The sequence below is a fragment of the Kineosporia babensis genome (assembly GCF_021129305.1).
GTDB classification, from domain to species: domain Bacteria; phylum Actinomycetota; class Actinomycetes; order Actinomycetales; family Kineosporiaceae; genus Kineosporia; species Kineosporia babensis.
The window spans coordinates 56,535-287,220 of record NZ_JAJOMB010000001.1 but is presented as its reverse complement, the minus strand read 5'-3'; the positions used below and the strand labels follow the sequence as shown (position 1 = coordinate 287,220).

Below are 230,686 nucleotides of genomic sequence, written 5' to 3'. Positions count from 1 at the left end.
ACGTTCAAGGATGGTGGCAGCACCAGCCGCCTGGACCTGCGGATGACCAAGGACGGCAAGGCCACCGGCAGCCTCACCGTTCCCGGGGAAGGCTCGATGAAGCTGATCCTGGTCAGCAAGAAGAAGGGCTACTTCAAGCCCGGCAAGGACATGCTCGAGGAGATCACCGGCGGCGACCCGGCGATGGAGGACGTGCTGGCCGGGCGCTGGATCACCTTCAAGAAGGGTGAGGGCCTGGACGACATCTTCGAGCTGGCCTCGATGAAGACCTACACCCAGGACGTCTTCAAGCTGTCCGGGCCGCAGAAGGGCCTGACCAAGGTCAAGGGCAAGAAGGTCAAGGGCTACAAGAAGACGGTCGGCCTGAAGGAGAAGGGCTACCAGGGCACGCTCCTGATCGCCGCCGACGGCACGAACCGCCTGGCCGGGTACCAGGAGAAGGGCATCAACTTCGTGTTCTCCGAGTGGAACAAGAAGGTCACGGTCAAGGCCCCGGCTCGTCCGCTGAGCGCCTCGAGCATCTCCTAAGCACTTCCGGCCGTTTCTTCCGGCTGCGCCCCTGGACCTGGTGGTCCGGGGGCGCTGTGGTTTTGCCGGATGACGTCATCGAGTTGTCACCGATGACGTCACCACTCTGGACTTTGACGTCATCGTGGCGTCATGATGGTGGGCATGGACATCAACGCTTACTCGGCCCGTCTGCACCGGGACCTGTACGCCGCCGGTCAGCTGGGTGGCGAAGATGCCCTGGTCCTGGCCGAGAAGATGGCGAACGCCCTGGACCCGTCGATCCGTCTGGTGCTGCTGGACGCGATGGTCGAGGCGGCGGGCGAGATCACCGAAGGCCTGGCGCCCGGCGCGGTCGAGGTTCGGCTGGCCGGGCGGGAGGTTCAGTTCGCGGTGACGCCCCCCGCTGTGGCCGAGCCGATCCAGCCCGGTACGGCGGCGCCTGCGGTTCAGCCGCCGGCGGCAACCGGTTCCGAAGAGTCCGAGGCCGACGGGGGCACGGCGCGCTTGAGCCTGCGGCTTCCGGAGCGGCTCAAGGGACGGGTCGAGGAGGCGGCCGGGGCGGCCGGGCTCTCGGTCAACGCCTGGCTGGTCCGATCGATTGCCCAGGTGCTCGAGGCGCCTACCGTGCAGCCGCCGCCCGCTGCGCCGTCGACGCCGTCTCCGACGGTCAAGATCGTTACGGGTCAGCACATCACCGGCTGGGTGCGCTGAGGGCGGGGCGAGTCTGATCAGGATCAGGTGAAGCGGCCGGTCATTGAGGTGGACCGGCTTGGCTGAATGAGTTTCGAAGGCTTGGCCGGGTGGGTGGGCCAGACCGGGTGATCTGAGCTGTACCAGGGGTGGGTGCTTCTGCGCGCCCCTGCGGTGGTTGCACCAGGGGTGGATGGTCTGTGCACCCGCGGCGCAAATTCTTGGTTCCTCATCATCATTCCTTCTGGGAGTCGTCATGCCCGAATTCGATACGCCCGAGCCGATTCACGTGCTCGTCGATGCCGGCGGGGTCCAGCTCACCGTGCATGCGGTGGAACGCGCCCGCACCACCACGGTCGAGGTCGCTCCGCACAGCGCCAACCGCTCGGCCGACGTTCAGCACGCCGAGCGGATCACCGCCGAGCTGGTCGGGGCACGGCTGTCCATCCGGGCCCCGCGCACCCCGAAGAGCCGCCTGCGCAGCCTTTTCGGCGGTAGTGAGCGAGCGGATCTGGTCATCACCGTGCCTGCCGGTTCCCGGCTGGAGATGCGCGGCTGGGGCGATGTACGCACCGACGGCCCGCTGGGCCCGGTGGACATCGACACCGGGATGGGCGACATCACGCTGGAGCAGACCGAGGACGTGCGGGCCAAGTCCGGGATGGGTGAGGTCCGGCTGGAGGCGGCCACCGGCCCGGTCGAGCTGTACAGCTCGATGGGGTCGATCACGGTCGGGCGCACCGGGTCCGACGTCACCGCCAAGTCCTCGCTGGGCGACATCCGGATCGAGGAAGGCGGGGGCGAGCTGCGGCTTTCCACCTCCACCGGCAGCGTGCGGGTGCAGCGGGCCCTGGCCGGGGTCACGGCCAGCACGCCGGCCGGCGACATCGTGCTCAGCTCGGTCTGCACCGGCCTGATCGATGCCCGGACGAGTTACGGGCAGCTGGAGATCGGGGTGGCCCACGGCAGCGCGGCCTGGTTGGACGTGAACACCCGGCACGGGGCGGTACGTAGCTCGCTCGAAAGCACCGACGGGCCGGGCGAAGCGGAACTCACGGTAAGGATCCACGCGGCGGTCACCTACGGCGACATCTTGTTGCGTCGCGCCTAGGTCGTGTTTTGAGCACTCGCCAGACACCTACAGAACCGGGAGCGCACTGATGCCACGGCAAGACGTTCCGAACGGTCACGCGAACCACCCCCGCGAACTCGCCATCGACGTTCGGGGACTGCACAAGAGTTTCGGCGAGCACAGCGTCCTCAACGGGATCGACCTCGCCGTCGAACGGGGTACGGTCTTCGCCCTGCTGGGCCCGAACGGCGCAGGCAAGACCACCACCGTGAACATTCTGGCCACCCTGCTGGCCCCCGACGCCGGCCAGGTGCACATCGCGGGCCACGATCTGGCCGCTCATCCGGACCGGGTGCGTACCGCGATCGGGCTGACCGGGCAGTTCGCCGCGATCGACGATCTGCTGACCGGTGCCGAGAACCTGACCCTGATGGGCCGGCTGCACCACCTCGGGCGTAGCGAGAACCGGCAGCGCACCGAGACTTTGCTGAACCAGTTCGGGCTGAGCGGGGCCGCGGACCAGCTGCCGAGCGCCTACTCCGGCGGCATGCGGAGAAAGCTCGATCTGGCCATGGGCCTGGTGGGCCGGCCGCACGTGCTCTTCCTGGACGAACCCACCACCGGCCTGGACCCGCGCAGTCGCCGGGAGATGTGGGAGGTGGTGCGCGAGCTGGTGAGCGACGGCGTCACCATTCTGCTCACCACGCAGTACCTGGAAGAGGCCGACCAGCTGGCCGACCGCATCGCGCTGCTCGACGGCGGGCGGATCGTGGCCGAGGGCACCGAGGCCGAGCTCAAGCGGCTCATCCCCGGAGGCCGGATCACCCTGCGTTTCGCCGACCAGGTCGCCCTGGCCAAGGCCGAGGACGTGCTCACCGGCGCCCAGGTTCGGCCGGCGGAACTGAGCCTGGAGGTCTCCGGGCGGGCCAGCGTCTCCGATCTGCGCGAGCTGCTCAACCGTCTGCACGGTCAGGACATCCCGGTCGACGACATCGCCCTGCACACGCCCGATCTGGACGACGTGTTCCTCGCGCTCACCGGTAAGGAGGCCGTTCGATGAGTACCGCATTCCCGATGACCAGGGCCGCCCGGCCCGAGCCCCTCCGGGACTCGCTGACCATGCTGGGCCGCCAGATCCGGCGGCTGCGGCGCTACCCCGAGCTCACCGTCATCGTCGTGGCGATCCCGCTGATCTTCCTGCTGCTGTTCGTCTTCGTCTTCGGCGACACCCTCGGTGCCGGTCTGGCCGCGGGGGCGGGACCGGTCGGTGGGGACCGCGCCGACTACGCCAACTACGTCATGCCCGCGATCCTGATCATGACCGTCGCCTCGGTGGCCACCGGTACCTCGAGCACGGTGTCGATGGACATGACCACCGGCATCACCGACCGCTTCCGGTCGATGTCGATCTCGCCCGGATCGGTGCTCACCGGGCATGCCCTCGGGGCGGTCGTGCAGAACGTGATCTCGCTGGTCATCGTGCTCGCGGTGGGGTTCGCGGTCGGGTTCCGGCCGGCCGCCGGGCCGCTGGAATGGCTGGGCGCGACGGCTCTGCTGCTCGGCCTCTCACTCGCCGTGGCCTGGCTGTCGGTGGTGGGCGGGCTGCTCGCCCGCTCGGTCGAGACGGCCAGCAACTACGGCCTGCCGCTGGTGATCCTGCCGTTCCTGGGCAGCGGCTTCGTCCCCACCGACTCGATGCCGGCTGGGCTGGCCTGGTTCGCCGAGTACCAGCCGTTCACCCCGATCATGGACACGCTGCGCTCGCTGATGCTCGACACGGACCTGAGCGCAGGTACCGCGTGGGCCGCCGGAGCCTGGTGCGTCGGGTTGACCTTGCTCGGCTACCTGTACTCCCGGCGTGTCTATGCCCGTCCCCGCAAGGCCTGAAGCGGCGGATTTTCGCCCGTCGACCACCTGATCCGAGAGCTGGATCGTTCGGACGAGCCTTGTCCCGCCGATGATTTCGGCAACGTTCCGTAAACAGCACGGCCCCGTGTCACGGGCTCCGGCGATCCTCGGCCCGAGCCTGAGATGCGGGGTTCGGTGCGTTTGCCAAGGCCTTTTCGCCAATGCTTGCCGGTTTTGTCGGCGAACGGAAACCGTTGTGCTCCAGCGTCTTCGCCGACGTCCCGAAGTTGGGGGACAAGTGACTGCAGGGTCGGTTGTGACGGCTACGTAGCGGTGATCGCGGGCGCAACCTGGGTGCGCCGACGAGGCGAAACCGACTACTCTCCACACTCGAAAGAACACGATCCGTATCGGGTGCGATCGGGAGACGGCGGGGGAGGAGGAGCATGACGCTCCTGCATGGCGGCGGTGCCAAGGGTGCTGGTCGGCGGCGCGGAGACAAACAGCGCACGCCTGACGCCGATCCCGGCTCCCTGCTGCGTTCTCTTCTACCCCGCACGGTGGAATCCGAAGACAACGGCGAGGCTGCCCGTGGGGGCGCGGGCGAGCTCGGTGATGACGGTGACGTCGCGGCGCGGAGCGGCTTGTTCGTTGAGGGGGAAGACGAAATTGAGGACGCCGATGGGTGCGTTGCGGACGCGGCCGACCGTTCTGGGGCGGCTGAGTCGGTCGAACCAGACGATCCTGATGCCCCTGCCGGAGTTGAAGGCTCCGGGGCAGGGCCCGCTGCTTCCCCTGGCGATCTCACCTGGGCGGAAATGGTGAGCGGGCGTTCCGAAGGACGTCCGCCGCGGCCAGCTCCTCGTTTGCAGATGGGGCGTAGGCAGGTCGACCTGTCGGCGTTTGCCCGGTCCGCGCAGCCTCGGCAGTCCGGGCGGCAGTCGGGCTGGCCGGGTCAGCCCGCGCCGGCCAGTCAGACCGGATGGCTGGGCAGGTCGCGTCCGCAGACCCCGGGGGTAGTGCGGCCGGAGGAGCTTCCGAACGGATCACCGCATAAGCCGTCACACCAGCGTCACGATGCACTGCCGGCGCAGGAGGAAGAACGGTCCCAGGGGGCAGGCCCGGATGAGGCTCTTTCGTCAACGGACTGGGCTGAGGGCTTCGCTGATGAGCAGTTGCCCGGGGGAGACGAGACCGGCTGGGGTCTGGACGATGAGACGAGCTGGGATCTGGGGCAGGACTTTGCCCAGGATTCCGGACAGGGCGGGGGCCCGATGACCCACGACGACTTTGCGCCGCAGGAGAGCTCTGAGGCTTCGCAGGCCCCGGGCGAGGTACGTGACGGCGCGGCTGGAGTGAACGCGACACCCGACCTGACGGTTGGGTACGCCGAGTCTTACGTGGACTCCTCCGCCGATGTCATGGAGGTGGCCGGAGAACTGCGCGCCGGCGACGAAGCTCCGCTGACCCGGCCGATGGCCGCTGTCGGCATCGCTCCGGACAGCGTTGCGGCGGCGGGTGAGCGTGCAAACGAGGGTTCGGCCGACGAAGATCTGATTGAGGACGGTTCACCGGCGCCGGTTGCGTCTGGGGCAGCGGCCGATGGTTCTCCCCGCGGTGAATCCGGTTTCGGGGGATCGGCCGGCGGCGCGCTGGTCGAGGCGGGCCTGCCGGTGGTGGAAAGCGCCTTGACCTTGGACGTTGCCCTGCATCGGATCGCCGACGCCGGGCCGGGCACCGCTGACGTGCTCGAGGAACTGGTGCGCGACGCCGGTCTTCTGATGGACGCACCGACCCGGATCGCCTCGGTGGTGGACGAGCAGCTGGTCTGGACCGCCTCGTACGGCGACGGCCAGGTCGAGCTCGGCGCACCCGTCCTGCTGGAGAACACTGCCTGTGGCGCAGCCTGGGGTACGGCGCTGATCCAGCACGTGGCCTCGCCCGACCTTGAGGTGGACAACGAGGGGATCCCGCTGGCCGGTAGTTCCGCCGAGCTGACCACCGAGTGCTGTGGCGGCGCGGCTGCGGTGCTGGCGGTTCCGTTGCTGCGAGCGGCTCCGGCGATGAGTGGACGGCACGCGAGCGTCACCCGTGAGGTGCTGGCGGTGCTGGCCTTCACCGCGCAACGGCCGGGCTGGTTCACCGACTCCGACATCGAGGCCACGGCCGACCTGGCCGAGGTGGCGGGTGAACGGATCGCGACGCTGGAAGAGGGCGACGACGAGTCGGTTTCGCGGATGCGGGGGCGAGCTCTGTCGGAGGAATGGGGCGTGCCGGGCCTGTCGGCCGGGAACGCTCAGAACGAGACCGGACTTGGCGAGACCGTCCAGAGCGAGGCTGGGCAAGGCGAGGTCGCGCGCGCTGGATCTGGTTATGGCGAGCCTGGTATCGACGGAAATGCGCACGGTGACACCGCTTATCGCGAGGTCGTCCACGGTGAGGGCGAGCGGGACGAGGCCACGCTCGGTCGGTTCAGGTCGGCTGCGGCGGCCAGGGGCCTGGGCGAGGTGAAGACCCCCGGGCAGGATGAATCGCTGCGGAACAGTTTGGTGTCGGGCGAATCGGCGCTGGACGAGTCGGTCTGGGGTGGAACGGTTCGCGGTGGATCGGCTCGGGGTCGAGCGGGTCGTGGTGAATCAGTGCTCGGGGAGTCAGGCCAGACCGAGTCAGTGCCTGGGGAGATGGCTCAGGGTGGATCGGTGCCGGGCGCTTCGGCTCAGGGTGAGTTGGCTCGGGGTGATTTGGCGCAGGGAGACGGGATTCAGGACGAGCTGGTTCAGTCGGTGCTTGCGGCGGATGATGACCGGGCTCGGGTGATCACGGTTTCCGGGAGCATTCCCGCTGTTGGGGTGGCTGAGGGAGGGCGGTCCCGGCCTTGGGCGAGTACGCCGGAGACGGTCGGGCGTCCATTGCCGAAGACCCGTACGCCACAACGGACTCAGCCTTCAAGCTTTGCTGATTGGTTCACTCCGCACACTCCGGCCGAACCGATCGAGATGGTGGAAGGTCCAGCCGCGAGCCTGGACGAGACCGATGTCGAGACGTTGTACGAGGCCGAAGCGGCGTACGTAGCCGATGCGACGTACGAAGGAGCGGGCCGGAGCACGGACGAGGTCGCGGGACAGAGCACAGACCAGGCCGCGCGTCGGGGCGCTGACGTGATTGCTGGTGAGGCCGCGGGCGGGATTGCCGGTGAGGTTGCGGGCGGGGTCACTGGCGAGCAGGACAGCGAGTTTGCGGACGGGGGTATTGGCGAGATCTCCGGCGGGACTGCGGGTGAGGTCGCGGGCGGGATCGCCGGCGCGACCGGGCGCAGCCTCGGCTCGATCACTGGCGAGATTGACGGCGGGGCAGGGCGCGAGACTCGCTTGGAGTCCGACAATCCTGCTGCTTCGGCCGTGTTCGGTGCGCTGGCTGCTGCGGCGCCGATGATTCCCGCTGGTCCGAGTCTGCCGTTGTACCGCGATCAGGCCGTCAACCCCAGTCATTCCGACCCGTTCGGCTTGTTCACCTCGCCGCGCGAGCAGCGGGCCGCGCCGCGCCAGACTGCTCAGAGCCCGGCCGAGAGGGCGTTCGACTGGGCGGCCGAAGAATCACTGGACGAGGCGCTGAGTCCAGGAGAACTCAGCTTGCCGGCGAACGGTCCGGAGAACACCGCAGTGCCCAGGGGCGAGCGCCGGGCCCGCCGCGAACGGGACCGGGCCGCCCGGCTGGCCGAGACCGAAGAGCGCGAGGCCGAAGAGTCCGGGGTCGAAGGGGCCGGGGTCGAAGGGGTCGACGAGAGCGAGGTCGAAGAGCAGGCCGTCATCACGCTCGACGTCGCCGAAGCCGAATCAGCCGGCGCCGAATTAGTCAGCTCTGAATCAATCAGCGCCGAATCAATGAGCCCGCAACCAGCCGGGGCCGAGCAGACCGGTGAGATCTGGGTGCGCGAGAAGATTCTCGACCTGGACATGGCCGACGCCCAGGTGTTCAACGAGCTGAACGACTCAGCCCCAGCCGTCTTCACCAGCGCTCCCACCACCATGCACGCCCGGCTGGCCGAGATGCGGGAGACGCCGCGCGCCCTGAGCCGGTCTCAGCAACCCCCGGCCGATGCCGGGATCGGTCTGCTCGCATCGCCCGGCAGCGGTTTTCCGGCAAACCCGACCGGTGGCCGGGGCGGGCCCGCCCCGCGCACTCGCCGCGAGCGTCCCCAATCGGGTTCTGCTCTGCCCAGCGCCATGCCGTCGGCCGACAGCATGGGCCTGTGGCAGTGGGATGCCGCGACCAACGCCGTCACCTGGTCCTCGCCGGTCGCCCGGCTGCTCGGCCTGCCCGCCGATACCCAACTCGACCTGTCCACCGTCCGTGAGGTTCTGGCCGGGGCCGACCGCGGGCGTTTCGACGTGGCCGTGCAAGCCGTTCGCAGCGGCCGCGGAGTGGCCGGAGCGCTGCGCCTGCGCACCCGCGACGGCCAGGCCAAGCACGCCTACGCCTGGAGCGAGGTGCGCCGCGACGAGAGCAACAACCTGACCGGGGCCTGGGGCGGAGTCGTCGACATCACCGCCTTCGAGCGGGACGCCGACGCCCTGCGCTCCGGCCTGGCCGGACTGCGCGCGGCCCAGGAGCTGGCCGGGCTGGCGACCTGGGAATGGCGTCCGCAGACCCAGGAGCTGATCTGGTCGGACGAGATGTACCGCCTGGTCGGGGTTTCCGGGGAGACCTTCGCGCCGGACCTGGCCCGCTGGCACGCCTTCGTACACCCGGACGATCTGGCCCGGGCCCGGCAGGTCGACGTCGATCTCGATCCCGGTCCGGGTGACGAGGGTTTCGTCGAGACGTTCCGGCTGATCGGCACCGGCGGCGAGATCCGGCACGTGCAGTCCTGGGCCACCCCGGGCCGGGCTCCGGACGGCAGCATCACCGCGGTCTACGGCGCCACCATCGACGTGACCCGGCAGGTGCGCGACCGGATGGAGCTGGAGCGGATCGCCGCCACCGACCCGGTCACCGGCCTGGGCAACCGCTCGGCCTACGAACGCCGGGTGCAGGCGGTGCTGCGGGCCACCGGGCCCACCCCGGGCACCGAGGAGAACGCGCTCAGCGTGCTGCTTCTCGACCTCGACCGGTTCAAGGTGGTCAACGACGGCCTGGGCCACGAGACCGGCGACCGGCTGCTGATCGAGGTGGCCCGCCGCCTGGTCACGGTGGTGCCGGACGGCGCGCTGATCGCCCGGATGAGCGGTGACGAGTTCACCGTGCTCACCCCGGCCGGCCTGGCCCAGGAAGCGGTGCTGAACCTGGCCCAGAGCATGCTGGAGGCCCTGCGCTCGCCGTACGTACTGCCGGAGTCCGGAGAGGTGCTGATCTGCCCGGGCAGCGTGGGCATCGCCTCCAACCGCAACCGGCCCGGCTCGAGCGGCGCGGACCTGCTGCGCGAGGCCGACGTGGCGCTGCACCAGGCCAAGGCGAGCGGCCGGGACGCCTACGTGCTGTTCGACGAGCAGCTGCGCGAGGCCACCCGGGAGCGTCGCCGGGCCGAGCAGCGGCTGCGGATCGCCCTGGCCGACGACGGGCTCAGCCTGGAGTACCAGCCGATCGTCGACCTGGCCTCGAACCGGATCGTCGGGGCCGAGGCCCTGGTCCGGCTGCAGGACCCGGAGGGCGGCGAGCACCTGCTGGCCCCCGGCCGGTTCCTCGACGTGGCCGAGAAGACCGGCCTGATCGTGGACGTGGACACCTGGGTGATCAACTCGGTGATCGGCCAGTTGCGCGACTGGTCGGCCAAGGCCGAGCGCCTGCAGGCCGCCGACGCCCGGGCCGGGGATCCCAGCGGCCGGGGCCAGGTGCAGCCGCCGTGGCTGTCGATCAACCTCTCGGCCCGCTCCACCGAGCACCCGGGCCTGGCCTTCCACCTGATCGACGCCGTGCGCCGGGGCGACTTCGGCCCGGAGAAGCTGAAGGTCGAACTGGCCGAGCAGACCTTCGCCGACGTCGACCCGGCGGTCGAGAACGCCCTGCGCCAGCTCATCTCGGCCGGCATCGGGGTGGGCATCGACGACTACGGCTCGGGCTCCTCGGCGCTGAGCACGCTGCAGAGCTACAGCTTCGACTTCATGAAGATCGACCGCTCGTTCGTGGCCCCGGTGGGTGAGGACTCGCGTGCCGACGCGGTGGTCACGGCGATCGTCGACCTGGCCCACGCGCACGGGATGCGGGTGGTGGCCGAGGGGGTGGAGTCCGGCCGGCAGGCCCGGCGGCTGCGGGAGATCGGCTGTGACTACGCCCAGGGTTTCCACTTCGGCAGACCCGGCGCGGCGGCCGCGATCATCCGCGGATAGTCTCATCACCCTGCGCCCCGCCGGACGCTCCCATACCCTGTTCACCTGGGCAATTAATGGGCATTACGACTCCGTAGGGGTCTGCCGGACGATGACGGGTGAAGCGGCCGCGGGGAGGTGTCGGGCACGATGTCTACCTCGGCCTGGCTGGTCTGCGCACTCGTCGCCGGTGGCGTGGGGTATCTGGCGCTGGCCGGGTTCGTCTGGGCCAACCGCCAGGGCGTGGGCAGCCGCCCGCTGGTGGTCATGCTGCTGGCGGTCAAGGTCTGGTCGGTCTGCTACGCCCTGGAGCTGAGCAGCACCGATCTCGAGGTGGCCCAGTTCTGGTCGGCGCTGAAGTATTTCGGTGTGGTGGCGCTGCCGCCGGCGCTGTGGAGCTTCGTGTTCGCCTACACCGGCCGCGGCCGGATGTCCCGAAGATCCGTGGCCCTGCTGGCGATTCATCCGGTGCTGGTGATGACCCTGCTGCTGATCCCCGGCACCCGGGGCCTGATCCAGGACTACACCGAGACCGACCAGATCCTCAACGCCCAGACCCCCACCGCAGGCCCGCTGTTCTGGCCGCACGCGGCCTACGTCTACGCCCTGATGCTCGGCGCGGACTTCGTCCTGATGGCCCGCCTGGCCCGGATCGCACCGCCCTACCGCCGCCAGGGCGCTCTCCTGATCGCCGCTTCGGTGCTGCCCTGTTTCGGCAACCTGCTGTGGAACTCGGCGCTGGCCGAGACCGGGATGGTCGACCCCACGCCGTTCCTGTTCGGGATCACCGCGGTGGTGCTGGTCTGGGGCTTCTTCCGGCTGCGGCTGCTCGACCTGACCCCGGTGGCCCGCGGCATCGTGATCGAGCAGATGGCCGACGGAGTGCTGGTGCTGGACGTCTACGGCCGGGTGGTCGACGTCAATGCGGCCGCGGCCTCGATCATCAGCTACCCGCGCCGGGCGATGATCGGCCGCTACGTGGTGGACGTGGTGCCCCCGCTGGCCTCGGTACTGGAGAAACAGGAGGTCGGCACGGCCGTGGACACGGTCGAGGACGAGGTGCTGATCTACCCGCTGCCCGAGGGCGAGCCGGTGGACGAGGTCCTCACCGGTTTCTGGGGCGGCCTGTTCACCCGCCCCGAGCTGGAGCTGCCGCAGAAGAAACCGCAGCCCGGGCGGATGCGGGTGGCCGAGCTCGAGCGTCCCTACGCCGACCTGCGCAGCCGCCGCATGGACCCTTCCGGGCTCTCGGGACCCACCGGTCAGGACCGGTTCCGGGAGCATTCCGGTGAGCAGCTCGTCCTCGGCCCACCACGCGACGTAGCCGTCTCGATGACCTGGGTGACCGACCCGGTCGGCCGGCGGATCGCCCGGCTGGTGGTGCTGCGCGATGTCACCGAGCGCAATCGCACCGAGAAGAAGCTGCGCGAACTGCTGAACGAGCAGACCCGGCTGTCCGAGACGCTGAGCCAGAGCCTGCGTCCGGCCCACCTGCCGCAGCTGCCCGGCCTGCGCTTCGCCGCCCGCTCGGTGCCCTCGGCCCGCGGTGGGGGAGTCGGCGGGGACTTCTACGACGTGCACACCGCCGGCAGCAGCGGTGAGTCCGCCTTCGTGCTCGGTGACGTGGCGGGCAAGGGGTGCACGCGGCCGTGGTCACCTCGATGGCGCGCTACACCGTGCGTACTCTCAGCGCCCAGGGCTGGACTCCGAGCGAGGTGCTGCGCCAGCTCAACCGCGCCCTGCAGACCCCGGACGACCTGGAACGCTTCTGCACCGTGGTCTACGGCCTGGTCAGCGACGCGGGCCCGGACAGTGCGGGGCCCAGGCGGATTCGGGTCACGCTCACCCTGGGCGGTCACCCGCCGCCGTTGTTGCGCCGCAGCGACGGTTCGGTGCACGCGGTCGGGCGCCCGGGCACCGCGCTGGGCATGTGGCCGCACATCGAGGTTCACGAAGTGGTGGTGGAACTCGAACCAGGGGACGTCCTGCTCGCCTACACGGACGGGGTCACCGAGGCGCGGGCCGGGGAAGAACAGTTCGGGGAGAAGCGGCTGGCCGAGGTGCTGGCGTCCGCGCCGCAGGGGGTCAGCGCAGGCCGGGAACAGGGCGCAGGCGAGCCCGGGGCGGATACCGACTGGCCGTCGGTGACCTGGCGCCGCGAGCACCCCGAGTACGAACGCGACCCGTGGATCGACCACGTGGAGCCCTCGGTGTTCCCGCACCCGGCCACGCAGCTGGCCGACGCCATCGCCGACTCGGTACTGGACGCGGTGAGCGGGTTCTCGGCCGAAGGGGACGACGTAGCGGTGCTGGTCCTCGTCGCTACTTAAAACCCTACAAAGGGGGAGCGGACTCGTAGACGTCTGCCGACGCGTCCTCTGGTTCGAAAAGCTCTTCCGGGGGTTCGGCCGGCAGACGCACCGAGAAACACGTGCGCCCGGGCTGGCTGGTCACATCCACCGTGCCGCCGTGCGCACTGACCACGGCTGACACGATCGACAGCCCCAGCCCGGTGCTCCCCGCCGTCCGGGAGCGCGAATTGTCGCCGCGGGCGAACCGCTCGAACACCTCGGGCAGCAGGTCGGGGGCGATGCCCGGACCGTTGTCGGTGACCGTGAACAGGGCTTCGGGGCGCCCGTGCTGATCGGTCAGCAGACGCAGCGCGGCCTTGACGGTGGTGCCCGGCGGGGTGTGCACCCGGGCGTTGCCGAGCAGGTTGACCACGACCTGGTGCAGCTGCGACTCGTCCCCGGTGGCCACCACCGGAACCTCGGGAAGATCCAGCTGCCAGCGGTGTTCCGGCCCGGCCGCGTGCGCGTCGCTGATCGTGTTCACCAGCAGGTCGGTCAGGTCGACGGGCTCGCGCTCGATCTCGCGGCCGCCGTCCAGCCGGGCCAGCAGCAGCAGTTCCTCGACCAGGCCGCTCATCCGGATCGCCTCGGACTCCACCCGGCTCAGCGCGTGCGCCACCTCCGGCGGGACCTCGGCCCGGGTGCGGCGGGTGAGTTCGGCGTAGCCCCGGATCGAGGCCAGCGGGGTGCGCAGTTCGTGGCTGGCGTCGGCGACGAAGCGGCGCATCCGGGCATCGGCGGCATTTCGCGCCTGCAGCGCCGAATCGACGTGCCCGAGCAGGGTGTTCAGCGCGGCGCCGACCTGCCCGACCTCGGTGGCCGGATCGGTGTCGGCCTCGGGCACCCGCACCGGCAGATCGGTCTGGCCCTGGTGCAGCGGGAGTTCGGTGACCCCGGAGGCCACCTGGGCGACCCGATTCAGCGGGCGCAATGTGCGGCGCACGATCAGGCCGCCCAGGACGGCGACGGTGAGCAGACCGAAGACGCTGACCCCGGTGACCACGGCGGTCAGCCGCCAGATCGCGGCCTGGACGGAGCTCAGCGGCAGGCCGGTGACCAGCACCATCTGCTCGCCGTCGGGGTCGGTGACGGGCTGCGCGAGCACCCGGTAGCGGCCCAGGTCACCACCGAGGTCGACGGTGTGCGGCAGGCGGTCGGCGGGCACCGCGCTGACGACTTCCTTCTGCTGCGCGGTGAGCGGGATGCCACTGCCGGTGGAACCCAGCACAGCCGCCCGGACCACACCGCCGCCAGCGCTGATCTCCACCCCGAGGGTGGCCTCGCCCTGGCCGGGGGCGTTCAGGAAGGCCGGGCCGGGGAAGTTCCGGCGGCGCGGATCGCTGGAGAGCATGGCCGGCACGCCGTCGGTGGAGGTGATCAGGCCGTTGCCGGGCGGCCGGTCGGCGGCGTCCCGGGAGCGCCGGACCGCCGAGGTCAGCTGCCCATCGAGCCGCTCCTCCAGGAAGATCCGCAGCGACAGCACGCTGACCAGCCCGATCACGATGCTGATGGAGACGGTCAGGGCGATCGACAGCAGCACCAGACGGCGGCGCAGTGTCGATCGCCCGCCTCGCGTGCGGAGCTTCACCTCAGGAGGATCGGATCAGGCGGCGGCCGGTTTGAGCACGTAGCCCGCCCCACGCACGGTGTGGATCATCGGGGTGTTGCCCCGGTCGATCTTCTTGCGCAGGTACGAGATGTACAGCTCGACCACGTTCGCCTGACCGCCGAAGTCGTAGTTCCAGACCCGGTCCAGGATCTGCGCCTTGCTCAGCACCCGCCGCGGGTTGCGCATCAGGTAACGCAGCAGCTCGAACTCGGTGGCGGTCAGCTTGACCACCTTGCCGTCGCGGGTCACCTCGTGGCTGTCCTCGTCCAGGATCAGGTCGCCGACGGTCAACTGGGCCTCCGGGGGCTGGATCGCCAGGCTGGTGCGGCGGATCAGCCCACGCAGCCGGGCGACCACCTCTTCCAGGCTGAACGGCTTGGTCACGTAGTCGTCGCCGCCGGCGGTGATACCGGCGATCCGGTCCTCCACCGAGTCGCGGGCGGTGAGGAACAGCACCGGGATGTCGCGGTCGTCCTCGCGCAGACGACGCAGCACGTTGAGGCCGTCGATGTCGGGAAGCATGACGTCCAGGATGACCGCGTCCGGCCGCCAGTCGCGGGCCTCGCGCACGGCGGTGTTGCCGTCCGGAGCGGAACGGACCTGCCAGCCCTCGTACCGCAGGGCCATGGTCAGCAGGTCGGTCAGGGTGCGTTCGTCGTCCACCACGAGCACGCGAACGGGCGCACCGTTGGGGTGGCGTAGGGGAGCGGTGGTCACGAGAGACAACTTGCTGGCCGAACCTGAACCCCAGCCCCGGCAACTCTGTGAAAACCCTGTGAGTGGGCCCGCCAGGGGCGCATATGTCCAGGTCAGGACGGTTGGCGCCGGTCCATAGCTGATTCAAAGCGGCGCCACAGCCGCTGCGCAGAGCTCTCCGGGACGGTGTGGCGTCCGCCAAGGAGCCAGCGAGGAGAACCGCGTTGAATCAGTATCTGGGACGGCCGTGCGGTGAGTGACGTTACCTCACGCACCAAGGCCGGATCCCTTGTGCGCAATCACTGGCTGAACCTCAGCCTGCTCGTCGTCCTGATCGTGATCGTGGTGATCGCCTACCTGACCGTCGGCTCGTCCGACGCCAGCACCGGGACCGCCACCCGCACCGCCACCGTCAGCACCGGCTCGGTGACCGCCACGGTCAGCGGCTCGGGCAATCTGGCCAGCTCCCGTAGCTCCTCCCTCTCCTTCGGCGCCTCCGGCACGGTGACCGCGGTCAAGGTCGAGGTCGGCGACAAGGTCAAGAAGAACCAGATCCTGGCCACCGTCGACACCGCCTCGGCCGAGCGCGAACTGGCCTCGGCCCGGGCCACGCTGGCCTCGGCGAAGGCCTCCTACGCGGAGCTCACCGAGGGGCAGAGCAGCGCCGAGAAGGAAGTTGACTCGCTGGCCCTGGAGTCCGCCCAGACCAGCCTGGACGATGCCCAGGACGCGGTGGACGACGCCAAGGAGCAGCTGGCCGACGACAAGGCCGACGGCGCCCCGAAGGCCACGATTCAGAAGGACAAGGAGACGCTGAAGCAGGCGCGCTCCCAGCTCACCTCGGCCAAGTCGCAGCTGGCCCAGCAGAAGGTGCAGATCGAGGGTAACCAGGAAGGGGCCAGCAGCGCCGAGATCGCCGAGGCGGACGTGAAGATCACCTCCGCCGAGGTCACCGTGCAGGAGGCGAAGGACGCCCTGGCCGACACCAAACTGCGGGCCCCCTTCGCCGGCACCGTGCTCACGGTCGGCGGTGAGGTCGGCGACAGCGTGAGTTCCGGCTCCTCCTCGGCCAACTCGGCAGGCAGCTCCGAGACGGAAAGCGCAGACAGCACCGAGACGTCCACCAGCAGTAGCTCTTCCAGCGCCTTCATCACCATGGCGAGCACTGCCCAGCTCTCGGTCACCGCGAACATCGCCGAGGCCGACATCGGCTCGGTGGAGACCGGTCAGGAGGCCGAGATCACCCTCTCGGCCACCGACGAGACCATGGCCGGCACGGTCAGCGAGATCTCGCCGGAGGGCACCACCAGCAGCAACGTGGTGCAGTACGAGGTGACGATCGCGGTCTCCGACCCGATCGACTCGGCCCGGCTGGGAGCCTCGGTGAGCGCGGTGATCACCACCGGCTCGGCACAGGACGTTCTGGTTCTGCAGTCCTCGGCGGTCACCACCAGCGGCAACACCAGCACGGTGAGCCTGCTCAAGAACGGCGTGGCCACCACCACCGAGGTCGAGGTCGGGCTGGTGGGTTCCAGCACCACCGAGATCAAGAGCGGCCTGTCCGCCGGCGACGAGGTGGAGATTCCCACCACTAGCGATTCCTCCTCCAGCAGCGGCGTTCCCGGCTTCGGCGGGGGCGGCGGTCTGAGCGGCGGGGGCGGAATGGGCGGCGGCGGGATGCCCGGTGGCGGCGGTGGCCCGCAGTGACCGTGGTGGCTACCCGGCCGGTCATCGAGGTGCGCTCGCTGCGCAAGACCTACGGCCTGGGCGACACCGAGGTGCACGCCCTGGCCGGGGTGGACCTGGTGGTCGAAAAGGGCGACTACATCGCGATCATGGGCGCCTCCGGCTCCGGTAAGTCCACGCTGATGAACATCATCGGCTGCCTGGACGTCCCCACCACCGGGCAGTACCTGCTCGACGGCGTGGACACCCGGCGCCTGGACGAGCGCCGCCAGGCCCTGGTGCGAAACCGCAAGATCGGATTCATCTTCCAGTCGTTCAACCTGATCGCCCGCACCACCGCGCTGGCCAACGTCGAACTGCCGATGGCCTACGCCGGGGTGAAGGCGGCCGACCGTCGTTCCCGGGCTCAGGCGGCCCTGGAACGCGTCGGGCTGGGCGAGCGGCTGGATCACATCCCCTCGCAGCTGTCCGGCGGTCAGCAGCAGCGGGTGGCGGTGGCCCGGGCGATCGTGACGAATCCGGTGCTGCTGCTGGCCGACGAGCCGACCGGGGCGCTGGACAGCAAGAGCACGGCCGACATCCTGGACCTGTTCGACGATCTCAGCCGGGCCGGGCGCACGCTGTGCGTGATCACCCACGAGGACGAGGTGGCGGCCCGGGCCAAGCGGGTGATCCGGCTGCGCGACGGGCAGATCGTGATGGACGAGCGGGTGGCCGGGATCCACCAGCCACCGCCGGGAGTGGCCCGATGAGCCGCTTCGCCGAGGCCGCGCGGTTCGCCGTGCGCGGGGTGCTGGGCAACAAGATGCGTTCGGCGCTGACCACTTTGGGCATCCTGATCGGGGTGGCCGCGGTGATCATCCTGGTCTCGGTCGGAACCGGTTCCTCGGCCGCGGTTTCCGAGCAGATCTCCTCGCTCGGCTCGAACACCCTCACCGTGTCCAGCAGTCAGGGCGGTGGCGGTGGGCGCGGCGGTGGTGGGGGCTTCCCCGGAATGGGCGGCGGTAGCGTCGATTCCGGCAGCCAGACCCGGCTCGCCGAACTGACCGTGGACGACGCCGGCGCGCTGCTCGACGACGAGCTCGCGCCGGACGTGAAGGCGGTCGCCCCGACCGTGAGTGCCAGCTCCGTAACTGCCACCTACACCGGTGCCAGCCACGACGTCTCCAGTTTCACCGGAACCACCCCGAGCTACCTGGCGATCAACGACTGGACGGTCTCGGCGGGCTCGGCGTTCGTGGACGCCGACTACACCGATCGCGAGCGGGTGGCCCTGGTCGGAGTGACCGTGGCCGAGGAACTGGCCGGTGGTGACGGCAGCGACCTGCTCGACGAGACCGTGCAGTTCAACGGCGTCGAGTACAGCGTGATCGGGATTCTGAGCTCGAAAGGCACCAGCGGTAACCAGGATCAGGACGACGTGGTGATCGCGCCGCTGACCGCGGTGCAGGACACGCTGACCGGTTACGGCTCGGTCGATGCGATCACCGTTCAGGCCACCTCGGCCGAGACGGTCGACGCGGCTCAGGCCGAGATCGAGGACATCCTCAACTCCCGGCACAAGACCACCTCGGACGATGCGGATTTCAGCGTCTCCAACGCCTCCTCGTTCCTGGAGGCGGCCACCAGCACCACCGACACGCTGACCGTACTGCTGGGCGCCGTGGCGGCGATCTCGTTGCTGGTCGGCGGGATCGGCGTGATGAACATCATGCTGGTGACGGTGACCGAGCGGACCCGGGAGATCGGTATCCGTAAGGCGATCGGCGCGCAGAAGTTCGACATCGTCAGCCAGTTCCTGGTCGAGGCGGTACTGCTGTCGGTGTTCGGCGGGCTGATGGGCGTGCTGATCGGGGTGGTCGGCAGCCAGTTCACCATCGTCGGGGTGGAACCGGTGATCGAGCCCTACTCGGTGGTCCTCGCCTTCGGGGTGTCCGTGCTGATCGGCCTGTTCTTCGGCCTCTACCCGGCGAACCGGGCCGCCTCGCTGCGCCCGATCGACGCCCTTCGATACGAGTGAGAGATCAAGTGGCGCAACAGGAGAACTCCGTGAATCACGTCAGCCGCCCCGCCGGCCAGATCGCGCCGGCCGACCAGACCGCGCCGGCCGGGCTGGACCTGAGTGCCGCAGCGCCGGCCGAGGACGATCTGGACCTGCTGGCCGAGGGCGGGCGCCGGGTGACCCGGGTGACGGTCTTCCTGATCGCGGCCGTGCTGGTCGGGCTGGCCTTCATCGGCGGGGTGGTGGTGCAGAAGCAGTTCGGCAGCACCTCGGCCGGTGGCTTCCCCGGCGGTGCCTCGGCGATGGGTGGCGGTGGCGGGATGCCTGGCTACGGCGGTGGTCAATCCGGTGGTATGCCGGGTGGTTATGGCGGTGGGCGTTCCGGCGGCGCTTCCGGACCGGGGACGTCGGCGGGCGGGGACTCAGCTGACTCAGCGGCTTCGGCTGCTCCGGCGGTGGTCGGCACGGTGACCAAGGTTTCCGGCCGCACGCTCACGGTGAAGAACTTCGCGGACGAGTCGGTGACCGTGAAGGTGCCCAAGGGCACGACGATCTCGGACTCCTCCGACTCGGCGCTCAAGGGCCTGGCCAAGGGGGTCTCGGTCTCGGTGGTCGGGGAGAAGGCCGACGACGGCACGATCACCGCCACCAGCATCACCGCCGGCTGAACGGCCGGTGCGCTTTTCGCCGCAAAGGGCTGGAAAGCGTCTGAAAGTTCGTTCTCGGATGACGATCTCGAAGGAGCACCACCGCAATGAACCGTAATCGCAGAACTCTGATCGCCGTGGCCCCGCTGCTCGCCCTCACGCTCGTTGCGTGCGGCGGCTCGTCCTCCTCGGACACCGAATCGGACGCCACCGCGACCAGCGCGGCCGCGGCCGAGGGGGCGGGCGGCCCGGGCGGTGGGAACAACGAGCAGTTCCAGCAGATCCAGGAATGCCTCACCGCCGCCGGCATCGAACTGCCGGACATGGGCGAGCGTCCCACCGACATGCCCAGCGGCACCCCCAGCGAGATGCCCACCGACAGGCCGTCGGACATGCCCAGCGGTGCGCCCTCGGCCGGTGCGGGTGGGGGTCCGGGTGGCGGTGGCATGAGCGAGATCCTGCAGGACGAGGACGCTCAGGCCGCCCTCACCGCCTGCGGCCTGGAGGTCCCCACCGCCCAGCCCACCGCCTCGGCCAGCTGAGCCGCTCCACCAGGTTTCGTCCCTGCCTCACCAGCGTTTGTTGCGGGCTCAGGCTCGGTGACCTGGTCCTTTGTGCGGACAAACGCTGGTGAAGCTGGGGGATCAGAGGGTGGCGTCGTAGAGCAGGCCGTCCTGGCTCATCAGGGCCAGGGCATTGGCGTCGACGCCGGACTGCTGGGCCAGATCGGTCAGGGTGGTGCCGCTCTGCAGATCGTTCAGCAGGGTGGCGGTGTCCTTGTCCAGGGCTGAGCTCAGCGAACTCAGGGTGTCCTGCTGGCCGCGCGTCAACGAGCCGCTGAGCACGCCGGTCGGAGCATCCGGGCGGGCCGGGGGCTGCTCCGGCGCTACCGGGGCCGGGCGTTCGGGCCGCTGCTCCACCGGGGCGGCATCGGGGCGCTGGAGCTGCAGCCGCCCCCGTTCCCGGAGATCGGTCCGGGCGGCGGAGGACTCCAGGTCGCTGGGGGTGCGGGCGTTCGTCTGGTTCGACGAGGCCTGATTGCTCGACTCGTTGGTGATGTCGTAGCTGGAGTCGAGGACCACGTTTCCGGGTCGCGGCACCCCGTACTGGCTCAGCACCGAGGCCGAGCCGAGGATGGAGGGTACGGGCATGTGGGCGGCTCTCCCTTCGACACGGCCGAGGGTCGGCGTGTGTTGAAGCTTGTCGGCCGCCACGGGCGCAACTTCAGGGATTACCGCAAGCTCACCCGGTCTTGTACACCTTGGGCGCAGCGGTAAACCACAAGACAGCCCGGTCCGCCACCGGGGTAGAGTTCTAGAGCGCACGAAACATGCTCGTAGCATCTACCGAGCTACGCCTCGTCCGTCCCGGTCCGACCTACAGCTTGAGAGCGTGACTGCAGTGAGCATCAAGACCCTCCCCGCCACCGGCCTGCGCGTCCTGCTGCTGGAGAACATCCACCCGGACGCCGTCGCCGCCTTCGAGGCCGTCGGAGCCGAGGTCGTCTCGGTGGCCGGAGCCCTGGACGAGGACGAGCTGATCGCCCAGGCCCAGGGCGTGCACGTGCTCGGCATCCGGTCCAAGACCAACGTCACCGAGCGGGTCCTGGCCGAGCTGCCCGACCTGCTGGCCATCGGCGCCTTCTGCATCGGCACCAACCAGATCGAGGTCGCCGCCGCCCAGAGCCGGGGCGTGGCCGTGTTCAACGCCCCCTTCTCCAACACCCGCAGCGTGGTCGAGCTGGCCCTGGCCGAGATCATCGCGATGACCCGGCGGCTGACCGAGAAGGACCGCGGGATGCACGAGGGCATCTGGGACAAGTCGGCCACCGGCCTGCACGAGGTGCGCGGGCGCAAGCTCGGCATCGTCGGCTACGGCAACATCGGCACCCAGCTGTCGGTGCTGGCCGAGAACCTGGGCATGCAGGTGGTCTTCTACGACACCGCCGATCGCCTGCCGCTGGGCACGGCCAAGCCGGTGACCAGCCTGGAGGCCCTGCTGGCGCAGTCCGACGTGGTCACCCTGCACGTCGACGGCCGGCGCGGCAACGCCGACTTCTTCGGTGACGAGCAGTTCGCCCTGATGAAGCCGGGCAGCCTGTTCCTGAACCTCTCCCGCGGCTTCGTGGTCGACCAGGAGGCGCTGCGCCGGCGCCTGGAGTCGGGCCACCTGGCCGGTGCCGCGATCGACGTGTTCCCCGAGGAGCCCAAGGCCCGCGGCGACAAGTTCGTCTCCCCGCTGCAGGGCATGCCCAACGTCATCCTGACCCCGCACATCGGTGGCTCCACCGAGGAGGCGCAGCAGGACATCGGCCGGTTCGTGGCGGGCAAGCTGCGCGACTACACGCTCTTCGGCACCACCTCGCTGAGCATCAACTTCCCGCAGTTGGCCACCCCCGAGGCGGAGGGCACCCGGCTGGTGCACATCCACCGCAACACCCCGGGTGTGCTGGCCGCGATCAACAGCGTGCTGGCCGAGGAGAAGGTCAACATCGACGGCCAGACCCTGGGCACCCGCGGCGAGGTCGGCTACGTGATCACCGACATCGGCGCCACGCCGAACGCCTCGGTGATCGAGGCGCTGCGCAGCCTGCCCGACACCATTCGGGTACGCGAACTCAAGCTCGGCTAGACGGCCGAGGGCAACGAGCGGAGTCTCTGCTGGCTGAACCGAGGGGGTAATTCGTTCGACGACCAAAGAGCAGTCGCCGAACGAATTACCGCTTGCCGCGAGCGGCGAGAAAGCGCTCGTTGCCCTCACGGACGTCCACAATTGGTTCGGGGTAGTCCAGCTTCTTACGGACGTCCGGGGGCAGCTTCCAGGGAGCGTGCACCTTCGGGCCGTCCACGTCGGCCAGTTCGGGCACGTAGCGCCGCACGTAGTCGCCGTTGGAGTCGTAGCGCTCGGCCTGCGAGCTGACGCTCAGGATCCGGTTGAACCGGGAGTCCGTCCCGGTCCCGGCCACCCACTGCCAGTTCATCGTGTTGTTCGCGGTGTCGCCGTCGATCAGGTGGTCGACGAAGAACTGGGCTCCCCAGCGCCAGTCCAGGTAGAGCGTCTTGCACAGGAAGTGCCCGACCACCAGGCGTCCCCGGTTGTGCATCCACCCCTCGTCCACCAGCTGCCGCATGCACGCGTCGACCAGAGGCCAGCCCGTACGTCCCTCTTGCCAGGCCTTGAACTCCCGCTCGGCGTCCTTACCGGTGCGCCAGCGATCGTGCCGGGGCCGCAGATCGTCCCGGGTGGACCTGGGGTTGGCGGCCAGCACCTGAGCATGGAAGTCGCGCCAGGCCATCTGCCGGGTGAACGCCGGGGCGATGTCCCAGGCCTTGGTGACCACCTCGAGCGGGGACAGACAGCCGAAGTGCAGGTAGGGCGAGATCCGGCTGGTGCGGTCGCCGGCCAGGTCGTCATGATCGTCGGCGTAGCCCTCGGCCCGCTGCTCCAGCCATTTGCTGAACAGCTTGCGGCCGGCCGTTTCCCCACCCTCGGACATGTGCGGCGCGGTCTTGCCCTTACTGATCTCACCGGCGGTCGGCAGCTTCCCGGTCTTGACGCCGGAGGGCAGTGACAACTTGCGGGGCGGGCTCAGCGGCGCCCGGCGGTGCTCCTTCTCCCACTTGCGGTGGTACGGCGAGAACACCGACATGTGGGTCTTGCCGGTGGCCGTGACCTGCCCGGGCGGCACCACGAACAACGAGTCGTCGTGCACGTGCAGCTCACAGTCCAGCGGGTCCAGAGCCTCCCGAAGGGCGTCCTCGCGGCGGTGCGAGAAGGCGCTCACGTCGCCGGCCATGTGCACCGAGCTCGCCTTCACCGCCTTGGCCAGCTTGGCCACCTCTTCGGCCACCGGGCCCCGGCGGATCACCAGCCCGGCGCCCCGCTTCTCCAGGGCCGCGGCCAGATCGGTCAGGCTCTCGAGGAGGAACCGGGCGCGGTTGGGCCGGTTGAACGAGCCGTTCAGGATCTTCGGGTCGAGCACGAACAGCGGCACCACCGCGCCCTCGCGGGCGGCCGCGTTCAGGGCCGGGTTGTCGTGCACCCGCAGGTCTCTGGTGAAAAGAACGATGGACGTGCGGGCAGAGTCGGTCACGACGCCCTTTCTATCGGTCGCCGACGTGACACGCCTCTCAGCCTGGCGTTTCGACCTGCGGTTTTCTTCCGCAGGGGGCCCGGCGAGTGAATGTCGAGCCGCATGGTGCCCGGGTGCTCGATAACGTCGTCAAAAGGTCTCGGACGGACCGTGACGACGGTGCCGGTCCCCCGAGGATGTCCGACGACCGCAGACCGAGAACCCGAAAACCACCTGACCTGATCCGTGCGTTCCCCTGCGCGCGGCCGCGGAAAGGAGCTCAGTGGACCTCGACCTCTGGACCAGCCTGCTGATCGCGCTGGCGATAGCGATTGCGGCGGGTCTGCTCGCCTGGAGCATCGCCTGGCTCGCCCTACGGCTCGCCCACCGGCACGATGCCGGGGCGGTGATAGCCCTGCACCGGCTCTGCCGCAGGCCGGCGATCGTCACCGTGGCGATGATCGCGCTGCAGGTGTCGTTGCAGGCCCTGCCCAGTGTCTCGGCCGGATTCACCCGGGCCGCCGGGATCGCCGTCATCCTCTCGGCCTGCTGGCTGATCGTCCGGCTGCTGCAGGCCGGTGAGGAGATCGTGTTCTGGCGGCTGCGGATGGACGTGGCCGACAACCGCCGGATCCGTCGCGCCCGCACCCAGATCACCCTGGTCCGGCGGGTGCTGGGCGTGGTGGTGATCGTGCTCGGGGTGGCGGCCGTGCTGATGTCGTTCCCGCAGATGCGCACCTTCGGCGCCTCGCTGCTGGCCTCGGCCGGGGTGGCGGGGATCATCGCCGGTCTGGCCGCGCAGACCACGCTGGGCAACATGTTCGCCGGGCTGCAGTTGGCCTTCACCGACGCGGTCCGGATCGACGACGTGGTGGTGGTCGAGGGCGAGTGGGGCTGGATCGAGGAGATCACCCTGACCTACGTGGTGGTGCACCTCTGGGACGAGCGCCGGCTGGTGCTGCCGACCAGCTACTTCGTCACCACGCCGTTCCAGAACTGGACCCGCAACCAGGCCCGGATCCTGGGCTCGGTGATGCTCTACCTGGACTACGCCACCCCGCTGACCGAGCTGCGGGAGTACGCCCAGAAGGTGATCGACGCCAACCCGCTGTGGGACCGCCAGGCCTGGGTGCTGCAGGTCGTGGACACCACCGAGACCACCATGCTGGTGCGGGTCCTGGCCTCGGCGCACGACGGCCCGAGCGCCTGGGACCTGCGCTGCGACATCCGCGAGGCCCTGCTGACCTGGCTGCAGACCCACCACCCGCAGGCCCTGCCGGTGCAGCGCAACATCGGCACCCCGGGCGAACTGGGCTTCCGCGACGGCGTGGTCACTTCTGAGGAGACCGGCCGCAACGGCGCCAAGCAGAAGATCCGGCCGCCGCGCTCGCGCCACGATGCCCCGGTGATGCCCGACCCCCAGACCGCACATCTCGACCTGCAGATGCCCAACCATGCAGCGGACGACGACGAGGACGCAGAGCCGCTGGATCCGCGCGGCCGGCCCAGCGGTGACGGTGGCGCCGGAGTGGGAGCGGGGATGAGCCAGAAGTGATGTCGATGGGCTGATCCGGCGGGAGGTGGCTTCGGCGGATCAGCGGTAGCAGTGCCGTCCGCGCAGCAGTTGGACGGTGCGCCGGGCTCGTCGGGCGGCTGCTCGTCCGACGGCCCTGCCCGGCATCCGGCGGCCTGCGGTGGGGCGTAGCCGGGGCAGGAGTAGTAGCACTCCGAGGGCACCGATCAGGCCGGAACCGGCGATCACGGTGGAGGGGGCCAGCCATTGGGCCGCGGCGCCGCCGAGCAGGATCGCCAGGCTTTGACCGGCGTACAGTCCGGCGATTGCGAGGCCGAAGGCCCGGGTGCGCATCTCGGCGGGTACGTGGGCGGCGAACTGGGTGTTGGCCACTACCTGGAACGCCTGGCCGAGGCCGCAGAGGACGAACAGGATCAGGCTCACCAGCAGGCCTGGGCGTAGCGCGATGATCAGCAGGGGAAGGGTGCCGATCAGGGCCAGCGGATACATCAGGCGAGCGGCGGTGTGGGGGGCAGCGAAGCGGCCGATGGCCAGTCCGCCGATCACGCTGCCGGCCGCGGCGGCGGCCATGATCAGGCCGACTGCGCTGGAGCCATGGCCGAGCTCGGCTGCGTAGGCGACGGCGATGGCTTCGGGGACGATGGCGTAGGCGGCACCCACGATGCCCAGCACCAGGGGGAACCAGATTTGCGAATCGCCGCGCACCACCTGGGCTCCGGCGAGCATGTCCTGCCAGACCGAGGAGTTCCCGCGCAGGCGCGTCGCCGCGGCGACCCGGCGCCCCTGAGTGCGGAGTCTGGTTCGGTTGCCGATCCGCCGCTGCGCAGGAACGCCTGGTGCGCCACCCGACTGCGCGCCCGACTTGGCCTTGCCGGAATCGGTGAGCACACCGTCCGTTGGCTTGTGCTTCTTGGGCTCCGACCGAACTTTCAGGCCCAGCCTCAGTAGTCCGGCCGAGGCCAGGAAGGTCAGGCAGTTCAGCGCGAGTACACCGGGCGCACTGATAGCCAGGACCAGCGCGCCGCCCAGAGCGAAGCCGCAGAGCTGGGCGATCTGGTGAACCGCCTGCCGTAACGACATTCCGACCGGATAGCGATTGCCGGTGAGGATCTGGGCGAGCAGGGCCGAGCGGGCGGCATCGAACGGTGGGGCGAGCATGGCCGAGAGGAAGACCAGCGCGGCCACCACCAGGGGCGAGGCCCCGGACAGGGCGGCGACCGCGATCAGCAGGGCGCGGGCCAGGTCGCAGGCCACCAGGACCGAGCGACCCGAAAAGCGTTCGGCCCAGGTCGCGAGCAGCGGTCCACCGAGAAGCCAAGGGACGTAGGCGGTTGCGTATCCGGCGGCGGCCAGCAGGGGAGAGCCGCTGTCCTGGTAGAGCATCACGGCCACGGCGACCGCAGCCACCTGGTCACCGATCAAAGAGAGCAGGTCTGCAGCGAAGACCGTGCGGAACTGCGGCACTGCGAACACGTCTCGGTATCCGGCCGGCCGGTCCGGTGGCCCAGAACCGGTTTCCGGATCCGGTTGCGAATCTGGTTCTGTTGATGGGATGCCGATCGGCCCGGGGCCCGGCTCGTTCAGTTCGGTCTGTTCGTTCAGCTCGGTCAGTGGGTCTGCCTGCTGTGTCGACACGCGTTGTCTGCTCCCCCGTCAACCTGTCGAATCCCGCCCGGACCAAAACCGCGACCGGCCCCCACGCCGTGAGGCTGGGGGCAGTACGCGTAAAACTGGTAAGGCCATGTCTATTGCACTGAGCCGCCGACTGGAAAATTTGCGGATCCGCCGGCGGGTGCACATCGGCCCATCTCGGGAATTCAGCCCCAGGTCTGACCGCGCATCGTGCACCTCCCGAGCTGTCGTCCGGCGCCCGGAGCGGATGCCCGGGCTTCGATGACGACAAATCTGCGCCGAAGGTCCGACAAGCCACTTAATGACTACTGAACGCCCTGGCAGAACGCATGAACGAGGCGAATGGCGAAGCATCGGGAGCCACTTGCGCATAGATTCGGCACGTGGCACACGCATCTCGGCCGGACGTAAGTGAACAGATTCGGGTGCTGGGGCCGGTGGAAATCGTGCGGGCGGGCCAGCCGGTTCCGGCCGGCAGCCCCCGTCAGCGCGCGCTGCTCGCCTTGCTCGCTCTCTCGGTCGGGGTTGCCGTCCCGCCGTCCCGCCTGGTCGATCTGCTGTGGGGCGAAAGCCCGCCGCCGGCCGCCGGAAATACTGTGCAGGTATACGTTTCACGGCTGCGGCGGCTCCTGGCCGGGCCCGGTGAGCTGCCTGCATTACGTACGGTATCCGGAATGTATCTCCTCGATCTGCCCCCGGAAGCGATTGACGCGCGCCGGTTCGAGGAGGCCAGCGAGTCGGGCCGAGCGCGGCTCGCAGCTGGGGATCCGGTCGGGGCTGCTCACGAATTGCGTTCTGCACTGCAGTTGTGGCGCGGTTCCGGCCTGCCGGACTTGAAAGGGGTGCCCGGGGCGGTGGCCTCGGTGGCCCGGCTGCAGTCGCTGCGGCTCTCCACGCTGGCCGACCGGATCGATGCGGAATCCCTGCTGGGACGCCATTCCCGGCTGATCCCGGAGCTGCAGGACCTGGTGCGCAAACATCCTCTGAACGAACGATTCGTGGGTCAGCTGATGACCTCGTTGTACTGGGAGGGGCGTCAGGCCGAGGCCTTGGCGGCCTATGCCGCGGCGGCCGGTCGGCTGGGCGACGAGCTCGGTATCGACCCCTGCCCGGCGCTGCGGGAACTGCACGGCCGGTTGCTGCGTCAAGAGGTCGGGCTGGTGGCCACCGCGTTCAGCGATGACGCTTCCGATGGCTTATTGAAAGCAGAATCTGAATCTAAGGTTTCCGCGGAACGCCTGGTGGCGCCCACGATCCGAGGGCGGCGGATCTATCCGTCGGTCGAGGCTGTGCGGGCCGGTGGGAACTTCGGGGTGGTTTGGGATTCGGATTCGCTTGGGGAATCTGTTGCGGCGCCGGACTCTGGGGCGCCTGGGGGTTTTGGTGATTCAGGTTCAGCGGGGCCTCTTGGGGCGATGGAGAGTTCGGGGAACTTGGGGAGGGCGGGCTTGTCTGGCCTGGGGCGGATTCCGGGGCAGCGGTCTGGCGAAGGGGATGGTGCAGGCCAGCGCGGGGGTGCCCGCCGGGTGGATGGAGGTCGCGAAGGGGATGGCGACTGCGAGGTAGATGGTGAGCATGGAGGTCGGGTTGTCGAAGGCCGGGCCGGCCAGGGGCGGGGTGCTCGAGGCCGGGACGTTGCTGGGCTGACCAGCACCTCCATCCATCGACAGGCGGCCCAGGGCAAGCGGGTGGCGCCGGCAGTGTTCAGTCCGGGCCCGTCGGGGGGCCTGTTTCAGCCGCATGCCGAACTGCCCACGCCGCCGGTCGTTCCCGGTGGTGTGACCGGGTTCTTGCCTCAGCAGGCGAGCCCGGTCGATCTTCCGGTGCCTCAGACGATGCCGGCCGGGCCTGGTCCGGCTCCTTCGGTGGGGGCCAAGCGCACGCCGTTTGGAGCGGCGTTCGGCGCGGGGACGGTGGGGCGCGCCGGAGAACTGAGTTCGGCTTTGGAGTTGCTGCGCCGTCCGGATGTTCGATTGGTGACGATCGTGGGTCCGGGTGGGGCCGGTAAGACCAGGCTCGCGGCGCAGGTGGTGGCGCGGCGGCTGGCCGAGATCGGCAGAAGCAGCCAGCCGGAGTTCGGGCAGGCTGGAATGGCTCAGGCTCGGGTGCTGGTGATTCCGTTGAGCGGTACGCCTGCGGGGCAGAACTCGGGTGCGGAGCCGGGGGCGGGGCTGGCAGCCAGGCTGCGGCGGATTCTGGGGGCGGTGCCGGACACGCCGGGGGAGGCACCGATCGACACGGTCTGCCGGGCGCTGGCGGCGGTGCCGTGTCTGTTGCTCCTTGACGATCTGGATCTGGCGGAAAGCAACGCTCGGGAGACCGAACCACTGTCTACCGTGCTGACTCTGATCACGCGGGTCGGCGGGCTTCGCGTGCTGGCCACCTCGCGGCAGGCGCTGGGAGTGGCGGGGGAGCAAGTGATCGGCTTGTCACCGTTGCCCATGCCCTGGGCCTGCTCGGGGGCGGGCGATGTGCAGACTGTGCGCTCGGCCGAGGCGGTGCGGTTGTTCCGGGACCGGGCGCGGGCAGTGTTGCCGGCCTTCGAGGTCACGCCGCAGAATGCTGGGGCGGTGAGCGAACTGTGTCGCGCTCTGGACGGGTTGCCGCTGGCCCTGGAACTGGCCGCTGCTCGGAGCCGGGGCACTGCCCCCGAGCAGATCGGCGAGGAGCTGGCGGCGCTTCGTGGTCAGGTGTCGCCGCGGCCCGGGTCTGTCCTGGAAAACGTGCTGGCCTGGACGATCAACCTGCTGGAGGACACCGAACGGCTTGTGCTGAGCCAGCTTTCGATTTTCGTCGGCGGAGCCACGCTCGAAGCGGCCGAGCGGGTCTGCGGGCCGGTTCCTGGTCCCGGGCAGGTGATCGACGTGATCGGTCGCCTGGCCGAGAAGAATCTGCTGCTCATCGACGAGACCGGCCGGCTGGGCATGTTGTCGCCGGTGCGGGAACACGCGCGCCGGATTCTCGCCGAAGATCCGGCGGAGGAGGCGGCCAGCGCCGACCGGCACGCGGCCTACTTCGCGGAGGTCGCCGATGCCCTGCCGCCGATGACCGATCGCTGGATCGAGGAATCCGAAAGTACGTCCAGCAACGGCATTGTGGCGCATCTGGGCGGTCGAGCCGCGGAGTACGACAACCTGGCTGCGGCCGCCGCCCACGCGGAAGGCCTTGACGGGGAAGCATTCGCGCGGGTGGTGGTGGCTCTGCTGGATCAGGGCATGGCCACCGGGCGCTGGGAACTCGGCGACGCACCGGCCTGGCTGAACCGGGCCCAGGAGCAGCGCCCGACGGCCCGGACCGGGGCGAGGCTGCTGCTGGCGGGCGGGAGTCTGGCCCTGTTCGGCGGGAATCCGCTGGCCGCGGCCGACATCCTGGCCCGGGTCCCGGCCGGCGAGCCCAACGCGATCCGGGCCGCGCTGATGAAGGCCGTGGCCGCGCGCACCCTTGGCCGTAGCGAAGAAGCACAGAAGGAACTGGAGGCGGCGCTGGAGCGAATGCGTCTGGTGCGCCACCTGCCGGACCCGCTCTGGCACGCGGTGTTCAACACCCTGGCCGACGTGCTCGATGACCAGGGTCGCACTGCTCAGGCGATCGGGTACTGGCAGCGCAGCCGGCATCGCGCAGCGGCTGGGGGCGACTCGGCGCGCCTGGCCTACCCTTTGGCGCGGCTGGCCTTGGCCGGGCAGGACCGGGGTGAGGACGCGCTGGCCGAAGTGCTGATCACCCAGGCCCGTTCGGCGGCCGGCAGTTCGGCGGCCAAAGCGGCGGTGGAAGTGGCCGGGGCGTTGCTGGAACTACGTGGTGGCGACGACCGGAAGGCGTTGGCCGCGCTGCACATTGCGCTCCAGGAAGCTCACCGCGCGGGCCGGTTCTTCACGTTGCCGAGGATCGTCGCCCTGCTGGGAGTGGCCTATCGCCACCAGCACCCGGAACGCGCTGCGGCGGCGCTGGCCACGGCCACGGCCTGGAGCGCCCAGCGTTCGATCGTGATCACCGGCCGTCGCGAACGAGCCCTGATCAGCGAGGCCGAGACCGCCCTGAACCGGGCCGCCCGAACCTCCGGCAGCATCCGCCGTTCAGCCGCCCGCGGCGCCGCCGTACCGTTCGGCTCGCTGATCGGCGTGCTGCGCCTGGCCCCGGCCGAAACGAGCGAAAAGCAGGTGAAAACCCGGCTGATCGATCTGACCGAAGCCGGCCACCACGTCCTTAACTGACGACCGGCGGGGGCGCGGTCAGCGGCAGCCGGATCTCGAAAGCCGCGCCCTCACCCGGCTTGCTGTGCACCCGGATGTCGCCACCGTGCCGGTTGACCACGATCCGCCAGACGATGTCCAGGCCCAGCCCGGTGCCCTCACCGATCGGCTTGGTGGTGAAGAACGGCTCGAAGATCCGCCGCTGCACGTCGGCCGGCATCCCGGGCCCGGTGTCCTTGATCGTGACCAGCGCGAACTCACCGTCGGCGCGGGTGCTGATCGAGAGCGTGCCGCCGCCGGGCTGCATCGCGTGCACGGCGTTGTCCAGCAGGTTGGTCCAGACCTGGTTCAGCTCGGCCGGGTAGGCCGGGATCTGCGGCAGCGACTTGTCGTAGTGCTTCTCCAGGGTCAGCCCGTTACGTACCTTCTCACCGAGCATCACCAGCGTGCTGTTGATCCCCTCGTGCACGTCGACCTGCTGGTACTCGGCCCGGTCCATCTGGGAGTACTGCTTGGCCGCGGTGATCAGGGTGGCGATCCGGTCGGTGGCGTCCTCGATCTCGGCCATCAGCTGTTCGCTCTCGAGGGCGTAGGTGATCCACTTCAGCCCGGCCTCGAGGTGCGTCTGGGGAATCGACTCGGCCAGGCCCTCCAGCCATTCCAGGTCCAGCCCGGCGGCCACCCAGATCGGCGCGAGGTGCCAGCCGGCCGAGACCCCGTGCTCGTCGCACCAGTCGCTGAACTCGTCCTCCAGGTCGTTGGCCTGCAGCGGGGTGAGGTGCTTGGTCTTGCCCGACTTGGCCTTGGCGGACTGCTCGATCGCCTCTTCCTGCAGCCCGGTCAGCTTGACCAGGGTGTCCGGGTCGACCTTGCCGGAGGCCAGGTGCTTGAGCTTGCCGCGCATCGCGGCGACCCGTTCGCGCAGCGTGGCCGTGGCCCGCACAGCTGCCGAGGCCGGGTTGTTCAGCTCGTGGGTGAGCCCGGCGGTGAGCCGGCCCAGGGCGCTGAGCCGCTCCCGCTGACCGACCACCGCCTCGGAGTTGCGCATCCCGGTGAACAGGCCGTCGAGCAGGTGAATGGCCATCGGGAACCACTCTTTGAGCACCTCAGAGAGCTCTTCCCCGGGGATCCGGAAGAACACCGACTCGTCCAGGGTCCGCATCGAGCCGCCGTAGAACGGGCTCTTGGTGGCCTCCCGCGCCGAGGTCAGCCAGGCCCAGGTGGCACCGCTGTACACCCCCGGACGGTCGGTGCGCGAGACCTCGACCTCGTGGTCGCCGACCTGCTTGAGCAGGGCCTGACGGCCCTCGACCAGCATGTAGAAGCAGGTCGCGGGCTCGTCGGCGCTGTAGACGACTGCGCCCGGCGGGTAGCGCACCACCTCGCCGTGCTCGGACATCCACTGCAGCTGGTCCTCGTTCAGCTTCTCGAACAGGAAGAAGCGGGACAGCTCAGCCGGAGTGAGCCGTTCCATCGGTTGCTCCGTGGTGGTCACCCGTACTCCAACGCTCTCGCCGTCTGGTTAATGCCTTCGAACTGGGGACGTTTGCCCTCAGGGAGGTGAGCGGCTCGCCTTGGGTGCCGCAAGCGTCCGTAAACCAAAGGACGTCCGTAAGCCGGACCGCTCAAGGCGCGCCGAAACGTCCTCAGGTAGCCAGGTACTGATGCACCAAGGTGACCGCCATCGCACCCTCGCCCACCGCGGAGGCGACCCGTTTGACCGAGGCGGCCCGCACGTCCCCGGCCACGAAAACCCCGGGGATGCTGGTCTCCAGGTGGAAGGGGTCGCGACTGGGCGCCCAGCCCGCCGGGCGCTGGCCGGAGTCGAGCAGATCGGTGCCGGTCACCAGGAACCCGGCGTCGTCCCGGATCAGCTCCTCGGGCAGCCAGTCCGTCATCGGGGCGGCCCCGATGAACACGAACAGGTGCCCGCAGTCCACGTCCTCGGTGGCGCCGCTGGTGCTGTCGCGCAGCACCAGTTTCTGCAGGTGCCCCTCGCCCTGGCAGGCGATCACCTCGGTGCAGGTGCGCACCTCGATCCGGTCGTTCCCGGCGATCTGCTGGATCAGGTAGTGCGACATCGAGCGTTCCAGGTCGGGCCCGCGCACCGCGAGGGTGACCTTGGCGGCCTGACGGGAGAAGAACATCGCGGCCTGCCCCGCCGAGTTCGCGCCCCCGACGATGACCACGTGCTGGTCCGCGCAGGCCTCGGCCTCGGTGGCGGCCGAGCCGTAGAACACGCCCTTGCCCACCATGTCGTCGGCGCCGTCGGCCCCCAGTCGGCGATAGGAGACCCCGGTGGCCAGGAGCACGGCGTGGGCGGCGATCCGGCTGCCGTCGTCCAGTTCCAGCACCCGCTTGGGCCCGTGCGTCTCCAGTCCGACCACCCGGCGGGCAGTGAGCAGTTCGGCCCCCAGGCGGGTGGCCTGGCGCCGCGCCCGGTCGGTCAGCTGACCCCCGCTGACTCCGTCGGGGAAACCTAGGTAGTTCTCGATGCGGGAGCTCTGCCCGGCCTGCCCTCCGGTGGCCCGGCTCTCGACCAGCACCGTGCGCAGGCCCTCGGACGCGCCGTACACCGCCGCGCCCAGCCCGGCCGGACCGCCGCCGACGATGACCAGGTCGTAGAACTGCTCGGCCGGGGTGGTGGACAGGCCGATCTTGTCGGCCAGCTCGCTGAGGGTGGGATTCAGCAGGACGTCGCCGCCGGCCGTGAGCACCACCGGCACGTCGGCGGCGGTTGCTCCGGCAGCCTGCAGCAGCTTGCCGCCCTCGGCCTCCTCCACCGTGTACCAGTGGTAGGACATGCCGTTGCGGGCCAGGAAGTCGCGCACCTCGTGGGCCTGGGCCGACCAGCGGTGACCGATGATCCGGGTGGACTCCACCTCCGGATCACCGGCGGCGACCCAGGTCTCGAGCATCTGGTCGAGCACCGGGTAGAGCTTCTCCTCCGGCGGCTCCCAGGGCTTGAGCAGGTAGTAGTCCACGTCGACGAGGTTGATCGCCTCGATCGCCGCATCCGTGTCGGCGTAGGCGGTCAGCAGTGCGCGGCGGGCCCGGGGGAACAGGTCCATCGCCTGCTCCAGGAACTCGATGCCGTTCATCCCGGGCATCCGGTAGTCGGCCAGCAGGACCGCCACCCGGTCGCCGCGCAGCCGGATCTCCTGCAGCGACTCCAGGGCCTGGGCGCCGGAGTCGGCGCGCACCACGCGGTAGTTCTCGGCGTAACGACGTCGCAGGTCACGGGCCACGGCCCGGGACACGGACGGGTCGTCGTCGACCGTGAGAAGGATCGGCTTGCTCACCGGCAGGGGCTCCTCAGGGCTGGGGTTCCCGAGAGTAGTTCGGCTCGGGCCGGGCGCACCAGGGATTACGCCGGTGGCGCAGGCCCGGGGAGTGCCGGACCGGTCACCCGTCGTGGTCGGTTGGCGAACCGTTACGTGATGTCCCCCGCTTTAGCCTCGAAGCTGCGTTCCGGCTCGACTACTGTCTAGGCCTTGTAAACCCCGAGTCGGATATCAAGGAGTGCGCACGTGACCGACTGGGACCCGTCCGCCGTAGCCGCTGCGCTGCGAACGGGGAACCGGTTCCCAGGGGGAGCCGTGGTCGGGGTACTTGCGGTGGGTCACTCCCAGACCCGCATGTGGGTGCTGGAGTCCGAGGCCATCGGTGACGCCCCCGCTCAGGTTTCCGGAGAACCGGCCCCGGTGTCGGGCCGCCCGGTCGTGCTGTCCGAGCGGGAGCTGGACGGGGTCGGCGGCGAGCTGTTCGACGGGCTGCTGCTGGAGCGCGCCCTGGTGCGGATCGGCGAGGTCCCCGGGGCGGACGAGGCGCTGGTCGAGAGATTGCGCGCGGCCAAGGGCAAGCCCTGGCGCGGGCTGCGCGAGCAGTTGGTGGGCCAGGTGCGCCGGGCCCGTGAGGAACTGACCGCCTGGCACAGCGCCACGGTCGAGGTGGCCGACATCCCGGGCCTGGCCCCGGACGGCCCGCTGCGGCTGGACCGGATCGAGCTGGACAACGCGCTGCGCTCGTACGCGCTGCAGATGGCCCGCGAGTTCGCCACCACGATCGAGGACTCGGGGCACCGGCCGGCCCTGCTGAACGGGATCTACCTGCTCGGCGACGCGCGGATGCCACTGATCGTGCGCTCGGTGTACGACGTGCTCGGGGTCAGTCCGCAGGTGGGCACCGAGCCCGCGGCGCAGCTGTCGCCGGCGAACGGGGTTCGGCAGATCACCGGGCCGATTCCGGTGCCGGGCCAGAGCACGCCGGTCTCGCCGGCGCAGGGGCTCAGCCTGCGTCCCACCCCGCCCAAGCCCAAGGGCGCGCGCGTGGTGGTGCCCGGGACGACCACGCCCAAGCCGGCCGCCTCGGCCAGCGTGGATCCGGACGATGCCGAGGTGTACCGGCCCGACGCCGAAGCAGACGGCGTGGTTGCCGCGGCCGCTTCGGCGCCGGAGCCTGCCTCAAAGGGCAAGAAGACCAAGCCAACCAGGGGCAAAGCCCGTGATGCCGGGCCGGCGGCCGCGCCCAAGGCCGGCCCGCCGAAGGCCGCTGCATCCGAGGCTGAGGCTGTTGCGCCGGGCCGGCCCAAGCCGGAGGAGTTGACCGACACCGGTTCGCTGCGCCTGCTGCGGGACGAGGGCGACGGCTTCGACGAGGGCCGGATCGACGGCACCACCGCCCCCGGCAAGAAACGCCGCAAGGTGCTGGTGCCGGTGTTCGGCGGCGTGGCCGTGATGGTCGCCGCCTCGCTGATCGTGGTCGGCCTGGTCCGCAACGACAGCCCGGCCGACCCGGGCGCTCAGGCTCCCGACGACGTGTCGCTGAGCGCGGCCAGCATCGCTACCCCGAGCGCCACCGCCACCCTGGAGCCCACTCCGGCGGTGGTCGCCCTGCCCGCGGTGGAGGGGCTGAAGGCCAAGAAGGTCGGCATCGCGATCGCGCTGACCTGGGACGAGGTCGCCGGCGCGGACCGGTACGCGGTCTACCGCGATGCCGGCACCGAGGACGAGAAGATCCGCACCACGATCGGCACCAAGCTCACCGACCGGCCGGGCGACGGGGTGCGTCACAGCTACACCGTGTTCGCGCTGGACGAGGACGAGAACGAGGGCGAGCCGGGCAGCGAGGTGAAGGCGAAAGCGGCCACCCCGTACGGCAAGCTGCAGTACATCGCCAGCGACTGGACCGGGATCGTGCCGCAGCAGCCAAAGCGCAAGGGCAGCGCCGGCCAGGTCTGCGAGCCCAAGACCAACAAACTGGCCGGCTCCAAGGCCCGGATCGTCTGCCGCTACCCCGACGGCCTGATGCTCACGGTCTACCACTACGGCTCGCAGACCGGCACCGACCACCGCTACAACGACCTGAGCGAGAGCAAGGGCGTCAAGACCGGCACCTGGACGGTGGACCTGCGCAAGGGCGTCGAGGCGTCCGGCCGGCTGCTCACCGGTGGCCCCAAGGACTCGCCCTGGCGCTGGATGGCCTACGACTCGGCCCCCTCCTACGCGGTGCAGGCCCAGTGGCCGGAGCACTCGGCCGACGAACTGGCCAAGTGGGTCAAGAAGCGGATGCCCTTCCACCAGTAGTCACCTGCGCCTGAGCAACTCCTCGGCCAGGAGCGGGGCCACCAGTCGGGCGTAGGCACCGGTGATGTGGTTGTCGTCGCGGTAGATCAGCGTGTTGCCCACCACCACCGGGCAGGTGGTGTCGCCGCAGAACCAGGGCAGCGGATCCACCACCCGGGCCCCGGCCCGGCCCACCGCCTCGGCGATCCGTTCGCGTTGCTGCGACCCGGCCGCCTGCTGCGGGCTCTGGGCGCAGGCGCTGACCTTCTTCGGGTGCTGGGAAAGGCATTCCGGCACGTTCTCCTGGGCGGCCGGGGTGTCGGCCAGGAACACCAGGTCGGTGCCCTTGAACCGCTGCGTGGTGGCGGCCCAGCCCTCGGCCCAGGTGCCGTCCACGTCGTCGTTGCCCTCGACCAGGTCCATGTGGTCGGCGATCGAGGTCATCACCACCAGAGCCGGTTTCAGGGCGTTGATCCGCCGGATCGAGTCCTGCCGCCAGGCGTTGCAGGTGCGGTAGCTGCCCCGGAACGCCTCGGCGTACAGATCCACCTCGGCCGGGGTGCACATCACCTTGGTGAACACGGCCAGCCGCCAGCGGTGTTTGCGGGCCAGCACCTCCATCGCCGGATACCACTGCGCGGCGTGCGAATCGCCGAACAGCACCACCGTCGAGCGCTTCTTGCCCTTGCCCTTCGGGGCGCCGAGCTTCTCGCAGTGCTGCGGGGAGCGGCTCTCCAGCACGGCCACGAAGCAGCCGTTGCTGCTGATCGCGGGCTCGTCGTCGGCGGCCTGGTCCAAGGCCGGCTCCAGGTTCTTGGGCAGCTTCGAGGCCTGGGCGGCCGTTCTCAGGCGGCTGCTGAGGAGTTCGTAGTTGGCCGAGGCCGGGCCGTCCAGAGTGAGACTGGTGGCCAGGCCCTCACCTTGGGACTGTCGGGCCGGTAGAGCGGGAACCAGCAGGGCCAGCCCCACGGTGAGTGCGGTCAGGGCGACGGCGAAAGTACCGGCCTGGAGCGGCTTTGCTCGCAGCTGATCGTGATTGCGCAGAGGTTGCTCGACCATGCTGTACCCGATGCAGGCCAGGCCGAGGGCGACCAGGGCGGCCAGAAGCTTTTCGGTGGTGTCGAACTCGTGGCCCAGGACGTAGGGCGCGATCACCAGGACCGGCCAGTGCCACAGGTACCAGGAGTACGAGCGGGCGCCGATGAACTGCAGAAAGGGCAGTTTCAGGGCGCTGGTCGGGCGAAGGCACCCGGCGCCGATCACCGCGACCGTACCCAGCACCGGAACCGCCGCGTACCAGCTCGGGAAGGGAGTGTGGGCATCGAAGAACAGTGCGGCGTAGGCGATCGCGCCCAGGCCCGCCCACCGCACCAGAGGCACCCAGCGACTGAGGGACCCCAGGGCCTGTCCTGGCCGGAAGTTCTCGCCCCAGAGCACGGCAACCCCGAGCAGCGCCCCGGCGCCGAGCTCCCACACTCGCGTGGGAGCCCCGAAGTATGCCGAGATGGAGGACGATTGGCTGCTCGCCACTGAGGTGGCGAAGGAGACCGCGACCAGCGCGATCAACAGTGCCGCGAAGGCCGCGCGGCGGCGCAGCAGGACCAGGCCGATCAGGACCAGCAACGGGATGAACAGGTAGAACTGCTCCTCCACGGCCAGTGACCAGAAGTGCTGCAGCGGAGAAGGGGAGGTGCCGGCCTCGCGGTAGTCGTTGCCCGACTGGATCAGCCGGATGTTGATCACGTACCCGGCCGCGGTCACCGCGTCGTAGGCGATCGCCCGCAGCCGTAGCGGCGGCAGCCAGACCCAGGCCGCGATCAGGGTGGAAACCAGGACCAAGGTGGCGGCCGGCAGCAGGCGTAGGGCCCGGCGGGCGTAGAACCGGCCGATCCGCAGGCGCCCGGTCTCGGCCACCTCGCGGGCCAGGTGCGAGGTGATCAGGAACCCGGAGATCACGAAGAAGACGTCGACCCCGATGTATCCACCGGTGAAAGTGCTTACCCCGCAGTGGTAGAGAACTACCAGCAGCACGGCCAGCGCGCGCAGGCCCTCGATGTCCGGCCGGAAGCCCGGGCGCGGCGAGGGCTGATCCGGCGCCGGCGTGGTGATGCGCAGGCCTTTGGCCGGGATCGACCTGATCTCGACATTGCTCACGGACTCTGGATCGGCATCCGGCGGGGTCGACTGACCTCGTCTGTTCAGCCCAAAGAGGCGTACAGCGGATCCTCAGACAGCGCGCCGAACCCTCCCAGCCAGGCGGCCCACAGTGGTGCCACGACCTTGGAGGAGAACGACGGATGAACGCTCGTGACGAAGCCCGGCGCACCACGATGGCGGTCACTTCGGGCCTGGCCGTGGCCGCGATCGCGACCACGGTGACGGTGGGCCTGGTGGTCGCCCGGAGCGAGAACGCCGACGCGGCCACCGGCTCGACCGTGGACTCCGGCAGTTCTTCCTCCAGCACCGATCAGTCCAATTCCGGCAGTTCCGGCAGCGCGGGCATGAGCCCCGGCAGCGGTTCCGCCGACGCCACTTCTGGAGGTTCGTGATGCCACTGCTGGAGACCCTGCCCGTGCTGCCCACCGTTCGCCAGTGGTCGGTCTGGAGCACCACCGCGCGGATCGTCGTGACCGATCCGGAGATTGCCGATGCCGCCGCCGAGCTGGTGGCCGAGCAGCTGAGCGAGGTGGACGAGGCATGCAGCCGGTTCCGCGACGACAGCGAGCTGATCCGGGTGCAGCAGCGGATGAGCGCGGCCGGGGTGACGGTTTCCCCGCTGCTGGCCGTGCTGCTCGGCGCCGCGCTGGAGGCCGCCGAGAAGACCGACGGCGACGTCGACCCCACTCTGGCCGATGATCTGGCCGCTCTGGGTTACACCGAGGACTACTCGGTGATCGAGGCCCAGGCCGGCGAGCTCACCGTCCCGATCACCCTGACCCGCCGCCGGCGGCACGACTGGCGCGACGTCACTCTGACCGAGCGCCGGTTGCAGATGCCCGCCGATGTCCGGCTCGACCTGGGCGCCACCGCCAAGGCCTGGGCCGCCGACCGCGCCGCCCGCACCATCGCGGCCCGCTTCGGCGTCGGCGTGCTGGTCTCGCTGGGCGGGGACATCGCCACCGCCGGGCCGGCTCCGGAGCCGGGCTGGCAGGTTCTGGTGCAGGACGGCGCGGCCGAGCCGGCCTCGCGGGTCGGCCTGGACGAGGGCCTTGCCGGTCTGGCCACCTCCAGCACGGTCAGCCGCAGCTGGCGTAACGGCACTCGCGCGGTGCACCACATCCTCAACCCGGCCAGCGGCCTGCCCGCCGAGCCGGTCTGGCGCACCGTCTCGGTCGCGGCCGGTTCCTGCCTGGACGCCAACATGCTCTCCACCGGGGCGATCGTGCGCGGAGAAGAAGCGCTGCCCTGGCTGCGCGAGCAGGGCCACCCGGCCCGGCTGGTGGCGGCGGACGGCCGGGTGCTGTGCATCAACGGCTGGCCCGCGGACCAGGCCGTCGCGGTGGATGCCGAGCAGGTGCACGAGATCAGGCTCGACAGGCAAGCCGCGTGAGTACCGATGCGCTGTGGTACCTGGCCCGGGGCAGCGGCGTGGTGAGCCTGATCCTGTTCACCGTCGTGGTCGCCCTGGGCATCGGTACCCGCTCCGGCCGCGGCTTCGCCGGGATGAACCGGCTGGCCGTGGCCTCGGTCCACCGGGCCGCTTCGTTACTGGCCCTGGTCTTCCTGGTGATCCACGTGAGCACCCTGCTGTTCGACCCGTACGCCCAGCTCGGTCTGGTCGACGTGGTTGTGCCGTTCGGCTCCGGCCACCGGCCGTTCTGGGTCGGCCTGGGCACTCTGGCACTCGACCTGGCCCTGGCGGTGGCGATCACCAGCCTGCTGCGGGAGCGGATCGGGCTGCGGGCCTGGCGGGCGGTGCACTGGCTGGCCTACGCGATGTGGCCGATCGCCCTGGCGCACGGCATCGGCTCGGGCAGCGACCGCAGCACCGGCTGGATGCTGGCGATCGACGCCCTGTGCGTCCTGACCGTACTGGCCGTGGCAGTGAGCACCCACCCGGCCTTCCGGGATACCGAAACCCCCAGCACTACACCACAGCTCGTGACTACCCGAGGGGAGCAACGATGACCATGACCGCCATGACACCGGCCCAGGGGCTACGGATGCCCCCGGACGGACCCCGGCTCTTCGCCGCGCCCAACCCTTCCCTGGCAGCTCATTTCGCCACCTACGGCGCGATCCCCGATGTCACGCCGGCTCAGCTGCTCGAGCAGGTCCACCGGTCCGGGCTGACCGGGCGCGGCGGGGCGGGCTTTCCCACCGCCACGAAACTGGCGGCGGTCTCCGGCAAGGCGATCGTGGTGGCCAACGGGGCAGAGGGTGAGCCGGCCAGCCGTAAGGACGTCGAGTTGCTGCGCCGGGCACCGCATCTGGTGCTCGACGGAGTCGAGGTGGCGGCCCGGATCATCGGCGCCGAGCAGGCCTACGTCTACCTGCGGCCAGAGGTGATCCCGGTGGTGCAGCAGGCCCTGGCCGAGCGGACCGGCGGCCTGCGGATCACCGTGGAGGCCGCCGCCGAGGGGTTCGTCAGCGGCCAGGAGACCGCGGTGGTCAGCCGCCTGAACTCCGGCCCGGCGCTGCCCCGCTTCAGCCGGTACCGGATCTTTCAGCGCGGCGTGGGTGGCAAGGCCACACTGGTGCAGAACGTGGAGACGCTCGCCCACCTGGCGCTGATCGCCCGGTACGGCGGCCTCTGGTTCACCACCGCCGGAACCGCCGACTCCACCGGCACTTTCCTCACCACCGTAGGCTCTTCGGTGTGGGAGGTCAACCACGGAATGACCCTGCGCCAGCTGCTCACCTCGGCCACCGGACAACCGGCCGAGGAGTGGCAGGCCGTGCTGGTCGGCGGTTACCACGGCACCTGGCTGCCGCTGCCCGCCGCGCTCGACGCCCCGCTCTCCAGGGAAGGGCTCGAGCTGTACGGCACCCGGCTGGGGGCAGGCGTTCTGATTCCCCTGCCGAGCACTGCCTGCGGTCTGGAATTCACCGCATCCATCGCCGGCTACCTGGCCGCCCAGTCCGCGAAGCAGTGCGGCCCTTGCCAATTCGGCCTGCCCGAGCTGGCCCGGAACCTGCATGCCCTGGCCGAGGGCCGGGGCGGGACCGAGGTGATCCGGCAGACCGCGGGGCTGGTGGAAGGCCGCGGCGCCTGCCACCACCCCGACGGCACCACCCGGATGATCCGTAGCGCCCTGAAGGTTTTCGCCGACGACGTGCGTCTGCACCAGCACGGCCGGTGCCTGGCCCGGATCGCCGAGCCCTACGGAGGTGCCCGGTGAGCCGTCCGCTGATCATCGACTGGACCGCCTGCGAAGGCCGGGGCCTGTGCGCCGACCTGTTGCCCGAACTGATCGGCCAGGACAAATGGGGCTATCCGCAGAGCCGTTCCGGCCGAACGGTTCTGGTTCCCCCGGAGCTCGAGCGCCCGGCCCGGAAGGCGGTGCACCTGTGCCCGCGCCTGGCCCTGCGACTGGAGGCCGACGCAAAGACGCGGGTGACCGGCTGAGCCGGCCACCCGCGTCCCTTGTTGGCAGTTCTCAGGTGGTGCGCTGGATCGTGGCGCTGCCGGTCGCACCCAGTTCCGGGTCCAGCACCAGCTTGTAGGCCCCGGTGGCGGAGGGGTAGAACGAACAGGTCTTGGCCGCGTTCTGCAGCCAGCACCAGCCCTCGAGCTTGTCGGTGGCGGAGAACATGAACAGGAAGGCCGAGCCGCCGGTGCCCCAGTTCGTGGCCGACACCTTGATCGGCAGCTCCTCGCCCTTCTCGCCGTAGACGCCGAAGTTGGCCCGGCTGCCCTTGTTCGCGATCTTGGCGGTGACTGCCTTGTTGGTGGCCAGCTGGCCCATTTTCAGGTCGGTGGCCAGCGTCAGCGAGATCTTTCCGACCGCCGAGCCGGTCGGGTCGACGACGAACTTCCAGTATCCGTCCAGGGTCGGGGTGAAGTCGTAGAAGGTGGGCGCGTTGTTGATCGCCACGGTGTCGGCCAGCGTGCCGTCGGGCGTGTAGAGGTAGCCGACCGCCTTGCCGTTGGTGCCCAGGTTTGCGTCCGTGATGTCCAGGCTGATGTGCGCCTTGTCCTTGGCCACGGCCTTGAAGTAATGGACGATGTTCTGGCCCGGGACCGTGGTCTCGCTCGCGGTCGCGGTGTTCTCCTTCAGCGTCCCCTTGTCGACGTCGCCGGCGTAGGTGAAGGTCGTGGTGCCGGTGGTCTTGGGGTCGATCGCCATCACGGTGAGCTTCAGGGTGCCGTTCATCGTCGGGGTGAAGTCGTACAGCGCGGTCTTGCCGTTCTTCACCGACCAGAAATCGGCCAGGACGTAAGTGGTCTTGCCGTTGGCCGTGTACGGGACGTAGAGAAACATCCCCACGTTGTCCTGGCCGCCCTTCCACTCCGAGGTCTTGGTGCTGAAGGTGACGTGATCACCCTTCTCGGCCACGAAGGTGTAGCTGACCGTGTCGCCGCCCTTCTCGATCTTCGCGGTCGTCTCCTTGCCCGATGTCAGTTTACCGCCGCTGATTTCGGCGGCCGAGGCACTCGCGGCGGCCCCCAGGCCGCTCAGCAGCAGGGCGCCGGTCGCCGTCGCTACGAAGGCGCGCCGAAGACGTCTGATGTTTCTCATGGAATTCCCCCAGATATTCCGCCCGCGCGCACGGTCCAGCGTGCGCGTGTGACGAGAACGTACGGCGCAGAAGCTTTTACGCCGGTCCGGACCCCCATCCGGCACACCAGTAACACTAGTGGTATCGAGAGGCAACTTTCCGTGACCGACGGGCCCGCCACGCCGAAACTGCCCGTTCGGGAATGTCCGCCCGGCCGGTCGGGATTGTGGATCGATGTGGCGGGGATAGGCTCGCCGAGAGTGATGATGTCTGGACGGAGAGCCAAGATGACGCTGCCCCACGACGCCGATGCCAAGCTGGCCGAGTACGCCCACCCCGAGCGCCTGGTCACCACCGGCTGGCTTGCCCAGCATCTCGGCGAACCCGGCCTGGTCGTGGTGGAGAGCGACGAGGACGTGCTGCTCTACGACACCGGCCACATTCCCGGCGCGGTGAAGGTGGACTGGCACACCGAACTGAACGACCAGGTCACCCGCGACTACGTGGACGGCGCGCGGTTCGCCGAACTGCTGTCCGAGAAGGGCATCGGCCGCGACACCACGATCGTGTTCTACGGGGACCGCAACAACTGGTGGGCGGCCTACGCGCTGTGGGTGTTCACCCTGTTCGGGCACGAGGACGTCCGACTGCTGGACGGCGGGCGCGCGGCCTGGATCGCCGAGGGCCGCGAGATGACCGACGAGAAGCCCTCGGTCACGCCGTCCGACTACCCGGTGATCGAGCGCGACGACACGAAGGTCCGGGCCTTCAAGGAGGACGTGCTGTCCCACCTGGGCAAGCCCCTGGTGGACGTGCGCTCGCCCGGTGAGTACTCCGGCGAGGTCACGCACATGCCGGACTACCCGCAGGAAGGAGTGCTGCGCGGCGGTCACATTCCGGGCGCGGCCTCGGTGCCGTGGGCGCGGGCGGCGGCGGACGACGGCCGGTTCCGGTCGCGCTCGGAGCTGGCCGCGATCTACGAGCAGGAACAGGGTCTTTCGCAGTCCGACGACGTGATCGCCTACTGCCGGATCGGCGAGCGCTCCAGCCACACCTGGTTCGTGCTGACGTACCTGCTGGGGTTCGGCCGGGTGCGCAACTACGACGGTTCGTGGACCGAGTGGGGCAACTCGGTGCGGGTGCCGGTGGTCCGGGGCAGCGAGCGGGGCTGAAGCTCTTCGGCGTCACTCGTCGTGGAATCGCTCAGGTGCGGCTCGCTGTCCGAGCGGTCCCAGGTCTTCGGCCTGAGGGTCGCGACCTGCGGGTTTGCCCACGCTTGCTGAACGCAAAGTCTCCTCAGGGGTACCCAGCGTGGACATCGGAGGCAATACTCGGTAGCGATGCCACGTCTGCCGGGGGAGGGTTCGGATGCCCGACGAGGCGGCCGCGCCGGGTGACGCGACCTTCGGGTCCGCGTTCGTCGATCGCTGGGTCCGTGGCAGCATCGATGTCACCCCCCTGACCGAGGCCGACCGGCGGGGCGTCGAGGCCGGTCTGGCCGCGCTGCACGAAGCGGCCGTCGGCCACCCCTGGCACGGCAACGTGGTCTGGGTCCGCTCCCCGCAGGAGCTCGCCCGGGCCCTGGCCAACGCCCCGGCCCTGATGCGCGGCCCCTACCTGGCGGTCGCGGGCCGGGCCCGGGCGTTCCGGGTGGCCAAGGCGCTCAGCCAGGGGACGATGGTGCTGGGCTACGCGTTCATCGCCGCCATGGTGGCCTTCCTGCCGTCGTACTACGCCGGCTCGATGGTCAGCCGGGCGGCCGGATATCAGCTCGAGGGCGGCGGCCTGCTCGCCGTCGTCGTCCTGGTCACCATCGTCACCGGCCTGGCCGCGGCCGCGGTGCTGTCCCGGGCCGCGATCAACTCCGCCCGCAACGTCTTCGCCCCGATCGGCGCCGAGATCGAGCAGACCGTGCAGCCGATCCTCGCGCCCGGCCGGCTCGGCGACCTGGACGTCGCCGCGGCGGTGCGGCGCCGGACCGGCGGCCTCTGGGACGAGCGGCTGCTGGACGGCGCCTGGACCGAAGGGGCCAAGGTGCGCGGCTTCCATCGCGACGGGATGCTGCACGATCCCTCGGTCCCCGGTGCGGCCGGGCCGGCAGCGCTACGCGAACTGGGCGGCAGCCTGCTGCTCGATGCGCCCGGGCAGGCCGTGCTGTCCGGGCTGATCGACGTGCGCAGGGCCCTGGTCTGGGTGCCCTACGCCTGGCTCACCGTGGTGCTGGAGCCACCGGTACAGATGCACACCGAGCAAGCCGGAGAAGGGGTGAGGCTGCATCGCGAAGACGGGCCGGCGCTGGTCTGGGCCGACGGGCAGGTGGAGTTCTACCTGCACGGCGTGCGCATCCCGGCCGAGCTGGCGGGCCGTGAACCGACCGTGCGCGAACTGCACGCCGAGCGCAACTCCGAGGTCCGGCGGGTCCTGATCGAGCGTGAGGGCTGGACCCACTACATCTCCCGGGCCGGGCTGCGGCTGGTGTCGCAGGCCCCCGACCCCGGCAATCCCGGCCGCGAGCTGCGGCTCTACCGCACCCCGGCGCGGGTGTTCGATTCCGATCGGCTGCTGCTGATGACCAACGGCAGCCCGGACCGCACCGGCGCTCTGCGGCACTACGCCGAGCTGGTCCCGGGCACGCTGAACGACCCGGTCGAGGCCGCGGCCTGGCAGTACGGCGTACCCGCCGACGTCTACCGCGAACTGGCGCGCCGCACCTGACGCGCCCTTTTCGAATCGAGAAGGAGCACGACATGCACACTTACGGCTCGGCGCTCGCTCTGATCGGCGTCACCGTTCCCGACCATTTCCAGGCCGAGGCGGATGTCCCGGTGCTGACCGCGCCGCAGGCCCAGGGAGACCTTCTGATCGTGCCCGTCGCCCCCGAGGGCGAGCGGCCGTGGACCGCGCTGCCCGACGAAGGGGAGCAGGTGGTGCACGGCGAGGCCACCGGCAACACCCATTGGCTGCACCGCGGTTTCGACTCACCGGGCGTACGCTGGGTCCGGGCCGACGGCGAAGACCCGCTCGTGGTGGGATTTGTCGAGGTGCCGCCGGGGCAGAGCGCGATGCTGGTGCACACCGACGAGCACGGCGCCAACGGCATCGGGCCCGGTACCTACGCCATTCGGCGCAAGCGCGAATTCGCCCGGCCGGAGCCGCAACTGGCCACCAACCCGCTGCTGCGGGGATTCGGCCGGCGCCCCGACGCCAACGCCTGGGATCTCGTCTGGGACTGACGCTGTCGGCGGGTTCGCGCGGTCTGCGGAGCGTCCCCCATTCAGGCAACCGATGGGGGACGCCTACGCGCCGGTCAGTCGCTCAGCGGGCCAACGTCGGCGACGGTCAGCACGGCCGTGCCGGCCTCGTCGCTGGCCGCCAGGTCGACGTCCGCGGTGATCGCCCAGTCCCGGTCCCCGGCCGGGTCGTCGAGGATCTGACGGACCTCCCACTTGCCCGAGAACTCCTTGATCTGCAGCATCTTCGGACCGCGGGCGTCCGGGCCGGTGCCGACCGAGTCGTACTCCTCGAAGTACTCCTCGATCGCCTCCTGCCATTCGTCGGCGGTGTAGCCGTCGGTCTCGGCCTCCAGCTCGCCCAGCGGGGTCCAGGCCCGCTTGGCGAACAGCTCCACCCGGCGGAACATCGCGTTGCGCACCAGCACGGTGAACGCCCGCTTGTTCGCGGTGACCGGTGGCGGGCCGGTCGGCGTGGCCGGTTTACCGGCGGCCGCCTCCTCCTCGGTGGGGTTGCGCAGTGACTCCCACTCGTCCAGCAGGCTGGAGTCGGTCTGGCGGACCAGTTCGCCCAGCCATTCGGTGAGGTCGGTGATCTCCTCGGTGCGCACCGCCTCCGGCACGGTCTGGCGCAGCGCCTTGAACACGTCGGACAGGTAGCGCAGCAGCGTGCCCTCGGACCGGGCCAGCTGGTAGAAGTTGATGTACTCGCCGAACGTCATCGCCCGCTCGAACAGGTCCCGGGCCACGGACTTCGGCGACAGCTCGTGGTCGGCCACCCAGGGATGCCCGGCCCGGTAGATCTCGAAGGCGCCCTCCAGCAGTTCCTCCAGGGGCTTGGGCCAGGTCACCTCCTCGAGCAGCTCCATCCGCTCCTCGTACTCCAGGCCCTCGGCCTTCATCTCGGCCACCGCCTCGCCCCGGGCCTTGTGCTGCTGGGCCGAGAGCACCTGGCGCGGGTCGTCGATGGTCGCCTCGAGGATGGACAGGACGTCGAGCGCGTACGTCTCGGACTCCTTGTCCAGCACCTCGAAGGCGGCCAGGGCGAACGGCGACAGCGGCTGGTTCAGGGCGAAGTTCGGGGCCAGGTCCACGGTCAGGCGCACGGTGCGACCGAACTCGTCCGGCTCGTCCAGCTTCTCCACCACGCCCGAGGTGAGCAGCGCGTCCCAGATCGCCTCGGCCTGGTCCAGGTGCCGCTGCCGGGCAGCGCCCTCCTCGTCGTTCTCCTCCAGCAGCTTCTGCACCGCCGCGTAGGCGTCGGCCGGGCGGGCCAGCACGTTCAGCACCATCGAGTGGGTGACGGCGAAGCTGGAGGTCAGCGGCTCGGGCGGGGAGGTGCTCAGGCGCTCGAAGGTGGACTGGCTCCAGGAGACCGAGCCCTCCGGCGGCTTCTTGCGGACGATCCGCTTTTTCTTCTTCTCGTCGTCGCCGGCCCGGGCCAGCAGACGCGCGTTCTCCACCTCGTGGTCGGGCGCCTGGATGATCACGGTGCCGGCGGTGTCGAACCCGGCCCGGCCGGCCCGCCCGGCGATCTGCATGAACTCGCGCACCTTCAGGTGCCGCTGGCGCACCCCGTCGTACTTGGACAGGCCGGTGAAGACCACGGTGCGGATCGGCACGTTGATCCCCACGCCCAGGGTGTCGGTGCCGCAGACCACCTTCAGCAGGCCGGCCTGGGTGAGCTGCTCGACCAGGCGCCGGTAGCGCGGCAGCATGCCCGCGTGGTGCACCCCTACGCCGTGCCTGACCAGGCGCGAGAGGGTCTTGCCGAAGCCGGCGTTGAACCGGAAGTCGCCGATCGCCTCGGCGATCTTCTCCTTCTCGGACTTGGTCGCCATGTTGACGCTCATCAGCGCCTGGGCCCGCTCCATGGCCGCGGCCTGGGTGAAGTGCACGACGTAGATCGGTGACTGCTTGGTGTCCAGCAGTTCGGTCAGCGTCTCGTGCAGCGGGGTGGTGGCGTAGGAGAAGAACAGCGGGACCGGGCGCTGCTCGGAGCTGACCGTGGTGGAGGGCCGGCCGGTGCGCTTGGTCAGCGCCTGCTCGAACCGGGACACATCACCCAGGGTGGCCGACATCAGCAGGAACTGGGCCTTGGGCAGCTCGAGCAGCGGCACCTGCCAGGCCCAGCCCCGGTCCGGGTCGGCGTAGAAGTGGAACTCGTCCATCACCACCTGATGGATCGGCGCCTCGGCGCCCTGCCGCAGCGCCAGGTTGGCCAGCACCTCGGCGGTGCAGCAGATGATCGGGGCGTCGGCGTTGACCGCCGCGTCCCCGGTCATCATGCCCACGTTGGCCGCCCCGAACGTCTCGATCAGGCTGAAGAACTTCTCCGAGACCAGGGCCTTGATCGGCGCGGTGTAGTAGCTGCGCTCACCCCGCGACAGGGCGTAGAAGTGCGCCCCGGCGGCGACCATGCTCTTGCCCGAGCCGGTCGGCGTGGCCAGGATGACGTTCGAGCCGGAGACGATCTCGATCAGCGCATCCTGCTGGGCCGGATAGAGCTCCAGCCCTTTCTCGGACGTCCACTCGGTGAAGGCCTCGAAGACCGCGTCCGGGTCGGCGTCGGGGCCAGGGGTCTGGGGCAGTCGGTCCAGCAGCGTCATGATCCGCCCATGCTCTCACTCCTCGGGGGACCAGCACCGGTTGCGGTTACTCCGTCCCGTCCTCGGCCGGCCAGCTACCGCTCCAGTTGTCGGTCTGCCGGGCCCCGTCGACCAGGTAGGCCTTCATCCGCAGCTCCCGGTCGTCGACCTCGGCCGCCCAGCCGGCGCTGCCGTCCGAGACCAGCTCGGTCTGGGTCTTGCTCGCCACGCTCACGCTCTGGACCGAAGGAGCGACGACCACCACGACCCCGCCCGGACTGCCGTTGTCGTAGCTGATGAAGGCGGCGTCGGGGCTGGTGTCCGGCATCCCACCGGCCTCCCTGGAGGTCCAGGCCTCCATGTCGGAGCCGGAGGCACCGTTCGGCCCCAGCAACCAGATCCGGCCCCAGGTGTTCGGGTTGCCGCGCTCCACGGGGTAGTAGACCTCGGCGTAGCGCAGCTCGCCGACGTCGCCGGCCGCCAGCACCACGATGTCCTCGACCGCCGGGGCCTTCAGCCGGGGCTCGTCCTCGGTGAGCTCCTCGATCGCCTTCTTGCTGAGCTCCTCGGTCCACTCGGCATCCGCGGCGAGGCTGCCCGCCGCCGGAAGCTTGAAGCCGGCCTGCTGGAGGGCCTCGGGCCAGGACGGATCGACGGTGGGGGTCGGCGAGGAAGCCGCTGTCGTCGAGCTCGCTTCCGCCGAATCAGCCGAATCGGCGCTGTCGGTGGAGCCGGAGCCGGTGCATCCGGCCAGCGCGGTAGTGGTGGCCAGCAGTACGGCCGCCCAGCGAGTCCGGTTCATGACACTCCCTTGATCATCCCCACCAGAGTTCGTCTCCCAGACGCCGCTCGCGAGCATGCCGTTGCAACGCGGCCGGTGCCGTGCACAGACGGCCTAACCGGCGCACTCTCAGCTACTGCCGAACGCCGTCCCGGCCAGGCCGACGAACCCGAAACCGCCAAGTGGGGACGTTCGCGCCCAGTCAGCGCGAACGTCCCCACTTGGTGGTGACCCCCGATGGATCAGGCCGAGGCGATGGCCGCCACCGGGGAGATCTTGGCCGCCCGCCGGGAGGGCAGCACCGAGGCCAGCGCCCCGGCGATGGTGGCGACCACCAGGATCAGCAGCACCTGGGCCAGCGGGATGCTGATCGCGACGGCGCCGGAGCTTTGCAGCGCGGCCTTGACCCCGAGCACACCGAAGACCGAGCCCAGCACCACCCCGATCGCGGCGGCCACGCCGGCGATCAGCATCGCCTCCCAGAGCAGCATCCAGCGCAGCTGACCCCGGGTCAGGCCGAGCGCCCGCAGCACCCCGGACTCCTTACGGCGTTCCAGCACCGACAGGGCCATGGTGTTGCCCACGCCGATGATCGCGATCACCACGGCCACCGCCAGCAGGCCGAGCACGATCAGCAGCAGAATGTCGAGCAACTGGTTGAAGCTGGCCCGCTCCTCGGCCGAACCGGCCAGCGTGCCGTTCGGGTCGACGTCGGCCGCCGCCGTGGCGATCGCCCTCAGGGTTTCGGCCAGTTGGCCGTCGTCCATGTCGTCGGCCAACTGGGCCCAGATCTCCGACATCTGGGTCTGGTCGGTCAGCTGAGCCAGGTCCGTGGACGTCACCCGAGGGGAGTTCACGTTGCTGCTGAACACCAGATGGGCCTTGAGTTCGATGCTGCGGCCGTCCTTGGTGATCTTGACCGGGTCACCCTCCTTGATCCCCAGTTCCGGCGCCAGGTATTCGGCCAGGACGATGGTGCCGGGTTCCGGGATCAGCCCGGCCTTGTCCGAGCGCACCACCGAGGCAGACTTGGTCGTGTCGATGCTCTGAACCGAGTACTCCGGCAGCGAGCCGATGTCGACGGTCGCGGCCTCGACCGGGATGGCTGCGCTGACGTTCTTGACCCCGGAGATCGTGCCCGCCAGAGTGGCTGGGGCGTCCTCGTCGCCGACGTAGTAGGCGACGTCGGTGGGGTAGCTGTCATCGATCAGCGCGGTTGCCGACGCCCGGGTGGTCGCTGCTCCCACCACCATCGTGGTGCACAGGGTGACACCGACGATCAGGGCGGTCGCGGTGGCCGCGGTGCGCTGCGGGTTGCGGGTGGAGTTCAACGCGGCCAGCTTTCCGGGCACCTGGCCCAGCGGGCCGAGTACCCGGCCCACGCCGGCGACCGCGATCGGGACCAGCCAGCGGCACAGCAGCAGGGCGCCGAGGAAGAACAGCATGCCGCCGACCGCGCCGAGCATCAGGTCGCCAGAAGTTCCACCGTAGTAGGCAATCCCAATGCCGGGCAGTCCCAGAAGCAATCCGAGGGCTCGGCGCACCAGCCCTCTGCCGGTGTTGATCGGTTCCTCGTCCATCGGGCGCATCGCGGCCAGTGGGGCAACCTTGGTCGCCTTCCGGGCCGGGTTGAACGCGGCGACCATGGTGACCACGGTGCCGAGCGCCAGACCGATCAGGACGGGCTGGGCGGTGACCGCGACCCCGTTCAGCGGGACCACCGACTCGAACTGTGAGGCTATCGCGGAAACCCCGGCCGCCAGGGCGATCCCGGTGGCGACGCCCAGCGCTGAGGCGGTCAGGCCGATCACGAACGACTCCAGCAACACGCCGCGCCGCAACTGTCCGCCAGCGGCGCCGATCGCTCGCAGAAGGGCCAGTTCGCGGACTCGCTGGGCCAGCAGAACGGTAAAGGTGTTGGCGATCACCAGGGTGCAGACGAACACCGAGATCGCGGCGAACACCAGTAGCACGGTGACCAGTTCGGCGTTGTTGCCGCTGACAGACCTGGCCACGGCCTCGGCCTGGCCCTCGCCGGTGCGCACGGTCAGGCTCTCGCCGCCGGGCATCGCCTGTACGGCGGAGGCGACCTCGGTGGTCAGATCGGCCGGGGTTGTGCCCGGGGTCGCGGCGATCCGGATCGACTCCACGTCCTGGGCGTTCCAGGCCTGGTTCTGGGCGGGAGTGGTCCAGTACTGGTCGCCCTCCATGATGATGCTGGACGAGCGATCGGTCAGGCCCACCACAGTGGCCTGCACATCGCGCTCCGGTTCGGTCTCCTTCCCGGACTCCGCGTCCCAGACCGCGGAGAGGGTCAGTGTGATCCGGTCGCCGACCTTGGCGCTGCCGTCGGCTGCGGCCACGACCTGGCCATCACCCTCCGGCCAGGTTCCGGAAGTCAGCTTCTGCCAGCGCAGGTCGCTGTCGGCCAGGGTCTGAACCTGGCCGTAGGTGGCGCCAGGGACGCCCTCGATCTGGACCCGCGAGTAGGAGTACTGGTCCAGCGCGACCGCGGCCACTCCGGGCAGGGCCCGCAGCTTCTCGCCGATCTGGGTCCACTGCTGGGGCGTGGGCGACTCGCTGTCGGTCTGTTCCCAGTCGTAGGTGGCCACCGCGTCGGTGGTCAGGTACTGGCTCGAAAGGGCGCCGTAGACGGTCTTCTTGGAGGTCTCGTTCAGGGTCAGGGTGGCCACCACGAAGCCCACCGCGATGATGATCGCCAGGGCGGTGGCGATCAGCCGGTGCGCCTGGGTGCGCAGTTGCGCGAGGCTGAGGGAGAACATTGCTCAGCCTCCCAGGTGGCGCAGCGCGTCGAGCACGCTGTCGGTGGTGGGGTCGAACAGCTCGCCGGCGATCGAGCCGTCGGCCAGCAGGACCACGCGGTCGGCGTAGGAGGCGGCGACGGGGTCGTGGGTGACCATGACCACGGTCTGGCCGGTTTCGCGGACGCTGGCCCGCAGCATGCTGAGGACTTCGGCGCCGGCGGTGGAGTCCAGGTTACCGGTGGGCTCGTCGGCGAAGACGACGTCGGGGCGGGGGAGCAGGGCGCGGGCGATTGCGACGCGTTGCTGCTGGCCGCCGGACAGCTCGGTGGGGCGGTGGTTCAGCCGCTCGGAAAGGCCCAGTCGCTGCACGATGTCGTCGTACCACTGCTGGTCCGGGCTGCGCTTGGCCAGGGTCATCGGAAGTTCGATGTTGGCCTTGGCGTTCAGTGCGGGAATCAGGTTGAAGGCCTGGAAGACGAAGCCGATCCGGTCGCGCCGCAGCCGGGTGAGCTTGGCGTCGTTCAGCCCGGTGACCTCGGTGTCGCCGAGGAAGACCTGGCCGGCCGAAACCGTGTCGAGCCCGGCCAGAACGTGCATCAGGGTGGACTTTCCGGAGCCCGAGGGGCCCATGATCGCGGTGAACGCACCCTTGTCGAAGGTGACGTCGACCCCGCGCAGCGCGGCGACCTGGTTCTCGCCCCGGCCGTAGACCTTGCGCACACTGTGGGCGCGCACAGCGGCCTCGGCGGAAGACCGGACCGGCTGGGTCTGACCATGGGGGGCGTGCTGGCCGTGCCACTGCGACTGCTGGGCCGAGGTCCAGGACATCGGTAACTCCTCCTCAGAAAAGGACGTTCGCTTCACTGAGGAAGAAGCTATTGACCGGGCGGTACCGGGCACATCGCGCCGCGGGATGATCCACTCGGGTCAGACCTGGGTCTGACGTGTCAGCCCCGGGGCCCACCGGCCTAGGCCTGTGGTCGTAGAGGCCGGAACGTGCTCAGGGACGCACGATGCCCAGCTGGTAGGCGAGCACCACGATCTGGACCCGGTCCCGGGCCGCGGTCTTGGTCAGCACCCGGCCCACGTGGGTCTTCACCGTGGCCTCGGAAACCACGAAGTGCGAGGCGATCTCGGCGTTGCTCAGGCCGTTGGCCATCAGCACGAACACCTCGTACTCGCGCGGCGTCAGCTCGGCCAGCGCCCGCGGCATCGGATTGTCCGGCCCGGGGGTGGGAGCCTGGTTCAGGGCGGCCGCCGGGTCGGGGACTCCGGTTGCGGCAGAAAAGCTTTTGGCGACGTCCGGGGCGGCCCGGGTGCCCGGGTCCAGGACCGGGGCACCGAGCACCTGCTCGGCATTGCCCTTGGCCAGGAGCGGGCCGATGTGGTGCAGCAGCCGGCGGGTGGAACTGGCGCCGATCACCGCGTCCCCGGCGAACACGGTGCGCACCGCGCCGAGCATCTCCTCCGGCGGCGCGTCCTTCAGCAGGAACCCGCTGGCGCCGGCCCCGATCGCCGACATCACGTACTCGTCCAGGTCGAAGGTGGTCAGCACGACCACCTTGGGCGGCTGCGGCAGCGCGACGATCCGGCGGGTGGCCTCGATGCCGTCCATCTTCGGCATCCGCACGTCCATCAGCACCACGTCCACCGCGGTGCCGCTGAGCCGGGTCACCGCCTCTTCCCCGTTGGCCGCCTCGACCAGCACGGTCAGGTCCGGCTGGGAGTCGATCACCATCCGGAAGCCGGCCCGCACCAGTTGCTGGTCGTCGACCAGCGCGACCCGGATCATCTCTGTGCTCACGACCCCTGACGGTAGGGCAGGTAGGCCCGAACTCCGAACCCGCCTCCTTGGCGGGGCCCGGCCTCCAGTTGCCCGCCGTACAGCGTGGCCCGTTCCCGCATCCCGATCAGGCCCTGGCTGCCGGGCGTGGCGGGGGTGGCGGCGGCGCCCCGGCCGTCGTCCTCGACCCGGATCTCCAGGGCCTCGCTCAGCCAGACCAGGCGGACCCAGGCGTTCGCGCCCGGGCCGGCGTGCTTGAGGACGTTGGTGAGCGACTCCTGCACGATCCGGTAGGCGGCCAGGCCGGGACCGGCGGGCAGGGTGATCGGCTCGCCCAGGACCTCCAGCTCCACCGTCAGCCCGCTGCCGCGCACCTGGTCGACCAGGTCGTTGATCGCCTCGGTGTCGGGCTGCGGGGTGAGCTGCTGGGTGCTGTCGTCGCGCAGCACGCCGAGCAGGGCCCGCATGTCGGCCAGAGCCTGGCGGCCGGTGGCGGAGATCGTCTCAAGTGCGGTGATCGCCGCCTGGGGGTTGTGTTGTGCGGCATACCGCCCGCCGTCGGCCTGGGAAATTGTCACCGACAGCGAGTGCGCCACCACGTCGTGCATCTCCCGGGCGATCCGGGCCCGCTCGGCGGTGGCGGCCAGCTGGGCCTGCTGCTCGGACTCGGACTCCAGCAGCCGGGCGCGCTCCTCCAGCCGGGCCTCGTCGCGCAGGCGCAGGCGGCGCATCCGGCCCATCGCCCAGATCCCGAACAGCACGGTGGTCATGAAGGTGAGGACGAACGGCACGTCGGACCCGTAGTCCATCAGACCCTGGTAGGCCATGGTCAGCGCACCGGCGAACCAGGCCACCACCGCCGCCACCCAGCCCGCCCAGCGCGGCCCGTAGGCGGTGACCGCGTAGAGCGAGCAGAACGCTGCCGCGACCGCGACCGGCAGGAAGGTGGACTCGCCGGTGATCATCACCAGCAGGCCGGCGGCACCCACCGCGATCGCCGAGCGCAGCGGCCGGCGCCGGCGCCAGGCCAGCGCGATCACCATGGCCAGGGACGGCAGCCAGCTGTAGCTGCTGGTGGCCGAGATCGCCGAGACGAACAGCAGCCCCAGCGCGAACACACCGGCCACCGCTGCGTCGACCTCGAACGGGTGGGCGCGCAGCCACTGGTACGTGGCCTCGAGCCGGGGGGTGTCCTCACTCACCTGGCCACCGTACGTTCGCCGGTCTCAGGGCACGTCAGACCGGCGGTGGATCTGCGGGCATCAGACCGGGGTCTGACACCCACAGGGTCCGGACGGGCAACCACCCGGACCCTGCGAGGGCAGATCAGTCCTCTTCGGGGTACGGGTTGTCCCGGACCGTCTTCAGTTCGGCCTCGCTCGGGTCCAGGGCCCCGGTGGCCCGGGCCTCGGCGTCGGCCTGCTGCCGGGCGGTCAGCGCGGCCACGCCCTTGGCCGCGTTCGGGTCCTCCTTGACCCCGGCGTAGAACACCCGCCAGTTCTCCCGGAAGCCACCGAAGGCGTCCGGCTCGACCCGGTGCTTGCCCTTGCCGGCCAGGTTGCGCCGGCGCTCCACCGTGTCGAACTGGGCCTGCATCATCCGCAGGTCCTTGAACAGGAAGGACAGCGCCTCGGGGGTGTAGCGCCAGTAGTCCACCGGGCACGGGTGGTAGCGCCAGCTGAACAGGGTGGAGTGATAGGTGAAGCCGCCCGGCTTCAGCAGCCGGATGATCTCCGGGGCGGCCAGCCAGGGCTCCCGGATGTGCTCGAAGACGTCGACGCTGATGATCGCGTCGAAACTCTCCGACTCGATCTCCGGGCAGTTGGTGATGTCGCCCTGGATCACCCCGGGCTCGGAGATCTCCAGGTCGAGGCAGTTGTACTCGAAACCGGGAAACCAGTCCTTGTAGGGATTGGCGCGTCCTCCGATTTCCAGAATTCGCCCACCCTTCACCCCAGATTTACCCAGCATCGTCTTGATGTGCTGGCCGAGGCGTTCGGTCCGGGGCGGGAAGGCCTCGAAGTTCTCTTCCAGCCGTTGCCGGGCCTTGGCCTGCTCGAGCAGCTTGGCGTCGGCCTCGGAAAGGCCACCGGTTTGCTGTTCCGGAGCCGGCCCACGTCGTCTGCCCAGCCGGCGCAACTGCTCTGTCACCACTTCAAGCCTCCGCTGGATTCGGGTCCGGGGAACGTGACCGTTCCTTTGTGCAGCAGCTGTGCGATGCACAAGGGGACGGCCAAAAACCTTACACTCCGCTGGTGCCCCATCATGTGATCGCTGTTGCGGAATCGGATTCCTTCCTGAAGTGGGCCGTCAGCCTTTTCGGGCAACTACCGGCCGGGACGAAGACCGAGGTGGTCGTCGCCTGCTCACCGGCCAGACCGTCGGCCTCGCAGCGGGTTGCAGCGCTCAGTGGCACCGCCTACGCGGGGCACGACCCGGAGGTGCTCTCGCCCGGCCAGCTGCAGAAGCGGGTCGAGCGGGACCGGCCGGACGCCGTGCTCCTGGCCCTCACCGGCCCCAGCGTGCACGCCTACTCCGAGGCGCTCAGCCGGGTCTCCCACCGGCCGGTGGTGATGACCGGCATCCCCGGCATCGCGATCCCGGCCCGGCGCCGGGCCTGGGGCTACCGCGGTGCGGTCGACCTGTGGATCGTGCACAGCCACCGCGAGGCGCAGGAGTACGACCAGGTGCGCCAGCAGATGGGGATGCGCGGCCGGCTCGGCCTGGCCACCATCCCGTTCCTGGCCGGGCCCACCGAGATCCTCCCCGACCGGGAGCTGGCCACCGGCGGAAATGCCGGTGAACAACAGGCTTTCGATCACGCCCCGAGCGGTGAGCTGGCCGCCGAGACCAGCGTCGAGCCGCTGAACGCGGTGGCTACGCCGAAACGTAATCGTGTGCTGTTCGCCACTCAGGGCAAGGTGCCCCGGGTGAAGAAGGACCGGATCCTGATCCTGCAGAGCCTGGCCCGGCTCGCCGCCAACCGGCCCGACCTGGAGGTCGTGGTGAAGACCCGGGGCGCGATCGGCGAGTTCCACACCCACCACGAGCCGCACCACTTCCAGGCGCTGTGGGACGAGCTGGTGGAGGCCGGCGAGGTGCACGCACCGGACGCGCTGACCTTCGCGGCCGGCTCGATGGCCGAGCAGCTGGCCAACGCGGTCGCCCTGGTCACGGTGAGTTCGACGGCCGTACTGGAAGCGATGGCGTTGGACATTCCGGTGCTTCTGATCGACGAGTTCGGGGTTTCCGAGAACCTGATCAACCAGGTGTTCGTTGGTAGTGGCGTGATGGGCGGACTGGACGAGCTGGAGCGAGGTGACTTCCGTCATCCCGAAACCTGGTGGCTGGCGGACAATTACTTCCACCCGCGCAGCGACAACGACTGGATCGGTATCCTCGACGAGCTGGTCGGGCAGGCCCGGTCCGGCCGGCTGGAGTCCATCGCCTCCGGTCTGAACAAGAGTCGCTCGGCCAAGCGCCGGCGGCTGGACCGGTTGCGTCTGACCCCCGCGGGCAGTGCAATCGTGCGGGCCCGGGTCCGGATGCGACAGAGGGTGAAGCAGTCCTCACTGCCCTCGGCAAGCACCGCGACCCGAAGTTCCTGAACTGTCGACAATTGGATGCCGGTTGTTCACTCGGGCCCTTGACCGCATCCGTAACCTAAACTCTCGCTCTCCGGGATCGTGGCCGACGAGGGGCTGTCCGAATCCTGCCGGTGTCCCACACACTTGGGATCACTCCGGGGCAATTCCGGCCCGGAGACTAGAGGGCCCTCAGGCTTGAAGGAGCAACAATGACTGCTGGACCCAACAAGACGATCACCCCGGTCGAGATCGGTGGCAAGCTGGTCGGACCCGACCAGCCGGTGTACGTCATCGCCGAGATCGGTCTCAACCACAACGGTGACGTGGCGATCGCCAAGCAGCTGATCGACATCGCCCACGAGGCCGGTTGCGACGCTGTGAAGTTCCAGAAGCGCACGCCGGAGATCTCCACTCCGAAGGACATGCGCGACGTCATGCGGGAGACCCCCTGGGGCACCATGACGTACCTCGACTACCGCTACCGCGTGGAGTTCGAGGAGGAGCAGTACACCGAGATCGACAACTACTGCTCCAAGCTGGGCATGCACTGGTTCGCCTCGCCGTGGGACGTGCCCTCGGTGGAGTTCCTGGCCAACAAGTTCGACGTGGTCACCTTCAAGGTCGCCTCGGCCTCGGTCACCGACCTCGAGCTGCTGACCGCCATGAAGAACACCGGTAAGCCGGTCATCCTCTCGACGGGTATGTCGACGATCGAGGAGATCGACAAGGCGGTCGAGACCCTCGGCACCGAGAAGCTCGTGATGATGCACGCCACCTCGACGTACCCGATGCCGGCCCACGAGGCCAACCTGCGCACCATCAACACCCTGCGCGAGCGCTACGGTGTTCCGGTGGGTTACTCCGGCCACGAGACGGGCCTGCAGATCAGCCTCGCCGCCGTCGCCCTGGGCGCGGTCACGGTCGAGCGTCACATCACCCTGGACCGGACCATGTGGGGCTCGGACCACTCCGCCTCGCTGGAGCCGGGCGGCCTGCGTCACCTGGTCCGCGACATCCGGATCATCGAAGAGGCCCTGGGCGACGGTGTGAAGCGCGTCTTCGAGGGCGAGATCAAGCCCAAGGCGCGACTGCGCCGCGTCGGCTAGTCGTCCCGTGACCGACGTCGCCGGAACCGTCACCGTGCAGGCCTGGGTTGAATCGCCCTTCCAGCTCCTGGGAGCTCTGGAGGCGCACGCCTCAGGCCGGCTCGGTGGCCGGCTCGTCGTCCTTCCCCGTAAGGGCGTCGAGCCTCTGGTGACGGCGGTCGCCGAGGTCACCCGACTGGGACTGCCCAGTGGGGTGACCATCCACCTGCCCTCCGGGGCCCCGCGTCGCGGCGGCGAGCATCTCGCCGTCGGCGACGCCTTCTCCGGGGCCGTGCACCGGATGCTGGTGCAGGCCCCGCCCCGCCGGCTGGTCCTGCTGGACGACGGGCGGGCCACCCGCCGGGTGATGAACGCCCTGCTCAACGACGACGTCCCGCTGGTCCGCCCGCACGTGAAGCAGACCGCGCACCGCAACGTGCTGGCCCGGATGGCCAAGCTGCGGCTGCGCCGGATGATCGCCCAGCAGCGGCTGCGGGTGATCACCGCGCTGGACCTGCCCGCCGAGGTGCTGCGCTCGGCCGCCGCTCTCGGCCTGCCGATCGAGCGCAACGACTTCTCCTGGCTGCGCTCGCTGCCGGAGACCGATCACGAGAAGACCGGCCCGGACAAGACCGTGGTGCTCGGTACCTCGATGGTGGCCAACCGGCTGATCAAGGCCCAGCCCTACCTGGCCTGGGTGCGCAGCCTGGCCGACAAGGGCCCCGTGGTGTACCGGGCGCACCGCCGCGAGAACGCCTCCACGCTCAGCCCGCTGACCAACTACCCCGGCATCGACGTGGTCCGAGGCCTGATCCCGGCCGAGGTCAGCCTGCGCGGGATGACCGAGGGCCACCGGGTCGTCTCGCTGCCCAGCACCGCCGTCTCCACTCTGCGACTCATCGCCCCGCAGGCCGACATCCGCGAGTTCGCGGTCCCGCCGCAGTGGTGGATGCCGGACGTGCCGGAGGCCGCGCGCCAGGTGCTGGTGCCCGACGGCGACGCGGATTTCCTTGAGATCGCGCAGCATTCATCCACCTGAGCCGACCTGAGCACTCCGTACGGGCGGTATCCTGACGGGTAAGCCCTGCCGGGGCCCGGCCATGGTGTGCCTGTTGCAGCTGGTCGCGCTGCTGGCCCTGTTTCGAGCTAGTCCCGAGGACCCTCGTGAGTGACGCACCACCCGCCCAGACCGCCCAGAACCGTCCCCGAGTCGTCGCTGTCATCCCCGCCCGCGGCGGTTCCCAGGGGGTCAAGCTCAAGAACCTCGAGCCGGTCGGCGGGCGCACCCTGCTGATGCGCGCGGTCACCGCCTGCCGCCAGTCCGAGCTGATCGACGAGGTCTACGTCAGCTCCGACCACGCCGGCATCCAGGAGGAGGCCCGCCGGGCCGGGGCCAAGGTGGTGGTCCGTCCCTCGGCCATCTCCGGCAACACCGCCTCCTCGGAATCGGCTGTGCTGCACGCGATCAACGAGATCCAGGGCGACGGCCCGGCCCCCGAGGTCACCGTCCTGGTGCAGTGCACCAGCCCGTTCATGAACCCGGCGGACCTGGACGCGGCGGTCGGCCGGGTGCTGGCCGGTGAGGCCGACTGCGCCTTCTCCGCGGTCGAAAACCACGGCTTCCTGTGGAAGTACGGTCCGGACGGGCTGATCGGGATCAACCACGACCCGGGCTTCCGGCCGCGCCGGCAGGACCGCGACACCGAATTCCGGGAGACCGGAGCGTTTTACGCGATGCGCACCGACGGCCTGCGCCGGCACGGCCGGCGGTTCTTCGGGACCCTGGTGGCGCAGCGGGTGAACGAGGCGCACGCGATGGAGATCGACACCCCCGACGACCTGCACATCGCCCGGCTGCGGGCGGCGGTGCTGGAGGAGCAGGAGCGGATCGACGGTCTGCCCCTGATCGACGTGGACGCCCTGGTGATGGACTTCGACGGGGTGCACACCGACGACTCGGCCGTCCTGACCCAGGAGGGTCTGGAGAGCGTGCGGGTCAGCCGGGAGGACGGCATGGGCATCAAGCTGGCCCGCCAGGCCGGGCTGAAGATGCTGATCCTGTCCACCGAGGTCAACCCGGTGGTCGCCGCCCGCGGCGCCAAGCTGCAGATCCCGGTGATCCACGGCCAGTCCGACAAGGCCCAGGCGCTGAAGGAGTGGCTGGCGGCCGAGGGGCTGGACCCGGCGCGGGTGGCCTACGTCGGTAACGACGTGAACGACCTGGGCTGCCTGCGGATGGTCGGCTGGCCGATCGCGGTGGCCAACGCACACGCCGACGTGATGGCCCTGGCCCGGCTCACCCTGACCAAGTCCGGCGGCCACGGCGCCGTCCGCGAGGTCTGCGAGCTGGTCATCTCGGCGATCAACGAGCGCGAGGCCGACCAGGCCTGACCTCGGCCCTGATGCAAGGCTGGATGCCGCTCGCAGGACAGATCTGCGAGCGGCCCTGGACAAGTAATTCCGGCACTGGAATGGTTGCCCGGGAGTACTGTGTCGACGTGCTCGTCCAACTGCTTCGCGCACGTCTGCGCCCCTATTCCCAGGCCATCGGCTGGGTGGTGCTGTTCCAGCTCATCCAGACGGTCGCCACCCTCTATCTGCCCACCCTGAACGCCGACATCATCGACCAGGGGGTGGTCACCGGGGACACCGGTTACATCCTGAGGGTCGGCGGCGCCATGCTCGGCGTCAGCCTGATCCAGATCTTCGCCCTGGCCGCGGCCGTCTATTTCGGTGCCCGCACCGCCGCCGCCCTGGGCCGCGACGTCCGGGGCGCGCTGTTCGCCCGGGTGCAGTCGTTCTCCGCCCGTGAGGTCGGCCAGTTCGGCACCCCCACCCTGATCACCCGCACCACCAACGACGTGCAGCAGGTCCAGATGCTGGTCCTGATGACGCTGACCTTCATGGTCTCCGCGCCGATCATGAGCATCGGCGGCATCTTCCTGGCCCTGCGCCTGGACGTGCCGCTGTCCGGCTCGGTGGCGATCGCGGTCCCGGCCCTCGGGGTCGCGGTCACCCTGATCATCGTCCGGATGCGCCCGCTGTTCCGGCTCACCCAGGAGCGTCTGGACCGGATCAACCAGGTGCTGCGCGAGCAGATCGCCGGGATCCGGGTGATCCGGGCGTTCGTGCGCGACGAGCGCGAGCGGGCCCGGTTCGAGCGGGCCAACACCGATCTGTTCGACGTCTCGCTGGCCATCGGCCGGCTGCTGGCCCTGATGTTCCCGGTGGTCATGCTGGTGCTCAACCTCTCCAGCGTGGCCGTGCTGTGGTGGGGCGGGCACCGGATCGACGCCGGCCAGCTCGAGGTCGGCGAGCTCACCGCCTTCCTGAGCTACCTGATGCAGATCCTGCTCTCGGTGATGATGGCGACCTTCATGTTCATGATGGTGCCGCGCGCCGAGGTCTCGGCCGAGCGGATCGAGGAGGTCCTGGGCACCGAGACCAGCGTGGTGCCGCCGGCCCAGCCGAAACCCACCGGCGCCCTGCACGGACGTCTCGACCTGCGCAACGTCTCGTTCCGCTATCCAGGAGCCGAGCGTCCGGTGGTGGAGGCTCTTGACCTGAGCGCTCTGCCCGGCCAGACCACCGCGATCATCGGCAGCACCGGTAGCGGGAAAACCACGCTGCTCAACCTGGTTCCGCGGCTGTTCGACGCCACCGAGGGCGAGGTGCTGGTGGACGGCGTGAGCGTACGCGACCTGGCCCCCGAGCGGCTGGCCGAGGCGGTTGCCCTGGTCCCGCAGAAGCCGTACCTGTTCACCGGCACGGTGGCCAGCAACCTGCGCTACGGCCGGCCCGAGGCCACCGACGAGGAGCTCTGGCACGCGCTCGAGGTCGCCCAGGCCAAGGACTTCGTGAGCAAGATGCCCGAAGGTCTGCAAACCCCGATCGCGCAGGGCGGCACCAACGTCTCCGGCGGTCAGCGGCAACGGCTTTCGATCGCCCGGGCCCTGGTCCGCCGACCGGAGATCTACCTGTTCGACGACTCGTTCTCGGCCCTCGACTACGCCACCGACGCGGCGCTGCGGGCGGCCCTGGCCACCGAGACCGGTGACTCCACCGTGCTGATCGTGGCCCAGCGGGTCAGCACGATCCGGGGCGCCGACCAGATCGTGGTGCTGGACGCCGGCCGGATCGTCGGGGTCGGCAAGCACCGCGAACTGATGGCCCGCAACGAGACGTACCGCGAGATCGTCCTGTCCCAGCTGACCGAGCAGGAGGCGGTGGCGTGACCAGCGAGACCGAAGAGAAGGTCCCGGCCCGCGGTCCCGGCCCCAGCGGTCCCCGTCCGGGCGGTGGGCCGGGTGCCCACATGGCCGGGCCGAGCACCGAAAAGGCGCTCGACTTCAAGGGTTCGGCCCGGCGCCTGCTGGGTCTGCTGCGCCCCCAGCGGCATCTGCTGATCGGCGCCCTGCTGCTCGGCCTGGGCTCGGTGATCTGCAGCGTGATCGGGCCCAAGCTGCTCGGCGAGGCCACCGACGTGATCTTCGACGGCGCGGTGCTGGACCGCGCGGCCGGGATCGACTTCGGCCGGGTGCGCGACCTGCTGTTCCAGGTCCTGGCGGTGTACCTGGCCGCCTTCGGCCTGGCCCTGATGCAGGGCCGGCTGGTGGCCGTGCTGGTGCAGCGGGCGGTCTACGGCCTGCGCGAGCAGACCCAGGCCAAGCTGGCCCGGCTGCCGCTGAGCTACTTCGACAAGCAGCCGCGCGGTGAGGTGCTCAGCCGGGTCACCAACGACGTGGACAACCTGCAGCAGTCGATGCAGCAGACCTTCAGCCAGCTGGTCACCTCGCTCCTGACGATCATCGGCGTGCTCGCCATGATGTTCTGGATCTCGCCCCTGCTGGCCCTGATCGCCCTGGTCACCGTGCCGTTGTCGATCGCGGTCACCGGCATCATCGGCAAGCGGGCGCAGCCGCAGTTCGTCAAGCAGTGGGGCAGCACCGGCCGGCTGAACGGGCACATCGAGGAGATGTACACCGGGCACCAGCTGGTCACCGTGTTCGGCCGGCAGGAGCAGGCCCAGCGCACCTTCGACGAGCACAACGACGAGCTGTTCCAGTCCGCGTTCCGGGCCCAGTTCATCTCCGGGCTGATCCAGCCCTCGATGATGTTCATCGGCAACCTGAACTACGTGCTGGTGGCCGTGGTCGGCGGGCTGCGGGTGGCGAACGGGCACCTCAGCATCGGCGAGGTCACCGCCTTCATCACCTACAGCCGGCAGTTCGGCCAGCCACTGGCCCAGGTGGCCAGCATGGCCAACCTGCTGCAGTCGGCGATCGCCTCGGCCGAGCGGATCTTCGCCCTGCTCGACGCCAAGGAGCAGGAGAGCGACCCGGGCAGCCCGCAGCACCCCGAAAAGGTGGACGGTCTGGTCGAGTTCGACGAGGTGAGCTTCCGGTACGTGCCGGACCAGCCGCTGATCGAGAACCTCTCGCTGCGGGTCGAGCCGGGGCAGACGGTGGCCATCGTCGGGCCCACCGGGGCGGGCAAGACCACGCTGGTCAACCTGCTGATGCGGTTCTACGAGCTGAACAGCGGGCAGATCCGGCTGGACGGCGTGGACACCGCGCAGATGACCAGGGACGATCTGCGCGAGCAGTTCGGGATGGTGCTGCAGGACGCCTGGCTGTTCGGCGGCACGATCGCCGAGAACATCGCCTACGGGGCCGACGACGCCACCCAGGAGGAGATCGTGGCGGCCGCCCAGGCCACCCACGTGGACACCTTCGTGCGGACGCTGCCGCACGGGTACGACACGGTGCTGGACGACGAGGCCAGCGACGTGAGTGCCGGTGAGCGGCAGCTGATCACGATCGCCCGGGCGTTCCTGGCCAGGCCGCAGATCCTGATCCTGGACGAGGCCACCAGCTCGGTCGACACCCGCACCGAGGTGCTGATCCAGCAGGCGATGGGGTCGCTGCGGAAGAACCGGACGAGTTTCGTGATCGCGCACCGGCTTTCCACCATCCGGGACGCGGACGTGATCCTGGTGATGGAGTCCGGCCGGATCGTCGAGCAGGGCAATCACGCCGGGCTGATCGAACAGCAGGGTGCCTACGCCCGGCTCTACGCCGCCCAGTTCGCCCAGCCGGTGGATGCGGTCGAGTAGCACTACCAACTTGAGACGTACGGGAGCCTCGCGCTGGCACAAAGGCTCGAGTTCCCCCAGCCCTAGAGGGCCGGGAGGGGCCCCCAGTCTCAAGTTAGAGTGTTGGGCTGTGACCTCAACTGACATCGCCACAGACAGCTCCGACACCCCCGGGACGATCGTTTACGAACGCTCCGCCTTCGGGGTCACCTCCGCCGGTGAGCCGGTGGAGCGGTGGATCATGGACGACGGCACGCTGCGGGTGAGCGTGCTGACCCTGGGTGGCAACATCCAGTCGCTCGAGGTGCCCGCCGGCGCCGGCGAGGGCCGGGTCGATGTCGTGCTCGGCTTCGACGACGTGGCCGGTTACGAGAACACCAAGGCCTACATCAGCGCGCTGATCGGCCGGGTGGCCAACCGCCTGACGGGCTCCCGGTTCACCCTGGACGGCACCGAGTACCAGGTCAGCGCGAACGAGGGGGCCAACTCGCTGCACGGCGGGGTGGACGGCTTCAACCGGCGGATCTGGACGGCCACGCCGATCGAGAGCGGCCTGCGCCTGAGCCTGACCAGCCCGGACGGCGACCAGGGCTACCCCGGTGAGCTGACCGTGCAGGTCGACTACCTGCTGCTGCCGGGCGGCAAGTTCCGGATCCGTTACGAGGCCACCACCAGCGCCCCGACCGTGGTCAACCTGACCCAGCACGCCTACTTCAACCTGGCCGGCGCCTCGAGTGGCTCGACCGACGGCCACACCCTCCGGGTCGCCTCCGGTCACTACACCCCGGTCAACCAGGAACTGCTGCCCTCCGGCGAGATCGCCCACGTGGTCGGCACCCCGATGGACCTGCGCACCGCTCAGGAACTCGACTTCCTCAACCTGGACCACAACCTGGTGCTGGACGAGGACGAGCCCGCCGCCGACGACGCGGGTCACGGTCACGGCCACGGTCATGCCCAGGACGACCTGCACTTCTGCGCCGAGCTGAAGCACACCGCCAGCGGCCGCACACTCGTCGTCACCACCACCGAGCCGGCCGTGCAGATCTACACCGGCAGCCAGCTCGACCGCTCGGACATCGGCAAGGGCGGCGTGGTCTACGGCCCGGCGGCCGGCCTGTGCATCGAGACCCAGAACTTCCCTGACGCGCCGAACCACGAGGACTTCCCCTCGATCGTCCTGCGCCCCGGTGAGAAGTACTCCACGGTCACCGACTGGGCCTTCTCGGTCTGAGAATCTTCTGTCCGGCCGCTGTCACAAAACGACGGCGGCCGGACATGTGCGTTCTGTGGTGACCTCTGCCGACGACCGATTCCGGCGTCTGTATGCCGACAACTTCCAGGCCATGCTGGCCTACGCACTGCGCCGGGTCGGCAGCCTGGACGACTCCGCCGATCTGGTCGCCGAGATCTTTCTGGTCGCCTGGCGCCGCCGGGCCGAGATGCCGCCCGGAGACGAGTCCCGGCTCTGGCTTTTCGGCGTGGCCCGGCTGACTCTGGCCAATCACGGCCGAGGAGAGCAACGCCGCCACCAGCTCGGTGAGAAGCTGCGCCTGGAGCTGCGCGAGCACCTGGTCACCCATGATCCGACCAGTGAGCTGCTTGAGGTACGAGCGGTGCGTGAGCTGATGGCCCAGCTCGAACCGCATGACCGTGAGGTGCTGGAACTGGCGGTCTGGGAGCAGCTGGCGCCCCGGGAAATCGCTGTTGCGCTCGGTCTTTCGTCCCAGGTGGTGCGGGCCCGGCTGTCCCGGGCCCGCAAACGCATGCGCATACTTCTCGAAAATCATTCTTCAGGGATGTTTTACGGTCACAAAAGCGCGAAGGCCGGACATGTGAGAGGTGTTCCGACGATGCTCGAGCCGAAGGAGGGAAAGTCATGAACGACCGAGAACTCGACGAGCTGTTGCGCGGTGCGCAGCCCCGGTCGGCGGCCGAGGTTCCGCTCGTGGCCCCTGCTCTTCACCAGGCCGGGCAGGACCTCCTGGAGACCATCATGTCTGTGCCCGAAAGTTCCTACCCAGAGCCCGAAGACCTCAAGGCTGAAGAAGTGGTGCTGATCGGGGTGCGGCGCCGGCCGCCCCGGCGCTCCTGGTGGCTGCTGGGGGCGGCGGCCGCGGTGGCGGTGGTCCTGGCGGTCGCGCTGCCGATGCAGTTCTTCGGCCGTGACACTGCCGCTGTCGAACCGGCTGGGGTAGTGAAGAAGTCCGGTACTCCCGGGCTTCCGCAGGAACCGCTGACCGGCGACGGGATGCCGTACTTCCTGATGGACAACCCGGACTGGAAGACTGCGGGCGCTGATTCCGACGATATCGGTTATTCCACGAAGGGGGCGAGGCTGAGTATCCAGTACAAGAAGGGCAGCTCAGTACTGGAAGAGGACGGTACGCCGACGATCAGTACCGAGATGGGGATGCAGCCGATCACGATTTTCGGCCGCCCAGGTGCGGTGTGGGACCGGTCCAAGTTCTCCGACCGGGACGGCTTCGAACTCTACTTCCGGCACGCCGGTCTCACAGCCATGGTCTACGGCGACGGTTTGGACACCCGCGAGCAGTTCTACGCGGCAATCGCCGATCTGAAGCAGGTCAGCGAGGAGGAGTTCATGGCCTCGCTCCCGGATTCCCACGTCTTGCCCGACGACAAGGCCGCGACGATTCAGGAACTCCTCGCCGACGTCAAGGTTCCCGACGGTTTCAAGGCGGTGAGCGTGCCGAAGGAGGGGCCGATCCGGTTGAGCGTGCTGGCTGACGACGTGGTTCTCGACGTGGGTTGTGCGTGGGCCGACGTGTACCTCAAGGCGCAGAAGAACCAGGACGCGGCCGGAGTCGCCCGCGCGGTCGAGGCCATGCAGGGCTCCCGGGACTGGACGGCGATGGACAAGATCTACGGCATCGTCGACAAGGAGAAGTTCTTCGAGACCGCGGACTGGATGGCCGAGGGGCGCAAGATGGAGCGGTCGGACATGTTCGGGGCGCTTTGCGAGTACCGCTGAGAAAATCTGTCCGGCCGCTGTCACGCTTCGGCGGTGGCCGGACACTGGACGGGCGTGGGGATCACTGCCGATGACGAGTTCCGTCGTCTGTACGCCGACAACTTCATAGCCATCCTGAACTACGCCCGCCGCCGGGTCCGGCAGTCCGACGATGCCCCGGACCTGGTGGCGGAGACGTTCCTGGTCGCCTGGCGGCGCCGCAGTGAGGTGCCGCCCGGCGATCACGGCCGTTTGTGGCTCTACGGCGTGGCCCGGCTGGTCCTGGCCAATCACGCGCGGGGTGAGCAGCGCCGCCGGAGGCTCGGCCAGCGGCTGCGCCTGGAGCACCGGGAGTACCCGGTCACCGTCGATGCCGGAAACGTGGATGTCCGGGACGCGCTGGCCCGCCTGGCCCCCAACGACCGCGAGGTGCTGGAGCTGACGGTCTGGGAACAGCTGACCCCCACGGAGATCGCGGTCGCCCTCGGCCTGAGCCCCGAGGTGGTCCGTACCCGGCTGCGTCGGGCCCGCACCCGGTTGCGCAGCCAACTGGAGTGTCACGCCCCCGGCCCGGCCGGACAGGAGCTTGCCGTCAGAGCCGAGTCCGAGCTGAAAGGGGGTAAACCGTGAAGGATTCCGAGATCGATCGGCTGCTGGGAGAAGTCCAGCCGACGCCGGTTCCGGCCGGTGCCCTGGCCGAGGCCGGGCGGGAACTCCTGGAGGAAATCATGTCCGTGCACTCACCGGCCGAGCCGGGGCGCTCCGATCAGGCCGTGCCCCTGCCCACCCGAACGTGGTCGCTGGCGAGGCGCCGGCTGGCCTGGGTCGGGGTGGCGGCCGCGGTCGTGGCTGCCGTGGTCGTGCCGACCGTGGTGTTCGGGGGTGGGGGAGCGGTGGTCCCGGTCACTCCGGCCACGCAGGCGCCTACCCCGACTCCCCAACTCCCTCACACCAAGAATCCTTACGTTCTGCTGGACGCTCCGGGCTGGGAGATCGACCATGTGAACGAGAGCGCCGAGGACAATGGCGAAATCTCCTTCCAGCAGCCGGAGACAGGGCAGAGTCTGCAGGTCAGTTGGACGACGATGGACGCCTACGAGAGCCGTTACGAGGATCGGCTGGACGTCTCCGACCCGGAACCGATCACGCTGTTCGGTGCCAATGCGGATCGGTTCGACTACGGCAAGGGCGAGTTCGAAGTGCTCGCCCCTCAGAGCGACATCTTCCTGGAAGTCCGGGGCAGCTCCACCGGCGGCCGTAAGAACTTCGCCGGGCTGCTCGAGCAGTTGCGCCAGGTGCCCGCCGAGGAGTGGTTCGCGGCGATGCCCGACTCGGTGATCACCCCGGACGAGAACCCCTCCTACACCGAGGAAATCCTGGCTGGGGTGCCGTTGCCGGAAGGGCTGCCGGCCTCGGCGTTCGTCTCCGGCTTCACCAACAGTCGCTACCACGTCGAGTTCGGGGTGATCCAGCGGGCCACCTGCGCCTGGCTGGAGAACTACGAGCAGGCCTGGGAGACGGACGACGAGCCTGCCATGGCGGCGGCCGACCAGGCCCTGGCCGGCAGCCCGAACTGGGAGGCGGTCCGGCGCGAGGACGGCCCCGACCCGATCGGCGCCGAGCAGTACGTGAAGGCGGTCTCGCAGCGCAAGAGCGTGGACGGGTACCGGTCGAACCTGGGCTGCGACGACCTCGGCTGAAATTCGGTCCGGCCGCTGTCACGATCAGGTGGTGGCCGTACACGAGTCAGGTGTGGGGAACACGACCGCAGAGGCCTACCGCCGTCTGTATGCCGACAACTTCGGGTTGCTGCTGAGGTACGCGTTGCGCCGGGTGAAGAGCCCGGAAGACGCGGCCGACGTGGTGGCCGAGACCTTCCTGATCGCCTGGCGGCGCTACGACGAGATGCCGTCAGGCGATCAGGCGCGTCTTTGGCTCTATGGAGTCGCCCGCAACGTGCTGGCCAATCACGGCCGGGTCGAGCAGCGCCGGGAGCGGCTGGGCGAGCGCCTGCAGTTGGAGTTGCGTGAGCACCTCACCCGCTACGACCCCACCGCAGACCTCCTCGAGGAGAGAGCGACGCGCGAGGCCCTGGCTGCCCTGGAGCACCACGATCGCGAGGTGCTGGAGCTGACGGTCTGGGAACAGCTGACCCCCACGGAGATCGCGGTCGCCCTCGGCCTGCGCTCCGAGGTGGTGCGGACCCGGCTGTCCCGGGCCCGCGCCAGAATGCGAAAACGGCTCAGCCGTAACGATCGTGGGGCCCGCAGACATGAACCAGGTGTCCGAACAGCGTCCGTGCCGAAGGAGGGGAAAGCATGAACGACCACGAGATCGACCGCCTGCTGAAGCAGATCGAGTTCGACGGCGGTGACCGGTTGGAGGGCATGCTTCGTGAGGCCGGGCAGGAACTCCTGGAGGAGATCATGTCGAAACCCGTTGTCCAGAAGCATGATGTGGATGCGGTCGAGATCCCGGTGGTTGCTCTGAAGCCCAGGCGCAAGCCGGCCCGGTGGCTGCTGGGGGCGGCCGCGGCGGTGGCTGCGGTGGTAGCGGTGGCACTACCGATGGCCGTGTTCGATCGAGAGGAGGAGAGCGCGGTGGTGCCGGCGGCCGGATCGGTGAACTCAGCGGGCAATCCGTTCCTGGTCCTGGACGATCCGGATTGGGAACCGAGTTCGCTGGGGCAGTCCGAGCTGGAGGGGTTCCAAGACTTCCTTGGGCCGAAGGGGAGTGCCCTGATCGTGCACTGGGGCAAGGCAGAGAGGTACCCCGAGCTGTACGAAGCCCAGAGAGACGGCTTCGATCCTTCTTCCGAGCTCAGTTCCATGGAGTTGCTCGGTGCTGAGGCCGCGGTGTTCAAGCGGCACGACGGCAACTTCATGGCGATGCTGCCCCCGGGGAGCTCCCCGGTCTACCTGGATTTTTTCGCTACCGACATGAAGAGCCTGGACGAGTTCACCCAGGTGCTGTCGCAGCTGCGGCCGGTCAGCGAGCAGGAGTGGACCGAGGCGCTGCCGTCGGACACGATCTTCCCGGACGAGGCCGTCGCCGCGGCCCGGCAGATGCTGAGCGAGGTCCCGGTTCCGGACGGGGTCGAGGCCGGCGATTTCCCCGCTGCTTTCACCACCGGCTACTACCAGTACGCCTCGCCGGTGGCCGACGCGTTGTTCTGCGGCTGGGTCCGCCAGTTCCAGGACGCCCGCAGCAGTGGCGACGAAGCCAGACTCGACGAGGCCGGCGAAGCGCTTGCCGGTAGCCGCACCTGGCCGGTGCTGATGAAGATGCGGGCGATCGAGAAGGCTGACCCGCAGGGGGCGGGCGAGGGCGAGCTGGTCGACAAGTACTGGCAGGTGGGCGACGCGGCCGCCGCTGGGGAGTCGCTGTCCGGCCCGCTCAACGAGTTCGGCGGATGCGGCTGATCCGCCCTTCACCACCGATCAGCCGGAAAGCGAAGTGCTCCGGCTGATCGGTACGCCCGCGACCTCCCCGGGCCGACATCGGCACGTGTAACCCCTAGGGTGTGCATCCATGACCGAAGTGCTGCGCTGGGGGATCATCGGTACCGGGGGCATCGCCGGGCGGTTCGCGGCGGACACGGCCTTGCTCGAGGGGTCCGAGGTCGTCGCGGTGGGGTCCCGGACGGCCGCCAAGGCCGCCGACTTCGCGCAGGCCAACGGCATATCCACACACCACGGCAGCTACCCGGAACTGGTCGCGGACCCGGCCGTGCAGGCGGTCTACGTGGCCACCCCGCACCCCTTCCACGCCGAGCACGCCCTGCTGGCGATCGCCGCGGGTAAGCACGTGCTGGTGGAGAAGCCGTTCACGATGAACGCGGTCGAGGCGCGCACCGTGGTCGAGGCTGCGCGCCAGGCCGGCGTCTTCTGCATGGAGGCGATGTGGACCCGCTTCCTGCCGCACATGGCCCGGCTGCGCGAACTGCTGGCCGCCGAGGCGATCGGCGAGGTGCTGGCGATGGGCGTGGACCAGGGCATGCGCTTCCAGCCGGACCCCCAGCACCGGTTGTTCGACTTCGGCCTGGGCGGCGGCGCCCTGCTCGACCTGGGCATCTACCCGTTCTCGTTCGCCTCGATGGTGTTCGGCGCGCCGCAGACCGTGCGGGCCTCGGCGATCCCGGCGTTCACCGGGGTGGACGGCACCACCTCGGCGGTGCTCACCTACGGCAACGGGGCGCACGCGCTGATCACCTGCAGCGCGGTCGTGGCCACGCCGATGAAGGCCTGGCTGGCCGGGACCGAGGGCCGGATCGAGCTGGACCGGCAGTGGTACACCTCGACCAGCACGCTCACCCTGACCCGGGCCGACGGCCGCACCGAGACCTTCGAGCCGGTCCCGGGCCTGGTCCAGGGCCGGGCCAAGGGGATGAAGTTCCAGATCGCCGCGGCGGCCGAGGCGATCCGCGCCGGGAAGCCGGAGAGCGAGATCATGCCGCTGGACGAGACCATCTCGATCATGGGCATCCTGGACGAGGTCCGCGATCAGATCGGCCTGGTCTACCCCCGGTCCTGAGGTCCGGATCTGCCGCACTGCCAAGAAAGCAATGCGCCGACGTTAGTAGAGTGGCCGCATCATGATTGCCGGAACCGCGACGGACATCCCCCTGCTGACGTGGTCGATCTTCGACGGTCACGGTGTGCGTGCGGCGGTGACCACCCGTGACGGTGGGGTGAGTTCGGGGTCCTACGCCTCGCTCAACCTCGGGATGCACACCGACGACGACCGGGCCTCGGTCCGGGTCAATCGCGAACGCGTGGCCCAGGCCTTCGGCGTGGCCCAGCCCGATCTGGTGTTCAGCCGCCAGGTCCACGGCAACGTGGTGAACGTGGTCACCGAGGCCGACACCGGCGCCCCGATCGACCAGCCCGCTCCGCTGGTGGGCGACGCCGTGATCACCACCGAGCCCGGCCCGGTCCTGGTCATCATGGTGGCCGACTGCGTGCCCCTGGTCCTGTTCGACCCGGTCCGCCGGGCGGTCGCCGCCGTGCACGCGGGCTGGCCCGGGACCGTCGCCGGAGTCACCACCGCAACCGTGCAGAGGCTGCAGGCCGAGGGCAGCGACCCGGCCGATCTCCTGGTCGGCATCGGCCCCTCGATCGCCCCCGACCGCTACCAGGTCGGCGCCGACGTGGAAGAGAAGGCCCGGCAGGCGTTCGGCGAGCGCACCGACGAGGTGATCCGCCCCGACGGCACCGGCCGCTGGCTGTTCAACCTGTGGCAGGCCAACATCATTCAGCTCACCGAGGCGGGCGTGCGGCCGGAGGCGATCGAGCTCGCCGGCCTGGACACCGGCCCGGGCACACCGTTCTTCAGCCATCGCTCCGAGGGCCCGACCGGCCGGTTCGCGGTCCTGGCCCAGCTCGCCCCGAACTCCACCACGAACGAGGACTCCCGATGACGGCAACCCCCGCTGCGAACGCCGACGAGCGCAAGGAGCCCAAGCGCGCCGAGCGATTCACCTACCTGGGCTTCGAGCTGGAGCCCGAGGCGAACCGCGTGGTCTGCCGCTACCGGCTCGACGAGCTGGAGTTCAGCGAGGTGGTGGGCTTCCCCGGCGGCGGTGACTGGAGCACTCCGGCGGTGCGCGAGGCCGCCCGCATCCTGTTCCTGCTGACCGGCGTCTCGTACTACAAGGCCGGGGCCGCCGCGGCCGTCGACTTCGGCGAGACCGCGCTGACCGCAACCGAGCTGGCCTTCCTGAAGGACTTCTACCTGGACGGCCTGGGCGAGTTCGCCTACCGCAACGGCATCGACCTGCGCGGCGTGCAGTTCCTGGCCCCCGAGCTCAAGCGCTCCACCACCGCGCAGTACCAGCCGCGCCGCAACAGCCCGCTGGTGCCGTTCGGCGGCGGCGTGGACTCGATCGTCAGCGTCGAGCAGATCCGCCCGCACACCGAGGACGCCGCGCTGTTCGTGGTGGCCCGGCCGGGCGACGAGTTCGACGCGATCGAGGGCCCGGCCCAGGTGGTCGGCTGGCCGGTGGTCCGGGCCGAGCGCTCGATCGACCCGACCATCCTGCGCTCGCGCGAGCTCGGCTTCCTGAACGGGCACGTGCCGGTCACCGGGATCATCTCGGCGATCACGGTGCTGGCCGCGGTGCTCGAGGGCCGCGACGCGGTGGTGCTGTCCAACGAGTGGTCGGCCTCCAGCGCCACGCTCTACGACAAGGGCCGCCCGGTGAACCACCAGTACTCCAAGAGCGAGGCCTTCGAGGCCGGCTTCCGCCAGGTGCTGGCCGAGGCGCTGGGCGAGGAACTGCAGTACTTCTCCCTGCTGCGCGCGCTCAGCGAGGTCTGGATCGCCGCCCGCTTCGCCGAGCAGATGCAGTACTTCGACACGTTCCGCAGCTGCAACAAGGCCTTCCTGATCGACACCACCAAGCGCTTCGACCACTGGTGCGGGGTCTGCGACAAGTGCGCCTTCATCGACCTGGTGCTGGCCCCCTTCGTGGCCAAGGCCGACCTGGAGCGGATCTTCGCCAAGTCCGGCCGGGAGCCGCTGCAGAACCCGCAGCTGCTCGAGACCTTCCGCCGGCTGCTCGGTTTCGTGCCCGACGCCAAGCCCTGGGAGTGCGTGGGCGACGTGAGCGAGAGCCGGGTGGCCGCCCGGCTGGCCGCCGCCCGCCCCGACCGGGCCGGTGACGAGATCCTGCAGACCCTGGTGAAGGCCGCGGCCGGCTACCCGGACCCGAGCCCCGAAGAGCTGCTGAAGCCGATGAGCCGGCACTTCGTCCCCGAGCGTTACCAGCCTGAAATCCTGCGTAAAGCCAATGACTGAGCCACTTTCCTGGGACGACCTCGATGGTCGTCGCGTCGGCATCTACGGCCTGGGCCGTGAGGGCGAGGCGTCGCTGCGGGCCTGCCAGGCCCGGGGCATCGAGCCGCTGCTGGTGGACGACAACCCACCGCCCGGCGGGGTGGAAGGCCGCAAGGTCCTGGCCACCGCCGAAGGGGGCGCCGAGGCGCTCGCGGTCTGCGAGATCGTGATCAAATCGCCCGGGATCAGCCGGTACTCGCCGCTGATCACCGACCTGGTCGAGCAGGGCGTGGCCGTGGTCGGCGGGCTCGGCCTGTGGGTGCAGGGCGCCGACCCGGACAAGGTCGTGCTGATCACCGGCACCAAGGGCAAGAGCACCACCGCCTCGATCGCCGGGCACCTGCTCAAGGGCCTGGGCTACCGCACCCTGGTCGGCGGCAACATCGGTGTGCCGCCGTTCGACCCGGCCCTCGATCCGGCGGTGGGCGGCGCCGAGCAGGACTTCTGGGTGATCGAGGTGTCCAGCTACCAGGCCACCGACATTCTCACCGCCCCGCACGTCGTCGGCGTCACCTCGCTCAACCCCGACCACCTGCCCTGGCACGCGGGCGATCTCGAGACGTATTACCGCGACAAGCTCAGCATCGCCGGGCGCCCGGGCGCCCGCTGGACGGTGGCCAACGGCGACAGCGCCGAGATCCGCGAGCGCCAGAACCTGCTCGGCCCGCAGATCGAGTGGATCACCGCGCAGGACGCCGGGCAGTCCTGGATCGACGAGCTGGGCCTGCTCGGGGTGCACAACCGCCGCAACGCCGCGATCTGCCGCCGGATGCTGCAGAAGCTCGGGGTGCCCGCCGCCGAGGACGAGGCCGCGCTGGCCCGGGCCGCCACCGGGTTCGCCGGGCTGGAGAGCCGGCTGCAGCAGGTCGGCATGATCGACCAGGTCAGCTTCGTCGACGACGGCCTGTCCACCAACGTGCTGCCCACCCTCGCCGCGATCGAGGCGTTCGAGGGCCGGCGGGTGGCGCTGATCGTCGGGGGGCAGGACCGCGGCATCGACTACGCGCCGCTGGCCCAGGGCCTGCGCGAGCACGCCACCGAGGTGCTGGTGCTGACCATCCCGGACAACGGCCCGCGGATCGCGGCCGAGCTGAACCGGGCCGGCTGCGGCCCCAACGCCACCGTCAAGGAGACCTCCGACCTGGACGAGGCGGTGGAGGAGGGGTACGCCTGGGCCCGGCCCAACGGCGTGGTCCTGCTCTCTCCGGCGGCGCCCAGTTTCGGTCGTTTCCGGGACTACCGGCAGCGGGGCGAGGCCTTCGTCGAGGCGATGAACCGGATCTCCCGGCGCGGTCAGTAGAACGAAACGCCGTAAAGAGGGCCCGGCTCACCCGTTCGGGCGGTTGGCTGGGCCCTCGCCGGGGTCGAAGCGTCTGGTGAGGACCGGCAGGTTCTTGGATGCATCCCGGGAGGACGACTTCATGTCGACGGCAGGTAAGTACCGACTGGTCACGCGCAGCGACTTCGACGGCCTGGTCTGTGCCGTGCTGCTGCGGGCGCTGGACATGATCGACGAGATCACCTTCGTGCACCCCAAGGATGTCCAGGACGGCCTGATCGAGGTCTCCGAATCCGACATCCTGACCAACCTGCCCTACGCCCCCGAGGCCCACCTGGTCTTCGACCACCACCACAGCGAGACGCTGCGGATCGGGGGTACCCCGGCCAACCACATCATCATCGAGGACGCGCCCTCGGCCGCCCGCGTGGTGTTCGACCACTACGGCGGAACGGCCGCGTTCCCGATGATCTCGGACGAGCTGATGCGCGCGGTCGACCAGGCCGACTCGGCCGACTACGCCCTGGACGACATCCTGCGGCCCGAGGGCTGGACGCTGCTCAACTTCCTGATGGACAGCCGGACCGGCCTGGGCCGCTTCCGCGACTTCCGGATCTCCAACTACCAGCTGATGATGCAGCTGATCGACAGTGTGCTGAACGAGGCCGCGGTCGCCGACATCCTGCGCGAGCCGGACGTGGCCGAGCGGGTCAAGCTGTTCCACGAGCAGTCCGAACTGTTCGTCGCCCAGTTGCAGCGGGTCTGCACGATCCGCGGTGACCTGGTGGTGGTGGACCTGCGGGACGAGGAGATCATCCATGCCGGCAACCGGTTCATGGTCTACGCGCTGTTCCCGCAGTGCCGGGTCTCGGTCCACGTGATCTGGGGCAAGCAGAAGCAGAACACTGTTCTGGCGGTGGGGAAGTCGATTCTGGACCGGACGTCACCGGTGGACATCGGCCAGCTGATGCTGAAGTACGGCGGCGGCGGTCACCACGCGGCCGGCACCTGCCAGGTCCCGCACGACGAGACCGACAAGGTGCTGAACGAGATCGCGGCCGCGGTCAACGAACCGGCCCGGGTCTAGCGAAGGACTCGAAATCCAATTGAGGACGTTGGTGAGCCGACAATGTCGGCTCACCAACGTCCTCAATTGGGTTCTAGAGCCGTTCCAGCAGGCGGTCGGCGGTCCACTGCGGGGCCTCGAGCATCGGCACGTGCCCAACCCCGGTGGCCGGGGCGAACGCCCAGTGCGGGTACGCGGCCGCGGCCACCCGGGCCACCCGGAACGGCACCAGCCGGTCACGGGTGCCGTGAATCAGCAGCACCGGCACCTGGATCGAGGCCAGCAGCCGGGCGTACGAACGCCAGTTGACCACCGTGAACACCATCGAGCGCCCGGCCATCGCGAAGTCCCGGGCGGTCTCCTCCACATACCCCCGCCGCTCGGCCAGCGCCAGGTGCACGTCGATCACGTCCTCGGCGACCCGCTCCGGATCGTCGCAGCACAGCGTGACCAGCTGCATGGCCTGCTTGTCCTTCGGGATGATCCCGCGCCGGCGGGCCAGCGCCATCCGGGCCCGCAGCGGCAGCGCGCCCTGCAGGATGTTGCGGGTGACCATGCCGTCGGGCAGGGCGGGCGTGAGCGGCAGCACCGGATCGACCAGGACCAGGTCGCGCACCGCCTCCGGATGCGCGGCGGTGACCATCGAGCTGATCATCCCGCCCATCGAGTTGCCCACCAGAATCACCGGTTCGCCGGACAACGCGGTGATGAACCGGTGCAGCAGGTCGGCGTTGCCGTGCACGCTGGAGGAACGCACCCCGGCGGTGGTCAGCCCGAAACCGGCCAGGTCGACCGCCACCACCCGCAGCCGGTGGGTCAGCAGCGGGGCGATCGCCGCCCAGTTGGCGTGCGAGCCGCCCAGGCCGTGCACCAGCACGGCGAGGGGTGCTTCGGCGGGGCCGCCATGATCGATGTAGTGAACCGGGCCGTCGGCGAGATTGACCCATTTCGACTCCCCGGCGTTCCGGGTTTTACGGTGCACGGAGGTCTGGGTCATCTGATGTTTGTACCTCCGGGCCCACCTGTAGGCAAGAATGCGTTCTTCTGGAGGCAACGCTCGTGACACCGCTGAGTTCCCTCGATCCCGCGAATCCTTTCGTTCAGGCCAGTGATCTTCCTTACGGTCTGCCACCGTTCTCCCGGATTCGAGAAGCCCACTTCCTGCCCGCGTTCCGGGCCGGCCAGGCTGCGCAGGCCGCCGAGATCGCCGCCCTGGTGGCCGACGAACGGCCGGTCTCGGTAGCTACCGTGCTGCACCCGCTGGAGGCCTCCGGAGCCCTGCTGACCAGGGTCTCCCAAGTGTTCTTCAACCTCGCGGCGGCCTCGATGACCGACGGGTTGCGGGAGATCGAGGACGAGGTGAATCCGTTGCTGAGCGCGCACCACGACGCGATCACGATGGACGCCGGGCTGTTCGCCAAGATCAGCGCGCTGTATGCGGACCGTGACGCGATCGCCGACGAGGAGACCCGCCGGCTGCTGACGCGTCACTACGACGAGATGGTCCGGGCCGGCGCCGGGCTGTCCTCCGACGACCAGGCCCGGCTGCGGGAGATCAACACCGAGCTGGCCAAGCTGTCGGCCACCTTCCGCGAGGACCTGCGCTCGGACGCCAACGACCTGGCCGTGCACGTGGAGGACGGGGCCCGGCTGGAGGGTCTGCCCGAGGACGCGATCGCCGCCGCGAAGTCCGCCGCCCAGGGCCGGGGCCTTCGTGGGTACCTGCTCACCCTGACCCTGCCGAGCCTGCAGCCGGCCCTGACCACGCTGAAGGACCGCAAGCTGCGCCAGAGCCTGCACCTGGCCTCGGTCCTGCGGGGGCGCCGCGACAACGTCTACGACACCCGGCCCACCCTGACGCGGCAGGTTGCGCTGCGGGCGGAGCGGGCAGCGCTGCTGGGGTACGACAGTCACGCCGCCTACGCGGTGGCCGACCGCACCGCCAAGGACGTGGATGCGGTGATGAAACTGCTCACCGGGCTGGCCGGTCCGGCGGTGGAGAACGCCCGGCGTGACCAGGCCGAGCTGACCGAACGGCTGCACGCCGACGGGTTCGAGGGGGAGCTGCAGCCCTGGGACTGGGCCTACTACGCTGAACTCGTCGCGCAGGAACGCTTCTCGCGCGACTCCTCGGGCCTGCGGCCGTACTTCGAGCTGCACTCGGTCCTGCGCAACGGCATCTTCGCCGCGGCCGAGGGCCTGTACGGCCTGCGCTTCGTCCGTCGCGAAGACCTGACCGGCTACGAGGAGGACGTCGAGATCTACGAGGTCTTCGACGCCGCCGGAGCCGGGCTGGGCCTGGTCCTGACCGACTGGTACACCCGCGACGCCAAGCGCGGAGGCGCCTGGATGAGCTCGTTCCGCGACCAGTCCCGGCTGCTCGGGCAGGCGCCCGTGATCGTCATCAACCTCAACATCAGCCGCCCGCCGGCCGGCTCCCCGACGCTGCTCACGCTGGACGAGGTGACCACCGCGTTCCACGAGTTCGGGCACGTGCTGCACGGTCTGCTCTCCGACGTCCGCTATCCGAAGCTCTCCGGCACCGAGGTCCCCGAGGACTTCGTCGAGTTCCCTTCCCAGGTCAACGAGATGTGGGCCTGGCAGCCGGAACTGCTGCGCCGCTACGCGGTGCATCACCGCACCGGCGAGCCGCTGCCCGCCACCGCCCTCGACGCGGTGATCTCCGCCCAGTCGTACGGCCAGGGCTACGCCACCGTGGAACTGCTGGCGGCCGCCCTGCTGGACCAGGCCTGGCACCAGCGCCGCGCCACCGACCCGGTGATCGCACCGGCCGAGGTGGACCAGTTCGAGCAGCAGGTGCTGGCCGCCCACGGCCTCGATCTCCAAGCCGTTCCGCCGCGCTACGGCAGCACCTATTTCGAGCACATCTTCGGCGGCGACTACAGCGCCGGGTACTACTCCTACCTGTGGAGCGAGGTGCTCGACGCGGACACGGTGGAATGGTTCCTGGCGCAGGGCGGCCTGGACCGCAAGGCCGGTGAGAAGTTCCGCAGCGAGGTACTTTCCCGCGGTGACTCGGTGGACCCGATGGCGGCGATCCAGAAGGTGCTGGGCCGTCCGCCGCGCCTGGAGCCCCTGCTGGAACGGCGTGGGCTGCTACCCACCGAGTAGCAGGTCGGCGAGGTACTCGGGGTAGACCGTCTCGCTGGTGGTGCGCAGCTCTTCGGCGGACCACCAGCGAGCATCGGTCAGCGTCTCCTCGGCCCACCCGGAGCGGTCGATCTCGCTGCCCTCGACGTTCACGCCCAGCACGGCCCGGAAGTACACCTCGTGCTGGAGGTAGGGCTGCCCCCGGAACGTGAAACTGCCCGTGCGCTCGTGCACCACCGGGCCAAGATCGCCGGTGACCAGGAAACCGGTCTCCTCCCTTAGCTCCCGGGTCGCCGCCGCCTGCTGACTCTCGCCGGCCTCCACCCCGCCGCCCGGGGCGACCCACCACAGCCCGGCCTCGGGTGCGTCCGGATCGCCGCCCTGGATCAGCAGCACCCGCCCGACCTGGTCGAGCAGGATCAAACGGGCGCCCTCACGATGCCTGATCTCGTTCACACCGATCGATCCTGTCAGTCCGGCTCCGGCCCGACCAGCACGACCTCCTGGCTGATGTTGCCCCGGGTGGCCCGGGAGTACGGGCACATCTCGTGCGCCAGCTCCAGCAGCCGCTGGGCGGTCGGCCCGTCCACCCCACCGACCTGCGCCTCGATCCGCGCAGCGAGGTCCAGCCCGGTCTCCCGCGAACCGACCAGGCTGATCGTCACCGACACCACGGAGTCGCTCAGGTCGACCTGCTGCTGCCGCGCGGCCCCCTTGAGGGCACTGTGGAAGCAGGCCGCGTACCCGGTGGCGAACAGCTGCTCCGGGTTGGTGCCCGGCCCGTCGTCGCCACCCAGCCCGGCGGGCATCGAGAGCGACACGTCGACCCGGCCGTCGGTGGTGGCCGCGCGCCCTTCCCGGCCGCCCCAGGCGGTTGACGTTGTGGTGTAAAGCGCTTCGGACATCAGTGTTTCCCCTGTACGTAGAACGGTGACCGGCCAACATCATTTCGGACGTTGCCCGGACCGGCACGTCGTAGCGCACCGGCAGATCGGTAGCGCATTGTTGATGCGCTGATACTTTGTGTCAGATGGCGAGGGTGTGGCGCTCCGATGACATCGACGGCCTGGACCTGGGGGCGGCCGCCGACTGGTATTTCCGCGAGGCTCTCCTGCGCCTGCCTCAATCCCGGCCGGACCGCCGGATCTTCGTCGTGGGCGCGCCGCCCGGCTCCGGGCGTTCGCTGCTGGTGCGCCGCTGGCTGCAACGGCAGCCCGACGTGGCCTGGACCTGGGTTGCTCTCGGGGGGCCGGTTTCGCCCGGGGTTGATTTGCTTGAGGACGTTGTCGGGCCCGCCATTCGTAGGCAGTCGGCCGAAGGGCTGGGCGGCTTCGTGGTTCTTGACGGCGTGGAAGCACTGAAGCCGGAAGAATTGGCGCAGGTAATTGGTCTTGGCGGCGTTCGGTTGGTGCTGGTCGGCCGAGGTGAAGTGCTGCCGGGGGCGGTGGCGGTGCGACTGGCGGGTGAACTGGTCGAGGTTCGGGGTGATGACCTTTGGTGGCCGGTCGACGTGGTGCAGGCGCAACTGGCGGCCCTGAACGGAGCCCGGATCAGTACCGCCTGGGCCGAGCGGATTCACCGGGTGAGCGGGGGCTGGCCGTCCGGAGTACTTGCGCTGGGGCGAACTCAAAGCTCGGCCACCGACCTGGATGAACTTGCCCGCCTGGCCGGTTCGCTCGTCCTCGATCGCATCCCCTCCGACCTGAAGACGTTCGTGCTCGAGACCAGTACCGTCCCCCACCTCACCCAAGACCTTGACCTCTGCGCCGATCTCGTGCCCGGCCTCAACCCAGCCACCATGCTGGAAGAAGCCCGCCGCTGGGGTCTCACCGCCGACCAGTGGCCGATCCGGACGCCCGGTGAAGCAGCCCACTATCACCCCTTCGTCGCCGCAGCAGCCCAGCGGATCTGCGCCGAGCAGGTCGGCCGACCGTCGGACAATCTGCGCCGCGTTGCCGAAAAAGCCTCCGGCCTAGGGCGTGACGTACTGGCAGTGGACTGTTTCATGGCGGCCAAGGCCTGGCTCCAGGCGCTGGAAGAGCTTGAAAGATCGGCGAAGAAAGGCTTTTCCGGCTGGGAGATGAGCCATCTGCAGGCCACGATCACAGTGTTGCCGGAATCGGCATGGGAGGATCGCAGCGATCATCGGGCCCTGATCGCACTGGCGGCCGCCGTCTGCGGGGACCACCTGTTCGCAGCCGAGTTGATGGCCCGCCCCTCTTCCGCGGCCTGGTGGGGTGCAGCACGCACGTTGATCCAGGCATGGAGCGCTCCCGTTGCCCCCGATGCCTGGGAGTCAGAACTTCCCGAGGTCTTCGCGATCCGTGACCAGGGCGCGCTGGAGGCCGTCTTTCATGTATTGAACGCCCGCGTAGGGGTATTCGAGGGTCGGTCGGGATCGGTGAGTCGCCACTTGTCGGCGGCCTGGCGAACCGGCGCAGACCGTATGCCCGGGTACATCGTCATGGCCGGGCTGGGGACTGAGTCGCTGAACGCCGCATGGGCCGGAGAACTGTTCGCCGCCCAGCGACTGGCCGAGCGGGCGAGAGCACTGGCCGAGCAGGCGGGGATGGCCGGGCACCCGATGCTGGCCGCGGCGGTGCTGGCCGAGGCCGAGGTTCTTCGTGCCCGCGATGAACCGGCAGCCGCTCTCCATCTGCTCGACCGAGATGCGGTAATAGTTGGTGCCGGAGAAGAATTCGTCACATCGGTACATGGGGGAGCAGCGTCCGGACAGGCTCGTCGGATACTGCGGGCCCGGCTTCTGCTCGACCTCAACGATGTACCCCAGGCCCGCGCCGAGCTTGCCCAGGTCAACGATCACCTGCCAACCGCGCTGGCGGTTCGGCGGGCTCTGGCCCGGGCCCGGCTGGCTGAGTTGGAAGGTGACCACGCAGGTGCGCAAGCCGGGCTGGCCGGCGCGCCGAACGTCCCCAATATCGCTGCTGCCCGGCTGTATCTGGCTCTGCAACGCCAGGACGAGGAACAGGCCGCGGCGATCCTGGCCCTCTGGCCGTCCGACACCGGGCTGGAGGACCGGCTGCGCAGGCTCCTCGCCGAGGCTGCCGTCGCGCTGGCCGCCGGACATCGCGGCCCGGCCTCCGATCTGTCGAATGATGCTCTCGTAGCGGCCGAACCGGACGGGCATCTGAGCATCTTCCTGGAAGTTCCGGCCCCGCTGCGGGTTCTGGTCTCGACCATGCTGCGCCGTTCGCCGGACGCCTCGCAATGGCGCCGGGCCCTGACCGCAGGCCTCGACCGGGCCGGGGCCTTCCCGGACGAAGGTGCCGGGGTCACCCGCCGGGAAGTGGTGGTGCTGGAGAAGCTCACCACCGACCTGACCCACGCCCAGATCGCCGCCGAACTGTTCGTCTCGGACAACACGCTCAAATCGCACTGCCGCAACCTTTATCGCAAGCTCGGCGTGCACAGCCGGGAAGAGGCGGTCCGGATCGCCCGGGTCCGGGGCTGGCTGAACGCCTCATCGGCCGAGCGCAAGGTGGTCGACGTCAATATCCCCCGGACACCTGACGTCGTGGACGTCGCCGAACTGTGATCATCTGGGAGCATTCTCGCCGGGTGGTGCCACCGCAGGTACTGCCCGGACAGTGCCGACGGGGAATCGGCCGGCCCCGGCCTCGTGCTGTGAGGGACTACTCGGAGCGGGGGGCGGGCAGGCACGATGAATGATGTGACGGGCCAGCAGGACTGGATCCTGCTGGTGGACGACTCGTCGGAGGACCGCGAACTGCTGCAGCACACGCTGCGGCGCAACCAGTTCCGGGGCCGGATCGAGGAGGCCCGCGACGGCCTGGAGGCCCTGGACCGGCTGAACTGTCACGGCCGCTGGTCCGGCGAGGACCCCAGCGACCTGCCCCGGGCGGTCTTTCTGGACGTCAAGATGCCCCGGATGACCGGGATCGAGGTGCTGCGCGAGATGCGCTCCACCGCGCACCTGGTGGTGGTCCCGGTGGTGATGCTGACCTCCTCGGCCGAGGACCGGGACATCGCGGACTGCTACGCCCTCGGCGCCAACAGCTATGTCGTCAAACCCGTCGACATGGACGACTACTTCCGGTCGATCGCGGACGTCGGACGCTACTGGGTCGCCCTGAACCGAACCCCCACGGAGTACCCACGTGCCAACACCACTGCGCCTGCTGGTCGCTGAGGACTTCCCGCCCGACGCCGAGCTGATCCTCTCCGAGGTCAGGCGGGCCGGGTACGACCCTGTGGCCACCGTCGTCGACACCGCGGGAAAGTTCCTGCGCGCCCTGGACGACGAGCCCGAGGTCGTGATCTGCGACTACACGCTGCCCACGATGACGGCGCCGGACGCCCTGGCGATCCTGCAGTCCAAGCAGCCCGACCTGCCGCTGATCGTGGTCTCCGGGACGATGGACGAGGCGACCTGCGTGAACTCGCTGCGCCTGGGCGCGGCCGACTACCTGCTCAAGGACCGGCTCAGCCGGCTCGGCCCGGCGATCGACCACGCGCTGGCCCGGCGGGAGCTGGACCGGGTGGCCCGGATGGCCGAGCAGCGCCGCGACGAGACGATGAACATTCTGCTGGGTCTGGTGGAGAACTCGGTCGCGGCGATCAGCGTGCAGAACATGAGCGGTCACACCATGGTCAGCAACGACCTGTACAACCAGCTCTCCACCGACCATCCGCCGCTGGCCAGCGCCGCGCCGATCCGGACCGCCGGGGCCGAGGTGGTGCAGCGCCAGGAACTGTTCTCGGTCGACGGTGAGCAGCGCACCTTCCACGCCGTGCGCTACCCGGTCCGCGACGGCACCGACACGGTGTTCGCGGTCGGCTCGATCCTGGTCGACATCACCGAGCAGAAACGCGTCGAGGCCGACCTGCGCAAGGCCCGGGCCGAGCTGGAGGCCCAGAACGAGCAGCTGGACCACGCCAACGCCGAGCTGCGCGAGGTGGACCGGCTGAAGACCGAGTTCGTCGCCTCGGTCAGCCACGAGCTGCGCACCCCGCTGACCAGCATCCGCGGGTACGCCGAGCTGCTGCTGGACGAGGCCGAGGAGGCCGACACCCAGACCGCCAAGATGCTCGACATCATCGACCGCAACGCCCGCCGGCTGCTCAACCTGGTGGAGGACCTGCTGCTGCTGTCCAAGATCGACTCGCGCACGCTGACCCACGAGGCGGTGGAGGTGGACCTGGCCGACGTGGCCGAGGGCGCGCTGCTGGTGCTCAAGCCCAGCGCGGAGACCGCCAACGTCAGCATGAACCTCGAGAGCGAGGGTGAACTGCCGGTTCTCGGCGACCGCGGTCAGCTGGAACGGGTGATCCTGAACCTGCTGAGCAACGCGGTGAAGTTCTCCGACCAGGGCGGCACGGTGACCGTGCAGGGCGTGGTGGAGGCCGAGGAGGTGGTGATCCGGGTGACCGACACCGGGCTGGGCGTCTCCGCCGAGGAACTGCCCAAGCTGTTCAACCGCTTCTTCCGCTCGGCCAGCGACGCGGCGCACAAGATCCCCGGTACTGGACTCGGGCTTGCCGTGGTTCGCGAGATCGTCGAGAACCACGGCGGGAGTGTGGGAATGGACTCGGTGCTGGGCGAGGGCAGCACGGTGACGGTGCGGCTGCCGATGCGTAGCTAGAGTTTTCGGTAGGCGCCGAACGCCAGACGGCCGCTGATCACTATCATCCCGATGGGCAGGATCAGCCTCCAGGTCTCCCCGTCCGACCAGTATCCGGCCAGCAGAACGGCGCCCATCGCGGCGAACAGAAGGTTGGCCACCAGGCTGGGGCCCGGTCGTCGCCACCACGGAAGGCTTCGGTCGGGCAGGCTGTCGGCAAGGCTCTGGGCGTAACTGTTCAGGGAGCCGAACTCGGCCTGGGGATCGCTGCCGACGGCGGCGATGTGCGCCCGTGCCTCGGCGGCCAGGTCGGCAGCCCGATCCCGCGGCAGGTCGTGCCGCCCGACGAGCAGTCCCTCCAGTTGGGCGAACCAGGCTTCAGGTTCCGAAGGGTCCTGGCGCTGGCGCCGTTCCCGGACGATGAAGAACGCGAGGAGCCCACCGGTCAGCAGGAGAAGCAGCAGGATCGGGCCGGCCGAGAGGGAGAACAGTTCGTTCTTGGGAAGCCGGGCCCGAAGCACGACGCCCGCGATCAGGAGCACCGCCGAGACCGGGATGCACCAGGTGGCCCACCGGGGCCGTCCGGCCGCCCGGAGCGCGTCGGAGCCGGCTACGAAAAGCATCCCGGCAGTGACCAGCAGAGTCCCGCCAGTCAGGCTGGCCGGGCTCGCGATGAACTGCGGATCGGCGCCGAACAAGGCCCTGACCGCAGTGACCACGAACCCGAGGAACACGAGGGTCGCCGCTGCGCCGAGGACGTGCTCGGCGGCGGTGAGATTCTGCGTGTCGGCCCGGCCGTCGGGTGGCCCGGCCGCATCCGTGGCGAACTCGGCGGGTTCGCCCAGCGCCTCGGTGGCGCTCAGCCCGCTGTCCTGATGATACGAACGAGCCTCCTGCAACAGTGATTCTGCGGTGTCGTCATCCACTCCTCGACGGCCGAGTTCGGTCTTGGCCTCGGACCGCCACTTCTCGAAAGTCATCACAGCGTCTCCTCGTCAAGATCGTTGAGCATGGTGTCCAGCGCAGCCGAGAACTCTCTCCACTGCTGTCTTTCCAGCGTGAGCATCTGCCGCCCGGAGTCGGTGAGCGCGTAGACCTTGCGCCCTGGCCCACCCTCACCGGCCTGCCACGACGCCTCGACCCGGCCTTCGCTCTCCAGCCGGTTCAGCACGGGGTACAGCGCCCCGCCCTTGATCTGCCCCAGCCCGAACTCGCTCAGTCGCTGGGCCAGGGCGTACCCGTGCCCCTCGCCCTGTGTCAGCGCCGCCAGAATCGCCAGCTCGAGCGCTGCCTTCCGCCACGAGGCCCCGGGTTCCCGGCCCATCGCTCTGTTCTCCCTGTCGACTAGCCCACTTCAGTGATTAGTCAGAATACTCGACTAGTTTGAAACGATACTAGTCCGCCAAACGAAGGACGCCGGTGCGCACCCGAGGTGCGCACCGGCGTCCTTCGTTCGAGGGTCTTAGTTGGTTGCGGCTCCGGAGGTGTCCTTGAAGCCCACCCGGGGCATCTCGCCCCAGGCCGCGTTCGAGCCCCGGATCCCCGACCACAGCCCGCGCAGCCGCCAGAAGGCGTGCAGCTGGCGGAACCCGAAGTTCTCCAGGAACGCAGCCACCAGCAGGATCCCGAGGTCCTTCCAGCGCCGGTAGGTCTTGTACGAGACGTCGTCGACCGCGATCGCCACCACCGACAGCAGGATCCCGTAGCCGATCGCTACCAGCGCGTACAGCACGGCGGCCTGCCAGTTCAGGATGCCGAAGGCGAGGCCCATCGGCAGGCAGATCAGGCCGAGAATCTCCACGATCGGGGTCAGCAGTTCGAACACCAGGTAGTAGGGCAGCACCAGCATGCCCATCCGGCCGTAGCGCGGGTTGGCGATCATCGCCCGGAAGCGCCACAGCACCTCCAGCAGCCCGTGCGACCAGCGTCGCCGCTGCCGGCTGAGGATCTTCAGGTTCTCCGGCACCTCGGTCCAGCACACCGGGTGCGGCACGAAGACGATCCGGTAGTCCTGCTTCTCCTTGCGCAGCCGGTAGTGCAGGCCGTTCACCAGGTCCGCGTCCTCGGCCAGCGAGTCCGCGGTCATCCCGCCGATCTGCTGGACCAGGTCGCGGCGGAACAGGCCGAACGCGCCGGAGATGATCATCAGGCCGTTGAACGCCGACCAGCCGACCCGGCCGAGCAGGAACGAGCGCAGGTACTCCACCACCTGGATCCGCGGGGCCCAGGCCTTGGGCAGCCGCTTCTCCAGGATCATCCCGCGCTCGGTCGGGCAGCCGTTGATCGGCCGGATCGCCCCGCCGCTGGCCGCAACTCGCTCCGGGTCGTCCACGAACGGCCGGACCACGTGCATCAGCGCGTCCTTCTCCAGCACCGAGTCCGCGTCGATCATGCAGACCAGTGGGTAGCGGGAGTACTCCAGGGCGACGTTCAGCGCGTCGCCGCGTCGCCGGGCGTTCTCCTTGCGGATCACCACGATCTGGCCGTCGCGGGAGATGTGCACGGAGTTCACCGTGCCCACCGTCTCCACCACGCCGGCCGCCACCCGGGTGCTCGCCTGCAGCTCGAACTCCTGCTGCAGCACGTCGAAAGTACCGTCGGTGGAACCGTCGTCGACGATCACCACCTCCAGCTGCGGGTAGCGCAGGTCCAGGATCGAGTGCACGCTCGAGACGATGCTCGGTTCCTCGTTGTAGGCGGGGACGAGGACCGAGACGCCCGGGGTGAGCGGGTTGGCGAACAGGTCTTCCAGCGCGGTCTCCGAGGACATCCGCTGCGCGCGTCGTTGCGCACGGGCCGCGATCAGCACGATCACCAGGTACAGCGAGTTCAGCGCCAGGAAGTAGATGATGACGAACGAGTTGAATCCGATCACCGCGGATTCGAGGAAATCTCTCATGGCTCGGCCATGCCCCCTAGGTAGGAGATCAGCTCAGTAGGAGATCAGCGGCGTGGTGTTCGTCGCGATCGAGTTCCGGGCGAGGACCTCCCTCGCCGCGTCACCGCCCTCGGCGTCCTGCTGGGCGATCTCACGCAGCCGATCCAGGCCGGTGTCGCCGAATGCCACCAGCGCCATCGCTGCGGCGACCCGGACGGTCGGGTGCTCGTGCGCCACCGCCTGCTCCAGTGGCGGGAGCGAGGCCGGATCAGCGATCCGGCCCAGTGCTGTGCAGGCCGCGGCGATGACCTCGACCTCTTCCTCGGTGCGCAGCATCGCGGTCAGGTCGTCGACCGAACTGGGCATGCTGAGCCGGCCGAGGGCGTGCGCGGCGCCCAGGCGGACCGAGACGCTCGGGTCGACCCGGGCCCGCACCTGCAGTCCGGAGACCGCCGGGTACACGCCCAGGACCCCCAGCACCTCGGCGCAGATCGTACGGACCTCGACCGAGTCGGCCTCCAGCGACCGGACCAGCGCGTCGGTGGCGTCGGTGCCGATCCGCAGCAGCGCCATGGTGACCGGGTGCGGCGGGATCGGGTGCTTGAGCGCCTCTTCGGAGTCCAGGTGCTCCAGCAGGCCGGCGGCCGCCTCGGCGGTGCCGATCCGGCCCAGGGCCCGGACCGCAGCCAGTCGGACGTCGGTGTTGCGGTCGCCCAGCAGCCGGGTGGCCTCCGGGATCCCCTCGCTGACCCCGGCCGCGCCGAGCAGTTCCACCGCCCGGTAGCGGCGCACCGGCAGGCGGGAGAGGGTGCCCATGCGGGCGTCCTCGATCGTGCCCCGGCGGCGCAGGATGTCGACCAGCATGCTTCGGTCGGCCCCGCGCAGCTTCGGCAGCAGGCCGGCCACCAGTTCCTCGAACGAGGTGGTCACCCCGCGGTAGGCGATCAGGATGTCGGCCAGGTCGTGCGCGTCGCCGTCCTCCCAGGTGGCCAGGTAACGCATCATCACCGGCCGCAGCTGGGCGAGTTCCTCCTCGTGCCGGCGGGCCCGGCGCTCACGCCGGGCCTTCCAGACGGCGGTGCTGAGCGAGAGCGCGATGATCAGCACCAGGTTGAGGGTCGCCGCGATCAGGAGGACGGTCGCCGTGGTCATCGTGGGGTCCGAGCCAACAGCGCGTCGATCCGGCTGGACAGCTCGCGCGGACTGAAAGGTTTGATCACGTAGTCGTTGCCGCCGGCGGCGAAACCACGCTGGACGTCGGATTCCTGGGCTTTCGCGGTCAGGAACAGGACCGGGATGTCGGCCATCGACGGATCTTTCCGTAGTTCCAGGCAGACTTCGATGCCGCTCATCCGGGGCATCATCCAGTCCAGCACCACGACGTCCGGGCGGACGTCCATGATGGCGGCCAGCCCGGCCTCGCCGTCGGCCTCGGCGGTCACCGAGTGACCGGCCGCCGTCAGCTTGAACTCCAGCAGACCCCGGATGTCGGAGTCGTCGTCAACAACGACGATGCTGCTCATGGTGGCTCCTCGGTGTACGACGGTTGCGTTCGCAGAGCGGTCTGCTCTCCGACTCCCCACCGCATCGTCGGGAACCCGAATGGCCTACAGGGTGATTTGCGGGCGAGGAGCTTCTCACCCCGGGGGGAGGAAGAGGCACGAGTCGCCGAACTCGTGCCACAGATATCCGCTGCTCACCGCGTGCCGGTAGGCCCGGCGGACCAGGTCCGGCCCGGCCACCGCCTCGAGCATGAGCAGGTGCGAGGCCTGTGGATCGTGCCACCCGGTGATCAGCCCGTTCACCACCCGGACCGGGTGCTCGCGGGAGATCACCAGGTCGGTCCAGCCGTCGGCGGTCCTTACCCTGCCGTCCTTGCCCGCCGCCGATTCCAGCGCCCGGGTGACGGTGGTACCCACAGCGATCACCCGGCCACCCGTCCGGCGGGTCCAGTTCACCAGCGCGGCGGTCGAACTGGGCACCCGGTAGGGCTCAGCCGGAGGTGCTTCACCCGTCTCCAGCGAGGAGACGCCGGCGTGCAGGGTGATCGGAGCCACCCGGATGCCCTGTGCAACCAGGGCAGTCACCAGATCGGTGGTGAACGGACGCCCGGCGCTGGGCATCTCGGCGCTGGAGCCGATGTTGCGGGGGTCGGCGAACACCGTCTGGTAACTCTCCAGCGGCCACTGATGCCTGAGGTAGCCGTAGCGGATCGGGCGAGGGCCGGCGTCCTGCAGGGCCTGGGCGAGGATCGGCTGGGTGCGCCAAAGCCGTTTTTCCGAGGGCACTCGAGGTGTCACCAGTTCCAGCTGGGGCCCGCGGTCGAGCCGAATGATGTCGCCGGGAGAGCAACTACGAATGCTTTTGGACGCGTCGGGCGAGGTGCGTACTTCGACCACCCAGGAGCCGTCGGGCATTTGGAGCGAAAAATGGACGACGACCGTGCCCAGGCGCGGATGCGTACCTTCGAGCGCGGCGGCCCGGGTGGCGGAGGTGTTCACTACCAGCAGGTCACCGGGTTGGAGGTGTTCGCCGATCCGGTGGAACCGGGTGTCGTGCAGTTCGTCGGGCCCGGCCACCATCAGGCGCACGCCGTCCCGGGGCAGGCCCCGGGCCTCGGCCGGTTCGGTGGCCTCGGAGTTGTCCGGCAGTTCGAAGACCGTGTGCGGCGGGATCATCGTGCTCACGCGCTGGCTCCTTCCTGGGGCGGCTCTTTCGTCTTCAGGTCGGAGGCGGCGTAACGGCCGTTCGGGAGCCGGCGTTCGAGCAGCTGCCGGAAGGCCGGGACCACACTCTCGGGCAGCGGCCGGTCGGAAATGTCCTCACCCACGAAGGCGGCCTGATGCATGGGGGTTCGCAGATCGCCCGGGTCGAACGAGTAAACCCGGATACTGCCGGTGCTTTCGGCGCCGAGCACGGCGCCGATCTGTTCCAGCGCGGCCTTCGAGGAGCCGTAGCCGCCCCAGCCGGGGTAGACCGCGCTGGCCGCATCGGAGGTGATGTTGACGATCGTGCCGTTGCGCCGGCTGAGCGCGGGCAGGGTTGCCTGGATCAGGCCGAGCGGCGCTACGACGTTGACCCGGTACAGGTCTTCCAGTGCGGCGAGCGGGAATTCGCACAACGCCGGGAGCGGACTCGGGCCCAGGCCGCCTGCGTTGTTCACCAGCAGATCCAGCTCGGGCACCAGTGCGGCCAGGGCCTGGCGATGGGCCGGATCGGTGACGTCGCCGGGCAGCGCGCGCACGTTCGGCCCGAGGTGCTGCACCGCAGAGTGCAGCCGGTCGGCGTCGCGGGCGTCGACCACCAACTCCCAGCCGTCCTGCGCCAGTGCGGTGGTCAGGGCCAGGCCGAGGCCGCTGGAACCACCCGTGATGAGTGCGGTGGGCATGTGTTCTCCTGAGGATCGGTGGATTTCGTCCTGGCCTCATCTTGGTAGTTAAATTCAGCTTTAGGTCTAGTACCCTGAGCGCATGACTTCCGACCCGAAGCCCCGGGCCGATCAGCTGCTCACCATCGGCGAGCTCACCCGGCGCAGCGGCCTGGCCGCCTCGGCGCTGCGGTTCTACGAGCGGCAGGGCCTGATCTCGGCCACCCGGACCGCGGGCGGTCAGCGTCGGTACGAGCGGGCGGTGCTGCGCCGGCTGGCCTTCATCCGGGCTGCCCGCAGCGTCGGGCTCTCGCTCGAGGAGGTGCGCGAGGCGATGGACCGGCTGCCCGCCTCGCGCACTCCGACCCGGGCGGACTGGACGGCCATTTCGCGCTCGTGGTCGAAGCGGCTGGACGAGCAGATCGAGGCGCTGGTGGCGCTGCGCGACAAGCTGGACTCGTGCATCGGCTGCGGTTGCCTGTCCCTGGCCCGCTGCCGGATCTCCAACTCTGAGGACGAGGCCGCGCAGTGGGGTCCCGGCGCTGCCTTCCTGCCTCAGGCCCTGCGCCGCCAGCCCTGACCCGGCGCCACGTTCCCGCCGCAGAGCTTGCGCCGTATGGCCTAGGTCGCCGGTGGACGATCCTCTGCCGCTGCCCTTGCCGCTGCTCTGCCCCCGTCCGTGGCCCTGTGCCCGTGAGACCTAGAGCGTGTTTTGGAAGTCCATGCCTACTGCGGGGCGGAGTTGACCTGGTCAAGGTTGGTGCTCACCGCACCGGAAAAGCCGTCCCGGACGTGAGCGGTGGGCGGGGATGCTTCGATGATGTGTACACCTGGTACCGGATGGACCACCTTGACACATCGTGAGCGGTCGTTGACCGGGCTCTGTGCGGGCGATTTCAGGGAATGCGTAAACAAAGTGCTGCCAGGGACACTTTGTTTACGCGGTGTCGTGAATTCGCCCGCGTGGTGCGACCTGGCGCGGGGCTGGCGCGGGGCTGGCGCGGAGGTTCTGGCATTTGACCAGTGCGGTCGCCGGGGCATTGCGCAGGGTTTTGCTGCTTGGCAGAAGGTGCGCGCCTGGTACCGGCTGCGCGGGATCACCCGCCGGGCGTTTTCCGCTCGTCCCCGGTGCACGAATCACGCATCCGCACGTAGGCTGCCCGACAGACAGCCCTCAAGGAGGCCGGATGCGGGAACTGCTGACCGGACTGGACCACTGGCGGGCCCAGGGCAAGCGGTGTGCCGTGGCCCGGGTGGTCGATGTGGACGGCTCCGGCCCGCGGGAGCCCGGCGCCGCGATGGCGGTGAACGAGGACGGTGAGGTGCTCGGCTCGGTCTCCGGTGGCTGTGTCGAGGGTGCGGTGGTGAGCGCCGCGCTGGAGCTGATCGAGCGCGACGAGGCCGAGCTGGTCAGCTTCGGCTACTCCGACAACGATGCCCTGGCGGTGGGTCTGACCTGCGGCGGAACCATTCATCTGGTGATCCAGCCGTTCGCCCAGCTGATCGGGTTCGAGCAACTGGCCGAGGCGGTGCGGGCGGGGGAGCCGGTCGTTCTGGCGTCCGTCGTCCAGGCCGAAGACCAACTCGGCGCCACCGCGTTGGTGCGCCCCGGACGTCCGTTGCTGGGCAGTTTGGGTAATGCCGAACTCGACCGGGTGGTGGCCCGCGACGCCGCCGGCGAACTGGGTCAGGCCCGGGTGCGCCGCTACGGCCCGCGGGGTGAGGCCCGGCGCAGCGACGTCGGAGTCTTCGTGCAGCCGTTCCTGCCGCCCGCCCGGATGATCATCTTCGGCGCGGTCGACTTCGCCGGGGCGCTCAGCCAGGTCGCCTCGGTGCTCGGCTTCCGGGTGACCCTGTGCGACGCCCGCGAGATGTTCGCGACCCGCGCCCGCTTCCCGCACGCCGACGAGGTGCTGGTGGACTGGCCGCACCGGCTGCTGGCCCGGATCGGCCCCAGCCTGACCCCGCGCGACGCGATCTGCGTGCTCACTCACGAGGCCAAGTTCGACGTGCCGGCCGTGCTCGCCGCGCTGCAGACGCAGGTGGGCTACCTGGGCGCGATGGGCAGCCGCCGGACTCACGACGACCGGCTGGAACGCCTGCGCGCCGCCGGTGCCGACGAGGCCGATCTGGACCGGCTGCACTCGCCGATCGGTCTGGATCTGGGCGCGCGCACCCCGGAAGAGACCGCGGTCTCGATCTGCGCCGAGATCATCGCCCTGCGTTCCGGGGTGGAGGTGGTCCAGCCGCTGGGCCGCACCCGCGGGCCGATCCATCCCCAGTTGCGGCTGCTTCAGGCCAGCGGCGAGTAGGTCCGACAGCAACGGACGATTCGCGCGAGTATCCGAGGTATCGGCCGTTCGGTGGTGGCCGGCTCTGCTCGCCCTTGCCGATCTTCCGGCGATTCTCCCGCTCCGGACCGCTCCCCGGGTGTTAACTGACGCCCGGGGAAATCGCTGGGGGGAATGGTTTCGTGAGTAGGAGTTTCCGGCTGCTCATCATCGAGGACCAGCCGGCCGACGCCGAGCTCATGGTGGCCGAACTGGTCCGGAGCGGGTTCGGCCCGGACTGGACCCGGGTGGACACCATGGACACGATGCTGGCCGCCCTCGACCCGCCGCCCGGCGTGATCCTCTGCGACTACTCACTTCCCGGCCTGGACGCGCCCACGGTGCTGGCCCAGTTGCACGAGATGCACCTGGAAGTGCCGGTGATCGTGGTCAGCGGCCAGATGGACGAGGAGACCTGCGTCAAGTCGCTGCGTCTGGGGGCGGTCGACTACCTGCTGAAGGACCGGCTGGCCCGGCTCGGCCCGGCGGTCGAGCACGCCCTGGCCATCCGCCGGCTCACCGCCGAGAAGCGCGAGGCCCAGCGCCGCGAGCGGGAGACCTCGGCGATCCTGGCCGGGCTGGTGAACCATTCCCCGGCCGCGATCAGCGTGAAGGCCGTGGACGGGCGCTACCTGCTGGCCAACGGCGAGTTCGAGCGGCTGTGCGGGCTGGCCCCGAACACCCTGGCCGGCAAGATCGACGCCGAGATCTTCCCGGCCGAGAAGGCCCGGCAGATGACCGAACTCGACGCGCGCTGCCTGCACACCTCGATCGTGGTGGAGCGGGAGGAGGAGTTCCACGGCCCGGACGGCGCCCGCAGCCTGCTGTGCGTGCGTTACCCGATCAGTGACTCCGGCGGTGAGATCTTCGGGATCGGCGCGATCTACACCGAGATCACCCGGCAGAAACGGGTCGAGTCGGACCTGCGGGCGGCCCGCGCCGACATCATGTCCCGGGCCGAGAAACTCGCCGCCGGCAACAACCAGCTGCGCGAGATGGACCGGATGAAGACCGATTTCGTCGCCGCGGTGAGTCACGAGCTGCGCAACCCGCTGACCTCGGTGCGGGGTTACGTGGAGATGCTGCGCGACGGCGAGCAGGATCCGGAACTCAGCCACCGGTTCCTGGACATCATCGACCGCAACACCGCCAGCGTCCTCAGTCTGGTCGAGGATCTGCTGGTGCTGTCCCGGATGGAGTCGGGACACGCCGGATCCGGCCAGTTCCGCGCGATCTCGTTCCCCGACCTGGTCGAGGCCGCGGTGGCCACGGTCGCTCCCGAGGCCCGGCAGGCCGGGCTGACCCTGCAGGTACGGCTGGGCGAGCGGTTGCCCACCGTGCTGGGCGATGCCTCGCAGCTGGAGCGGGTGCTGATCAACCTGCTCAGCAATGCAGTGAAGTTCTCGCCCCCACCGACCGGCAACCGTCCCCTGGGAGGCCGGGCCGACGTCATCACGCTCGAGGTCTCGGCGATGGCGGCCGGGGTACGGCTGGAGGTGCGCGACCACGGCATCGGTATCCCGCAGGCCGAGCAGGCCCGGCTGTTCACCCGGTTCTTCCGCTCCAGTTCGGCCACCGACCGCGGCATCCCGGGCACCGGCCTGGGGCTGGCCGTGGTCAAGGGTGTGGTCGACGCGCACCGCGGGACGATCCGCGTCGACTCCGCCCCGGGCCGGGGGACCACCATGACGGTGGACCTCCCGGCCCAGCGCTAGCCAGCGCTCAGTGCAGACGGGCCGCCGAACCGGTGGCGGTGGCCGCTTCCTCGTAGTCCAGGTGCTCTAGCAGGTCGCGCAGCACCTCGTCGTCCAGGTTCCCGGCATCCCGCTCGGCGATCAGGGCCTGGCGCTGGGCGGTGAGCATGCGCTCGCGCAGCACGCGAACCGCCCGGGTCAGGTCCTTGCGGTGCAGTTCGCGCAGCGCCGGGTCGTCCTCGTCGTCCGGCAGCAGGTCCTCACGGGTCTCCTGGGCGTGCCGGAAACGTTCGGCGATGCCTTCCAGCAGGGCCGGGTCACAGCCGTCGGGCGGGTCGGCCAGGGTTTGCTGCACGGCCTGCTTGGAGGCCTTGCGGGCCACCTCACGGGCGAACGTGCGCTGCTGCATCTCCTTGTTGTGTTCCACGTCGCTGGACAGGTCGAGCCGCTTGACCAGGTACGGCAGGGTCACGCCCTGCAGCAGCAGGGTGCCCACGGCCACCACGAAAGCGATGAACTGGATCGCCGAACGCCCGGGGAACTCCTCGCCGCTCTCGGTGTAGAACGGCACACCGGCGGCCGCGGCCAGGGTGATCACCCCGCGCATGCCGGTCCACGAGATCAGCGCGTTGGTCTGCCAGTTGGCGCCCCGGGCGGCCCGGTCCCGGGCCTTGTCCATCCCGGCCGCCAGGAACGGCACCTTGGGGTTCTCCGCCGGCGGGGTGCTGGCCAGGCCCTTGCGCAGCAGCTGCCGGCTGCCGGAGAAGCCGAACACCCAGATCGGCCGGATCGCCAGCACGGTGAGCAGCACCAGCAACGAGGAGAAGAGCATCACGCCGACCGGCTCGTGGTGGACCTCGAACACGTCTTCGATGATGAACTTCATCTGCAGGCCCATGTAGGCGAAGACGAAGGCCTCGAGCAGGATGTCGATGCTGCGCCAGAGCTGGCGCTCCTGCAGCCGGGTGGCGTAGCCGGAGGTGACCGAGTTGTGCCCGACCCAGAAGCCGGCCATCACCACCGCCAGCACACCGGAGCCGTGCAGCTCCTCGGCCAGCAGGAACGCGGCGAACGGCACGATCAGCCCGAGTACCGTCTCCAGGCCGGGCTCATGCAGGCGCCGGCGGACCCACAGCACCACCACGGCCAGCACCAGGCCGACCAGGATGCCGACCACCGACGTGTAGATGAAGAACAGCACCGGGTTGGAGACCACGGTGTGGCTGCCGGTGACCGCCGCGACGCCCACACTGAACAGGGTCAGCGCGGCCGCGTCGTTGATCAGGCTCTCACCGGTGAGGATGGTCATCACCCGGTTCGGCACGCCTAGGGAGCGCCCGATCGCCACTGCGGTGACCGCGTCCGGCGGGCCGACCGCGGCCCCCAGCACCAGCGCCGCGCCGAAGGTCAGTTCGGGCACCGACCAGTAGGCCACCCCGCCGACCGCGAAGGCGGTGATCAGGACCAGCACCACGCCCAGGCGCAGGATCGGCTGGATGTTCTGCACGAAGCTGGGCACCGAGAAGTCCAGCGCCGTGGAATACAGCAGTGGTGGCAGCACAATGCCGAGGATGATGTGTGGCTCGAGTTCCAGCCGCGGCATTCCCGGGATGAACGAGGCCGCCAGCCCGAACACCACGACCACCAGGGGCGCCTGTAAACCCTTGCGATGCGCCAGACCGGTGACCGCAACGGCCGCGATCACCACCAGTAGCAGCTGAACGCCGTTCATTTCGTCCCTCCCGAAAGACCCGCGACCTCTTTCCCGCAGAGCGGACGCCGACGTCTATGCCTCTGACCAGGAACGAAATCCTATCGGTCGGTCAGGCAACGAATTCAAGCGGCTGCCGGCCGAGTGGTGAAAGCCCGGGCCAGCAACAGCATCGAGGCCGCCAGCAATACGGTCAGGAAGAATCCGGTGCGCAGGCCGAGGCCGCTGCCGACCGCTCCGACCAAAGCCCCGCCGAGCAGCGCACCGAGGTAGTTGAAGACGTTGAGCCGGGCCACCAGCTGGTCGGACTGCAGCCGGCTGCGGGCCCGGGCACTGGCCGCGGCGAAGCACAGCGGGGGCACCACGGCCAGTCCCAGCCCGGCCAGGGCGAAGCCGGTGATGGCCAGGGCCGGACCGGGGGCCAGCACCAGCAGCAGCGTGCCGGCCACGCCGATCAGGGCGCCGCCCCGGATGGTCCGTGCCGCCCCGAACCGCTGCACCACGCTGTCGCCGAACAACCGGGAGACCAGAGCCAGGGCCTGGTACGCGCCGTAGGCCAAAGGCGCCACGCTGGTGGAGGAATGGAGGACGTCGGTGAGATAGATGGCGCCCCAGCTGGAAGTTCCGGAGTCCACGGCCCAGTAGGCGGCCATCGCCAGCCCGAGCAGCAGAAGCGGCCCCCGGCTGAGGAAACCGGGCAGATCGCTCTCGGCAGTGCTCTCCTGCGGGCCGGTGGCTCCGGGCAGCAGCCAGTTACCGGGCCAGATCGTCAGGCCGAGCACCACCAGCGCGGCCAGCCCCACCGACAGGCCCAGCTCCAGGTCGAGGTGCTCGCTGGCCGCCACGTACAGTGCTCCGACGATGGCGGCCGCGCTCCAGGCGGCGTGGAACGAGTTGATCACGCTGCGCCCGTAACGGTGCTGCACGGCCACGCCCTGCATGTTCGAGGCCGCGTCCACCCCGCCCAGGGCCACCCCGTACACCGCGAAAGCGGCCACGAACAGCACCAGTTCACCGGCCAGGCCGATCGCCGTGGCCGAGAGCGCAGCCAGGACCAGGGCCAGGCGCAGCGCGAACCAACTGGAGACCCGGGCCGCCAGGGCCTCGCTGGCCAGGCTCCCGAGACTGGCGATCAGGGTGACCATGACGACGATCAGGGTGACCGTGCCGTCCGAGACCCCGAACCGGTCCTTGAACTGCGGCAGGTGGGTGAGCAGGACGGTGAACAGCAGGCCCTGGGCCGCGAAGGCCCCGGAGGTGGCGATCCGGGCCCGCCCCAGCGCTGCGGTGGGCACCGGCTCAGCGAGCCATGGTGACGAGCATCCGCGCGACGTCGCCCAGGCGACGCAACGCGGCAGCCGAATCCTTGTCCACGAGCCAGCGCAGGGTGGCGCCGTCGATCGCCATCACCACCAGGGAGGCGATCTCGTCGATCTCCCGGTCCCAGGCCACGCCGACCTGGTCGGCCACGTGCGCCAGTACCGCCCCGCAGGTGCGCACGGTGGTGTCGTACTGCTGCTGGGCCACGTCGTTGAGTCGGGGTTCGCGCAGGGCGCGGGTGGTGATCTCGTAGGTCAGCAACTGCCGGCCGGGGGTGGCCTCGTGCAGGGCCCAGAGCCGCCCCAGCGCCTCCTGCAGCGCGTGCTCCAGTTCGGCCGAGCGCTCGGCGGTGCTGCGGACGCCCGGGGTGGCGCGGGGTGTGGCCTCGGCGCTGCGGGCTCCGGCGGGCACCAGTTCCGGGATCGGGGGCGGGCTCAGGTCGAGCGGGAAGTCGGCAGCTTCGGCCGTGTCCTCAGCGATTCGCGCGGCCATCGCCACGGTCAGGTCGTCCTTGGTGGCGAAGCAGTACGAGACCAGGCCGAGCGACACACCCGCCTCTGAGGCGACCCGGCGGGCCGTCACCGCCGCCACGCCCTCGCGCTCACCGATGGCAATTCCGGCGTCGATCAGTTGCCGTCGCCGGTCTGCGATCGGTCGGTATGCCCGCATGGCGCCAGTCAAGACTTGAACGTCCGTACAAGTCAATGACTGTTCTCCCCCTAACTTGCGGTGCCGGCCGGCGCCCGCTCGTCCGGCTGAATACCGAAGAGCGGCGGACGAGATTTTTCACCGCCGGAGAAGAGTGAACATCGACCGGATAAATGTGGCAGGCTCGTACTGCGCGGGTTCTCGGTATTCGGTCAAGGGCACTGAGGAACCTTTCTGACGGTGCAGCAATGCCGCCGCCCACCTTCGACTGAGCAGTCAGAAAGCGAAGACATCACGCCATGGCGACCAGGACAGTGACCGAACTGCTCGACGACATGACCGGGCAGTTGGCCGACGAAACAGTGGCTTTCGGCCTCGACGGCGTCGAGTACGAGATCGACGTGACCAAGAAGAATGCAGCGGCGCTGCGCAAGGCCCTGACTCCTTACACGGAGGTCGGGCGCCGGGTCGGCGGCCGTAAACAGAACACCCCGAAGCAGGTGGCCACCGGTGTGGACAATCGGGCGGTCCGGGCCTGGGCGGCCAGCAACGGAATCGAGCTTTCCGAGCGTGGCCGCATTCCATCGTCCGTGATCGAGCAGTACCAGGCGGCGGGTAACTGACCCGCCGCCTGGTGGTTCGCCCGCACCGTTTCACCCGTGTGGGCGAACCGCCTCGGCCGGGGTGTCGGCCGCCCGGGCGATGAAGACCGCCAGCAAAGCGCAGCTCAGCGGAACGATCATGGCCGTCCGCAGGCCGTAGTGCTCACCGAGGAAGCCGAGCAGCGGTGGGCCCACCAGGAACGCGATGTAGCCGACGGTGGCCACCAGGGAGACCCGGGCCGCGGAGTTCGGCCCGGAGTCCCCGGCCGCCGAAAGCGCTACCGGGAAGCCGAGTGAGGCGCCCAGTCCCCAGAGCACTACCCCCGCCGCGGCCAGTACCTGGCTGTCCGGGAACGACACCAGCGCCAGCCCCAGCGCCGCGAAGATCGCGCTGGCGGTCAGCACCCGGCCTCGGCCGTAGCGGGTGATGAAGCCCCCGCCCACGAACCGGCCCACGGTCATCGAGAGCGCGAACGTGGCGTAGATCGTCGAGCCGAGTGCGTCGTCGAAGCCGTGCCCGTCCACCATCAGCAGCGGCAGCCAGTCGTTCGCCGTGCCCTCGGCCAGCGCCATCGCCAGGACGATGCCCCCGATCAGCAGGAGTCGGGTGTCCTTCCACAGCACGGGAGCCGAACCGACGGACGTTTGGGGCCCCGACGCGTCCCCAGTTTGAACTGCCGCAGTGGGCACCTCGACCTTGCCGGTACCCGCCGGGATCTGCTGGATCGCCCAGATGAACAGGCCCAGTGCCAGCGCCCCGGCGATGAGCAGGTGCCAGGCGACGGGGAAATCGACGGCGGTGGCGGCGATACCGGCCAGGGCGCCGACGAACGTACCTAGGCTGAAACAGCCGTGCAGCACCGGAAGGAACGGCTTGCCGGTGATCTGCTCGACATCCGCGCCCTCGATGTTCATCGCGACCTCGCCACCGCCCACGCCGGCGCCGAAGAGAAACAGGCCTACGGTCACGATCGGCGCCTCACCGAGGGCGGTACCCAGAGCAATGGTCGGCAGGCTGACCACGATCGCGACGGTGCCGACGGCGATCACTGGGCGGGCGCCCACCTTCAGTACCAGGGTGCCGGAGGACAGGATGCCCAGCATCGAGCCGACCGACAGGCCGAACAGCACCAGGCCCATCTCCTGGGTGGACGCGCCGAGTGAGTCGCGGATCGCCGGGGTCCGGGTCACCCAGGAGGCGATCGCCACGCCGGGCAGGAAGAACAGCGCGAACAGCGCCCAGCGGCGCTGATGGATGGTGGTGGGCACGGACTCTCCAGAACTCGCTCACGGGACGTCTGACGTGGCTCCGTAGCGATGCGTACGAGCGTCCACAGTAGTGCGTACGAAGGTACACACTCATTGGCCGGGTGCGTAGAGGGCAGTTCCAGGAATCTGGCTCCGGGAGGGCGAACCCCTCGATCGAAACCCGTTCGAACGGACGGTTCTGGTTGTCGTCCCGGTGCTCGAGCCGGCCTGAATCCGGCAGTCAGGACACTCCCGAAGTGCCGTTCCCGGTGATCACAGGCAGAGTGACGACCGCGGACGGACACGCAGAGGAGGCAGCGTGCGGGACGAGACCCTGAACCCGGGTACTCAACTGCTTGCCAACCGATACGCGTTGGGGGACGTGATCGGCAAGGGCGGGATGGGCCTGGTCTACCGGGCCTGGGACTCGGTACTGGAACGCGATGTGGCGGTGAAGGTCCTGCATCGGCTGGCGCTGGAGGAGGAGGTCAACCGAGCCCGGTTCACCTCCGAGGCGAACACCCTGGCCGAACTGAACCACCCTGGTCTGATCACGCTTTACGACGCTGCGACGGACGGCGACGAGCCCTACATCGCGATGGAGCTGATCGAGGGCGAGACGCTGAGCCGGTACTGCAAGGGCGAGCCGCTCTCGCCGCACGAGGCCAGCCGGGTCGGCGCCAGCCTGGGCGAGACCCTGGGCTACGTGCACTCGCGCCGGATCGTGCACCGCGACCTCAAGCCCAGCAACGTGCTCCTGGCCGAGACCGGCGAGATCAAGCTCGGGGACTTCGGGGTGGCCCGGGCCCTGGACAGTGCAGACCGGCTGACCGGGACCGGGCTGACCATGGGCACGGCCGGGTACCTGTCCCCGGAACAGGTGCGCGGTGAGGAGATTCGCGAATCCAGCGACATCTATTCACTGGGCCTGGTGCTGATCGAGGCCCTGAGCGGACGCCCGGCCTACCGGGGCGAGCCGGTGGCCGTCGCGGTCGCCCGGCTGCACAATCCGCCGCGCATCGATGTGGACATCCCCGCCGGACTGGCCGGGCTGCTCACCGCCATGACCGACAACGATCCCGGTCAGCGTCCGGAGGCCGACGAGGTGGCCGGGCAGTTGCGCGCCTTCCACGAAAGAGGCGACGGCGCAATGGCTACTCAGGTGGTCAACCTGCCGGCGCCGGTGCGCCACGGAATCCCGGAATCACCTGATGTCGGGGTGCCCGCGCAGACCCGTCGGGCCCGGGGCAACCACGTCGCCCCCTCGACGGCCGGGCTGGAGGCACTGGCCGCCGACTTCGGGGTGTCGACCCTGCTCGAGCCTCCCCAGATCGAGGCGACCCAGACGCCCACCCGGCGTCACGCGTCCTCAAGCCGCCCTTCCCGCACCATCCCGCGGACCGATCCGCACGGCCTCCCCCGGCACTCGATCAACACCGACTCGGGCGAGCTGCCGCACCGGCGCGAACTGCGTGAGCGCCGCCGCCGGCCGCGCCGGGCGATCGTTGCGCTGGCCGTGCTCACGGCCGCCGCGATCGCCTCGGCGCTGCTGGTGACGCTGTTCTTCTGAGCACTCGCGGTTGCGCTGGCCTTCTCCTACTGGAACTTGGCGCCCAGGCTCTGGGCCAGGTCGACCATCGACTTCGCGGCCTTCTCCAGCTCGTCCGCGGCCTGCCCGGCGAACGGGTTCAGCGCCGGGAGCCGGGTGGCCAGGGTGAGCTCGGCGGTGACCACGGTGACGTCCATGCCCATCGATATCCCCAGCGACTGGACCAGGCTGGGCACCTCGTGGTCGGTGTTCTCGCCCGGCGTGCCCGGACCGTAGGACGCGCCCCGGCTGGAGACCACGACCGCCGGCTTGCCGGCCAGCGGCTGGGCCGGCTGCTCGTCCACCGTGGAGGTCACCCCGCCGACGTGGACGTAGTCGATCCACGCCTTGAGCGTGGAGGGCATGCCCCAGTTGTACATCGGGGCCCCGATCAGCACGACGTCCGCCTTGGCGAGCTCGTCGAGCAGAACGTTCTGCAGCTGCTCGGCGTCGGCCGGCACCACCTCCTCGGGGGTGCGCAGCCGCGGCGCCCAGTGCAGCGCGTTGGTGGGCAGGTGCGGCAGCGGGTCCAGATGCAGGTCGCGCTGCACCACCAGGTGCTCGGTGCTGATCTCGGTCCAGGTGGTGGCGAACCGGGCGGTGAGGGCGCGGCTGACGGAGTTGCGCAGATCGGCGGAGGAGTCGAGGTGCAGCAGAGTCGGCACGGGGCGGGTCCTTTGTCTCAGCGGGGCGGCTGAGCTGACTTTGCCACGAGCTGATGCGGAACACCCGGGCCGGGCTCGGCGATTTCCGTTGCCGACGGCGGCTTGGGCAGACGAGATCGTCTGGTTCGTGGTGAAACCGGCCCGTTACGCTAGGCTAGCGACATTTCCACTGGTGCATGTGAAGATGGGGCTCAAGCCATCCACGTGAATTTGGTGCGTTCTGTCGAGCAGGCCGGGAGGGCTCGATGAACCTCGTCGGCTATGCAGTGGGTTTGCTGGTCGTCGTAGCGCTGGCGATCCAGGCCATCCAGGCGATCGCTGACGCCCTGGGCGGGTGGTTCGGTGCTGTGGGCCAGGCGTTGCTGCTGGTCGTGCAGGTGGGGATCACCTTCTTCGCGATTCTCACGGTGCTGCTGATCTGGCGCTGGCTGCTGCCGTTCTTCAGGGGCAGCATGAACGGGCTGCGGACCAGCCCGGCCTCGCGGGTCGCCTTCGGCCGGGATGAGCAGCTGGTCCGGCAGGCCGACGAGGGCTCGTTGTCCGGGCTCCTGCCGGTGCGGGTCACCCTGCAGCCGGAGGAGAAGGACGAGGCGGAGCCGGTCGAGGCGGCCGAGAAAGAGACCACGCCCCGGCTGCGCAGCGGCCCGGGCAACTCCTGGCGGCACAAGGGTGACTGGGCCCCGGCGCTGCCCAAGCGGCGAGTGGGTGAGTCCGGGGCGGCCCGGGCTTCCGAGCCGCTGCGCGCCCGAACTGTGCAGACCGGTTCTCCTTCCGAGACTTCGCCGGGGGAGTTGACCGAGGCCCGGCAACTGCCGGCCGGCCCGCTGAGCCCGTCACCCGCTTCTGAGCCCCCGACCAGCACCGAGTCCCCGGAGGCCCTCGCCCAGCCGGCGCCCGAGTCCGCCTCCCGGACCGAGGCCGCCCTCCAGACCGAGGCCGAACGGCAGAGCGAATCCGAACAGCGGGCCCGGCCGGAACCGCAGTACGGGACTCCACCGCGGGCCGAGCATGATCTGCGGGCCCGGCGAGATCTGCGGGACCGGTCCGAGTCACGGGACCGGCCAGAACTGCGGGACCGGTCCGAGTCGCAGGATCGGCCAGAACTGCGGGATCGGTCAGAACTGCGGGCCAAGCCTGAATCTGAGGACGAGTCTGCGCTGCGGGCCGAGCCGGGGCGCTCAGCCCAGCCAGGACCGTCATCCGAGTCAGGGCGGCGGGCCCGCTTCGAGTCTCAGCCACAGACCCCGGGTGAGCCGGACGGCAGTTCGCCGTCGACATCCGGGTCGTCGGCGAAACCCCAGGCCGGAGCCATATCGCAGCGCTGGTCCGCGCTTCGGGCCAGGTTCGGGTCGCGGTCCGAGGCTGCGCCCGCAGCGCCAGACCAGACAGCGCTGGACGAGCGGGAGTCCAAGTCCGGGCCACGATCGGCGCCGGCCACCAGAGGGACCGACGGCTCAACCACCTCAGACACTTCTGACCAGACCACTACAGGTTCGGCCACGGGCCCGGTCGCTCCGGGCTCGAGGGCCTCGGACTCAGCTACTTCAGGTCCGATCTCCTCGGGCCTCGCCACCACGGGTTCGGCTACCTCGGGTCGGGCTGCCCCGAGCTCGGGGGGCTCCGACTCTGCTGCTTCGGGCTCGGCCATCTCGGGTCCGGCCACCTTCGGCGCGACCGCTTCCGGCTCAGTGACCTCAGGCTCGGGTACCTCGGACTCGGCCAAGTCAGGTTCGAGGGCTCCGGCTTCGGCCACTTCGGGTTCGGTTGTCCCGGACTCGGCCAAGTCAGGTTCGAGGGCTCCGGCTTCGGCCACTTCGGGTTCGGCTGTCCCGGACTCGGCCACGTCAGGTTCGACGGCCCCGGGCTCAACCACCTCGGGTTCGACACCTGCGGGCTCGGTTGCTTCGGGTTCGACCGCTTCAGGTTCTCCGGTCTCGGCCCCGGCTACCTCCAATCCCACCGCCTCGGGCTCAGCCGCTTCAGGTTCTCGGGTCGCGGGTTCGGCCACCTCGGGCTCGATCGCTTCAGGTTCTCCGGCGTCGGACCTGGCTTCCTCGAGTCACACTGCCTCGGGCTCGAAGGCCTCGGACTCCGCTACCTCTGATCCGGCCTCCTCGGACTTCGACTCCGCCACCTTCGGTTCGGCTGTGTCCGGCTCGGCAGCCACGAGTGCGGCGAACGATGGCCCGGCCACCACCGGTTCCGTTCCCCAGTTGCGTCCCACCCCGGCGCGTCCGCGGAAGCCGGGGCACCGGGCGTCCTCTGATCCGGTGGTTCCCAAGGGTGCCGACCACGGGGACACCACCTCTGACGACGAACTGGACCAAGAAGACGAGAAGGCGGCGAAGGCTGAGCCTGACTCTCGTCCGGGGCCTGACCCGGCTCCACGTGGCGCGGTGCGTCATCGGGCGGGTCCTGCTTCCCGGCGGGTTCAGGAGCCGTACGACCCCTCGAAGAGTCCGTACAGCGAGTCCGGCGAAGAGTCCACAGATCTTCCTGTTCCCAGGCTTTCGCAGCTTCTTTCGCAGTCGCGTCGCCGGGTGAAGGACCAGGCCCGCAAGGTAGGACGCCTTCTGCCCGGCAGCGACACCGCCGAGGATGGCAACCCCGAGGGCAGCGAGTCCAAGGCCGGGGAAGACAAGGCCCCTGAGAGCCGGACCTCCGAGAGCCGGACCCCAGAGAACGCGGCCGCTGAGAGCAAGGCTTCGGAGACCGAGGCTTTGGAGACCAAGGACGGCGACGGGTCGAGGCCCGCTGAGCCGCGGACTGGTGAGTCGCAGCCCGGTGAGTCGCGGCCCGGTCAGTCGCGGACTGCTGAATCGCGGACCGGTGAGTCGCAGCTCGGTGAGTCGCGGACCGGTGAGTCGCGGACCGGTGAGTCGCGGACTGGTGAGCCGCGGATCGATGAGTCGAAGGCGGCTGAAGCGGCGGCCGTCGCGTCCGGGGTTGCTGCGGTTGCTCCGACCGAAGAAACGAAGCAGCCCACCCCTCACACCGCTGAGGTGGACACCCAAAAGGCCAGGCAGTCGCGGCCGACCCTGCGCGAGGCGATGACCCGATCCCGTGAGCGGGCCGCCGCCGAAGAAGCAACGGCTGCTGCCGAGGCTTCGCGATCGCAGGCTCCGCAGTGGGGAACTCCCGAGCAGCAGAAGTCTGAGGAGGATTCCGGCTGGTCGGAGAAGCCGTTCACCTTCTTCGGGCGCAGCGAGGAGAAGCGCCCGGAAGAAGTGGGCCCGGACGACGAGGGCGCTTCGCTCCAGCATGCTTCCGGCGATCGGGACGACGAGCCGGTTTCGTCGGCGGGGGAGTCCGTCGACGGTCCGGACGAGTCCACCGAGACAGCAGCCGAGATCGCGGCCGCGGCGGACCTGGCCGAGTCCGCGGCTAGGCCCATCCCGATTACGCCCGCAGCACCGAAGCCGGGGGCGGCCACTGCTCAGCCGGTTGCTCCTGAGCCCGAGGTTGCCGAGCCGGCAGCAGCCAAGGACGAGACGGCCGCACCACCCGCTTCGGCCACGGCTGATACGGCAGCCCCCAAGCCCGAGCAGGCCAAGTCCGAGCAGGCCAAGCCTGAGCAGGCCAAGTCCGAGGCAGCTAAGCCCGAGCAGGCCAAGCTTGAGCAAGCCAAGCCCGAGCCGTCGGAACCCGAGTCCAAGCCCGAGTTGTCCAGGCGCGAGCCGGCCCAGCTCGAGCCTCCGGTCACCCCGCGTTCCATCCCCGGCCAGCGCGAGCGGGTCGTCCTGAACGCGGGCCCGGAACTGCCCGAGCTGACCCCGCGCAAGTCCGCTTCCCGCGGCGAGACATCGCACCAGCTGAGCACGTACACGTACCGCAACGAGCTCCCGCACATCGACCTCGAGACCAGGCTGGCCGACGAGTCCGTCTGCCAGGCCGCGCTCGACCTGGTCGCCTCCCCCGAGGATGAAGAAGCTCGCCAGGCCCTGCTCGAAGCCCTGGTCGGTGACGGTGACCGGCGTACCGAGTCGCGCACCATGCTGCAGGTCACGGCGCTACGGGGTTCCGGCGGTTCGGTGGCCCAGTTCCTCGACGGCCTGGTGCTGATGCGCGACCTCAACGATCGCGGCTTCCCCGCGGCGCCGGCTCCGGTGCCCGGGGTGATCAGCACGTCCTCCCGCAACCCCCGTCCGATCCGGACCGACAACGTCTACGCCGTCACGCCCGACCGGGCCGCGCGGGATCTGCTCTCCGGCGTTCCCGGCTTCACCCGGGCGCTGGCCAACTGGGCCATGATCAACGACGACGAGGACCGGCCGGATCTGGAGGCCGCGTTCCAGCGCGCGGTGGGCAACATGCCGATGGAACTGCTCGACGCCATCCGGCACGCGATCAAGCTGGCCCCACCACTGCCCGGCGTTCCCCTGCGGATCGACCGGCTCACCGGGATCGTGACCACCCTGCCCGAAGAACAGGCCACCGAGGTTCCGGGCGAGGGCTTCCCGGCGGAGTGGCGGCGCTCCGAACGCCGCTTCTACCAGTAGTCGGCGAAACCTCAAGATCCGCCGGGTTCTCAGCCTGCGCTCTGGCCTGTCCGAGTGGATTCTCCAGCCTGAAAAGGGCTCGATCCGGCGTTCGAGTGGACCGCTGCGCGCACTTTCCCGCATCTACTTGGATGCCCGTTCCTGCTGACGACACGTCTTCCTGGGTCTACTGCACAGTCCACATAGACAGCCAGGAGGGCACGTTGTTCGGAGCAGGTCGGGTTCGCCGGATCGGTGGGGCCGCGCTGGCCCTGGCCTCCTCGGCACTGGTCTCAGTACTTGTCGCCCAACCGGCCCTGGCCGCCAGTGCCACCCGCACACTTCCCTGGACCACAACGTCCTCCAATTTGATCCGCCCGAACACCACCTACACCAACCTGGAAACCGCTACCCGGGTGCCCGGCACCGCCGACGGCAAGGCCCTGAAGCTGACTCTGCCGGCCAACCCGGAGGCCGGCCCGATGGGCGGCGTGGGCTTCGAGAGCACCAAGGCCTACCGGTTCGGCACCTTCGGCAGCCGGATGAAGACCGCCGACTGCAGCGACCAGCCGGGCACTCCCGGCGTGATCAGCGCGGCTTTCACCTACTCCCGCGACCACGCCGACACCAACGGCAACGGTCTGCCGGACAACAACGAGATCGACTTCGAGTTCCTCTGCTCGCAGCCGGAACTGGTCTGGATGACGATCTGGACCGACTACGACGAGCTCACCGACACCCCGCGCGCGATCACCCGGGTGGTCAACGTGCGCACCGGCCAGGTGCTGAAGAACTGCTACATCAAGTCCTGGGTGAGCGACTGCGAGGCCCTGCTGCCCGGCGAGAACCTCCCGGTCAAGACCACTCCGGTCCCCGGCTTCAACGCCGCCAAGCAGTTCCGCACCTACAAGTTCGACTGGAGCACGAACCGGATCACCTTCTACACCGTCGACGACCGGAACCGGAAGGTCGTGCTCTGGGACTACCGCGGCCCCAAGGACCGGATCCCCCAGAGTCCGTCGCTGTTCATGCAGAACGTCTGGCACAGCGCCAACTGGTCGCCGTTCGGCAGCACGGTCCGGCCGAGCCGTCCGACGGTTGCCAACACCGCCCTCATCGACACCACGTTCCTGCCGCAGTAGCCTGCTTGGACGTCCGATAGTTGGACGTCCAAGCATTCTCGGCGGGGAGGCATGCGGTGGAGCAAGAACAAGATCCAGAACTGGGGACGCGTCTGCGCACCGAACGCGCTCCGGTCCGGTTCGTGACGGCGGCCAGTCTGTTCGACGGGCACGACGCGTCGATCAACATCATGCGGCGGATCCTGCAGGCCCAGGGCTGCGAGGTGATCCATCTCGGGCACGACCGCTCGGTGGACGCGGTGGTCACGGCGGCCGTGCAGGAAGACGTGCACGGGGTGGCGATCAGTTCCTACCAGGGCGGGCACCTGGAGTACTTCAGCTATCTCGTGGACCTGCTGGCCGAGCGTGGTGCTCCGCAAGTACGGGTCTTCGGTGGTGGTGGCGGAGTGATCGTGCCGGAGGAGATCCAGGCGCTGCGGCAGCGGGGCGTCCTGATCTTCTCGCCGGACGATGGGCAGCGGCTGGGCCTGGCCGGAATGATCAGTTCGGTTGTGCAGGAGGCGGACCGGGATCTGGCGGCTTCGATCCCGAGCGTTGAGCAGGTGCGGGCAGGAGCGGATCCGGCGCTGGCCCGGGCGATCTCGGTGATCGAGGCCGGAGCAGCAGAGCCAGGCTGGCTGGAGGAGATCCGACAGACCGCAAGCAACGCAATGGTTCTGGGTATCACCGGCACGGGCGGGTCGGGCAAGTCCTCACTCACCGACGAGCTGGTGCGCCGACTGCGGGCCGATCAGCAGGACAAGCTCCGGGTGGCGGTGATCGCGGTCGATCCGAGCCGGCGGCGCGGTGGGGGAGCGCTGCTGGGTGATCGGATCCGGATGAACTCGCTGCAGCCCGGCCTGACCTTCTTCCGTTCGCTGGCTACGCGTAGTGCCGGTGGGCAAGTACCGCAGTGCCTGCCCGACGCGATCAGCGTGTGCAAGGCCGCGGGATACGACCTGGTGATCGTGGAGACGCCGGGCATCGGGCAGGGCGACACGGGGATCGTGGACCTGGCTGATGTGTCGCTGTACGTGATGACCCCGGAGTTCGGCGCCGCGTCGCAGCTGGAAAAGATCGACATGCTGGATTTTGCCGACGTGGTGGCGATCAACAAGTTCGAGCGGCGCGGGGCACAGGATGCGCTTCGGGACGTGTCGAAACAGGTCATGCGCAACCGTGAGGCGTTCGGGGTGCCCTGGGAGCAGATGCCGGTCTTCGGCACCAGCGCGGCCCGGTTCAACGATTCCGGGGTTACGGCGTTGTACCAGCATGTGCGGGGGCTGCTAGGGATTGCCGGGGGAGTGCTGCCGGAGGTTTCGGTGAAGACGTCCTCGCAGTCGACGGCGGTGATTCCGGCTGAGCGGGTGCGCTACCTGGCCGAGATTGCTGCGATACTGCGCGATTACCGGAGTGAGACAGAGGTGATCGCTGCGGCGGCGCGGAAGGTTCAGCATCTGGGTACGGCTGTTGGTGAACTTACGCCAGAAATGGAAACGGCTCTAGACGCCCTCCAAACCCTGGCCGCCACCGCCGAGCAAAGCGTGCCCACCGACGTCCGCAAGCAGCTCAACGAATGGCCCAACACCGTAAAGGCTTACAGCGGGCAAACCTTCACCACTGAAATCCGCGGCCGCCAGCAAACCACCGAGATCCGCCGAAGCACGCTGTCCGGCAGCGACATCCCCCGCGTAGCCCTCCCCAAAACCACCGACCACGGCGACCTGACCCGCTACCTACGCGAAGAAAACCTCCCCGGAGTATTCCCCTTCACCGCGGGCGTGTTCCGGTTCAAGCGCGATGCCGAGTCCCCAGCCCGCATGTTCGCCGGCGAGGGCGATGCCAAGCGCACCAACCGCCGCTTCCACCTCCTGGCCGAAAGGCAGCCCGCCACCCGCCTGTCCACAGCGTTCGACTCCGTCACCCTCTACGGCCGCGACCCAGACCCCCGGCCGGACATCTACGGCAAGGTCGGAACCTCGGGTGTGAGCATCGCGACGCTGGATGACATGCGCCAGCTGTACGCCGGTTTCGACCTGTGCTCGCCGACCACATCGGTTTCCATGACGATCAACGGCCCGGCCCCGGCGATCCTGGCGATGTTCCTCAACACCGCGATCGAACAGCGGCTCGAAGCGCATCCCGACGCTGACCCGGAACAAACCCGGGCCCGGGTGCTGCAGACGGTGCGGGGCACGGTGCAGGCCGACATCCTGAAAGAGGACCAGGGCCAGAACACCTGCATCTTCAGCACCGAGTTCTCCTTGCGGGCGATGGCCGATGTGCAGGAATGGTTCATCGGTAACGGGGTTCGCAATTTCTACTCGGTCTCGATCAGCGGCTATCACATAGCCGAGGCCGGAGCCAACCCGATCAGCCAGCTCGCCTTCACCCTGGCCAACGGATTCACCTACGTGGAAAGCTATCTCGCCCGCGGGATGAAGATCGACGACTTCGCGCCCAACCTGTCGTTCTTCTTCAGCAACGGCATGGACGCGGAATACACCGTGCTCGGCCGGGTGGCCCGCCGGATCTGGGCCGTGGCCCTGCGCAACAAGTACGGGGCCGGCGAACGCAGCCAGAAGCTGAAATATCACGTACAGACTTCGGGTCGTTCGCTGCACGCCCAGGAGATGAACTTCAACGACATCCGTACCACCCTGCAGGCTCTGTGCGCGCTCTACGACAATGCGAATTCGCTGCACACCAATGCTTATGACGAAGCCGTGACCACGCCCACCGAACAGTCGGTGCGCCGGGCCCTGGCGATTCAGCTGATCATCGACGCGGAGTGGGGCCTGTCGATGAACGAGAATCCGCTGCAGGGCTCCTACCTCGTCTCCGAGCTGACCGATCTGGTGGAAGAAGCCGTGCTGGCCGAGTTCGACCGGATCAGCGAACGCGGCGGGGTGCTGGGGGCGATGGAAACCGGCTATCAGCGCGGGAAGATCCAGGACGAGTCGATGCTGTACGAGCAGCGCAAGCACGACGGGTCGCTGCCACTGATCGGGGTGAACACCTTCCTGCCACCCCAGAACGAACGGACGCCGGTGGCCGCCACGGGTTTGATCCGCGCCACCGAGGAGGAGAAACGCTCGCAGTTGGATCGGCTCAACGCTTTCCACAAAGCGCACCGGAACGAGGCCCCGGCCGCGCTGGAGGAACTCAAGCGGGCAGCGGCCGACGGGGGCAACGTGTTCGAGGCGCTGATGCAGGCCGTACGCTGCTGCTCCCTGGGCCAGATCACTGAGGCATTCTTCGAGGTCGGCGGGCAGTACCGTCGTAACGTCTGAAAAGCAGTACCGTCGCAACGTTTAAGGGGTTCACCGGATGGCCAAGCTTGCGTTCGATCCGATCGACGAGGCCCGGCGTCAATGGGAAGAGCACGGCTGGGAAGAAGCAGCGCCCGGCATGGCCGCCGTCACCTCGATCGTGCGGGCGCAGCAGATTCTGATGGCCCGGGTGGAAGAGGCGCTACGGCCGCACGACCTGACCTTCTCCCGCTACGAACTGCTGCAGTTGCTGGCCTTCAGCAAGGCCGGCGCGCTGCCGCTCTCCCGCATCGGCGCCCGGCTGCAGGTGCATCCGGCCAGCATCACCAATGCCGTGGACCGCTGTGAGAAGCGCGGTCTGGTTCAGCGGGTGCCGCATCCCACCGATCGGCGTACCACCTTGGCCGAGATCACTTCGCAAGGGCGGGAGGTCGTGGCCAAGGCGACGGAAAACCTCAACCGGGAAGTGTTCACGGCCATGGGAATCGGCAACGAGGACATCAGCGCGCTCAACGGAGTACTCAAGCGATTCCGGGAAGCTCATGGCGACTACTGAGGTTCGCCGGGTGGTCTCGATCGTCCCCTCGTTGACCGAGAGCATCGCCGCTACCGCCCCCGAAATGCTCGTCGGGGCAACCGATTGGTGCACTCATCCGGCCGATCTCGACGTCACCCGGATTCGCGGCACCAAGAATCCTGATCTCGAGAAAATCATTGCGCTGAGACCGGACCTCGTGGTGGCCAACGAGGAAGAGAACCGGGTTCCCGACCTTGATGCGCTCAGGGCGGCCGGCCTCAAGGTGTGGGTCACCCGGATCCGAACTGTGCCCGAGGCGTTCCAGGGCCTCAGAGAAATGCTTACGGACGCTTGTGGTCTCGGGTCGCCGCAATGGCTGGCCGACGCGGAAAAGGCCTGGGCCGCACTACCGAACCAGCGAGCAAGGCGACGGGCGATCGTCCCGGTCTGGAGACGTCCGTGGATGGTGGTCGGCCGCGACACGTTCACCGGTGACGTGCTGGCCCGGCTCGGCATCGACAACGTCTTTGCCACGCACCCGGAGCGCTATCCGAGAGTTCCGCTGGAAGAGCTGATCGCGGCCGGGCCGGACCTGGTGGTACTGCCCGACGAGCCCTACGCGTTCAGCTCCACCGACGGCCCCGAGGCTTTCGCCCCGGTGCCGTCGGCGCTGGTCAGCGGACGTCATCTGACCTGGTACGGGCCCTCGCTGGTCCAGGCCCCGACCATCCTCGGCGAGCCGCTCAGTTGATCACCGAGCCGTTGACCACAGCGATGTACGACTCCGGGCGGAAGGTCAGGATCACCCGGACGTCCGCATCCGGGATCGGGTAGACGTTGCCGTATCGCACCTGCAGCGACTTGTAGAACGAGGCCTGCTCGTCGTCGTCCTCGATCTTCTCCAGCCGGGCCCGCACCTCCAGGAACCGGTACGGGTTCTCCGGGTCCAGGATCGAGAACGCCACCCGGGGCTCGTTCTGCAGGTTGGCGAACTTCTGCCGGTTCTTGGTGTGGGTCAGCCGCAGCACATCGCCGTCCCACTCGAACCACATCACGCTGCTCTGCGGCGACCCGTCCGGGCGGATCGTGGCCAGATGAGCGAAATTGGCTCTTTCCAGCAGGTCCTGGTGGCTTTCCGGAAGGGCGCGCGTGGCCATCGGTCTACTCCTGACTCGGGAACGGACGGACCGCTCTCACGTTACCCGGCAACGGGCTTCGCGTCATCGGGGGTGTCTTCGGCCGGTACCCGCAGCGGCCGCAGCACCACCCAGGCCACCATGATCGCGGCGAACACCAGCAGCCCGATGCCCACCCGCAGGTTCAGGTTGATCCCGTCGGCCCGGGCGATCTCGCTGTCGTCGGTGAACCACAGGCCCATCACCACCAGGACCACTCCGTACAGCCCGATCAGGCCGCCGATGATGCTGCGGATGTCGAACGCGCCCGCGGTGGTGGTCTTCTGCACTTGCGCCATGGCGGGACCTCCTTAGAAGAAGATGATGTTCAGGGCCACGGTGAGCACCGCGGCGACACCGACGAGCATCGGGGTGGAGCGGTACCAGACGGCCTCGTCGCCGGTCCGGTTCTCGCTGAGGTCGGCCTTCGGGGTGAGCGAGTAGACCAGGCCGCGCAGCTCGGTTTCCGGCTTCGGTGCGGTCACCATGGTCACCAGCACGCTCACCACGATGTCGGCCACGAACGCCACCCCCGCGGCCAGGAAGCTCGCGCCCTGGCCCTGCAGGCTGATCACCTCGGTCTCGGACAGGATGAACACGAAGACTGCGGAACTGGTTCCGACCACCAGGCCGACCCAGCCGGCGGTGGGCGTCATCCGCTTCCAGAACATCCCGAGGATGAAGGTGGCGAACAGCGGGGCGTTGAAGAACGAGAACAGCTGCTGCAGGTAGTCCATCAGGTTCGAGTAGCCCGAGGCGATCAGGGCGGTGAAGATCGCGGCCACCGTGGCGATGATGGTGACCCAGCGCCCGACCTTGAGGTAGTAGCCGTCGGGCCGGTCCTTGACCACGTAGGTCTGCCAGATGTCGTAGCTGAAGACTGTGTTGAAAGCGCTGATGTTGGCGGCCATCCCGGCCATGAACGCGGCCAGCAGACCGGTGATCGCCAGGCCGAGCAGGCCGTTGGGCAGCAGGTCGCGCATCAGCAGCAGCAAGGCGTCGTTGTAGGTGACGTTGCCGCTGCCGTCGCCCTTGTACTGGATCATCTCCTGCACCGAGACCGCGGCGATCATGCCGGGGATCACCACGATGAACGGGATGAACAGCTTGGGGAAGGCGCCGATCACCGGGGTACGGCGGGCGGCCGACATGCTCTTGGAGGCCATCGCCCGCTGGACCTCGACGAAGTTGGTGGTCCAGTAGCCGAAGGAGAGCACGAAGCCCAGGCCGAAGATGATGCCGACGACCGACAGGAAGTTGTTCGAGAACCCGGACAGCTCGTTGCCGGGCCAGGCCGAGAGCTGCTCGGCGCCACCCGGGCTGGCGGCCACCTTCTCCTTCAGGCCCTCCCAGCCGCCGACCTTGTGCAGGCCGGCCAGGGTGAGCGGCAGCAGCGCGGCGACGATCACGAAGAACTGCAGCACCTCGTTGTAGATCGCCGCCGAGAGCCCGCCCAGGGTGGTGTAGACCAGCACGATCGCCGCCGCCACGATCAGCGAGAGCCACAACGGCCAGCCCAGCAGCACATTGACGATCGTCCCCAGCAGGTACAGGTTCACGCCGGCGATCAGCACCTGGGCCAGGGCGAAGCTGACCGCGTTGACCAGGTGCGCGGCCGGGCCGAAGCGGCGCAGCATGAACTCCGGCACCGAGCGGACTTTCGAGCCGTAGTAGAACGGCATCATGACCACGGCCAGGAACAGCATGGCCGGCACGGCGCCGATCCAGAAGTAGTGCATGGTCGGCATGCCGTACTGCGCGCCGTTGGCCGACATCCCCATGATCTCGATGGCGCCGAGGTTGGCCGAGACGAAGGCCAGACCGGTCACCCAGGCCGGTAGCGAGCGGCCGGAGAGGAAGAAGTCGATGCTGCTCGAGACCTGCCGGCGGGCCAGGACGCCGATCCCCAGGACGACCGCGAAGTAGGACGCCAGGATGGCGTAGTCGATGAACGAAGCATCGAGGCGGAGGACGTCCGAGTCCACTGCAACCCCCTTGAACACGCCCCGGGCTCAGGTTTAGAACCGCGTTCGGGCAAGCCAGGTATATGCCCGGAGCAACCAATGCGCATCTTGTGCGGGCCAGAGGTGAGAACCTGGGAACTAGGTGGTAAATGTCCCGATGATCACAGTCGCGCCGAGGTTTTCGTCCTCGCGCACCTCTGGTCGCAGGCCGTGCCCGGCCACGATCGAGGCGGCGAGCGGTACCTGCCGCTCGCTCACCTCCGACATCAGCCGACCGCCGGGCGCCAGCCAAGGGCTCGCCTCGGCGACCAGCCGGCTGAACAAGGCCAGCCCGTCCGGGCCGCCGTCGACGGCGGTGCCGGGTTCGGTGAGCCGGGATTCGGCCGGGAGGAACGGGATGTCCGCGGTGGGGACGTAAGGGACGTTGGCGACCACCACGTCTACAGTTTGGTGCAGTTGCTCCGGCAGCGGCGCGAAGAGATCACCCACGTACAGGTGCACCGGGCCGTCCAGATTGCTGCGGGCCAGCTCGACCGCGGCCGGGTCGATGTCCGCGGCGTGCAGGTCAATCGTGCGTCGGGATTCGTGCTGGATGGCCGCGCTGATCGCTCCGGCTCCGCAGCACAGTTCCACCACCACCGTCGGCTCGGCCGCAATGGCCTGCTCGGCCAGGAATTCGGTGCGGCGGCGGGGGATGAACACGCCGCGGGCCACCTGAATCCTCAGATCGCGGAACTCGGCCCATCCGACCACCAGTTCCAGCGGCTCGCCCTCGGCCCGGCGGCGTACCTTCTCAACGAGATCATGCTGATCAAAGGAATTTTCAAGCAGAAGGCGGGCCTCGTCCTCGGCCCAGACGCAACCCGCGCGGCGAAGCCGGTCCACGATCTCGGGGTAGATCATGCCTGCGGATCGCGCAGGCCCACGCAGTCGTGGTCCCAGAACTCGCGGGCGTACACCAGGGTGCCGGTCATCCAGTCCTCGTAGGCGGGCAGTTTGACTACCAGGAACGCTTCGTCGGGGGTACGCAGCGATGGCTTACGGAAGCCGAGCGGACCGCCGGGGACGAAGCCGAGCCGGGAGTAGAAGGCCGGATCGCCCTCGAGGAAGAGCAGCGGTACGTCGGTCTTGGACATCTCCTCGATCGCGGCCCGCACCAGCGCCGAGCCGAGGCCCTGGCCGTGATGTTCCGGGTCTACGGCGAGCGGGCTGAGGACGGCTACGTTGACGAGCTTGCGGGGAGCGTCGAGCAGGCTGCGGGTGCACAGGGTGGAGCCGACGACCTGCCCGTCCTTTTCGGCAACCAGCGCCAGGTCGCAGGCCGAGGGTGGCAGGGCCCGTAACGACTTCAGCAGGGCGCCGATGACCGGGCCGTCCTGGGCAAAAGCGCGCGTATGGACGTTGTCCGCGGTAGGGCGGTCGGCCTCGGTCTCGCGTCTGATCAGCACTCTGTGCAGGCTAGTTCAGCGGGTGCCGCAGCGGCAGCAGATTAAACGAGGAGCAGGGCCGCCCACCCGGCCAGGAGCACCAGGGGCACGCCGCCGAGCCCGACCAGGCCGAATCGCAGAGCGCTGATCTGCACTCCGCGGGCCCGGCAGCGCTCCCGCCACAGCAGCGTGGCCAGCGAACCCCAGATCAGGATCAGCGGGCCGGCGTTGGTCCCGATCAGCACGGCCAGCAGGTTCTCCGGCGCTACCGACGACTCCAGCGCCAGGTAGGCGGGCAGGTTGTTGACCAGATTGCTGGTTGCCCCGGCGGTGAAGACCGTGGCCAGGGCCGAGTCACCGGTCAGGGCGGTCAGCAGCTCGCGTCCGCCGTGCTCGGTCAGCGCGGTGACCACCAGGAACAGGCCCTCGGTCAGCAGCACGATCCGCCAGGGGAGCAGGCTCGGCGACAGGTGGTGCGGGGCGCGGAAGGCGAACACGGTGACGGCGGCCAGCGCACACGGCAGGGCGACGATCCACGGTTCCACGCCGATCACCACGCCGGGGGCCAGCGCCAGGCAGGCCAGGGCACAGATTCGGTAGGTCCAGCGGTCCGGCGGGGGTACGGGCTCGGGCGGTGCGAAGCTACCGCGCAAGTCACGGTGATGGATCAGCCCTAGGTAGGCCACGGTCACCAGCACGCAGGCCAGCTGGGGCAGCGCCATCCGGATCAGGAACTCGGTGGGGTGGATGCCGAGGTGGCCGATCGCCAGCAGGTTGGTCAGGTTGGAGACCGGCAGCAGCAGGCTGGAGGTGTTGGCCAGCCAGACCACCAGCAGGGCGAACGGCAGGGGCCGCAGGCCGAGCTTGTCGGTGACGGTCAGCACCACCGGGGTGAGCAGCACCGCGGTGGTGTCCAGGCTCATCCCGATCGTGGTCAGCGTGCCCAGCCCAGCAATCAGCAGGAACAGGCGTAGCGTGCGGCCACGGGCCAGCCGGGCACAGACCCGGGCCGCCATGTCGAAAACGCCTGCCTTCTCGGCCAGATCGGCCAGGACGGTGATCGCGACCAGGAAGGCGAGCACCGGCAAGGCCCGATCCACCGCCACGTCGTACGCGTCCTCGGCCGGCAGCCAGCCGGTCAGGACGACGAGGGCGCCGCCCACGGCAAGCACCAGCCACATGCCGGAAAGTTAAACGGCCGGATGAACTTCCGCACTCCAGAGCACCAGCCGGTCGCGGCCGTCGTGCTTGGCCCGGTACAACGCCTCGTCCGCGCGGTGCAGGATCTCCTCGGCGTTCTGCGTGCCCTCCCAGTGCGCGACCCCGATCGAGCAGGTCTGGCCGAACGGCACCACGGCCCGCAACTCGTCCAGGGTCCGGACTCCGGATTCCACGTCCGGGCAGGACAGGGCCACCGCGAACTCCTCACCGCCCCAGCGGGCGATCCGGCCGTTCGGCCCGATCGCCAGACTCCACGCCCGGGCGACCTCCCGCAGCAGGTCGTCGCCGCCCTGATGGCCCTGCACGTCGTTGTACTTCTTGAAGTGGTCCAGGTCGAGCAGCGCCACCAGCAGGGTGCCCGCGCCGGTCGCGGCCATGCTCCGGGCCAGCTCGAAGTCCCAGGAGCGCCGATTGGCCACCCCGGTCAGCGGATCGGTGCGTGCGGTCCGGGCCAATGCGGCGTGCTGGTCATGCAGCACCCGCACCAGGTCCCAGATCCGGGCCACCACCAGGGCCAGCAGGATCAGCGAGCCGATGCCGAGGTAGATGTCGTCGCTGTAGTCCCCGCGCAGCGCGGAGATCACCAGCACCAGCGAGGGGGTGGTGGCCGAGACTGCCAGAACGCTCAGCCGGGTGACGGTGAGCCCGGAGGTGGTGGTCGGGCCGGTGCGCTCGTCGGCTGTCGGGCCGGCGGCCACCGAGGCTGCGATGCCCAGACAGACATAGAAGAACGCCCAGGTGAGGTAGGGCAGACGCAGAAAACCGCTCCCGCCGGTAGCGAGGTCGATGTTGATCGTGATGTCGGTGATCAGGACACAGGTCATCGCGGCGATCAGCCAGCGCAGCACTGGTCCGAGCCGGCTCGAACCGAACAGCATCCGCGTGCTCAGGAACAGCAGGAGCACGTCCAGCAGCGGGTAGAGCCCGCGCACCATCTGCTCCAGGTTCCAATCGGTGCCGGACATCTGCGGCACGATCAGGAAGACCGCCATCAGCACCGCCGCGCTCACAGTGACGATCGCGGCGTCCAGCATCGCGCCGTAGCGGGTGCCCGGCTGGGGGTCCAGGCGCCAGACCCCGACCGCGATCGGTAGGTAGCCGACCAGCAGCAGAGCATCGGCGAAGTTGGGAAAGACGCCGGGGTTCCAGCGCAGGTAGTAGAAGGCCAGGAACTCACCCAGAACGAAGCACAGCACTCCGTAGAAGATGAGTCGGTAGGGCGGACGCCGGGCCGGCTGGATCCGGGTCAGTGCGATGCCCAGAAACAGCGCTGACACGGCCGCCGACACCGCGTGGACCAGGCTCTGGGTCAGGCTGCCGGGCGCGGGTAGGGCGCAGCTGAGCGCGACCAGGACAGCTAAGAATCCCAGTCCCCGGATCACGCTCCGCCCCGTCACCGTCTGGAGATCGGCTCAGGGGCAGGGAAGTTGAGTCAGGGGTTCGCGGTGGTCAGCCCCTTTTCCGCCCCGCCCAGGCTTTCGACCACCTTGGTGGTGCGCTTCAGCGCGGTCTGCAGCCGGGCCCGGTCGGTGGAGCCGTACTTCTTCGTCTTCAGGGCCTTTCGCACGTCCAGCACCCGGTGCGGCGGCTTCTTGGTCATCAGCAGCGGCACGTACTCGGCCTCGGTCACCTTGAACCGCTTCGCCCCCGCCGAGCGCTCGAACGTGAACCGGGTGAGCAGACCTTCGGCGTTCGGATCGCCGGGGGTGGAGTGGTCGGCCACCAGATTGCCCAGCCCGTAGACCACCCAGGTCTTGCCGATCTTCTCCACCGGCTCCACCACGTGCGCGTGATGGCTGATGATCAGGTCCAGCTTGCCCGACTTGGCCAGCTTCGGGGCCAGGGCCTTCTGATCGGCCGAGGGAGTCTGCTGATACTCCGTACCCCAGTGCATCGCCGCCACCACTACGTCCGCCCCCTGCTTCCGGGCCCGCGTGGCGTCGCGAAGGATCCGTTCCTGAGAGATCTTGTTCGAGCGCCAGGTCTGCCCGTTCGGCCAGTCCATCCCGTTGAAACCGTACGTGTACGACAGAAATGCCACGCGGACGCCGTTCACCTTCAGGGTGGTGATCCGCTTGGACTCCTTCTGCGTGCGCGCCGACCCGGTGTGCTTGATGCCTGCCGCGTCCAGGCCGTCCAGCGTCCGGTCCACGCCGTCCGCGCCCTTGTCGAAGGTGTGGTTGCTGGCCGTGCTGCAGATGTCGTAGCCGGTTTCGGCCAGCCCGTCGGCAATCTCGGGCGGGCCGGAGAACATCGGGTAGGCCGAGTACGGTCCGCCCTTGGGCGCCAGGGGCGTCTCCAGATGACACAGCGCCACGTCCGCGCGGTTCACGTACGGCTTCACCCCAGCCAGCATCGGACCGAAGTCCATCCCGCCCGCCTGGGTGCCCTCCCCGTCCGCAATTGCCTGCTCCCACAACGACTCGTGCAGCAGCACGTCGCCGGTGGCGACCAAACTGAAACGTTCGGTCTCGGGGATCGCCGCGGGTTCGGGGGTGCTCACCTCAGCACTGCTTGAGGACGGGGTTGCGCCGGTGGCGCCCGAATCGTCCCCTGCTGGTGTGCTCCCGGAAGAACAGGACGCGAGGACGGCGCAGAGCCCGGCCCCCACCACTGGCAGGAACCGGGCTCTGATGTTCGTCGTGTGACGGCTATGACGCACGACCCGAGTATGCCGCCTAGCGCACCACCTTGAGCACGCCCGCGGGGACGCTCGTGCCCTTGATCCGCAGACTGCCGGAGTAGGTCAGGGTGAGGCGGTAGGTGCCTGCGCCCAGCTTCGGCAGGGTGACCCAGCGCGAGCCCTGGTTGGAGTAGGTGAAGTCGATGTACGAGCTCTTGCGTACCCCGTTGCGCCCGGTGGCGGTCAGGGTGACCCGGCCGGTCGGCCGGCGGGTGCCCGGGACCTTCACCTTGACCTGGGCCTTGGCGTTCTCCGAGACCCGCACCGGCTTGGCGTTGCGGTAGAAGGTCATGCTCGAGCCGACCTTGGTCGGGTTCAGCACCTGGGCGATCGGGACGCTGCGGAAGACGATGCGCTCCTTCCAGGTCTGCAGCCCGGTCTCGTACAGCACGCCCACCGAGTCGTCGATCTGCACGATGTCCGAGTACGCGCCCGGGGTGCTCTGCAGTTCCAGCTGGTAGCGCCGGCTCCAGCGGGTGCCGTCGCTGGTGCTGACGAAGATCGACATGTCGCGGCGCAGATTGCGGGTGGTGTCGCCGGGCGAGGTGAACAGCAGGACGTTGTCGTGCCGGCCGGTGGGCACCAGCGCGCTGCCCTGGACCGAGACGATCGGCAGGCTGGACTTGGTGAAGCCCTCGCCGGCCAGCGTCTCGCCGCCGTCCTTGGACACCGCCCACTGCCGGGCGGTTCCGGCCTTGGCCAGATCCTTCTTCACCCGGTAGCTGATGAACAGCTCGCCGCTGTCCAGCTCGGCGATGGTGCCTTCGATCCAGTCGCGGTTACCGGTGGTGTCGAGCTGGTGGTAGCCGTTGTGCCAGGTCTGGCCGTGGTCGTCGCTGTAGATGCCGTACCCGCCGTACAGACCTTCCTTGGTGCGATAGGCGATCGGGAAGATCAGCCGGCCCGGATGGGTGCGGCTGAGCTGGATGCCGTGGCCCGGACCGGGCAGACCCGACTTCACCCCGTCGGGCTTGACCGGGGTGTCCAGCAGCGGCGAGAAGCTCTTGCCGTCGTCGGTGCTGGTCTGCAGGTACAGGCCCTTGCCCTTACCCCCGGAGTTCTCCCGCACGGTCACGCTGGAGAACAGCAGGATGTTGCCGGTCTCGCGGTCGACCAGGGCCGAGGGGTTGGACACCCGGTTGGCGCCGTCGCTGGCGATCACCTGGGGCCGGCTCCAGGTGCAGCCGTTGTCGGTGGAGCGGGCGGTGGCGATGTCGTAGTCGCCCATGTCGCTGGCGTCGCTGTTGTCCCGGGCCTCGGCGAACGCCACCAGGGTGCCCTGGTTGGTCCGCACGATCGCCGGGATCCGGTACCAGAGCGTGCGGGCCGGCTGGCTGACGAACGGGGAGCTGACGCAGCCGGCGGCCTGGGTGCTGACCGGCGTGCTCTTCGCGGCGGGCTCGGCGAAGGAGGTGACGGCGGTGCCGAGCGCGAGGCCGGCCACGGCGGTGCAGGAAGCGATCAGGCCACCGGCGAACCGGCGGAAGCTCGGACGGGTCATTCGGCGGGGTTCATCACGTCGAGGGCCACGTAAGCCTGTTCGACACCGCCGGGTAGTACTTAAGGGTATTGCTGAGTGGAGTCGCGAACGCGGTTCCATGGATCCCCCGAGGATCAGCAGAAATCGGTCGAACTGCTGACCGTAGAGGCCTGACGATTTCGATTTCGAGTGCTAGAGCGTGAATTTGTCTGCACCGAGGCGCGTTCGGCGCACCGGTGCCGTACCGCGGGTGCGCGCTTAACCTGACTGCTGCTTGGCTGCCCGGTTCTGTGCGGTTCGCAGTGCCCGGCAAACGCCGACGGCCGGTGCTCGGAGCGACCGGGTCACGCACCCTGTCATTCCTTGCACCGGCCGCCTTCAAGGCCCGGTCCTGTTCACTGTGCGGGCGGGTTGTCCCGACCCACCCTGCGGTGGTTCAGGACCGAGCGTCCGCGGCGGTGGGGCTCAGACCGTGAAACCCCGCTGCCGGCGGAAGACCTTGCGGGCCATGAACAGCGTCTGGACCACGGTGCAGATGTAGAGCACCGGCCAGCCCAGCGACAGGATCGCCGCCTGCACGCCGATCGACTGCTGGCTCCAGGCCAGGATCAGCAGGCCGAACACCGCCGCGAAGATCACCAGCGGGAAGATGTACGCCGCGCCCCGGCCCTTCTCGGCTGCCGCCTGCGCCGCCCAGTTGTCCTTCTCCACCCGGGCGAAGAACTGGGTCCAGGCGGAGAGGAAGTGCCCGATCCGGACCCACATGTAGATCTCGGCCGGCAGCAGGAAGCAGTAGGCGATGTCGCTGGCCGACTTGTCGTGCATGGCCAGGGCCAGGCGCAGGTTCAGGGCGATCGCGATGGCCGGCGGGATCAGCCAGATCGGGTTGAACACGAAGGCGTCGATCGACAGCGCGGCGGCCAGGAGCAGCAGGAAGCTCATCCGGGTGGCGATGTTCGAGAGCATCGAGACGTTCTCGAACCAGCGCAGTCGCAGGTTCGGGTGCAGCGGCTGGCCCTTGGTGTCGCCGCGCTGGCCCGGCCACATCAGGTCGATCGCGCCGTAGTTCCACTTCACCTGCTGGCCGTGCAGCGCCCGCAGGTTGGTCATCGCGCCGACGTAGGCCCGGGCCCGGGCGCTGATCTTGGTGCTGAAGCCGGCGTCGCGGATCTGCAGGCTGAGCTTGGAGTCCTCGACCTCGGAGTCGCGCACCCAGGGGGTGTTCTGGTGGTCGCGGACCATCACGGTCTGCAGGGCGTGCATCGAGAAGATGCTGAACTGCCCGCCCAGCACCGCCATGTTCCGGCCGCGCAGCAGGTTGTCCATGTTGAACCCGGCGAACTGGGCGCGCTGGCCGGCCACCAGGAAGCGGGCCATCCCGCCGTCGATCTTGGCCTTGTCGATCGAGTAGATCGCCGAGATGCCGCCGATCCGGGGGTCGTCGACGATCTCCTTCTCCAGCCACTCCACCGCGCGGCGGTCGGCCGTGGTGTCGCCGTCGACGCCGAGCAGGTAGTCGTAGCCGCGGGCCAGCCGGAAGCCGAAGTTCAGCGCCCCGACCTTCTTGTCCGGGTTAACGCCCATGTCGTGCACGTGGATGCTGGTCTCATACGTGGTGCCCTTGACCGTGCGGCGATGCTTGCCCACGTAGCGGTTGGCGATCTCCACCGTGTCGTCGTCGGTGTTGTTCACCACCACGTGGATCACGTCGGGCAGCCGGGTCTGCGACAGCAGCGACTCCAGCACGTCGGCGATGCTGTCCTGCTCGTTGTAGGCCGGGATGATGCAGGCGATCCGGGCGTGCCGGATCACTTCCAGGTCCGGGGTGGTGGCGGCGATCGGGCCGGGCTGGGCCGGCAGGTTCAGGGCCCGGGCCGCGGCCTGCTGGCCGGCGTCGATCATCCGCTGGTGGAAGGGCCGGCTGTCCGGCTCCTGGACACTGCGGCGGGCGGGGACGTCGGTGACGACGTGGACCTCGCCGGGCTCACGGGCGATGACGATCTCGTTGCTGCTCACTGGGCTGCTCCTCGGGGGGCGCTGGTGTCTGCGGCGTTGAGCGCGACGGTGTCCAGCACGGTCTGACGGTAGAAGGCGCCCGAACCGGGCGCGGTCTCGACCAGGAGGTCGAAGCGGACGTCCAGCGAGCGGCTGGTGGCGTCGGTGCTTGCGGGGACCGCCAGGGCGGAGGTGTAGGAGTACGGCGGGGTGAGCACGAACTCGCCCTGGTCGTCGGCCAGCGCGGTCTCGGTGCCGGCACTCTTGAGAGTGGCGGCGAACCGGGTCACCTTGACCGCGTGCTTGCGGTCGGCGCCCTTCAGTTCGGCTGACAAGTGGACGTTGGTGGCGGAGTCGGCGTCGCCGGTCCAGTAGTTGATGACCAGGGAATGGTCACCGACCGGGAGCTGGTGCCGCAGCGAACCGCCGGCCAGATCGCCGCCGGCGAACGGATTCGCCTCAGTCGGCGCGGGGCTGGGCTCGGTGCTCGGCGTCGGGCCGGGGGTGCTCACGCTGGAGACCGGCGCGAGGTCGGCCGAATCCATCGTGATCGACGGGCTCATCGAGGCCCACTCGGTGGAGCAGCCGCTCAGGAGCAGCGGGAGAGTGAGGAACGAGGCCGCGAGGGCGGTCTGCTTCAGGCGCTTGCCGGGGACACGGCGCTGGCCTGCGGTGGTGCTGTTCCGGCGAGGCGTCTGGGACGGACGCTCACCGGGGGACAAGATGGTGCCCGGTCTGGACATGGAACCCCATTGCGTGACGATGGGTGTCGACTTCTTCGGTACCTCGTCGTTGAGGCGCCGTTTCCGTCGCTCTGTGTGACACCAAGTAGGCCAGCTTCGGCCGGCGTCACGGAAGGTAATCGTGGGCCTTCCCTGCGTTTGGCTCACCGACTGTCACTGTTCGAGCATCTTGCTCACGCTGGGTTGATGGCGGACGCATCTCACAGTGCCACTTGTCCCGAGATGGCCGGGTATTCGTCCTCAAGCTTGGCCGACGGGTGTCGATTAAGAGTTAGCGTTCAACCATGCCGCGCCTGGGCGTCGCACCTGCGACGACGCTCCTGACGGCGCCCGACCGACGCGGCGCGATGTCTCACTGAAGAGGTATGCAATGAAAGCCGTCCAGTACCGGAAGATCGGCCAGCGTCCCGAGGTCGTCGAGGTCGCCAAGCCGCAGCCCGGTCCCGGTCAGGTCCTGCTGAAGGTCACCGCCGCCGGCCTGTGCCACTCCGACGAGGTGGTGATGTCCGCCCCCGACGCTCTCGGCTACGAGCTGCCGATGACGCTGGGCCACGAGCCCGCCGGCATCGTCGAGGAGCTGGGCGAGGGCGCCACCGGGATCGAGGTCGGCACCCCGGTCATCGTGCACGGGTGCTGGGGCTGCGGCGTCTGCGAGATGTGCGCCGCCGGTAAGGAGATGCTCTGCCTGAACGGCATGACCTCGCCGGGGCTGGGCTCGGACGGCGCGCTGGCCGACTACATGATCGTGGACACCCCGCGCCGCCTGGTGCCGATCGGTGACCTCGACCCGGTCCGCGCGGCCTCGCTCACCGACGCTGCGCTGACTCCTTACCAGGCCATCCTTTCCGTGCTGCCGAAGCTCAAGGGTGGCACCACCACGGTGGTCATCGGCGTCGGCGGCCTGGGCCACGTGGCGGTGCAGCTGCTGCGCGAGCTCACCGGTACCCGGGTGATCGCCATGGACGTGACCCAGGACAAGCTCGACCTGGCCAAAGAGTGTGGCGCGCACGAGGTTATGCCCTCCGGCCCGGACGCGGCCGAGGCCGTGAAGAAGCTCACCGGCGGGCGTGGCGCCCACGTGGTGTTCGACTTCGTCGGGATCGACAAGACCGCCGAGCTGGCCGTGGCCTGCGCCGGGGTCGAGGGTCACGTGGTGCTGGTCGGCGCCGGGGGTGGCGGTGTGAAGGTCGGCTTCTTCACCGTGCCCTCCAACACCACCATCTCCACTTCGCTGTGGGGCGGCCGGGCCGAGCTGGGCCAGCTGGTGACCATGGCCCAGCGCGGTCAGATCCACATCCAGACGCGTACTTTCAGCCTGGACGACGTACCGAAGGCCTACCAGCTGCTGCACGAGGGGCAGATCATCGGGCGGGCCGTCGGCGTGCCGTCGCTCTAGTTCTTCAGCTGTCGCGCTGAGCGGCCTGGATCGCGGTGAGCGCGATGGTGTACACGATGTCGTCCACCAGCGCCCCGCGGGACAGGTCGTTCACCGGCTTGGCCAGGCCCTGCAGCATCGGGCCGATGCTGATCACGTCGGCGCTGCGCTGCACCGCCTTGTAAGTGGTGTTACCGGTGTTCAGGTCGGGGAACACGAAGACCGTGGCCCGGCCGGCCACCGGGCTGTCCGGGGCCTTGCTGCGCGCCACCGAGGCGATCGCCGCCGCGTCGTACTGCAGCGGTCCGTCGGCCAGCAGTTCCGGGGCCCGCTCGCGGACGATCTTCGTCGCCTCGGTCACCGCGGCCACGTCGGTGCCCGAGCCCGAGCTGCCGGTGCTGAAGCTGATCATCGCCACCCGCGGCTCGATCCCGAAAGCCTCGGCCGAGCGCGCACTCTGGATCGCGATGTCGGCCAGCTGGGAGGGCGTGGGATTGGGGTTGACCGCGCAGTCACCGTAGATGACCACCTCGTCCGGCAGGCACATGAAGAACACCGACGAGACCAGCTCGGCCCCCGGCGCGGTGCCCAGCAGCTGCAGCGCCGGGCGCACGGTGGCGGCGGTGGTGTGCACCGCGCCGGCGACCAGACCGTCCACCTCGTCCAGCCGCAGCATCATCGTGCCCAGCGTGATCGGGTCGCTCAGCTCGTCCTGGGCCCGCTCGGGGGTCATCCCCTTGTGCTTGCGGGCCTCGACCATCTTGTCCACGTAACGCTGGTCCACGTTCGTCGGGTCGATGATCTCGAGACCCTCCGGCAGCGTCAGCCCGAGACCCGCGGCCTGCTTGTGCACCTCGGCCTCGGGGGCGAGCAGGACGCACTGGGCGATCCCGCGCTGCTGGCAGGTGACGGCGGCGCGCAGGGTACGCGGCTCGCTGCCCTCCGGCAGGACGATGCGCTTCTTCACCGCCCGGGCCCGCATGGTCAGCCGGTGCCGGAAGGCCGGCGGGCTCACCCGGGTCAGGTGCGTGGTCTGCGGCAGGTCGGCCAGCCAGCCCGGGTCCAGCGAGGCCGCGACCGCCGAGGCGGCCATCCGGGCCCGCTCCTTGTCGTCGGAGGGGATGCCCGGGTCGAAAGAGTTCAGGGTGAGCGCGGTCTCGTAGCTGTAGCCGTCGGTCACCATGATCGGCAGACCGGTCGCGGCGGCGGGCTTGCACAGTTCCCACACCCGCGGATCCGGCTCCAGTCCCACGGTCAGCAGCAGGCCGGCCAGCCGCACTCCGTTCATCGCGGCCAGGCAGACGCCCAGGATCACGTCGTGCCGGTCACCGGGTACCACCACCAGCCGGCCCTCGCGCAGCAGCGGCAGCATGCCCTGCACCGACTGCGCGGCGATGATGATGTCCTTCACCCGGCGCCCGGACTCGCCCTCGCTGAGCACCTTCACGTTCAGCTCGGAGACGATGTCACTGGTGCGCGGCCAGGTCAGCTCGTCCTTGGCGGGTACCGCCCCGGCCAGCCGCAGCCCCTGCCCGGCCAGCGCGTGGTGCAGCTCGGCCTTCTGCTCGGGCGTGGTCCCGGTGACCCGGTTGACGATCGCCCCGATCACCCGGTCGTGCTCGCCCCCGCGGTAGGTCTGCGCGGTGATCGACATCGAGCCGGCCGTGCGGCTGTGGTCGCCCTCCCCGTCGGCCGCGCTGACCAGCACCACGTCCGCGTCGAAGGCCTTGGCCAGAGCCAGGTTCACCCGGCCGGAGTAGACCCCGCCGGCGCCGCTGGCCAGGCCCTCGACGATCACCACGTCGTGCTCGGCCAGGATCGGCTCGGCCGCCTCGACGGCCTGCTGCATGAGGACGTCCAGGCTGTTCTCGCTGAGCAGCTGCTCGGCCTGCTGGGCCGGCATCGGCTCCGGCGGCTCGAGCGTGGAGATCAGCCGGATCAGCGCGGTCGAGGCGTCGCGGACACCTTCGCGTTCGTGGAACTGGGCCAGCGGCTTGAAGAAGCCGACGTCCACCCCACGTTGCTGCAACGCCGCGACCACGCCCAGACACGTGGTGGTGAGGCCGGAACCATGTCCGGTGGGGACCATCAGCAGGGTGCGGGTCATCGAGCACTCCAATTAGGGCGGCGCACTGCTCGCGACCAGCCTGCCCTGCGGAAAGCCTCCTTGCCCTCCCAGCTGACGAGCAGTTGTCTGGACAGGACGTTACCGAGGGGAACTAGGTCCCGGCGCGCCCGGGCCGTCCGTCCTGACCACGGATTTCGTGATCATCGGCACGGCCGTGGCGTTCGCTACATCCGGTCCGGTTTTCCACAGGCCACCGGGCCCGGCCCGCAGCGCAACTACAATCGCCGGGGTGACTGCGCAGACCTCGCCCAACGAATCTGCCCTGAACGACCTCTCCGTCGCCGATCCGGCCCTGGAGGTGCTGCACCGGGTCTTCGGCTACGACGCGTTCCGCGGCAGCCAGCGCGAGATCGTCGATCAGGTCATCGGCGGTGGCGACGCCCTGGTGCTGATGCCCACCGGCGGTGGCAAGTCGCTCTGCTATCAGATTCCCGCTCTGGTCCGGCCCGGCGTCGGCGTGGTCATCTCCCCGCTGATCGCCCTCATGCAGGATCAGGTGGACGCGCTGCAGGCACTCGGGGTGCGGGCCGGCTTCCTCAACTCCAGCCAGGACCTGGAGACCCGCCGCCAGGTCGAGAAGGCCTTCCTGGCCGACGAACTCGACCTGCTGTACCTGGCGCCCGAGGCGCTCGGCGGCGGTACCTCGGCCACCTGGCGGCTGCTCGAGCGCGGCAACATCGCGCTGTTCGCGATCGACGAGGCGCACTGTGTGGCCCAGTGGGGTCACGACTTCCGGCCCGACTACCTGGCCCTGTCCATGCTGCACGAGCGCTGGCCCGACGTACCGCGCATCGCCCTCACCGCCACCGCCACCTCGCGCACCCACGAGGAGATCGCGCAGCGGCTGAACCTGCAGCAGGCCCGGCACTTCGTGGCCAGCTTCGACCGGCCCAACATCCAGTACCGGATCGTGCCGAAGAACTCGCCCAGCAAGCAGTTGCTCGACCTGCTGCGCACCGAGCACAACGGGGACGCGGGCATCGTCTACTGCCTGTCCCGGGCCTCGGTCGAGAAGACCGCCGAGACGCTGAGCGCGGCCGGGATCCCCGCCCTGCCGTACCACGCCGGGCTGGACCAGCGGGTGCGGGCGGCCAACCAGTCCCGGTTCCTGCGGGAGGACGGCCTGGTGATGGTGGCGACGATCGCGTTCGGGATGGGCATCGACAAGCCGGACGTGCGGTTCGTGGTGCACCTGGACCTGCCCAAGTCGATCGAGGGCTACTACCAGGAGACCGGCCGGGCCGGGCGGGACGGTCAGCCCTCCACCGCCTGGATGGCCTACGGCATGGCCGACGTGGTGCAGCAGCGCCGGATGATCGATTCGTCGGAGGGCGACCTTGCGCACCGCCGCAAGCTCTCCACCCATCTCGACGCCATGCTTGCGCTCTGCGAGACCGTCGACTGCCGGCGGATCCGGCTGCTGAACTACTTCGGCCAGGAGGCCGAACCGTGCGGTAACTGCGACACCTGCCTGAACCCGCCGCAGACCTGGGACGGCACCGTCCCCGCGCAGAAACTGCTGTCCACCGTCTACCGGCTGCAGAGCGAGCGGAACCAGAAGTTCGGCGCCGGGCAGTCGATCGACATCCTGCTGGGCAAGAAGACCGAGAAGGTCACCAAGTTCCGGCACGACCAGCTCAGCGTGTTCGGCATCGGTACCGAGCTGAGCGAGTCGCAGTGGCGCGGCGTGGTGCGCCAGCTGCTGGCCAACAACCTGCTGGCGGTCGAGGGCGAGTACAGCACCCTTACCCTCACCGACGGCAGCGCCGCCGTACTGCGCCGCGAGCGCGAGGTGATGATGCGCCGCGAACCGGAGAAGCCGGCCCGCTCGTCGGGCTCCTCCGGTGGCTCGTCGAAGAAGCCGGTGGTGGAGTTGCCGCCCGAGGCGGCGCCGGTGTTCGAGCGGCTGCGGGCCTGGCGGGCCGGGGTGGCCAAGGAGCAGGGGCTGCCCGCCTACGTGATCTTCCACGACAAGACGCTGCGGCAGATCGCCACCCAGCTGCCGCGCACCCTGGAGCAGCTCGGCACGGTGGACGGGGTGGGGCAGGCCAAACTGGAGCGCTACGGCGAGCAGGTCCTCAAGGCCCTGACCCAGGAGTAGATCGGTCGGCCGCGGGCGTTGTACCGGTGGGACCGGCGAGTGCACTGGGGAGGCCATGACCGAGAAGAAGCCCGCCTACCTGCGACACGAGGACTGGGTGGAGCGTCAGCTGCGCGAGGCTCGGCAGCGTGGTGCCTTCGACAACCTGGAGGGCGCCGGCAAGCCGCTGCGTAATCTGGATCGGCCCTTCACCGCGGAACAGTGGGCCCAGGACTGGGTGGAGCGCTCCGGCGGTGACATGCATGCCTTTCTGCCGCCCCTGCTGATCCTGCGTAAGGAGCGGGCCGCGCTACTGGCCGCCCTGCCCACGGTCGGCTCCGAGGAAGTGCTGCGCGAGACCATCGCCGACTTCAATCACCGCCTGCTGGATCAGTACCGCCGGCCGATGGACGGGCCGCTGATCGCGGTCGGCGTGATCGACGCGGACGAGACCGTGGCGCTCTGGCGGCAGGTACGTCCGGCACCGGAACCAGTTCCACCGCCGAAGCCCACCCCCACGAAACCGAACTGGTTCACCCGACTGCGCAACCGCGTCTCCAATTGGCGCTTCGGGGCATCCGGGGGATGAATGGCGCCCAGCCACCCGAAAAGGCCCTGGCCGTAAGGACCCAGGAATCCCCGGGCCGGATCGGTGGCCCGGGGAAACCTTTTCAGGAGAGCGGAAGCCGGGAGACGCCGCTGTCCACCTCGTCGTCGGTGGTGTCATGCTCGTGATTGCGCCAGGCGCCGCGATCACTCGGCCGGGTCGGCCGGGCGGCGTCGTCCGGTCCCAGGTCCCTGCGGCTCTGGTCGTCGGGCGGTCCTAGAGACATCGTCGTCCTCCCTCACTGGGTGTCAGACAACGCTACGCCGGGTGGAGAATCAGCGGGCGCCGGGCCACCCGGCCGGGCTACCCTGCACCCGCCGGAACCCGGGGAGCCTTGACCTCAAGTGGGGTTCAGCCGCCAATCTGAACAGAACCACGGGCCAGGGACCGATGAGAACCGGCCCCGGCCTCAGTCCGATCAGACGACACGACAAGCAGAACTTCCTCAGGAGGGGTGCGATGACCGACCTGGCTATCGAAACGGCCGGTCTGGTGAAGGTGTTCGGCGAGATGCGGGCCGTGGACGGGGTGGATCTGCAGATCCCCGCCGGTGGGGTGTACGGGGTACTGGGGCCGAACGGCGCCGGGAAGACCACCACCATCCGGATGCTGGCCACGCTGCTCGAGCCGGACGGGGGCACCGCCACCGTGCTGGGGCACGACGTTGTCCGGGAGGCCGCCGAGGTGCGCTCCCGGGTGGCCCTGACCGGCCAGTTCGCCTCGCTCGACGAGGACCTGACCGGGATGGAGAACCTGCTGCTGCTCAGCCGGCTCTACGGCTACTCCCGGGCGGCGGCGAAGGCCCGGGCCACCGAGCTGCTGGCCGCGTTCGACCTCGGCGATGCGGCGAACAAGCAGGTCAAGGCCTACTCCGGCGGTATGCGCAGGCGGATCGACATCGCCGGCAGCATCGTCGTGCGGCCCGATCTGATGTTCCTCGACGAGCCGACCACCGGTCTGGACCCGCGCAGCCGCAACCAGGTCTGGGAGATCGTCCGGGCCCTGGTCGGCGCGGGCACCACGATCCTGCTGACCACGCAGTACCTGGAGGAGGCCGACCAGCTGGCCGACCGGATCGCGGTGATCGACCACGGCAAGGTGATCGCCGAGGGCACCAGCGGTCAGCTCAAGGCCTCGGTCGGCTCCGGCGCGGTCAAGGTCCGGGTGGCCGACCCCGCCGATCGGAGCGAGGTGGCCCGCCTCCTGGGCGAAAGTCTGGGCGCGGAGCCGGTGCTGGAGTCCGACCCGGCCTCGGTGTCGCTGCGGGTGTCCGACCCCACCGCGGTGGCCGGGGCCCTGCAGCGGGTCGGCGACCACGGCCTGGTGATCAGTGAGTACTCGCTCGGGCAGCCCAGTCTCGACGAGGTGTTCCTCGCCCTGACCGGCCGCCCGGCCGAGGAGACGCAGGAGAAGGAGGTACCGGCATGAGTACCGGTGAGGTGGTAACCCCGAAACCGGCCCCCGGCGCCGGGATGGACCAGCGGATCATCGCGGCCCTGGGCTCGGGCGAGCGCCCGCCCCGGGCCAGCGCAGTGAACTCCTCGCTGACCTTCGGCTGGCGCGCCCTGCTGAAGATCAAGCACGTCCCCGAGCAACTGTTCGACGTGACCATGTTCCCGATCATGTTCACGCTGATGTTCACCTACGTCTTCGGCGGCGCGGTCTCCGGCTCGCCGAAGGAGTACCTGCAGTACGCCCTGCCCGGGATCCTGGTCCAGACCATCATCTTCATCACCATGTACACCGCGATGACGATCAACCAGGACATCGAGAAGGGGGTCTTCGACCGGATCCGCTCGCTGCCCGTCTGGCGGCCGTCGCTGCTGGTCGGGGCCCTGCTCGGAGACACCCTGCGGTACCTGATGGCCTCCACGATCGTGCTGGTCGTGGGCGTGCTGATCGGCTACCGGGCGCCGGGTGGCTTCGTCGGCGTGATCGGCGCGGTGGGCCTGCTGCTGATCTTCTGCTTCTCGCTCAGCTGGTTGTGGCTGATCCTGGGGCTGAAGGTGCGTACGCCCAACGCGGTGATGGGCATGGCGATGATGATCCTGTTCCCGCTCACCTTCGTCAGCTCGGTGTTCGCCCCGCCGGAGACCATGCCGGGCTGGCTGCAGTCGTTCGTGGACGTCAACCCGGTCACCTTGCTGGTCGAGGCGGCCCGGGGGCTGATGAACGACAGTCCGGACGGCGGCGACATCCTCTTCGTGCTCGGCGCCTCGGCCGTGCTGGTCGTGGTGTTCGCACCGATCGCGCTGCGGATGTACAACCGGAAATCCTGAAAACCCTCGAGGCTCCCCACCCATGGACGGTGGGGAGCCTCGAGCGGTTTGCGGTGGCTGACGGGCCAGGCCGGTTTGCGACGAGAACCGGGCAGAAGTTCCCGGGTCGAGCCGCGAGCGTGGTCACACCCGGCGGCATGGCAAACTCTGCGGCCATGAACTCCCGCTTGGTCACCGCGTTCCGCGTCGTCGCCTTCGCCGAGGCGGTCAGCTGGCTGGGCCTGCTGATCGGCATGTTCATCAAGTACGTGCCGGAGACCACCGAGGCGGGCGTGCAGATCTTCGGCCCGATCCACGGCGGCGTCTTCATGGCCTACGTGGCGCTCACCCTGGTGGTCTCGCGCACCCAGCGCTGGTCGGTGATCACCACGCTGGTGGCGCTCGCGGCGTCCATCCCGCCGTTCGCCACCGTGGCCTTCGAGCTGTGGGCGAAGAAGACCGGCAAGCTCGAGCAGCCGGCCCTCGCCACCAGCGCCGCCTGAGCTCAGCCGCATCTCCGCCCGGCATCAGCTCAGGCGGCCGGGAAGAGGCCGTTCAGGTAGTCCTGGGTGTAGAACTCGGCCGGGTCCTTGGCCAGCGAGGCCTTCACGTAGGCGCTCCAGTCGTCGGCCAGCACCTCCTGCTTCCCGGCCTCCAGCCCGTCCAGCGCGGCGGTGACCACCTGGGCCGGAGTCAGCAGCGGCCCGGTCCAGCCCTCGGGCACCATGTCGGTGTCCGCCATGCCCAGCAGCACGCCCACCACCTGCGTCTTCTGCGGGAACAGCTCCACCCGCAGGCTGTTGGTCAGCGACCACTGCGCCGCCTTGGCCGCCGAGTAGCCCCCGCCGCCCCCGTTGTACGAGAACCAGCTCATCGCGGACAGGATGTTGATCATCCCGCCGCCCCCGTTCGCGCCCAGGATCGGGGCGAAGGCCCGCGAGACGTTCAGCGTGCCGTAGAAGAGCGTGTCCATCTCCCGTCGCACCCCCTCCAGCTGGTCGGTCAGGAAGGCCGCGCCGGTCGAGATCCCGGCGTTGTTGACCACCAGCGAGACGTCTGTCGCGATCGCCGCGGCAGCCTTCACCGACTCCGGGTCGGTGATGTCCAGCTGGATCGCCTCGACCCCGGGCAGGTCCACCTGGGAGGGCGTCCGGGCCGCCGCGTAGACCTTCGCCGCCCCGCGTTCCAGCAGGTGAGCGGCCATTGCGCGGCCGAGCCCACGGTTGGCCCCGGTGACCAGGGCGACAGATCCGGCAACCTTCATGACGTGCTCCTCGTGCGCTGACCGCCCCCGCTGGGCGGCATCTGCGGTTACGCTAAAACCTGACATCAATGTGAGGGGCAAGAGCATGCGTATCGGTGAACTGGCGGAACGTTCCGGCGTCAGCGTGCGGTCCCTGCGGTACTACGAGGAGCAGGAACTGCTGCAGTCCGAGCGCAGCTCCAGCGGGCAGCGGCACTACGCCGAGCACGCGGTGGAGCGGGTCGGCCTGATCCAGTTGCTCTTCGCCGCAGGCCTTTCCAGCAAGACCATCCAGGCGCTGATCCCGTGCACGATCACCGGGGTCTCGACCGACGAGACCAAGGCCCTGCTGCTGGCCGAGCGAGACCGGATCGACCGGCAGATGGCCGATCTGGCCGCCGCCCGGGCCCGGCTGGACGAGATCGTCGACATCGCCTTCGACCCGACCCTGCCCTGCGCGCACCAGGATTCACCCGAGAAGGTCAGCGCGGCTTGAGCCGAGTCACCCCGCTGCCGATGCACAGCCACATGAGCGACGACACCTTGGCGATGGGCACGATGACGCTGGAGCCGGTGCCGGTCGCTGCGGGGGACCCGATCCTGCGACTGTTCGCCAGCATCGCCGAGCAGGCCTCGTTCGAGCTCGGGATCACCGTGGCGGTGGACGGAGCCCTGGTCTCCGGGGCCCTGGTCGGGCAGGACGAATGGCTGCGGCTGCTGGGCCAGACCATGAACGGCGGCGAGTCGATCGCCACCTCGCTGCGCCGCTACCTGAACAAGGGCCTGCACGAGGCGGTCACCGAGGTGATCGAGCCGATGCGCAACGACCCGCGGCCCGAGGAGTACGAGTACCTGCACCTGAAGAACGCTCGGTACGTGATGGGGGAGACGTTCGTGCCCACCCCGCCGGGCGATCCGGTGCTGTGGCGGGGCCGGATCGAGCACATCTCGGGCTGGAGCTGGGGCACGCTCTCAACACCCGGCTGAGGACGCGAGAACGCCCGGCCACCGCAGCGGCCGGGCGTCCTCGAAGCTGTTACTTGGGCAGGCTGCCCTGGTAGATGTAGTTGCGGCCGGTGCCGCCGTACAGCTTGTCCTTGCCGCTGTCGCCACCGATCACGTCGCTGCCGGCGTTGCCGTAGATCGTGTCGACACCGGAACCACCGGTCAGGATGTCGTCACCCTTGCCGCCGCTGATCCAGTCCTTGCCCGCGTCGCCGGTGATGATGTCCATACCCGCGTCACCGTAGAGCTTGTCGTTGCCCGAGTTGCCGAGGATCACGTCGTCGCCGCTGCCGCCGTACACCAGGTCGTTGCCCGCGCCGGCCAGGATCTGGTCGAAGCCCGCGTCGCCGTAGATCTTGTCGTTCCCGGCGCCCCCGCTGATCAGGTCGTCGCCCTTGCCCGCGCAGATGATGTCGTTGCCGCCCCGGCCCTCGATGTAGTCGGCCCCGCCGAGGGCGACGATCACGTCGACGCCCTGGGTGCCGACCAGCGAGTCGTCGCCGTTGGTCCCGACGATGGTCGCGGTCTTGCCGCCACACTTCAGCGGGGCGGCCTGCGCCGAACCGGCGGTACCCAGCGCCAGGGCGCCGAGGACGACGGCCGACATGCTGAGGATCGCAAAACGCTTACGCACGTTCACGAAGGTGCTCCCTGAATTCGTCCGGTTCCCGTCCGTGGGATCCGGGCTGCTGCCGCGAGAATGCCCGCGGGACTGTGACGGTACTGATCGGTCACCAACGCCGCGGCGTTATGATCTGTGACCTGCTCCACAGTTTTTCATCAGGGTTCGTCCGGTTTTGTCAGCGGGTCCCATTGCCCTGGTAGACGGAATCCGCGCCCGCCCCACCGGAAAGCTTGTCCTTACCCGCGCCACCGGCCAGGTAGTCGGCCCCCTCACCGCCCAGAAGCGTGTCGTTCCCGGCATTCCCGCGCAGGTCGTCGGCGCCGTCACCGCCGGATAGGTAGTCGTTGCCGGTGCCTCCGGACATCTTGTCGGCGCCAGAATTGCCGTAGATCTTGTCCGCGCCGGCCCCGCCGAGGATCGTGTCGGTGCCGGAACCGCCCCATAGCCGGTCGTTTCCAGAATTGCCGGAGATCAGGTCCACCCCGGCGTCGCCCTGGACGCGGTCGTTGCCGGTGCCTCCGGAGATGACGTCGTTGCCGTCGCCGCCACAGATCAGGTCGTTGCCGCCGTTGCCCTCGATGAAGTCGTTGCCTGCCAGACCGACGATCACGTCGTCCCCGTCGGTGCCGATCAGGGTGTCGGCGGCCGAGGTGCCGACCATGGTGGCGCGCTTGCCCTGACACTTCGGCACGGCCGCACTCGCGGTGCCGGCCAGACCGACAACCAGGGCGCCGGCCACGGATGAGATGGCGATCTGCCTACCCAGGGTCACGAACGTCTCCTTTGATCGGGTCGTGGTGCCCTGCGAGGCTAGCTTACGAAATGGTAACGGTGCTCACGCGTCCTGCTCTTGGCCGTTCAGCCAGGTCAGCATTCGCCCGGCCCGGGTGCTGTCGGTCTTGGCCGCGACCTCGGAGGCCAGATCGAGCACGGTGACCCCGCGTAGCGAATCCCGCCAGGCCCGCTCGGCCACGGCCATGGTGCGAGCGATGCCGCACGGCTCCAGGCACTGCTCCGGGGTGCCGGCGAAGGGCCCGCGCTGGCGGATCTCGCTGCAGACGAAGGCGGGCCGGCCGCCGTCCACGGCCCGGACGATGTCGTAGACCGAGATCTCCTCGGGCGGCCGGGCCAGCGTGTAGCCGCCGTCCTTGCCCTGGACCGACCGGATGATCTTCGCTCGGGACAGCGCCTGCAGTTGCTTGGCCAGGTAGCTGCCCGAGACGTCGTGGAACTCGGCCAGTCGGGCGGCCGGCACCGGGCGGTCGGCGGCGGTGAGCACCACGCAGCAGTGCACTGCCCACTCCACGCCGTCGGACATCTTCATCCGCACATCGTAGTTGACTCGGACTGTTCTTGTCCGAGTACAGTTCAGTTACTCGGACAAGAAAGGTCCGAGTTACCGAGCGAAGAGGTGACAGGTCATGAAGGTCGTCGTGATCGGTGGCAGCGGTCTGATCGGTTCGCAAGTGGTCGGCATGCTGAGCGAGCAGGGGCATGAGGTGGTCGCGGCCTCGCCGTCCACCGGCGTCGACACCATCACCGGCGAGGGCGTGGCGGCCGCCCTGGCCGGGGCTCAGGTGGTGGTGGACGTGTCCAACACCCCCGACTTCGCCGCTGCCCAGGAGTTCTTCACCACCTCCACCGCCACCCTGCTCAAGGCCGAGGCGGAGGCCGGGGTGGGGCACCACGTGGTGCTTTCCATCGTCGGCGCCGATCGCGTGCCCGACAGCGGGTACATGCTGGCCAAGGTCGCCCAGGAAGAAGCAGCCACGGCCGGGGCGGCGGGCTTCTCGATCGTCCGGGCCACCCAGTTCTTCGAGTTCGCAGCCGGTATCGCGGCGATGTCCCAGCAGGGCGACACCGTGCATCTGCCCACCGCCTCGGTCCAGCCGATCGCCTCCGCCGAGGTCGCCCGGATCCTGGCCGAGGTCGCGGTGGGCGAACCGCGCAACACCCGCCTCGACGTGGCCGGCCCGCAGCGCTTCGGGCTGGCCGAGTTCATCCGCCTCGCAATGCCACAGGCCGACGTGGTCGCCGACGAAAAGGCCCTGTACGCGGGCGCGAAGGTCGAGCAGGACAGCCTCGTGCCACTCGGCGAGGCCACGATCTCGCCGATCACCCTGGCCGCCTGGCAGGAGGCTCAGCGATGAGGATCGCGGTGGCCGGCGGCACCGGCCGGGTGGGCCGGCCCGTGATCGACGTGATCACCGAACGCGGCCACGACCCGGTCCTGCTCACCCGCTCGGCGGGCGTGGACCTCGTCACCGGGCAGGGTCTTGACCTGGCCGGCGTGGACGCCGTGATCGACGTGACCTCGGTGTCCACCCTGAACCGGGCCGCCTCGGAGGGCTTCTTCGGCGCCGTGGCCAGGAACCTGCTGGCCGCCGAGCAGGTCGCCGGGGTGCGCCACCACCTGGCCCTGTCGATCGTCGGCATCGACCATGCGCCGAGCGGTTACTACCACGGGAAGCTCTTGCAGGAGAGGCTGATCGAGGCCGGCGAGGTGCCCTGGACCATCCTGCGCGCCACCCAGTTCCACGAGTTCGCCCCGCAGGTCCTGGGGCAGATCGGCCTGGGCCCGGTGCACCTGATCCCGGTGATGCGCAACCAGCCGGTGGCGGCCCGCGAGGTCGCGCAGCACCTGGTTGATCTGGCCCTGAAGCCCGCGGCCGGGCGGGTCCCCGATCTCGGCGGCCCGCGCGAGGAGCGGATGGTCGAGATGGTCCGGGCCTACCTGAAACGCACTGGCCGGCGCGGTTTCGTGATCCCACTACCGGTTCCGGGGGCCTCCGGCCGGGCGATGCGCGACGGCACGCTGGTTGCCGGGCCGGGCGCGGTGCACGGCACCCAGACCTACGCCGAGTGGCTCGCCGAGCTCGAAGGCTGAGCCCGCCGGATCTGCCCGAATTCGTCTTGGGCGCTTAGCCTGACCCTCTGCAACGGTGTGGTTGACGGGTGGAGGGTGAGCAGCATGTGGGCTTATCGGATGGCGGGGCCGGGCCGGTTCGAGCGGTGCTCGGTGCCTGAGCCCGAGGCGCCGAGCTCGGGGCAGGTGGTGCTGCGCACCACCTCGGGTGGTATCTGCGGCAGTGACCTGGTCTTCTTCCGGGGCGCCACGACGCCCGAGGGCACCCTGAAGGACAGCATGTTCGGGGAACCGGGCTTCCCGCTGCACGAGATCACCGGCGAGGTGGTGGCCTCGGCCCACCCCGCGCACCAGGTCGGTGACCAGGTGGTCGGCTGGGCCACCCGCTCGGACGGGGTGGTCGAGTACCTGACCACCAACGGCGAGGAGGTGGCGGCCTACCGGCCCGAGCTGAAGCCCGAGATCGCCGTCGCTCTGCAGCCTCTGGCCTGCGTCCTGTACGCCGTCGAGCAGCTGGGCGACGTGCGCGGCCAGGACGTGGTGGTGCTCGGGCTCGGGCCGATCGGCCTGCTCTTCAGCCATGTCCTGCGCTCGCGCGGAGCCGGCCGGATCATCGGGGTGGACCGGGTGAACCGCACCAGGATCGGCGCCCGCTTCGGGGTGGACGAGGTGGTCTGGGCCTCCACCGACCGCTGGGCCCGCGACGTGGTGCTCGAGCCCCAGATCGTGATCGAGTGCATCGGGCACCAGGCCGGCACCCTGAACGACGCGATCCGGGTGGCCGCCTTCAACGGGCAGGTGTACCAGTTCGGCATCGTCGACGAGGCGGCCCAGACCGTGAACCTGCGCCAGGTGCAGCGCAAGAACCTGGTGCTGCGCTCCGGGGTCACGCTGCAGCGGCGCCGGATGCTCGCCGAGGCCGATACCTACCTCGCCGAGCATCCGGAGCTCGAGACCGGTTACGTCACCGACGTTCTGCACGCGGTGGAGATCGAGGCGGCCTACCGGCTGGCCCTCAACCCCACCCCGGAACAGGGCAAGGTCGTGGTCCGGATGCCCTGGGACCTGGGGACCTAGAGCGAGAGCCTTGGCCAGTCGGCCAGGTCGTTGAGCAGTTGCCGGTCGTGCGTGGCCACCACCACCGCGGCCGGCGTGCTCGCGAGCGCCTCGGTGAGCTCGTCCACCAGCGTCGCCGACAGGTGGTTGGTCGGCTCGTCGAAGACGATCAGGTCGGGTCGGCGGGCCAGCTGGCGGGCCAGGTCGAGCCGTCGTTGCTGGCCGTGCGACAGGCGTCCGGCCGGGGTCCGCCGGGATTGCGGATCGAGCAGACCAGAGGACGCCAGCGAGGGTTTGGGCTGCTCGGTCGGGTAGGCGTCGTAGATCTGCTGGGCGGTGCGCTCGGCCGGCCAGGGCAGCACCTCCTGGCCAACGATCGCAACGGTGACTCCCTTGGCCGTTTTCAGGGTGCCGGTGCTCGGCAGCAGCCCGCCGGTGAGAACACCCAGCAGAGTCGACTTACCGACCCCGTTCGGCCCAGTCACCAGCAGCCGGTCGCCCCCGCTGAGCTGCAGGCTGACCGGAGTGCTCAGCCTGCCCTCGACGGTGACCGCGGTGCAGGTCAGCAGCGGCGCCCCCTTGCGAATCGTGAGCTGCGGAAAGGTCAGCTCGGCCGGTGGCTCGGGCACGGTGATCCGGTGGGCCTCCAGCGCCTCCTGCTGGCGCTTGAACGCCTGCACCACGCCCGGCGCGTGCGACTGCCGCTGATGTTTGCCGGTGCCCTTGTCGGGGCGCCAGCCGGTGCTCAGCCGGTCGCGAGCCTGGTCAGCGGCCTGCGCCAGACGCTGATGCTCGGCCACCTGCTCCGCATGGTCGGCCACCCAGGCGGCGCGTTCGGCCCGGCGGCCGTCCTGCCAGCCGGGGTAGCCGCCGGTATAGAACTTGGGACGTCCGTCGCGACTGGGATCCAGGTCCAGGAAGTCGGTGGCCAGGTCGTGGAGCAGAGCCCGGTCATGGGTGACCACGGCCAGCCCGCCGGGCGCCTGTTGCAGTCGGCCGGTGAGGAAGGCCAGCCCGTCGGCGTCCAGGTGGTTGGTGGGTTCGTCGAGCAGCATCAGGTCGTACTGCGCGCCCAGCAGGCAGGCCAGCCGGACTCGGTAGCGCTGACCCACCGACAACGCAGCCAGTTCCCGGCTGCGGTCCGGACAGGCGTTGAGAGCTTCCAACGCCACGTCCACCCGCCGCTCGGCGTCCCACGCGTCCAGCCGAGTCACGGCCTCGAGCGCAGCGGCGTAGTGCTCGTCCGCGTTCTCAGTTTGATTCGAAAGCTCTTCGGTCGCCGCGTCGAACGCTTTGAGGGCGGCCAGCGGGGCGGCCAGGGCCTGCTCGATGATCGTGCCGACGGTCTGCCCGCCGTGCACTGGCATGGTCTGCTCCAGCAGGGCGAAAGTGCCGTTGCGCCGCACGGTTCCGGAGTCCGGGGCCAGGGTGCCGGCCAGGACCTGCAGCAGCGTGGTCTTGCCGCGGCCGTTCTCGCCGACCACGGCCAGACGGGAGCGGGCCGACACGGTGACCGAGACGTCGTTCAGTACCGCGCGGGCGCCGAGAGTCAGGAACAGGTGCTCGGCGCGCAGATGGGCGGCGTCACCGGCCGGCAAAGGGGCGTCGGCGGACAAAGGAGTGTTGGCAGGCACGGATTTCTCCACAGCTCGTTTCGGAGCCGGGCACGCTGAAGCAGCCGCCCGGCGAGATGGCCGGAAACGGCGGCGGGAGAAAGCCGTCAGAGGGGCTCGGGACCGACCGCCGTCAGGCGGCGGACCTGAGCCGCATCAAGGCGGTGCCTGCACACATGTTCACGAGGATAGGCACCGGACCGCTCGGCGAACAAACGGATTTCACGGCCCAGGCTTGTCAGCTGCCTAAATGAAGGTGAAATGCGCTTTCTGTGCTTTCTCGACCGCCGCAGCGCTGCTACCTTTATGAACAGTAATTAGTGAGGAAAGTTTACTAATTACGGGTTCGAACGCCGGCTGTCCCTGACCCAGCCGGACCTCCCTGACCGAACCGGAGCCATCGATGAGCCGACACCTCTCTGTCCGAACGGCCACCCGCGGCGTCACCCCCACCCTGATCGGGACGTTCTCGCTGCTGGTGGCCGTGGTGGCGTTCGCCGTCACCACCCTCTTCGCCTCGGGCCCGGCCAGCGCCGCGCCCAGCCTGCCCACCCATCTGCTCACCGGGTACTGGCAGAACTTCAACAACGGCGCCAAAACCCTGAAACTGGCCGATGTTCCGCGCAGCTACGGCATCGTCGCGGTGGCCTTCGCGGATGCGGTGCCCAGCCGCGCCGGGGCCATCGACTTCACCCTCGACAGCGGCCTGTCCTCGGCCCTCGGCGGCTACACCGACGCGCAGTTCAAGGCCGACGTGGCCACCCTGAAGGCGCGCGGCCAGAAGGTGGTGATCTCGGTCGGCGGGCAGAACGGCACGATCACCCTGCCCAACGCCGCGGCCGCCACCGCCTTCGCCGACACCACCTACGCCCTGATGCAGGAGTACGGCTTCGACGGCGTGGACATCGACCTGGAGAACGCGCCGAACCTGACCCAGATGACGGCGGCGCTGAAATCCCTGGCCGGCAAGGCCGGTTCGAACTTCGTGCTGACCATGGCCCCGGAGACCATCTACGTCCAGCCCGGCGGCTCCTACCTGCAGCTCATCGACCAGGTGAAAGACCTGATCACGGTGGTCAACACGCAGTACTACAACTCCGGCAGCATGCTCGGGCGGGACGGCAAGGTCTACAGCCAGGGCACGGTCGACTTCCAGACCGCGCTGGCCGACATCCTGCTCGATGGTCATCTGCGCCCCGACCAGGTCGGCCTGGGCCTGCCGGCCAGCACCAGCGGCGCGGGCAGCGGTTACGTCAGCCCGGCGGTGGTCAACAACGCCCTGGACTGCCTGACCATGGGCACCAACTGCGGCTCGTACAAGCCGACGGCCAAGTACCCCACGCTGCGGGGCGCGATGACCTGGTCGATCAACTGGGATGCCTCGAACAACTACAACTGGGCCAACACCGTGGGCGGCCACCTGTCCAGCCTGCCCGGTGGCGGCGGCACCAACCCGCCCACCACCAACCCGCCCACGACACCGCCCACCACCCCTCCGACCACGACCAACCCGCCCACCACCGGGTGCAACGGGCTGGCTGCCTGGAACGCCACCACCGCCTACAACGGCGGGGCCAAGGTTTCCTACAACGCGCACGCGTGGACGGCCAAATGGTGGACGTACGGGGACAAGCCGGGTGCGAACGCCCAGGACGTCTGGGTGGACAACGGTTCCTGCTGAACCCGATCTGAACCGATCTGAGGCGGCTCCGTCCGGTGCCCCGAACCCTGGGGTGCCGGACGGACGTCCCCTGTTCGGCTCTTTCGTCACCGACCGGAAAGAAGGTGAGCACGGCTGCCAAGGTGGCTTGATGCGTCGGGCTGAAAGCGTTCTCGGGTAGGCAATATCGGCGGGCGGCCGACCGACAGGGGCGATCGCGCCTGGAGAGCAGCCCGGGTGTGCCGCCGACTGCTTGGAGACGACACATGCAACCCGACGCGCTCAGCGTTCCCCGTCAGCAGACCGGTTTCTGTACCGGTTGCGGGCAGCCTCGCGTCGGGCAGGTCTGCGACAACTGCGGCCGGGCAGCGCCGCCCTCTGTAGTTCCGCCGGCGGTGCCGGTGGTCCGGATCACCGAAGTCGCGCACAAGCCGCGGCGCGGGCTGCGAATCGGGGCCGGCGTCATCGTCTTCGCCCTACTGCTGGGCGGGATCGGACTGGGGGCGAAGAACCTCACCGATCAGCGGGCCACCGAGCAGGCCCTGGACCAGGCCACCGCCTCCAACACCGAACTGCAGCGCAAGCTCGACTCGCTCAGCGGCAGCACCGCCACTCTGACCAACCAGATCGCCTCACTGCAGAGCAAGGTCGACGGTCAGCCCGACCCGGCCAAGGTGGCGAGCAAGGCCCAGCCGTCGGTGTTCACCGTGGACACCGAGACCGGTACCGGCTCGGCCTGGGTGGTCTCCGCGAATGCCGACGGCTCCGAGCTGATCACGAACTATCACGTGGTCAAGGACACCTGGCGCTCCGGCGGGCGGACCGTCCAGATCGTCCGGGACGACGCCGAGTACACCGGAACCATCGATCAGGTCGAGCAGTCGGCCGACCTGGCCGTGGTGTCGGTTGAGGAGAAGCTGCCGGTCCTGCCGATCGCCGCCAAGAAGCCCGCGGTCGGCGACCCGGTGCTGGTGCTCGGCTCACCTCTGGGCCTGGGCGGCACCGTCACCTCGGGCATCGTCTCGGCCTTCCGGACCGAGGACGGCGAGCGGGAGATGCAGTTCTCGGCCCCGATCAGCCCGGGCAACAGCGGTGGCCCGGTGATCAACCTTCGTGGCGAGGTGATCGGGGTGTCCGTGGCCAAGTACGTCACCGAGGGCGCCGAAGGACTCGGATTCGCCATTCCCGCAGCGACTTTGTGCAACGTGCTGCACGTCTGCTGACCCGCGGTCCTCGCCCGGATCCATCCCCTCAGACCTGAAGGATCGATGAACCATGCCCGAAATCAGCTCCGCAGTGCACCTTCCGGAAGAGAACACCAGCTGGTCCTGCCCGACCTGTAAGGGGCCGGTCGCCACCACCTGGCTGTTCTGCCAGAGCTGTGGCACGGACTTCCGGGTCAGCCGGCCGAATCAGCTGGCGGCGCCGATCCCGTTGCAGCCGACCGCGGCCGTGGTATCTCCTCCACTACTACCGACTCAGCCGGTGCCGACCGCGCCGGCCGCACAAACGTCCGTTGGTCTGCTCGAACGACTGCGTGACCGGTTGCCGGAAGCACCGCGGGGGCCGCATCTCTCGGCGAATGCGAGCACCTGGGTCAAGGCGTTCAGCGGCCTGCTGGCCCTGCTGCTGATCGGGGCCGCGCTGACCGTGCACCTGCAGACCCGGGCCGACCTGCACCGCACCGAGCGCACCCTGGCCGATACCAAGGATCAGCTCAGCGGCGTCCAGACGGATCTCGCGGCCAGCCGGGCCACCCTGGTCGGGACCAAGGGCGACCTTGAGAACAAGAGCGCGGAACTGGACGAGACCCAGGGCAGCCTGGACGACGCCAACGACAAGCTGAACCTGCAGACCGACCAGATCGAGGACCTGCGCGAGTGCCTGGGCGGGGTGCAGACGGCGTTCAGCTACTTCCTGGACTACTACTACGACAGCGCGCTCAGCCGGTTGTACGCGGTCCAGGCCTCCTGCGACCGGGCCTACGCCTTGTTCTGAAGGCTCGGCCGCAGGACGGTTGTTGCCTAGTCCAGGGCGGTGCTGGTGCTGGAGTCGACCGAGACGGTCAGCGGCGCGGTGGGCGACTTGATCGTTTTCGGGCGCTCGTGGGCCGCCCAGCTGTTGGTGTGCCAGAAGTTGACCAGGTAGCCGGCCGGGCGGCTGGGGATGCGCTCGGCGGGACCCTGGTAGTCCCAGAGCGTGATCTCCTCACCGGCTTCGTCGGTGATGGTGAACTTGACGTTCTGCTCGGTCCAGTCGATCCGGTAGTCGTAGTAGGCCTTGGAGGAGTCGAAGTCCTTGATCGCCGGCACCGTGGCCGGACTGGACTGCTCGCCGGTCAGGTTCTCCACGCAGTTGCCCGAGAAGTCGGTGTAGTAGCAGGTCGAGATGACCTTGCCCTGGCGCAGGTCGACGATCCGGGAGACCCGCTGCGACTTCTCGGTGCTCGCCTCGTAGTCGGTGTAGATGGTCAGGTTGATCACGTCGGGGCGGCCGCAGAGCACCTCGATGTCGATCTCGCTGTTGTCGGTGAGGCCGTCGCCGTCCTGGTCGGTGCCGTCGTTGCCGTAGGTGAAGATGCCGGTCACCGCACCGGTCTCGGGCTGCGCGGAGCAGTCGGCGGTCTTGACCCGGCTGCTGAAGCTGCCGTAGAGGAACTGCTCCTTGGAGGCCACTTCGGCGGCGTTGCTCGGTGAGGCACCTGCACCGGCCGGGATGGTCAGGTTGAGGGCCTTGCCGTCCTTCGCTGCCGCGTCGTTCACGCCACCGGTGACGGAACTGCCACCGCGCGCGTACTTCTGGTACAGCGACGAGGCGTTGCCGGCCCACTCCTCGGTATTGGTCTCGCCCGCGAACGCTGCGGCGGGGGCCGTGTTGGTGGTCTTCGGCTCGGCGTCCGGCTCGTCATTCGGCTGCACGGCCATGGCGGTGCCTCCGGCAGCCATCACCAGGGCGGCGAGGGATGCGGTGGCCAGGTAGATGCGCCGCCGTCGGGTGTTCTTCAGGGAACGGCGGGTCAGGGACTGCTTCATACGACCGATGCTGGCCGCTCCGGGCTCAATGAAGAATCAAGGAGCGGGTAAAGCCTTCTCGATCAGACGGCTTCCTCGCTCAGCGCGACCGTGCGGAAACCGGTGTTGGCCATCGAGGAGTCGGGAGTGTTGGACGAGCGTGCGGCGTTGCGGTAGCGGTTGCAGTACGAGGGATGGCACAGGAAAGATCCGCCTCGCATGCACTTCTGGCTGCCGCGTTCCAGACCCCGCGGGTTCTCGATCGGCTCGTCGGTCAGGCAGAAGGCGTAGTAGGCCGGGTGGAACCAGTCCTCGCACCACTCCCACACGTTGCCCACGCTCTGCCACAGGCCGTACTTGTTCGGCTGGTAGGTGCGGACCGGAGCGGTGGTGAGCCACCCGTCCTCAATCGTGTTCTGCCCGGGGAAGACGCCCTGCCAGATGTTGCAAAGCCATTCCCCGTCGGGCTTTTCCTCGTTCCCCCAGGGAAACCGCTGGCCGCTCAGCCCGCCCCGGGAGGCGCACTCCCACTCGGCCTCGGTGGGCAGCCGGCGCCCGGCCCAGGTGCAGTAGGCAGCGGCGTCGTTCCAGCTGATGTGGGTGACCGGGTGATCGAGCAGGTCGTCGATCCCGGAGTGCCGGCCCTGCGGATGCGCCCAGTCGGCGCCCTTGACCCCCAGCCACCAGGGCGTGGCCAGCGGCTGGCCGATGATGTCGGACTCCTCGCCGGCGAAGGCCAGATGGAAGACGGCCGAGAAGCCGAACGTCTCGGCCTCGCTGCGGTAGCCGGTGTCCTCGGCGAACTCGGCCCAGTCGGCGTTGGTCACGGTGGTGGCGTCGATGCTGAACGCCGAGACGCTCACCGGGTGGACCGGGAACTCGCCGTCGTCGTGCTTGCCGTCGCCGTGGTGATCGCCCATCGCGAAGGTCTGCGCCGGGATCAGGCACTGCTCGATGCTGTGCTTACCGGGGTTCGCGGCGACCGGCTGCGGTTCGGCGGGGGCCGCGCTCTCGCGGGCGGGCGCGCAGCAGGCGTGATCCTGGTTCTCGGACATCGAGGCCATGATGGCGCACCCCTGCCCGGGCAAAACGGGCAGGGGTGCCAATCGCAGACCTAGAGCTTGCCGGCCCGGACGTCCTCGGCCACGGTGCGGATGCAGTCCTCGAAGCTGCCCAGCACGACGGTCCCGCAGCAGGCCAGCATCAGGTTGAAGGGCTGGCCGAAGTTCTCCACGGTCATCCCGTCGCGGTCCACCGCCGAGCCGTCCTCACGGCGGGTGATCGGCGGCCACTGCTGCTCGGTGCGCTCGATCGCGGTGGCCGGGCCCTCGGTGTAACCGTAGGTGACCTTGCCCCGGCCGTGGCCGTAGCCCATCTCCCAGCTGGTGCCGGCGTCCGGGTCCGGCCCGCGGAACGGGTTGAGGTTGGCCACCACGGCGTCGGCCCGCTCGATCATCTCGACGTTGATCCGGAAGATCGCCATCGCCAGGTCGGGGCCACTGAGGCCGGACAGGTCCTTGCCGCCGTCGAGCGGGGAGATCGGTTCCAGGCCGTGCTCGCGGACGATCTCGCGCATCCGGGCGGCGCGCTGTTCGCCGTCGGGCGCGAAAACTTCGAAACCGGCCAGGTAGAGGTGCTTCTTGGACATCGGGTCGGGCCTTTCCGGGCAGACGATTCGGCAGGGGGCCTGGCGATATCGCGAACCGGATTGTCCAGAGCCGTCGGCCGGATGTTTGCACGCCGGGGCGAGCGAGGCAAAGCCTGAAGGGCTTCGGCCGGCCGAAGCGAGGTTGCCGATGGTCACCGGTTCGCCACGGGCCGTTGGGCCTTCGGTTACGTTGGCGTAAATTTCGCAGCGCAATCCGGACGGTGTCCGTTTTCGGCGGATAGATGGCGGCTACCGTCAGTTCTGTCTACAGGTTCGCCCGAGCGGGAAAGGAAGGTAACGATGCGAAGCCACTCCGGCTGCTGGCGTCGTTCCAACTCCCGCGCTCCCGGTCGCGCCTGATCTCTGCGGCAGGTATCTGACGCCTGCTTCGCATCTGCCCTGATCCCAGGGCCCGGCCGTCGTTGTCGCCGGTCGTCGCACTGCCTCTGTTACCGCGTACGTGAGCGCCTCCACCTCTCCTGAGGTGGTGGCCGACTCTGTGTGTCCCACGTCGTCGCCCCTGCCCGGGCGGCCCGGTGAAAGGTTTCCCCTCGTGTCCCCTCGTTCTTTGCTGTCCCGTCCGGCTTTCCGGATTCCGGTGGTGACGGTGGCCGCCCTTGGTCTGCTGAGTGCCTGCGGTTCCGGCAGTTCCGATTCGGCGAGCGGGCCCACCGTCGCCTCGATGCAGCTGGGCTGGATCGCCAACGTCGAGAACGCCGGCCCCTACGTGGCGCTGGACAAGGGCTACTACGAGGCCGAGGGGATCGACATGACCGTCACCCCGGGCGGCCCGAGCGCCACCGTCGAGCCGCTCGTGGTCAGCGGAAAGGCGCTGGTCGGGCTGAACTCGGCGGACATCGTGGCGCGCGCGGTGGCCGAGGGGGCACCGCTGAAGATCATCGCCGCCACGCTGCAGAACAACCCCACCACGATCATGTCGCTGGCCGACAAGCCGGTGAACACGCTGCAGGACCTGGCCGGCAAGCGGCTGTGCGTGCAGACCAGCGGCCAGTCGGTGATCAACGCCGTGCTGACCGGTAACGGGATGGACCCGGCCGACGTGGAGATGATCCCGGCCGACTTCGACCCGGCCCCGCTGGTCGGCGGGGACTGCGACGCCTTCGTCTCGCTGCTGAACAACCAGCCGCTGACCCTCAAGGCGCAGGGCGTGGAGACCAAGACCTTCCTGCTCAGCGAGTACGGCTACAACGCCTGGGGCAACGTGCTCTTCACCACCGAAGAGGCGCTGGCCGACGACGACAGCCGCAAGACCCTTGAGGGCATCGTGAAGGCGACCGCCAAGGGCTGGAACGACGCGCTGAGCGACACCGACGCCGCCGCCGAGCTGATGGTGACCGGCCCGGGCAAGGACCAGAACCTCGACCTGGAGCAGCAGAAGCTGGCGATGGCCGAGTTCACCGACCTGATCAAGACCCCCGAGACCGAGACCAACGGCCTGCTCAGCATGAGCGCCGAGGGCATCGCCGGCAACGTCGAGACCATGCAGCAGATCGATGTTCCCGGCGACGACCTGGCCTCGCTCTTCGACACCTCCATCCTGGAGGCCGTTTACGCCGACGGCCCCGAGCTCAGCTAAGCCTGGACCTGATCAAAGGACATCCAAAATGCCTGTTCACTTTTCCGAAGACCCCTGGACCCACGTCACCAGCAAGCGGGGCTACGCCGCGGACGAGCTGATCTCCGCACTGCAGAAGTCGATCCGCCGCGGTGATCTGCAGCTGGCCCTGCTGATCGGCCGCGAGATGTACGAGAGCTCGGCTGCCCTCGAAGAGATGATGTGGGCCCGGCTCTGCGTGATCTCCTGCGAGGACACCGGCGACGGCACGTACCAGGAGCCGGTCGTCCTGAACTCGCTCTACCAGATGCACGAGCGGCTGGACCGGAGCTTCGGCGACCGCTGGCTGTTCGCCGTGCACGCCATCCGGTTCCTGTCCGACCGGACCAAGGACCGTTCGTCCGACGAGTGGGCGAACATCACCATGCACCTGATCAACGCCTCCGAAAAGCCGATCGAGATCCCGGAGTACGCGCTCGACGTGCACACCCGGCGTGGCCAGGAAGCGGGCAAGACGGTCGAGCACTTCTGGGAGACCGCCTCGCACGTGGAGAACGAGCGGGAGGGTCGCGACCACACGCTGCGCGACGAGATCCGCAGCTTGCAGAAGTCCGGGCAGTGGAAGGGCTGAGCAACACGTCACAGAACAGGCCATCGGTGGACGCCGGTGGCCTGTTCGCGCGTGACGTGGTCAAGGAGTTCAGCGTCCGTGGCGGTACTGTCCGTGCCCTCGAGCACGTCGATCTGGCCACTCGCAAAGGTGAGTTCACCGCCCTGCTCGGTCCTTCCGGCTGCGGAAAATCCACCCTGCTGAGGATTTTTGCGGGTCTGGACAGCGTCTCCGAGGGCCAGGCGCTGGTGCACGGCGGCGACCCCGAAGACGCGCGCAAGAACCACAAGGTGGGCGTGGCCTTCCAGGACGCCGCGCTGCTGCCCTGGCGTTCGGTCCGCTCCAACATCGCGCTGGCCCAGGAAGTCTCCGGCCGTAAACGGGACTGGGCCGAGGTCGACGACCTGATCAAGCTGGTCGGCCTGGCCGGTTTCGAGAAGGCCCGGCCCAACCAGCTCTCCGGTGGTATGCGCCAGCGCGTCTCGCTGGCCCGGGCGCTGGCCGTACAGCCCGAGATCCTGATGCTGGACGAGCCTTTCGGGGCACTGGACGAGGTCACCCGGCATCGGATGAACCTGGAACTGCAGCGGATCTGGACCGAGCGGGCGACCACCACGCTGCTGGTCACGCACTCGATCAGCGAGGCCGTGTTCCTGGCCGACCGGGTGGTGCTGATGGCAGCCCGGCCCGGTCGGGTGGTGGAGGTCGTCGACATCGACTTCCCGCGCCCGCGTACGGCTGATCTGTTGCAGACACCCGAGTTCCACGAGATCTGCGACCACCTGGCCAAGGGTTTGTTCGCGGAGCACGGAGAATGAACGCTTTTGGACGTCCGCGGGTCGCCTTGGGCGACCTGGCGGGCCGACTCGCGCCCATCGTCCTTTTGTTGTTGCTCTGGGTCCTGGCAGCCGAGCTGTTCGCCGAACGCCGTGTGGTTCCGACCCCCTGGGCGGTGCTCGAGGCGTTCGTCCACGACCTTCCGGTCTACCCGGCGAACCTCTCGGTCACCCTGACCAACGCGTTCATCGGCTATCTGGTCGGCAACGCGCTGGCGGTCCTGGCCGCGGTGGCGTTCGTCCAGGTGCTGTGGATCGAGCGGTTGCTGCTGCGGATCGCGGTGGCCAGTTTCTGCGTGCCGCTGGTGGCGATCACCCCGATCCTGACCGTGGTGCTGCCCGGCGACGCCCCGAAGCAGACCCTGGCCGCGTTGTCGGTCTTCTTCACCACGCTGGTCTCCTGCATTCTCGGTCTGCGATCGGCGCCCTCCAGCACCCACGACGTGATCCGTTCGATGGGTGGTTCGGGGTGGACGGAACTGCTGAAGATCCGGCTCTGGGCGATGCTGCCCGGCCTGTTCGCCGGTCTCCAGATCGCCGCGCCGGCAGCACTTCTGGGCACGATCCTGGGTGAATACCTCGGCTCTGCGCGCGGACTGGGCGTGCTCCTCGTCCAGTCGCAGTCGTCCTTCGAGGTTCCCCGCACCTGGGCCACCGCCATGCTGATGTCGGCGCTGTCCGCGCTGGTGTTCGCCGTGGCCGGCTGGATCGGCCGGCTGGCAACACCGTGGGTCGGCCGCGACGTCACCACCGCCACCGGAGTAGCCGCATCGGCCGCGACCGCCGGGCGACTGTCGTCCATAGTTGTTGCGGTTGTCGGGGTTCTGGGTTCGATCGTGATCGTCTGCGCGGGATGGTGGGGCCTGATCAAGGCTTTCGACCTCAGCCCGTACTTCGCCAAGACACCTGCGGACGTCTGGGCGCACCTGGTCACGGACGCCGAGGCGGCGGAGAATCGTTCGTACATCCTTTCCGGGCTGGGCATCACGATCCGGGACGCGGGCATCGGCTACCTGATCGGCACGGTCGCGGCCTGTCTGCTGGCGATCGCGGTGATGCAGTGGCCGCTGGTCGAACGGTTCTTCATGCCCTTGGCGATCACCCTGCGCTCGGTGCCGCTGGTGGCGATGACGCCGCTGCTGGCCCTGATCTTCGGCCGCGGGCTGCTCGGGGTCACGGTGATCGTCTCGGTCGTCACGTTCTTCCCGACCCTGGTCAGCGTGGTGGCGGCGTTGCGTTCGGCGCCGGCCATCGCCTGCGACGTGGTGCGCTCGATGGGCGGATCCAGCGTCACGGTCACCGCGAAGGTACGTCTGCTGCACGCCGTGCCCGCGGTGTTCGCCTCGGCCCGGATCGCGGTGCCGGGGGCGATCGCCGGGGCAACCCTGGCCGAATGGCTGGCGACCGGGCAGGGGATCGGGAGCATGCTGGTCAAGGACTTCGCCGCGTCGCAGTTCAACGACATGTGGTCGGGGACGGTCGCGGTGATCACGCTGTCGGTGCTGGCTTATGCGGTGGTTTCCGGCGTCGAGCGGTTTGTGGGTCGGCGGATGGGCACCGTTTCGTAAGGGTCGCGCGTTTACTGTGAAGTCCTGTCCTTTTTCTTGGGAGCACGAGTGCGTTTTCTCGACGGTCATCAGCCGCAGCGCGATCTGACATACAACGACGTCTTCATCGCGCCCGGCCGTTCCGCGGTGACCTCGCGGTTCGACGTGGACCTGGCCAGCACCGACGGCACCGGCACGACGATCCCGGTGGTGGTGGCCAACATGACCGCGATCTCCGGGCGGCGGATGGCCGAGACGCTGGCCCGGCGCGGTGGCATGGCGGTGCTCCCGCAGGACCTGCCGCTCGACGTGGTCGACGAGGTGGTCTCCTGGGTGAAGCAGCGGCACCCGATCTTCGAGACGCCGGTCGAGGTGCACGAGCACGACACGGTCGCGGACGTGCTGAACCTGCTGCCCAAGCGCTCGCACGGGGCGGCCGTGGTGCTGGACGACGCGCGGCACGTGCTGGGCGTGGTCACGGCGGCCGACTGCGCCGACGTCGACCGGTTCACCCAGGTCGGTTCGGTGATGACGCCCGGCGTCGAGGTGCTGGACGCGGATACGGCTGAGGGCGACCTGGAGGCTGCGTTCGGTGTGCTGCACGCCAGTCGGCGGCGGTTCGCTCCGGTCGTTCGCGACGGCGTGCTGGTGGGTGCGCTGACCCGTAAGGGCGCACTGCGTTCCACGGTTTACTCGCCGGCGCTGGACAACTTGGGACGTTTGCGAGTGGCCGCCGCGGTCGGCATCAACGGGGATGTGGCGGCGGTTGCGAAGGCGCTGCTGGACTCCGGGGTGGACACGCTCGTGGTCGACACTGCGCACGGCCACCAGGAGAAGATGCTGGAGGCGCTGGCCGCGGTGCGTTCGGTGGATCCGCAGGTGCCGGTGGTCGCGGGCAACGTGGTCACGGCCGCGGGTGTGCGGGATCTGATCGCGGCGGGCGCGAACATCGTGAAGGTCGGGGTCGGCCCGGGTGCCATGTGCACCACCCGGATGATGACCGGCGTGGGTCGGCCGCAGTTCTCCGCTGTGCTGGAGTGCTCGGCGGCGGCGCGTGAACTGGGTGGGCATGTATGGGCCGACGGCGGGGTGCGCCATCCCCGCGACGTCGCGCTTGCGCTGGCCGCCGGGGCCAGCCAGGTGATGGTCGGTTCCTGGTTCGCAGGTACGCACGAGAGCCCGGGGGACCTGTCGCTGGACCCGTCGGGCCGGGCCTACAAGGAGAGCTTCGGTATGGCCTCGGCGCGTGCGGTGGCTGCCCGTACCAAGGCCGACTCTCCGTTCCAGCGGGCGCGTAAGGGCCTGTTCGAGGAGGGCATTTCGAGCTCCCGGATGTACCTCGACCCGGCGCGGCCCGGGGTGGAGGACCTGCTGGACGAGATCACTTCCGGGGTGCGCTCGGCATTTACCTATGTCGGGGCGCGGTCCGTGCCGGAGTTCTCCGACAAGGTTGTGGTCGGGATGCAGTCCCCCGCGGGTTACGAAGAGGGACGTCCGCTGCCCGCCGGTTGGTGAGCTCCTTCGGCCAGCGCGGTCACCATCGCTGAGAAGCTGGGGTACGGCACCGGATCCTCGCCGTCCCCGGCTGCCCAGCTGTAGGCCTGCTGGTTCGGTTTGGGTTGCTCGTTCGGTCGGAGCAGGCCGTACACGCCGCTGCCGTCGTCGAGCACGATCAGGCAGCCGCTGATCACTTCGATGATCTCCTCGAAGCTGGACCAGACGTCGAGCAGGTCGTGCTGCGGGTCGTTGACCCAGCGCAACTCGGCCGCCGAGTGCAGACCGTACAGCTCGTCCAGGTTCTGCCAGCCGTTGCTGCAGGCCAGGAAGTTGCGCAGGTCCGGCGGCAGGTCGGTACCCAGGCGCTGCTCGGCGGCGCTGAGTTCGGCCTCCGTGGCCGGCTCGCGGCCGTGCCACTCCTGGTTCGGTGGCTGGGCTCCCCACTCCGGTGCGTAGGGCCGCCGGGCGCTGAACTCCGTCAGGAACTGCTGCCACTCGGCGCTACTGGTGGGACTCATGCGCCTCATGATCCCGTCTCGGTGGGTGATTGGCGAGGTTTTCCAGATTTCTGCCCTTTGGTCTCAACCTGATCGGGTGGTCGGTGTGTTCTTTCGGGCGACAGCGAAAACGCTGTCGAACCGAGGGGAGAGATCTGATGAAGAAGGTGACCACGGCGGGGGCCTCGCTCCTGGCGGCTGCGTGTGCTGCGCTGGCCGGTGGGGCGATGGTGGTGGCGCCGGGGGCTGCTCAGGCCGCTCCGGCGGCTCCGGGTGTTTCGGCCGGGCTGCCGCAGACCGGTGAGCAACTGGCCTACGTGCAGCGGGGCAAGGTGGTGTCGGTCTATCGCGGGGGCGAGCGACTGGCCGACGTCAAGGCCGAGTCGGCCGCGCATCCTCAGGGCCGGGCCGATCTGGTGCTGAAGGTGAAGGCGTACCAGACGTTTGCGTTCCGGGCCGGGCAGTTCCTCTGGGCCGATGCCGGGGGTGACCATGATGCGATTGATCCGCTGCGCAAGACCCGGGTGGCGGCGCAGAAGACGGAGACGGTTCGCATCCGGTTCACCGGGGTGCGCGACGGCAACGTGGTCTGGGCGCCGAAGCGGGAGAACTCGGTCGGCGTCTGGCAGGTCAAGGGCAAGCTGACCACCGGTGCGCCGCAACTGCTCTCACCCAGCTACCTGCAGCGGGACGCGGTGGTCTCGGTGTACAAGTCCGGCCGGGTGGTAGCCCGGGTCACCGCGCAGTCGGCCGTGCACGCCAAGGGCAAGGGCAGCGTCCGGCTGGATGTGCAGGCGTTGCAGAAGTTCTCGCTGCGGCCTTCCGCCTTCGTCTGGAGCGACAAGAACGGTAAGCGGCATCCGGCGCTGAACGGCAAGAAGCTGACGCTGGAGCCGAGGACCAGCCGCACCCTCACCGTGCAGTACGACGGGGTGGCTGCCGGTGGCCTGGTCTGGTCGCCGCGGGCGGGTCTGGTGGCCGGCGCCTGGGGCATCGGCTGACCTGCAGCGTTTCTGAGAGGCGCCGGGCAGGCGGGAAGCTGTCTGCCCGGCGGTTCTTTCCGGTCACGGTGGGGGATGATGAGGCAGGACCTGAAGGACCGCTTCCAGGTGATGGCGCAGCGCGAGCTACCACGATTACGGCGCTTCGCGCTGCACGTGTGCGGCGATGTGCACCAGGCGGACGACCATGTGCAGGGCACGTTGGAGCGCATGTACGTGGCCTGGCCCAAGGTGCACGACATCGCTTATCCGGGGGCGTATCTGCGGGCCATTCTGCTGCGGTACGAGCTGAACGAGCGGCGGCGGTCGTGGCGGCGGGAGCACTGCACCGACCAATTACCCGAACGAGGTTACGAATCCACTTCGGGGGCCGACCTGGGGCTGGACCTGGCCCGCGCGCTGAGCGGGCTGACCACCCGGCAAAGGGCGGTCGTGGTGCTGCGCTACGTGGAGGACCGGCCGGTTGCGGAAGTCGCACGGATCATGGGCACCACGCCCGGTACGGTGAAACGGCAGAGTTCCTACGCGGTCGCCCGGCTGCGGCACATCCTTGGCGAGTGTTTTGAGGAAACTGGTGGAGGGCGGCAATGAGCCACGAGATTCCTCCGGAGCGGCTGGCCGAGCGCCTGAAGGAGCTCGACGCCGCCTCCCCTGAGATGCCGGAGTTCGACCTGGACGCGGTGGTGCGCGGGGGAGAGCGGCGGGTGTACCGCCGCCGGGCTGTCCTGGGAGGGACCGCATCCGCTGCCGGCGCCGGATTGCTGCTTGCGGCCTTCTTCGTTGGTACGTCCGACGCTGAGCCCGCCGTACGTCCGCCCGCCGATCTGGTCTTCGTGCAGAAGGACACCGCAGTAACGGTCTACGACAGGGGAGAACCTCTGGCCCGCGTTACGCTCGATGCTGCTGTCGTCGATTCTGATGGGGCTGGCACCGTCGATGTCACGGTCGACTCGGATGCCCCCTTCACCCTCAGCTCGGCCGACTTCGTGTGGGCCGGTTCGGCGCTGGACCTGACTCCGGTTGAGTCTGGTCAGTCGTACAGCGTCAACGGCTTCGAACGGCTGCGCCTCACCTACGCGGACGTGTCGGACGGCGAGCTGGCCTGGGTGCTTCCGGGGGAGAGTCGTCCGGCTGCGGTGTGGAGTGTCGGGGGTGGAAACGATCCGTCCGAGGTGAAGCTCGATCGGGTCTGGTACCTGCAACGGGATGACGAGGTGGTGCGGTTTGAAGGCACGGAACCTCAACTGAGTCTTGCTGCCACGCTGGAATCTTCACCGGGTCGTGCGCAGATCGAGGTGACGGCGATGGAGCGGTCTGTGCTTCGGGCGGAGGACTTTGTCTGGGCGTCTGGCTCTGCACAGCATGCGCCGGTGCTGGACGAGTGGCGGGATCTGACGCTTCTGCCTGGCGAGGCGAAGACCGCCGGTCTTGAGTTCGAGAGCGTGCGCGACGGGTTTCTGCTCTGGGCGCCGGGTACTGAGGCGGAGACGGTGGGGGTTTGGGCCGGCCAGGGTACTCAAGGCTAGCGTGGCTGGTGGCTGGTGGCTGGTGGCTGGCGGCGAGGGCAGAGGGCAGAGAGACTCAGGGACAGAGCGGTTCAGGGCCAAGGTGCCCCGTGGTGCCCCGTGGTGCCCGTGGCAAGAGCGGCTCAGGGCCAGAGCGTGGCTAACCGCTGGAACTCGTCCGGATCGCTGTGCACCGGGATCACGCAGAGCACATGGCCGCCCGGCGCCTGGAGCGTGCGGCAGTCCAGCCAGCGCCCGATCTCCACTGCGCCCAGGCCGAGCAGGCGGTCGGTCTCGGCGTCCAGGTCGTCCGTCTCGATGTCGATATGAAAGCGCGGGGCACCCTCATCGATCGCCTGCACCGCTGTCACCAGGCCGGGAAAAGCCCCTTTGAGACTGATGAACTGCTCTTCACCTGGTACCGGGGTGGCGGGCACTCCCAGCGCTGACGACCAGAAGGTGGCGGCGGCCGGGGCTTCGTCGCGGGGCGTGTCGATGAGCAGGGTGGAGAAGCGGCTCCTATGCATGGGGTAACCGTATGGTCCGCAGGCGTGGACGTTGGCCTGGTCGAGCTTCCCCTGAGCTCACCCCGTGTTCAGCTGGGCGGCGATGTAGGCCAATGTCTGCTCCTGTGTTGAGGATTCGGGGATGATGGCCTCGGTCTGCTCTTCGAGCAGGTCGAGTTCCTGATACCAAGTCTGCATTTCTTCGGGGGTGAACTCGGCGGCCTGCGGGCGGGTGCGGTGCCGTCTCGCCGTCTCCGCGAAGCTGACGTTGAAGTAGAAGAAGTGCGAAGGGCCGCCGTGCTCGGTGCTCAGCCGGTGCAGCATCGGGGCGTAGCGAGCGCTGAACAGGATGCCCTCAAGGATGACGTGGTAGCCGTGCTCCAGCAGGAAGCTGACGTTGTGCTCGATGAAGGCCGGCGCCAGCCCCGGGTCTATGTCTCGTTCCCGCAGAATCTTCCTGCGTAGATGGTCCTGCTCCACGTGGGCCCAGCCGCGTCCTTGGTGGAGTTGGAGGCTTCTGGCGATGCTGCTCTTGCCGGAGCCGGAGTTGCCACGGAGTACGACCAGGTGCGTCATCCGGCGGCTGCCGGGAACGGCGTGGTTGCGGCCATGCTTACCGAGGCGGAGCTGCCGGGCATGTTTGGCCCTTTCGCGCGGGGCCTTCTCTTCACCGCAGCCTTCTCATCACCGCCAGGTCGCTCACCCTCCATGCTTCAGCCTCCGATCAGTCCGGCAGCCGCCTTGGCCGACTCCGGGTAGGTAGCGAGCAGCGCCATCGCCGGGCCACTTCCCGATGCAGCTGAGGCCAAGTCCAGATCCTCGGCGGGTGCAGCCTGCCATTCCCCAGCCACCCCCAGAAGCTCGGCGACGCCGAGAGCGGCAGCCGGGTGAGCGTCCAAAAGCATTCTGGCTCTTGGGTCTCCATTTCGGTCCAGAGCAGCCGACCGCGGTGCCACCTTTCGGGCCGGGCGGTTCCACGGGGCCGTCCAGGCGTCCAGCGCGGGTAGTTGGCCAGGGAAGGTGCGTCCGGCCTCGCGGGTGAGCACCGGGACCAGTTCGGCGGCATCCTGTTTCAGCGTGGTGATCAGGTTGGGCAGCCAGGGCAGGAGCACCGGATCGGGCAGGCGGGCGAACGCCTTGGAGAGGGTTTCGACCACGAAGGGGGCGAGGCGCGGCACCGGTTCCATGGCGTGCACGAAACCGCTGACGTACTGCGGAAAGCTGGGTACGACGAGCGGGTTGGCCAGTAGTTCGTCGCACTTGTGGCGGAGCTCGGCGAGGGGCAGTCCGCCGAGCTGGTGGCGGGCCGCCCAGAACAGCGCCGATTTGGCCGGGGTCTGTGGCGCGGACTGCTGCACGGCCAGTTCTAGCTGGGTGCGCTCGCAGCCCAGGCTCAGGGCCAGGCTCTCCATGCTGAACAGGAAGCCCAGCATGGCGGCGACCTGGCGTACGCCGGTCTCCTCGTCGGCGAAAGTGGTGGGGAGCAGTGTGCAGTAGTGGGCGTAGCCGGCGGTGACGAACTGCTGGCACCAGGCCGGAAGCTGATCGTCGGGATGGGCCGGGCTCTCGAAGTACGCGATGAGCCGACGGATGAGGTGCAGCACCTGCGGAGCATCGTCGACCGTACGTTCTCCGGCCAGCAGCTCGACCGCCCGTAGCCCTAGATCATCGGTCAGGCGTGGACTTTCCAGTAGCCGCAGGCTGTCTTCGACGGCGGCGAGGGCGTCGGCGGCGGTGGCCTTCGGATCCCGTACCGCTCGCCGCAATCGCTGCTCGAGGACCTGTTCGACGGTGACGCCCTCGTAGCCCAGCTCGATCAAGGTGCGCTGCTGTCGTCCGAGATCGAGGTCCCAGCTCTCCTGGACGGACTTCTCCCCGAGCCGCCGGGAGCCCATCACCGTGCGCACCGCATGACCGGGCAGCAGATACTGCAGGCGCCAGAGCAGACGGGAGCAAGGAGCCAGCCCGGGCTGGGCGGAGAGGTCGATCAAGGCCCGGCTTATCGTGCGTTTCTGCAGGTCGATGCCCAGCGGTTCGAGCCGGTCGTGGACATCCTTGGCCAGGGGCGGCAGCGCCTCGTAACCGACCTGGCCGACCTTGTCGCCGCCCAGCAGGATCTCGCACAGGTGCTGCACGTCTCGCCGGCCCGGCACCACGTCCTTCTCGATGCAGGTGATCGCGGCGTCTTGGAAGTCGTAGGGAGTGGGCCGCTGACGTCCGCGAAGGTTCGCCAGCAGTACGGACGTCTGGTAGATCGCGATCGCATCGGCCGTGCTGGAGAGGTAACCGTTGCGGCGGGCCAGCCGGACGATGTCCACGCACCAGCCCCGCAGTTCGTCGTTGTCCAGCCCGGCCGCCGCCCCCGGTGTGGCCAGATACTCGGTGAGCTTGTCCGTGACCGGGGCATCGGGGGTGGGCAGTGGTAGAGGCTTCGCGGCCTTGCGGCGGCCACCCTTCTGGCCCTCCAGCCGGAACGGGGTGAGCTTCGAGCGCTTGAGCCCTTTCTCCCAGGTAGCAGCGGCGATCGACACCGAACCGGGAGCCAGGCCGAACTGCGCCTCGATCGCCGAATGACTGGACGGGATGAGCCCGTACAGCCACTGCGTGCCGGTGCGCGGCGTGATCTCGAGATCGGGTGTATCGGGGGCAGAACCGGCTTCCTCCACCCGGCTGACGGCGTGGAAGGCACCACACACGTACAGGCACTCGGACCGGTCGAGGCCGGACTCGGCCAGGTGGGCGCGGATCCGCGTCCACATGTAGCGCTCGCGATTCTCGTCCGAGACCAGGTTCGGGCTGCCTTCCGGAGTGAGCCGCCGGAAGAGGCTGCCGATCAGGGCCATGACCTGGCGATAGGTGTCGTAGTCGGCATCGGCCAGGGGCTGCTCGACGAACTGGTCCCACCATTCCGACCAGTGCCGCACCTTGCCGTGATGGATCAGGTACTGCTCCAGTTCGGCGAACCGCGGCCGCAGATCGCCGATCTCCACCCCGACCGCGGCGCCGTGCAGGTCTTCCTCCGGGGCTTCCTTCTCTTCCGGCTCCTCCTGGGGCTGCCACTGGAACACGTGATCGGCCGAGCGGTCGACGAGCACCAGTTCTACGCCGGGGGTTTCCAGGGCATACGCGATGGCCTGGTACTCCGCAGAAGCCTCGGTGATCGGCGCGATCACGTTAAGCGGGCTCCAGGCGGCCGGGAAACCCTGCACTTGCGAGGCGAACGCCTGCACCGCGACCGGAAGCCGGCAGTTGCGCAGTTCGGTCAGGATCGGCTCGAGGTCCTCGCAGAGCTCCAGGTAGATCACCTTCGGCTGCTTCTGGCGCAGCCGCCGGCCCATCGCCAGGGCCGAGGCCGGTGAGTGATGGCAGACCGGGAAGATCTCCAGCGGCTCGGCCAGGGCGTGGTCCACGTCGCTGACCAGGCCTTCCAGAATTTCCGGGAGCACGGCCGGGCCTTCGGCGAAGGCCTCGGCAGCGTCCAGAAGCTGCCCGCGCAGCGCGGCGAAGGTCTGGCTCATGACAGGGCGCTGATCGCCTGACGACCACCCTCGAGGAAGCCCTCCCACGGGCCACCCTCGGCCTTGCTGCGCGGCTCGACCACGCCGTGCAGGTAGGTGTTCAGGATGGCCAGGTCTTCCGGGCTGCGCCGGGCCAGCGAGCCCACCAGCGAACTGGCCAGAGTCTGCGCGGTGAGCGCCTTCTCGCCGAAGAACGTGCTGTGCAGCACCGCGTCTTCCAGAACGCCGATCTGCTCGGCGGTGGACAGCGAGGACTCCAGCTTCTCGTCGTCGCTCTTGGCCGCCTCGGCGGCGGCGCGCAGGTCGGCGAAGCTCTGCAGCAGAACGTCGAACAGGGTGGGCGGCACCTCCAGGTCGATGGCGTGCCGGCGGAGCAGTTCCTCGGTCCGGAAACGGACGATCTCGGTCTCGCTCTTCTTGTTGGTCACCACCGGGATGCGGACGAAGTTGAACCGCCGCTTCAGCGCCGAGGACAGGTCGTTGACGCCCCGGTCGCGGCTGTTGGCGGTGGCGATCACCGAGAAGCCGGGCTTGGCGAAGACGATGTTGTCGTCGTCCAGTTCCGGGATCGAGACGTACTTCTCGGACAGGATCGAGATCAGCGCGTCCTGCACGTCGCTGGTGGAACGGGTGAGCTCCTCGAACCGGCCGATCACTCCGCCCTCCATCGCGGTCATGATCGGCGAGGGGATCATCGACTCACGGGACTGGCCCTTGGCGATCACCATCGAGACGTTCCACGAGTACTTGATGTGGTCCTCGGTAGTGCCCGCGGTGCCCTGTACCACCAGGGTGGAGTTACGGCTGATCGCGGCGGCCAGCAGTTCGGCCAGCCAGCTCTTGCCGGTGCCCGGGTCACCGATCAGCAGCAGACCGCGGTCGGAGGCCAGGGTGACGATGGCCCGCTCGACGATGCTGCGGTCACCGAACCACTTCTGCGATATCTCGCGCTCCAGGCCGTCGGCCCGTTCCGAGCCGAGCACGAAGGTCCGCACCATCTTCGGGCTGAGCCGCCAGGAGAACGGCTTGGTACCGGTCGACGGATTCGAGCCAGTCCAGCTCCTCGGCGTACTTGGCCTCGGCCGGGGCGCGCAGCAGGTCACTCATGGAAGTCTTCTCCTCAGCGGATTTCAGGCGATGAAGTTCTTGAGCTCGGTGACGAGCTTGCGGATGTGGCCGGACAGGACCGGGGTGCCCAGATCCTTGAACCGCTGCCGGAACCAGGGGTTCACGCTCTGCGAACCGGAACTGTTGACCGAGCCGACCGGGATGAAACGCACTCCGGAGCGGTGCACGGCCTCGATCCCCTCGAACAGCGGCTGGGACCGGTCGAACTCGTAGAAGTCGGAGATCCAGACCATCACGGTGTTGCGCGGGTCGGCGATCTTGGGCCGGGCCAGGGCCATCGCCACCGGCCCGTCGTTGCCGCCGCCGAGGTTGGTGCGCAGCAGCACCTCGAACGGGTCGTGCACCCAGGGGGTGAGGTCGAGGGCCCGGGTGTCGTAGGCGATCAGGTGCACGTCGACCTTGGGCAGACCGGCGAAGATCGAGGCCAGGATGGTGCAGTTGACCATCGAGTCGACCATGGAACCGGACTGGTCCACCACCACGATCAGCCGGGCCGGGGTGATCCGCTTGGCGGTCTGCCGGTAGAACAGCCGGTCGACGTAGAGCTTCTCGTCGCTCGGGCTCCAGTTCGGCAGGTTCTTCCAGATCGTCCGGTCGAGGTCGAGGTTGCGGAAGACCCGCTTGGGCGGCACCGTTCGGTCGACCGTGCCCGCGCTGGCCTGCGCCACCTGGGTCTTCAGCACCTCGGCGACCTCGTCGACGAACTTCTTGATCAGCGCCTTGGCGTTGGCCAGGGCCACCCCGTCGAGGTTGCTCTTGTCGCGCAGCAGCTGCTCGATCAGCGACATGCTGGGCGTGAGCTGCCGGGCCAGGGCGTTGTTGGCCAGCACCTCGCGCAGCTTCATCCGGCTGACCAGGTCGCCCTCGATCCCGGCCAGCACCGGGCCGAGACCGTTGCCGGAACCCTGGCCGCGCATCTCGCCCGGGCCGAAACCGCAGGCCCGCTCGAACCAGCCGGCGTCGGACTGCCAACGGCCCAGCTGCCCGGCGGTGACGTTGCCGCTGCCGGTGGCGAACACGTTCAGCAGCAGCTTGGAGACCAGCGCGGCCCGGCGGACCTCGTCGTCCTTGTCGCCGTCCGCCCCAGCGCCCTCGGCCATCAGACCGTCGAACTCGGCCTCCAGATGCGGGAACCGCTGCACCAGGTTGTCCACCGAGGTGCCCGGGTCGAGCAGCGCGGACGGCAGGTCGAGATCGTCCACGACGGCGACGCTGGCGGTTTCCAGCGCGGGCTGCTCATCCGGGTCGAAAAGCCTGGCCAGCAGACGCCAGTACAGCACCTGGCGACGGTTCTCGGCCGCCGACGGTTCGTCTCCGGGGCCTTCAGCCTGCAAGTCGGTCATTTGCGCAGCAACCTTCCTGCCCGCTCGCGCAGCACTTCCACCGCGGCGCCGGCCAGGGCCTCGGCCTTGGCCGCCTTCGGTTCGGTGGGGCCCAGCGCCCAGTCGCCGGTATGAGCCTCGACCGGCTTCTTGCGCACCAGCGCCTGGACTGCCAGTGGCCGGACCGACCAACCACCGGTATCGTGCCGCAACAGCCCGATACAGGCGCTCGAGGCGGCGACCATGGCCGGGGTTATCGGCCCGGCCGCGGGCAGCGGATCCACGTCGAGCACGGCGCCGCCCAGATCGATGCGGCCTTCGCCGGTCTGATACCCCTCCAGCAGCACGGGCTCGAGAATGGCGGCCGGATGCCGTTCCAGCGGTGCCACCGAAGCGGCAACGGCACCGCCGAGCCGAACCCGGGCCGTCGCGAACGGATCGGTGACTTCTCCCGCCACGGCGCGCGAATCGTCCCAGAGCAGGTCTCCAAAGGCGGTCTGCGGCATGCCGGTGAGCTCGACGGACTGGTGCTTGGCGAGCGCGGTGAGCAGCACCGGAAAGTCTTCGAGTAGACGCCAGACCGAAGCACCGGTGATCGTGTCGACCTTGGCCGCGGTGAGCGATGTGCGGGCCAGCCGAACCTCCGCACCCGACTCCAGCAGGCCGTGCACCTGAACCTGGAAGGCGGTGGGGTGCTCCCGCAGATCGGCGCCGAGGATCAGGAACCGGCCGTTCACCGGCGAAACCGGCACATCGGCCTGAGCTGTCAGCAGAGCCCGGGCCCACAGATCAGCCCAGCGCCGGGCCGGGACCTGCGGCTGAGTAGCCACCGGGGCGGCTGCCCGAAGTTCGGCGGCAAGGCCGTCCACCAGTACGGCCAGCCGCCGGTACTGCGGATCTTCCAACAGGCCCGGCACCGCCCGGGCGCCGGCCGCGGCGATCTCGTGATCCACCCCGCGCCAGCCGGTGATGGCCAGCTCTCGCAGCCACGAGCGCACACCGGCCGGTGCCGAACGGCGGGGCGCGAGCGCCACCAGTTCGCTCCGGGTCCGGCTCAACGCCTGGTCCAGTCCGGCCAGCAGGGCATCGTGCGCGGCGCCCAGCAGTGCGCACCGGGCTCCGGCCAGGGCCAGCAGATGCTCGTCGGTGACCGACCCGGCCTCGATCTTGCCCACGGCCTCGTTCACCGGCTCGGCCAGCGGCGAACCGGCGAACACCGCAGCCAGATTCGCCAGCGCCGACAGATGACTCTCGTCGGGCCGGCCCAGACCGTGGACCAGCGCATCGTCCAGCCCGTCGACCAGGGCCATCGCCTCGGTCAGGCCCTCGGGCACCCGGTTCAGGGCGTCGGCGAGGATCACAGCTGCACCGGCCCGGCCGGGAACCACTGCATCTCCGACAGCGGCTCGACGCTGACCGGCAGTTCCAGATAGGCCAGATGCCGCAGGAAACTGCTGAACACCTCGGCCGCCTGCCCTTTCGCCCGGACCGGGTGCAGGCCGCCGAGCAACCCCCCGCCCTCGGCCACCTCGATCCCGAGATAGCGCGCCACCCGGGCCGAACCGAACTGGTTCTCCGCCTCGGCCAGCAGTGACTGGATGTGTTTGCAGGGGCTGGCGCCCAGACCGCCGCACGGCCGGTTGTTGTTCGTGGAGCAGTCCAGCCCGTGGTCCCCGGCCGAGATCGACGACACGTACACCCGCGTGACGTCGGACCCGCTGGAGACCACCCCCTGCAGCCGGCCGTCGGAGAACTCGACGAACGGCACCTTGTTCAGCTTGCGCGGGTGGACCGGTGGCACCTGGGGCGCTGTGCTCCGGCGCACCGGATCGGTCTGCTGCATCTGGACAACCCCTGCCTTCCTGGCCCGGCCCCTCCGGGTGGAAGAAGTTGTATCGGAGCCCACCGACAAAATCGGATCAAGTCACCCGCCCGCCACTATGAACCTGATGTATGTACCGAGTGTATGTACTCGGTGTATAGTCATCGGCATGGCCACCGGCGACGCGATCCTGGCGCTCCTCCTCCCCGGCCCGAAGCACGGCTACGACCTGAAACGCGCCCACGACGAGTGGTTCTCGGGTCTGCGGCCGTTGGCATTCGGGCAGGTGTACTCCACTTTGTCCCGTCTCCAGCGCGATGAGCTGATCCAGGTCGCGCAGACCGAGACGGCGGACGGTCCGGAACGGACCATCTACGAACTCACCCCCACCGGCCGCGCTCAGGCGCAGGGATGGCTGGCCGAACCGGTCGATCCGAACGGCCCGGGCGGGGCCCCGGCCGACGAGCTGATCCGCAAGACCCTGGCGGCCTATCGCCTCAACTCGGATCCGAGCGGCGTGGTGGCCCGGCAGCGAGCGGTGCACCTGCGGGCCATGCGGGCACTCGAGCCGGAGCGGGGCGCGCCGGAGAACCTGGGCAGTTCGGTCACCCGTGACCATCGGCGCCAGCACCTGGACGCCGACCTGCGCTGGCTCGAGCTGACCGGAGAACGGATCCGCAACGCAGGCCCCGCCGAGGGCGCGGTGCACCTCATGAACGATGCAAGTCCGCCGAAGGAGCAGGAACATGGCTGAGAACCCGGTCCTCGTCCTGGAGAACATCCAGCACGCCTACCACCGCACCCTTGCTGTTCAGGGCGTCAGCCTCAGCGTTCGCCCGGGCGAGGTGCTGGCGGTCACCGGCCCCAGCGGCTGCGGCAAGTCCACCCTGTTGCACGTCGCGGCCGGTCTGATCCGGCCGCAGAGTGGTACCGCGTACCTCTTCGGCCAGTCGCTGGCCGCCACCAGCGACGACGACCGGGCCCGTCTGCGGCGCAGCCGGCTTTCCCTGGTGCTGCAGTTCGGCCAGCTGGTGCCGGAACTCAACGGCCTTGACAACGTCGCGCTTCCGTTGCTTCTCGAGGGGCACGACCCCAAGGAGGCCCGCAAGCTGGCGTCCGGTTGGCTGGAGCGCTGCGGTGCCACGGAACTGGCAGAAGCCGAACCCGCCGAGATGTCCGGCGGCCAGGCGCAACGGGTCGCGGTGGCCCGGGCGCTGATCACCGGCCCCCAGCTGATTCTCGCCGACGAACCGACCGGCAGCCTCGACTCCTCCGGCGGCCGTCAGTTGCTGGACCTGATGCTGACCGAGGCTCACAAGGCCGGTGCAGCCCTGGTCGTGGTCACCCATGACAACACGGTGGCGGCCCGGGCGGACCGGGAGATCCATCTGCTCGACGGTGTGATCGTCTCTGAGGCGGTGCTGGCATGAACGCAAGCACGCGCCAGTTCTTCTGGGAGATGTCGGGCCGCAGCACCCAGGTCGACCGCCGCCGTTCGTTGCGGATGTCCTTCGGCGTGGCCGGCAGCGGCGTCTTCAGCCTTGCCGCCATCGCGATCCTGACGGCCCAGAACGACTTCGGATACGTCAGCTACGTGTCCGACGGCGGTCTCCGGCCCGGGACCGCGTTCGGCGTCCTGGTAATGATCGTCCCCTTCGTGCTCTTCGCCCTCCAAGCGTTGCGCACGGGTACGGCGGCCCGCGAACGGCGGCTTGCAGCGCTGAGTCTGGCCGGGGCAACCCGGTCCGACCTGCGTCGGCTGGCTCTGCTGGAGGGGACGCGGGCCGCCGTACGGGGCGCTCTGGCATCTGGGCCGGTGTACATCGCGCTCTGGGTAGTGCTCGGCCCGGGTATGCCCATGGGATCGAAAATTCTTCCCACGCCGGGCATTGCTGTGGTCCTGGGCTGGATCGGGCTCGTGGTGGTGCTTGGAGCGGCGGGGGGTCTCCTCGCCCAGCAGGCCACTCATCCCGCGACCGTGTCGCCGTTGGGCCTCACCCGCCGGCGTTCTCGCCCTCTGACGCTGATCGGCAGCATTGCTCCGATCGCCTCGCTGGTCTTCACCCTGGTCATCTTCCTGTTCGTCCACGCCGACTCGTTCTTCGCCTTCCTGCTGTTGCCCCTGGGTGCCATCACTTTTGTGGTCACGGCGGGGCCCTGGCTGGTCCTACTCATCGGAAAGCTGGCGGCCCGACAGGGCGGACTGCTGACCATGCTGGCGGCCCGGCGTCTACTGGCTGACGTGCGTACCCCCGGCCGGATTGTCGGGGTAATGGCCGCGGTGGGGGTGGTGTTCGGCATTGTCTCCGTGATGCTGGCCAACGTAACCAGTGAATACAGCGCTGACAGTAGGCAGTTCTATCTAGCCGGAATGGGCGCCGTGACGCTGGCGGCGGTCCTGGCCGCAGTGGTCGCCACCTCGGCCCTGGTGGTGGGGGCGACTGAGCAGATCCTGGACAACGCCCGGTCTACTGCAGTCTTCGTGGCCCTGGCGGCGTCGCCGGACATCGTCTCCAGGATCGTCCGTCGTCAGATGCTGCTTGCCGCGCTCCCTCCCACGCTGATCGGGGCGCTGGCGGGCTGGGGCTTCTACGGATACGTGATCGGCGTCCAGTACGGCTGGCCGCTGGTGCTCCTCACCTTCCCCCTGGCCATCGGGATCGCCGTCCTGGCGGCGACCCTGGCCGCCCTGATCGCGACTCAGAGCGTGCGGCCCGCGATCCTGAGCACCTCGGGCCCGGAGAACCTCCGCACCGTCTAGGGCTACAACCAAAGGACGTCGTGGGCGCGTGATCTCCAGGGGCACGACATTCCTCCCGCACCGGTAACGAACCTGGCTATGACCACCGCCGGTGGTCATAGCCAGCCCTGGCGCTGGTCGGTATTTCGCCACTGCCGGGAGCAGCTGGTCACCGCAGTCGACCCGGGCGACGACCTCGAACGTCGGCTCGGTGCTGAGCAACGCCTCGAAGGCCTCGGCGATCAGAATTCTGAGCCGTTCCTGGCCCAACGTGCGCTTGCCTCCCCGGCCATCGACCCGAAGCCGACCCGCGGATCGGCGGCATCTAGGGTGCGGTCTGAGCACCCTTTCCAGGGCCGACCGCCGCGCCCCTGGAAGGGGCCGGAAAACAAGGAGCAACATGTCCCTGATCTGCGAGGAACTCTTCCTCCTGCTGACGACCGACACCGGTGTCCGCGAAGGCTTCGGAACACAACGCGGAATCGGCCTCACCGCAGCCGTTGTCGCCGACCTCGCAGCCGCCGGCCGGGTCACGTTCGACGGGACCAAGCACCAACGGGTCCAGGTCACGGACCCCGCCCCGCCCGGTGACCCCGTTCTCGACACCGCCCTCGCCCGGCTCGTCGAACTCGACGGAAAGCCCTTCGCTCAGCTGGTCCGCGACCGAAAGCTCAACCCGGAGAAAGCGGTAGGCGAACGCCTCGCCGAGAAGGGCGTCCTCAATTTGCGCGAAGCCCTCCTCGGTGGCCTCGTGCCCGCCAAATACCCCACCCTCGACCCTGGCCCTGAGCAGGACCTGCGGGCCCGCCTCCGCCAGACGCTGGACGGCGGTCCGGTGGCCGAACACGACGTGACCATCCTGTCGATCCTGCTCGCCCTCAGCGTCCACAAAACCGTGCTGGGCCGAGACCTGCCGGGCCGGTCAGCCCGTGACCTGCGCGACCAGATCCGCGCGCTCGCGGCCGAGTCTCCGGCCGGCGACGCCGTCGCTGCCGCGATGCGCAGCCTCGCTGCAGTCGGTGCGATGGGCGCTATCTCCAGCTGACAACTGCCGTCTCCGGTGTCCGTATCGCCCTTCTCCTACGGGCGATACGGGCCCACCCGGCCACCCCGCTGCCGTGCGGTTGCGACCGCTCGGTGCGTACCGACGTCCACCATTGGGTTCTTGATCTCTACACCACATGGAAGACGCTCGTGGGCACGATTTCGGTCGGCCAGATCTGCCTGAAACGTTGAGCGCCCGAGCGACATGTACTGGTGTGAGCGACAGCGAGTGGTTCCGGGACGTCTACATACAGACGTACGCCGACCTGACCAGGTTCGTGGTCCGGCGTCTGCACCCGCCGGAACGGGCCGAGGACGTGGTGGCCGAGGCTTTCACGGTGGCCTGGCAGCGACTCGGTGACCTGCCGGACGAACTGGACGACGCCCGAGCCTGGCTTTTCGGTATCACCCGACGTCTGCTGCTGGCCGAGCATCGGGCGGACCGCCGCGGGCGGGCTCTGGCGGTGCGCATCGCCGAACACGCGGCCGTCGACACCCTCGAGCATGACGATCTGGTGGCCACCTCGGTCGACCTGGTCAGTTCCTGGCAACGGCTCGCTCCGGCGCAGCAGGAAGCCCTGAGCCTGTCCGTGTGGGAAGGGCTGAGCGCCGGGCAAGCCGCCGCCGTACTCGGCATCTCACCGGTTGCTTTCCGGATTCGGCTCAGTCGTGCCCGCCGCGCCCTGCAACGTCACCTGTCCCACGTCTGCGCTGCCGGCCCGAGCAGCCTCGCCACCAGCGCGGAAGGACACGCCTGATGAACCTTGAACAGCAGTTGCGCCGTCACGACCCGGCCCGGCACCTGCCTGCCTCCAGACCCTCCGAGGCTGTGTTCGCCCAGGTGACAGCCACGTCCCCAGGCGGCCCGGTCGGGAAACGGCGGCACCGCACGCGCTATCTCCTGGCTGCCGCGATCGCCGCGCTCGGCACGGTCCTGGCTCCGGTATTCGGAGGCAGCAACGCGGCCATCGCGGACTGGACGTCCAAGCCCCGGCCAGTGACGCAGGAGGAATGGACCTACTGGGAAAAGCAGTGCAACACCTGGCCCGACCAGCAGTTCGAAGCCCGCATCGTGGAAGCTCGGGGTGAGCATTTCGGCATGGCCTACCTCGTTTCCTCCGACGGCCTACGCGAAGTGACCTGCCTGCTCACCGACGAGACGCCACTGCCCGCCAACTATGACGGCAGTGGACAGCAGATCAATGGCTACGCCGTGAAGGAACCCGCTGCAGCGGATGCCCTCACTTCCAGCACCGTGATGAAGGTGGACTTGTTCGCCGGCGTGCAATACGTGGCCACCGGCCGGGTCGGAGACGATGTCGCCGCGATCAGCTTCGACGCCGGCGGCGTGTACGCAGAGGCCACCTTGAAGGATGGCTACTTCGCCGCCTGGTGGCCCGAACGTCGTCCCAAGACCCTGCTCGGCCAACTTGCTGAGAGCGGCATGCCCAACCCCGACGTCAAGATCACCCTGAAGGACGGCACCAGTCGCATCCAGCCGATCCAGGACTTCTACTTCAGGCGACAGTGATCTACGGCACACTAATTGCGTCCGCTGCGTGACGAAGTCCTTGCCCACCGTGGATCCGGATCACCATCCGCTAGCCCGACCGGTCACCTTTTGGCCCCGATGAGGCATCCGACCGACGGGTAGTCCAACCATTCGGAGTACCGCACGGTAATCTGTGGGTGGGATTGCGCTCCGGTCGGCTGCCGACCGGTCCCGTCTCCCCTAGCCTGGGGAGCGGGGCGTCGTCGTCCCGTGGGCCTCTAGCTCAATCGGCAGAGCAGCGGACTTTTAATCCGCGGGTTCGGGGTTCGATCCCCCGGGGGCCCACACCGTGTGACCTGCGGATACGACTGAACGTATCCGCAGGTTCACCACTTTCCGGCCCGTTCTGGGAAGGGTATGGGAAGGGTTGCCCGGTCTCAGCCCCAACCAGGCCGTCGCGATGGGCCCGAGCGAGTCAGACGCGCCCCAGGCTTCCCGCTGGCTTCGTGACCCGCCGTGATCACGCTTGGGCTTCCGCATGCACGTAAGGGCACCGTTCAAGCCGAAACAGGGGCTGGCTACTGCTGGTCGCCACCACCCTGATCGCGATGCTTACGGCGCCTCCCTTGGCTGCGTCGCGACCGGACTGGCCGACGGCTAGGGACACTCCAATGCTTTTCGATGAGCAGCTTCCACACCTGGAGTCGATCGGCGGACTCTTGGGGAAAGACTTGCTGTAGAAGCGCCGTGACAGCGCCGACCATCAGCAAGATCACTAGCACGTACGCGGGCGCGCCTCCGACTGCGGCCGCAGCGCTAGAACCGAACGCGGTAATACTCCCGATCTTCATGCCGCGTCCCTCTTCGGACGTCGTTCCGCAGTCCAAGCATCTGGCAGGTCCAACCGGCCGCGTCGGTGCTCGGCGCGGAGCGAAGAACGAAACCGGTAGAGCTGTCCCTCAATCGCCCGTGGACTCATGCCGAGCTGGTCGGAGATCTCAGTTGCCGACAGACCGTGCCCCAGGAGTTGCAGAATCTGCCGCACAGTCGGCGATGCGAACCGTTCGATCTGCTGGAGCAACCCCCGGTCGGCGATCTGCTGTGCTGGATCAGGCTCGACATCACGAACTAAAGCAGCAAGCTCGTCATCACTAACGCAGACTGACCAGGCAGGATGCTCGCTCCGCCATTTGCTGACGGTGTCGCTGAACCGCATGAGACACCCGGTCAGGAAGAACGTCTCCAAGCTCGCCCCGCCGTCGGCCTTCCACTTGCTCTCGGGGATGACCCGGGTCCGGAAGAGGTGCTCGCCCGCGATGATCAGCCCAATCGCCAGCGCATCTCGGGCTTCCATCGAGGAATGAAGACGGATGGTGTCCGTTGCTGTCAGCCCTCCGGAGGGCAACCCCCGGTCAGCAAGCGCCTGCCGGATCCTTCCTGTCCGAAGCATGCTCTTCAGTACCGGAACTGCGTACCGGTAGAGACGCTGGGCGAGGACCTCGTACTCCGGGCACGGCCGGAATGCCCAATCCGAGACGTCCGCTTCGCCACCGGATGCCCTCTCGAGCCTCGTCGCCTGAACCCGTGCCGCGGTTTGCCGCTCGACGTGAGCCAGGTTGATCCGAGTTAAGAGTGCGGCGTCATCGGCTCGGGATGCCTCCCCCTGGGCCTGCGATGCCGGCCTGGAGGGCGAGGCGCTCGTCGACGTGAAGCCACTCCTCGACACGCCCTGCTGCTGGTTAGCTTCACGCACGAGCTCAACCTCCTTTCAGGGCACCAGATCCCTGTTTGGGCCCAACCTGAACCGGTACCTATCGCGGCACCTCTCAAATGCTCCTATGGGGCGGCCCCACGATCAACCCACGGACTATTTTCGGAGCGGAAGTCTCTAGGTGGGCTGGGCGCTCAGGCGGCCTGACCACGTGAGCTGACGCCCATGCCACGCAACCTCGTCCCGAACCAACCAGCAAGACGCTAGGCGCACGCGGGCAAGACCGGCTGCCCTTCGGCCAGCGGGAGGGATCCTGTTGCAGGTGGTGAGCCGTCCATCAAGCGGTGTGGGTCAGCGCGCCGACCAGCAGCAAACAAAAACATGGCCCCGCCGCCGCGGTCTCGAGGCCATCGTGGCGTCCAGACGCCCTCGCGCTAGTCACCGTCCTCGAACCGGTGCTCGAGCGAGTTCACCAGCTCCTTGCTCAGCCCGAACAGGTCGGCGTTGTCCGGGTCAGCAGGGGTGTCATCGGGGACAGTGACGATTACCCAAGCGCCGCTCCAACCGGTCCGCTCTCGGGCAATCTCTTTGCTCCTTGCGAACCAAAACACGTCTCGGTACTCGCTGCCCCAAGCCGGGCCACCATTTTCTGGGTCCCGATGCCGGAACCCTTCCTTCTCGATGCCCGAACGGCCGGCCAGGGTAGTGCGGTGATAGAGGTTCATGACGCCCCTAGAGTCCGGCTGTCGCCGGGTAGAAGTTCGTGCCGCCAGGCTTCATCTCGATGCGCCAAGCCCCGACCGACCGGTTAGGCCAGGTTTCGTACTGAATCCTGGCGCCCTCGATTGCGAGGTCAGCGTCCAGAGCGAGACGCGGTTCGCCTTCCAGCGTGCAGGCAACCTGCTCGGCGGTGATGGTGATCAACCAGTCATGGGTCTCGTCTAGCCCGAAGGCATCGACGAGGCGGTCGAGGGAGCGAACCTGCTGTTCAGCGCGGGTCCAGCGGAGCGACATATCGCAATCGTAGATCCCGGTGAAGTCGCGCTTCAGCCCAGAGCAGTCTCCGCGCCTGGGATGGAGTCGGGGCGAGCCATCTGTGATGATCCACAAGCTGGCCATTCCCGGTGCGCTGCCTGTTTCATGCGCGCCGACGGGATGCCGCCGCGCGGGAGCGGGTGACGTCTGCCGGATTGTGCAGGAGCTCTTACAGGTGGGCCAGCCCGCCTAACCGCACCCTGGCCCGGGCTTGGGCAGGAGACCTTTCACCCCTTGAGCGCCCACCAGATCGGCCCCGGTCAGGTCGGCCCCGTCGAGCTTGACGTCGGTCAGGTCGGCCCACTCCAGGCGGCTTGCGCGCAGGCAGGCCCGGGTCAGGGTGCCGCCGGTCAGGTCCACCCCGGAAAGCCAGGATCCGGTGAGCTTCGCTCCGCTCAATGAAACCGCTCGCAGCGATGCGCCCTCGAGGTGGGCGCCGCGCAGATCCCGGTTGTCAAGGTTGATCCCGTCCAGGGTGGCTCCGCGCAGGAAGGCCCCGCGCAGGTCGGTGGTGCTAAGGGCCGCCTGTTCCCGGGTGAGGTCGCAGCCGTCCAGGATCAGCGGAACCCGTTTCAGATCACAGGGATCCGTGGATGGGCGGACTTGCAGCATGAGGGACGCGGTGATCGCGCTGGCCATGAACATGACGACGGCGAAGAGGACCCAGCGGCCCAGGCCGACCCGAGGTGGTGGCCGTTCAACCTCTGCCATGGCGTTCGACTGTAGGGCAAGAGCTGAGCCTGGTCTGAGAAGCGGGCGGGTCTGTCGCGGTCAAGGTCGGGAGTGAGGAAACCGAAGGTCAGGCGGGGTGATCAATGTGATCCGAGGTCTGAGACAGTCGTTACGTGTGGCTCTGCAGTTGATGTGTCTGCAGGGGGTTCTGCAACCCGGCCCGGGTCTCCCGGGTAGGCGACATCTCCAGGCAGGAAGTCTGTGCCGGGCGCCCATGGATCCATGCGGGGCGCACTCCACCGATTGTCCATGTGAAGAGGCGCTGTACAGCCACGGTAAGGGATGCGCAGGACACGCACAGATTTGCGAGAGCGCATTCGATCTTGACGGGGATCAGCCGAACCCTCTGCAGTGCGAAGGGCCGGAAAAGCACAAGTGGACCCTCAACCGGGACTACACGTACAGTCCGCCGCCTCCACCGAACCCCTGATCGCGTTGTGAACCACCCATTTTCGTTCCCCGATTAGCTCACAATTGGCTTGTGGCCGGGTCTCCGCTGGATGCCGCCCTGAGCGCGGGTAGCTCGATCGGGCGCTACTTCAGCGTAGCCGCCCTGATTCCGGCGACCCTCCTGGTGGTCTATCTAACGGGTCTTCTCACAGCAGGCGCCCTGTGCGGCCCTTTCCAGGCTTCCACTGGTCTCGCGGCCCTGGGCTCGCTTGGGCTCTCCGGTCTGGGCTGGGTGGTCTCCGCATCGATTGCGACCGGTGTCTGCCTGCTGCCCCTGACTTTTCGCTTCACTCAGCTCTTGGAAGGCTACTGGGGTCACGGAACGCTCGCGATCCGCGTCACCGAGCACTTCACCAGAGTTCATCGTTGCTGGCTTTTCGGCCTGAACACCTGGCGGGGCGATCGCGAGAAGGCTTGGACCAAGCCGGACCCGGTTGAGCGAACGCAGTTGATCGCCATCGACGGAGTCCGGGGGGCGGGAGAACGACGGTTGAACAAGCGGCGTGGGGACCGCTATCTGCAACCCTATCTCGAGGACGCTGCCGCCACCGCCGCGATCGCCGGGTATCCCACCAGCGCTCGGCGAGTGCTGCCCACTCGCCTTGGGAACGCCCTGCGCCGGATGGAGGACTCGTCCGGGCGCCCGTACGGGCTGGATGCCATCACCGTCGCGCCGCACCTGGCCATGGTCTGCGAGGAGCGCCAGCAGGCCCAGGTCTCGGATGCGCGGGAGATGCTCGACCTGAGCGTCAATCTTTGTGCCGTAGGCGCTCTGGCCTGCCTCGCCACACTGGTGCTACTGGCGGACGACGGCTTCTGGATTCTGCTGGCCCTCGCCCCTCTCGCCTTCTCGTGGCTGGCCTACTTGGGCGCGATCGAGGCTGCCGGTCAGTTCGCGACCTGCTTCTCGGCCATGCTCGCCCTCTCGCGGTTAAAGCTCTACGACACCCTCTGTTTGAAGCGGCCCACCTCGATCATCACGGAGGCAGAGAACCACGGGCCGAAGATCACGAAGCTGCTGGATGGCCAAATAGTTCCCCTCTCACTCACCCAGCAGAAGTCCACATCCGACGATCAACCCGCCGGGCGGTAGGCCATTTCCCAGCCTTAGTCATCGCGCCGCCCGGCCCCGACCACGGCCTGAACGGAGAGTCGGTGCCCTTGCCCTGGCTCATCCCCAACGAACTGCTCATCGGATCGTGAGGCGTTCGCCACCGGGCGGCAGAACGTCGTAGATCAGTACATGCCTCCCGCAGGACGCTGTGGAGTGATGTTGGACGGAGCCGTCACCCATCGAGCTCCCCGGCGACCCACGCCGACAGGATCGGCAAGAAGGCATCGAAGTCGGGGGTCTCGGAGGATTCCGGTCCCTCATTCAGCGCCGCGTCACGCCCGTACATGTAAGCGGCACGGATTGCAGCACGGGTAAGCACGGGCTGCACCCGGACGGGACTGTCCGGAATCCGGCTCTGGCGCACAAACGGTGGTCGAAGCAGCCGATTTCCGGTGAATCGCGTTCTATGTGATCTTGATCTGAGTGCGCTGTTGATCTTGGTGAGGTGCTGTTTCCCGGGGTGCCCGTCGCGGTGGAAGGGGTTTGCGAGGATGGGGACGGGCTGCGGATCGAGTTGGTCTCCACCGCGGCGGAGGCGCCGTGCCCTTCGTGTGGTTCTCTCTCGCGCCGGGTTCATGGCTGGTGTCGTCGCCGGTTGAAGGATGTGGCGATCGCAGGCAGAAACGTGCTGCTGGAGCTACGTTCTCGAAGGCTGGTGTGCGTCGAGGCTGCTTGTGGTCGAAGGACGTTCCGGGAGCAGATCCCTTCTCTGACTCGGCGGTGGGCGCGGAGCACGCAGCGGGTCACGTCGATGATCGCCAGGTTCGGGATTCTGGCCGCTGGGCGTGCGGGTTCCCGGCTTCTGGGGGCTGCGGGTGTGCAGGTCTCGCGGGATACCGTGCTGCGGGTGGTGATGGGGCTGCCGCTGCCGTTCGAGCAGGCCCAGGCCGCGGGAGAAGCGGTCCCCGCCGTGCTGGGGGTGGATGACGTCGCGATCCGCAAGGGCCACAGTTACGCGACGATCATCATCGACGCCGGTACGCATCGTCCGCTGGATCTCCTGCCCGACCGGCTCTCGGGCACCCTGGCCACGTGGTTGAAGGCGCATCCTGGGGTCGAGATCGTCTGTCGCGACGGCTCTAACGCTTACGCTGAGGCCATTCGGGATGGTGCACCGGATGCGGTTCAGGTCAATGATCGCTGGCACTTGTGGCACGGGCTGGGCGAGGCCGTGGAGAAGGTCGTTGTCGCTCACACGCCTTGCTGGCGTCCGACCGTCGGGAAGGCGCTCAAAGAGCCTCCGAGGCATGAGATGTGGCACGCCCGGGCGATTGACGAGCGAACTGCGGCCCGCCATCGGATGGTCCATGATCTCTTGGCTCAAGGGCTGAGCCTGATGGAGTGCCGGCGCAGGCTGGGCTGGGGCTTCAACACGGTGAAAAGGTATGCGCGAGCGGCCACGCCAGAGGAACTGCAGCGCCCACCACGCTACCGGCAGACGTTGGTGTGCCCTTACCGCGACTATCTGCGCCGTCGTCTGATCGAGGAGCCTTCGGTGCCGATCACGCATCTGCTGGGAGAGATCCGCGCCCAGGGATACTCGGGCAGCCAGAATCTGCTGTTCCGGTACATCAACCAGGGCAGGCTCGATCTGGAACACGCGCCGGCCCGTCCCCGAAAAGTCACCTCCTGGCTGATGAGTGCGCCCGAGAATCTCGCTCAGCACGATGCCGAGCGTCTGAGTGAAGTCCTGGACCTGTGTCCCCACCTGAACGAATCCGCCAATCTGATCAAGCAGTTCGCTCACATGATGATGAACCGGGCCGGCGAGAAGCTCGCCGGTTGGATGGACGCCGCACAAGCGCTCGAACAGCCTCCTCTGAGCAGCTTCGTCACCGGCATGCGCCAGGACCAGGCCGCAGTCACGGCGGCCCTGAGTCTGGAGTACAGCAACGGTCCGACCGAAGGCACGAACACGAAGATCAAGCTCCTGAAACGACAGATGTACGGGAGAGCTGGGTTTCCGCTACTGCGGCAACGCATCCTGCTCAACTGAGATATTGCTGGGCGCTACGACCACCGTTTGTGCGCCAGAGCCGTTCCCCGGACAGTCCCGCACCCCGATGCTCGACGCACGTGGGGGGAGGAGAGTTCGACTTGGGCCCAGGCCATGGTCAAGAAGACCGACCGACGCCGCACCGCAGGGCCCCGACGTGAAGCTTGAATGTCTGGTTTGATCACGTGAAGGAGGTGTCGATGTCCGAGTTCGCATGCACGGATGTCCGGGTTCCTCTGCACACCGGTGAGCGCCGTGTTGTGGAGGGGTGCCTATGGCTTCGGGCAGTCTTCAAGATTCGAGGGGGACACGACTGGCGCAGAGCGGGCACTCGTTCGACGGCCAGATAGTGTGATCGCGAGATTGGAGCGTTTCGACCACATGCCCAAGTTCCGTAATGCGTTGCCGACCGACCTGCCCGAGCGTCATCAGCGAGGCGACGACCACGATGCGGGCCTTTACGGCGCTGAGCGCCGCCATGGTCGCAGTTGCCGCTGACGCGGCATTGATGACGTCGTCCACGACGGCGACGCGTTTGCCCGCAAGGTGAGCCCCGAACGCGGTGGGAATCGAATATGGCCGCGCGTAGAGCTGGTCCGTGCCCAGGTGGTCTTCAGCAGGCTGAGAATAGGCGAACGCCAGGTCCAACTGTTCGGCGATCATCTGGGCCAGAAAGGCCCCTCCGCTCCATGGCCCGCAGACTACATCCACGGAGTACTCGCTGATCTGCTCCGCAAGTTGTCGGGCGAAGGGCGCCACCACCGAGGGACGGACAAACAACGAGTCGAGATCGAGCCACAGAGTGCCATGATGCCCGGATTCGAAACGGAAATGACCCTCACGAACCCTGATCAGGTCCGCAAGCCCAGCTACCTCGAACGTCACCATACAAACACTGTCATGCCGGGTGACTCACTGATCCATGGCCGAGCAGTCTGACCGACCGCCTCTGACACCGCCCTACCGGACTCAGCCCGGCTGAAGCGCCGCCAGACGCTCCTCACTGATCTTCAGGAACAGCGCCGCCGACTTCACGATCGCCTCGTCCTCTGGCAGATCACTGTTCAGGCCGATCTTGTCGACCCGAACCTCACGCTCATCGAGCCAGGCCTGATTCTCCGTCCTCAGCTCCTGGCGCTCAGCATCACTCGTGACAGCCAGATAGTGGATCTCCTGCAACCGGTTGATCTGCCCGTCCACCTTCACCGCGTCAGCGAGGTGACAGTTCGCGACCTCCTGATACGTACCCCTCGGGTCACAGTCCTTGACCGGGATCGGGAAAGGCTCCGCCAGAGGTTGGTACTCAGCCAGAGCGACCCCCGCGACGACCTCGTCGGAACCCAGGACGGACGTCACCGGCTTGACCGACGCGTTCTCGGCCTCCGCACTCGCGGCACTGGTCTTGGGCTCGCTCGCCGTCCCCGGCGTCGAGGTGGACACCGACACCAGCCCCGCGGAGACCTGCTCGGTGCCGTCCTTCAAGACCAGGTTGGCAGCGACCCCGCCGACCAGCAGAGCGATGCCCGCCCCAGCGATGAATGGGGCGTACTGGCGGGTCTTGGCCATCGTTCAATCTCCCTCGTCTACGACCACCAGCACGCTTGCTGCGGTCAGAGAGTGAGATGGGATTTATGCGCAGTTTGTTCGAGTGGCCTGGGTCACATCGAAAGCTGAGCCCTCCGAGTCATCGGCTCCTCCTTGACGTGGCCCGATGTGTCGCCGAAACACTGGATCTCATCTGGAGTTCCGGCCCTGTGGATCCATCGTCGCGGAAATGAGCTCCCCTTCGAAGCTCCATGTACGCCTGTTGGGGGCCAACGCTGAAGGAGATGGAACGTCAGGCCCGGGCCGGTATCAGCAGTCTCCAGTCGGCAAAGCGCCGTAGAGTTCTGATCGAAGGTCATTCGGGAGCGTCCTTGAATAGACCGGCATTCTCTAAGGCATCCAGCAGAGTAAGAAGACTTTTGCTCTGCGTTGGCTGCAGCGTCACGCCAAGCTCCAAGTGTTGACCGAGCCCGAGAGACGTGAGGTTGGCCGACCCGAAATAGCCCCGACCACCATCAGCAACAACAAATTTGGCGTGCATTAGGGATGGAAAGCCTCCAGCCCACCAACGTTGAATTACTCGACCAAAATACTGGAGCTTCCGCAACCGCCGCTTGATCAGTCTGAGGTCAGTGTCATTGTGAGGATGGAGATAGAAGGTGGCGCTCACATCGCGGGTTTGAAGAGCTGGTAGGAGAACCGGCTCCAAGAGATCCCAGCCGCCTTCATTCCAGAAGGGCCCCCCAATGTGCAGGGTCGACGCTGCCCGAGCGATTACGTCGTTGACGAGCAGGTCGAGGCGCGTGGCGGGTGTAATCAAATCTTTGACGGGCGGAGGGACAGTAAAGACGAGTTGCTCGGGTCCCGGGACGACAGGCGGCCTGAGTGGAATCGCGTCAAGGACATCCATCACCACCGCTAGTTCTGACATTTTTATTAGCTGCGGTTGGCCTCGCTCATCAAGCAACCCCAGCTGCCGTGCCTGCACGCTGAGGGTGTTGGCATGATCGCCCTTGAGTCCAAGAGCTTCAAGCGCTTGCGCACCCGAGGACATGAAAGACGACAACCAGCCTTGTTGGTCCGAGCGAGGGACCAGCTCCTGGATCGTCACCGCGAAAGGAACCAGTGTGCGCATTTTAGCTCGTCAAGGCGGTAAAGACGTCCCGTCGCCGGAGGTAGTCGGCTACCACGGCGCGGTCGAGGTCATGGTTAAAGCTGCGGCAACCGAAAGTGATGTAAGCGCACCTTTCACAGGCTCGCGGATCGTGCTGATAGCACAGTGGGTCATTTTCACAGCGCACCGCTCGCTCTGCCGCTGAAGCAAGCCAGGAGTGAGACCGATTAGTCAGAAGAGTCCACAGGGAGCCAAGGGTGAAGCTCTTCAGGGAGTTCGCGTAGATCGCAAAACTAAGGGTCTCAGGCACGATCCATTCTCCGAGAGATGCCTCCGCGAAGCCAACTTGGCCGTCATCGAGACCACGGAGAAGCAAGTGAGACAAAGTGTGAAGAAGAGTGCGTACCCGAGCCGCAGGTAGAGGGTCCGAACTTTCGCGGGCAAAAATGCCGAGGACATCGCGCTTAGCCTCATCCTCAGTCGATGGGCGTGTAGAGACGAAGCCATCATCTGCGAGGAAATTTACGACCTCGACAGCCGACATAGTCAATAGCAGCGCTTCCGTCTCGGAGGCCACGGCGAAAATCGGGTACTTGTCGCTGCGATTTGTTTGCGTTCTGAAGCCCCGAGCAGCTGACTCACCGGGCTCAACAGACTCTCGCGTGAACCCGAAAGCTACCTTCGCGATGGGGAATTCCCAGGTAACAGACAACTCCGAGAAGCTCATGCGCTCTGCTAAGTCGATCCCAGATTGGATGCTCGCGGCCTGCAATGTATCCCCCTTGGCTCGCGCACTGTTCAGCTGTTCGACCAGCGTCGTGCGCTGCAGCTCTGAGGGGTCAAAAACAGCAGCACGCTCGAGAAAAGGGCGCTCAGTAGCGATCTTGTCCAGGACGCCAGGGGGTAGTTCGCCTAGGCCGGCCAAACCCGTTTCAGCTGGCCCGGACGTCGTGCGCAACGTGGCAATGTCATCTTCTGACAGCAGCCCCGTTGCCCGCAGCTTTCTCTCCTGCGTTTCCCACTCGCTGGCAGTCATTCGCTTCGCTGACGATCCGGGAGAGGTATCTGCCTGACGCAGACCATCTTGAATTCCGTCTATTAGACCCAGGTAGTGAGCCAGAGCAATCTGCGCACGAAGAGGGTGGGCTTGGTAGGTCTTGAAAGACGATGAGTCAATGTTGACCAGATCAACATCTAATATGTTGTAGGCACGTGAGTCATCGAGTGTATGCGCCCGCATTCGTTGGAACGCCGGCTCTTGTGTGAACCGGCAGCCGCAGGGGGACTGATTGGTCCGTGCTACGACGCGGTTGCTGCAGGCACGACACCGCCAGACCGCAGTCCTAAAGGAGCCCGTGTCTTCGAAGAAGATGTGTTTACGGTTATGCGTCGTGCAGGCTGGCACCTGCATCGGAACGGTTTTTCCGCAGTTGTGTGCCGAGTAGAATCTCAATTGCCGTAGTCGTCCGCCGCATTCGTCACATCTGGACGAGCCGACTAGGTTTCGTGCATTTGTGAAGCTCTTCACGCGAGCGCACTCGCGGTGAGAACATTCAAAGACCAAGGGCCATAGCTCGAAGCGGACGTCTTCGGGTGAGAGGATCTCGTACTCCCGCTCACGAGAGTCCCGGGGGATAGGTAGGTTATAGCGGTCGTCCTCCTTCCATCGCTCGAGGCTGCGGGCGATCTCCTCAAACACGACCTGCTCGTTCAGCCGATTCACTCTCGAGCCCACCACATTTATGACGCGGCCATAGACGCGGTCCTCATGGCGGAATACTGCTCCGGGAAGATAGGAATACATCACCTGACTACGGCTTCGCAGCATCCTCTGACTTTCAGACATTTTCAGACATCCTCATCGTCTGTGGCCCTGCCGGTCAGCGCATTAAAAGCGTCGCGACTTCCAATTACTGTCGTGAAGCCTGACGCTTCATCGATAGACCGAAAGTTTCTCAATGGCAAATGCTTGAAAAGCTCGACGGTCTTGGATACTTCGGCTGGGGCCGTAATGGTATTGCGTTCGGTCTGCTCCCACCGGGCAACCGCACGCTCTACTAGTTCTTTCTCCATCCCAGGGTCATTTACGCCAGAAATACCCATGCTGTAGCAGAGAGGTAGGCGCTGGAGGATCTCTGCGTCGATTGAAGCCCGGTAAGTGTTCCACCATTTTTGGAAGTCTCTTGCTTGGCGGACCCCTTCGACAGGGGCGTGATGAGCCGCCCGTCTCGCCATGTCATGGAAGAGCGCCAGTGCTATGCCGGGCAACGTGCGATCGGCTACGAAAAAGGCGTACTTATTGACCGGTACTGGCGTGACCATCTGGTCAAGGAAAGAATGAAAGCTCATGAAATTGGAGAAAAGCGATCGTTCGCGTGCAGCGTTCCCATCGTAGACGGTCGCCACGAGCCCGACATGAGTGCGTCCGGAGCGGGCCGTGACCTGAATATAGTCGGCTGCTGTCGTGGGCATACCCGCCATAACCAGGTTGTTCAGCCGGTCAAGGTCCACACCGTGCGACACTACGGATGTACCTACCAGCGCCCTTAGTCGGTCGGGACGTGGGGTGACAAGGCTGTCTTCCTCCACGCGCTCAATTGCGTCGGCCAAGTCCGGGATAGGCACTTGACCGGTAAGCACTTGCGTCGAGAGCTGTCCATGCCCCTCAGATGTAAGCGCACTGGACAGGAAGGAGAGCTCCTCGTCGAGCTTCGCTCCGTGGGTCTTCGAGTTGACGTACCCGAGAGACACTTCGTAGTCGAACAGCAGTTTGTCAACGTCGGCGTCCGTGGGCAGACCCTCCCAGTCGTCAGGTGGGATCTGTAGCTCGGCTAGGCGACCGGGGTCGTCTTCAAGGAGGGTGATAGCGCGGGCAAGTTCGGTCTGAACGGTCGCTGCCACATCTGCTTTGCGGCGATAATTTGGTAGTACTCCGAGGAATACTCGACGGATGTTCCGAGTAGTTTCCACGTAAAAAGTTTCGCCCAGTTTGAAGCCTTGGGAGGGAAAGGCGCGAGGGCGCCGACCGTAAACTTGGCGCAGCTGATCCTCATACTGCACGATGGTTGCGGAGGCGGCAAGAATTTTGGATGGCAGCCCGCTAGGTCCGCCTCGCTGAAGCTCCGCGATTAAGCCTTCGTAGTGACCGGAGAAAGCACCGAGTTCCTCTTTGAGCAAGTGCATTTCATCTTGAATGGTGAGGGCCGGCACTGGATCCTTGATCGGTCGAGCCGCAGGGTGTCCGCCACGAACAGGTGGACAGTTGTCGCGGCCCACGAGACAGGTGCCCTTGCGTGGAAAGACAAAGTAGCCGTGTTTGGAGCAGCGGTAGCGGGGACCGTGAGTGAAGGTAGTGTATTCTCCGAACCAAGTGTAGCCGGTGAGCTTGTCTACGGTGGAGACCACTACGGCTGGCAAGTAGCGGAAGACTTCCTCATCGCTGATATACAGCGGTAGCACCTTGCCGCAGACATCGTTAGTACAGCGGTGGAGCACTCGAATGTTGTCTAGGTCGAGGTCCATCACGACCGACTTTGCCCGACAGTAGGGACACTTTGTTACCAGTCGGTCTTTCTCGTGGATCTCCTGAAACTCTCCCTTTCGAACGTTGCGAACTTCCCGGTCCCAGCCTTTCCACCATGAGCCGTTGTCAAAGCTTAAGGCATTGGGTGTGCCCGGTCCGCCCACGAGATAGCCCAGCGCGAATGGGTCATCGTCTGGTGAACCGATGGACCGCTCGTCGCGAAGGTTCTCTGCTGCGACGAGGACGCGAAGCATTCGTGTGAGTTGCTGAACGGAAAGCATACGTAAGGGAAAGCGCATCCAGGCGCTGACGCCTGCGTGCTTGCCGCGGAGGCGATCGTAGAAAAGTCCGGTAACGATGAGGCCGAGGTATGCTTCGGTCTTTCCACCGCCTGCCGGGAACCACAGAACGTCGGCATAATTGAGTTCGTCTCTCACTTCCGGATCCGTGGACTCACGAGCAGCTAGATCTGGTATATGCGAGACGATGTAGACGAGCTGGAAGAGCCGCCATGTGTCAAATCTCTTACCTTGGTTAGTTATGGCGAAAGATTCGTTGGCAAGTCTGAAGGCCTGCTCGAGGCTGGCATCGTTGGCTAGTACTGTCCTGCCAAGTCGGAAGCGCCGCAACTCGTCTGCAAACTGATCCCGTCCTCGTTTCAGCTCGTTCTCGTGAGGCGTCCCCTTGTCTTCGCGAAGGCGCTTTTCAAATTCTCGGAGGTAGTCCTCCATTGCTGCTTCGATGGCGATGAGTATGGGGAATGGGTCCGTCGCAAGGCTTTCCCAGCGCAGTTCAGGAATGCCACGGTGGATGCGAGGGCGGGTCACCATTTGCTCATAGATGGGTAGCGTTTCGGAGCGGATTCCGCCATCGTCGGTGCCGAGGGCAACGCAGGCAGTGCCACGGCCGGCAACAGTTGCGATGGACTCCATTCGGTATTGATCTGGCGGCAGTTCAAAGCGCTGAGGGACAATAGGAGCGGAAGGGTCGGCGTGGACGACAATCTGGCAGTCGTAAGCCGAAAGATCTTGTGAAATAGGCTTCTGAGGCAAGATCGTAACGTTGGACAAAGTGACTCGTACCAGGTACTCATCGTTGCCAAGGCTCTGGGCAAAGGCTGCTAACTCGAGTTCCAATGGTTCGGGATCGAACTCGGCCACCAGCATGCGATTAATCTGACCGTCCAGCGCGGCCTCAGAATCCAATGCCTCCACCGGCATCGTGTTCGTGCGCACGTCGTCTCTGAGTGGGCGCATCGCCTCTGGTCTCGAATAGTGAGCCCTTATGGCTTCATTGATGACTGCGGACAGTGATGTGGAGAGGATTTGCACTTCGCCTGAGAGAGCGCATTCGAGTTCCAACGCCTCGAGCTTGAGGCTTTCTCGTCGCCATTGGCTCATAAGTCGCGTAGTCGGGGTTTTGGCCGCTTTGCCCTTACCAATCTTGCTGACTTTCGCAGACACTGGTGCGTCGTTGGGAGCGACAGTCTCGCCATCGATTTCCCGAAACGGGCTAGCCGGCCCAGAACCGATCAAGCGGGCTGGGAGCTCAGGGAGAGAGTCATTTTCCCCCGGGGCAGATTCGCTATTACTTTCCGGGTCTTCGGATGCTGGTTTGATGTGGAAGAAGTCTTCGCCGTGGTATTTGCGCTGCCCCTCCAGGGGTGCAATTTCTTCGAGGTAGATAGCCAAATTGACGTCGACGCCAAGGCTAATAGTGCTCTGTCCGGGTTTGGGACGGACCTTGAAGTCAAGGCCCATGGAAGCAGCTTCTCCGACCCTCGGCGGCGGTGAGGTATCGGACTGAGGATTGGATTCTGGCTGCCCAGTGTCTTCACCTACAACGGCGAGAGGCGGCGAAGACTTGACGCGCCGTGGGGACAGGACCCCGATAATTACATTATCTCGTGGCTGCCAGGGGGCTGCGTGGACGCCGCCCTCACGGTCGGCCAGGCGGCTGCCCAGACGTAGACGTAACCACTCGACTACAGAACGCTCGCGCTTGTTGACCTTGCTCTGTTCAAGCACTGCGAAAACCCCTTAGAAGCGAAAGACGGTGAAGAGGTGGCAAGAAGCGCTACTTGGGCTGTAGTACGAGACGTAGTTGCGAGTGTTGTATGAGCTCAGAGGGACCGATCGAACGTACCCGCGCGACCTGGAACTCCTCGAGTACCTCGAGGGGATCGAATCCGCATCGTTCCTGAATGATCTGGCAACTGGGACCGAGACGACCACGTGCGGCCTCATCAATGGCTGATGAAATCACTTGCCCAAGCCCGCGGTGCATGTTGCGCAGCTCTTGCGCGATCGCACCCAGCCGCTGCCAAGTTCCATCCGCAGTCATCTCGTTGCGTCCAACCGCCCAGAAGACACGTCGGATGTCATCGACATCTTCAGGCGCGATGGAAGTTCCTTTAGCCCAGTTGCTGCAAGCAGCCCCGGACGCGACCTGGCTTCCATACCGCTGAATAGCCCTGGACACCTTGCTCCAGCTGCCTTCTTGGTCGTACAGCTCGCGTACGGCCTGGCGGAACCGCTCGAGAAGAAGATTGGCAGCAAGAACATCGATCTCGCTATACGCCGCGAGCTTCAACCGCGCGAATAGGTTGCCCCGGCTTTCACCGCGAGAGAGAAGCACAGCCATGCCAGCAGTAAGGTCTGAAAGCGGGACAACTGCATAGTCGCCGCCGGAAAGAACCTCAACTTTGGCGTCGAGAGGTAAGTAGTATCGTCGAGCATCAGGCTCCAAAATCAGTTTCCTGGCCCGTACCGCAGGGCGAACGTAGTCAGCCTCCTCCGGATCTTCCACAGCATCTCGTACTGTCTCGGTGAAGGCAGCAAGTAGGGCCGCCAGATCGAAGTCGGGAAGCTCGACGAGTTGGCTCGCGGCCTCTCGTTCGCGCCGGCTGTCGATGCTGATCGGGCCGAAGACTCTCCTGGTCGACACCTCAGCAGCACCGCTCGGAAACTCCAGATCTGTCTCCTCTGAGAACTCCTGAAGGTCCATCTTCCAGCTAGCCGACAGCATGGTGAGAGAGCTCATGAACCACGAGACCTCATCGCATTCGAGGGCGACGACATGCTCCGTGGCGCTGGCTGCGAGAAGACTGGCCCTGCGCCAGGGGGGTGGGGGACCGAGATGAAGTTCGAGCGCCGGTGTGGTTGCCCACGGCAATCGCTCTCCCTGAGGGTGGATCGAGACATGGCTGACAGAGCTTTCAGGCAGGCTGTCCAAGACGATGCCTGCCGTGTGGAGGTCGTGTTCCAGCGCCAGGGCTGCTGAGCGGCCGACCGTGCGGATGCGAAGCGGAGCTCCCGGCCTGTTCGCTTCTGCCCAGGCAATTAAGGATTCAAGCAGGGCCAGACGAGGGTTCTTCTCAAAAATGAGACCCGCCATATCGAGGCAGGCGCGCCGCAGGTCGGTCCAGCGAGTCTCACGGAAGGCTGCCCACACGCCATGCTGGTCAGTTCCCATATCCGCTTCAACCCGACGGAACATCGTGGAGATGGAGAAACTCGCGCCCTGAGCGATCGCCACCCGATCTGCAGTCTTGGGACTTCCCCAGAGACTACAAAGAGCGTTGACCAGGCGGACAGCGTTCTGGATGGACCGCGGTCGCGGTGCAGGGATCTTCCGGGCGGCGGCGATCGCGCTCAAGGCGTTTCGGCGGGCGACAGCCAGGGCGGGTGCGCGGTACACAGCTATCCCCGGGGCCAGCCGTCTTGTGACGGTAAGAGCGCTTGCTGACAGAGCCCCACCTGGAGTGCTCTCATCGAGCGAATCACGGACGTCTTGGATAAGCGAAGGAGTCAGAGGGAAGGAACGCCAGGATGGATCGGCCGCGACCACCTCCAAGGGTTCGCTCCCGAGCTCGGTCAGGAGCAAGATGCGCTCGGCGTTCTGCCGTGAGCACCAGTCGAGAGCTCGTTCGATCGACTCAGCGCGTCGCAGGGTGGTGCCATCGACAATCGCGACCTCTGGGTGGACCTGCTCCAACTCCGGATACCCCAGCGAGGTATTTAAGTACAGCAGGCCGTGCCGCCACACCCGGGCAGGGGAAAGAATCCCAGTCAGAGACGTGACCTGACCGTCGCCCCTGACGCGTCCAGCCACGATCCCCTGCGAGAGGTCGTGGGAGCCCATCTTGATGTTGCGGAGCCGCTTGGTGAGATTGAGATTGTGACCCAAAACGACAACCGGTCCGGCCATCGCGTCGGGATTTCGACGCTGCATGAAAGCTTGCCCGCGCCGGTTCAACTGCAGGTAGATGCCGAGCGCGATGCCCAGATCTTGTTTTCCAGCTGGCATGGAGAGCAGCAGATTTTTGCCACAAGACTCGAGGACCTCGATGACCAGGTTAAAGAGGACCTCGTCAAGACTTCCCAGGGGCACGGGACGGCCTTCGTCCCGCAACCGAGCTCGGTTGATGCGGTCTATGAGTTCATAGTCGCCGGGGTCTGCGGGAGCAAGCGCATCCAGGTAGAGGGCCGGCACCAGTCCCCCTCCCTCGACGCCTCACCTGTCCCAGCATGCTCAGCACGGCCATCCAAGATCTGAGATTTCCGGAAACCGCAGTCACCCCAGGGTGCAAGACAACCTCAGAGTTACGGTATACACCTTTTACCGGATCAGCGCGGTCGATGCATGGAAGTTGCACCAGCCGGTACGGAAAGTTAGACGCCTGCACAGCCAGGGGCCCGATATGCGTGGACAAGTCGGTGTCGCCAGGCGGCTAACATCGCCGAATGCCTCGATCGGTCCGGTCGAGGCCCCCATGGGCGAGCAGCGAGAGGTGATCCTTGAGTTCCCGGCACCATGGTGGGGACACGGCTCGCAGCCGTCTGGAGCTAGAGCACCTCCCTGTTCGAGTCTCCCAGGTGGCGGAGGCCGAGTCTTGGCGCAAGGAGCTTTACCGGCCGGCCACCTACGTGCATAAGTGGTGGGCGCGGCGCCTCGGGACTGTGTTTCGCGAGGTCATGCTGGCCGCAGCGGATGAACACGACAACGTCGAGGCCAAGAACGCGCTGTCCAACAAGATCGTCTTTGACCCCTTCGCCGGCTCCGGAACGACTCTGGTCGAAGCGTTGAAGCTTGGCGCAAGAGTTGTCGGGCGGGACATCAATCCAGTTGCCACCCTGACACAACGTCAGGCGATCGCGCAGTGGGACTGGGAGAAGATCGAGCGGTTACATCAGCAAGTGCAGACCCAAGTGGCAGAAGCGATCGACTCCTACTACCGGGCGAAAGATGGGAGACCCGTCCTCTTCTACTTCTGGGTCAGTGTAGCCACATGCCCCGAATGCGAGAGCGACGTCGAGCTGTTCTCCAACTATGTGTTCGCCAGGCACGCCTACCTGCGGATACGTGCCACGGGACAGGCCACATGCCCCCGCTGCCACGCCGTCTGCCCAGTCGACCTGACTGCGGACAAGACAGCAAGATGCGAGGGATGCGAGCGGGACTTCGATCTCGCCGGGCCAGTGAAGAACCGCCACATGACCTGCCCGCAGGGGCACACGGCCGCAGTACTGGACGCCCTGAACGGGGCGACGCCCACGCGCCGGATGTTCGCAAAACTTGTTCTCAATGAGGATAGGACCCGAACCTACCTTCCCATCGACGAATGGGACCTGGCGAGATACGACGCGGCTGCCAAGGACCTCGCTAACAGCATGGACGGGCTTGTCCTGCCCGAAGGGGATCTTGACGACGGAGTCAACACCACGCAGGCCCTCCGATGGGGCTACTCCACCTGGAAGAGCTTCTACAACGAACGGCAACTGTTGTGCTTGGGATATCTCGCTCAATCCCTCAAGGTTCTTCCGGTGAGCCACGAGCGCGAGGCGCTCGTCGCCTCTTTCTCGAAGACTTTAGAGAACAACAACCTCTTCTGCTCATACAAGGGTGAAGGCACGGGCCCCGTCCGATCCGTCTTCCACAACCACGTGCTGCGACCGGAACGAGTCAGCGTTGAGGGCAATCCGTGGGGTGCCGCTGGAGGATCCGGGGGATTCGCGGAGGCCCTCAGTCGTCTTCGGCGAGCCCATGAATACAAGCTCGCGCCCTCTGACCTCACACTCGACCAAGGCAAGGTCTCTCGCACCCGAGGACGATCACAGCCGCTAGAGCGGGAAATCGTCGAGGATTGGGCTTCTTTCAAGGCTTCGGAGACAGCCGCCTATGTAACGACGGGCGACGCCGCCGACACCGATCTTCCAAACCGCAGCATAGATCTCATCATTACTGACCCCCCCTACGTAGACAACGTTCACTACGCGGAGCTTGCAGACTTCTTTCATGTCTGGATGCGCTCAATGGCCCCATTCTCCGGTTACACGGACCGTGATAGTACGCGCAATGATTCCGAAGTCCAAAACGCAAGTTCCGACCAGTTTAAGGAGATGATTTCCGACGTCTTCAAAGAGTGTCATCGGGTTTTGAAACCTCGCGGTCAGCTCGTTTTTTCATTCCACCAGTCCACTGCTACCGGCTGGAGCGCGCTGATGCAGGCACTGCGGGAAGCCAGGTTCGAAGTGACGGCCACAAGACCTGTTGTTGCTGAGGTGACCACCTCGCTGTCGAAGATTGGCGCATTGGAACCCAATCGGATCGATGTGATCGTGATCGCGCGCAAGCGAAAGCAATACTCCCAGCGCGCAGCACAGCACAAGAAGTTGGCTAACCATGCCATGCTTGCGATCCGACAACTCCGAGATGGAGGCATCAAGGTCGGAGCAGGCGATGCCCGCTCCGCGGTGCGCGCAGCCGTCCTGGCTCAGGGCACGCGCTTAAGAACAAGCAATTGGGAGCACCTTGAGCACGCTGCCAATCAGGCCGCGGCCCAGGCTGCGCAGTCCCTCCAGCAATGAAGCGCGCTGCGGTCGAGCCGGCCGTCACCAACCAGCGCAGTCACGCGTGGCAGGCTGTCCCGGCTCAGGCTGAGCGGCGTCACAAGCCCCGCACGGGGGCCGCCAGTGCCGCAGGATGGTAGGGGAAATGGGAAGGGATGCCCCGGCAAGCGACGACACCAACCGACAGGCCCCGGCAGGCGCCCCCGTCCCGCTGATTTCCGCAGTTCCCATTCCAGAGCCTTGTTCATTCCTTGGCGTGGGAAGTCATGATCTGAAGCGGCCTTAGCCGAACGTCCCTGTCCTCTCGGGCGCATGCGGTTCCGCCGCGGCCAGGCGAGTCGGATCGATGCGCTGGTGCAGTTGCTGGAGGGCTTCCTCGGGTACGGTCGACCAAGCCAGTCGGACTCCCACGGCGAAGAAGCTCTCGACCGCGCCCATCAGAAGTCCGAGTTCTGTCAGCTCTTCTGGCTCTCCGGTGTCGGCGTGTTTCAGGCCCTGCAGCTGGCTGCGGACGTTCACGATCACTTCGGCCAGGGTCTCTCGGATGTCGTCTCCGGTCCCTCGTGGTTGTCCGCCGAAGACGAAGCAGAGCGCCTGCGCCCGCTTGGTCGGAACCAGTGCCTTTCCTCGTTCGTACTTCAAATCTTTTGCTGCGGGGTAGTTGTCGTCGATCCAGGCAAGCACCTCTTCATCAGTGAACGCAGTTCTCAGGAGGCGATCGATCAGCTCGATTAAGGAGTTCGCGGCCTGCGAGACCGGGTCCGCGGACATGCTGATGGCATCCCTGGCTCCTTGGATCTTCCGGCTGACACCGCTCCCGAGTTCGGCTGCCAGTTGCCTGGCCCGGTCCGAGATGATCGCCCTCAGCTTGGGAACGACTGCCTCGAGTTCTTCTGTCGTGGGTGCGGGCAGCTTCGTGAACAGCTCGTCGCTGAACTCGTCGTTGATGGCGGCGTCCAGAAGCTGCTCCAGGACAAGGTCAGCCTGGATCACCAGCTTCACCAGAACAAGTTCGGCCGCACCGAGGGCGGATCGCAGATCGCCACGGTTAGTCGCCGGAAGGACTCGGATCATGTCCTCCGCCGCCTGGGCGTACGGCTGAAGCAGTTGCACGCCGACGCGGATCGTCTCTGCCACGGTCGCCATGTCGTCCAGCACGGCCCGGCGAATGCGGTGGTAGGCAGCTGTTCCGACAGCCTTCTCCAGGAACTTCAGGAAGTCCGACCGGGCGAGGTTCGTGAACCAGGCCGCGTCCTTGTCGGCGGCGATGCGCTCCAGTTCGGACCTGATCGCCTCCAAGCTTTCCGGTGTGAACGCTGCCGCCTTCACGTCGAGAACCGTGGTCAACCGCTGGACCCAGTCAAGATCATCGCTTGGATGTAACAACGCGTGACAAATCGCGACGATGCCGTCCCAAAGGAGGACAGCGCCCTCCGAGACGGGGAGTTGCCCCCGCAGGGACATCGGCAGCCGCGCGGCCTCCGCGGCCAGGGCCGAGCCGTAGTCAGAACGCCCGACGACGCCCGGGCCAGCTACTTGATCCACGTCTTAGAACCATAGCCGCGCCCACCGACAGTTCCGACCCGTTTTCGACCGTCTCGCAGTTCAGGGCCACGCAGCAGCACGACCACGAACGGGCGGGAAGCGGCGCCTCCCGTGCCCACCAGGTCCGCTCTGGGGCGGGCGTGGTGGTAGGGAAATGGGACGGGATGCCATGGCAGACGACGGCACCAACCGGCAGGCCCTGGTAGTCGCCTCCGCCCCGACCTGCACGTACTAGCATTAGGCGACAGGCGATGGTACTGAAAAGCATTGAAAAAGGCGACTTTTAATCCGCGGGTTCGGGGTTCGATCCCCCGGGGGCCCACCAACCGGCAGGTCAGAGCGTTAATGCTCTGGCCTGACGAGGACAACAGACGTTTTGCGGACGATTTACTCGTCACCGGCGTTATCTTTCGGCTGGGATCCTGCCCCTGGGCGGGAGGACAGCCCCTGGACCGCGACGACTGGCGCACCAACTCTCCTCCCGGACCTGGTCGTTGTGCGCAGTGGTCACCCGGCACGGACTAGGCCCCGGGCCACGCTGAGGCTGTCCTCGTAGACGTGGTAGCGGGTGATCAGGTTGTTCTCGACGGTCAGATGCAGCGCGCACCGGGCCTGATAGGAACGGCCGGTGGCCTTGACGGTCTGTCGCAGGACCAGCATCACCACGGCATTCGCGCCCGCCACGAAGATTTCCGGAGCATCGGGCGCCGACGGAATGTGGTACTCGGCCAGCGTCCGGAAGTGATCGGCCACGTCGGCTCGGGTGTGACGTTCGCGGATCCAGGGGACGTTGGGGTGGCCTTCCGCGGGCCAGTTCAGTTTCCAGTCGACCGGCTCGGCGAACAATTCCGCGACCAGCTCCCCGTCACCCGCAGCCACCCGCTGAAGGAAAGCGGCCAGTAATGTGTAGGTCTCGGTGGCGGGATCGGTGAACTGATGGTCGCGCAGGATCTGGCCATTCTCGTCGAACTCCACGAAAACCTTTCCGCACCAGACCGGAAGGCCGCCCGCGGACGGGATCATCTGGGTACTGAAGGTAAGCGCGTCATGGTGGGCAACGACGTCCTTACCCGGAACGAAAACGAAAGCGCCGAACTGGGCGTAGGCATCCGAGACCCGGGCCACCAGTTCTTCGTGTCCGTTGTATGTCCCGGAGCTGATCAGTTCGGTCGCAGCCGGTGCCCACAGCGACTGCACCAGGTTCCGGCGCCGGTCGGCGTCGGGGATGCTCCAGACCTCGGCATACTGGCGAACGAAGCGGTCGATGTCCTGAGGAAGCGTCATGCCGGAAAACGCTATGCGCACTTCACTGACATCTTCTGTCAGTGAGAGGCAGACTGACTGCATGCGTGCGAGCCGTCTGGTGTCACTGCTGCTGATGCTGCAGACCCGCGACCGGATGACGGCCGAAGAGCTGGCCGAGGCCCTCGAAGTTTCGGTGCGGACCATCTATCGGGACGTCGAATCGCTCAGCGCCGCAGGCGTTCCGATTTACGGTGAGGCGGGCCATGAAGGTGGCTATCGGCTGGTCGGCGGCTATCGCACCCGTCTGACCGGGCTCAGCGAGGATGAGGCGGAGGCGCTGTTCCTGACCGGTCTCCCCGCGGCGGCTGCGCAGTTGGGGCTGGCCGGGGCGACCAGTAGTGCGCGGCTGAAGCTGAGTGCTGCCCTGCCCGAAACCCTGCGGGCCCGGGCGGATCGGATTGCCGGCCGGTTCTACTTCGACGTGCCGCCCTGGTACGACGATACCGAGCGCGAGCCCTGCCTGGCCGCGCTGGCCGATGCCACCTGGAACCAGCGGGTGGTGCGGCTGCGCTATCTGCGCTGGGCCAAGCCGCACGAGGTCACCCGGACCGTCGAACCGTACGGTCTGGTGCTCAAGGCCGGGAACTGGTATCTGGTGGGGCGTCACCGTTCCCAGTTCAAGAGTTACCGGGTCTCAAGGGTGATCCAGGCCGAAGTCGGGCAAAAGACTTTTGAAAGAGAAGAATTCGATCTGGCCGAGTACTGGCAGGCCTCGCTCGAGAACTTCGACCGGCGCCGGCTCACCACCCGGGCCGTGCTGAGGCTTACGCCGGAAGGCGTGCTCAGGCTGCCGCAGGTGCTGGAACCAGTCGCGGTCGAGGCGGCCCGGGCGAGTGCGGTCGGCCCGGACCCGGAGGGCTGGACCGAGGTGAGCATCCCGGTAGAGTCGCCCGAAGCGTCCGTGCTCGAACTGATCCGGCTGGGCGCCGACGCCGAGGTGAAGGAGCCCGAAGAGCTGCGGCAGGCCATGATTCGGGAGCTGCAGAGAATGACCGAGCGCTATCAGGAGCGAAAATGACGCAAAGCCTGGAGCTTTTGCTCGACCCCGAACTCGACGCCCTGGTCCGCGATCAGTGGGACGAGCTGAGGGCGGCCGGACTTCCGAGTCAGGGCAACCATTCCGGACCTAGCAACGCCCCGCACATTACCTTGGCGGTTGCGCAGAAGGTTCCGGACGAAATTGAGGACGCTCTGCGCGCCTTGGCACTGCAGGTGCCGGTGAGTATTCGGCTGGGTGGGCTGCTGTGGTTCGGTCAGCGGGACGGGCGGCAGATTCTGGTGCGCTCGGTGGTGGTGAATCCGGAACTGCTGGCCCTGCAGGCCGAAGCGGCCAGACTTTACGCCGGTCTGCCGGGAACCGACGATCTGCTGACGCCCGGAAGATGGTCGCCCCATGTCACGCTCGGCCGGAGATTCCGGCCGGATCAGGTGGGGGCGGCATTCCAGACCCTCGGATACTTCAGCGAGTCCGAAGGCCAGGCGGTGGCTTTGCGCCGGTGGGACTCCGACGCAAAGCACGCCTGGACGCTGCTACCCCCGGGCGATCCGGCGTAGCGCCTTGATCCCGGGCAGCAGGAAGTACTCGCCGCCGCGACAGGTGACTACCTGCTTGCGCTGCTCGACGAAGGCCGGGCAGCGGCCCTGGGCCACGAACTTGGACCCGGCCGGCGCCGCGCCGGAGATCACGTCGCGGTCGGAGCCGAGGCGGAAGGCGTTGCCGTCGCTCATCCAGTGCGCCTGCACGAACTCGAACTGGCGGTGGATGTCCCCGACCAGAGCCACGAACAGCAGACCACGCTCGCCGTCCGGCACCTCGTCGTTCACGTCGGGGGTCGGCGCCCCGGCCCAGATTCCCGCAGAAACCGGTAGCCCGTAGGGAATTCCCCGGCGCAGCATGCGGTGCCGCTGAGCCAGCTCGCTCTCCAGGTGGGGCTTCTGGTTCTGGTGCTTGTCCGGGTCGTGGTCCTTGGGCCGGGAGTCACGCGGATTGGCCCGGCGCACGTGCGCCCCGACCGGGCAGCCGTAACCCTCGGAGTCGCTCTCCTGGAACGAGAACGGCTGCTTGGCCAGAGCCGGACGCGGGCCCTCGGTGGACAACGTGACCGGCGTACCGTCCCGCCAGCGCCCCATCAGCTTGGCTGCGGCCAGCTCGGTCGGGTCGGTACCGGCGGCCAGGATGGCCGGGCTGCGGTCGATCATGTTCTCGGCCAGTTCGCGGATGAGCTCGTCGAAGCCGGCCACGTCCTGCTCGAGCTTGCGCCAGACCAGGAAGCTGCCGTTGAGCCCGATCGCTGCGGGCAGACCGGCCCCGGCGGTGTCGCCGTCGATGTCCTCGTAGCCCAGAAGTGCCTCGCCGGGCGGTAGTTCGGCGCTGTGCCGGCCGGTGGTGACACCGTGCACCCGAGGCTGGGTGAGCCCGTCGACGAAGCCGAAGTGCTCGCGGAACCCGGCCGCGCGGACGCCGTCCGGGCTGGGCTCGTCGGAGATCCGGCCGGCCTCGATCGAGTCCAGCACGATCAGGCCCGAGCCCTCGCCCGGAACCACCTGCGGCCGGTGCTGCAGCTCGGCGTCGAGGGTGGCGTGGTCGGGGGCCGAGAGCATGAGCAGCAGGTCCGGGGAACCGGCGTCGCTGAACGGGGTCTGCCAGGTGGTGGTGCCGGTGCCGGGGATCAGGCCGGACTCACGGGCGGCCATCCCGGCGGTGAACTCGTCGGGGAAGCCCTCCAGCTCGGCCGGCGGCAGGCCGAGCGCGGACAGGCCGGTGTAGCTGACGGCCACGTGCGCGGCGAAGGTGGGGGAGCTGGGCCGGTCCTTGGTCGGGGTACCGGCGTCGGCGCCCTCGACGTCGCGGCCCAGCTGGTCGACCAGGTTCTCGGCCCAGCCCGCGGTGGGGACGTGCTCGATCAGCGCGGCCAGCCAGTCCCGGGCGGCGGCCGGGTCGGTGACCTCGAGCAGCAGGTGCCGGGCCGCGTGGTGGCGCGGGTACCCGGAGCTGACCAGGTTCTGCACGTCGGTCAGGTCCGGATCGGTCAGCGGGGTGCCGCCGCCCAGCCGCTTCACGCGGGGCACGTCCGGCTCTTCCGGGGTGCTCACCGGAGCGTGAGTTTCCGGCTCTTGCTGCACTGGCACTGCACCCGCGGGAGCGTGCACCCGGTCCGGGGCCCGGACCGCCGGGGCCGGTGCGGTGGACCAGCTCAGGTCGTTCGGGGTGAGGTCGCTGAGGTCGTCCAGGAAGCCCGAGGCCGGCCGCTTCTCCCACTCCTTGCGCAGCCGGGCGGCCAGCGCGGCCTGGTCCATGCCCTCGGTCTCCAGGGCCAGGTCGGTGATCTGCCGGCGCAGGGCCAGCGCCCCGCGCACCTCCTCGACCGTGGGTTCGCTGTCGCTGGCGCTGAACACGTAGCCCGAGCGCAGCTGGTACTCGGTCAGGAAGCCGGCGAACGCGGCCGGGTCCTGGTGGCCGGGGTAGCCCTCGCACTGCCCCCAGATCAGATCGGCCCGGGCACCCAGGCCGGTGCGCAGCTGCTCGGCGTAGTGCGCCTGGTCGGACTCGGCGCTGTTGCCGCGGCCGTCGTAGCTGGCGGTGAACAGCAGGAAGGAGACCTCCGGCCGGTCCGGCTCCTGGTCCCGGTTACCGTGCATGACCAGGTGCAGCAGCTTGGAACGCAGGGTCATCCGGGACGGGTCGGGGCTGGTCTGGGGGCGGAACTGTTCGGAGGCCATCACCGTGAGGCGGGCGAAGTGGGTGCCGGGAACCCGCAGGAACGGGCTGTCGCCGGCGTCGATCTCGGCCAGCGTGGCGCGCAGGCCCTCCACCGCGCCGTCGGGCACCCGGGCCATCACGGTGAGCACCCGGAGCCGGGTACCGGTGGGTGGATTGACGTACTCGTGCACCAGGCCGGCCGGCAGCCGATCGATCAGCGGGGCCGGCAGGACCCGGCGCAGCAGAGCCGGTCTGAGGTTGGTAGGCATCGCGGGCTGCTCCTTCTACAGGTCGCGCTGGGTGTCGGCGAGCAGCGCGTTCCAGGCCCGCACCAGATGGACGTCGTCGAGCTCTTCCGGGCGGGCCAGCTCGGCCGCGAAGCGCTCGCGCACCCGCAGCGCGGAGGCGAGCTCGGTGGCGGTGGCCCCGGGGTAGGCGGAGAAGTAATGCGACAGTTCCCAGTCGTTACCCCGGATGTAATCGGTGAACGGCCGGGGCGGCATGGCGCCCGGGAAACCGAACGACGATCCCCACAGCAGTGCCATCTTGTGCGGCACCGTGCGGGAGAACACATCGATGTAGTCGAGCCAGGAACCATTGAAATTGCTGACGAACAAGAGATAGCTGTAGCGCTGCCGCCGGGTCTGCCCGGGAAAGGTGTCGACCATGGCCCAGTAGGCGACATGGATGAAAGACAAGCGTCGAAGAGTCTTGTCCGGGCCGAACCAGGACTTCACCCGCAGGACGCTGCGCACCAACGGCGACCAGCGCCGGGGCAGCGGGGTGAACGTGGTCAGGCCGGTGACCTTGCCGGAACGGTTCGCCGAGACGATGTCGAGCTGCGTGTCCGGCTGGTTTTCCAGCGGGTTCCGGGGCTGTGCCCCGGGTCCGGTACCGCCGGTCAGGCGTTCCAGTCGCCCGACCGGTGCCACTGGGCCGCTGTGGTGTTGCGTCCGCATGGCTCGCCCCCTCCGTGGGAAGAAAATGAATTCCGGAATGCTGTCGTCCTGAGCGGTGGGCTAGCCGTAGAGTGTCCGGGTCATTACCGAACGCAATACCGATGACCGGCGCCGAAAGGGCTGACCCCCCGACGCTAGGCGGTAGCCCAACGCTCCGCTTCAGGGTTGGACCCTGGGTATTCGCATCTGCGCGATGAGGCACACCCAGGGTTCAGATCGTGCTAAACCATCTTGAACCCTCACATAGACTCGACGAATGGTATTCGGACGGATCGCCGAACGAGTGGTGATCGACGAACTGCTCTCTGGCGTGCGCGAAGGCCGCGGGGGCAGCCTCGTGATCCACGGGGAAGCCGGCATCGGCAAGAGCACCCTCCTGGCCTACGCAACTGCGCAGGCCGGCTCGGCGGCCGACGGTGCCGGGCCGCTGCGTGTCCTCTCGGTGCGCGGTTTCGAATCCGAGTCTGAAATTCCCTTCGCCGGTCTGGCCGACCTGATCGGCCCGGTGCTGTCGCTGCTGCCGCAACTGCCCCCGCCGCAGGCCGCCGCTTTGCAGAGCGCCCTGTCGCTGGGCCCGCCGGTGGCCGGCGACCGGTTCTCGGTGTGCGCCGCCACGGTCGGGGTGCTGGCTGCTGCGGCCGCCGACACCCCGGTACTGGTGGTGATCGACGACCTGCAGTGGCTGGACGTCTCCTCCCGCGAGGCCGTGCTGTTCGCCGCCCGGCGCCTGGCCAACGACGGGATCGGCCTGCTGATCGCGATCCGCACCGAGCCGGACCGGGCGGCCGGGCTGGACCGGCAGTACGCCGGGCTGAAGCAGCTGGAGATCCAGGGCCTGGGGCCGGACGACTCGCGCGAGTTGTGCCGCTCGCTCACCCCCGCGGTCTCGGCCGAGCAGTTCGAGCAGATCTACTCGGACACCGCCGGCAACCCGCTGGGCATCCAGGAACTGTGCAGCGCCCTGGGCCGGCGCGCCGCCGGCGCCCCGCTGGTGCCCAGCCAGGCCTCCCGGCTCACCCAGGCGCTGGCCGGGCGGCTGGTGGAGATGCCCGAGCGCACCCGCCGGGCGATGCTTCTGGTCGCCGCGGCCGGGGGCGGGCAGACCGACGTGGTGCGCCGCGCGGCCGGGGTGATCGGCCTGGAACTGGCCGATTTCGCGCCCGCCGAGGACGCCGGGCTGCTGCTGGCCGATGACGAGCAGGTGGACTTCCGGCACCCGCTGATGCGCTCGGTGCTCAACTCCGCCTCCACCCTGCACGAGCGCACGGCGGCGCACTCCGCCCTGGCCGAGGCGCTGGCCCAGGTGCCCGGCGAGGCCGCCGCCGATGCCCGGGCCTGGCACCTGGCCCAGGCCGTGCTGCCGCCCGACGACCGGGTCAGCGAACTTCTGGCCGAGGCCGGCACCCGGGCCCGCTTCCGCGGCGGGAACCTGGAGGCAGCAAGGGCTTTCGAGCAGGCTGCACGGTTCGGCTCGGCGCAGGCCCGGCCGGCTCTGCTGCTGCGTGCGGCCCGCTGCTGGCAGGTGGCCGGGCGCACCGGGAAGATGATCCCGCTGCTGGACGAGGCGCTGGAGCTGTCCGACGATCCCAAGCTGCGCGGCCTGATCCGGCACATGCGCGGGTACGTGCGGATGTGGCGGGAACTGCCCAAGGATGCGCTGGCCGAGATGATCGACGGCGCCGACGAGGTCGAGCAGGTGGACGCGGCGCGGGCCTCGCTGATGTACGCCGACGCCGCGATCGCCCACTTCATGCGCGGCGAGCCGGTCGAGCTGCTGGCCGCCACCCGGCGCGCCTTCGAGCTCAGCGAGGGCACCGAGGGGGTGGCCCGGCCGGTGGCCCAGGTGGCCTACAGCGGTGGCCTGGTGATCAACGGGCACCGGGCCCAGGGGCAGCAGCTGCTCACCGAGGTGGTGCCGGTGCTGCTGGAGTTCCCGCCGATGCCGCGGGCCCAGGAGTTCGCGCACGCCGCCTTCATCGCGATGTGGCTGGAGGACTACCCGGTCGCCGAGAAGCTGCTGGACGCGGTGATCAGCGAGGCCCGGGCCAACGGGGCGCTGGGCATCCTGCCGCAGTGCCTCACCGTCGGCGCCGAGCTGGCCTTCCGGACCGGGCGCTGGCGGCAGGCCCAGGCCTACGCCGACGAGAGCGTGGAGCTGGCCAAGGAGACCCGCCAGCCCAACGTGTACGGCCTGTACTTCAGGGCCCGTAACCACGCCGTGCGCGGCCGGGCCGCCGAGGCGCTGCGCCTGATCGAGGTGATCGACGAGGTCACCACCCGGTTCGAGGCGCCCGGGCTGAAGCTGCAGACCACCCACACCCAGGGGCTGCTGGCGCTCGGCGAAGGAGACCTGGACGAGGCGATCGCCCGGCTGGAGCAGACCGGCCAGCTGCCGGTGGCGATCCACACCCGCGACCAGAGCATCGTGCCGTGGGCGTTCGACCTGGTCGAGGCCTACGCCCGGGCCGGGCGGGGGGAGGACGCGCAGCGGCTGCTGGAGGAGATCGCGGTGGACGAGGCACCCGAGGGGGTGCGCTCGGACCTGCTGATCGCTCGTACTTGGCGCTGCCGGGGTCTGCTGGCCACCGGAAAGAGCGCGATCGCGGCGGCGTTCGGTCAGGCGCTGGACGCCCACGACCGGCTGCCGATGCCGTTCGAGCGGGCGCGCACCCTGCTGTATTTCGGGGAACGGTTGCGCCGGGGCCGCCAGCGCGCCGAGTCACGTACCCATCTGCGGCGGGCGCTGGAGATCTTCGAGCAACTGGATGCGCCGAGCTGGGCCCAGCGGGCCCGTAACGAGCTCAAGGCCACCGGCGAGACGCTGGACCGGGGTACCGGCCCGGCCGCCGATCTGACTCCGCAGGAGCTTCAGGTGGCGCTGGTGGTGGCGCGCGGTGCGAGCAACTCCGAGGCGGCCGCGCAGCTGTTCCTGAGCCAGAAGACGATCGAGTACCACCTCAGCAACGTCTATCGCAAGACCGGTCTGCGCTCGCGCAACGATCTGTCGGTACTGGCCGAGGCGCCCAGCTAGAGGGGCCCTGAAACCCAACCAAAGGACGGTGGTGAGCCGAGCGCTGTCGGCGCCCACAATCCCCCAGCCCTGGAGGGCCGGGAGGTGCCCCCAGTCTTTCATTGGGTTTGAAGACAAACACAAAAGCGAGGGGCGGCAACGAGGCCCCTGATCCTCGTCGCCGCCCCTCTTTCCCCCAGCTGGTGCAGGCCGGACCCTCCAGACCGACCGCACCTAGGCGCTGCCCACCCCAGCAGCTGCTCTGTGAATTCTGCGAAGTACCTCAGCGCCACGCGTAGGCGTCCAGGCCGGACTCCTCGATCCGCTTGCGCAGCCGGGTCAGGTAACGACCGCGGGTCGGGCCGATGCTGCCGACCGCCATCCCGGTCTGCTTCGAGATCTCGGCGTAGGCGGGCCGGTCCGAGCCGGTGACCGCGCGCAGCAGGTGGGCGCCGCGAGTGGGCAGTTCGTCGACGAAGCCCCACAGCACCTGGTCCATGGCGTCGTCGGTGACCTGCTTCTCCGGTGTGGGGTTGGACTCGTCCGGCACCGCCGCGAAGAACTCGTCGGGGGTACCGACCTCGCGGCCGCGGCGGCGGATCAGCCGCAGGCACTCTCGCTTGGCGGTGGTGGTCAGCCAGGCCCCCACCCGCTCCGGGTCGTTCAGCCGGTGCAGGTTCTCGACCAGGCGCAGCCAGGTCATCTGCACCGCGTCGCCGGCGTCGGCCTCACTGAGCCGGAAGCCCCGGACGGCGGCCCACACCTGACGCTGGTGGCGTTCCACCAGCAGTTCGTAGGCGCGGCGGTCACCGCGGCGGGCAGCCAGAACCAGGTCAGCGACGCTGATGTCCGCGTCGGCCGGCCGATTGCGCGGCGTCCGGTCGGTCTCTTCGATCACGTCGAGAACGGTCATGGCTACTTGCCTCCGGTAGTTCGTGGAAGAACACCTCAAAAGTTAGAGACGCCGGGAGCGGGGCGGATCAGGGTCGGACCCCAGGGTTGACGCGGCGATCCCCGGGCCCACCCCAGGGTGGCGATCAAGGAACTCGGGGTACCCCCTGGGACGGTACTTCTGCGACTGCGCTGAGTGACGCAATGGCCACGGCCCAGACCGATACGCCAGAATCGTGCTTCCACCGGGTGACACCAGCATCGAAACGGTGGGCCGTTCGGAAGAGGAGCGTTATCGCGCCATGGGCAACATGCGTCGTCCACCTGGGGTTTTGGCGGGGGTCCCGGCGGCTCCGGTCACTACTGACGCGCGCCCGGTAAGAGTCGTCAGACCGCCGCGCAGCTCGTCCCGCAAGCCCCGCACACCGCATCCGCCCCGAACCGGGACGCTGGAACGGCGGCGGGCGGACACGGTGCGTGCGGTTCTGGGGTGGGTCGCGCTGCCGCTGTTGCTGATCACCTGCGGGCTGGTCTTCTGGGAGTTGCGGCAGAGTTCGGCCGCGGTCCTGCTGACCGCGTACTTGGTGCTGTTCTGGTTCGTCGCGGCCCGGACCAAGACGCTGTCCTGGTCCTCGGTGGTCGGTCTGCTGCTGCTGTCGGTGCCCTGGGCGCTGCTGGTGGCGGTGGGGGCCTGGGGCCTGGCGGTGGCGCTCGACCCGGACCGGGTGACCGGGGTGGCCACGCTGCCCGAGGCCACGGTGCTGACCGCGATGTTCCAGCAGTCGCTGCTGCTGGTGCCGCTGGCGCTGATCCCCCTGGCGCTGCCCTCGCGGGCCCGGCGGCTGTCGTTCACCGACTGGCTGCTGGCCGGGGTGGTGGTCGGGGCCGGATTCCAGCTCACCACCGCGCTGATCCAGCCCGAGGGCGTGGGTGGGCTGTCGGTGAGCCTGTTCGCCGGGCCGCAGCCGGGCCTGGTGGGGCAGCATGTGCTCACCGGACTGGTCGCGGCCGGGCTGGGCTTCGCGGTGGCGGCGCGGCGGCACGCCGGTAAGACGGCGCTGTCGCTGCCCGGGCGGGTGGTCTGGCTGGCTCTGGCGCTGGCCTGGCCGGTCCTGCTGTGGTGGCTGGCGGTGAGTGCGCAGGCGATGGCCAACCTGGACCGGCTGATGGACGACGCGCTGTATCCGGCGCCGGACGTGCTGGAGTTGGGCTACTGGCTGACCGGTGGCGGGGTGGCGCTCGGCTGGCTGCTGGTCGCGATGCTGGCGCTGGGGTTGATGGTGGACGCGGGGCGGTTGCGGAATGCGGCCGAAGTGGAGCCGGATCCGGTGCCCTACCCCTTCCACCCGGTCAAGGCCGCAGACGCCTGGGCCGGTAAGGCCACGCGCTGGGCCGGCACCAGTTCCTCGCGGCTGGTGGCGGCGATGGTCTGGGTGGTGGCCACGATCTGCTCGGTGTTCGCCTTCGCCGGGCGCGATCTGGGCGTGGTGTTCGCCGCGGTCCGGCGCAGTGGCCGGGGTTCGGGGGCGGTGCGGTGGACGGCGATCAGCCGGGGCCGGGCGGCCGGGGTGATGGTGCGCTACATCCGGGCCGAGGCGATCTCGCTGGCGGCCGATCCGGACAATCGGTGGTCGTTGTGGCGTAACCGGCTCTTCGGCTTCTCCGGGGTGCTGGTGCTGCTCGGTGCGGCGCTTGGACTGGGCCCCTGGTGGGCCGGGCAGCTGCCCAGGGTCTCGGCCGCCGGTGAGTCGCTGGCCGCGGCGGCCTGGCCCGGCGAGGCGGTGGCCGAGTTCGTCACCTGGTGGCAGGAATCGGCTTTCGCCGGCGGAGTCTGGGTAGTTCAGGTTCTGGCCGTGCTGCTGTTCCTGGCCGGGGTGGCGGACTGGTCGGCCTTCGGCGGGCGGGACACGTTCCTGACCCGGCGGCCGGTACCGTCCGGGCGCTCCTCGATCGGTGAATATCTGCGGGGGACCAGCGTTTCTGCCGCCCTGGTGGACCTGTTCTGCCTGATCGCCGGAACCCTGCCCAGCCGGGCCGAGACTCATCCCTCCGGTACCGCGATCCGGGCTGCGGTAGGAGATTTCCGGTCCGACCCGCCGACCTTCATCGAGCGGCGGCGTCGGCAGATCCGGGCCGGGGCGGCGCCGCCCGCCGAAGAGGAAGAGCTGCCGCCGGTGGTGCCGGTGCGCAGGCGTCGCACCGATGAGGAGCTGCCGGCGCTGAAGCTGGCTGACGGGCGGCTGCTTTCGCCGTTGAGCCTGGACGCCGAGCGGGAGTTCGCCGAGCATCTGGACGGCCTGGAGCGGTTCGAGCCCGAACCGGAGGGCGTGGGCGAGCAGTGGCGGGTCCGGCACCTGGGCCGGTTCGAGCGGATGGTGGGCAACCGGCCGGAGATCTGGTCGTCCGGCAGCACCGAGCGCTCGCTGACCTACGGCCTGTGCGTGATCGGGCTCTGGTACTCCGGCGGGTCCTCCTGGCAGGTGTCCGAGAGCCTGCCCGAGGTGGTGCGGCACCGCGCCGACCTCGAGCTGGACCGGCGGCTGCTGGAATTCACCACGGTGGTGAACTATCCGGGCAATCCGTTCCGGGCGGTGGAGGTCGTGGTGAACGATCAGCGGGTGGCCGAGGCGGTGCAGGTCCGGATGGACCGGCTGGCGATCCCCGGCATCGTGGTGGTGCAGCCGTGATCGAGGTGATGCTCGCGGTCAACGGCGGGCGCTTCCGGTTCGACGCCGATCTGCTGGCCGACCTGGCGGCCCGGGTCTGGCCGGAGGCGGCTCAGGTGCGGGCCCAGGGGCAGGCGGCCGACGTGCTGCGCTCCTACCTGCATCTGCCCGGGCACCATCAGCCGGGCGGGACCCGGGGCTGCGTGCTCGGGCTGCACCGCAGTGGTGAGGCGATCGGGATCAGCGCCGGTAACGCCCAGCTGGCGGCCGACGTGATCGCCTGGGTCTGCGCGGTCAGCAAGATTCCGCAGCCGCACGAGGAAGGGCATGTGCTGCTGCTGGACTGGATGCCCGACCCGCTGCCGATGAACCCGTCGATGCCGGCCGAGGAGCTGCTGCGGCTGCGGAAGATGGTGCGCAGCTCGTTCTTCTCACGCTCTGTCACCGAGTGACGTCCGTTCGGGGCTTTTCGCTGATCGGTGCTGTACCGGCGGGGTGCCCCTAACGAGAACCTCTGCATGGTGCAGGGGGTGAGAACTGCTGTCATCGTGGACGACGACCCCGAGATCCGGATGATCCTGCGCGCTGTGCTGGAGGCGACCGGGTTCTCGGTGTTCGAGGCGACGACGGGGAACGATGCGGTGGTTCTGGTCCGGGAACACAACCCGGACCTGGTGACCCTCGACCTGGTGCTGCCCGGTTTCGACGGCGTCGAGGTGTGCCGCCGGGTCCGGGAGCTGACCGACGCCTACATCATCATGATCACTGCCAGCTCGGACGAGGCGGACCGGCTGGTCGGCCTGGCCACCGGCGCGGACGACTACGTGACCAAGCCGTTCAGCCCGCGTGAGGTGCAGGCCCGTGTGGCCGCGATGTTCCGCCGCCCGCGCCGGGTTTCGCGCCCCGAACAGACCGAGCCTCGCAGCTATCTGAACCCCGGGCGCCATGCCTCCTCGGCTTCTTCGGCCGGGGTGGTCGGGCCGGAGGGCCGTCATGCCTACGCTACGCCCGGCGGTGCCACGGTTCCGGACGCGCCGCCCTGGGGGCTGACCGCGCCGGAGGAGCCCGGGGTGCTGCGGCACGGCCGGCTCACGATCGACGTCGAGGGCCGGATCGCCACGTATGCGGGCACCGAGTTGCCGCTCACGAAGATCGAATTTGACCTGCTGGCCACGATGAGCGGCAATCCGCGCCGAGTCTGGCGCCGGGAGACCCTGCTGAACATCGTCTGGGGCGGGCAGTGGTCGGACCATCACGTGGTCGAGGTCCACATCGGTAACCTGCGGCGCAAGCTGGCGGACGTGGCCGGGGCCGGGGTGCCGATCATCAAGACCGTGCGGGGGATCGGGTACCGGATGGCACCGGTGGATCCGGCGCAGTCGGCCGGCCAGCACACCGGGCTGCCGACCACCTACTGACGGCTCGTGGGCTGCGGTGGGCTTGTCGCACTTGGCGGGGCTTGATGGCGCCATATCCTCATTTCGGCCTGGGATTCTGCAACTTTCAGCTGCGTAGTGCGACTTCCGGCCGCGCAGTGCGACAACCACGACGGGGCGATCAGGCGACGGCGGGGCAGTTGTAGGCCGGGCTGGTGGTCACCGTGGTGCTGGTCCAGTTGCCGGCCACGGCCTGGATCCGGAACGTGTAGGGGTAAGTCGCGAGCAGCCCTCGGATGACCGGCACGTCCACGGTGGTCGTGGTCCGGCTGGGCACACTGATCGCGCTCAGCGCACTCCCGTTCAGCAGTGGTGTCACGGTGTATCCGGTGGCGAACGTGGAGGGTGTGGCTGTCCAGCTCACGGTGAGATAGGCCGCGGTCAGGATCGTGCCGCACTTGCTCGTCGAGACCGTGGCCCCGCTGACCGGGTTCAGAGTTGCCGTGCCCACGGTGGTGGCGGCGCCGGCGGAACTCTGGAAGGCGGCCTGCGCCTCGATCGGCGAGATCAGCACGAAAGCGGCTGCGGCCATGGTGATCAGGGCAGACTGGCGGCGGATTCCGCGCAGCGAGAAGCTCATCGCCGGCCGTCCGCGGCGAACGGGCTGCACCGGGTCTGCTCGTCGTGCGGGTCAACGCCCTTGCGTCGCCGCGACCGGGGCCGCCAGATCGCCTGAAGAACCAGTGCGGCAGCCAGAGCCGGCGCCAGGTACAGGGCAACCTGCGCCACTCCGGGCTGCTGGAAGAACCGGATGCCCTGCCCGATGTGCGGGATCACCGTCTTCACCCGCCAGACCGTGCCGCCCTCGAAATTGGCCTGCCACGGGTCGTTCGCCGGATTGGCGTCACCCTTGGTCTGCACCGTGATGCTGCCGTCCGGCTCAGGTCTCACCTCGACGATGCGGTGGGTGACCACGCGGTTGTCGTCGATCGGGATCTGGTAGGTGATCATGTCGCCGGGCCTCAGGTCGTAGATCGAGGCCTGGGTGTCCACCGCGACGTCTCCCGGATCGATTGTCGGCGACATGCTTCCGGTCAGCATCGTCATGGTCTGGTACGGGAACAGGTGCGGGCCCACCGCCAGGAACAGGAACAGCGAGAAGGCCAGCGTGCTGACGATGTTCCCGATCTGGTACAGAACGCGCCCCAGCAGCTGCGCCCAGCGGGCCTCGGCGAAGAGCCGGTGCGGGGTCAGCGTGACCGAGGGGTGCGCGGCCTGGCCCAGACCCATTTCGGCGGCCGGCCCGGTGTTCTGGACGATCTCGTCGAAGGTTGGGCAAACCGTTTCGGGGAGGTCGTGGACCGGCGCGATGGTGGTGACCACGGCCATGTCCTCGACCTCCCCGGGCGGTGTAGCTGTCAATCCTTACTGTCGGCCGGAAGGTGGGCCGAGATTACTTACTCGTGCCGACTCGCTGGGTTCCGAGGAAGTTGAAGTTGATCGTGCTGCTCTTGGTCTGGAAAGTGTTGTCTGCGGTCTGCGGCAGCGACAGAGTGACCAGGAGATGATCGGTTCCATTGGCGGTCAGGGCGCTCAGTCCGGTCAGAGCCTGGTTCGTCTGGATCACCCCCGTGGCGTTCAGCTTGGTGGTGGCCCCGGTACAGGTGTACGTGTAGGCAGGTGCGGTGCCGCCCTCGGTCCAGGCGGTGGGGCAGGACTCGATCTTCAGCTGAAGGCCGTTGGTGGCGTCGGTGTTCAGCACGCTGGAAGTGGTCGCCGTGGTGGTCAGGACGATGCTGGCCAGGTTCTGGTTGCCGGTGTTGCTGAGGTCGACCGCCCGCTGCATGGTGTCGCCCGGAACCAGGCCGCTTGCACCGATGGTCAGGCGGTTCGCGGCGGAACCGGGCGTGCCCAGCGCGATCGCCACGGTTCCGGTGGCCACCGTGGTGGCCGCGTCGGTCGAGGAGGTGAAGGTACCGAAGGTACCGAGGCTGGCCACGGCTGCCGCCGAGCCGAGGACGGCGACAGAAGCTACGAGCTTGCCGGTCATCGTGGTCAGTCCGAGCTTCATCTGCCGTGCTCTCCTTGCTGGCGGGGGATGTCGCGCTGTCCCTCTACGAGTCGGCGGGGCGGTCCCGATCAGAACCGCCCCGACGGCAAGGTTCCCGCAAGGTTCTTTCAAGAGCCGAGCAGAGGACGGTGTCGGCTCACCTTCTGAGGTGGTCAGCCGGGCCCGAACCTCTCGATCCGGACGTTCGGGGCGGGCAGGCCCAGCGAAACCACCAGTTGTGAGGCGTGTTCGGTGAAACCGGCCGAGCCGCAGATGTACGCCACCGGCTCCGGCAGGGCCGCCAGCAAAGGCTCCAGATCTGCGGCGGTGAGCCGGCCAGGCGTCCGCGGATCACCCGAAGGTGCCTGCCGAGTATGGATCACCGTGGTCTCGGTGCCCCATTCACCCTGGTAGTAAAGATCTTCCGGACGCCGCACCGAAACCAGCACCCGGAGTGGGGTAGCCCCACCCGTCGAATGCCAGTAACGCCGCATGGCCATCAGTGGAACTACGCCCGAACCGCCGCCGAGCAGCAACGCGGGCGTATCGGCGGCCCAGATGAACCAGCCGCCGAACGGCCCGCGCAGCTCGACCTGATCACCAACAGCGATCTCGTCGTGCAAGTAGGGCGAGACCTCTCCGTCTTCGATCCGCTCGACCGTCAACTCCACCTCGCGCCCGTCGGTGGGCTCCGAGGCGATGCTGTACGAACGCTGGGCCGTGGAGCCGTCGGGGGCGGTGAGGCGCACGTCGTAGTGCTGGCCGGGCACGTGCCGGTCCACCGCGCCCGCGCCGAGAATCCGCATCCGGAAGGTGCGCGCGGTGGCCGTTTCGTCGTGCACCGCCGTGACCTCGGCCGCCCGCCACAGCCGCCGCGCGCCGGAGGCCGGCGGTCGGCGCGTCACCGGCCCGAGCGTGGGCAAGGCAGGAAGATCGGGTAGCGAAGGTAGCGAAGGCAGGGCCGGCAGGTCGTCAGTCACCGGCGTACCGCTGTTCCAGCCAGGGGTCGCCGAGCTCGTGGTAGCCCCGCTGCTCCCAGAACCCGGGCTCGTCGTGGTCCAGCAGCCGGACCCCGCCGATCCACTTGGCGCTCTTCCAGAAGTACAGCCGGGGCACCAGCAGCCGGGCCGGACCGCCGTGCTCGGGCGGCAGCGGCTTACCCTCGTGCTCCCAGACCACCCAGGCCCGCCCACCGGTGACCTCGGCCAGCGGCAGGTTGGTGGTGTAGCCGGTGTGGCTCCAGGCCACCACGTGCGTGGCCTGCGGCAGCACCCCGGCCTCGGCGAGGAAGGTGTCCAGGCTGGCCCCGGAGAACGAGGTGCCGAGCTTGGACCAGCTGGTGACGCAGTGGATGTCGCCCTCGTAGCCGGAGGCCGCCAGCTTGTGCGCGGCCTGCCAGTCCCAGGTCCGGGCCTTCTCCACCAGCCCGTCCACCCGGAAGCTCCAGTTCTGGGCGGTCAGCTTGGGGCTCACCTCCGCGGTGAGCACCGGGAAACTGCTGCCGGTGTCGTACTGCCCCGGGGGCAGCCGGTCGTCGCGCAGCTGCCCGCGGCCGAAGCCGAGTCGCGCCATGACAGATCCTCCTTCAACACTTAAGCGGTTCACCGATTGTGTTGCCGTTCGGGTTGTTTGCGCCACATTCTCCTCTCCGCAGCATCGTCGCAGGTAGCGGCATCCGGCGCGCGGACCGGGGAAATTGGCCCGTCACTTCGGGTAGCGCTTTGCGTACAACGGTGCGCACTATGGTCGGCGTGTCGGTCGAAGATCTCACCCAGGAAGCGGGTCCCGGGCGCGGGCCGGTGACGCACCCCGACCAGGGGCAGCCACTCACCGAGTCCGACGCCGAAGGCTGGATTCCGCGAACCTGTTTCAAGCACGGCCCACCCCGCAGGATCGGGATCGAGCTGGAGTTCCTGCTGCACCGCGACACCGACCCGCCAGAACACCTGGAACCGGACAAGATCCGGCGGTTGCACCAGGATCTCAGCACTCAGCCGTTCCGTTCCAGCTTCACCGTAGAACCCGGTGGGCAGGTCGAGCTCAGCTCCCTCCCGGCCGAGGACCTCCGCGCCGCGATCACCGACGTGGAAACCGATCTCGCACTTCTGACCAGCGTCGTGCGACGCCACGGCGTCCGCCTGGTGGGTACCGGCATCGACGCTCTCCCGCGGCCCGCCCGGTTCCTGCAGGAGCCCCGCTACGCGGCCATGGAGGAATACTTCGACCGCACCGGCAGCGCCGGCCGGATCATGATGCGCTCCAGTGCATCGGTGCAGGTCAACGTGGAGGCGGCGGGCACCGGGGCAGGGCCGGGCGATCTGCAGCGGCGCTGGGAACTGCTGCACGCGATCGGCCCGGCCACGTCGGCCGCGTTCGGCCGGCCCAGCCGGCACCTGCTCGACGACCCGCGGCTGCGGGGGTATCGGCTTGTGCGCCAGGGCATCTGGCGGGTGCTCGATCCGGCCCGCTGTCACCCGTCGGTCCCGGCCGCTGGTGAATCGCTTCAGGATGCGTACGCCCGCTGGGTTCTGGACGCGCCGGTGCTCGCCGTGCAGCGCCCCGGGCGGCCGTGGACGGCTCCGGCCGGTCTGACCTTCCGCCAGTGGCTGCGCCACGGGCAGGCCGCGGTACCCGACGCGACGCCGCCCACGCTGGACGATCTCAAGTTCCACCTGACCACGCTGTTCCCGCCGGTCCGGGCCCGTGGCCACTTCGAGGTGCGCTACCTGGACGCCCAGCCCGGGCCCTGGTGGCGGATGGCCGCCGCGGTGGTGTCGGCTCTGCTCGAGGACGAAACCGCCGGGGACGTGGCCCTGGCCGCTTGTGAGCCGGTGCGGGACCAGTGGGAGCTGGCGGCCCGGGCCGGTCTGACCGATGCCCGCATCTGTCACGCCGCCCGTGGAGTGCTCACGGTCGCCGCCGAGGCCCTGGACCGTGACGGGCAGCCCGAACTGGCCCGGATGGCGGGGGAGTACCTGGATCGGGTGGCGCTCAGCGCTGCCGAACCGAACGCTGCCAAGGAGGCTGCACCTTGCTGAGGACCAACCCGGCCGAGCTCGAGGGCGCCGAACTGCGCGAGCGGCTCGCGGGCGACCTGATCCGGGCCCGGGAGCGGACGAAGCGGCTGACCGAGGTGGAGGACGCCGAGCTGCTGCACCAGCACTCGCCGCTGATGTCGCCGCTGGTCTGGGATCTGGCGCACATCGGCAACCAGGAAGAGCTGTGGCTGCTGCGCGACGTGGACGGCCGCGACCCGTTGCTGCCGGAGACCGTGGACCAGCTGTACGACGCGTTCCAGCACGCCCGGAGCGAGCGGCCGAAGCTGCCTCTGCTGGAACCGGTTCCGTCCCGACGGTACGTGGACGACGTGCGGGGCAAGGTGCTGGACGTGCTGGAGCGGATCCCGCTGCACGGCCGGCCGTTGCTGGAGAAGGGTTTCGCCTTCGGCATGATCGTGCAGCACGAGCAGCAGCACGACGAGACCATGCTGGCCACCCATCAACTGCGGGTCGGGCAGGCTCTGCTCACCGCCCCGCCGGCGCCGCGAGCAGCCGAACTGCCCGCCACTCGGGAGGTTCTGATCCCGGGTGGCCGCTTCACCATGGGGACCGACATCGAACCCTGGGCGCTGGACAACGAACGCCCGGCGCACGCGGTGGACGTCCCCGCGTTCTTCATCGACACCACCCCGGTGAGCAACGCCGACTACCTGTCGTTCATCCAGGACGGTGGTTACCAGGACCCGCGCTGGTGGCACCCGGAGGGCTGGGAACACGTCAAGAGCGCCGGCCTGGTGGCGCCGCAGTTCTGGGTCGGCGCCGGAGAGAAATGGTTCCGCAAGGTCTTCGGCCGGACCGAGCCGCTGCGCCTGGACCAGGCGGTGGTGCACGTGTGCTGGTACGAGGCCGACGCTTACGCCCGCTGGTCCGGCCGCCGGTTGCCGACCGAGGCCGAATGGGAGAAGGCCGCCCGGTTCGACCCGGCTACCGGCCGATCGCGGCGCTTCCCCTGGGGTGACGACGATCCCACCTCGGAACACGCCAATCTCGGCCAGCAGCATCTGGAACCCGCAGCAGCCGGCGCCTATCCGGCCGGAAGGTCGGCCCACGGCGTCCATCAGTTGATGGGCGATGTCTGGGAATGGACCTCGAGCACGTTCCGTGGCTACCCCGGTTTCCGGGCCTGGCCCTACCGGGAGTACTCGGAAGTGTTCTTCGGCAGCGACTATCGGGTGCTGCGCGGCGGCTCGTTCGGGTCTGATCCCTCGGCCGTGCGCGCGACCTTCCGCAACTGGGACTACCCGATCCGCCGGCAGATCTTCGCCGGGCTGCGCACCGCCCGTTCGGCCACCCGCGAAGAAGCGCATGTGTAGGCATCTGGCTTATGTCGGAACCGAGATCCGGGTGGGCGAACTCGTCAGTGATCCACCGTTCGCCCTGACCCGGCAGGCCTGGGCACCGCGCCGGCAGACCCACGGCACCATGAACGTGGACGGGTTCGGGCTCGGCTGGTACGCGGCCGGTGAGGCCGAGCCGGCTCGTCACCGCGGCGACGGACCGGTCTGGGGCGACGAGACCTTCGCTGACCTGGCCCGGGTGATCCGCACCACCGCGCTGCTGGCGGCGGTGCGCTCCGGTACCGAGGGCATGGTCTCCGGCCGAGGTGCCGCGGCCCCGTTCCGTTCCGGCCGCTGGCTGTTCAGCCACAACGGGGCGCTGCCGGGCTGGCCCGAGTCGGGTGCCGGCCTGGTGAAGCAGATCGATCCGGTGCGGCTGCTGCGGCTGGACGCACCCACCGACGCCGCCACGCTGTGGGCCCTGACCCTGGAGCAACTGGAGGCCGGTTGCCCGCCCGGTGAGGCCGTGGCCCAGGTGGTGCAGCGGACCCTCGAAGTCACCGGTGGGCGAGTGAATCTGCTGCTCACCGATGGCCGGCAGATCGCGGGGAGCACCGCCGGCGCCAGTCTGTCCTACCGGCAGACCGACGGCGGGGTGGTGGTGGCCTCGGAAGCGTACGACGACGCCGCGGGCTGGCACGACGTGCCCGACGGTCGGCTGATCACGGTGGATGGCGGCGAGGTCTCCGTCCACCATCTCTGAGTGGAAAAGGATCACATGGCCTATCGGTTCACTGACCTTCTGCCCGAGGACTTCTCCGACTCCGCCCTGCGCCGCGATGTGCTCGACGGCCTGGTGGACAGACCTAAGACGCTTCCCCCGAAATGGTTCTACGACAAGACCGGCAGCGAGCTGTTCGAGGAGATCACCCGGCTGCCGGAGTACTACCCGACCCGCAGCGAGCGGGCGATTCTGCAGGCCAACGCGGCCGGGATCGTCTCCGGTTCCGGCGCGCGGCATCTGATCGAGCTGGGCTCCGGATCATCGGAGAAGACTCGGGTGCTGCTGGACCAGCGGCCCGGTCCGGGCTCGGTCTACACCGCCTTGGACGTCAGCGAGAGCGCGCTGCGCCAGGCCGCCGAGGCGCTGGCGGTGACCTATCCGGACCTGGTGGTGCAGGCGGTGCGCGCCGACTTCGAGCAGCATCTGGCCACCGTGCTGGGTGATCCGCTCACCGGCCGCGGCGAGGGCGGCCGGCTGGTGGCCTTTCTCGGCGGCACGATCGGCAACCTCGAGCCGCAGGAGCGTTCGGTGCTGCTGGCCGGCGTGCGGGCCGGGCTGGATCCGGGCGACGCCTTCCTGCTCGGCGCCGATCTGGTGAAATCCCCGCAGGTGCTGCTGCCGGCCTACGACGACGCGGCGGGCGTGACCGCGGCCTTCAACCTGAACCTGCTGCAGGTGCTGAACCGCCGGCTGGGGGCGGACTTCGATGCCTCGGAGTTTGCCCACCGGGCGGTCTGGAACTCCGGCCAGGCGCGGATAGAGATGCGCCTGCGGGCCTCACGCCGAACAAGTGTTCGTTTCGCCGATCTCGACCTGGCGGTGGAGTTCGGCGAGGGTGAGGAGATGCGCACCGAGATCTCCTCCAAGTTCACCGCCGAGCGGCTGGAGGAGGAACTGGGGCAGGCCGGTTTCGGCCCGGACGGCTGGTGGACCGATCCAGAAGGCCGCTACTCGCTCTCCCTCTGGCGACCCGTCTAGAGTTCGGCCTCCTCGAGCTCCCGGGCCATCTGCGCCTGCACCTCGAGGATCTCCTGGATCCGCACCTGTACCGAGTCCATCTGACCGATGATCTCGCTGGTGCTCTGGATACCGGTGGCCACCGACCGGGCGTTCTGCTGGATCGCGGCGATCTGGTCGGACACCTGGCCGGTGGCCCGGGCGGTCTCCTGAGCCAGGTTCTTCACCTCGCTGGCGACCACGGCGAAGCCCTTACCGGCCTCGCCGGCCCGGGCGGCCTCGATCGTGGCGTTCAGGGCCAGCAGGTTGGTCTGGTCGGCGATGCCGGAGATCAGCTTGATCACGTCGCCGATCGCGGCCGAGGCGGCGCCCAGGCTGTCCACCTCGTTGCTCATGTCCCCGGCCCGTTCCACCGCCTCGCCGGTCACCCGGTTGGCGTCGTTGGTGGCCCCGCGCAGCTGCTCCACGGTTTCCAGCAGGTTCCGGGCGCCGCTCTTCTCGGCATCGGCCCGGCGGATCGTCTCCAGTCGCTGCGAGACCAGTTGCTGCACGTTGCGCAGGGCCCCCATCCGCGAGTCGGACAGGGCGATCGTCTCGGTGGTGAAGAAGTCCATCGTGCCGATCACCCGCCCGGCGATGATGATCGGGAAGCAGATCCCCGACTTCACTCCCGCCCGGCCTGCCGCGGGCGCCCGGACGCAGTCGGTGAGATCGGCCAGGTTCGGGACGAACACCAGGTCGCGCGCCCGCCAGGCCCGGCCCGAAAGGCCCACGCCCTCGGCGAAACTGGCGGCCAGGGTGACCCGGCGGAACTCGTCCCCGGCCGAGCCCGACTCCAGGTTGAAGCGCAGCACGTCCTCGCCGTCGTGGATGGTCCAGTACGAGCCGTAGGCCCAGCCGAACGCCTCGCGCACCACCTCCAGCGCGGTCCGCGTGCAGGTCGCCTCGTCCCGGGCCTGGTTCAGGCTGCTGACCACGTCGGTCACGGCGAGCCGGTCGTCGGCCACCTCCTGCAGCTGGGCCTGGGCGATCGCCCGGTAGACGGCCATGTCGGCGAGCTTGGCGATCTCGACGATCTTCTGCCGTCGGCCCGGGTTGGGGGCGATCGGGCGGGCCGAGAAGTACTCCAGCACCCCGCGTACCCGGCCCTGGTCCGCCACCGGGTAGAACATTCCGGCGGTCATGCCCAGGTTGCGGGCCGCCTGGGCCCGTACCGAGCTGGTGGCCAGGGTCAGGTCCTCGATGAAAAGTGGCTCTCCGGTGCGGTATGCGCGCCCGACCAGACTCGCGTCCACCGTGTTGCGCCGCTCGGGAAAGGCAGCGGCCATCCCGTCCGCGATCCGGCCGGTCTCGTGGATCATCCGCAGTTCGCCGCCGTCGGACATCGGCAGCCAGGCCGCGCCGTAGTCGACCCCGCTAGCTCGCACGAACGCGTCCACGGCGACCTGGTAGGCGCTCTCCTCGCTGGTCACCGACTCCAGCGCCGCGATCACCTCGGCGTACGTCTCCACATCGCGCGGCGCATCGGCCGGCGACATGGCCGGGGCCGACGTACCGGCCGAACGGCTCCTGCCAAACACCACTGACCTCCCACTCAACCGACGGCGCGTTACGCCATCCGAATGAGGGGATCGGACGGGGCGGCCCGGAGCTTGAACTTCGGACCGCCGCGTCCGCAGAGGTCAGCCGGTGTTACGCAGCCCGGCCGCGATGCCGTTGATGGTCAGCAGCAGCGCCCGCTGCAGATCCGGGTCCGGCGTCTGGTCGCCCTGCCGGGACCGGGCCAGCAAGGAGATCTGCAGGGCGTGCAGCGGCGCCAGGTACGAATCACGCAGTTCCAGCGTGCGCCGCAGTACCGGCGAGGTGGCCAGCAGTTCGTCCTGCCCGGTCACCCGCAGCACCTCGGCCACCGTGCGCTCGTGCTCGGCCTCGACCAGTTCGAACAGCCGGGCCGCGGCCGGGTCCTGGACCAGCGTGCGCACGTAGCGCCCGGCAATCTGCATGTCGGTCTTGGACAGCGTCATCTGGACGTTCGAGAGGAAGGTCCGGAAGAAGTGCCAGGAGCCGTACATCTGCTTCATGGTCTCTTCGCGGCCGTCCTCGCGGGCCGCGAGGAGACCACTGCCCACCCCGAACCAGCCGGGCAGGTTCATCCGCGACTGGGTCCAGCCGAACACCCAGGGGATCGCCCGCAGGTCGTCCAGGCCACCCGCACCACCCGGCCGCCGCGAGGGCCGGGAACCGATGTTCAGGTTACCCAGTTCGTCCACCGGGGTTGCGGCCACGAAGAACGGCACCAGCTGCTCGTCCCGGACCAGCGACCGGTACGTCTTCTGCGCCGAGCCGGCGACCAGATCCATGGTGCTGTTCCAGCCGTCCAGCACATCGGCCGGCAGCCGCGAACTACGGTGCAGCACCGAGGCTTCCAGCACCGCGGCCAGGGCCAGCTCGATGTTCTCCCGGCCCAGCTGCGGCAGGGTGTACTTGTCCGAGATCACCTCGCCCTGCTCGGTGACCTTGATCGGGCCGTTCAGGCTGCCGTACGGCTGGGACAGGATCGCCTCGCCGGTCGGGCCACCACCGCGGCCCACCGAACCACCCCGGCCGTGGAACAGCCGCAGCACCACGCCGTGCTGGGCGGCGATGTCGCGCAGCGCCCGCTGGGCCCGGTGAATCTGCCACTGGGAGGCCGCGATTCCCGCGTCCTTGCTGCTGTCGGAATAGCCCAGCATGATCTCCTGGACATTGCCGCGAGCCGTGACCACACGTCGGTAGGCCGGGTCGGACAGCAGCGAATTCATCAGCGGCCCGGCCGCTTCCAGCTCGGTGACGGTCTCGAAGAGCGGCACGAAACCGATCTTCGCCCAGGCCCCGCTGTCGCCCGCCGAGCTGCCGGTGTCGACCAGCCCGGCCTCCCGGGCCAGCACCACTACGGCCAGGATGTCGTCGATGTCCTGGGACATCGAGACGATGTAGCTCTCGATCACCCCCGGGCCGAACTTCTTCAGCGCGTTACGGATGGTCCGGAACAGTTCCAGGACGCCGGCGGCGGGTTCGGGGAGAGTGTCGACTCCCGCTCCGATCAACGGACGCCGGTGCGCCAGTTCCTTGGACAGAACCTTGATCCGGGTGGGCCGGTCGAGGTCGGCATACGGCACGTCGAGCTCGCCCAGCCGGTCGAAAAGTACTGCCAGGGCGGCGTGGTGGCGGCCCGCGTGCTCACGCACGTCCAGCGTGGCCAGGCCCAGCCCGGCAGCCACGGCGGTGCGCAGCAGGCGCAGCACCGGCCCGTTGGCGATCAGCTCGCTCTGGTTGGCCAGCAGCGAGGAGCGCACCAGCTGGATCTCGTCGATCACGTCGGCGATGGACTGGTAGTCGCGGCCGGGCTCGTGCGGGGTGCTGTGCTCCAGCCGGTCCCGGGTGCGGGCCAGCCGGACCCGGATGTAGCTGAGCTTGAGCCGGTAGGGCTCCTCGGCGTTCAGGTCGATGAAGGCCGCGTAGGCGCCGGGCAGGGCCTTGCGGTCGGCCTCCAGGCTCGCCTTCAGCTCCTCGCTGATCCCGACCACCCGGGTCGAGGAGGCCAGGTCGAGGATCAGCTCGTCCAGCGCCGAGATCAGCTCACGGGCGCCGAAGTCGTGCTGCAGACCGAGGACGTCCAGGGTCACCTCGGGGGTGACGTTCGGGTTGCCGTCCCGGTCGCCGCCGGCCCAGGTGCCGAAGCGCAGCGGGCGGGCCTCGGCCGGCAGCTCGATCCCGATCGAGGCCAGTTCCTGGTCGAGCTCCTCCAGCAGGTCCGGCACCACCTGGGCGGTGAGGGTCTGCAGGTAGTAGATCGCGGTGCGGGCCTCGTCGGTGGGCTTGGGCCGCTCCACCCGCAGCTCGTCGGTCTGCCAGAGCAGGTCCACCAGCTCGGCCAGGCGGCGGTGGGTGCGGGCCACGTCGCTGTCCCGGCCGCGCGGGTCCTCGGCGGCCATGATCAGGTCGGCGATCTTGCGCAGCAGGTCGAGCACCGAGCGGCGGCTGGCCTCGGTGGGGTGCGCGGTGAACACCGGCCGCAGCTCCACCCGGGCCAGGATCTCGCGGACCAGGTCCGGCGCGATCTCCCCGGACTCGATCGCCTCGCCGATCCGGCCCACCGCCACCTGCAGCGGCCCGGCCGGGCGGGCGGTGAGCTCCTGCCAGCGGTGCAGCTGCTCGGTGATGTTGGCCAGCTGGAAGTAGCCGGTGAAGGCCCGGGCCAGGACGATCGCGGTCGGGTCGTCCAGACCGGACAGCAGGGTGTGCAGTTCGCCGTCGTCGGGCCGGCGGGCCAGCTGGCGCACCCGCTCGACCAGGGCCAGCAACTCGGGTCCCTCGTGCCGGGTGAGGGCCTCGCCGAGAAGGGTGGACAGCTGCCGGACCGAGGCACGCAGCGCGGCGTGCTGTTCGTCGGAGGCCACCCCACCGGCGAACTGCCCGACATCCGGCTCCCGGCGGTCGGCGTCCACCAGTTGCTGGACCGACGGCGGCGAGGCCGGTGTGGAGTCGTTGCTCATGGGCTTGAGTCTGCCGCAAGGCCATGCTGTTCCGGCAGGGTGATCCGGTTGCCAAGGACCGGCGGCCCTGCTCGCGAGTCCAAAATTTGAACAGACTGTCCGGAATATGGGACAAACGGGCGCCCGGCGCCCCACGCCGCCGGAGACCCCAGAACGTCGAGGGCGGCGAACGGCACCGCGGCCCCCTGCTCGTCGTCCAGGGCGTCGTGCTCACCCGGGCCGGCCCGCTCCAGCTCCAGCAAGGTGGCCGCCAGCACCTCCCGAGTGAGCCGCCCCACCACCGCCAGTCCCCGCTGCTGGCGCCAGGCCCGTCCGGTGGCCAGCAGCCGCACCGCACTGCGCCGATCGCCCTCGGCCAAGGCCACCGCGCCCAGCAGACTCACCGCATCCGGCAGGGAGATCAGCCGGCCGGAGGCGTACATCAGGGGCAGCGCAGCTCGCAGCGCGGTACCGGCCGCGTCCGGGCAGCCCAGCCGCAGCTGCACCAGCCCGGTGCCGGCCAGCACATCGGCCCGCAGCGGTACCGACGGCCCGGAGGTGGCCGCCGCCGCAGCCTCGGCCAGCAGCTGCGAGGCCCGTTCCGGATCGTTCTGCCCGGCCGCCACCACCGCCAGGTTGACCAGCGCCACGGCCAGGTTGCTGGTCGCCTGCTCCACCTGCGACCAGGCCCGGAACGACTCGAACAGGGAGTGCGCGGCGTCCGGGTGACCGGTCTCGTCCAGCAGCTCACCCCGCTCGTTGCCCAGCCGCACCACCATCGCCCAGGCCCCGGCGTCCCGGGCTTCCTGCAGGGCCTTCTCGATCAGGTCGAGCGCCTGCTGGTGGCGGCCCCCGGCCCGGGCCGCGACCGACCGGGCGGCCAGCGTGCGCGCGGTCAGCTCGCCCTCGCCGAACCTCGACGCGGCCTGGTGGGCCTCGGCCAGGGCGGGCTCGGCCCGGCTCAGATCGGCCCGGGCCAGCGCCCGGTTGCCCACCGTCAGCAGCAGCTGGGCGCGCTCGTAGTCCGAGGTCGCCAGCTTCTTGGCGGCCCGCACCCACCGGTCGGCCTGCCGCCGGCGGCCGGTGTGCAACCACTGCCCGAGCCGGCTCAGGACCAGGTTGACCAGCAGACTCCCGTCGCGGGCGGCGGCCGCGTGCTCCAGTGCGGCCCGGAGGTTGGCCGACTCGATCTCCAGCCCGGCCGGGTCCGGCTCGTCGGCCCGGCTCCGGGCCAGCCCGGCGTAGTAACGCGCGTGCCGCTCCAGCAGCACCCGGCGCTGCTCGGCCGGGCGCTCGGCCAGCCGGGCGGCCGCGTACTCGCGGACCAGGCCGGGCAGGCGGAACCGGTCGCCTTCCACCAGCACCAGGTGGCTCTCGATCAATCCCTCGACGTTGCCGGTCGCACAGACCGCCTGCATCGCGTCCAAGGTCCAGCCGCCGCGGAAGACCGACAGATCGGCCAGCAGCCCTTGCATCACCACCTCGAGCACATCGGCCTTGAGCAGCCGACGGCGCAGCTCCTCCAGTGGCCGGGTGCGGATCTGCGCGGCCGCCAGCTCGATCGCCAGGGGCAGGCCGCCCAGCTGCCTGAGCACCGCGTGCACCTCGTCGGCGTTGACGCTGCTCACCTCGAAACCTGGCCGCGCGGCCCCCGCCCGGTGGTGGAACAGCTGAACGGCCTCGTCCAGCGACAGCGCAGGCACCGGCAGCACCTGCTCGCCGCTGAGCTGCAGGGCGGAACGGGCGGTGGCCAGGACTCTCAGCGATGGCGCATGCTCCAGCAGCCGGGAGATCGCCGCGGTCGGTTCCACCTCGTCCAAGACCAGAAGGGTGGGCTCCTCCTCGAGCCGGGCCGCCACCGTCTCACCGGGCCGGCCGCCCCCCAGCCCCTTCCCGATGGTGGCGAGCAGTTCCTCCTCGTCGCCGCGCACCTCTTCCAGCCCGACCCGAAGCGTCCGGCCCGGGAATCCGGCGGCCAGCTCCTCGGCCAGCCGGCTCTTACCCACCCCACCCGGACCGGCCAGCGTCACCAATCGGCTCTTCCCGGCCAGCAGTTCCCGCCCGCGAGCAAGCTCCGCCGCCCGTCCGATCAGCCCGGAGGACGGCCGGGACGGGCCGGTACCGCGCGGCGGAGTCAACGAGGTGGCGTGCCGCAGCACCTCCGCGTACCGCCCCTGCAGCTCCGGTGACGGATCGACTCCCAACTCCGCCCCAAGCCTCCGCTTCGCTACGGCAAAAGCTGCCAGCGCATCCGCCTGCCGCCCCGACCGGTACAGCGCCGTCATCAATTGCCCGGTGAAGCGCTCGTCCAGCGGATACCGACGCACCAGCTCCTGCAACTCCGGCACGATCGCCGCGTCCTGTCCAAGCGCCGCATCCGCATCCAGCCGCCCGGCCAGGGCCGACAACCGCAGCCCCTCCAGCCGCGCCCGGTGCACCTCGCCGATGCTGCTGGTCAGGTCGGTCAGCGCCGGCCCGCGCCACAGACCCAGAGCGGCCCGTAGTTCCCGGGCCGCCCCCGCCGGATCCCCGGCCGCCAGCGCCGCCTGCCCGGCCGCCTCGGCCTGCTCGAACCGGTACAGGTCCAGCGCCTCGGGCGGGACGTCCAGCCGGTACCCGTGCGCGGTCGTGAGCAGCACCGGCTCGCCCAGCACCCGCCGCAGCCGCGAGACGTAGACCTGGATGGTGTTCACCGCCCCGGTCGGCGGCTCGTCGTCCCACAGCTGGTTGATCAGCCGGTCGGCGGAGACCGGGCCCCCGGCCGAAAGGGCCAGCAAGATAAACACCGCGCGTAACTGGCGGCCACCGAGAGTGACTGGTGTTCCGTCGTCGGTGACATCCAGCGGGCCGAGGAGCCGAATCGCCAGACGGGAGGGATCGTCCTGACGGAGTGTCATCGAACGTAAACGTACCGAGGTGGGGTGGTGGTTCAGGGGAGATTTGTGATCGTGTCAGCACGGACGGGCAGTTCGGTGCCGACCGGTCCCCACCGTGCATGATCAACATGCAAAGCCTGCCTCCGGAGGACGTAAAGACTCCGCACTTGCCGAAGTGTTACAGCTTTTTCGCGTGATCTATTTCTCTTGCTGCACGCGAACTGCATCCAGGGGTGGAAGGTACTGCCTCTCAGCGCTATTCGCCTGTCGAATCCGGCGCTGGCCACCGCCGTTTTCGCGGCTGGTTCCCAGGGTTTCCCCAGCTGTTTCGGCGGGTCGGCGACGCGCCCGCGAATCGGTCGTAAATCACTGCGCTGCTGAGACTTTGCCGACATGTGCATGGTCAGTTCGCGCACCGGCGGGAGGATGGGCGAAACTGATTGCTGGCCGAGAAACGTACGACCGGAGATCAATGACCGACAGACAACATCCGCCGCGAAGAGCCGGCTCACCGGGACCGACGAGTTACCCGTCGCCCGATCCCGAGCCGGTCGGCGAGATCGAGGAAGAGAAGAAGTTCAAGCTCCCCGTCAACGTGGTTCAGATCAGTGCGAGCGCCGGTGCCGCAGTGACCTCAGCCGTGGCGGCGTCGTACTTCGGGGTCGGCGGCACGCTCGCGGGTGCGGCCTTCGGTTCCGTGGTCTCGTCGGTGGCGGGTGCTTTCTACACCGAGTCGCTGAACAAGGCGCACAAGACGATCCAGACCACCGCCGCCGTGGTGGTCACCCGCTACCCGAACGATCTGTCCCAGGCGGACAACATCCGCCGGATGAGCGGCCCGGCCGGGGTGCCGGTGGCCGACTCGCTCAACCGGGTCGGCGCCGAGGACACCCGCCGGCTCGACGTCGAGCACGTCGAGGTGCCGATCGCCGACGCCACCCAGGTGATGAACGGCTACGACGACTCCACCCAGGTCATGCCACCGGCCCGGGGCAACGGACCGGGCGGGCCTGAGTCGTTCCACCTGAACGAGCAGACCAGCCAGTACCGCTCCGGCGGGCTGCCGCCGGCCAGCCGCAGCCAGCGCAAGCAGGCCGAGCAGGCCGAGCAGATCTGGTGGAAGAAGCCGAGTTTCATGATGGCGGGCATCTCGATGGCCGGCTTCCTGATCGCGATGTTCTTCATCACCGGGATCGAGGGCACCACCGGCAAGACGATCTCGGGCGGTGAGGGCACCACGCTGTCCAAGCTGGTCAGCAACAACACCAGCAGCACCGGCGAGGACGAGGACGGCAGCGACGAGGAGGAGAGCACCAGCACTCCCACCGAGTCCGCCACCCCGACCGACGAGGCCACCCCGACCGACTCCGCCACGCCGACCGCCACGGCCGACGAGGGCACGGTGCCGAGCGAGTCGGCCACGCCGGACGCGAACGCCACCACCGCCCCGACCGCCACCGACAGCGCCACCGACCCGTCCACCGGTTCGGACACGCAGTCCACGCAGCAGAGCACCGACGCCGCCACCGAGGGCGACAGCACGCTGCAGGACGACGGCAGCGGCACCGAAGGCCAGATGCAGGAGCAGGTCAACCCCTGATCGGCCGCTGAGAACAGCACAGGTCAACTGCAGTACCCACGGCACGGGCCGTCAGCCTTCGGGCAGACGGCCCGTGCCGTAGTTTGGCCGTCCGGGGAGTGAGCTCACCGCTGATCAAGGGGAGTAGCGATTGCTGGCTCGACGCAGGTTCCTGGCCCCCATCGTCCTTTTGCTGGTTCTGGTGGTCGTCGCCTTCTGGCTCACCGCAACCCGCTCCGGTGACTCCGAGGCCGTTTTCACCGAGCAGGAGCTCACGGTCGGCGGCACGCCCGAGGCCGACGGGGCCGAGGTCGATCTCGACGCCACGCTCTACCTGCCCGAACGCACGCCCGCCCCGGCAGTCCTGCTGGCCCACGGGTTCGGCGGCAGCAAACGGAGCGTGGCCGCAGACGCCGAGGAGCTGGCCGGTCGCGGTTACGTCGTGCTCACCTACAGCGCCCGCGGATTCGGGGCCTCGGGCGGCCTGATCCACCTGGACCACCCGGATTTCGAGATCGAGGACGGCCGGCGCCTGCTCGACGAGCTGGCGGCCAGACCAGAAGTGCGTAAGGACGCGGACGGCGACCCTTGGATGGGTGTGGTCGGTGCCTCGTACGGCGGGGCGCTCGCGTTGATGCTGGCCGCCGCCGATCCGCGGGTCGACAGCATCGTCCCGATGATCACCTGGAACGACCTGCCCCAGGCGCTGTTTCCGCAGTTCGCGGCCGGGCCGGAGACCGGGGTTTTCAAGAAGCAGTGGACGGCGTTGCTGCTGGGCTCCACGCTCACCGGCAGCGACGGCTCGCTCTCGGGCACCCCGACCGCCCAACAGCTCAAGAGCTTCGCACAAGGGGACGCGGAGCAGGCCGTCTGTGGGCGCCTCGCCAAGGATCTGTGCCTGGGTTACGTGGACACCGCAACGAAGGGACGCCCTTCCGCCGAGCTGATCGAGCTGCTCGCCGAGTCCAGCCCGGCCCGGTCCCTGGACCGGATCACCGCCGACACGCTCCTGATCCAGGGGCAGCAGGATTCCCTGTTCCCGCTCTCCGAGGCCGACGCGAACGCCAAGGGCATCGAATCGGTCAAGCAGTACTGGACTTCGGACGGCCACGACGTGGGCACCGACACCGAAGAACTCAGGCCGGTCGTCGCCGAGTTTCTCGCCGCCACCCTCGACCCGGCCGGATCCGAGGCCCTGGAACAGATTCCCGAGTTCCGCGTCGAGGTCTCGGACGGTGCGATCTCGACCGCCACCACCGCCCGGATCGCTCAGCTACGTTCGGCCGATCAGGCGCCTGGCACGGATGCCACGCCGATGGTCCGGCTGCCTCTGGTCGGTGGCTCGCAGTTCGCCCTCGCTCCGCCCGGCGCCACTCCCGCCGCCATCACCTCGCTGCCCGGTGCGAGCGCGTTGCTGGGGGCGCTGGGTTCCTCGGGCGCGATCGCGAGCTCCGGCCTGAACCTCAGCGCCCTGCCCGGTGAGACCGTCAACTTCCAGACCGCGCCGCTGAAGGAACCGCTCACCATCACCGGCTCCTCGCAGATCACCGTCTCGATCGACTCCTCCGCCGCGGACGCCACGCTGTTCGCCTCGGTCGTGGATGTGGACCCGGAGGGCCGCACCACGCTGCCGGCCCAACTGGTCACGCCGATCCGGGTGAAGGCTTCCGAGGCGAGCGAGGTGACGATCGCGCTGCCCTCGGTGGTGCGCGACATCCCGGCCGGGCACCGGCTGCGGGTGGTGCTGAGCAGCACCGACCAGGCCTACGCGATGCCGCAGGAGGCCCGGCTCTACCGGGTGCAGCTGGCCGGAGACGAGATGCTGACCGTGCCGGAGGTCGAGCTGGCGACGGAGGATGCGGGAGACGTCGTTCCCTGGGCGGCAATGATCGGGCTGATCATCGGAATCGCGCTGATCCTGCTGCTTTTCGCTCTACGGGCCGCCCGGAAACGTCCCACCCACCCCGATGACTCGCTGGCGAACGTCCCCTTGTCGATCGAAGGTCTGGGGAAGGCCTACGGTGACGGTTTTCGTGCGGTTTCGGACGTGAGCTTCCGGGTCGAGGCCGGGCAGGTGCTGGGGCTGCTCGGCCCCAACGGTGCCGGTAAGACCACCACGCTACGGATGCTGATGGGCCTGATTCTGCCCTCCGAAGGACGCATCCGGATCTTCGGGCACGAGGTCCGGCCGGGGGCTCCGGTGCTTTCGAGGCTCGGCTCGTTCATCGAGGGACCGGGCTTCCTGCCGCACCTTTCGGGCCGCGACAACCTGAACCTGTACTGGCGTTCCACCGGCCGGGACGCCGACCCGCACCTTGACGTGGCGCTCGAGATCGCCGGTCTGGGTAAGGACGTCGAGCGCAAGGTCCGTACCTACAGTCAGGGAATGCGGCAGCGGCTGGCGATTGCGCAGGCCATGCTCGGCCTGCCGGATCTGCTGGTGCTGGACGAACCGGCGAACGGCCTGGATCCGCCGCAGATTCGCGAAATGCGTGAGGTGCTGGCGCGTTACGCGGCCACCGGGCGCACCGTGGTGGTCTCGAGTCATCTGCTGGCCGAGGTGGAGCAGACCTGCAGCCATGTGGTGGTGATGGCGGCAGGGCGGCTGGTCGCGCAGGGGCCGGTGGCCGAGCTGGTCGGCCACGGCGCCTCGGTGGCGGTCGAGGTGGACGACGTGGCCCGGGCCGCCGAGGTGGCCAAGAACGTTGCCGGAATTGAGGACGTGCGGGTCGCCGACGGTTCTTTGGTGGTCCGGGCGGATGTGGAGACCCGGGCGGAGCTGGTGCGGCAACTGGTGCTGGCCGACCTGCGGGTCAGCCGGATCGCGCCGCAGAGGGGCCTGGAAGAGACCTTCCTGGCGCTGGTCGGAAAGGGGAACTGAGATGCCCGCGACCGGACATTCCGAAGGGCTGGAAGGGATTCCCGCCTTCACCGGGGAAAGCGGCCCGGACGGCTCGGCCCCCGGCTACCGGGCCCGCCGGACGCTGCGGCTGGGGGTGGAGGCCCGGCGGCAACTCACCCGCCGCCGCACCCAGATCTCGCTCGGCTTCCTGGCGCTGCTGCCGTTCATTCTGGTCGCCGCCTTCAGCTTCGGTGAGCCCGGTCGCGGCAACCCGCAGACCGCGCTGGTCGACCTGGCCACCAGCGGCGCGGCCAACTTCACCGTGTTCACGCTCTTCGTCAGCTCCGGCTTCCTGCTGGTGGTGGTCGTGGCGCTGTTCGCCGGCGACACGGTGGCCAGCGAAGCGAGCTGGTCCAGTCTGCGCTACCTTCTGGCCGTCCCGGTGCCACGTTCGGTGCTGCTACGCCGGAAACTCGGCGTGGCGCTGGGCTACTGCCTCTTCGCCATGGCCCTGCTGCCGCTGATGTCCTACCTGGTCGGCGGCGCCTTCTACGGCTGGGCCCCGCTGAGAACTCCGCTGGGCGGCTCGATCTCGGGCTGGGAACTGGCCTTCCGCCTGGCCGTGGCGGTCGGCTACATCAGCATCTCACTGCTCTTCGTCGCCGCCCTGGCCTTTCTGGTGGGGGTGTACACCGACGCCCCGCTCGGTGCGGTCGGCAGCGCGGTGATGCTGGTGATCGTCTGCAACATCCTGGACACCATCACCGCGCTGGGCGACTGGCGCCGGTTCCTGCCCACCCACTACTCGCTGGCCTGGACCGACGTGCTCGGCGCGGAGCTGGTCTGGGACTCGATGGTGCGCGGGGCGCTGTGGTCGATCGGGTACAGCGTGGTGCTGCTGGCCTGGGCCTGGTGGCATTTCGAGGGCAAGGACGTCACCAGCTGACCGGTCTACCGGTCACTGGCCAGGAAACCTCGGCCGAACGGGTCAAGTCGGTTGTCAAGCCGCCGATGTAGTGGCGCGACCTGTTGTCGCGAAAGCCACACAGAATCCGGACGTATTCCGGATCTCACCCAGGAGGCGACAGTGCCCTCGAACAACACCACCGCGGCGACGCAGCCGGCCGGCGACCGGGTCGCCCGGCCGGTTGCGACGGCAACTGCTGCTCGCCCTGCCCGTAAGTCCACCTCGGCGGCGGCCACCAAGACCGGATCCGCGCGCAGCATCGCCTCGGCGAACCGCAGTGCCTCGGCCGCGGCCAAGACCGCCACCACGCGGGCCCGCAAGACCGCGACCACCCGGTCCACCACCAAGCCGGCCGCGAGCGCGGCCACGGCGCGGAAGGTGGCTTCGGCCAACAAGTCCGCCACGACCGCGGCCAAGACTGCTTCCCGGCGCGCGGCTTCGGGTGTTGCCGGGGCCACTACCGTTGAGCGCAGCGTGGCTTCGGCGAACCGGTCGGCCTCGGGCGCTGCGAAGACGGCTTCGGCCCGCGCGGGGAAGACTGCGGCTGCACGGGTTGGTACTCGGGCGGCTGGGACTGCTGCGGCCAAGCGAAGCGTGGCTTCGGCCAACAAGTCTGCTTCTGCTGCGGCCAAGACTGCCTCTACCCGGGCGGGCAGGACTGCGTCCCCGGCGAGCGCTGCTACTGCGCAGAAGAGCACGACCACGCGGAAGACGGCCGCGGCCAAGAAGGCGCCCGCGGTCCGGAAGGCCGCTGTTGCTCAGAAGGTTACGGCTGCGAAGAAGGGCGCCACCGCGAAGAAGGCGACGACGGGTTCGGCGACCAAGACTGCCGCGAAGACGACCACGCGTACTGCCACCGCGAAGAAGGCGGCAACGCGTTCGGCGACCAAGACTGCTGCCAAGGCGACCACGCGTACTGCCACCGCGAAGAAGGCGACAACGCGTCCGGCGACCAAGACCGCTGCGAAGACGACCACGCGCGCCGCTACAGCGAAGAAGACTGCCACCCGCCCGGCGGCCAAGAAGGCGGCTTCGACGCGTCCGGCGACGAAGTCTGCCTCCACCCGTGCGGCCGCCAAGAAGACTTCGGCTCGCTCGGCCGCGAAGACGACCACGCGCACCGCCACCGCAAAGAAGACTGCCACTCGAGCGGCGGCCAAGAAGACAGCGGCCAGGACGACCACCGCCCGCACCACCACGGCTGCGAAGAAGACCACAGCCCGAAAGAGCGTCACCACGCGTCCGGCCGCTAAGAAGACCGCCGGCTCTCGTCCGGCAGCGAAAACTGCGGCGCGAAAGACGTCCTCGTCGGCCGCTAAGACCACGGCGAGCAGGACCGCCTCCGGCGTCCGCTCGGCAGCGAAGACCACCACCAAGAAAACGGCGGCCAAGAAGACCAGTTCGCCCCGCACAGCCGCGAAGAAGACCACCAGCACGCGCCCGGCCACGAAGAAGGCGCCCAGCTCACGCCCGGCGGCCAAGAAGACCGCGTCCTCGCGCACCGCCGCGAAGAAGGCGTCCGGTTCGCGCCCGGCGGCCAAGAAGACCGCATCTTCACGCACGGCCACGAAGACAGCCGCGGGTACGAGCCCACCGGCCAGAGTGGCCTCGGCGAAGACCGCCTCTTCCGGCTCGGCGTCCCAACGGACGCGCAGTGCTGCGTCAGTCACGAAGAAGGCGACAACCACGCGTCCCGCCACTCGCGGCGCAGCCAAGAAGAGCGCCTCGACCCGGCCGGCCTCAAAGCAGAGCACCCGCCGCACCACATCAACCCGATCCGGAACCAAGGACCCGGCCAAGAGCGCCAGCCCGGCCCGGACCACCTCGGCAGCAACCAAGACCAAGTCGGCCACCACCACGACCAGGCGGGCTACGGCCACACCGGGTACCGCCACGATGGCGTCGAGCGCGGTGATCCCGTCGCAGCGCACGGAGTCCAGGCCGACCCGGCGCAGCACCGGCACGCCCAAGAGCAAGGCCCAGAGCACCAGCACCCAAGAGCACACAGCCCGAAGGCCCGGAACAGAGAAGCCCGCAGCCCAGAAGCCCGCAGCCAGGCAACCCAAGGCCCAGCAACCCAAGGCCCAGAAGCCCGGGGCGAAGAGCTCCTACCTGGACGGCCTGAACCCGGCCCAGGCGTCCGATGAGGCATCCATCGCCGAGGAGACCACCACGTCGGCGAGCAACCCGAGTGCCGAACCGCCGGCGTCCCCAGACGTAACTGGACCCAGCGCCACAGCCCCCACCCCGGAGACCAAACCAACCCCGGCCACCGCGCAGACCACCCCATCCGCGACAGCCTCACCGGCGCCCAGTCCCGTGTCCCGGGCGGTCATCCGGTCCGCAGGGGAGAGCACAACCACCCACCACGTCCCCGCTCTGGCCGCGGTAGGGGCCACTCCCTCCCAACCGCAAGACGAAGAAGACTGAACATAAGGGGCCGTTACCCACGCCGGGTAACGGC

General features: G+C 68.6%; 185 protein-coding genes, 1 tRNA gene and 3 pseudogenes (1 of these 189 running past the window's edge). 103 read left to right on the top strand and 86 right to left on the bottom strand.

Features of this window, described 5'->3' with window-relative positions; all coding sequences use genetic code 11:
- The 9 genes and pseudogenes from LR394_RS01210 to LR394_RS01175 form a co-directional block, all read left to right on the top strand.
- A protein-coding gene (locus LR394_RS01210) for a hypothetical protein (RefSeq protein WP_231438426.1) crosses the window boundary here: on the top strand, positions 1-528 show its 3' portion. Its footprint begins 222 nt before the window's first position; only the last 528 of its 750 coding nucleotides appear in the window; its start codon lies off the left edge, out of view; it ends in the stop codon at positions 526-528.
- A gap of 144 nt (positions 529-672) precedes the next feature.
- Entirely contained in the window at positions 673-1,221 is a 549-nt protein-coding gene (locus tag LR394_RS01205; RefSeq protein ID WP_231438425.1) for a hypothetical protein, read from the top strand.
- Positions 1,222-1,456: 235 nt separating this feature from the next.
- Entirely contained in the window at positions 1,457-2,311 is an 855-nt protein-coding gene (locus tag LR394_RS01200; protein WP_231438424.1) for a DUF4097 family beta strand repeat-containing protein, read from the top strand.
- Between the two features lie 49 nt (positions 2,312-2,360).
- The gene (locus tag LR394_RS01195; protein ID WP_231438423.1) at positions 2,361-3,332 is read left to right on the top strand and encodes an ATP-binding cassette domain-containing protein; all 972 of its coding nucleotides are present in this window, start codon (positions 2,361-2,363) and stop codon (positions 3,330-3,332) included.
- Positions 3,329-4,159: an ABC transporter permease gene (locus LR394_RS01190; protein ID WP_231438422.1), complete on the top strand. Its 831-nt coding sequence runs from the start codon at positions 3,329-3,331 to the stop codon at positions 4,157-4,159. Before LR394_RS01195 ends, LR394_RS01190 begins: the two co-directional genes overlap by 4 nt.
- A 1,136-nt stretch (positions 4,160-5,295) precedes the next feature.
- On the top strand, positions 5,296-10,443 hold the full coding sequence (locus LR394_RS01185) for a putative bifunctional diguanylate cyclase/phosphodiesterase (protein ID WP_231438421.1): 5,148 nt from the start codon (positions 5,296-5,298) through the stop codon (positions 10,441-10,443).
- Positions 10,444-10,572: 129 nt separating this feature from the next.
- Positions 10,573-11,457, top strand: a pseudogene (locus tag LR394_RS43540) (histidine kinase N-terminal 7TM domain-containing protein); the annotation flags it as partial.
- 626 nt (positions 11,458-12,083) lie between these two features.
- A pseudogene (locus tag LR394_RS43535) lies at positions 12,084-12,440 on the top strand (PP2C family protein-serine/threonine phosphatase); the annotation flags it as partial.
- 126 nt (positions 12,441-12,566) lie between these two features.
- Complete coding sequence (locus tag LR394_RS01175) at positions 12,567-12,752, top strand: hypothetical protein (RefSeq protein ID WP_231438419.1); 186 nt, start codon at positions 12,567-12,569, stop codon at positions 12,750-12,752.
- A gap of 4 nt (positions 12,753-12,756) precedes the next feature.
- On the opposite strand, the gene LR394_RS01170 is transcribed toward LR394_RS01175, so the two are convergent.
- A complete protein-coding gene (locus LR394_RS01170) occupies positions 12,757-14,361 on the bottom strand; it encodes a sensor histidine kinase (protein ID WP_231438418.1) in 1,605 nt (534 codons plus the stop codon).
- A 15-nt stretch (positions 14,362-14,376) separates the two neighbouring features.
- Positions 14,377-15,108, bottom strand: coding sequence for a response regulator transcription factor (locus LR394_RS01165; protein WP_407936956.1), 732 nt, complete (start codon positions 15,106-15,108; stop codon positions 14,377-14,379).
- Positions 15,109-15,330: 222 nt separating this feature from the next.
- Here LR394_RS01165 and LR394_RS01160 point away from each other — a divergent pair, with 222 nt between their 5' ends.
- The 5 genes from LR394_RS01160 to LR394_RS01140 all read left to right on the top strand — a co-directional run bounded on the left by LR394_RS01160 (position 15,331) and on the right by LR394_RS01140 (position 19,955).
- Positions 15,331-16,785, top strand: a complete 1,455-nt coding sequence (locus LR394_RS01160; RefSeq protein WP_231438416.1) for an efflux RND transporter periplasmic adaptor subunit — start codon at positions 15,331-15,333, stop codon at positions 16,783-16,785.
- On the top strand, positions 16,782-17,516 hold the full coding sequence (locus LR394_RS01155; RefSeq protein ID WP_231438415.1) for an ABC transporter ATP-binding protein: 735 nt from the start codon (positions 16,782-16,784) through the stop codon (positions 17,514-17,516). The genes LR394_RS01160 and LR394_RS01155 overlap by 4 nt, the downstream gene beginning before the upstream one ends.
- On the top strand, positions 17,513-18,784 hold the full coding sequence (locus LR394_RS01150) for an ABC transporter permease (RefSeq protein WP_231438414.1): 1,272 nt from the start codon (positions 17,513-17,515) through the stop codon (positions 18,782-18,784). Before LR394_RS01155 ends, LR394_RS01150 begins: the two co-directional genes overlap by 4 nt.
- A 29-nt stretch (positions 18,785-18,813) precedes the next feature.
- Positions 18,814-19,434, top strand: coding sequence for a DUF5666 domain-containing protein (locus LR394_RS42605; RefSeq protein WP_231438413.1), 621 nt, complete (start codon positions 18,814-18,816; stop codon positions 19,432-19,434).
- Positions 19,435-19,520: 86 nt separating this feature from the next.
- Entirely contained in the window at positions 19,521-19,955 is a 435-nt protein-coding gene (locus LR394_RS01140; protein ID WP_231438412.1) for a hypothetical protein, read from the top strand.
- A 102-nt stretch (positions 19,956-20,057) separates the two neighbouring features.
- On the opposite strand, the gene LR394_RS01135 is transcribed toward LR394_RS01140, so the two are convergent.
- Entirely contained in the window at positions 20,058-20,564 is a 507-nt protein-coding gene (locus LR394_RS01135) for a hypothetical protein (RefSeq protein ID WP_231438411.1), read from the bottom strand.
- A gap of 250 nt (positions 20,565-20,814) precedes the next feature.
- Here LR394_RS01135 and serA point away from each other — a divergent pair, with 250 nt between their 5' ends.
- Positions 20,815-22,044, top strand: a complete 1,230-nt coding sequence (serA, locus tag LR394_RS01130; RefSeq protein WP_231438410.1) for a phosphoglycerate dehydrogenase — start codon at positions 20,815-20,817, stop codon at positions 22,042-22,044.
- 85 nt (positions 22,045-22,129) lie between these two features.
- On the opposite strand, the gene LR394_RS42600 is transcribed toward serA, so the two are convergent.
- Positions 22,130-23,506 (bottom strand): cryptochrome/photolyase family protein, encoded by a 1,377-nt coding sequence (locus LR394_RS42600; protein ID WP_231438409.1) that lies wholly within the window; start codon positions 23,504-23,506, stop codon positions 22,130-22,132.
- Between the two features lie 262 nt (positions 23,507-23,768).
- Here LR394_RS42600 and LR394_RS01120 point away from each other — a divergent pair, with 262 nt between their 5' ends.
- Complete coding sequence (locus LR394_RS01120) at positions 23,769-25,040, top strand: mechanosensitive ion channel family protein (protein ID WP_231438408.1); 1,272 nt, start codon at positions 23,769-23,771, stop codon at positions 25,038-25,040.
- Between the two features lie 39 nt (positions 25,041-25,079).
- On the opposite strand, the gene LR394_RS01115 is transcribed toward LR394_RS01120, so the two are convergent.
- A complete protein-coding gene (locus LR394_RS01115; RefSeq protein ID WP_231438407.1) occupies positions 25,080-26,654 on the bottom strand; it encodes an MFS transporter in 1,575 nt (524 codons plus the stop codon).
- A 380-nt stretch (positions 26,655-27,034) separates the two neighbouring features.
- On the opposite strand from LR394_RS01115, the gene LR394_RS01110 reads away from it, so the two are divergent.
- Positions 27,035-30,862, top strand: a complete 3,828-nt coding sequence (locus LR394_RS01110) for an AfsR/SARP family transcriptional regulator (protein ID WP_231438406.1) — start codon at positions 27,035-27,037, stop codon at positions 30,860-30,862.
- Here LR394_RS01110 and LR394_RS01105 read toward each other — a convergent pair.
- Together LR394_RS01105 and LR394_RS01100 are read right to left on the bottom strand one after the other, a co-directional pair.
- Positions 30,855-32,315 carry an ATP-binding protein gene (locus LR394_RS01105; RefSeq protein WP_407936967.1) on the bottom strand — a complete coding sequence of 487 codons (1,461 nt, stop codon included), beginning with the start codon at positions 32,313-32,315 and terminating at the stop codon, positions 30,855-30,857. The genes LR394_RS01110 and LR394_RS01105 overlap by 8 nt on opposite strands.
- A 172-nt stretch (positions 32,316-32,487) precedes the next feature.
- On the bottom strand, positions 32,488-34,143 hold the full coding sequence (locus tag LR394_RS01100) for an FAD-dependent oxidoreductase (protein ID WP_231438404.1): 1,656 nt from the start codon (positions 34,141-34,143) through the stop codon (positions 32,488-32,490).
- Positions 34,144-34,371: 228 nt separating this feature from the next.
- Between LR394_RS01100 and LR394_RS01095 the strand changes: the two genes are divergently transcribed.
- The gene (locus LR394_RS01095) at positions 34,372-36,426 is read left to right on the top strand and encodes an Hsp70 family protein (protein WP_231438403.1); all 2,055 of its coding nucleotides are present in this window, start codon (positions 34,372-34,374) and stop codon (positions 36,424-36,426) included.
- On the opposite strand, the gene LR394_RS01090 is transcribed toward LR394_RS01095, so the two are convergent.
- Positions 36,427-38,559: an acyltransferase family protein gene (locus LR394_RS01090; RefSeq protein ID WP_231438402.1), complete on the bottom strand. Its 2,133-nt coding sequence runs from the start codon at positions 38,557-38,559 to the stop codon at positions 36,427-36,429. It lies immediately after the preceding gene.
- 143 nt (positions 38,560-38,702) lie between these two features.
- On the opposite strand from LR394_RS01090, the gene LR394_RS01085 reads away from it, so the two are divergent.
- The 5 genes from LR394_RS01085 to LR394_RS01065 are packed head-to-tail and all read left to right on the top strand — an operon-like array spanning position 38,703 to position 41,974.
- Positions 38,703-38,954, top strand: coding sequence for a hypothetical protein (locus LR394_RS01085; RefSeq protein WP_231438401.1), 252 nt, complete (start codon positions 38,703-38,705; stop codon positions 38,952-38,954).
- Positions 38,954-39,955 (top strand): FAD:protein FMN transferase, encoded by a 1,002-nt coding sequence (locus LR394_RS01080; RefSeq protein WP_231438400.1) that lies wholly within the window; start codon positions 38,954-38,956, stop codon positions 39,953-39,955. Before LR394_RS01085 ends, LR394_RS01080 begins: the two co-directional genes overlap by 1 nt.
- A complete protein-coding gene (locus LR394_RS01075; RefSeq protein ID WP_231438399.1) occupies positions 39,952-40,533 on the top strand; it encodes a ferric reductase-like transmembrane domain-containing protein in 582 nt (193 codons plus the stop codon). The genes LR394_RS01080 and LR394_RS01075 overlap by 4 nt, the downstream gene beginning before the upstream one ends.
- Complete coding sequence (locus tag LR394_RS01070; RefSeq protein ID WP_231438398.1) at positions 40,530-41,747, top strand: NADH-ubiquinone oxidoreductase-F iron-sulfur binding region domain-containing protein; 1,218 nt, start codon at positions 40,530-40,532, stop codon at positions 41,745-41,747. The genes LR394_RS01075 and LR394_RS01070 overlap by 4 nt, the downstream gene beginning before the upstream one ends.
- Positions 41,744-41,974, top strand: a complete 231-nt coding sequence (locus LR394_RS01065; RefSeq protein WP_231438397.1) for a ferredoxin — start codon at positions 41,744-41,746, stop codon at positions 41,972-41,974. The genes LR394_RS01070 and LR394_RS01065 overlap by 4 nt, the downstream gene beginning before the upstream one ends.
- Before the next feature lie 31 nt (positions 41,975-42,005).
- On the opposite strand, the gene LR394_RS01060 is transcribed toward LR394_RS01065, so the two are convergent.
- Entirely contained in the window at positions 42,006-43,088 is a 1,083-nt protein-coding gene (locus LR394_RS01060) for a hypothetical protein (RefSeq protein WP_231438396.1), read from the bottom strand.
- A 267-nt stretch (positions 43,089-43,355) separates the two neighbouring features.
- Here LR394_RS01060 and LR394_RS01055 point away from each other — a divergent pair, with 267 nt between their 5' ends.
- The 3 genes from LR394_RS01055 to LR394_RS01045 all read left to right on the top strand — a co-directional run bounded on the left by LR394_RS01055 (position 43,356) and on the right by LR394_RS01045 (position 46,301).
- On the top strand, positions 43,356-44,240 hold the full coding sequence (locus LR394_RS01055) for a sulfurtransferase (RefSeq protein ID WP_231438395.1): 885 nt from the start codon (positions 43,356-43,358) through the stop codon (positions 44,238-44,240).
- A gap of 196 nt (positions 44,241-44,436) precedes the next feature.
- Positions 44,437-45,783, top strand: coding sequence for a DUF6745 domain-containing protein (locus LR394_RS01050; RefSeq protein WP_231438394.1), 1,347 nt, complete (start codon positions 44,437-44,439; stop codon positions 45,781-45,783).
- 32 nt (positions 45,784-45,815) lie between these two features.
- Entirely contained in the window at positions 45,816-46,301 is a 486-nt protein-coding gene (locus LR394_RS01045; protein ID WP_231438393.1) for a hypothetical protein, read from the top strand.
- 74 nt (positions 46,302-46,375) lie between these two features.
- Here the strand turns inward: LR394_RS01045 and LR394_RS01040 are convergent, their stop codons facing one another.
- From LR394_RS01040 to LR394_RS01010, 7 genes are all read right to left on the bottom strand, one after another.
- Positions 46,376-48,907 carry a DEAD/DEAH box helicase gene (locus LR394_RS01040; RefSeq protein ID WP_231438392.1) on the bottom strand — a complete coding sequence of 844 codons (2,532 nt, stop codon included), beginning with the start codon at positions 48,905-48,907 and terminating at the stop codon, positions 46,376-46,378.
- Positions 48,908-48,953: 46 nt separating this feature from the next.
- Positions 48,954-49,688: a hypothetical protein gene (locus LR394_RS01035; RefSeq protein WP_231438391.1), complete on the bottom strand. Its 735-nt coding sequence runs from the start codon at positions 49,686-49,688 to the stop codon at positions 48,954-48,956.
- A gap of 221 nt (positions 49,689-49,909) precedes the next feature.
- Positions 49,910-52,450, bottom strand: coding sequence for an ABC transporter permease (locus LR394_RS01030; protein ID WP_231438390.1), 2,541 nt, complete (start codon positions 52,448-52,450; stop codon positions 49,910-49,912).
- Between the two features lie 3 nt (positions 52,451-52,453).
- A complete protein-coding gene (locus tag LR394_RS01025; protein ID WP_231438389.1) occupies positions 52,454-53,260 on the bottom strand; it encodes an ABC transporter ATP-binding protein in 807 nt (268 codons plus the stop codon).
- 172 nt (positions 53,261-53,432) lie between these two features.
- The gene (locus LR394_RS01020; RefSeq protein WP_269328540.1) at positions 53,433-54,224 is read right to left on the bottom strand and encodes a response regulator; all 792 of its coding nucleotides are present in this window, start codon (positions 54,222-54,224) and stop codon (positions 53,433-53,435) included.
- A gap of 8 nt (positions 54,225-54,232) precedes the next feature.
- Positions 54,233-55,417, bottom strand: coding sequence for a sensor histidine kinase (locus tag LR394_RS01015; protein WP_231438387.1), 1,185 nt, complete (start codon positions 55,415-55,417; stop codon positions 54,233-54,235).
- A gap of 124 nt (positions 55,418-55,541) precedes the next feature.
- The gene (locus tag LR394_RS01010; RefSeq protein WP_231438386.1) at positions 55,542-56,366 is read right to left on the bottom strand and encodes a class I SAM-dependent methyltransferase; all 825 of its coding nucleotides are present in this window, start codon (positions 56,364-56,366) and stop codon (positions 55,542-55,544) included.
- Between the two features lie 104 nt (positions 56,367-56,470).
- Between LR394_RS01010 and LR394_RS01005 the strand changes: the two genes are divergently transcribed.
- The 18 genes from LR394_RS01005 (at position 56,471) to LR394_RS00920 (ending at position 77,158) form a co-directional block, all read left to right on the top strand.
- Positions 56,471-57,823 carry a DUF6716 putative glycosyltransferase gene (locus LR394_RS01005; RefSeq protein WP_231438385.1) on the top strand — a complete coding sequence of 451 codons (1,353 nt, stop codon included), beginning with the start codon at positions 56,471-56,473 and terminating at the stop codon, positions 57,821-57,823.
- Between the two features lie 188 nt (positions 57,824-58,011).
- Positions 58,012-58,908 (top strand): N-acetylneuraminate synthase family protein, encoded by an 897-nt coding sequence (locus LR394_RS01000; protein ID WP_231438384.1) that lies wholly within the window; start codon positions 58,012-58,014, stop codon positions 58,906-58,908.
- 7 nt (positions 58,909-58,915) lie between these two features.
- Positions 58,916-59,926 (top strand): hypothetical protein, encoded by a 1,011-nt coding sequence (locus LR394_RS00995; protein WP_231438383.1) that lies wholly within the window; start codon positions 58,916-58,918, stop codon positions 59,924-59,926.
- 125 nt (positions 59,927-60,051) lie between these two features.
- Complete coding sequence (locus LR394_RS42595; protein WP_231438382.1) at positions 60,052-61,278, top strand: acylneuraminate cytidylyltransferase; 1,227 nt, start codon at positions 60,052-60,054, stop codon at positions 61,276-61,278.
- 107 nt (positions 61,279-61,385) lie between these two features.
- The gene (locus LR394_RS00985) at positions 61,386-63,122 is read left to right on the top strand and encodes an ABC transporter ATP-binding protein (protein ID WP_231438381.1); all 1,737 of its coding nucleotides are present in this window, start codon (positions 61,386-61,388) and stop codon (positions 63,120-63,122) included.
- Positions 63,123-63,202: 80 nt separating this feature from the next.
- Positions 63,203-65,002, top strand: coding sequence for an ABC transporter ATP-binding protein (locus LR394_RS00980; RefSeq protein WP_231438871.1), 1,800 nt, complete (start codon positions 63,203-63,205; stop codon positions 65,000-65,002).
- A gap of 109 nt (positions 65,003-65,111) precedes the next feature.
- Positions 65,112-66,215 carry an aldose epimerase family protein gene (locus LR394_RS00975; RefSeq protein ID WP_231438380.1) on the top strand — a complete coding sequence of 368 codons (1,104 nt, stop codon included), beginning with the start codon at positions 65,112-65,114 and terminating at the stop codon, positions 66,213-66,215.
- Between the two features lie 58 nt (positions 66,216-66,273).
- A complete protein-coding gene (locus LR394_RS00970) occupies positions 66,274-66,864 on the top strand; it encodes an RNA polymerase sigma factor (protein WP_231438379.1) in 591 nt (196 codons plus the stop codon).
- Positions 66,861-67,976 (top strand): hypothetical protein, encoded by a 1,116-nt coding sequence (locus LR394_RS00965; protein ID WP_231438378.1) that lies wholly within the window; start codon positions 66,861-66,863, stop codon positions 67,974-67,976. The genes LR394_RS00970 and LR394_RS00965 overlap by 4 nt, the downstream gene beginning before the upstream one ends.
- A gap of 54 nt (positions 67,977-68,030) precedes the next feature.
- On the top strand, positions 68,031-68,585 hold the full coding sequence (locus LR394_RS00960) for an RNA polymerase sigma factor (protein WP_231438377.1): 555 nt from the start codon (positions 68,031-68,033) through the stop codon (positions 68,583-68,585).
- The gene (locus LR394_RS00955; RefSeq protein ID WP_231438376.1) at positions 68,582-69,655 is read left to right on the top strand and encodes a hypothetical protein; all 1,074 of its coding nucleotides are present in this window, start codon (positions 68,582-68,584) and stop codon (positions 69,653-69,655) included. Before LR394_RS00960 ends, LR394_RS00955 begins: the two co-directional genes overlap by 4 nt.
- 52 nt (positions 69,656-69,707) lie before the next feature.
- Positions 69,708-70,277 (top strand): RNA polymerase sigma factor, encoded by a 570-nt coding sequence (locus LR394_RS00950; protein ID WP_231438375.1) that lies wholly within the window; start codon positions 69,708-69,710, stop codon positions 70,275-70,277.
- On the top strand, positions 70,274-71,377 hold the full coding sequence (locus LR394_RS00945; protein ID WP_231438374.1) for a hypothetical protein: 1,104 nt from the start codon (positions 70,274-70,276) through the stop codon (positions 71,375-71,377). Before LR394_RS00950 ends, LR394_RS00945 begins: the two co-directional genes overlap by 4 nt.
- A gap of 109 nt (positions 71,378-71,486) precedes the next feature.
- A complete protein-coding gene (locus LR394_RS00940) occupies positions 71,487-72,488 on the top strand; it encodes a Gfo/Idh/MocA family protein (protein WP_231438373.1) in 1,002 nt (333 codons plus the stop codon).
- A gap of 61 nt (positions 72,489-72,549) precedes the next feature.
- On the top strand, positions 72,550-73,374 hold the full coding sequence (gene pgeF, locus LR394_RS00935; RefSeq protein ID WP_231438372.1) for a peptidoglycan editing factor PgeF: 825 nt from the start codon (positions 72,550-72,552) through the stop codon (positions 73,372-73,374).
- Positions 73,371-74,753: a hypothetical protein gene (locus LR394_RS00930; protein ID WP_231438371.1), complete on the top strand. Its 1,383-nt coding sequence runs from the start codon at positions 73,371-73,373 to the stop codon at positions 74,751-74,753. The genes pgeF and LR394_RS00930 overlap by 4 nt, the downstream gene beginning before the upstream one ends.
- Entirely contained in the window at positions 74,746-76,092 is a 1,347-nt protein-coding gene (gene murD, locus LR394_RS00925; RefSeq protein ID WP_231438370.1) for a UDP-N-acetylmuramoyl-L-alanine--D-glutamate ligase, read from the top strand. The genes LR394_RS00930 and murD overlap by 8 nt, the downstream gene beginning before the upstream one ends.
- Before the next feature lie 121 nt (positions 76,093-76,213).
- Positions 76,214-77,158 carry an exopolyphosphatase gene (locus LR394_RS00920; protein WP_231438369.1) on the top strand — a complete coding sequence of 315 codons (945 nt, stop codon included), beginning with the start codon at positions 76,214-76,216 and terminating at the stop codon, positions 77,156-77,158.
- A 73-nt stretch (positions 77,159-77,231) separates the two neighbouring features.
- Here LR394_RS00920 and LR394_RS00915 read toward each other — a convergent pair whose 3' ends face one another.
- Positions 77,232-78,134: an alpha/beta fold hydrolase gene (locus tag LR394_RS00915; RefSeq protein WP_231438368.1), complete on the bottom strand. Its 903-nt coding sequence runs from the start codon at positions 78,132-78,134 to the stop codon at positions 77,232-77,234.
- Positions 78,135-78,196: 62 nt separating this feature from the next.
- Between LR394_RS00915 and LR394_RS00910 the strand changes: the two genes are divergently transcribed.
- Positions 78,197-80,269: a M3 family metallopeptidase gene (locus LR394_RS00910; RefSeq protein WP_231438367.1), complete on the top strand. Its 2,073-nt coding sequence runs from the start codon at positions 78,197-78,199 to the stop codon at positions 80,267-80,269.
- Here LR394_RS00910 and LR394_RS00905 read toward each other — a convergent pair.
- Together LR394_RS00905 and LR394_RS00900 are read right to left on the bottom strand one after the other, a co-directional pair.
- Entirely contained in the window at positions 80,255-80,704 is a 450-nt protein-coding gene (locus LR394_RS00905; RefSeq protein WP_231438366.1) for an NUDIX hydrolase, read from the bottom strand. The genes LR394_RS00910 and LR394_RS00905 overlap by 15 nt on opposite strands.
- Positions 80,705-80,718: 14 nt before the next feature.
- Positions 80,719-81,153: an organic hydroperoxide resistance protein gene (locus LR394_RS00900; protein WP_231438365.1), complete on the bottom strand. Its 435-nt coding sequence runs from the start codon at positions 81,151-81,153 to the stop codon at positions 80,719-80,721.
- Between the two features lie 125 nt (positions 81,154-81,278).
- Between LR394_RS00900 and LR394_RS00895 the strand changes: the two genes are divergently transcribed.
- The 3 genes from LR394_RS00895 to LR394_RS00885 all read left to right on the top strand — a co-directional run bounded on the left by LR394_RS00895 (position 81,279) and on the right by LR394_RS00885 (position 85,872).
- Complete coding sequence (locus LR394_RS00895) at positions 81,279-83,804, top strand: LuxR C-terminal-related transcriptional regulator (protein ID WP_231438364.1); 2,526 nt, start codon at positions 81,279-81,281, stop codon at positions 83,802-83,804.
- Between the two features lie 126 nt (positions 83,805-83,930).
- Positions 83,931-84,419 (top strand): response regulator, encoded by a 489-nt coding sequence (locus LR394_RS00890; protein ID WP_231438363.1) that lies wholly within the window; start codon positions 83,931-83,933, stop codon positions 84,417-84,419.
- The gene (locus LR394_RS00885) at positions 84,388-85,872 is read left to right on the top strand and encodes an ATP-binding response regulator (RefSeq protein ID WP_231438362.1); all 1,485 of its coding nucleotides are present in this window, start codon (positions 84,388-84,390) and stop codon (positions 85,870-85,872) included. The genes LR394_RS00890 and LR394_RS00885 overlap by 32 nt, the downstream gene beginning before the upstream one ends.
- On the opposite strand, the gene LR394_RS00880 is transcribed toward LR394_RS00885, so the two are convergent.
- From LR394_RS00880 to LR394_RS00850, 7 genes are all read right to left on the bottom strand, one after another.
- Entirely contained in the window at positions 85,869-86,831 is a 963-nt protein-coding gene (locus LR394_RS00880) for a hypothetical protein (protein WP_231438361.1), read from the bottom strand. The two genes, LR394_RS00885 and LR394_RS00880, sit on opposite strands and share 4 nt — an antisense overlap.
- The gene (locus tag LR394_RS00875) at positions 86,831-87,175 is read right to left on the bottom strand and encodes a PadR family transcriptional regulator (RefSeq protein WP_231438360.1); all 345 of its coding nucleotides are present in this window, start codon (positions 87,173-87,175) and stop codon (positions 86,831-86,833) included. The genes LR394_RS00880 and LR394_RS00875 overlap by 1 nt, the downstream gene beginning before the upstream one ends.
- 138 nt (positions 87,176-87,313) lie before the next feature.
- On the bottom strand, positions 87,314-88,750 hold the full coding sequence (locus LR394_RS00870) for a glycosyltransferase family 2 protein (RefSeq protein ID WP_231438359.1): 1,437 nt from the start codon (positions 88,748-88,750) through the stop codon (positions 87,314-87,316).
- 33 nt (positions 88,751-88,783) lie between these two features.
- Positions 88,784-89,881 carry a HEAT repeat domain-containing protein gene (locus tag LR394_RS00865; protein WP_231438358.1) on the bottom strand — a complete coding sequence of 366 codons (1,098 nt, stop codon included), beginning with the start codon at positions 89,879-89,881 and terminating at the stop codon, positions 88,784-88,786.
- The gene (locus tag LR394_RS00860) at positions 89,878-90,252 is read right to left on the bottom strand and encodes a response regulator transcription factor (RefSeq protein ID WP_231438357.1); all 375 of its coding nucleotides are present in this window, start codon (positions 90,250-90,252) and stop codon (positions 89,878-89,880) included. The genes LR394_RS00865 and LR394_RS00860 overlap by 4 nt, the downstream gene beginning before the upstream one ends.
- A 114-nt stretch (positions 90,253-90,366) precedes the next feature.
- Positions 90,367-91,407 carry an S-adenosylmethionine:tRNA ribosyltransferase-isomerase gene (locus LR394_RS00855; RefSeq protein ID WP_231438870.1) on the bottom strand — a complete coding sequence of 347 codons (1,041 nt, stop codon included), beginning with the start codon at positions 91,405-91,407 and terminating at the stop codon, positions 90,367-90,369.
- 5 nt (positions 91,408-91,412) lie between these two features.
- Positions 91,413-92,117 (bottom strand): SDR family NAD(P)-dependent oxidoreductase, encoded by a 705-nt coding sequence (locus tag LR394_RS00850; RefSeq protein ID WP_231438356.1) that lies wholly within the window; start codon positions 92,115-92,117, stop codon positions 91,413-91,415.
- 82 nt (positions 92,118-92,199) lie between these two features.
- Between LR394_RS00850 and soxR the strand changes: the two genes are divergently transcribed.
- The 3 genes from soxR to LR394_RS00835 all read left to right on the top strand — a co-directional run bounded on the left by soxR (position 92,200) and on the right by LR394_RS00835 (position 96,141).
- Entirely contained in the window at positions 92,200-92,676 is a 477-nt protein-coding gene (gene soxR / locus LR394_RS00845; RefSeq protein WP_231438355.1) for a redox-sensitive transcriptional activator SoxR, read from the top strand.
- A gap of 607 nt (positions 92,677-93,283) precedes the next feature.
- Positions 93,284-94,408, top strand: a complete 1,125-nt coding sequence (locus LR394_RS00840) for an XdhC family protein (protein WP_231438354.1) — start codon at positions 93,284-93,286, stop codon at positions 94,406-94,408.
- Between the two features lie 161 nt (positions 94,409-94,569).
- A complete protein-coding gene (locus LR394_RS00835; protein WP_231438353.1) occupies positions 94,570-96,141 on the top strand; it encodes a hybrid sensor histidine kinase/response regulator in 1,572 nt (523 codons plus the stop codon).
- Between the two features lie 7 nt (positions 96,142-96,148).
- Here the strand turns inward: LR394_RS00835 and LR394_RS00830 are convergent, their stop codons facing one another.
- The 3 genes from LR394_RS00830 to LR394_RS00820 all read right to left on the bottom strand — a co-directional run bounded on the left by LR394_RS00830 (position 96,149) and on the right by LR394_RS00820 (position 99,820).
- Positions 96,149-97,852, bottom strand: coding sequence for a cation:proton antiporter (locus tag LR394_RS00830; RefSeq protein WP_231438352.1), 1,704 nt, complete (start codon positions 97,850-97,852; stop codon positions 96,149-96,151).
- A 104-nt stretch (positions 97,853-97,956) separates the two neighbouring features.
- Positions 97,957-99,126, bottom strand: coding sequence for an MFS transporter (locus LR394_RS42590; RefSeq protein WP_231438351.1), 1,170 nt, complete (start codon positions 99,124-99,126; stop codon positions 97,957-97,959).
- A 4-nt stretch (positions 99,127-99,130) separates the two neighbouring features.
- The gene (locus LR394_RS00820) at positions 99,131-99,820 is read right to left on the bottom strand and encodes a TetR/AcrR family transcriptional regulator (RefSeq protein WP_231438350.1); all 690 of its coding nucleotides are present in this window, start codon (positions 99,818-99,820) and stop codon (positions 99,131-99,133) included.
- A gap of 278 nt (positions 99,821-100,098) precedes the next feature.
- On the opposite strand from LR394_RS00820, the gene LR394_RS00815 reads away from it, so the two are divergent.
- Positions 100,099-100,422 (top strand): histone-like nucleoid-structuring protein Lsr2, encoded by a 324-nt coding sequence (locus tag LR394_RS00815; RefSeq protein ID WP_231438349.1) that lies wholly within the window; start codon positions 100,099-100,101, stop codon positions 100,420-100,422.
- 30 nt (positions 100,423-100,452) lie between these two features.
- Here LR394_RS00815 and LR394_RS00810 read toward each other — a convergent pair whose 3' ends face one another.
- Positions 100,453-101,670, bottom strand: a complete 1,218-nt coding sequence (locus LR394_RS00810) for an MFS transporter (protein ID WP_231438348.1) — start codon at positions 101,668-101,670, stop codon at positions 100,453-100,455.
- Between the two features lie 298 nt (positions 101,671-101,968).
- Between LR394_RS00810 and LR394_RS00805 the strand changes: the two genes are divergently transcribed.
- Positions 101,969-103,219, top strand: a complete 1,251-nt coding sequence (locus LR394_RS00805) for a serine/threonine-protein kinase (RefSeq protein WP_231438347.1) — start codon at positions 101,969-101,971, stop codon at positions 103,217-103,219.
- A gap of 26 nt (positions 103,220-103,245) precedes the next feature.
- Here the strand turns inward: LR394_RS00805 and LR394_RS00800 are convergent, their stop codons facing one another.
- Complete coding sequence (locus LR394_RS00800; protein ID WP_231438346.1) at positions 103,246-103,902, bottom strand: FMN-dependent NADH-azoreductase; 657 nt, start codon at positions 103,900-103,902, stop codon at positions 103,246-103,248.
- 245 nt (positions 103,903-104,147) lie between these two features.
- On the opposite strand from LR394_RS00800, the gene LR394_RS00795 reads away from it, so the two are divergent.
- The 5 genes from LR394_RS00795 to LR394_RS00775 all read left to right on the top strand — a co-directional run bounded on the left by LR394_RS00795 (position 104,148) and on the right by LR394_RS00775 (position 114,041).
- Positions 104,148-108,401, top strand: a complete 4,254-nt coding sequence (locus tag LR394_RS00795) for a hypothetical protein (RefSeq protein WP_231438345.1) — start codon at positions 104,148-104,150, stop codon at positions 108,399-108,401.
- A gap of 203 nt (positions 108,402-108,604) precedes the next feature.
- Positions 108,605-109,522 (top strand): glycoside hydrolase family 16 protein, encoded by a 918-nt coding sequence (locus tag LR394_RS00790; protein ID WP_231438344.1) that lies wholly within the window; start codon positions 108,605-108,607, stop codon positions 109,520-109,522.
- Between the two features lie 56 nt (positions 109,523-109,578).
- On the top strand, positions 109,579-112,794 hold the full coding sequence (icmF, locus tag LR394_RS00785; protein WP_231438343.1) for a fused isobutyryl-CoA mutase/GTPase IcmF: 3,216 nt from the start codon (positions 109,579-109,581) through the stop codon (positions 112,792-112,794).
- 37 nt (positions 112,795-112,831) lie between these two features.
- Complete coding sequence (locus LR394_RS00780; protein ID WP_231438342.1) at positions 112,832-113,329, top strand: MarR family winged helix-turn-helix transcriptional regulator; 498 nt, start codon at positions 112,832-112,834, stop codon at positions 113,327-113,329.
- Entirely contained in the window at positions 113,316-114,041 is a 726-nt protein-coding gene (locus LR394_RS00775) for a helical backbone metal receptor (RefSeq protein WP_231438341.1), read from the top strand. The genes LR394_RS00780 and LR394_RS00775 overlap by 14 nt, the downstream gene beginning before the upstream one ends.
- On the opposite strand, the gene LR394_RS00770 is transcribed toward LR394_RS00775, so the two are convergent.
- The 11 genes from LR394_RS00770 to LR394_RS00720 form a co-directional block, all read right to left on the bottom strand.
- The gene (locus LR394_RS00770) at positions 114,034-114,447 is read right to left on the bottom strand and encodes a PPOX class F420-dependent oxidoreductase (RefSeq protein ID WP_231438340.1); all 414 of its coding nucleotides are present in this window, start codon (positions 114,445-114,447) and stop codon (positions 114,034-114,036) included. The two genes, LR394_RS00775 and LR394_RS00770, sit on opposite strands and share 8 nt — an antisense overlap.
- Before the next feature lie 41 nt (positions 114,448-114,488).
- Positions 114,489-114,764, bottom strand: a complete 276-nt coding sequence (locus LR394_RS00765) for a hypothetical protein (protein ID WP_231438339.1) — start codon at positions 114,762-114,764, stop codon at positions 114,489-114,491.
- Positions 114,765-114,776: 12 nt separating this feature from the next.
- A complete protein-coding gene (locus LR394_RS00760; RefSeq protein ID WP_231438338.1) occupies positions 114,777-116,450 on the bottom strand; it encodes a sodium:solute symporter family protein in 1,674 nt (557 codons plus the stop codon).
- A gap of 117 nt (positions 116,451-116,567) precedes the next feature.
- Positions 116,568-117,332, bottom strand: a complete 765-nt coding sequence (locus tag LR394_RS00755) for a putative protein N(5)-glutamine methyltransferase (protein ID WP_231438337.1) — start codon at positions 117,330-117,332, stop codon at positions 116,568-116,570.
- Positions 117,329-117,877: a GNAT family N-acetyltransferase gene (locus tag LR394_RS00750; RefSeq protein WP_231438336.1), complete on the bottom strand. Its 549-nt coding sequence runs from the start codon at positions 117,875-117,877 to the stop codon at positions 117,329-117,331. Before LR394_RS00750 ends, LR394_RS00755 begins: the two co-directional genes overlap by 4 nt.
- A gap of 41 nt (positions 117,878-117,918) precedes the next feature.
- Positions 117,919-119,037, bottom strand: coding sequence for an SLC13 family permease (locus LR394_RS00745; RefSeq protein ID WP_231438335.1), 1,119 nt, complete (start codon positions 119,035-119,037; stop codon positions 117,919-117,921).
- A gap of 9 nt (positions 119,038-119,046) precedes the next feature.
- Entirely contained in the window at positions 119,047-120,459 is a 1,413-nt protein-coding gene (locus LR394_RS42585) for a GGDEF domain-containing protein (RefSeq protein WP_231438334.1), read from the bottom strand.
- A gap of 50 nt (positions 120,460-120,509) precedes the next feature.
- Entirely contained in the window at positions 120,510-121,580 is a 1,071-nt protein-coding gene (locus LR394_RS00735) for a CapA family protein (protein WP_231438333.1), read from the bottom strand.
- 175 nt (positions 121,581-121,755) lie between these two features.
- Entirely contained in the window at positions 121,756-123,261 is a 1,506-nt protein-coding gene (locus LR394_RS00730; RefSeq protein WP_231438332.1) for a sialidase family protein, read from the bottom strand.
- Positions 123,262-123,705: 444 nt separating this feature from the next.
- Positions 123,706-125,256, bottom strand: coding sequence for a glycosyltransferase family 2 protein (locus LR394_RS00725; protein ID WP_231438331.1), 1,551 nt, complete (start codon positions 125,254-125,256; stop codon positions 123,706-123,708).
- Positions 125,253-125,978 (bottom strand): hypothetical protein, encoded by a 726-nt coding sequence (locus LR394_RS00720; RefSeq protein WP_231438330.1) that lies wholly within the window; start codon positions 125,976-125,978, stop codon positions 125,253-125,255. Before LR394_RS00720 ends, LR394_RS00725 begins: the two co-directional genes overlap by 4 nt.
- Positions 125,979-126,348: 370 nt before the next feature.
- On the opposite strand from LR394_RS00720, the gene LR394_RS00715 reads away from it, so the two are divergent.
- The gene (locus LR394_RS00715; RefSeq protein ID WP_231438329.1) at positions 126,349-127,374 is read left to right on the top strand and encodes an NAD(P)-dependent alcohol dehydrogenase; all 1,026 of its coding nucleotides are present in this window, start codon (positions 126,349-126,351) and stop codon (positions 127,372-127,374) included.
- Between the two features lie 4 nt (positions 127,375-127,378).
- Here the strand turns inward: LR394_RS00715 and pta are convergent, their stop codons facing one another.
- Positions 127,379-129,460, bottom strand: a complete 2,082-nt coding sequence (pta, locus tag LR394_RS00710; RefSeq protein ID WP_231438328.1) for a phosphate acetyltransferase — start codon at positions 129,458-129,460, stop codon at positions 127,379-127,381.
- A 250-nt stretch (positions 129,461-129,710) separates the two neighbouring features.
- Here pta and recQ point away from each other — a divergent pair, with 250 nt between their 5' ends.
- Together recQ and LR394_RS00700 are read left to right on the top strand one after the other, a co-directional pair.
- A complete protein-coding gene (gene recQ, locus LR394_RS00705; protein WP_231438327.1) occupies positions 129,711-131,582 on the top strand; it encodes a DNA helicase RecQ in 1,872 nt (623 codons plus the stop codon).
- A gap of 55 nt (positions 131,583-131,637) precedes the next feature.
- A complete protein-coding gene (locus tag LR394_RS00700; RefSeq protein WP_231438326.1) occupies positions 131,638-132,150 on the top strand; it encodes a DnaJ family domain-containing protein in 513 nt (170 codons plus the stop codon).
- A gap of 82 nt (positions 132,151-132,232) precedes the next feature.
- On the opposite strand, the gene LR394_RS00695 is transcribed toward LR394_RS00700, so the two are convergent.
- Positions 132,233-132,394, bottom strand: coding sequence for a hypothetical protein (locus LR394_RS00695; protein ID WP_231438325.1), 162 nt, complete (start codon positions 132,392-132,394; stop codon positions 132,233-132,235).
- A 233-nt stretch (positions 132,395-132,627) separates the two neighbouring features.
- Between LR394_RS00695 and LR394_RS00690 the strand changes: the two genes are divergently transcribed.
- From LR394_RS00690 to LR394_RS00680, 3 genes are all read left to right on the top strand, one after another.
- On the top strand, positions 132,628-133,596 hold the full coding sequence (locus LR394_RS00690) for an ATP-binding cassette domain-containing protein (RefSeq protein ID WP_231438324.1): 969 nt from the start codon (positions 132,628-132,630) through the stop codon (positions 133,594-133,596).
- Complete coding sequence (locus LR394_RS00685; RefSeq protein ID WP_231438323.1) at positions 133,593-134,447, top strand: ABC transporter permease; 855 nt, start codon at positions 133,593-133,595, stop codon at positions 134,445-134,447. Before LR394_RS00690 ends, LR394_RS00685 begins: the two co-directional genes overlap by 4 nt.
- 155 nt (positions 134,448-134,602) lie before the next feature.
- Positions 134,603-134,929, top strand: a complete 327-nt coding sequence (locus LR394_RS00680) for a DUF3817 domain-containing protein (protein ID WP_231438322.1) — start codon at positions 134,603-134,605, stop codon at positions 134,927-134,929.
- 29 nt (positions 134,930-134,958) lie between these two features.
- On the opposite strand, the gene LR394_RS00675 is transcribed toward LR394_RS00680, so the two are convergent.
- A complete protein-coding gene (locus LR394_RS00675; protein WP_231438321.1) occupies positions 134,959-135,690 on the bottom strand; it encodes an SDR family oxidoreductase in 732 nt (243 codons plus the stop codon).
- A gap of 85 nt (positions 135,691-135,775) precedes the next feature.
- On the opposite strand from LR394_RS00675, the gene LR394_RS00670 reads away from it, so the two are divergent.
- Positions 135,776-136,165, top strand: a complete 390-nt coding sequence (locus tag LR394_RS00670) for a MerR family transcriptional regulator (RefSeq protein ID WP_231438320.1) — start codon at positions 135,776-135,778, stop codon at positions 136,163-136,165.
- Entirely contained in the window at positions 136,162-136,656 is a 495-nt protein-coding gene (gvpU, locus tag LR394_RS00665; RefSeq protein WP_231438319.1) for a gas vesicle accessory protein GvpU, read from the top strand. The genes LR394_RS00670 and gvpU overlap by 4 nt, the downstream gene beginning before the upstream one ends.
- Positions 136,657-136,705: 49 nt before the next feature.
- On the opposite strand, the gene LR394_RS00660 is transcribed toward gvpU, so the two are convergent.
- The 3 genes from LR394_RS00660 to LR394_RS00650 form a co-directional block, all read right to left on the bottom strand.
- Positions 136,706-137,314 carry a calcium-binding protein gene (locus tag LR394_RS00660; protein ID WP_231438318.1) on the bottom strand — a complete coding sequence of 203 codons (609 nt, stop codon included), beginning with the start codon at positions 137,312-137,314 and terminating at the stop codon, positions 136,706-136,708.
- A gap of 160 nt (positions 137,315-137,474) precedes the next feature.
- Positions 137,475-138,071, bottom strand: a complete 597-nt coding sequence (locus LR394_RS00655) for a calcium-binding protein (protein ID WP_231438317.1) — start codon at positions 138,069-138,071, stop codon at positions 137,475-137,477.
- Between the two features lie 63 nt (positions 138,072-138,134).
- Positions 138,135-138,623 carry an RrF2 family transcriptional regulator gene (locus LR394_RS00650; protein WP_231438316.1) on the bottom strand — a complete coding sequence of 163 codons (489 nt, stop codon included), beginning with the start codon at positions 138,621-138,623 and terminating at the stop codon, positions 138,135-138,137.
- A gap of 97 nt (positions 138,624-138,720) precedes the next feature.
- On the opposite strand from LR394_RS00650, the gene LR394_RS00645 reads away from it, so the two are divergent.
- The 3 genes from LR394_RS00645 (at position 138,721) to LR394_RS00635 (ending at position 141,242) form a co-directional block, all read left to right on the top strand.
- Positions 138,721-139,449, top strand: a complete 729-nt coding sequence (locus LR394_RS00645; RefSeq protein WP_231438315.1) for an SDR family oxidoreductase — start codon at positions 138,721-138,723, stop codon at positions 139,447-139,449.
- Positions 139,446-140,186: an SDR family oxidoreductase gene (locus LR394_RS00640; RefSeq protein WP_231438314.1), complete on the top strand. Its 741-nt coding sequence runs from the start codon at positions 139,446-139,448 to the stop codon at positions 140,184-140,186. Before LR394_RS00645 ends, LR394_RS00640 begins: the two co-directional genes overlap by 4 nt.
- Positions 140,187-140,270: 84 nt before the next feature.
- Positions 140,271-141,242 carry a zinc-dependent alcohol dehydrogenase gene (locus tag LR394_RS00635; protein WP_231438313.1) on the top strand — a complete coding sequence of 324 codons (972 nt, stop codon included), beginning with the start codon at positions 140,271-140,273 and terminating at the stop codon, positions 141,240-141,242.
- On the opposite strand, the gene LR394_RS00630 is transcribed toward LR394_RS00635, so the two are convergent.
- Entirely contained in the window at positions 141,239-142,855 is a 1,617-nt protein-coding gene (locus LR394_RS00630; RefSeq protein WP_231438312.1) for an ATP-binding cassette domain-containing protein, read from the bottom strand. The two genes, LR394_RS00635 and LR394_RS00630, sit on opposite strands and share 4 nt — an antisense overlap.
- Positions 142,856-143,237: 382 nt before the next feature.
- On the opposite strand from LR394_RS00630, the gene LR394_RS00625 reads away from it, so the two are divergent.
- From LR394_RS00625 to LR394_RS00615, 3 genes are all read left to right on the top strand, one after another.
- Entirely contained in the window at positions 143,238-144,515 is a 1,278-nt protein-coding gene (locus LR394_RS00625; protein ID WP_231438311.1) for a glycosyl hydrolase family 18 protein, read from the top strand.
- 245 nt (positions 144,516-144,760) lie between these two features.
- Positions 144,761-145,717 (top strand): S1C family serine protease, encoded by a 957-nt coding sequence (locus LR394_RS00620; RefSeq protein WP_231438310.1) that lies wholly within the window; start codon positions 144,761-144,763, stop codon positions 145,715-145,717.
- A gap of 52 nt (positions 145,718-145,769) precedes the next feature.
- Positions 145,770-146,492: a hypothetical protein gene (locus tag LR394_RS00615; protein WP_231438309.1), complete on the top strand. Its 723-nt coding sequence runs from the start codon at positions 145,770-145,772 to the stop codon at positions 146,490-146,492.
- Between the two features lie 26 nt (positions 146,493-146,518).
- Here the strand turns inward: LR394_RS00615 and LR394_RS00610 are convergent, their stop codons facing one another.
- The 3 genes from LR394_RS00610 to LR394_RS00600 form a co-directional block, all read right to left on the bottom strand.
- Entirely contained in the window at positions 146,519-147,526 is a 1,008-nt protein-coding gene (locus tag LR394_RS00610) for a glycoside hydrolase family 16 protein (protein ID WP_231438308.1), read from the bottom strand.
- A 62-nt stretch (positions 147,527-147,588) separates the two neighbouring features.
- Positions 147,589-148,569 carry a formylglycine-generating enzyme family protein gene (locus tag LR394_RS00605; protein WP_456238327.1) on the bottom strand — a complete coding sequence of 327 codons (981 nt, stop codon included), beginning with the start codon at positions 148,567-148,569 and terminating at the stop codon, positions 147,589-147,591.
- A gap of 50 nt (positions 148,570-148,619) precedes the next feature.
- Complete coding sequence (locus LR394_RS00600) at positions 148,620-149,153, bottom strand: nucleoside 2-deoxyribosyltransferase (RefSeq protein ID WP_231438306.1); 534 nt, start codon at positions 149,151-149,153, stop codon at positions 148,620-148,622.
- Positions 149,154-149,706: 553 nt separating this feature from the next.
- Here LR394_RS00600 and LR394_RS00595 point away from each other — a divergent pair.
- From LR394_RS00595 to LR394_RS00575, 5 genes are read left to right on the top strand one after another with little or no spacing between them, the layout of a single operon-like run.
- Positions 149,707-150,750: an ABC transporter substrate-binding protein gene (locus LR394_RS00595; protein WP_231438305.1), complete on the top strand. Its 1,044-nt coding sequence runs from the start codon at positions 149,707-149,709 to the stop codon at positions 150,748-150,750.
- A 28-nt stretch (positions 150,751-150,778) separates the two neighbouring features.
- Positions 150,779-151,360 carry a hypothetical protein gene (locus LR394_RS00590; RefSeq protein WP_231438304.1) on the top strand — a complete coding sequence of 194 codons (582 nt, stop codon included), beginning with the start codon at positions 150,779-150,781 and terminating at the stop codon, positions 151,358-151,360.
- A 26-nt stretch (positions 151,361-151,386) separates the two neighbouring features.
- Positions 151,387-152,157, top strand: coding sequence for an ABC transporter ATP-binding protein (locus LR394_RS00585; protein ID WP_231438303.1), 771 nt, complete (start codon positions 151,387-151,389; stop codon positions 152,155-152,157).
- Positions 152,154-153,743: an ABC transporter permease gene (locus LR394_RS00580; RefSeq protein ID WP_231438302.1), complete on the top strand. Its 1,590-nt coding sequence runs from the start codon at positions 152,154-152,156 to the stop codon at positions 153,741-153,743. Before LR394_RS00585 ends, LR394_RS00580 begins: the two co-directional genes overlap by 4 nt.
- A gap of 48 nt (positions 153,744-153,791) precedes the next feature.
- Positions 153,792-155,237 carry a GuaB1 family IMP dehydrogenase-related protein gene (locus tag LR394_RS00575; RefSeq protein ID WP_231438301.1) on the top strand — a complete coding sequence of 482 codons (1,446 nt, stop codon included), beginning with the start codon at positions 153,792-153,794 and terminating at the stop codon, positions 155,235-155,237.
- On the opposite strand, the gene LR394_RS00570 is transcribed toward LR394_RS00575, so the two are convergent.
- Complete coding sequence (locus LR394_RS00570; protein ID WP_231438300.1) at positions 155,201-155,737, bottom strand: SMI1/KNR4 family protein; 537 nt, start codon at positions 155,735-155,737, stop codon at positions 155,201-155,203. The genes LR394_RS00575 and LR394_RS00570 overlap by 37 nt on opposite strands.
- A gap of 137 nt (positions 155,738-155,874) precedes the next feature.
- Here LR394_RS00570 and LR394_RS00565 point away from each other — a divergent pair, with 137 nt between their 5' ends.
- The 3 genes from LR394_RS00565 (at position 155,875) to LR394_RS00555 (ending at position 158,243) form a co-directional block, all read left to right on the top strand.
- The gene (locus LR394_RS00565; RefSeq protein WP_231438299.1) at positions 155,875-156,717 is read left to right on the top strand and encodes a hypothetical protein; all 843 of its coding nucleotides are present in this window, start codon (positions 155,875-155,877) and stop codon (positions 156,715-156,717) included.
- Positions 156,718-156,795: 78 nt separating this feature from the next.
- On the top strand, positions 156,796-157,308 hold the full coding sequence (locus LR394_RS00560; RefSeq protein ID WP_231438298.1) for a SigE family RNA polymerase sigma factor: 513 nt from the start codon (positions 156,796-156,798) through the stop codon (positions 157,306-157,308).
- Positions 157,309-157,373: 65 nt separating this feature from the next.
- Positions 157,374-158,243, top strand: a complete 870-nt coding sequence (locus LR394_RS00555) for a hypothetical protein (protein WP_231438297.1) — start codon at positions 157,374-157,376, stop codon at positions 158,241-158,243.
- A 122-nt stretch (positions 158,244-158,365) separates the two neighbouring features.
- On the opposite strand, the gene LR394_RS00550 is transcribed toward LR394_RS00555, so the two are convergent.
- The 7 genes and pseudogenes from LR394_RS00550 to LR394_RS00520 form a co-directional block, all read right to left on the bottom strand.
- The gene (locus tag LR394_RS00550) at positions 158,366-158,749 is read right to left on the bottom strand and encodes a VOC family protein (protein ID WP_231438296.1); all 384 of its coding nucleotides are present in this window, start codon (positions 158,747-158,749) and stop codon (positions 158,366-158,368) included.
- A gap of 57 nt (positions 158,750-158,806) precedes the next feature.
- The gene (locus LR394_RS00545) at positions 158,807-159,304 is read right to left on the bottom strand and encodes an AAA family ATPase (protein WP_231438295.1); all 498 of its coding nucleotides are present in this window, start codon (positions 159,302-159,304) and stop codon (positions 158,807-158,809) included.
- Positions 159,305-159,441: 137 nt separating this feature from the next.
- Positions 159,442-162,246, bottom strand: a complete 2,805-nt coding sequence (locus LR394_RS00540) for a DUF5682 family protein (protein WP_231438294.1) — start codon at positions 162,244-162,246, stop codon at positions 159,442-159,444.
- Positions 162,243-163,353: pseudogene (locus tag LR394_RS00535) on the bottom strand (ATP-binding protein). The gene LR394_RS00540 and the pseudogene LR394_RS00535 overlap by 4 nt, the downstream one beginning before the upstream one ends.
- A gap of 23 nt (positions 163,354-163,376) precedes the next feature.
- Positions 163,377-164,717, bottom strand: coding sequence for a VWA domain-containing protein (locus LR394_RS00530; protein ID WP_231438292.1), 1,341 nt, complete (start codon positions 164,715-164,717; stop codon positions 163,377-163,379).
- On the bottom strand, positions 164,714-166,054 hold the full coding sequence (locus LR394_RS00525) for a hypothetical protein (RefSeq protein ID WP_407936966.1): 1,341 nt from the start codon (positions 166,052-166,054) through the stop codon (positions 164,714-164,716). The genes LR394_RS00530 and LR394_RS00525 overlap by 4 nt, the downstream gene beginning before the upstream one ends.
- Positions 166,054-166,539 carry a hypothetical protein gene (locus LR394_RS00520; RefSeq protein ID WP_231438290.1) on the bottom strand — a complete coding sequence of 162 codons (486 nt, stop codon included), beginning with the start codon at positions 166,537-166,539 and terminating at the stop codon, positions 166,054-166,056. Before LR394_RS00520 ends, LR394_RS00525 begins: the two co-directional genes overlap by 1 nt.
- Before the next feature lie 148 nt (positions 166,540-166,687).
- On the opposite strand from LR394_RS00520, the gene LR394_RS00515 reads away from it, so the two are divergent.
- From LR394_RS00515 to LR394_RS00485, 7 genes are all read left to right on the top strand, one after another.
- A complete protein-coding gene (locus LR394_RS00515; protein WP_231438289.1) occupies positions 166,688-167,272 on the top strand; it encodes a PadR family transcriptional regulator in 585 nt (194 codons plus the stop codon).
- Positions 167,265-167,948: an ABC transporter ATP-binding protein gene (locus tag LR394_RS00510; RefSeq protein ID WP_231438288.1), complete on the top strand. Its 684-nt coding sequence runs from the start codon at positions 167,265-167,267 to the stop codon at positions 167,946-167,948. Before LR394_RS00515 ends, LR394_RS00510 begins: the two co-directional genes overlap by 8 nt.
- A complete protein-coding gene (locus LR394_RS00505) occupies positions 167,945-169,279 on the top strand; it encodes a hypothetical protein (RefSeq protein ID WP_231438287.1) in 1,335 nt (444 codons plus the stop codon). The genes LR394_RS00510 and LR394_RS00505 overlap by 4 nt, the downstream gene beginning before the upstream one ends.
- Before the next feature lie 379 nt (positions 169,280-169,658).
- On the top strand, positions 169,659-170,303 hold the full coding sequence (locus LR394_RS00500) for a GOLPH3/VPS74 family protein (protein WP_231438286.1): 645 nt from the start codon (positions 169,659-169,661) through the stop codon (positions 170,301-170,303).
- Positions 170,304-170,517: 214 nt separating this feature from the next.
- Entirely contained in the window at positions 170,518-171,060 is a 543-nt protein-coding gene (locus LR394_RS00495) for an RNA polymerase sigma factor (RefSeq protein WP_231438285.1), read from the top strand.
- Between the two features lie 71 nt (positions 171,061-171,131).
- On the top strand, positions 171,132-171,833 hold the full coding sequence (locus LR394_RS00490) for a hypothetical protein (RefSeq protein WP_231438284.1): 702 nt from the start codon (positions 171,132-171,134) through the stop codon (positions 171,831-171,833).
- A gap of 233 nt (positions 171,834-172,066) precedes the next feature.
- A tRNA-Lys gene (locus tag LR394_RS00485) sits at positions 172,067-172,139 on the top strand.
- A gap of 502 nt (positions 172,140-172,641) precedes the next feature.
- Here LR394_RS00485 and LR394_RS00480 read toward each other — a convergent pair.
- The 4 genes from LR394_RS00480 to LR394_RS00465 form a co-directional block, all read right to left on the bottom strand.
- A complete protein-coding gene (locus LR394_RS00480) occupies positions 172,642-173,547 on the bottom strand; it encodes a helix-turn-helix domain-containing protein (RefSeq protein WP_231438283.1) in 906 nt (301 codons plus the stop codon).
- Between the two features lie 392 nt (positions 173,548-173,939).
- Complete coding sequence (locus LR394_RS00475) at positions 173,940-174,230, bottom strand: hypothetical protein (RefSeq protein WP_231438282.1); 291 nt, start codon at positions 174,228-174,230, stop codon at positions 173,940-173,942.
- A gap of 7 nt (positions 174,231-174,237) precedes the next feature.
- Positions 174,238-174,519 carry a hypothetical protein gene (locus LR394_RS00470; protein WP_231438281.1) on the bottom strand — a complete coding sequence of 94 codons (282 nt, stop codon included), beginning with the start codon at positions 174,517-174,519 and terminating at the stop codon, positions 174,238-174,240.
- Positions 174,520-174,729: 210 nt separating this feature from the next.
- Complete coding sequence (locus LR394_RS00465) at positions 174,730-175,251, bottom strand: pentapeptide repeat-containing protein (protein ID WP_231438280.1); 522 nt, start codon at positions 175,249-175,251, stop codon at positions 174,730-174,732.
- 502 nt (positions 175,252-175,753) lie between these two features.
- Here LR394_RS00465 and LR394_RS00460 point away from each other — a divergent pair.
- The gene (locus LR394_RS00460; protein WP_231438279.1) at positions 175,754-176,815 is read left to right on the top strand and encodes a hypothetical protein; all 1,062 of its coding nucleotides are present in this window, start codon (positions 175,754-175,756) and stop codon (positions 176,813-176,815) included.
- 466 nt (positions 176,816-177,281) lie between these two features.
- Positions 177,282-178,832, top strand: a complete 1,551-nt coding sequence (locus LR394_RS00455; protein ID WP_331283028.1) for an ISL3 family transposase — start codon at positions 177,282-177,284, stop codon at positions 178,830-178,832.
- A gap of 291 nt (positions 178,833-179,123) precedes the next feature.
- Here LR394_RS00455 and LR394_RS00450 read toward each other — a convergent pair whose 3' ends face one another.
- The 6 genes from LR394_RS00450 to LR394_RS00425 form a co-directional block, all read right to left on the bottom strand.
- Positions 179,124-179,720, bottom strand: a complete 597-nt coding sequence (locus LR394_RS00450; protein WP_231438278.1) for a phosphoribosyltransferase family protein — start codon at positions 179,718-179,720, stop codon at positions 179,124-179,126.
- Between the two features lie 81 nt (positions 179,721-179,801).
- A complete protein-coding gene (locus LR394_RS00445; protein WP_231438277.1) occupies positions 179,802-180,398 on the bottom strand; it encodes a hypothetical protein in 597 nt (198 codons plus the stop codon).
- 334 nt (positions 180,399-180,732) lie between these two features.
- Positions 180,733-181,512 carry a phospholipase D-like domain-containing protein gene (locus tag LR394_RS00440; protein ID WP_231438276.1) on the bottom strand — a complete coding sequence of 260 codons (780 nt, stop codon included), beginning with the start codon at positions 181,510-181,512 and terminating at the stop codon, positions 180,733-180,735.
- A 1-nt stretch (position 181,513) separates the two neighbouring features.
- Positions 181,514-183,337: a hypothetical protein gene (locus LR394_RS00435; RefSeq protein WP_231438275.1), complete on the bottom strand. Its 1,824-nt coding sequence runs from the start codon at positions 183,335-183,337 to the stop codon at positions 181,514-181,516.
- 2 nt (positions 183,338-183,339) lie between these two features.
- Complete coding sequence (locus LR394_RS42580; protein WP_231438274.1) at positions 183,340-187,041, bottom strand: DEAD/DEAH box helicase family protein; 3,702 nt, start codon at positions 187,039-187,041, stop codon at positions 183,340-183,342.
- Between the two features lie 49 nt (positions 187,042-187,090).
- Positions 187,091-189,508, bottom strand: a complete 2,418-nt coding sequence (locus LR394_RS00425) for a DISARM anti-phage system protein DrmE domain-containing protein (protein WP_231438273.1) — start codon at positions 189,506-189,508, stop codon at positions 187,091-187,093.
- A 383-nt stretch (positions 189,509-189,891) separates the two neighbouring features.
- On the opposite strand from LR394_RS00425, the gene LR394_RS00420 reads away from it, so the two are divergent.
- Positions 189,892-191,883, top strand: a complete 1,992-nt coding sequence (locus tag LR394_RS00420) for a DNA methyltransferase (protein ID WP_231438272.1) — start codon at positions 189,892-189,894, stop codon at positions 191,881-191,883.
- A 264-nt stretch (positions 191,884-192,147) separates the two neighbouring features.
- On the opposite strand, the gene LR394_RS00415 is transcribed toward LR394_RS00420, so the two are convergent.
- Entirely contained in the window at positions 192,148-193,410 is a 1,263-nt protein-coding gene (locus LR394_RS00415; protein ID WP_231438271.1) for a hypothetical protein, read from the bottom strand.
- Positions 193,411-193,917: 507 nt separating this feature from the next.
- Entirely contained in the window at positions 193,918-194,694 is a 777-nt protein-coding gene (locus LR394_RS00410) for a nuclear transport factor 2 family protein (protein ID WP_231438270.1), read from the bottom strand.
- A gap of 61 nt (positions 194,695-194,755) precedes the next feature.
- On the opposite strand from LR394_RS00410, the gene LR394_RS00405 reads away from it, so the two are divergent.
- Positions 194,756-195,733 carry a helix-turn-helix transcriptional regulator gene (locus LR394_RS00405; protein ID WP_231438269.1) on the top strand — a complete coding sequence of 326 codons (978 nt, stop codon included), beginning with the start codon at positions 194,756-194,758 and terminating at the stop codon, positions 195,731-195,733.
- Entirely contained in the window at positions 195,730-196,269 is a 540-nt protein-coding gene (locus LR394_RS00400; RefSeq protein WP_231438268.1) for a 2'-5' RNA ligase family protein, read from the top strand. Before LR394_RS00405 ends, LR394_RS00400 begins: the two co-directional genes overlap by 4 nt.
- Here LR394_RS00400 and LR394_RS00395 read toward each other — a convergent pair.
- Both LR394_RS00395 and LR394_RS00390 read right to left on the bottom strand, forming a co-directional pair.
- A complete protein-coding gene (locus tag LR394_RS00395) occupies positions 196,246-198,684 on the bottom strand; it encodes a Dyp-type peroxidase (RefSeq protein WP_231438267.1) in 2,439 nt (812 codons plus the stop codon). The two genes, LR394_RS00400 and LR394_RS00395, sit on opposite strands and share 24 nt — an antisense overlap.
- Before the next feature lie 15 nt (positions 198,685-198,699).
- Positions 198,700-199,374 (bottom strand): hypothetical protein, encoded by a 675-nt coding sequence (locus LR394_RS00390; protein ID WP_231438266.1) that lies wholly within the window; start codon positions 199,372-199,374, stop codon positions 198,700-198,702.
- A gap of 256 nt (positions 199,375-199,630) precedes the next feature.
- On the opposite strand from LR394_RS00390, the gene LR394_RS00385 reads away from it, so the two are divergent.
- Positions 199,631-202,405: an ATP-binding protein gene (locus LR394_RS00385; RefSeq protein ID WP_231438265.1), complete on the top strand. Its 2,775-nt coding sequence runs from the start codon at positions 199,631-199,633 to the stop codon at positions 202,403-202,405.
- 262 nt (positions 202,406-202,667) lie between these two features.
- On the opposite strand, the gene LR394_RS00380 is transcribed toward LR394_RS00385, so the two are convergent.
- Positions 202,668-203,297, bottom strand: a complete 630-nt coding sequence (locus LR394_RS00380) for an RNA polymerase sigma factor (RefSeq protein WP_231438264.1) — start codon at positions 203,295-203,297, stop codon at positions 202,668-202,670.
- Between the two features lie 451 nt (positions 203,298-203,748).
- Between LR394_RS00380 and LR394_RS00375 the strand changes: the two genes are divergently transcribed.
- The 3 genes from LR394_RS00375 (at position 203,749) to LR394_RS00365 (ending at position 207,359) form a co-directional block, all read left to right on the top strand.
- On the top strand, positions 203,749-205,962 hold the full coding sequence (locus LR394_RS00375; RefSeq protein WP_231438263.1) for a hypothetical protein: 2,214 nt from the start codon (positions 203,749-203,751) through the stop codon (positions 205,960-205,962).
- A complete protein-coding gene (locus LR394_RS00370; protein WP_231438262.1) occupies positions 205,959-206,393 on the top strand; it encodes a hypothetical protein in 435 nt (144 codons plus the stop codon). Before LR394_RS00375 ends, LR394_RS00370 begins: the two co-directional genes overlap by 4 nt.
- A gap of 78 nt (positions 206,394-206,471) precedes the next feature.
- Positions 206,472-207,359 (top strand): response regulator transcription factor, encoded by an 888-nt coding sequence (locus tag LR394_RS00365; protein WP_231438261.1) that lies wholly within the window; start codon positions 206,472-206,474, stop codon positions 207,357-207,359.
- A gap of 139 nt (positions 207,360-207,498) precedes the next feature.
- Here LR394_RS00365 and LR394_RS00360 read toward each other — a convergent pair whose 3' ends face one another.
- The 5 genes from LR394_RS00360 to LR394_RS00340 all read right to left on the bottom strand — a co-directional run bounded on the left by LR394_RS00360 (position 207,499) and on the right by LR394_RS00340 (position 210,939).
- Complete coding sequence (locus tag LR394_RS00360; protein WP_231438260.1) at positions 207,499-207,957, bottom strand: hypothetical protein; 459 nt, start codon at positions 207,955-207,957, stop codon at positions 207,499-207,501.
- The gene (locus tag LR394_RS00355; protein WP_231438259.1) at positions 207,954-208,706 is read right to left on the bottom strand and encodes a signal peptidase I; all 753 of its coding nucleotides are present in this window, start codon (positions 208,704-208,706) and stop codon (positions 207,954-207,956) included. The genes LR394_RS00360 and LR394_RS00355 overlap by 4 nt, the downstream gene beginning before the upstream one ends.
- 64 nt (positions 208,707-208,770) lie before the next feature.
- Positions 208,771-209,388, bottom strand: coding sequence for a CalY family protein (locus tag LR394_RS00350; protein ID WP_231438258.1), 618 nt, complete (start codon positions 209,386-209,388; stop codon positions 208,771-208,773).
- Positions 209,389-209,540: 152 nt separating this feature from the next.
- Positions 209,541-210,272, bottom strand: coding sequence for an FAD-binding oxidoreductase (locus LR394_RS00345; RefSeq protein WP_231438257.1), 732 nt, complete (start codon positions 210,270-210,272; stop codon positions 209,541-209,543).
- A gap of 67 nt (positions 210,273-210,339) precedes the next feature.
- Positions 210,340-210,939, bottom strand: a complete 600-nt coding sequence (locus LR394_RS00340) for a sulfite oxidase-like oxidoreductase (RefSeq protein ID WP_231438256.1) — start codon at positions 210,937-210,939, stop codon at positions 210,340-210,342.
- 179 nt (positions 210,940-211,118) lie between these two features.
- Here LR394_RS00340 and LR394_RS00335 point away from each other — a divergent pair, with 179 nt between their 5' ends.
- Genes LR394_RS00335 through egtD form a run of 4 tightly spaced genes read left to right on the top strand, consistent with a single transcriptional unit; the run spans position 211,119 to position 215,465 of the window.
- On the top strand, positions 211,119-212,405 hold the full coding sequence (locus LR394_RS00335; protein WP_231438255.1) for a glutamate-cysteine ligase family protein: 1,287 nt from the start codon (positions 211,119-211,121) through the stop codon (positions 212,403-212,405).
- Complete coding sequence (gene egtB / locus LR394_RS00330) at positions 212,399-213,739, top strand: ergothioneine biosynthesis protein EgtB (protein WP_231438254.1); 1,341 nt, start codon at positions 212,399-212,401, stop codon at positions 213,737-213,739. The genes LR394_RS00335 and egtB overlap by 7 nt, the downstream gene beginning before the upstream one ends.
- Positions 213,732-214,466, top strand: a complete 735-nt coding sequence (gene egtC / locus LR394_RS00325; RefSeq protein WP_231438253.1) for an ergothioneine biosynthesis protein EgtC — start codon at positions 213,732-213,734, stop codon at positions 214,464-214,466. Before egtB ends, egtC begins: the two co-directional genes overlap by 8 nt.
- A gap of 15 nt (positions 214,467-214,481) precedes the next feature.
- Positions 214,482-215,465 (top strand): L-histidine N(alpha)-methyltransferase, encoded by a 984-nt coding sequence (gene egtD, locus LR394_RS00320; protein WP_269328507.1) that lies wholly within the window; start codon positions 214,482-214,484, stop codon positions 215,463-215,465.
- On the opposite strand, the gene LR394_RS00315 is transcribed toward egtD, so the two are convergent.
- The 3 genes from LR394_RS00315 to LR394_RS41085 all read right to left on the bottom strand — a co-directional run bounded on the left by LR394_RS00315 (position 215,462) and on the right by LR394_RS41085 (position 222,855).
- The gene (locus LR394_RS00315; RefSeq protein ID WP_331283027.1) at positions 215,462-217,024 is read right to left on the bottom strand and encodes a GAF domain-containing protein; all 1,563 of its coding nucleotides are present in this window, start codon (positions 217,022-217,024) and stop codon (positions 215,462-215,464) included. The genes egtD and LR394_RS00315 overlap by 4 nt on opposite strands.
- A gap of 102 nt (positions 217,025-217,126) precedes the next feature.
- Entirely contained in the window at positions 217,127-219,979 is a 2,853-nt protein-coding gene (gene ppc / locus LR394_RS00310; RefSeq protein WP_231438251.1) for a phosphoenolpyruvate carboxylase, read from the bottom strand.
- The gene (locus tag LR394_RS41085) at positions 219,976-222,855 is read right to left on the bottom strand and encodes an AfsR/SARP family transcriptional regulator (RefSeq protein WP_269328461.1); all 2,880 of its coding nucleotides are present in this window, start codon (positions 222,853-222,855) and stop codon (positions 219,976-219,978) included. Before LR394_RS41085 ends, ppc begins: the two co-directional genes overlap by 4 nt.
- 451 nt (positions 222,856-223,306) lie before the next feature.
- Between LR394_RS41085 and LR394_RS00295 the strand changes: the two genes are divergently transcribed.
- The 3 genes from LR394_RS00295 to LR394_RS00285 all read left to right on the top strand — a co-directional run bounded on the left by LR394_RS00295 (position 223,307) and on the right by LR394_RS00285 (position 228,201).
- The gene (locus LR394_RS00295; protein WP_231438250.1) at positions 223,307-224,434 is read left to right on the top strand and encodes a hypothetical protein; all 1,128 of its coding nucleotides are present in this window, start codon (positions 223,307-223,309) and stop codon (positions 224,432-224,434) included.
- A gap of 130 nt (positions 224,435-224,564) precedes the next feature.
- On the top strand, positions 224,565-227,294 hold the full coding sequence (locus tag LR394_RS00290) for an alpha/beta fold hydrolase (protein ID WP_231438249.1): 2,730 nt from the start codon (positions 224,565-224,567) through the stop codon (positions 227,292-227,294).
- Position 227,295: 1 nt separating this feature from the next.
- The gene (locus LR394_RS00285; RefSeq protein ID WP_231438248.1) at positions 227,296-228,201 is read left to right on the top strand and encodes an ABC transporter permease; all 906 of its coding nucleotides are present in this window, start codon (positions 227,296-227,298) and stop codon (positions 228,199-228,201) included.
- A 5-nt stretch (positions 228,202-228,206) separates the two neighbouring features.
- On the opposite strand, the gene LR394_RS00280 is transcribed toward LR394_RS00285, so the two are convergent.
- The 3 genes from LR394_RS00280 to LR394_RS00270 all read right to left on the bottom strand — a co-directional run bounded on the left by LR394_RS00280 (position 228,207) and on the right by LR394_RS00270 (position 230,579).
- Entirely contained in the window at positions 228,207-228,947 is a 741-nt protein-coding gene (locus tag LR394_RS00280) for a hypothetical protein (RefSeq protein WP_231438247.1), read from the bottom strand.
- A gap of 33 nt (positions 228,948-228,980) precedes the next feature.
- Positions 228,981-230,216 carry a hypothetical protein gene (locus tag LR394_RS00275; protein WP_231438246.1) on the bottom strand — a complete coding sequence of 412 codons (1,236 nt, stop codon included), beginning with the start codon at positions 230,214-230,216 and terminating at the stop codon, positions 228,981-228,983.
- A gap of 114 nt (positions 230,217-230,330) precedes the next feature.
- Complete coding sequence (locus LR394_RS00270; protein ID WP_231438245.1) at positions 230,331-230,579, bottom strand: hypothetical protein; 249 nt, start codon at positions 230,577-230,579, stop codon at positions 230,331-230,333.
- Positions 230,580-230,686: the final 107 nt, after the last annotated feature.

Bases quoted from the DNA above. Each gene is read 5' to 3' on its own strand.
- LR394_RS01205 (WP_231438425.1), top strand. From the start codon at position 673: ATGGACATCAACGCTTACTCGGCCCGTCTGCACCGGGACCTGTACGCC.
- LR394_RS01200 (WP_231438424.1), top strand. From the start codon at position 1,457: ATGCCCGAATTCGATACGCCCGAGCCGATTCACGTGCTCGTCGATGCC.
- LR394_RS01195 (WP_231438423.1), top strand. From the start codon at position 2,361: ATGCCACGGCAAGACGTTCCGAACGGTCACGCGAACCACCCCCGCGAA.
- LR394_RS01190 (WP_231438422.1), top strand. From the start codon at position 3,329: ATGAGTACCGCATTCCCGATGACCAGGGCCGCCCGGCCCGAGCCCCTC.
- LR394_RS01150 (WP_231438414.1), top strand. From the start codon at position 17,513: ATGAGCCGCTTCGCCGAGGCCGCGCGGTTCGCCGTGCGCGGGGTGCTG.
- LR394_RS01140 (WP_231438412.1), top strand. From the start codon at position 19,521: ATGAACCGTAATCGCAGAACTCTGATCGCCGTGGCCCCGCTGCTCGCC.
- LR394_RS01135 (WP_231438411.1), bottom strand. From the start codon at position 20,564: ATGCCCGTACCCTCCATCCTCGGCTCGGCCTCGGTGCTGAGCCAGTAC.
- LR394_RS01105 (WP_407936967.1), bottom strand. From the start codon at position 32,315: ATGGAACGGCTCACTCCGGCTGAGCTGTCCCGCTTCTTCCTGTTCGAG.
- LR394_RS01085 (WP_231438401.1), top strand. From the start codon at position 38,703: ATGAACGCTCGTGACGAAGCCCGGCGCACCACGATGGCGGTCACTTCG.
- LR394_RS01080 (WP_231438400.1), top strand. From the start codon at position 38,954: ATGCCACTGCTGGAGACCCTGCCCGTGCTGCCCACCGTTCGCCAGTGG.
- LR394_RS01070 (WP_231438398.1), top strand. From the start codon at position 40,530: ATGACCATGACCGCCATGACACCGGCCCAGGGGCTACGGATGCCCCCG.
- LR394_RS01060 (WP_231438396.1), bottom strand. From the start codon at position 43,088: ATGAGAAACATCAGACGTCTTCGGCGCGCCTTCGTAGCGACGGCGACC.
- LR394_RS01055 (WP_231438395.1), top strand. From the start codon at position 43,356: ATGACGCTGCCCCACGACGCCGATGCCAAGCTGGCCGAGTACGCCCAC.
- LR394_RS01050 (WP_231438394.1), top strand. From the start codon at position 44,437: ATGCCCGACGAGGCGGCCGCGCCGGGTGACGCGACCTTCGGGTCCGCG.
- LR394_RS01045 (WP_231438393.1), top strand. From the start codon at position 45,816: ATGCACACTTACGGCTCGGCGCTCGCTCTGATCGGCGTCACCGTTCCC.
- LR394_RS01040 (WP_231438392.1), bottom strand. From the start codon at position 48,907: ATGACGCTGCTGGACCGACTGCCCCAGACCCCTGGCCCCGACGCCGAC.
- LR394_RS01035 (WP_231438391.1), bottom strand. From the start codon at position 49,688: ATGAACCGGACTCGCTGGGCGGCCGTACTGCTGGCCACCACTACCGCG.
- LR394_RS01030 (WP_231438390.1), bottom strand. From the start codon at position 52,450: ATGTTCTCCCTCAGCCTCGCGCAACTGCGCACCCAGGCGCACCGGCTG.
- LR394_RS01025 (WP_231438389.1), bottom strand. From the start codon at position 53,260: ATGTCCTGGACCTCGGCCCAGCAGTCGCAGTGGCACGGCCAGCACGCC.
- LR394_RS01020 (WP_269328540.1), bottom strand. From the start codon at position 54,224: ATGATCCGGGTCGCGCTGGTCGACGACCAGCAACTGGTGCGGGCCGGC.
- LR394_RS01000 (WP_231438384.1), top strand. From the start codon at position 58,012: ATGACTGCTGGACCCAACAAGACGATCACCCCGGTCGAGATCGGTGGC.
- LR394_RS00980 (WP_231438871.1), top strand. From the start codon at position 63,203: ATGGCCGGGCCGAGCACCGAAAAGGCGCTCGACTTCAAGGGTTCGGCC.
- LR394_RS00965 (WP_231438378.1), top strand. From the start codon at position 66,861: ATGAACGACCGAGAACTCGACGAGCTGTTGCGCGGTGCGCAGCCCCGG.
- LR394_RS00945 (WP_231438374.1), top strand. From the start codon at position 70,274: ATGAACGACCACGAGATCGACCGCCTGCTGAAGCAGATCGAGTTCGAC.
- LR394_RS00940 (WP_231438373.1), top strand. From the start codon at position 71,487: ATGACCGAAGTGCTGCGCTGGGGGATCATCGGTACCGGGGGCATCGCC.
- pgeF (WP_231438372.1), top strand. From the start codon at position 72,550: ATGATTGCCGGAACCGCGACGGACATCCCCCTGCTGACGTGGTCGATC.
- LR394_RS00930 (WP_231438371.1), top strand. From the start codon at position 73,371: ATGACGGCAACCCCCGCTGCGAACGCCGACGAGCGCAAGGAGCCCAAG.
- murD (WP_231438370.1), top strand. From the start codon at position 74,746: ATGACTGAGCCACTTTCCTGGGACGACCTCGATGGTCGTCGCGTCGGC.
- LR394_RS00920 (WP_231438369.1), top strand. From the start codon at position 76,214: ATGTCGACGGCAGGTAAGTACCGACTGGTCACGCGCAGCGACTTCGAC.
- LR394_RS00915 (WP_231438368.1), bottom strand. From the start codon at position 78,134: ATGACCCAGACCTCCGTGCACCGTAAAACCCGGAACGCCGGGGAGTCG.
- LR394_RS00900 (WP_231438365.1), bottom strand. From the start codon at position 81,153: ATGTCCGAAGCGCTTTACACCACAACGTCAACCGCCTGGGGCGGCCGG.
- LR394_RS00895 (WP_231438364.1), top strand. From the start codon at position 81,279: ATGGCGAGGGTGTGGCGCTCCGATGACATCGACGGCCTGGACCTGGGG.
- LR394_RS00890 (WP_231438363.1), top strand. From the start codon at position 83,931: ATGAATGATGTGACGGGCCAGCAGGACTGGATCCTGCTGGTGGACGAC.
- LR394_RS00880 (WP_231438361.1), bottom strand. From the start codon at position 86,831: ATGACTTTCGAGAAGTGGCGGTCCGAGGCCAAGACCGAACTCGGCCGT.
- LR394_RS00875 (WP_231438360.1), bottom strand. From the start codon at position 87,175: ATGGGCCGGGAACCCGGGGCCTCGTGGCGGAAGGCAGCGCTCGAGCTG.
- LR394_RS00870 (WP_231438359.1), bottom strand. From the start codon at position 88,750: ATGAGAGATTTCCTCGAATCCGCGGTGATCGGATTCAACTCGTTCGTC.
- LR394_RS00865 (WP_231438358.1), bottom strand. From the start codon at position 89,881: ATGACCACGGCGACCGTCCTCCTGATCGCGGCGACCCTCAACCTGGTG.
- LR394_RS00860 (WP_231438357.1), bottom strand. From the start codon at position 90,252: ATGAGCAGCATCGTCGTTGTTGACGACGACTCCGACATCCGGGGTCTG.
- LR394_RS00855 (WP_231438870.1), bottom strand. From the start codon at position 91,407: ATGATCCCGCCGCACACGGTCTTCGAACTGCCGGACAACTCCGAGGCC.
- LR394_RS00850 (WP_231438356.1), bottom strand. From the start codon at position 92,117: ATGCCCACCGCACTCATCACGGGTGGTTCCAGCGGCCTCGGCCTGGCC.
- soxR (WP_231438355.1), top strand. From the start codon at position 92,200: ATGACTTCCGACCCGAAGCCCCGGGCCGATCAGCTGCTCACCATCGGC.
- LR394_RS00840 (WP_231438354.1), top strand. From the start codon at position 93,284: ATGCGGGAACTGCTGACCGGACTGGACCACTGGCGGGCCCAGGGCAAG.
- LR394_RS00830 (WP_231438352.1), bottom strand. From the start codon at position 97,852: ATGAACGGCGTTCAGCTGCTACTGGTGGTGATCGCGGCCGTTGCGGTC.
- LR394_RS00820 (WP_231438350.1), bottom strand. From the start codon at position 99,820: ATGCGGGCATACCGACCGATCGCAGACCGGCGACGGCAACTGATCGAC.
- LR394_RS00815 (WP_231438349.1), top strand. From the start codon at position 100,099: ATGGCGACCAGGACAGTGACCGAACTGCTCGACGACATGACCGGGCAG.
- LR394_RS00795 (WP_231438345.1), top strand. From the start codon at position 104,148: ATGAACCTCGTCGGCTATGCAGTGGGTTTGCTGGTCGTCGTAGCGCTG.
- LR394_RS00780 (WP_231438342.1), top strand. From the start codon at position 112,832: ATGGCCAAGCTTGCGTTCGATCCGATCGACGAGGCCCGGCGTCAATGG.
- LR394_RS00775 (WP_231438341.1), top strand. From the start codon at position 113,316: ATGGCGACTACTGAGGTTCGCCGGGTGGTCTCGATCGTCCCCTCGTTG.
- LR394_RS00770 (WP_231438340.1), bottom strand. From the start codon at position 114,447: ATGGCCACGCGCGCCCTTCCGGAAAGCCACCAGGACCTGCTGGAAAGA.
- LR394_RS00765 (WP_231438339.1), bottom strand. From the start codon at position 114,764: ATGGCGCAAGTGCAGAAGACCACCACCGCGGGCGCGTTCGACATCCGC.
- LR394_RS00755 (WP_231438337.1), bottom strand. From the start codon at position 117,332: ATGATCTACCCCGAGATCGTGGACCGGCTTCGCCGCGCGGGTTGCGTC.
- LR394_RS00745 (WP_231438335.1), bottom strand. From the start codon at position 119,037: ATGTGGCTGGTGCTTGCCGTGGGCGGCGCCCTCGTCGTCCTGACCGGC.
- LR394_RS00730 (WP_231438332.1), bottom strand. From the start codon at position 123,261: ATGACCCGTCCGAGCTTCCGCCGGTTCGCCGGTGGCCTGATCGCTTCC.
- LR394_RS00720 (WP_231438330.1), bottom strand. From the start codon at position 125,978: ATGTCCAGACCGGGCACCATCTTGTCCCCCGGTGAGCGTCCGTCCCAG.
- LR394_RS00715 (WP_231438329.1), top strand. From the start codon at position 126,349: ATGAAAGCCGTCCAGTACCGGAAGATCGGCCAGCGTCCCGAGGTCGTC.
- pta (WP_231438328.1), bottom strand. From the start codon at position 129,460: ATGACCCGCACCCTGCTGATGGTCCCCACCGGACATGGTTCCGGCCTC.
- LR394_RS00700 (WP_231438326.1), top strand. From the start codon at position 131,638: ATGACCGAGAAGAAGCCCGCCTACCTGCGACACGAGGACTGGGTGGAG.
- LR394_RS00695 (WP_231438325.1), bottom strand. From the start codon at position 132,394: ATGTCTCTAGGACCGCCCGACGACCAGAGCCGCAGGGACCTGGGACCG.
- LR394_RS00690 (WP_231438324.1), top strand. From the start codon at position 132,628: ATGACCGACCTGGCTATCGAAACGGCCGGTCTGGTGAAGGTGTTCGGC.
- LR394_RS00685 (WP_231438323.1), top strand. From the start codon at position 133,593: ATGAGTACCGGTGAGGTGGTAACCCCGAAACCGGCCCCCGGCGCCGGG.
- LR394_RS00680 (WP_231438322.1), top strand. From the start codon at position 134,603: ATGAACTCCCGCTTGGTCACCGCGTTCCGCGTCGTCGCCTTCGCCGAG.
- LR394_RS00675 (WP_231438321.1), bottom strand. From the start codon at position 135,690: ATGAAGGTTGCCGGATCTGTCGCCCTGGTCACCGGGGCCAACCGTGGG.
- LR394_RS00670 (WP_231438320.1), top strand. From the start codon at position 135,776: ATGCGTATCGGTGAACTGGCGGAACGTTCCGGCGTCAGCGTGCGGTCC.
- LR394_RS00650 (WP_231438316.1), bottom strand. From the start codon at position 138,623: ATGAAGATGTCCGACGGCGTGGAGTGGGCAGTGCACTGCTGCGTGGTG.
- LR394_RS00645 (WP_231438315.1), top strand. From the start codon at position 138,721: ATGAAGGTCGTCGTGATCGGTGGCAGCGGTCTGATCGGTTCGCAAGTG.
- LR394_RS00640 (WP_231438314.1), top strand. From the start codon at position 139,446: ATGAGGATCGCGGTGGCCGGCGGCACCGGCCGGGTGGGCCGGCCCGTG.
- LR394_RS00635 (WP_231438313.1), top strand. From the start codon at position 140,271: ATGTGGGCTTATCGGATGGCGGGGCCGGGCCGGTTCGAGCGGTGCTCG.
- LR394_RS00625 (WP_231438311.1), top strand. From the start codon at position 143,238: ATGAGCCGACACCTCTCTGTCCGAACGGCCACCCGCGGCGTCACCCCC.
- LR394_RS00620 (WP_231438310.1), top strand. From the start codon at position 144,761: ATGCAACCCGACGCGCTCAGCGTTCCCCGTCAGCAGACCGGTTTCTGT.
- LR394_RS00615 (WP_231438309.1), top strand. From the start codon at position 145,770: ATGCCCGAAATCAGCTCCGCAGTGCACCTTCCGGAAGAGAACACCAGC.
- LR394_RS00610 (WP_231438308.1), bottom strand. From the start codon at position 147,526: ATGAAGCAGTCCCTGACCCGCCGTTCCCTGAAGAACACCCGACGGCGG.
- LR394_RS00605 (WP_456238327.1), bottom strand. From the start codon at position 148,569: ATGGCCTCGATGTCCGAGAACCAGGATCACGCCTGCTGCGCGCCCGCC.
- LR394_RS00600 (WP_231438306.1), bottom strand. From the start codon at position 149,153: ATGTCCAAGAAGCACCTCTACCTGGCCGGTTTCGAAGTTTTCGCGCCC.
- LR394_RS00590 (WP_231438304.1), top strand. From the start codon at position 150,779: ATGCCTGTTCACTTTTCCGAAGACCCCTGGACCCACGTCACCAGCAAG.
- LR394_RS00580 (WP_231438302.1), top strand. From the start codon at position 152,154: ATGAACGCTTTTGGACGTCCGCGGGTCGCCTTGGGCGACCTGGCGGGC.
- LR394_RS00570 (WP_231438300.1), bottom strand. From the start codon at position 155,737: ATGAGTCCCACCAGTAGCGCCGAGTGGCAGCAGTTCCTGACGGAGTTC.
- LR394_RS00565 (WP_231438299.1), top strand. From the start codon at position 155,875: ATGAAGAAGGTGACCACGGCGGGGGCCTCGCTCCTGGCGGCTGCGTGT.
- LR394_RS00560 (WP_231438298.1), top strand. From the start codon at position 156,796: ATGAGGCAGGACCTGAAGGACCGCTTCCAGGTGATGGCGCAGCGCGAG.
- LR394_RS00555 (WP_231438297.1), top strand. From the start codon at position 157,374: ATGCCGGAGTTCGACCTGGACGCGGTGGTGCGCGGGGGAGAGCGGCGG.
- LR394_RS00550 (WP_231438296.1), bottom strand. From the start codon at position 158,749: ATGCATAGGAGCCGCTTCTCCACCCTGCTCATCGACACGCCCCGCGAC.
- LR394_RS00545 (WP_231438295.1), bottom strand. From the start codon at position 159,304: ATGACGCACCTGGTCGTACTCCGTGGCAACTCCGGCTCCGGCAAGAGC.
- LR394_RS00540 (WP_231438294.1), bottom strand. From the start codon at position 162,246: ATGAGCCAGACCTTCGCCGCGCTGCGCGGGCAGCTTCTGGACGCTGCC.
- LR394_RS00530 (WP_231438292.1), bottom strand. From the start codon at position 164,717: ATGACCGACTTGCAGGCTGAAGGCCCCGGAGACGAACCGTCGGCGGCC.
- LR394_RS00520 (WP_231438290.1), bottom strand. From the start codon at position 166,539: ATGCAGCAGACCGATCCGGTGCGCCGGAGCACAGCGCCCCAGGTGCCA.
- LR394_RS00515 (WP_231438289.1), top strand. From the start codon at position 166,688: ATGGCCACCGGCGACGCGATCCTGGCGCTCCTCCTCCCCGGCCCGAAG.
- LR394_RS00510 (WP_231438288.1), top strand. From the start codon at position 167,265: ATGGCTGAGAACCCGGTCCTCGTCCTGGAGAACATCCAGCACGCCTAC.
- LR394_RS00505 (WP_231438287.1), top strand. From the start codon at position 167,945: ATGAACGCAAGCACGCGCCAGTTCTTCTGGGAGATGTCGGGCCGCAGC.
- LR394_RS00500 (WP_231438286.1), top strand. From the start codon at position 169,659: ATGTCCCTGATCTGCGAGGAACTCTTCCTCCTGCTGACGACCGACACC.
- LR394_RS00475 (WP_231438282.1), bottom strand. From the start codon at position 174,230: ATGAACCTCTATCACCGCACTACCCTGGCCGGCCGTTCGGGCATCGAG.
- LR394_RS00470 (WP_231438281.1), bottom strand. From the start codon at position 174,519: ATGTCGCTCCGCTGGACCCGCGCTGAACAGCAGGTTCGCTCCCTCGAC.
- LR394_RS00465 (WP_231438280.1), bottom strand. From the start codon at position 175,251: ATGGCAGAGGTTGAACGGCCACCACCTCGGGTCGGCCTGGGCCGCTGG.
- LR394_RS00450 (WP_231438278.1), bottom strand. From the start codon at position 179,720: ATGGTGACGTTCGAGGTAGCTGGGCTTGCGGACCTGATCAGGGTTCGT.
- LR394_RS00445 (WP_231438277.1), bottom strand. From the start codon at position 180,398: ATGGCCAAGACCCGCCAGTACGCCCCATTCATCGCTGGGGCGGGCATC.
- LR394_RS00440 (WP_231438276.1), bottom strand. From the start codon at position 181,512: ATGCGCACACTGGTTCCTTTCGCGGTGACGATCCAGGAGCTGGTCCCT.
- LR394_RS00435 (WP_231438275.1), bottom strand. From the start codon at position 183,337: ATGTCTGAAAGTCAGAGGATGCTGCGAAGCCGTAGTCAGGTGATGTAT.
- LR394_RS00410 (WP_231438270.1), bottom strand. From the start codon at position 194,694: ATGACGCTTCCTCAGGACATCGACCGCTTCGTTCGCCAGTATGCCGAG.
- LR394_RS00405 (WP_231438269.1), top strand. From the start codon at position 194,756: ATGCGTGCGAGCCGTCTGGTGTCACTGCTGCTGATGCTGCAGACCCGC.
- LR394_RS00400 (WP_231438268.1), top strand. From the start codon at position 195,730: ATGACGCAAAGCCTGGAGCTTTTGCTCGACCCCGAACTCGACGCCCTG.
- LR394_RS00395 (WP_231438267.1), bottom strand. From the start codon at position 198,684: ATGCCTACCAACCTCAGACCGGCTCTGCTGCGCCGGGTCCTGCCGGCC.
- LR394_RS00390 (WP_231438266.1), bottom strand. From the start codon at position 199,374: ATGCGGACGCAACACCACAGCGGCCCAGTGGCACCGGTCGGGCGACTG.
- LR394_RS00385 (WP_231438265.1), top strand. From the start codon at position 199,631: ATGGTATTCGGACGGATCGCCGAACGAGTGGTGATCGACGAACTGCTC.
- LR394_RS00380 (WP_231438264.1), bottom strand. From the start codon at position 203,297: ATGACCGTTCTCGACGTGATCGAAGAGACCGACCGGACGCCGCGCAAT.
- LR394_RS00360 (WP_231438260.1), bottom strand. From the start codon at position 207,957: ATGAGCTTCTCGCTGCGCGGAATCCGCCGCCAGTCTGCCCTGATCACC.
- LR394_RS00355 (WP_231438259.1), bottom strand. From the start codon at position 208,706: ATGGCCGTGGTCACCACCATCGCGCCGGTCCACGACCTCCCCGAAACG.
- LR394_RS00350 (WP_231438258.1), bottom strand. From the start codon at position 209,388: ATGAAGCTCGGACTGACCACGATGACCGGCAAGCTCGTAGCTTCTGTC.
- LR394_RS00340 (WP_231438256.1), bottom strand. From the start codon at position 210,939: ATGGCGCGACTCGGCTTCGGCCGCGGGCAGCTGCGCGACGACCGGCTG.
- egtC (WP_231438253.1), top strand. From the start codon at position 213,732: ATGTGTAGGCATCTGGCTTATGTCGGAACCGAGATCCGGGTGGGCGAA.
- egtD (WP_269328507.1), top strand. From the start codon at position 214,482: ATGGCCTATCGGTTCACTGACCTTCTGCCCGAGGACTTCTCCGACTCC.
- ppc (WP_231438251.1), bottom strand. From the start codon at position 219,979: ATGAGCAACGACTCCACACCGGCCTCGCCGCCGTCGGTCCAGCAACTG.
- LR394_RS41085 (WP_269328461.1), bottom strand. From the start codon at position 222,855: ATGACACTCCGTCAGGACGATCCCTCCCGTCTGGCGATTCGGCTCCTC.
- LR394_RS00295 (WP_231438250.1), top strand. From the start codon at position 223,307: ATGACCGACAGACAACATCCGCCGCGAAGAGCCGGCTCACCGGGACCG.
- LR394_RS00285 (WP_231438248.1), top strand. From the start codon at position 227,296: ATGCCCGCGACCGGACATTCCGAAGGGCTGGAAGGGATTCCCGCCTTC.